The sequence below is a fragment of the Methylobacterium sp. E-025 genome, from assembly GCF_022829705.1.
Classification (GTDB): Bacteria; Pseudomonadota; Alphaproteobacteria; order Rhizobiales; family Beijerinckiaceae; genus Methylobacterium.
In genome coordinates this window covers 1-197,278 of the sequence record NZ_JAKSYR010000115.1, presented here as the reverse complement: position 1 = coordinate 197,278, position 197,278 = coordinate 1, and the positions used below count along the sequence as shown (strand labels likewise).

The 197,278-nt window shown below is 70.5% G+C and carries 176 protein-coding genes, 1 tRNA gene, 4 pseudogenes and 1 riboswitch; of the genes and pseudogenes, 98 read left to right on the top strand and 83 right to left on the bottom strand.

Going from position 1 to position 197,278, the window contains the following annotated elements; translation table 11 throughout:
* The 3 genes and pseudogenes from MKK64_RS16935 to MKK64_RS16925 form a co-directional block, all read left to right on the top strand.
* A pseudogene (locus tag MKK64_RS16935) lies at positions 1-216 on the top strand (porin); the annotation flags it as partial.
* Positions 217-623: 407 nt separating this feature from the next.
* Positions 624-2,006 carry a 2-hydroxycarboxylate transporter family protein gene (locus MKK64_RS16930; RefSeq protein WP_409567965.1) on the top strand — a complete coding sequence of 461 codons (1,383 nt, stop codon included), beginning with the start codon at positions 624-626 and terminating at the stop codon, positions 2,004-2,006.
* Between the two features lie 139 nt (positions 2,007-2,145).
* Positions 2,146-3,096, top strand: a complete 951-nt coding sequence (locus tag MKK64_RS16925; protein WP_243936048.1) for a hypothetical protein — start codon at positions 2,146-2,148, stop codon at positions 3,094-3,096.
* A 103-nt stretch (positions 3,097-3,199) separates the two neighbouring features.
* Here MKK64_RS16925 and MKK64_RS16920 read toward each other — a convergent pair whose 3' ends face one another.
* Genes MKK64_RS16920 through MKK64_RS16905 form a run of 4 tightly spaced genes read right to left on the bottom strand, consistent with a single transcriptional unit; the run spans position 3,200 to position 8,067 of the window.
* Positions 3,200-4,330, bottom strand: a complete 1,131-nt coding sequence (locus MKK64_RS16920) for a glycosyltransferase family 4 protein (RefSeq protein WP_243936046.1) — start codon at positions 4,328-4,330, stop codon at positions 3,200-3,202.
* A 1-nt stretch (position 4,331) separates the two neighbouring features.
* A complete protein-coding gene (locus MKK64_RS16915; RefSeq protein ID WP_243936044.1) occupies positions 4,332-5,714 on the bottom strand; it encodes a nitrous oxide reductase family maturation protein NosD in 1,383 nt (460 codons plus the stop codon).
* Positions 5,711-6,679, bottom strand: a complete 969-nt coding sequence (locus tag MKK64_RS16910; protein ID WP_243936043.1) for a glycosyltransferase family 2 protein — start codon at positions 6,677-6,679, stop codon at positions 5,711-5,713. Before MKK64_RS16910 ends, MKK64_RS16915 begins: the two co-directional genes overlap by 4 nt.
* Positions 6,676-8,067: a lipopolysaccharide biosynthesis protein gene (locus MKK64_RS16905; protein WP_243936042.1), complete on the bottom strand. Its 1,392-nt coding sequence runs from the start codon at positions 8,065-8,067 to the stop codon at positions 6,676-6,678. The genes MKK64_RS16910 and MKK64_RS16905 overlap by 4 nt, the downstream gene beginning before the upstream one ends.
* A 175-nt stretch (positions 8,068-8,242) precedes the next feature.
* On the opposite strand from MKK64_RS16905, the gene MKK64_RS16900 reads away from it, so the two are divergent.
* Positions 8,243-8,848: a serine acetyltransferase gene (locus tag MKK64_RS16900; RefSeq protein ID WP_243936041.1), complete on the top strand. Its 606-nt coding sequence runs from the start codon at positions 8,243-8,245 to the stop codon at positions 8,846-8,848.
* The gene (locus tag MKK64_RS16895) at positions 8,845-9,498 is read left to right on the top strand and encodes a serine acetyltransferase (RefSeq protein ID WP_243936040.1); all 654 of its coding nucleotides are present in this window, start codon (positions 8,845-8,847) and stop codon (positions 9,496-9,498) included. The genes MKK64_RS16900 and MKK64_RS16895 overlap by 4 nt, the downstream gene beginning before the upstream one ends.
* Before the next feature lie 62 nt (positions 9,499-9,560).
* Here the strand turns inward: MKK64_RS16895 and MKK64_RS16890 are convergent, their stop codons facing one another.
* Entirely contained in the window at positions 9,561-10,760 is a 1,200-nt protein-coding gene (locus tag MKK64_RS16890; protein ID WP_243936038.1) for a DUF1972 domain-containing protein, read from the bottom strand.
* A 24-nt stretch (positions 10,761-10,784) separates the two neighbouring features.
* On the opposite strand from MKK64_RS16890, the gene MKK64_RS16885 reads away from it, so the two are divergent.
* A complete protein-coding gene (locus MKK64_RS16885) occupies positions 10,785-11,567 on the top strand; it encodes a class I SAM-dependent methyltransferase (RefSeq protein ID WP_243936036.1) in 783 nt (260 codons plus the stop codon).
* 4 nt (positions 11,568-11,571) lie between these two features.
* Here MKK64_RS16885 and MKK64_RS16880 read toward each other — a convergent pair whose 3' ends face one another.
* The 8 genes from MKK64_RS16880 to MKK64_RS16845 all read right to left on the bottom strand — a co-directional run bounded on the left by MKK64_RS16880 (position 11,572) and on the right by MKK64_RS16845 (position 19,436).
* Positions 11,572-12,513, bottom strand: a complete 942-nt coding sequence (locus tag MKK64_RS16880) for a glycosyltransferase family 2 protein (RefSeq protein WP_243936034.1) — start codon at positions 12,511-12,513, stop codon at positions 11,572-11,574.
* Positions 12,510-14,162, bottom strand: coding sequence for an O-antigen ligase family protein (locus MKK64_RS16875; RefSeq protein WP_243936032.1), 1,653 nt, complete (start codon positions 14,160-14,162; stop codon positions 12,510-12,512). The genes MKK64_RS16880 and MKK64_RS16875 overlap by 4 nt, the downstream gene beginning before the upstream one ends.
* Complete coding sequence (locus tag MKK64_RS16870; RefSeq protein WP_147726945.1) at positions 14,159-14,809, bottom strand: CpsD/CapB family tyrosine-protein kinase; 651 nt, start codon at positions 14,807-14,809, stop codon at positions 14,159-14,161. Before MKK64_RS16870 ends, MKK64_RS16875 begins: the two co-directional genes overlap by 4 nt.
* Positions 14,806-16,386 (bottom strand): lipopolysaccharide biosynthesis protein, encoded by a 1,581-nt coding sequence (locus MKK64_RS16865; protein WP_243936031.1) that lies wholly within the window; start codon positions 16,384-16,386, stop codon positions 14,806-14,808. Before MKK64_RS16865 ends, MKK64_RS16870 begins: the two co-directional genes overlap by 4 nt.
* Positions 16,383-17,432: a polysaccharide biosynthesis/export family protein gene (locus MKK64_RS16860; protein WP_243936030.1), complete on the bottom strand. Its 1,050-nt coding sequence runs from the start codon at positions 17,430-17,432 to the stop codon at positions 16,383-16,385. The genes MKK64_RS16865 and MKK64_RS16860 overlap by 4 nt, the downstream gene beginning before the upstream one ends.
* A gap of 462 nt (positions 17,433-17,894) precedes the next feature.
* The gene (locus tag MKK64_RS16855; protein ID WP_147729013.1) at positions 17,895-18,782 is read right to left on the bottom strand and encodes a cation diffusion facilitator family transporter; all 888 of its coding nucleotides are present in this window, start codon (positions 18,780-18,782) and stop codon (positions 17,895-17,897) included.
* 144 nt (positions 18,783-18,926) lie between these two features.
* Positions 18,927-19,139: a hypothetical protein gene (locus tag MKK64_RS16850; protein WP_243936029.1), complete on the bottom strand. Its 213-nt coding sequence runs from the start codon at positions 19,137-19,139 to the stop codon at positions 18,927-18,929.
* A gap of 54 nt (positions 19,140-19,193) precedes the next feature.
* On the bottom strand, positions 19,194-19,436 hold the full coding sequence (locus MKK64_RS16845; RefSeq protein WP_243936028.1) for a hypothetical protein: 243 nt from the start codon (positions 19,434-19,436) through the stop codon (positions 19,194-19,196).
* 120 nt (positions 19,437-19,556) lie between these two features.
* Between MKK64_RS16845 and queA the strand changes: the two genes are divergently transcribed.
* Together queA and tgt are read left to right on the top strand one after the other, a co-directional pair.
* Positions 19,557-20,642: a tRNA preQ1(34) S-adenosylmethionine ribosyltransferase-isomerase QueA gene (gene queA / locus MKK64_RS16840; protein WP_147859761.1), complete on the top strand. Its 1,086-nt coding sequence runs from the start codon at positions 19,557-19,559 to the stop codon at positions 20,640-20,642.
* A gap of 260 nt (positions 20,643-20,902) precedes the next feature.
* Positions 20,903-22,042, top strand: coding sequence for a tRNA guanosine(34) transglycosylase Tgt (tgt, locus tag MKK64_RS16835; RefSeq protein ID WP_243936027.1), 1,140 nt, complete (start codon positions 20,903-20,905; stop codon positions 22,040-22,042).
* 151 nt (positions 22,043-22,193) lie between these two features.
* Here tgt and MKK64_RS16830 read toward each other — a convergent pair whose 3' ends face one another.
* A complete protein-coding gene (locus tag MKK64_RS16830) occupies positions 22,194-23,258 on the bottom strand; it encodes a hypothetical protein (protein WP_409567964.1) in 1,065 nt (354 codons plus the stop codon).
* 199 nt (positions 23,259-23,457) lie between these two features.
* Here MKK64_RS16830 and MKK64_RS16825 point away from each other — a divergent pair.
* Positions 23,458-23,533 (top strand) — tRNA-Lys (locus tag MKK64_RS16825).
* An 89-nt stretch (positions 23,534-23,622) separates the two neighbouring features.
* Positions 23,623-24,006, top strand: a complete 384-nt coding sequence (locus MKK64_RS16820) for a hypothetical protein (protein WP_243936025.1) — start codon at positions 23,623-23,625, stop codon at positions 24,004-24,006.
* Positions 24,007-24,060: 54 nt separating this feature from the next.
* Here MKK64_RS16820 and MKK64_RS16815 read toward each other — a convergent pair whose 3' ends face one another.
* Positions 24,061-24,501 carry a hypothetical protein gene (locus tag MKK64_RS16815; protein ID WP_243936023.1) on the bottom strand — a complete coding sequence of 147 codons (441 nt, stop codon included), beginning with the start codon at positions 24,499-24,501 and terminating at the stop codon, positions 24,061-24,063.
* A gap of 461 nt (positions 24,502-24,962) precedes the next feature.
* Positions 24,963-25,889, bottom strand: a complete 927-nt coding sequence (locus tag MKK64_RS16810; protein WP_243936022.1) for a TIGR04255 family protein — start codon at positions 25,887-25,889, stop codon at positions 24,963-24,965.
* Between the two features lie 486 nt (positions 25,890-26,375).
* Between MKK64_RS16810 and MKK64_RS16805 the strand changes: the two genes are divergently transcribed.
* On the top strand, positions 26,376-27,071 hold the full coding sequence (locus tag MKK64_RS16805; RefSeq protein ID WP_243936021.1) for a thermonuclease family protein: 696 nt from the start codon (positions 26,376-26,378) through the stop codon (positions 27,069-27,071).
* Positions 27,068-27,809, top strand: a pseudogene (locus MKK64_RS16800) (helix-hairpin-helix domain-containing protein); the annotation flags it as partial. The gene MKK64_RS16805 and the pseudogene MKK64_RS16800, both read left to right, overlap by 4 nt.
* Before the next feature lie 161 nt (positions 27,810-27,970).
* Here the strand turns inward: MKK64_RS16800 and MKK64_RS16795 are convergent.
* A complete protein-coding gene (locus MKK64_RS16795) occupies positions 27,971-28,789 on the bottom strand; it encodes a Stf0 family sulfotransferase (RefSeq protein ID WP_243936020.1) in 819 nt (272 codons plus the stop codon).
* Positions 28,764-29,459 carry a Stf0 family sulfotransferase gene (locus MKK64_RS16790; protein WP_243936019.1) on the bottom strand — a complete coding sequence of 232 codons (696 nt, stop codon included), beginning with the start codon at positions 29,457-29,459 and terminating at the stop codon, positions 28,764-28,766. Before MKK64_RS16790 ends, MKK64_RS16795 begins: the two co-directional genes overlap by 26 nt.
* 388 nt (positions 29,460-29,847) lie before the next feature.
* On the opposite strand from MKK64_RS16790, the gene MKK64_RS16785 reads away from it, so the two are divergent.
* From MKK64_RS16785 to MKK64_RS16765, 5 genes are all read left to right on the top strand, one after another.
* The gene (locus tag MKK64_RS16785; RefSeq protein ID WP_243936018.1) at positions 29,848-33,762 is read left to right on the top strand and encodes an autotransporter domain-containing protein; all 3,915 of its coding nucleotides are present in this window, start codon (positions 29,848-29,850) and stop codon (positions 33,760-33,762) included.
* Between the two features lie 265 nt (positions 33,763-34,027).
* Positions 34,028-34,417 (top strand): sugar 3,4-ketoisomerase, encoded by a 390-nt coding sequence (locus MKK64_RS16780; RefSeq protein ID WP_243936017.1) that lies wholly within the window; start codon positions 34,028-34,030, stop codon positions 34,415-34,417.
* Positions 34,414-35,520 (top strand): DegT/DnrJ/EryC1/StrS family aminotransferase, encoded by a 1,107-nt coding sequence (locus tag MKK64_RS16775; protein ID WP_243936016.1) that lies wholly within the window; start codon positions 34,414-34,416, stop codon positions 35,518-35,520. The genes MKK64_RS16780 and MKK64_RS16775 overlap by 4 nt, the downstream gene beginning before the upstream one ends.
* The gene (locus tag MKK64_RS16770; RefSeq protein ID WP_243936015.1) at positions 35,517-36,173 is read left to right on the top strand and encodes a DapH/DapD/GlmU-related protein; all 657 of its coding nucleotides are present in this window, start codon (positions 35,517-35,519) and stop codon (positions 36,171-36,173) included. Before MKK64_RS16775 ends, MKK64_RS16770 begins: the two co-directional genes overlap by 4 nt.
* Entirely contained in the window at positions 36,170-38,467 is a 2,298-nt protein-coding gene (locus MKK64_RS16765) for a glycosyltransferase family 2 protein (protein ID WP_243936014.1), read from the top strand. The genes MKK64_RS16770 and MKK64_RS16765 overlap by 4 nt, the downstream gene beginning before the upstream one ends.
* 675 nt (positions 38,468-39,142) lie before the next feature.
* Here MKK64_RS16765 and MKK64_RS16760 read toward each other — a convergent pair.
* Complete coding sequence (locus tag MKK64_RS16760) at positions 39,143-39,610, bottom strand: hypothetical protein (protein WP_243936013.1); 468 nt, start codon at positions 39,608-39,610, stop codon at positions 39,143-39,145.
* A 76-nt stretch (positions 39,611-39,686) separates the two neighbouring features.
* On the opposite strand from MKK64_RS16760, the gene MKK64_RS28275 reads away from it, so the two are divergent.
* The 10 genes and pseudogenes from MKK64_RS28275 to MKK64_RS16705 all read left to right on the top strand — a co-directional run bounded on the left by MKK64_RS28275 (position 39,687) and on the right by MKK64_RS16705 (position 55,395).
* Entirely contained in the window at positions 39,687-40,538 is an 852-nt protein-coding gene (locus tag MKK64_RS28275) for an asparagine synthase-related protein (protein WP_409567963.1), read from the top strand.
* A gap of 1,019 nt (positions 40,539-41,557) precedes the next feature.
* A complete protein-coding gene (locus MKK64_RS16745; RefSeq protein WP_243936011.1) occupies positions 41,558-43,117 on the top strand; it encodes a glycosyltransferase in 1,560 nt (519 codons plus the stop codon).
* Positions 43,114-44,478 carry a UDP-glucose dehydrogenase family protein gene (locus tag MKK64_RS16740; RefSeq protein ID WP_243936010.1) on the top strand — a complete coding sequence of 455 codons (1,365 nt, stop codon included), beginning with the start codon at positions 43,114-43,116 and terminating at the stop codon, positions 44,476-44,478. The genes MKK64_RS16745 and MKK64_RS16740 overlap by 4 nt, the downstream gene beginning before the upstream one ends.
* Positions 44,471-45,794, top strand: a pseudogene (locus MKK64_RS16735) (nucleotide sugar dehydrogenase). The gene MKK64_RS16740 and the pseudogene MKK64_RS16735 overlap by 8 nt, the downstream one beginning before the upstream one ends.
* A 68-nt stretch (positions 45,795-45,862) precedes the next feature.
* Entirely contained in the window at positions 45,863-48,325 is a 2,463-nt protein-coding gene (locus MKK64_RS16730) for a tetratricopeptide repeat protein (RefSeq protein WP_243936008.1), read from the top strand.
* Positions 48,322-48,621, top strand: coding sequence for a hypothetical protein (locus tag MKK64_RS16725; protein WP_243936006.1), 300 nt, complete (start codon positions 48,322-48,324; stop codon positions 48,619-48,621). Before MKK64_RS16730 ends, MKK64_RS16725 begins: the two co-directional genes overlap by 4 nt.
* A gap of 652 nt (positions 48,622-49,273) precedes the next feature.
* Positions 49,274-51,157, top strand: coding sequence for a hypothetical protein (locus MKK64_RS16720; protein WP_243936005.1), 1,884 nt, complete (start codon positions 49,274-49,276; stop codon positions 51,155-51,157).
* Positions 51,158-51,492: 335 nt separating this feature from the next.
* Positions 51,493-53,244: a type I secretion system permease/ATPase gene (locus MKK64_RS16715; protein WP_243936003.1), complete on the top strand. Its 1,752-nt coding sequence runs from the start codon at positions 51,493-51,495 to the stop codon at positions 53,242-53,244.
* Positions 53,244-54,602 (top strand): annotated as a pseudogene (locus MKK64_RS16710) (HlyD family type I secretion periplasmic adaptor subunit). The gene MKK64_RS16715 and the pseudogene MKK64_RS16710 overlap by 1 nt, the downstream one beginning before the upstream one ends.
* A gap of 523 nt (positions 54,603-55,125) precedes the next feature.
* Positions 55,126-55,395, top strand: a complete 270-nt coding sequence (locus tag MKK64_RS16705; RefSeq protein WP_243936001.1) for a DUF6894 family protein — start codon at positions 55,126-55,128, stop codon at positions 55,393-55,395.
* Between the two features lie 613 nt (positions 55,396-56,008).
* Here the strand turns inward: MKK64_RS16705 and MKK64_RS16700 are convergent.
* The 6 genes from MKK64_RS16700 to gcvT all read right to left on the bottom strand — a co-directional run bounded on the left by MKK64_RS16700 (position 56,009) and on the right by gcvT (position 63,788).
* On the bottom strand, positions 56,009-56,488 hold the full coding sequence (locus MKK64_RS16700; protein WP_243936000.1) for a cache domain-containing protein: 480 nt from the start codon (positions 56,486-56,488) through the stop codon (positions 56,009-56,011).
* A 60-nt stretch (positions 56,489-56,548) separates the two neighbouring features.
* Positions 56,549-56,920 carry a hypothetical protein gene (locus MKK64_RS16695; protein ID WP_243935998.1) on the bottom strand — a complete coding sequence of 124 codons (372 nt, stop codon included), beginning with the start codon at positions 56,918-56,920 and terminating at the stop codon, positions 56,549-56,551.
* Between the two features lie 1,335 nt (positions 56,921-58,255).
* Positions 58,256-59,101 (bottom strand): transglutaminase-like domain-containing protein, encoded by an 846-nt coding sequence (locus MKK64_RS16690; protein ID WP_243935996.1) that lies wholly within the window; start codon positions 59,099-59,101, stop codon positions 58,256-58,258.
* Between the two features lie 203 nt (positions 59,102-59,304).
* The gene (gcvP, locus tag MKK64_RS16685) at positions 59,305-62,160 is read right to left on the bottom strand and encodes an aminomethyl-transferring glycine dehydrogenase (protein ID WP_243935994.1); all 2,856 of its coding nucleotides are present in this window, start codon (positions 62,158-62,160) and stop codon (positions 59,305-59,307) included.
* 72 nt (positions 62,161-62,232) lie between these two features.
* A complete protein-coding gene (gene gcvH, locus MKK64_RS16680; RefSeq protein WP_147725808.1) occupies positions 62,233-62,595 on the bottom strand; it encodes a glycine cleavage system protein GcvH in 363 nt (120 codons plus the stop codon).
* Positions 62,596-62,618: 23 nt separating this feature from the next.
* On the bottom strand, positions 62,619-63,788 hold the full coding sequence (gene gcvT, locus MKK64_RS16675) for a glycine cleavage system aminomethyltransferase GcvT (RefSeq protein ID WP_243935992.1): 1,170 nt from the start codon (positions 63,786-63,788) through the stop codon (positions 62,619-62,621).
* A 158-nt stretch (positions 63,789-63,946) separates the two neighbouring features.
* A riboswitch (glycine riboswitch) is annotated at positions 63,947-64,048 on the bottom strand.
* 198 nt (positions 64,049-64,246) lie between these two features.
* Here gcvT and MKK64_RS16670 point away from each other — a divergent pair.
* The 8 genes from MKK64_RS16670 to MKK64_RS16635 all read left to right on the top strand — a co-directional run bounded on the left by MKK64_RS16670 (position 64,247) and on the right by MKK64_RS16635 (position 71,858).
* Positions 64,247-65,005, top strand: a complete 759-nt coding sequence (locus MKK64_RS16670) for an ABC transporter ATP-binding protein (protein WP_243935990.1) — start codon at positions 64,247-64,249, stop codon at positions 65,003-65,005.
* Entirely contained in the window at positions 64,998-65,738 is a 741-nt protein-coding gene (locus MKK64_RS16665; RefSeq protein WP_147842722.1) for an ABC transporter ATP-binding protein, read from the top strand. Before MKK64_RS16670 ends, MKK64_RS16665 begins: the two co-directional genes overlap by 8 nt.
* Positions 65,739-65,865: 127 nt before the next feature.
* Entirely contained in the window at positions 65,866-67,068 is a 1,203-nt protein-coding gene (locus tag MKK64_RS16660) for an ABC transporter substrate-binding protein (RefSeq protein WP_147842723.1), read from the top strand.
* 66 nt (positions 67,069-67,134) lie between these two features.
* Positions 67,135-68,022 (top strand): branched-chain amino acid ABC transporter permease, encoded by an 888-nt coding sequence (locus MKK64_RS16655; RefSeq protein ID WP_147728196.1) that lies wholly within the window; start codon positions 67,135-67,137, stop codon positions 68,020-68,022.
* A 141-nt stretch (positions 68,023-68,163) separates the two neighbouring features.
* Entirely contained in the window at positions 68,164-69,156 is a 993-nt protein-coding gene (locus MKK64_RS16650; RefSeq protein WP_147728195.1) for a branched-chain amino acid ABC transporter permease, read from the top strand.
* Positions 69,157-69,190: 34 nt separating this feature from the next.
* A complete protein-coding gene (locus tag MKK64_RS16645; protein ID WP_243935989.1) occupies positions 69,191-70,795 on the top strand; it encodes an AMP-binding protein in 1,605 nt (534 codons plus the stop codon).
* 108 nt (positions 70,796-70,903) lie between these two features.
* Positions 70,904-71,269, top strand: coding sequence for a hypothetical protein (locus MKK64_RS16640; RefSeq protein ID WP_243933212.1), 366 nt, complete (start codon positions 70,904-70,906; stop codon positions 71,267-71,269).
* A 160-nt stretch (positions 71,270-71,429) separates the two neighbouring features.
* Positions 71,430-71,858: a DUF3291 domain-containing protein gene (locus MKK64_RS16635; protein WP_243935988.1), complete on the top strand. Its 429-nt coding sequence runs from the start codon at positions 71,430-71,432 to the stop codon at positions 71,856-71,858.
* Positions 71,859-71,868: 10 nt separating this feature from the next.
* Here MKK64_RS16635 and MKK64_RS16630 read toward each other — a convergent pair whose 3' ends face one another.
* The 6 genes from MKK64_RS16630 to MKK64_RS16605 form a co-directional block, all read right to left on the bottom strand.
* A complete protein-coding gene (locus tag MKK64_RS16630; protein WP_243935987.1) occupies positions 71,869-73,590 on the bottom strand; it encodes an AMP-binding protein in 1,722 nt (573 codons plus the stop codon).
* Positions 73,591-73,852: 262 nt separating this feature from the next.
* Positions 73,853-74,641: an enoyl-CoA hydratase gene (locus tag MKK64_RS16625; protein WP_147728087.1), complete on the bottom strand. Its 789-nt coding sequence runs from the start codon at positions 74,639-74,641 to the stop codon at positions 73,853-73,855.
* A gap of 2 nt (positions 74,642-74,643) precedes the next feature.
* On the bottom strand, positions 74,644-75,546 hold the full coding sequence (gene mmsB / locus MKK64_RS16620; RefSeq protein ID WP_243935986.1) for a 3-hydroxyisobutyrate dehydrogenase: 903 nt from the start codon (positions 75,544-75,546) through the stop codon (positions 74,644-74,646).
* Between the two features lie 181 nt (positions 75,547-75,727).
* Positions 75,728-76,807, bottom strand: a complete 1,080-nt coding sequence (locus MKK64_RS16615) for an enoyl-CoA hydratase/isomerase family protein (RefSeq protein ID WP_243935985.1) — start codon at positions 76,805-76,807, stop codon at positions 75,728-75,730.
* On the bottom strand, positions 76,807-77,949 hold the full coding sequence (locus MKK64_RS16610) for an acyl-CoA dehydrogenase family protein (RefSeq protein ID WP_243935984.1): 1,143 nt from the start codon (positions 77,947-77,949) through the stop codon (positions 76,807-76,809). Before MKK64_RS16610 ends, MKK64_RS16615 begins: the two co-directional genes overlap by 1 nt.
* 57 nt (positions 77,950-78,006) lie before the next feature.
* Positions 78,007-79,503: a CoA-acylating methylmalonate-semialdehyde dehydrogenase gene (locus MKK64_RS16605; RefSeq protein ID WP_243935982.1), complete on the bottom strand. Its 1,497-nt coding sequence runs from the start codon at positions 79,501-79,503 to the stop codon at positions 78,007-78,009.
* Between the two features lie 155 nt (positions 79,504-79,658).
* Here MKK64_RS16605 and MKK64_RS16600 point away from each other — a divergent pair, with 155 nt between their 5' ends.
* Both MKK64_RS16600 and MKK64_RS16595 read left to right on the top strand, forming a co-directional pair.
* The gene (locus MKK64_RS16600; RefSeq protein WP_243935981.1) at positions 79,659-80,567 is read left to right on the top strand and encodes a LysR family transcriptional regulator; all 909 of its coding nucleotides are present in this window, start codon (positions 79,659-79,661) and stop codon (positions 80,565-80,567) included.
* Between the two features lie 169 nt (positions 80,568-80,736).
* On the top strand, positions 80,737-81,900 hold the full coding sequence (locus MKK64_RS16595) for an iron-containing alcohol dehydrogenase (protein WP_243935979.1): 1,164 nt from the start codon (positions 80,737-80,739) through the stop codon (positions 81,898-81,900).
* 40 nt (positions 81,901-81,940) lie between these two features.
* On the opposite strand, the gene MKK64_RS16590 is transcribed toward MKK64_RS16595, so the two are convergent.
* The 3 genes from MKK64_RS16590 to dinB form a co-directional block, all read right to left on the bottom strand.
* Positions 81,941-82,240 (bottom strand): hypothetical protein, encoded by a 300-nt coding sequence (locus tag MKK64_RS16590; RefSeq protein ID WP_147727705.1) that lies wholly within the window; start codon positions 82,238-82,240, stop codon positions 81,941-81,943.
* Positions 82,241-82,336: 96 nt separating this feature from the next.
* Complete coding sequence (locus MKK64_RS16585) at positions 82,337-83,215, bottom strand: SDR family oxidoreductase (protein ID WP_147727704.1); 879 nt, start codon at positions 83,213-83,215, stop codon at positions 82,337-82,339.
* A gap of 114 nt (positions 83,216-83,329) precedes the next feature.
* Positions 83,330-84,370: a DNA polymerase IV gene (dinB, locus tag MKK64_RS16580; protein ID WP_147859264.1), complete on the bottom strand. Its 1,041-nt coding sequence runs from the start codon at positions 84,368-84,370 to the stop codon at positions 83,330-83,332.
* Between the two features lie 221 nt (positions 84,371-84,591).
* Between dinB and MKK64_RS16575 the strand changes: the two genes are divergently transcribed.
* The 7 genes from MKK64_RS16575 (at position 84,592) to MKK64_RS16545 (ending at position 92,013) form a co-directional block, all read left to right on the top strand.
* The gene (locus MKK64_RS16575) at positions 84,592-84,903 is read left to right on the top strand and encodes an FtsB family cell division protein (RefSeq protein ID WP_147728758.1); all 312 of its coding nucleotides are present in this window, start codon (positions 84,592-84,594) and stop codon (positions 84,901-84,903) included.
* A 197-nt stretch (positions 84,904-85,100) separates the two neighbouring features.
* Entirely contained in the window at positions 85,101-86,165 is a 1,065-nt protein-coding gene (gene pdhA / locus MKK64_RS16570) for a pyruvate dehydrogenase (acetyl-transferring) E1 component subunit alpha (protein ID WP_147728757.1), read from the top strand.
* A 68-nt stretch (positions 86,166-86,233) separates the two neighbouring features.
* A complete protein-coding gene (locus MKK64_RS16565; protein WP_243935977.1) occupies positions 86,234-87,685 on the top strand; it encodes a pyruvate dehydrogenase complex E1 component subunit beta in 1,452 nt (483 codons plus the stop codon).
* 62 nt (positions 87,686-87,747) lie between these two features.
* Complete coding sequence (locus MKK64_RS16560; protein ID WP_243935976.1) at positions 87,748-88,023, top strand: DUF5076 domain-containing protein; 276 nt, start codon at positions 87,748-87,750, stop codon at positions 88,021-88,023.
* 13 nt (positions 88,024-88,036) lie between these two features.
* Positions 88,037-88,648: a Uma2 family endonuclease gene (locus MKK64_RS16555; protein ID WP_147728754.1), complete on the top strand. Its 612-nt coding sequence runs from the start codon at positions 88,037-88,039 to the stop codon at positions 88,646-88,648.
* 3 nt (positions 88,649-88,651) lie between these two features.
* Positions 88,652-90,082 carry a pyruvate dehydrogenase complex dihydrolipoamide acetyltransferase gene (locus tag MKK64_RS16550; protein ID WP_243935975.1) on the top strand — a complete coding sequence of 477 codons (1,431 nt, stop codon included), beginning with the start codon at positions 88,652-88,654 and terminating at the stop codon, positions 90,080-90,082.
* 200 nt (positions 90,083-90,282) lie between these two features.
* Positions 90,283-92,013 (top strand): L-lactate permease, encoded by a 1,731-nt coding sequence (locus MKK64_RS16545; protein WP_243935974.1) that lies wholly within the window; start codon positions 90,283-90,285, stop codon positions 92,011-92,013.
* Between the two features lie 98 nt (positions 92,014-92,111).
* On the opposite strand, the gene MKK64_RS16540 is transcribed toward MKK64_RS16545, so the two are convergent.
* The gene (locus MKK64_RS16540) at positions 92,112-94,145 is read right to left on the bottom strand and encodes a methyl-accepting chemotaxis protein (RefSeq protein WP_409567962.1); all 2,034 of its coding nucleotides are present in this window, start codon (positions 94,143-94,145) and stop codon (positions 92,112-92,114) included.
* Positions 94,146-94,550: 405 nt separating this feature from the next.
* On the opposite strand from MKK64_RS16540, the gene MKK64_RS16535 reads away from it, so the two are divergent.
* The 4 genes from MKK64_RS16535 to MKK64_RS16520 all read left to right on the top strand — a co-directional run bounded on the left by MKK64_RS16535 (position 94,551) and on the right by MKK64_RS16520 (position 100,499).
* Positions 94,551-94,802: a hypothetical protein gene (locus tag MKK64_RS16535; protein WP_147728850.1), complete on the top strand. Its 252-nt coding sequence runs from the start codon at positions 94,551-94,553 to the stop codon at positions 94,800-94,802.
* 300 nt (positions 94,803-95,102) lie between these two features.
* Positions 95,103-98,207, top strand: a complete 3,105-nt coding sequence (uvrA, locus tag MKK64_RS16530) for an excinuclease ABC subunit UvrA (RefSeq protein WP_243936051.1) — start codon at positions 95,103-95,105, stop codon at positions 98,205-98,207.
* A gap of 552 nt (positions 98,208-98,759) precedes the next feature.
* A complete protein-coding gene (locus tag MKK64_RS16525; protein WP_147729404.1) occupies positions 98,760-99,719 on the top strand; it encodes a transporter in 960 nt (319 codons plus the stop codon).
* A 219-nt stretch (positions 99,720-99,938) separates the two neighbouring features.
* Entirely contained in the window at positions 99,939-100,499 is a 561-nt protein-coding gene (locus MKK64_RS16520; RefSeq protein ID WP_147729405.1) for a fasciclin domain-containing protein, read from the top strand.
* 127 nt (positions 100,500-100,626) lie between these two features.
* Here MKK64_RS16520 and MKK64_RS16515 read toward each other — a convergent pair whose 3' ends face one another.
* The gene (locus MKK64_RS16515; protein ID WP_409567961.1) at positions 100,627-101,376 is read right to left on the bottom strand and encodes an anti-sigma factor domain-containing protein; all 750 of its coding nucleotides are present in this window, start codon (positions 101,374-101,376) and stop codon (positions 100,627-100,629) included.
* The gene (locus MKK64_RS16510) at positions 101,373-101,924 is read right to left on the bottom strand and encodes a sigma-70 family RNA polymerase sigma factor (RefSeq protein WP_147729996.1); all 552 of its coding nucleotides are present in this window, start codon (positions 101,922-101,924) and stop codon (positions 101,373-101,375) included. Before MKK64_RS16510 ends, MKK64_RS16515 begins: the two co-directional genes overlap by 4 nt.
* Before the next feature lie 394 nt (positions 101,925-102,318).
* On the opposite strand from MKK64_RS16510, the gene MKK64_RS16505 reads away from it, so the two are divergent.
* The 5 genes from MKK64_RS16505 (at position 102,319) to MKK64_RS16485 (ending at position 107,350) form a co-directional block, all read left to right on the top strand.
* Complete coding sequence (locus MKK64_RS16505) at positions 102,319-103,293, top strand: S1C family serine protease (RefSeq protein ID WP_147727653.1); 975 nt, start codon at positions 102,319-102,321, stop codon at positions 103,291-103,293.
* A gap of 160 nt (positions 103,294-103,453) precedes the next feature.
* Entirely contained in the window at positions 103,454-103,756 is a 303-nt protein-coding gene (locus MKK64_RS16500; RefSeq protein ID WP_243935972.1) for a GCG_CRPN prefix-to-repeats domain-containing protein, read from the top strand.
* A gap of 422 nt (positions 103,757-104,178) precedes the next feature.
* On the top strand, positions 104,179-104,349 hold the full coding sequence (locus tag MKK64_RS16495; protein WP_243935971.1) for a DUF1127 domain-containing protein: 171 nt from the start codon (positions 104,179-104,181) through the stop codon (positions 104,347-104,349).
* Positions 104,350-104,473: 124 nt separating this feature from the next.
* Positions 104,474-105,922, top strand: a complete 1,449-nt coding sequence (trmFO, locus tag MKK64_RS16490) for a methylenetetrahydrofolate--tRNA-(uracil(54)-C(5))-methyltransferase (FADH(2)-oxidizing) TrmFO (protein ID WP_243935970.1) — start codon at positions 104,474-104,476, stop codon at positions 105,920-105,922.
* Positions 105,923-106,045: 123 nt separating this feature from the next.
* Complete coding sequence (locus MKK64_RS16485) at positions 106,046-107,350, top strand: MFS transporter (protein ID WP_243935968.1); 1,305 nt, start codon at positions 106,046-106,048, stop codon at positions 107,348-107,350.
* A gap of 27 nt (positions 107,351-107,377) precedes the next feature.
* On the opposite strand, the gene MKK64_RS16480 is transcribed toward MKK64_RS16485, so the two are convergent.
* From MKK64_RS16480 to MKK64_RS16460, 5 genes are all read right to left on the bottom strand, one after another.
* A complete protein-coding gene (locus MKK64_RS16480) occupies positions 107,378-108,796 on the bottom strand; it encodes a sulfatase-like hydrolase/transferase (protein WP_243935967.1) in 1,419 nt (472 codons plus the stop codon).
* Between the two features lie 156 nt (positions 108,797-108,952).
* Positions 108,953-109,480, bottom strand: a complete 528-nt coding sequence (locus MKK64_RS16475; protein ID WP_147727647.1) for a GNAT family N-acetyltransferase — start codon at positions 109,478-109,480, stop codon at positions 108,953-108,955.
* An 84-nt stretch (positions 109,481-109,564) separates the two neighbouring features.
* Entirely contained in the window at positions 109,565-112,390 is a 2,826-nt protein-coding gene (locus MKK64_RS16470) for a PAS domain-containing protein (RefSeq protein WP_243935966.1), read from the bottom strand.
* A 63-nt stretch (positions 112,391-112,453) separates the two neighbouring features.
* Positions 112,454-113,251, bottom strand: a complete 798-nt coding sequence (locus MKK64_RS16465) for a Crp/Fnr family transcriptional regulator (protein WP_243935965.1) — start codon at positions 113,249-113,251, stop codon at positions 112,454-112,456.
* 176 nt (positions 113,252-113,427) lie between these two features.
* Complete coding sequence (locus MKK64_RS16460) at positions 113,428-114,288, bottom strand: glycoside hydrolase family 25 protein (RefSeq protein ID WP_243933174.1); 861 nt, start codon at positions 114,286-114,288, stop codon at positions 113,428-113,430.
* A 203-nt stretch (positions 114,289-114,491) separates the two neighbouring features.
* Between MKK64_RS16460 and MKK64_RS16455 the strand changes: the two genes are divergently transcribed.
* Positions 114,492-114,935: a DUF488 family protein gene (locus MKK64_RS16455; protein WP_147727184.1), complete on the top strand. Its 444-nt coding sequence runs from the start codon at positions 114,492-114,494 to the stop codon at positions 114,933-114,935.
* 95 nt (positions 114,936-115,030) lie between these two features.
* Here the strand turns inward: MKK64_RS16455 and mntR are convergent, their stop codons facing one another.
* Positions 115,031-115,483 carry a manganese-binding transcriptional regulator MntR gene (mntR, locus tag MKK64_RS16450; protein WP_147727183.1) on the bottom strand — a complete coding sequence of 151 codons (453 nt, stop codon included), beginning with the start codon at positions 115,481-115,483 and terminating at the stop codon, positions 115,031-115,033.
* A 245-nt stretch (positions 115,484-115,728) separates the two neighbouring features.
* Here mntR and MKK64_RS16445 point away from each other — a divergent pair, with 245 nt between their 5' ends.
* Together MKK64_RS16445 and MKK64_RS16440 are read left to right on the top strand one after the other, a co-directional pair.
* Positions 115,729-117,072 carry an Nramp family divalent metal transporter gene (locus MKK64_RS16445; protein WP_243933173.1) on the top strand — a complete coding sequence of 448 codons (1,344 nt, stop codon included), beginning with the start codon at positions 115,729-115,731 and terminating at the stop codon, positions 117,070-117,072.
* A gap of 151 nt (positions 117,073-117,223) precedes the next feature.
* Entirely contained in the window at positions 117,224-118,447 is a 1,224-nt protein-coding gene (locus MKK64_RS16440; RefSeq protein ID WP_243935964.1) for an ABC transporter substrate-binding protein, read from the top strand.
* A 277-nt stretch (positions 118,448-118,724) separates the two neighbouring features.
* Here MKK64_RS16440 and MKK64_RS16435 read toward each other — a convergent pair whose 3' ends face one another.
* From MKK64_RS16435 to MKK64_RS16420, 4 genes are read right to left on the bottom strand one after another with little or no spacing between them, the layout of a single operon-like run.
* Entirely contained in the window at positions 118,725-119,678 is a 954-nt protein-coding gene (locus MKK64_RS16435) for a D-2-hydroxyacid dehydrogenase family protein (RefSeq protein ID WP_243935963.1), read from the bottom strand.
* Between the two features lie 15 nt (positions 119,679-119,693).
* Entirely contained in the window at positions 119,694-121,238 is a 1,545-nt protein-coding gene (locus MKK64_RS16430; protein WP_243935962.1) for a PhnE/PtxC family ABC transporter permease, read from the bottom strand.
* The gene (locus tag MKK64_RS16425; protein ID WP_243933172.1) at positions 121,235-121,903 is read right to left on the bottom strand and encodes an ATP-binding cassette domain-containing protein; all 669 of its coding nucleotides are present in this window, start codon (positions 121,901-121,903) and stop codon (positions 121,235-121,237) included. Before MKK64_RS16425 ends, MKK64_RS16430 begins: the two co-directional genes overlap by 4 nt.
* Positions 121,904-121,910: 7 nt before the next feature.
* Positions 121,911-122,780 carry a putative selenate ABC transporter substrate-binding protein gene (locus tag MKK64_RS16420; protein ID WP_243935960.1) on the bottom strand — a complete coding sequence of 290 codons (870 nt, stop codon included), beginning with the start codon at positions 122,778-122,780 and terminating at the stop codon, positions 121,911-121,913.
* A 232-nt stretch (positions 122,781-123,012) separates the two neighbouring features.
* Here MKK64_RS16420 and MKK64_RS16415 point away from each other — a divergent pair, with 232 nt between their 5' ends.
* Positions 123,013-123,219: a hypothetical protein gene (locus MKK64_RS16415; RefSeq protein ID WP_243935958.1), complete on the top strand. Its 207-nt coding sequence runs from the start codon at positions 123,013-123,015 to the stop codon at positions 123,217-123,219.
* Positions 123,220-123,273: 54 nt separating this feature from the next.
* Here the strand turns inward: MKK64_RS16415 and pgl are convergent, their stop codons facing one another.
* The 6 genes from pgl to MKK64_RS16385 form a co-directional block, all read right to left on the bottom strand.
* Positions 123,274-124,005, bottom strand: coding sequence for a 6-phosphogluconolactonase (pgl, locus tag MKK64_RS16410; protein WP_243935957.1), 732 nt, complete (start codon positions 124,003-124,005; stop codon positions 123,274-123,276).
* The gene (gene gnd, locus MKK64_RS16405) at positions 124,002-124,982 is read right to left on the bottom strand and encodes a phosphogluconate dehydrogenase (NAD(+)-dependent, decarboxylating) (protein ID WP_243933167.1); all 981 of its coding nucleotides are present in this window, start codon (positions 124,980-124,982) and stop codon (positions 124,002-124,004) included. The genes pgl and gnd overlap by 4 nt, the downstream gene beginning before the upstream one ends.
* A 98-nt stretch (positions 124,983-125,080) precedes the next feature.
* Positions 125,081-127,930, bottom strand: a complete 2,850-nt coding sequence (locus MKK64_RS16400; RefSeq protein ID WP_243935956.1) for a bifunctional transaldolase/phosoglucose isomerase — start codon at positions 127,928-127,930, stop codon at positions 125,081-125,083.
* A 171-nt stretch (positions 127,931-128,101) separates the two neighbouring features.
* Entirely contained in the window at positions 128,102-130,189 is a 2,088-nt protein-coding gene (tkt, locus tag MKK64_RS16395) for a transketolase (RefSeq protein ID WP_243935954.1), read from the bottom strand.
* Positions 130,190-130,211: 22 nt separating this feature from the next.
* Positions 130,212-132,104: a glycoside hydrolase family 15 protein gene (locus MKK64_RS16390; RefSeq protein ID WP_147841742.1), complete on the bottom strand. Its 1,893-nt coding sequence runs from the start codon at positions 132,102-132,104 to the stop codon at positions 130,212-130,214.
* 174 nt (positions 132,105-132,278) lie between these two features.
* Positions 132,279-132,842, bottom strand: a complete 564-nt coding sequence (locus tag MKK64_RS16385; protein WP_243935952.1) for a hypothetical protein — start codon at positions 132,840-132,842, stop codon at positions 132,279-132,281.
* A gap of 254 nt (positions 132,843-133,096) precedes the next feature.
* Here MKK64_RS16385 and MKK64_RS16380 point away from each other — a divergent pair, with 254 nt between their 5' ends.
* From MKK64_RS16380 to MKK64_RS16345, 8 genes are all read left to right on the top strand, one after another.
* Positions 133,097-133,684 carry an ANTAR domain-containing response regulator gene (locus tag MKK64_RS16380; protein ID WP_147729847.1) on the top strand — a complete coding sequence of 196 codons (588 nt, stop codon included), beginning with the start codon at positions 133,097-133,099 and terminating at the stop codon, positions 133,682-133,684.
* 21 nt (positions 133,685-133,705) lie between these two features.
* A complete protein-coding gene (locus MKK64_RS16375) occupies positions 133,706-134,722 on the top strand; it encodes a CmpA/NrtA family ABC transporter substrate-binding protein (RefSeq protein WP_243935949.1) in 1,017 nt (338 codons plus the stop codon).
* Between the two features lie 700 nt (positions 134,723-135,422).
* On the top strand, positions 135,423-136,700 hold the full coding sequence (locus tag MKK64_RS16370) for an NAD(P)/FAD-dependent oxidoreductase (protein ID WP_243935947.1): 1,278 nt from the start codon (positions 135,423-135,425) through the stop codon (positions 136,698-136,700).
* Between the two features lie 12 nt (positions 136,701-136,712).
* Complete coding sequence (locus MKK64_RS16365; protein WP_243935945.1) at positions 136,713-138,497, top strand: NirA family protein; 1,785 nt, start codon at positions 136,713-136,715, stop codon at positions 138,495-138,497.
* Positions 138,494-140,095, top strand: a complete 1,602-nt coding sequence (locus tag MKK64_RS16360; protein ID WP_243935943.1) for a sulfite reductase subunit alpha — start codon at positions 138,494-138,496, stop codon at positions 140,093-140,095. The genes MKK64_RS16365 and MKK64_RS16360 overlap by 4 nt, the downstream gene beginning before the upstream one ends.
* A gap of 113 nt (positions 140,096-140,208) precedes the next feature.
* On the top strand, positions 140,209-142,911 hold the full coding sequence (locus tag MKK64_RS16355; protein WP_243935941.1) for a nitrate reductase: 2,703 nt from the start codon (positions 140,209-140,211) through the stop codon (positions 142,909-142,911).
* A 44-nt stretch (positions 142,912-142,955) separates the two neighbouring features.
* Positions 142,956-144,404, top strand: coding sequence for a siroheme synthase CysG (cysG, locus tag MKK64_RS16350; protein ID WP_243933151.1), 1,449 nt, complete (start codon positions 142,956-142,958; stop codon positions 144,402-144,404).
* Positions 144,405-144,619: 215 nt separating this feature from the next.
* On the top strand, positions 144,620-145,201 hold the full coding sequence (locus MKK64_RS16345; protein WP_147728976.1) for an SCO family protein: 582 nt from the start codon (positions 144,620-144,622) through the stop codon (positions 145,199-145,201).
* Between the two features lie 16 nt (positions 145,202-145,217).
* Here MKK64_RS16345 and MKK64_RS16340 read toward each other — a convergent pair whose 3' ends face one another.
* From MKK64_RS16340 to MKK64_RS16315, 6 genes are read right to left on the bottom strand one after another with little or no spacing between them, the layout of a single operon-like run.
* Positions 145,218-145,943, bottom strand: a complete 726-nt coding sequence (locus MKK64_RS16340) for a glycosyltransferase family 2 protein (RefSeq protein WP_243935939.1) — start codon at positions 145,941-145,943, stop codon at positions 145,218-145,220.
* 5 nt (positions 145,944-145,948) lie between these two features.
* Complete coding sequence (locus MKK64_RS16335; RefSeq protein WP_243935938.1) at positions 145,949-146,170, bottom strand: tail protein X; 222 nt, start codon at positions 146,168-146,170, stop codon at positions 145,949-145,951.
* Complete coding sequence (locus MKK64_RS16330; RefSeq protein ID WP_243935937.1) at positions 146,167-146,586, bottom strand: phage tail protein; 420 nt, start codon at positions 146,584-146,586, stop codon at positions 146,167-146,169. Before MKK64_RS16330 ends, MKK64_RS16335 begins: the two co-directional genes overlap by 4 nt.
* Before the next feature lie 39 nt (positions 146,587-146,625).
* Entirely contained in the window at positions 146,626-148,665 is a 2,040-nt protein-coding gene (locus tag MKK64_RS16325; protein ID WP_243935936.1) for a phage tail tape measure protein, read from the bottom strand.
* Entirely contained in the window at positions 148,662-149,636 is a 975-nt protein-coding gene (locus MKK64_RS16320; RefSeq protein WP_243935935.1) for a ParB/RepB/Spo0J family partition protein, read from the bottom strand. Before MKK64_RS16320 ends, MKK64_RS16325 begins: the two co-directional genes overlap by 4 nt.
* Positions 149,636-149,899 carry a transcriptional regulator gene (locus MKK64_RS16315; RefSeq protein WP_243935934.1) on the bottom strand — a complete coding sequence of 88 codons (264 nt, stop codon included), beginning with the start codon at positions 149,897-149,899 and terminating at the stop codon, positions 149,636-149,638. The genes MKK64_RS16320 and MKK64_RS16315 overlap by 1 nt, the downstream gene beginning before the upstream one ends.
* 145 nt (positions 149,900-150,044) lie before the next feature.
* Here MKK64_RS16315 and MKK64_RS16310 point away from each other — a divergent pair, with 145 nt between their 5' ends.
* From MKK64_RS16310 to MKK64_RS16295, 4 genes are all read left to right on the top strand, one after another.
* On the top strand, positions 150,045-150,749 hold the full coding sequence (locus MKK64_RS16310; protein ID WP_243935933.1) for a helix-turn-helix transcriptional regulator: 705 nt from the start codon (positions 150,045-150,047) through the stop codon (positions 150,747-150,749).
* 75 nt (positions 150,750-150,824) lie between these two features.
* Entirely contained in the window at positions 150,825-151,241 is a 417-nt protein-coding gene (locus MKK64_RS16305) for a hypothetical protein (RefSeq protein ID WP_243935931.1), read from the top strand.
* 48 nt (positions 151,242-151,289) lie between these two features.
* Positions 151,290-151,601 (top strand): hypothetical protein, encoded by a 312-nt coding sequence (locus MKK64_RS16300; protein ID WP_243935929.1) that lies wholly within the window; start codon positions 151,290-151,292, stop codon positions 151,599-151,601.
* Positions 151,602-151,694: 93 nt separating this feature from the next.
* On the top strand, positions 151,695-151,946 hold the full coding sequence (locus MKK64_RS16295; protein WP_243935928.1) for a hypothetical protein: 252 nt from the start codon (positions 151,695-151,697) through the stop codon (positions 151,944-151,946).
* Positions 151,947-152,303: 357 nt separating this feature from the next.
* Here MKK64_RS16295 and MKK64_RS16290 read toward each other — a convergent pair whose 3' ends face one another.
* Complete coding sequence (locus MKK64_RS16290) at positions 152,304-153,398, bottom strand: hypothetical protein (RefSeq protein WP_243935926.1); 1,095 nt, start codon at positions 153,396-153,398, stop codon at positions 152,304-152,306.
* Between the two features lie 169 nt (positions 153,399-153,567).
* Here MKK64_RS16290 and MKK64_RS16285 point away from each other — a divergent pair, with 169 nt between their 5' ends.
* From MKK64_RS16285 to MKK64_RS16265, 5 genes are all read left to right on the top strand, one after another.
* Positions 153,568-154,413 (top strand): transporter substrate-binding domain-containing protein, encoded by an 846-nt coding sequence (locus tag MKK64_RS16285; RefSeq protein WP_147726597.1) that lies wholly within the window; start codon positions 153,568-153,570, stop codon positions 154,411-154,413.
* Positions 154,414-154,537: 124 nt separating this feature from the next.
* Positions 154,538-154,867, top strand: a complete 330-nt coding sequence (locus tag MKK64_RS16280; protein WP_243935923.1) for a nucleotidyltransferase domain-containing protein — start codon at positions 154,538-154,540, stop codon at positions 154,865-154,867.
* A complete protein-coding gene (locus tag MKK64_RS16275) occupies positions 154,864-155,376 on the top strand; it encodes a hypothetical protein (RefSeq protein ID WP_243935921.1) in 513 nt (170 codons plus the stop codon). Before MKK64_RS16280 ends, MKK64_RS16275 begins: the two co-directional genes overlap by 4 nt.
* 81 nt (positions 155,377-155,457) lie before the next feature.
* Positions 155,458-157,176, top strand: a complete 1,719-nt coding sequence (locus MKK64_RS16270) for a lysine--tRNA ligase (protein WP_243935919.1) — start codon at positions 155,458-155,460, stop codon at positions 157,174-157,176.
* Positions 157,177-157,248: 72 nt separating this feature from the next.
* On the top strand, positions 157,249-157,860 hold the full coding sequence (locus tag MKK64_RS16265) for a pyridoxamine 5'-phosphate oxidase family protein (RefSeq protein ID WP_147726591.1): 612 nt from the start codon (positions 157,249-157,251) through the stop codon (positions 157,858-157,860).
* A gap of 15 nt (positions 157,861-157,875) precedes the next feature.
* On the opposite strand, the gene MKK64_RS16260 is transcribed toward MKK64_RS16265, so the two are convergent.
* The gene (locus tag MKK64_RS16260; protein WP_243935917.1) at positions 157,876-159,063 is read right to left on the bottom strand and encodes a putative zinc-binding metallopeptidase; all 1,188 of its coding nucleotides are present in this window, start codon (positions 159,061-159,063) and stop codon (positions 157,876-157,878) included.
* A 279-nt stretch (positions 159,064-159,342) separates the two neighbouring features.
* Here MKK64_RS16260 and MKK64_RS16255 point away from each other — a divergent pair, with 279 nt between their 5' ends.
* From MKK64_RS16255 to MKK64_RS16245, 3 genes are read left to right on the top strand one after another with little or no spacing between them, the layout of a single operon-like run.
* The gene (locus MKK64_RS16255; RefSeq protein WP_243935915.1) at positions 159,343-162,636 is read left to right on the top strand and encodes a DUF2126 domain-containing protein; all 3,294 of its coding nucleotides are present in this window, start codon (positions 159,343-159,345) and stop codon (positions 162,634-162,636) included.
* Positions 162,633-165,191: a circularly permuted type 2 ATP-grasp protein gene (locus tag MKK64_RS16250; RefSeq protein ID WP_147843104.1), complete on the top strand. Its 2,559-nt coding sequence runs from the start codon at positions 162,633-162,635 to the stop codon at positions 165,189-165,191. The genes MKK64_RS16255 and MKK64_RS16250 overlap by 4 nt, the downstream gene beginning before the upstream one ends.
* On the top strand, positions 165,188-166,096 hold the full coding sequence (locus MKK64_RS16245) for a transglutaminase family protein (RefSeq protein WP_243935913.1): 909 nt from the start codon (positions 165,188-165,190) through the stop codon (positions 166,094-166,096). The genes MKK64_RS16250 and MKK64_RS16245 overlap by 4 nt, the downstream gene beginning before the upstream one ends.
* A gap of 12 nt (positions 166,097-166,108) precedes the next feature.
* Here MKK64_RS16245 and MKK64_RS16240 read toward each other — a convergent pair whose 3' ends face one another.
* The 5 genes from MKK64_RS16240 to MKK64_RS16220 form a co-directional block, all read right to left on the bottom strand.
* Complete coding sequence (locus tag MKK64_RS16240; RefSeq protein ID WP_243935911.1) at positions 166,109-166,603, bottom strand: DUF6894 family protein; 495 nt, start codon at positions 166,601-166,603, stop codon at positions 166,109-166,111.
* A gap of 52 nt (positions 166,604-166,655) precedes the next feature.
* A complete protein-coding gene (locus tag MKK64_RS16235) occupies positions 166,656-166,868 on the bottom strand; it encodes a hypothetical protein (RefSeq protein ID WP_147728746.1) in 213 nt (70 codons plus the stop codon).
* A gap of 194 nt (positions 166,869-167,062) precedes the next feature.
* Positions 167,063-167,257, bottom strand: a complete 195-nt coding sequence (locus MKK64_RS16230; protein ID WP_147728747.1) for a hypothetical protein — start codon at positions 167,255-167,257, stop codon at positions 167,063-167,065.
* A gap of 61 nt (positions 167,258-167,318) precedes the next feature.
* Entirely contained in the window at positions 167,319-167,951 is a 633-nt protein-coding gene (locus MKK64_RS16225; RefSeq protein WP_147841676.1) for an acyl-homoserine-lactone synthase, read from the bottom strand.
* Positions 167,952-168,148: 197 nt separating this feature from the next.
* Positions 168,149-168,880: a LuxR family transcriptional regulator gene (locus MKK64_RS16220; RefSeq protein ID WP_243935909.1), complete on the bottom strand. Its 732-nt coding sequence runs from the start codon at positions 168,878-168,880 to the stop codon at positions 168,149-168,151.
* Positions 168,881-169,055: 175 nt separating this feature from the next.
* On the opposite strand from MKK64_RS16220, the gene MKK64_RS16215 reads away from it, so the two are divergent.
* From MKK64_RS16215 to MKK64_RS16195, 5 genes are all read left to right on the top strand, one after another.
* Positions 169,056-169,307 (top strand): hypothetical protein, encoded by a 252-nt coding sequence (locus MKK64_RS16215; protein WP_147728750.1) that lies wholly within the window; start codon positions 169,056-169,058, stop codon positions 169,305-169,307.
* A 79-nt stretch (positions 169,308-169,386) separates the two neighbouring features.
* Positions 169,387-170,205, top strand: a complete 819-nt coding sequence (locus MKK64_RS16210) for a trypsin-like serine protease (RefSeq protein WP_243935907.1) — start codon at positions 169,387-169,389, stop codon at positions 170,203-170,205.
* A 127-nt stretch (positions 170,206-170,332) separates the two neighbouring features.
* A complete protein-coding gene (locus tag MKK64_RS16205) occupies positions 170,333-170,584 on the top strand; it encodes a hypothetical protein (protein ID WP_147728751.1) in 252 nt (83 codons plus the stop codon).
* A gap of 105 nt (positions 170,585-170,689) precedes the next feature.
* Entirely contained in the window at positions 170,690-171,067 is a 378-nt protein-coding gene (locus tag MKK64_RS16200; RefSeq protein ID WP_243933123.1) for a phage holin family protein, read from the top strand.
* A gap of 110 nt (positions 171,068-171,177) precedes the next feature.
* Entirely contained in the window at positions 171,178-171,906 is a 729-nt protein-coding gene (locus tag MKK64_RS16195; RefSeq protein ID WP_243935906.1) for a spermidine synthase, read from the top strand.
* A gap of 29 nt (positions 171,907-171,935) precedes the next feature.
* Here MKK64_RS16195 and MKK64_RS16190 read toward each other — a convergent pair whose 3' ends face one another.
* The 6 genes from MKK64_RS16190 to MKK64_RS16165 form a co-directional block, all read right to left on the bottom strand.
* Complete coding sequence (locus MKK64_RS16190) at positions 171,936-173,000, bottom strand: sensor histidine kinase (protein WP_147728928.1); 1,065 nt, start codon at positions 172,998-173,000, stop codon at positions 171,936-171,938.
* Positions 172,997-173,431: a response regulator gene (locus MKK64_RS16185; protein WP_147728927.1), complete on the bottom strand. Its 435-nt coding sequence runs from the start codon at positions 173,429-173,431 to the stop codon at positions 172,997-172,999. Before MKK64_RS16185 ends, MKK64_RS16190 begins: the two co-directional genes overlap by 4 nt.
* A 14-nt stretch (positions 173,432-173,445) precedes the next feature.
* Positions 173,446-175,329, bottom strand: a complete 1,884-nt coding sequence (locus MKK64_RS16180) for an MHYT domain-containing protein (protein ID WP_243935904.1) — start codon at positions 175,327-175,329, stop codon at positions 173,446-173,448.
* 220 nt (positions 175,330-175,549) lie between these two features.
* On the bottom strand, positions 175,550-175,702 hold the full coding sequence (locus MKK64_RS16175) for a hypothetical protein (RefSeq protein WP_187274723.1): 153 nt from the start codon (positions 175,700-175,702) through the stop codon (positions 175,550-175,552).
* The gene (locus MKK64_RS16170; RefSeq protein WP_243933118.1) at positions 175,696-175,938 is read right to left on the bottom strand and encodes a hypothetical protein; all 243 of its coding nucleotides are present in this window, start codon (positions 175,936-175,938) and stop codon (positions 175,696-175,698) included. The genes MKK64_RS16175 and MKK64_RS16170 overlap by 7 nt, the downstream gene beginning before the upstream one ends.
* A gap of 171 nt (positions 175,939-176,109) precedes the next feature.
* Positions 176,110-176,355 (bottom strand): 3',5'-cyclic-nucleotide phosphodiesterase, encoded by a 246-nt coding sequence (locus tag MKK64_RS16165; protein ID WP_313898917.1) that lies wholly within the window; start codon positions 176,353-176,355, stop codon positions 176,110-176,112.
* Positions 176,356-176,539: 184 nt separating this feature from the next.
* On the opposite strand from MKK64_RS16165, the gene MKK64_RS16160 reads away from it, so the two are divergent.
* Both MKK64_RS16160 and MKK64_RS16155 read left to right on the top strand, forming a co-directional pair.
* Positions 176,540-177,610: a UV damage endonuclease UvsE gene (locus MKK64_RS16160; RefSeq protein ID WP_243935903.1), complete on the top strand. Its 1,071-nt coding sequence runs from the start codon at positions 176,540-176,542 to the stop codon at positions 177,608-177,610.
* A 171-nt stretch (positions 177,611-177,781) separates the two neighbouring features.
* Positions 177,782-178,093: a hypothetical protein gene (locus MKK64_RS16155; protein ID WP_147727288.1), complete on the top strand. Its 312-nt coding sequence runs from the start codon at positions 177,782-177,784 to the stop codon at positions 178,091-178,093.
* Between the two features lie 455 nt (positions 178,094-178,548).
* Here the strand turns inward: MKK64_RS16155 and MKK64_RS16150 are convergent, their stop codons facing one another.
* Positions 178,549-179,253 carry a hypothetical protein gene (locus MKK64_RS16150; RefSeq protein WP_187274722.1) on the bottom strand — a complete coding sequence of 235 codons (705 nt, stop codon included), beginning with the start codon at positions 179,251-179,253 and terminating at the stop codon, positions 178,549-178,551.
* 355 nt (positions 179,254-179,608) lie between these two features.
* Here MKK64_RS16150 and MKK64_RS16145 point away from each other — a divergent pair, with 355 nt between their 5' ends.
* Positions 179,609-179,887, top strand: coding sequence for a hypothetical protein (locus MKK64_RS16145; RefSeq protein WP_147727297.1), 279 nt, complete (start codon positions 179,609-179,611; stop codon positions 179,885-179,887).
* Positions 179,888-179,971: 84 nt separating this feature from the next.
* On the opposite strand, the gene MKK64_RS16140 is transcribed toward MKK64_RS16145, so the two are convergent.
* On the bottom strand, positions 179,972-180,202 hold the full coding sequence (locus MKK64_RS16140) for a hypothetical protein (protein WP_243935902.1): 231 nt from the start codon (positions 180,200-180,202) through the stop codon (positions 179,972-179,974).
* 217 nt (positions 180,203-180,419) lie between these two features.
* Here MKK64_RS16140 and MKK64_RS16135 point away from each other — a divergent pair, with 217 nt between their 5' ends.
* The gene (locus tag MKK64_RS16135; protein ID WP_147727290.1) at positions 180,420-180,659 is read left to right on the top strand and encodes a hypothetical protein; all 240 of its coding nucleotides are present in this window, start codon (positions 180,420-180,422) and stop codon (positions 180,657-180,659) included.
* Between the two features lie 1,549 nt (positions 180,660-182,208).
* Here the strand turns inward: MKK64_RS16135 and MKK64_RS16130 are convergent.
* On the bottom strand, positions 182,209-183,201 hold the full coding sequence (locus MKK64_RS16130) for an AraC family transcriptional regulator (RefSeq protein ID WP_147727291.1): 993 nt from the start codon (positions 183,199-183,201) through the stop codon (positions 182,209-182,211).
* 320 nt (positions 183,202-183,521) lie between these two features.
* Here MKK64_RS16130 and MKK64_RS16125 point away from each other — a divergent pair, with 320 nt between their 5' ends.
* The 4 genes from MKK64_RS16125 (at position 183,522) to MKK64_RS16110 (ending at position 186,966) form a co-directional block, all read left to right on the top strand.
* Positions 183,522-183,719: a hypothetical protein gene (locus tag MKK64_RS16125; protein WP_243935901.1), complete on the top strand. Its 198-nt coding sequence runs from the start codon at positions 183,522-183,524 to the stop codon at positions 183,717-183,719.
* Positions 183,720-183,747: 28 nt separating this feature from the next.
* Positions 183,748-184,095, top strand: a complete 348-nt coding sequence (locus tag MKK64_RS16120; RefSeq protein ID WP_243935900.1) for a hypothetical protein — start codon at positions 183,748-183,750, stop codon at positions 184,093-184,095.
* A gap of 209 nt (positions 184,096-184,304) precedes the next feature.
* Positions 184,305-186,269: an alpha/beta hydrolase domain-containing protein gene (locus MKK64_RS16115; protein WP_243935899.1), complete on the top strand. Its 1,965-nt coding sequence runs from the start codon at positions 184,305-184,307 to the stop codon at positions 186,267-186,269.
* A gap of 445 nt (positions 186,270-186,714) precedes the next feature.
* On the top strand, positions 186,715-186,966 hold the full coding sequence (locus MKK64_RS16110) for a hypothetical protein (protein WP_147727295.1): 252 nt from the start codon (positions 186,715-186,717) through the stop codon (positions 186,964-186,966).
* Positions 186,967-186,993: 27 nt separating this feature from the next.
* Here the strand turns inward: MKK64_RS16110 and MKK64_RS16105 are convergent, their stop codons facing one another.
* The gene (locus MKK64_RS16105) at positions 186,994-187,641 is read right to left on the bottom strand and encodes an SOS response-associated peptidase (RefSeq protein WP_243935898.1); all 648 of its coding nucleotides are present in this window, start codon (positions 187,639-187,641) and stop codon (positions 186,994-186,996) included.
* 136 nt (positions 187,642-187,777) lie between these two features.
* Here MKK64_RS16105 and MKK64_RS16100 point away from each other — a divergent pair, with 136 nt between their 5' ends.
* Positions 187,778-188,809 carry a fumarylacetoacetate hydrolase family protein gene (locus MKK64_RS16100; protein ID WP_147726462.1) on the top strand — a complete coding sequence of 344 codons (1,032 nt, stop codon included), beginning with the start codon at positions 187,778-187,780 and terminating at the stop codon, positions 188,807-188,809.
* A gap of 34 nt (positions 188,810-188,843) precedes the next feature.
* Here the strand turns inward: MKK64_RS16100 and MKK64_RS28110 are convergent, their stop codons facing one another.
* Positions 188,844-188,975 (bottom strand): hypothetical protein, encoded by a 132-nt coding sequence (locus MKK64_RS28110; RefSeq protein WP_279593219.1) that lies wholly within the window; start codon positions 188,973-188,975, stop codon positions 188,844-188,846.
* A 46-nt stretch (positions 188,976-189,021) separates the two neighbouring features.
* Here MKK64_RS28110 and MKK64_RS16095 point away from each other — a divergent pair, with 46 nt between their 5' ends.
* Positions 189,022-189,264 carry a hypothetical protein gene (locus MKK64_RS16095; protein WP_147726460.1) on the top strand — a complete coding sequence of 81 codons (243 nt, stop codon included), beginning with the start codon at positions 189,022-189,024 and terminating at the stop codon, positions 189,262-189,264.
* Positions 189,265-189,422: 158 nt separating this feature from the next.
* Here the strand turns inward: MKK64_RS16095 and MKK64_RS16090 are convergent, their stop codons facing one another.
* A complete protein-coding gene (locus tag MKK64_RS16090; protein WP_147841691.1) occupies positions 189,423-189,680 on the bottom strand; it encodes a hypothetical protein in 258 nt (85 codons plus the stop codon).
* A gap of 258 nt (positions 189,681-189,938) precedes the next feature.
* Here MKK64_RS16090 and MKK64_RS16085 point away from each other — a divergent pair, with 258 nt between their 5' ends.
* Both MKK64_RS16085 and MKK64_RS16080 read left to right on the top strand, forming a co-directional pair.
* Entirely contained in the window at positions 189,939-190,124 is a 186-nt protein-coding gene (locus tag MKK64_RS16085; RefSeq protein ID WP_147841692.1) for a hypothetical protein, read from the top strand.
* Between the two features lie 450 nt (positions 190,125-190,574).
* Positions 190,575-190,790, top strand: a complete 216-nt coding sequence (locus tag MKK64_RS16080; protein WP_243935897.1) for a hypothetical protein — start codon at positions 190,575-190,577, stop codon at positions 190,788-190,790.
* Positions 190,791-190,859: 69 nt separating this feature from the next.
* On the opposite strand, the gene MKK64_RS16075 is transcribed toward MKK64_RS16080, so the two are convergent.
* Complete coding sequence (locus MKK64_RS16075; protein ID WP_147726454.1) at positions 190,860-191,069, bottom strand: cold-shock protein; 210 nt, start codon at positions 191,067-191,069, stop codon at positions 190,860-190,862.
* A gap of 147 nt (positions 191,070-191,216) precedes the next feature.
* Positions 191,217-191,444 carry a hypothetical protein gene (locus MKK64_RS16070; protein ID WP_147726453.1) on the bottom strand — a complete coding sequence of 76 codons (228 nt, stop codon included), beginning with the start codon at positions 191,442-191,444 and terminating at the stop codon, positions 191,217-191,219.
* A 1,188-nt stretch (positions 191,445-192,632) separates the two neighbouring features.
* Here MKK64_RS16070 and MKK64_RS16065 point away from each other — a divergent pair.
* On the top strand, positions 192,633-192,860 hold the full coding sequence (locus MKK64_RS16065) for a hypothetical protein (RefSeq protein WP_147726451.1): 228 nt from the start codon (positions 192,633-192,635) through the stop codon (positions 192,858-192,860).
* Positions 192,861-192,878: 18 nt separating this feature from the next.
* Here MKK64_RS16065 and MKK64_RS16060 read toward each other — a convergent pair whose 3' ends face one another.
* Together MKK64_RS16060 and MKK64_RS16055 are read right to left on the bottom strand one after the other, a co-directional pair.
* Complete coding sequence (locus tag MKK64_RS16060; RefSeq protein ID WP_243935895.1) at positions 192,879-193,193, bottom strand: hypothetical protein; 315 nt, start codon at positions 193,191-193,193, stop codon at positions 192,879-192,881.
* 33 nt (positions 193,194-193,226) lie between these two features.
* On the bottom strand, positions 193,227-193,442 hold the full coding sequence (locus tag MKK64_RS16055) for a hypothetical protein (protein WP_147726447.1): 216 nt from the start codon (positions 193,440-193,442) through the stop codon (positions 193,227-193,229).
* Positions 193,443-193,603: 161 nt separating this feature from the next.
* Here MKK64_RS16055 and MKK64_RS16050 point away from each other — a divergent pair, with 161 nt between their 5' ends.
* Complete coding sequence (locus MKK64_RS16050) at positions 193,604-193,846, top strand: hypothetical protein (RefSeq protein WP_147841696.1); 243 nt, start codon at positions 193,604-193,606, stop codon at positions 193,844-193,846.
* Between the two features lie 1,421 nt (positions 193,847-195,267).
* On the opposite strand, the gene dps is transcribed toward MKK64_RS16050, so the two are convergent.
* Entirely contained in the window at positions 195,268-195,819 is a 552-nt protein-coding gene (dps, locus tag MKK64_RS16045) for a DNA starvation/stationary phase protection protein Dps (RefSeq protein WP_147726444.1), read from the bottom strand.
* A gap of 344 nt (positions 195,820-196,163) precedes the next feature.
* Between dps and MKK64_RS16040 the strand changes: the two genes are divergently transcribed.
* Together MKK64_RS16040 and MKK64_RS16035 are read left to right on the top strand one after the other, a co-directional pair.
* Positions 196,164-196,457, top strand: coding sequence for a hypothetical protein (locus tag MKK64_RS16040; protein WP_147726442.1), 294 nt, complete (start codon positions 196,164-196,166; stop codon positions 196,455-196,457).
* Positions 196,458-196,638: 181 nt separating this feature from the next.
* The coding region (locus MKK64_RS16035; protein WP_243935893.1) for an alpha/beta hydrolase at positions 196,639-197,278 on the top strand (640 nt) is incomplete at its 3' end.

Sequence of the window (197,278 nt, the reverse complement as noted above, 5' to 3'; positions counted from 1 at the left end):
GGCGCGAGCCTGATCTGGTCGCCGGTGAAGGACCTCGATATCGGTGTGGAAGGCCTCTACACCCAGATCGGCGTCAAGAACGGCCGCGTGATCGACACCGACAAGGATCCGACCGCCTACTCGCGCATCGCCGCGATCAACAACGGCGGCTTCGTCCGCACCACGACCAGCGACGACGTCTTCCAGGCCAAGGTCCGCGTCCAGCGCGACTTCTGAGGCGACGCGCCGGATCGGGCTTCTTGCTCCGCGCGGGTTTCGACGAGTCCCGCGCGGACGGGCATCTGCAGACCCGAGATCCATCCTTCGAGGCCCGGCGGCGACGCCGGGCCTTTTTTCTTGGCCGGCCACTCGCGCGTCATGGCTGGAGACGGCCGGCGCGGTCTCTCGGCCGGCCCGTCCGCGGACCATTGACGTTCCTGGAGGCTTCGGGATGAGATGACGGTGCCGGCGCAGCCCGAATCCGTCGAAGTCCCGGCGGATCCAGGCTCCTGCGGGCGGGCGCCCGGGCCTCGACGAGCTCCGGGCCAGGTCGGTCGCGACGACGTGACCGACCGGGACACGACCACCCCGTCGGCAAGAACGGGCCGGCCCACGGAGAGGCCGGATCTTCGGAAGGACGCCCCGTGACGAGCCCCCTCTCTCCGCCCCTCGTGGATCGGCCCGTTCCGGGCTCGGACCCGACGCGCCGGTTCTGGCCCTTCGGCTGGTGGCGCCTGGTGGACACCCGGATCGGCATCATCCCGCTGCCGATCTACGCGATCGTCGCGGTGCTCCTGGCGATCCTGACCTCCGAGGGCGAGATCCGACCCGACGGGCCGACGATGATCGCCGTGCTGGTGCTCGGCGGCTTCACCTGCGCCGAGATCGGCAAGCGCCTTCCGATCCTGCGCAACATCGGCGCGGGGGCGATCTTCGCGACCTTCGTGCCCTCGGCCCTAGTCTATTACAAGTTGATCCCGCCGCAGGTCGAGAAGGCGATCGTCGACTTCACCAAGTTCACCAACTTCCTCTACATCTACATCGCTGCGATCATCGTCGGCTCCATCCTGGGGATGGACCGGGACGTGCTGATCAAGGGCTTCCTCAAGATCTTCGTGCCGCTGGCGGTGGGCTCGCTGGTGGCCGGCGCGGTCGGCACGCTCGTCGGGACGATGCTGGGCCTCGGCGCCCGCCACACCTTCTTCTACATCGTGGTGCCGATCATGGCCGGCGGCGTCGGCGAGGGCGCGATCCCGCTCTCGATCGGCTACGCCCAGATCCTCGGCCAGCCGCAGGGCGACGTGTTCGCCCAGGTGCTGCCCCCGGTGATGCTCGGCAGCCTCACGGCGATCGTCCTCGCCGGCACCCTGAACTTCGTCGGCAAGCGCTATCCCCACCTGACCGGAGAGGGAAAGCTCCAGCCCGACCACGATGCGACGCCCCCCGGCGACGCTGCCGCGAAGGCCGAGGCGAATTCCGGGCAGGTCGACGTCTCGACCATCGCCGCCGCCGGGCTCACCGCGATCACGCTGTACCTCCTCGGCGTGATGGCCCACCACCTCACCGGGCTGCCCGCCCCCGTGGCGATGCTGTTCCTCGCGGTGCTGGCCAAGCTCTCGAGCGCGGTCTCGCCCCACCTCCAGGCCGGCGGCTTCGTGGTCTACAAGTTCGTGCAGACCGGCATGACCTATCCGCTGCTCTTCGCCATCGGCGTCGCGCTGACGCCCTGGGACAAGCTGATGGCGGCGTTCACGATCACCAACCTGATCACCATCGTCGCCACCGTCACCACGCTGATGGGCACCGGATTCGTCGTCGGGCGCCTGCTCGGGATGTACCCGATCGAGACCGCGATCGTGAACGCCTGCCATTCGGGGCAGGGCGGCACCGGCGACGTGGCGATCCTCACGGCCGCCAACCGCATGGCGCTGATGCCGTTCGCCCAGATCGCCACCCGGATCGGCGGCGCGCTCACCGTGACCGGCACCCTGGTCGCGCTGAGATGGCTGACCGGGATGCCGGCCTGACCCGGCCCGGCACCGCGGGACACCGCACGCCCGGGGCATTTCCCGCAGTCGTTACAACCCTGGGTTAAGTCAGCCTTCACCCTCTGCCGACACTCTGCTTCGGGACCGCCAAGGGCGGCCCGAATCGGAACGCTCCACGATGCTCGCGACAGCCCGAGATCCCTTCCCGCCCAGCCGCTCCGGCGCGATCCGCCCGCGCGGCGGCGAGGCCGTCCGGTCGTCCGGCCTCGTCGGCCGCGACGCGCTGGTCTGGCGGATCCGGGTCCTGGTCGCCGAGGCGCGGGGGCCGATCTGCCTGTCGGGGCCGGCCGGCAGCGGCAGCACGGCGATCGCGGCCACCGTGGCCGACAAGCTGGCGCGCCAGACGCGGGTGCTCGGCCTGCGCTGCCTGCCCGAGACCACCTTCGCGCGCCTGACGGAGATCCTCGCCGAAGGCCTTGATGGCGGAGATGTTTCCGGAACCGTATCCATCGTCCTGACCGATGTCGGCGCGGTCTCGGAGCCGGGCTTCCTGCGCGCCCTCGCGCGTCTCGCGGCCGAGCTGCCGCAATTCGGCTGGCTGATCGCGGGCGCGCCGCAGGCCATGCCCGGGGCACGATCGGTCGCGGTCCCGCTGCTTGCCGAATCGGAGACCGCCGCCGCGGTGGACGCGGCGGTCGAGCGGCACGCGGCCGTGATCTCGAAGATCGGCCGAAGCACGGCGGCGACGCTCTGCCGTGGCCTGCCGGGCCTCGCCGACCGCCTCGTGGCCGAGGCCTGGACGGCCGTCGGCACCGCGGGCGACGACGGCATCGGCCTGCCGCACCTGCGCACGGCCGCCCGCGCCCTCGTCGGGCCGGAGGTCGCGGCGGACGCGCCGGCCCTGCTGCGTGCCGCCGCCCGTACGCCGATCGATCCGGACGGCACGTTCCCGCGCGCGGCCCTGGCGATCGCCCTGGAGCGCGCCGGCGCGGCGACGGACCGCGGGGTCGCACCGGAGCGCGACCCCGCCCTGGTCGCGGCCGGCCGCGCGCGCCTGCGCTTTTCCGACGATGCGGCCGCCGCACGCCTGCTGCTGTCGGAGTTCGGCTGGACGTTCCACCGCGGGTGACCGGGGTTCCGGCCGACGGCGCCGGAGCCCGCACGGAGCCGATCCCTTCCGAAACCGCGGATCCGGGTTTCGCGCCTGCGACGCCCGGATCCGATCGAGGCGTTCAGTGCGACTTGACCAGGGCGCGCAACGCCTCCGCTGCCGCATCGCGGGCCGGGAAGGCACGCCGCACCGCGTCGACGAAGGCGGCGGCCGGGCCGTCCCAGTCGTGGCGGGCGACGTGCGCGCGGGCGCGGGCCGGGTCGAAGGGCAGCCGGCCCTCGACCGCCGCCTGCATCAGCGCGGCGAGACGCTCGACCCGGTCGGGCGCGTCGAGGTCGAAGTAGCTCGCCGCGTCGCCGCCCGATTCGGGGATGGCGGTGACGTTGGAGGCGATCACCGGCGTGCCGAGCGCGAGGCTCTCCAGCACCGGGATGCCCCAGCCCTCGCCGGCGCTCGGGAACACCAGGGCGGAGGCGTTGGCGTAGAGGTCGCCGAGGCCGCGGTCGTCGATCCCGGCCACGTGCACGACGTCGGCCATCGACGAGAGCCGCGCCAGCGTCTCCGGGCGCTCGCCGTCGGGCTTGCCGACCACCACGAGGCGCGCAGCCCCCGTGGGAAGCCGCGCGAAGGCGTCGAGCGTCAGCGCGAGGTTCTTCCGCGGCTCCAGGCGCCCGACCATCATCAGGTAGGGGCGGCCGTCGCGGATCGGCGAGCGGGTGATCGCGCCGGTGCGGGGCGGGCTCGTGCCGCACCGGACCTCGGCGATCCGGGCCGGGTCGATCCGGTAGGTCCGTGCGATCGAATCGCGGCTGTAGCGCGAGATCGTCACGACGAGGCGGGCGCGCTTGGCGCCGAGCCGCGTCAGCAGGCGGGTGCGCCAGCGCATCCCGAAGGAGAAGAACGACGGATGGGTCTCGAACAGGATGTCGTGCACCACGACGACCTGCCGCCCGCCCGGCACCAGGGGCGGGGCGATGTAGGTGGTCACCAGCGCGTCGATCCGGTCGCGGTGGACGAGCCAGGGCCAGACCGCCAGGAGCCGCACGGCCCGCGGCACCCGCGGCAGCCGGACGTGCTCGACGTTGGGGCCGGAGATCATCGTCGCGGCGCGCCCCGGGTCGTCGGAGTAGATCACGTAGGTCGCGTCCGGGTGGCGCGCCACGGCGCGGCCGACCACGTTGACGAGCCAAGTGCGGCTGCCCTGCATCTTGCCGACGAGGACGTGGGCGTCGATTCCGATCCGGAGTGTCATGTCAGGGGCTCCGATAGGCGCCGAAGGACGGGGCCTCGTTGGGGGCGTAGGGGCGGCCGGGCAGGTCCCGCGTCGCGCCGAGCGGGATGCCGGGGCGCGCGAGCGCGCGGGTCAGCGCGAAGCCGTTCGCGAAGGGTTTTGCGATGTCGGCGAAGGCCGGCGCCTCGGTGAGGTCCGGCGCGCGCGCTCCCAGCGGCAGCGACGTGCCGTCGTCGGTGCGGGTGGCGCCGTAGGCGTAGAGCCGGCCGCCGGCGGCGTGCCGCAGCAGGTTCGGGCCGATGGCGTTGCCGCGGCCCGTGCTCGTGGCCTCGACGGCGATGGCGGCGACGTTCGCCCGCGTCGCCACCACGATGTTGTTCAGGACGCGGTTGTCGACGGTGCGGCCGACCTGCTTGGTGTAGTCGCTGGCCAGCACGATCTCGCCCTTGTAGGCGTGCCGGCCGCCGGAATCGGCCATGTTGCCGACGACGGTGTTGTTGGACACGAGGTTCCGGCCGGCGTCGAACAGGTTGATGCCGGCGCCGTCGTTGCCGGTCGCGACGTTGAAGGCGACGAGGTTGTCGTCGCACCACTGGTCGACCTGGATGCCGTTGCCGTCCTGGCCCGTGGTCTCGCGCTGCCCGGTGACGACGTTGTAGCGGATGGTGTTGCGGTCGCCCGCGTCCTGGGCGGCATCCTTGGCGTAGACGTGGATGCCCGAGGTGCCCGACATGGCGATGCCGTTGTCGTGGACGCGGTTGCCCTCGACGACGTAGCCGGAGCCGTTGATCTCCATCCCGTGGATGCCGCTGCCGGAGACCGTGTTGCCCGCGATGATCGTCGGGTCGTCGGCGGGCGCGTTGATCACGTCGACCGCGATGCCATGGGTCTTGTTGCCGGTGAGCCGGTTGCCGAGGATGCGATGCCCGGCCCCGGAGCCGTCGCCGATCCAGATGCCGAGGCCCGAGGCGTCGACGGCCGAATCCCGCACCGTGACGTGGTGGCTCCCCCGGCGCAGGATGAACCCGGAATTCACGGCCCCCCGCACGGTCAGCCCGGACACCGCGACGTGGGCGGCGTTCTCGAACACCACCGAGTTCGACAGCACCGGCTCGGTGCCGGGCACCGCGGCGAGCGTCACCGGCGCCTCGGCGGTGCCACGGGCCGCGACGACCACGACGCCGTCGAAGCGGCCGCCCTTGACCAGCACCGCGCTGCCCGCCGCGAGGCTCGCGAACGGCACCGCGGACAGCGCCGCGACCGTGCGGTATCCGGGCATGGTCGAGCCCGCCGGATCGACGAGGATGCGCTGCAGGCTCGGCGGCTCCGCCGGCTGGCAGGCGGTGGCCGCCACCAGCATCGGCAGGAGCGCGACCAGAACCGCCGCCCGGATGCGGTTCGTCACGCGGCCTCCGCGAAGGCGCGGGCGATGGCGAGGCGCTTGCGGCGCTGGAACAGCCGGCGCCACACCGTGCGGCCTGCGGCCGGGCTGAGGCGGGTGAGCGAGCGCGCGGCGGCCCGCCAGCCGGGCAGGGCGACCTCCGGCATCACGAGGTCGGCCAGCGCGTGGCGGCGGGCGCGGCCGAAGGGCTCTGGGCCGACGAGCCCGAGGCGGGCGAGGTCGGGGGCGAGGTCGGGGCGCTTGCGGTACCACAGCACCAGGGCCGCACCCTCGCGCTCGGCGATGCGCAGGTAGGCCGCCTCGTCGAGGAAGTGGTGGTGGTAGGCCAGCGCCTTCGGCTCGTAGAACAGGCGCATCCCGCGCCGCGCCAGCCGCTCGCCGAGCTCGATGTCCTCGTGCCAGGTCAACTGCTGGTCGAAGCCGCCGGCCTCGCGCAGGAAGCCGGCGTCGACGCTGACGTTGCAGGTCAGGAACGCGTCCCAGCCGAGCTCGACCCTGCCGGCGAGCGCATCGTAGGAGGCGTCGTGATGGAGCGCCGCGAACGGCGAGAACGGCAGGGCCGGATCGATCGTCATCCGCCCGAGGATCGCCGTCTCGCGCCCGCCGCGCCGGGCATGGGCCGCCAGGTGCGCCGCGACGAGGTTCGGGCCGGGGATGGTGTCGTCGTTGACGATGAGCAGGCGCGTGCCGCGGGCGGCCTCGATCGCCCGGTTGCGGGCGGCGTTCGCCCCCGCATTCTCCTGGCGCAGGTGCACCACCGGCCGCCGCGCGGTCGCGACCGCCCGGCTGATCACCGCGCCGGTGCCGTCGACCGAGCCGTCGTCGCAGACCACGATCTCGAAGGCGGCCTCGGTCTCCTGGCGATCGAAGGCGGCCAGCGTCAGCCGCAGGGTCTCGGCGCGGCCGTAGGTCGGGATGATCACCGACAGGATCGGGGTCTCGGAGGGCGGGGGCGTATCCGGCGTCATGACGAGGCTTCCGGGCTTGAGAGGCTGGGGAGAGAATTGCGCGGGCGCAGCCACAGGGCGCCGGCGAGGGCGAGGATCGCGCCGGCCGGCAGGGCGACGGGAGCGAGCGCGGCCGGGCTCGCGAAGACGCAGGCCGCCATGGCGAGGGGCGGAGCGAGGATCGCCGGCAGGTCGCGGGGCACGAGCGGCGCCCCGACGGACCGGTGGAACACGGATACAACCACTGCGAGCATCGCGACTTCGGCGGCCAGGGCCGCGAGCGCGGCACCCGTGGCGCCTGCCCGCGGCACGAGCACGAGGCAGAGGATCGCGTTCACCGCGCAGCCGGTGGCGCTGAACCAGACCGCGAAGCCGGTGCGGCCGAGGGCGATCAGGGCGGAGAACAGGATCGTCGCCGCGATCATCGCGGCGGCCATCAGCGCAGCGATGCGCAGGACCGGCACGCTGGCGGCGTAGTCCGGCCCGAACAGCAGGCGGACCAGCGGGTCGGCGAGCACCCAGGCCGCGACCACGCCGGGACCGGCGGCGGCGAGCACGAGACGCAGCGCGAGACGGGCCTGCGCCAGCAGGGTGCCCGTGCCGACGGCGCGCCCGAACACCGGCACCAGGGGCGCGGCGAGCGTGATCGCGACGGCGACGCCGAGCTCGAAGAAGCGGTAGCCGGCGGTGAACAGCCCGACCTCGGCCGCGCCGGCGAAGGCGGCGAGCGCGAGCAGGCCGATGCGGGCATTGAGCGTGCCCAGCGCGTTGGAGATGCCGACGCCGGCGGCCTGCCGGATCGTGGCGAGGCCGATCCGCGGCGAGGCGGCCCGCAGCGGCACGAGGCGCCCGGCGAGGACGAGGCCGAGGACGCCGTAGGCCGCCCCGGCCGCCACCGCGACGAGGGGCAGCACCGCCTCCGGCGCGTCGAGGGCGAGCGCCAGCGCGGTCCCGACGACCAGGACGGCGGCGTTGGCGAGCGAGGGATAGGCCGACCAGCCGGGCCGGCCGCAGACCTGGAACAGCGCGTCGAGGAAGCGGACGGCGACCAGCGGCATGGCGAGCGCCGCCAGCGCCAGCGCGGGCCGCGTCGGTGGCGGGAGCAGCGGCAAGGCGCCGAGCACCGCGAGGCCCGTCCCCGCGCCGAGGATCAGGCGCGCGGAGAGCACGCCCGCGAGCGCGTCGGCCCGCGCCTCCGGCGCGCAGGCGCCGATGCGGGCGGCGAAGGTCAGCGTCGTGCCGAAATCGGCGGCGATCAGGGCGATCGCCAGGGCGGCGAGCGCGATGCCGTAATGGCCGAGCACCTCAGGCCCCGCCCCCTTCGCGACCATCACGAAGGCCGCGAAACCCGCGAGCAGGTAGATGCCGCGGCCGGCCGCCTGACCGACCAGGTTGATGCCGTAGCGCATCCCCCTTCGGTCCCGGCCCGTATCGGTTCGATTCACCACCATACGCATCTTTCGGTGATTTTCGCCGGAAAAATGCTACCTATGATTGTAGGATAGCACGACCCAGACGACGCATACCTCGAAAATCGCCTTATGGTTGCGCTTATAAGTATTATACAACCGTAAAGAGAGTGACATGCCTAAGCCAGCCGACATGCTCGCGGCCCGGGATCTCGCGGGGACCGAGACCGCCGCAGGCACAGCGATCTCCTGGGCGGAGACCCGCGCGGCGCTGCGCGCCGACCGGGCGCACTGGGCGCGCCGCATCCCCGGCCCGGTGCGCCTGCGCCGCGGCTACCAGGCGATCTGGCTCTACCGGATGTCGCGCTACGCCCACGAGAACGGCTGGCGGATGGCGGCCTGGCTGCTCTGGATCGTCAACGGCTGGCTGACGGGCTCGGACATCCCGCCCTCGACCCGGATCGCCGGCGGGATGTTCCTGCCCCATCCCTACGGCACGATCATCGCGGGCGCCGTCGGCCGCGACGCCGCCTTCGGCTTCCAGGCCTCGATCGGCGGCCTCTACAAGACCCCGGACCGCGACGTCGGCGGCGGCCCGGGGCTGCCGCGCCTCGGCGACGACGTGGTCCTCGAGCCGGCCTCGATCGTGCTGGGCGCGGTGCTGATCGGCGACCGGTCCCGGGTCGGGCCGCGCTGCCTCGTGCTCAAGGATCTCGACGCCGACACCGACCTGGCACCGACCGACTGGCGCGCGCTGCCGGGACGGAGCGCCGTGTCGTGAGCGACGACCGGACGCCCTCCGAACCGGTCCTCGACCACGCCCGCCCGGCGGTCCTGCGCCGGTTGCTCGCCGCCGACCTCGAGCGGATCGTGCGCCAGATCAGCGGCGGCAGGCCGATGTCGCGCTCCCGCGCGGCGATGATGGTGCTGCTGCCGGCGATGCAGTGCGCCGTGTTCCACCGCGTCGCCCACCTGCTGCACCTGCGCGGGTGGCGGCGGACGGCCGCCGCCGTCGCCGGGCTGTCGGTGCGCCTCATCGGCGCGTCCTTCCATCCCGGATCGCGGATCGGCCCCGGGCTGTTCGTGCCGCACCCGGCACGGATCGCCTTCTGCGGCACGGCGGGACGCGACCTTGTGATCCTGCCGGCGGTGGTGGTCGCGCCGGACCGGCCGGTGCTGGCCGCCGCGCCGTTCCCGCCGGACGCGCCGCACCTCGGCGACGGGGTCGTGGTCGGCGCGCACGCCCTGGTCATGGGCGCGGTGACGATCGGCGATGCGGCGATGGTCGGCGTCGGCGTCGCCACCCTGCGGGACATCCCGGCCGGGACCGTCTCGATGCAGCGCCTGCGCCAGACCAGCGTCTCCACGCTCGGCCGGGATCCCGGGATCGTGCAGGATTCCGCGATCGCCCAGGACAGGAGCGCCGCATGAGCCGCGCCCACGTTCGCGATCACGCGGCCCGGCACCGTCCGGCGGCGGGCCGGCGGGGCGCGTCAGCCCGCGACCTCGACGCGGGCCGCGCTCCGGCGGCGCGTGCGGGCGGCGGGGAGCTGCGCCCGCAGCACGCGCTCGTAGGCGTCGAAGATGCCGTCCCAGGCGAACGCCTCGGCGTGGCGTGCCCGCGAGCCGGACGACATCGCCGCGAGGTGCCCGGCCGGCGCGCGGGCGAGCCGCACGATGCCATGGCGCAGCTCGGTCTCGTCGCCGAAATAGGCGGCGTCGGGACCCGCCACCCACCGGTTGAAGACGTTGTCGTGGGCCAGCACCGGCGAGCCGGCGCCGAGCGCCTCGACCAGCGACGGGTTGGTGCCGCCGACCGTGTGCCCGTGGATGTGGAAGCGGGCGTGCCGGCGCAGCGCCGCGACGCGGTCCGCCTCGTAGATCGCGCCGGCGAGGATCACGTCCGGCCCGGCGGCCGCGCGCACAGCGCGGTGGTAGGCATCGGTCTCCGAGAGCTTGCCGAGCACCACCAGGGGCAGGCCTGGGCTGACCTCGCTCCAGGCGCGGACCACCTGCAGCACGAGGTTCTCGGGCACGATGCGGGCGATGGCCAGGCCGTAGCGCTGCGGCTCGATCCCGAGCGCATCGAGCGCGGCGACCGGCGCATCGGCGACCGGGTCCGCCCCGTAGGCGATGGTGGTGATGCGGCGCTTCGGGCTGACGCGGGCGAGGTGCCGGGCGATCTCGGGGTGGTCGGCGACGAGATGCGTCGAGAACAGGCTGCCGCAATGCTCGTTCAGCCAGAACCAGACCTTGGCGGGTTTCGACCAGCGGTCGCGGCGCCACTCGATCCCGTCCATGTTCATCACGCTGCGCTTCCCGGTCAGCCGGTAGAGCAGGGAGAACGCGGCGGTGTTGTAGCCGAGCACCAGGGGCAGGGCCGGACGGAACGCCGCCCGCACGGTGCATTTCCAGTCGAACAGGATCGTGGCGAGCGGGCCGTCGCCCGCGGCCTGGACCGGGATCAGGTCGATGCCGCGCCAGGTCGAGGGCGCGGTCGGCCGGTCGACCTGGCAATAGACCTCGACCCGCCAGCCGCGCGCGACCAGTTCCAGCGCGAGGCGCTCGGCCAGCGTCTCGAAGCCGCCATGCGCCGCGGGGACGCCCCGCGTGCCGAGGATCGCCACCGCCGGCCGCGCCGCGTCGGCGCGCCGGTCGCCATCGGACGCCCGCGCGCGGCGCGTCCCCACCATCCCATCGCTTGAGGAGGACGAACCATGGGCCACGACACCCTTCTGCGCCAGGACGCGATGCCCCGCCGCGAGCCGGTCACCGTCGAGGAGCGGCTGTTCCGCGAGATGGGGGCCGGGGGCTACTCCCGGCAGGACCACCGGATGGAGTACATCGTCCGCGTCAACGCGCTGCTGCGCCCCGACATGCGGGTCATGGAGTTCGGCGCCGGACGCGGCAAGTGGAGTCATGACCCGGTTCCACTGCGCCGCCATCTCGGGGACTTCCGCGGGCGCTGCGCCCACGTCACCGCCTGCGACGTCGACGAGGCGGTTCTCGGAAACGAGACGGCGGACGCCGTCGAGCTCGTCGGCCACGACGGGCTGCTGCCCTTCCCGGATGCCAGCTTCGACCTGATCTCCGCCTTCTCGGTGCTGGAGCACATCGAGACGCCCGAGCGGACGGCGGAGGAGCTCGGCCGCATCCTCGCGCCCGGCGGCTGGCTCTGCGCCTGGACGCCCAACCGCTGGGGCTATGTCGGGATCGGCGCCCGCCTGATCCCCAAGCGCCTGCACGCCCGCGTGCTGCGCATGGTCGAGCCACGCCGCGTCGAGATCGACTCCTTCGTGCCGCTCTACACGATGAACACGGAAGCGGCGCGGAAGCGGCTTTTCCCAACTGACCGGTTCGAGCACTTCACCTACGCGTTCGATGGGCAACCGTTCTATCATGGTGAGAACATCGTCCTGGGTAAGTTCTGGGAACTGCTGTTCCGGCTCACGCCGGGTCCGCTCAAGGGCTACCACATGGTCTTCATCAGGAAGCGCTGAGCGATCAGCGCGATCTGGTCTCGACTGTATTGGCAAGGTGAGCCGCGAAACGCTTCATGTCGCGGCTCTTGCTCAGGAGGTCCGGCCGCCGCCGCAGGCGGCCGAGCAGCCCGTAGGCGGCGGCGCGCGCCGTGAACCCGAGCCAGAGCGGCACCGCGAAGAAGGCCGGCGACGACAGCCGCCGGCCGCCGTTGCGCAGGGCGTAGACGCCGGCGAGCCCGTCGAGCCAGCGGGCGGAGCGGGTGCTGCCCGAGCCGCCCTGGAGGTGGACCACGCTGCGGCCCGGCAGGTAGTCGACCCGCCATCCGGCGTCGCGCAGCCGGCAGCCCCAGTCGACGTCCTCGCCGTAGAGGAACAGCGGGCTCGACAGGCCGCCGATCGCCTCGACCGCCTCGCGCCGCAGCATCAGGAAGGCGCCGCAGAGCCAGTCGACGGAGACCGGCCCCGGCGCCCGCGCCTGACCGCCCGCGAGGTAGACCCCGCGCAGGCCGAACCGCCCCGACAGCCCGGCCGCATGCACGGCGACGGTGAGCGGCCGCGGCTCGAACCCGGCATCGCCGACCTGATGGCGTCCGTCCTCGAAGACGAGGCGCAGGCCGACGGCGCCGACCTGGCGGTGGGCGTCGAGATGCGCCAGCGCCGCCGAGACCGCGTCCGGATCGCGCAGGTACGCGTCCGGGTTGAGCAGCAGGATCGCCGCGCCCCGCGACGCCGCATAGGCCAGCGCGTTGGCGCCGGCGAAGCCGTGATTCTCGGTCTCCGCGATCACCCGGATCCCGGGCCAGTCGGCCGCGATCCGCTCGGCGGTTCCGTCGCCCGAGGCGTTGTCGACGACGATCACCTCGTAGGCGCGGTCGATCCGGCTCGCCGCCAGCAGGGCGAGGCAGGTGTCGATGTCGGCGCCCGACTTGTAGGTGACGATGAGGACGCTGAGGGCGGGGGTCATCGCAGGCTCGCGCTTCGTCGTTCGGGACGCTCGGATCGGATACTGCGCGACATCACGCGGCTCCCTCTCCCAGGGGGAGACGGCTGGGGTGAGGGGCGTGCGTCGTCCGGAAAAGTCACGCCCCTCACCCTGCCCCTCTCCCCAAGGGAGAGGGGACCCGCGCTCAGGTCGGCAGGGCGGGTGGCGCGCTGCGCCGCCGCCACCGCGGCGATCATCCCGAGCGCGGTGTAGAGCAGCTCGGCGATGCCGAGGTTGAGGCGGAAGCCCGGGTCGACGAGGCCGTGGAGGAGGTGGGCGAGCAGCCCGATCGCCGAGGCGCCGGCGATCGCGGCGAGCGGATCGCCGACCGGCGCGCGCCGGATCGCGGAAAAGCCCCGCCACAGGCCCATCCCGAAGACCAGGGCGAAGGCGGCGTACCCGACGACGCCGACCTCGGTGAGGACGAGGATGTGCAGGTTGTGGACGACGTGGTTGGAGCGGTCGAACAAACCGGCGAGCCGCGACAGGCCGGTCTGGTCGAGGGTGGCGAACATGTTGCCGAAGTTGTTCAAGCCGACCCCGAGGATCGGGAACTGCGCGAACAGCGCCAGCGCCGCCGCGTTGAGCGGGCCGCGCTGCGCCGCCGAGCCGCCGTCGTCGGCAAACAGGCGCTCCCAGATCATCGGCCCGACGACGATCGCGGCGATCACGCCCACGAGGAGGAGGAGGCCGGCGACGATCAGGCTCGCCCGCGTGAGCAGCCGGTCGCGGTAGACCAGCAGCACGACGAGCGTCGCCGAGAGCGGGTAGGTCAGCCACGAGGCCCGCGACAGGGTCAGCACCACGCCGCCCAGCGCCGAGAGCGCGCCGGCCGCGCCGACGAGGCGCAGCCAGGTCGGGCCGCGGGACAGCGCCAGCGCCAGCGCGAGCGGCCAGACCACCTCGTAATAGTAGCCGAGGATGTTGGGGTGGACCTTGAAGCCGGCGGCGCGGCGCTGGGCCTGGAAGTTGATGTTCTCCTCGACGATCTGCTCCTCGCCGAGCACGCCGAGGCCGAGCTCCGAGCCGGTGACGTACTGCACCGCCGCCGCCGCCGTCTGGACCAGGCAGAGGACGCAGATCGCCAGCGCCAGGGTGCGGACGTCGCGGGGGCTCAAGTTGGCGATCGAGACCGAGACGACGAGCAGCGTGAGGAAGCGCCACTCGTCGAACCACAGGTAGGCGGGGTCGCCCGCGTTCGCGAGCGAGAGCACGCCTGCCGCCATGAAGGCGGCCTGCGTCAGCACCAGGGGCGGATCGAGCGACAGGCGCTGCGGGCGCGCCTCGCCGATGCCGACGAGCTTGAAGGCGATGAGCGTCAGCGCCACGAGGAAGGCGACGCTGACGGTGAGCCCGGCGCCGCCGCCGATGCTCGGCAGGTACTGGCCGACCGCCTCGAAGTGCTGGAACATGCTGACGTCGAGCTTGACCGTCAATCCGACCGCGAAGGCGACGAGCAGGAACGGCGTCAGCCGGACGCGCTGGCCGAGGATCAGGGCGCCGAGCGCGCCCAGCGGCGCGACGAGCCCGACGACAGCGAACTTCAGCGGAACGCTCGCCAGCGACACGGCCATCGCGGCGGCGCCGGCGCCGATCGCCAGCGGGGGGAGGGTGCGGAGCGCGGCCCTCATCCGAGCCGCCGGTAGAGCCAGTCGGGGATCGGCCGCCGGGTCCGGTTGAGGACGACGCCGAGCGCGGTCCCGCCGGCCGCGTCGAGGTCGCGCATCGCCTGCTCGGCCACGACCCGCCGGGTCCGCTCGGCCCCGACGACGACGACGAAGCCGTCGACGAGGGGGCTCAGGGCCGCGGTGTCGCCGATCTGCCCGATCGGCGCGCAATCGAGGATCGCGAGGTGGTAGCGCTGGTCGACCAGGCCGAGGAAGGCCTCGACCCGGGCGTCGTCGAGTCCGGCCTCGCGGATCGAGGCCGGGGTGCCGGCGGGGACGACGTGGAAGCCGTCGGCGACCGCGTGGACGCCGTCGAGCGGCGCGACGGCGCCGAGCACGATGTCGGCGAAGCCCGGCTTGCCCGAGAGGCCGTAGGCGGCGGCCAGCGCGGGCTTGGCCCAGTTCGCCTCGATCAGCACCACGTCGAGGTCGCGGCGGGCATAGAGCCCGGCGAGCTGGCGACTGAGCGAGGTGACGCCGTCGCCGGCCTGCACCGCGGTGACGCCGATGCGGCGGAGCGGCGGCCCCTCGCGGCGGTTGAGCTGGACCAGGGCCGGCTCCAGGTCGAGGCGGTCCGGCACGGCGGGATCGTGGAACGCGGCGGCGATCATGCGTGGGCTCCGCGGAGGCCGGGGGCACGGGTCCGCCGCGGCTCGGCGCGGCCCTCGTTCCGCAAGGGGAGGGCGGCGAGAACCGGCACCCGGAGGGAGCGCGCCACGTCCGACGCGCTGCGGTAGGTCTGGGCGAGGATCTCGGCGAGCGCGACGTAGGCGAGGGCCGCGACGAGGCCGAGGCCGGCGGCGAGCCCGAGGATCAGCAGGCGGTTCGGCCCGCTCGGCAGCCGCGGCGGCACTGCGCGGGCGACGAGCGAGGAGGAGGTGACCGACTGCGAATCGAGGCCGGTGCCGGTCTTCAGCTCGTCGATGCGGCGCTGGGTCTGGGTGATCTCGTCGGTGAGCAGGCTCTTCTGCTGGCCGAGCCGGCCGAAGGCGAGCGAGGCGTCGCTCTGGCCGATCGCCGCCTGCCGCCGCGACGCCTCGATGTTGGAGATCGCCGCGATCTTCTCGGCGAGCACCGCCAGCCGGGTGGTGTCGGCGCTGATCAGGGCCCGGTACTTCTGGCGGGCGAGCTCGGTGAGGTCGCGGTCGAGGCTCGCGAATTCCGGCGCGGCGGGGCGGAACCGCGTCGCGAGCTCCGAGCGCCGGGTGCGCAGCTCGGCGAAGCGCTGATCGAAGGCGGCGACCGTCGGGTCGGCGTCCGGCGGCGTCGGCTGCCAGCGGTCGGGCCCCGATTCCTTGGTGCGCTTCAGCCGGGTCTCGACGCCCTCGCGCTCGATCTGCGCCGCCGACTTCTGGCGGGCGAGGTCGGCGAGCGTGCCGAGGTCGTTCTGCTGCTCGATCGCGAAGCTCGCGGTGTTGGCGCCCTTGAGGTACTTGCCGAGCTGCTGGTCGATCGCGGCGAGCTCGGCGCGGGCGCGTTCCAGCTTGCCCGCGTAGAACGAGGCCGGCGTCTCGTCGGCGTAGACCTCGACGTGGCGGCGCTTGTAGGCGTCGAGCAGGCGGTTGAGGGCGGCGGCGGCGAAGTTCGGGTCGGTCCAGGTGAAGCCGGTGACGATCACGTCCGTCTCCTTGACGAACACGACCTTGAACGAGGCGAGGTAGGCCTCGTACAGCTTCTCGTCCGGGCTGAGATGGCGCAGCAGGCCGATCGCCTCGAAGGGAATCCGGGCGGTGTCGACGACCCAGGTCTTGACCCCCTTGGCGACGCGGACGAGCTGGCGGCCCTGGTAGACGAGCCAGGCGCCCCAATCCTCGGGCGGCGGGCCGAGGTCGCCCACCGGCGTGATCGCCTTCAGCGCCTCGAACTCGCCGCGCACGATGCTCGGGTCGCGCAGGATCTCGATCTCGTTGTTCACGTTCTGCGCGCGCTCGGAGAACATGTAGTTCTGGTTGGTGCCGCCGCCGATCGGCGCGGCCGCCTTCTCGCGGCCGAGGCGGATGATGAGCTTGGCGTCGGCCGTGTACTCGGTCGGGGTCAGCAGCAGGTAGATCCCGGCGCCGACCAGCGCCGCCGCCAGGATCAGCAGCGCCGGGCGGGCATGGCGGAACAGGGCTCCGAGCCCGTCGCGCAGGTCGAAGCCGGGCCGGTCGAACCCGCGCGGCTCGAGGGCGGTCTCGGTCGCGCTCATAGGGCGGCCCTCGCCGTGGTGCTGGTGGAGGTCGTGGCGGCGGGGCCGGTGATGTAGTTCACCCCGAAGCCGGTGCCGTTGAAGAGCAGGATCTGGCGGACCACGAGGTCGACCGCGCGCGCGGTCTTGGCCAGCACCGAGGGCGGCACGTAGACCGTGGCGTTCGGCGGCACGACGATCGAGTCGGCCAGGCCCGGCACGCCGATGTCGACGACCTGCACCGCCCCTTGCGCGCCTCCTTGCGCACCGCTGTCGAAGCGGATGATCCGCACCGCGTCGCCCGCGGCGGTCGGCAGGATGCCGCCGGCGGTGCCGAGCACCTGGGCCAGCGTCCGGGCGCCCGACAGCGTGACCGGGCCGGGCACCCGGACCTCGCCGAACACCATGGTGTTGGCCGGTACCAGCGACGCCAGCCGCACGCTCGGGCTGACCGAGGCGAGGTGATGCCGGTAGGCGGCGGCGAGCGCGGCCGAGACCTCGTTGACGGTGCGGCCGGCCGCCTGGACCGGCGGCACCATCGGCAGGTTGATCTTGCCGTCCGGCTCGATCGCCATCAGCTTGACGCGGCCGATGTCGGACCGCTGGGTCAGGTCGCGGAAGTCGTCGATCGGCGTGCGGAACTTGCGCAGCAGGACCGTGACGACCGGGTTGATCAGGACGTCGTCGTAGGTCTCGCGGATCAGGGTGGCGGCGCGCTCGGGCGACAGCCCGGCGACCATGATGCCGTTCTTGCCCGGAAGCGAGATCCGCCCGTCCGGCCGGACTACAACCGTACGGTTGTAGTCCGGGTGGGTCCGGAAATCGACGTCGAACTCGTCGTTCGGGTTCAGCCGGTAGGTCGGCTGCACCACGCTGGAATCGATCAGCAGCGAGATCTCGAGGTTGTCGCCGACGTTGAGACGGTAGTTCATCAGCCCGAGGCGCATGGTGCGCCCGACCTCCTCCTGCGCCGCGGCGACGACCGCCGGCGGCGCCTCCGGGATCGATCCCGTCTGAGCGACGTCACGGATCGCAGGGTGGGAGGCCTCCCGCGCCCGGGTCGCCATGCAACCCGACAGGGCGGCCGCACAGGCGAGGGCGACCGCGAGGCGGCCCGCCGTCCGGCCGCGCCGGCCAGCATCTCGATCGACAGGAGAAGCACACACCATCATAGGCCTTCAGCCGCACCATGCTCGGCCGCGCCCCGTTCGATAACAACTCCTGAACGTATCGCGGCACTCGGTACAATCTGAGAACCTGGTTAACGAACTTTGAAACCCCTGGGTCCGATCCGACCGTAAGTTGCATTCATTCGCGGGCGTGGCAGAGTGCGCAGACGCCCCGGGCCCCGGGTCCCGGTGGGTTCCGAACCCGGAAGCCCGGCCCACGAGATCCTGCCAGGGGAGCTGCTGTCAGGGGACTCGGTGCCGGGGGACACGGTGTCAGGGGACTTGGTGCCGGGGGACACGGTGCCAGGGGACTTGGTGCCGGGGACACGGTGCCAGGGGACTTGGTGCCAGGAGACTCGGTCAGAGCACCGGCACGCCGCGGAACTTCGCGTGCTCGGACGGCTCCACGTGAATCACCACCACGGCGCCGGGGATCGTGGTCTCGAGCGCGTCCTCGAGCCGGTCGCAGATCTCGTGCGCCTCGCGCACGCTCATCTCGCCGGGCACCACGAGGTGGAAGTCGATGAAGGTCGCTTGGCCCGCGTAGCGCGTCCGCACGTCGTGCGCCTCCAGCGCGCCCTCGCCGTGCAGCGAGATCAGCGCGCGGATCTGCCCGACCATCTCGCCCGGCGCCGCCCGGTCCATCAGCCCGTCGACGGATTCGCGGACCATCTTCCAGCCGGACCACAGGATGTTCAGGGCCACCAGGCCGGCGACGACCGGATCGAGCACGGGGATGCCGGTCGCCAGCACCAGGCCGACGCCGACGAGCACGCCGCCCGAGGTGAACACGTCGGCGAGCACGTGGCGGCCGTCGGCGACCAGCGCCGGCGAGCGCCAGGCCTTGCCCCAGCGCAGCAGCGCCCACGCCCACACCGCGTTGATCACCGTGGCGCCGGCGTTGATGGCCAGCCCCAGGGCGGGGGCGTCGACGGGCTTCGGGGCCAGGATGCCGTAATACGCCTCGCGCAGGATCAGCAGCGACGCGACGATGATCAGCGCCCCCTCGATCACCGCCGAGAAGAACTCCGCCTTGTGGTGGCCGTAGGGGTGGTCGTCGTCGGCCGGCAGGCCGGCGACGCGCAGGGCCACGAACGCGCTGAGCGCCGCGACCACGTTGATGATGCTCTCGAGCGCATCCGAGTACAGCGCGAGGCTGCCGGTGAGCCAGTAGGCGAGGAACTTCAGCCCCGTGACCACCAGGCCGACGACGGCACTGGCGAGGGCGGCTTTCTGGGTGCGGCTCATGACGGGTCCGGGCGATCGACCCGGCGGCCTTAATCGACCGCGCCGGCGCAAGGCCACGGCACAGGTTCAAGGCCACGGAAAAGGTTCAAGGCGGCAGCACACCTTGCACCGCGGGGAACGGAACTTAGCCGCGGCTATCGCGGATCACGCGGCCGGAGCGGTCCCGTCGGCGCGTGCGGCTTCGCGCGCCTCGCTGCGCGCCCCCTGGGCCCGCGCGGCGGCGGCCTTGCGCAGGAGGCGGCGCCTCTGCCAGCCGAAGCGGGCCGCGGCGGCGAGCGCCTCGAGGTGGCCGGCCTCGCGCGCCCAGTAGCCGACGAGCTGCCCGTCAAGAGTGATCCGCTCCGCCTGCGCCGCCATGCATCCCTCCCCTCAGGCGATGGTGCTCGCCGTCGAACGTCCTCAGCAAAACGCCTAATGCGGCGCGGCGGGTTCCGTCGTCTCCTCGACGATCAGCGCCTCCGCCTCACCCTCGAACCCGCCCGCGCCATCGGGGACCGGGGTGGCGGGCGTGCCGAACGGCGTGCTCGGATAGGCCTGCTCGAACTTTGCGCGCGCGTCGGCGGGGTCCTCGCCCTTGAGCACGATCTGCGGCTTGCCCGGCAGCGGCCAGCGCGGGTCGGCGGGATCGCGGGGACGCACGGCGTACCAGGGCATGGAGGCTCCAAGTCGAGACGGGAGGATCGCGCCTGCCGTGAACGGAAGCCGGTCCGGCGCGGTTCCACGCACGCCGCGCCGCATTGATTCCCGGCGCGCGCCGGTGCAGGTGCGGGCCCCATGCGCGTGGACCTGTTCGATTTCGACCTGCCCGAGGCCAGCATCGCGCTGCGCCCGGCCGAACCGCGCGGCGCCGGGCGCCTGCTCGTCGTGCGCCCCGGCGACGGCCTGACCGATGCCCGCGTCGCCGACCTTCCCGGCCTGCTGCGCCGGGGCGACGCCCTGGTCTTCAACGACACCCGGGTGATCCCGGCGCGCCTTCGCGGCATCCGCACCCGGCCCGGCGCGCCCGGCCAGCGCACGGAGGTGATGCTGCATCTGCGCGAGGCGCCGGACCGCTGGCGCGCCTTCGCCCGGCCGGCCAAGCGCCTGGCGCCGGGCGACCGCGTCGTCTTCGGCCGGCACGGGGCCGGCGAGCCCTGCGAGCTCGGCGGCCTCGACGCCACCGTCGCGGCCAAGGGCGAGGGCGGCGAGATCACCTTGCGCTTCGACCTCGCCGGGCCGGCCCTCGACGAGGCCGTCGCCGCCATCGGCGAGCTGCCGCTGCCGCCCTACATCGCGGGCAAGCGCCCCACCGACGCGCGGGACGCCACCGACTACCAGACGGTCTACGCCCGCAACCCCGGCGCCGTCGCCGCTCCCACCGCCGGGCTGCACGTCTCCGACGGCCTTCTGGCGCGGCTGGACGCCGCCGGGATCGGCCGCCACACGGTCACCCTGCATGTCGGCGCCGGCACGTTCCTGCCGGTCAAGGCCGAGGACACCGCCGACCACCGCATGCACGCCGAGATCGGCTTCCTGGCGGCCGAGACCGCCGAGCGCCTGAACGCGGTGCGGGCGGCGGGCGGGCGGATCGTGGCGGTGGGCACCACCGCGCTGCGCCTGCTGGAGAGCGCGGCCGACGCGGACGGGCGCCTCCACCCCTTCGCCGGCCCGACCGAGATCTTCATCACCCCCGGCACGCGCATCCGCGCGGTCGACGCGCTGATGACCAACTTCCACCTGCCGCGCTCGACCCTGTTCATGCTGGTCTCGGCCTTCTCCGGCCTCGACACCATGCGCGCCGCCTACGCGCACGCGATCGCCGAGGGCTACCGGTTCTACTCCTACGGCGATTCGAGCCTGCTGTTTCCGGCCCAGGTCTGATAGGGCTGACCGACACCGCACATCTCCCTCCCCCCGTCGCGGGGGAGGGTGGCCCCTGCGTGAACAGGGGTCTGGAGAGGGGAGCGCCGTATCCGGAAGCGTCGCTCCCCTCTCCCGACCCGCTTCGCGGGCCACCCTCCTCCGCAACCAAACCAGGCTTGCCCGATTTGGGCACCGGGTACACAGATCTCGGGCAAGCCCGAGATCTGTGGGGCGAGGGGGCGCTGCCCGAGGCAACCTGGAAGCCGTCTCACCTCAGCATGTCCGACACAGACTTCACCTTCGCCGTCCACGCCACCGACGGGCAAGCCCGCACCGGGGCGATCACCATGCCGCGGGGAACGATCCGCACGCCGGCCTTCATGCCGGTCGGCACCGCCGGCACGGTCAAGGCCATGTATGCGAGCCAGGTGCGTGCGCTCGGCGCCGACGTGGTGCTCGGCAACACCTACCACCTGATGCTGCGCCCGGGCGCCGAGCGGATGGCGCGGCTCGGCGGCTTGCACCGCTTCATGCGCTGGGACGGGCCGATCCTCACCGATTCCGGCGGCTTCCAGGTGATGTCGCTGTCGGCGCTGCGGAAGCTCGACGAGCAGGGCGTGACCTTCCGCTCGCATGTCGACGGCACCGCCCACTACATGTCGCCGGAGCGCTCGATCGAGATCCAGGGCCTGCTCGGCTCCGACATCCAGATGCAGCTCGACGAGTGCGTGCGCCTGCCGGCCGAGCGCGAGGCGATCGAGAAGGCGATGCGCCTCTCCCTGCGCTGGGCCGAGCGCTGCCGCACCGCCTTCGGCGAGCAGCCGGGCAAGGCTCTGTTCGGGATCGTGCAGGGCGGCGACGTGCCGGAGCTCCGGGTCGAGAGCGCCCGCGCGCTCGCCGGCCTCGACCTCAAGGGCTACGCCATCGGCGGCCTCGCGGTCGGCGAGCCGCAGGCGGTGATGCTCGCCATGATCGAGACGGTGGAGCCGCACCTGCCGCGGGCCAAGCCGCGCTACCTGATGGGCGTCGGCACCCCGGACGACCTGATGCGCTCGGTCTCGCGCGGCATCGACATGTTCGATTGCGTGATGCCGACGCGGGCCGGCCGCCACGGCCTCGCCTACACCCGCCACGGCCGGATCAACCTGCGCAACGCCCGCCACGCCGAGGACACGCGGCCGCTGGACGAGACCTCCTCCTGCGAGGCGGCGAGCGCGTATTCCCGCGCCTACCTCCACCACCTCGTCCGCTCGGACGAGATCCTGGGGATGATGCTGCTGACCTGGAACAACCTGTCCTACTACCAGGACCTCATGGCCGGGATGCGGGCGGCCATCGCCGAGGGCCGCCTCGCCGCGTTCTGCGACGCAACCCGCGAGGGCTGGGCCCGGGCCGAGCGCGACGCCGCCGCGGGCTGAGGCCGGGCGATGCCGGGCCGCGATGAGCCCGCCCCATCGAGGCCTGCCCCGCGCGACGGCCGGGCGCCGGCTCTCCGCCGGACCTCATGGGTCGTTTGCTCATGGGGCCCTGCCCAAGCGGTCCTCGCCCATCAGACGCGGCATGGGCGCATCACGGATGCGCCAGCACCCGGTAGCTGCCGTCGGCCGCGTCCGCCCCCGTCTCCGCGGCGGCCTGCAGGCCCTCGACGATGCGGGCCGCCACCGGCAGGCGGTAGTGCAGGGCATCCCAGTAGTTCTCGTCGCGCGTCGTGATCGGCGAGGGCAGCCGGAAATCCACCACCAGCGCCCCCCGCGCCCGGCCGATCGCGGCGACGCGCGCCTTGCAGGCGGCCTCGCGCGCGCCCGCCGGCGTGCCGGCCGCCCCCTGCGCCGCCACGTGGACCGGCATGAAGGCGACGAGCTTGCGCGCCGCGCCCGGCACGGAGGCCAGCAGCGCATCAAACGCATCGAGCATGGGCATGGCGTCGCCGGCCTGGGCCGGGGGAGGCGTGCCCGGGCCGGCCGTCTCCGGATCGAGCGGGCTGCCGCCGCCGTGGATGTGGCGCGCGGCGCGGACCGGGTCGTAGCTGGCCTCCGGCGGCGTGAACACGGAAAACCCGTCGCCGCGGATGCGGGCCGGGGCGAGGCCGAGGCGGTTGAGCGCGACCTGGGCCGCGATCCCGAGGCTCTGCCCGTTCACCTGCCGCAGCCAGCCCCAGGGCGCGCCCTCCGCATAGAGCCAGTCCGGGAACGGATGCGCGGTGCGGCGGGGCGCGTCGGCGGCGCACCATGTCGAATCGAGCGCGAACAGCACCGCGTGCACGGTGTTCCGGCGCAGGAACAGCCGCGCCAGCGTGCGCTGCTCGTCCGGCGTCGCGGCATTGACGGCCAAGTTGGCGAAGCGCGCCCCGAACGCCCGGTCGAGGTCGTTCGGATCGATGAGGCGCGCCGTCGAGGTGCCGAACACCGCCGCATCGTACCCGCCCGCGCGGGCGATCCGCGGATACATGAAGCGCTGGTTGCGATCCATGATCGCCCCCGGCCGGCCCGGGCGCGCGCGAAGGCCGTAGGGGTCCATCGCGGCGACGAAACCGATCGCGGCGAGGCCGGCCCCGAGGCCGGCGAGGGCGAAGGTCCCGGCGAAGCGCCGCCAGCGGCGGGAGGACGACGCCGGGGAGGAGAGGGGAGGGATCACGGCTGGCCTTCCGGCCCAAGGAGGGGGCGTTCGACCGCCGATGCCAGCAGACCATGGCGCCCACGCGGCACGACGGCGCCCGCGCGCCCCGGATGCGACGCCGCGCGGGCCACGCCCATGTTGACCCGTCCGGCGGCCTCCCCTATTCCACCCACGCCTCCCCGGGCCCGGCCCGCGCGGCCGACCGCACGGCGGACGCGAGCGCGTAGCTCAGCTGGTAGAGCAACGGACTTTTAATCTGTAGGTCTTGGGTTCGAACCCCAACGCGCTCACCAATTATTTCAGTGGCTTAGTCGCCGGGCCGACCTTTTCTCTCGCTACCCGGGTAACGTCACGGGTAACGATGAGACTACCGGGGTGATCGATGGAAAAACCCCAGCCACCTGCGGCAGCGCACCTAAACAGCCTAATCGAGCAGGTGGCATATGCGCCGGCCCCGTCGCGCGAGCTCTTCGCCAAGGTGTGGTTCGCCACCACCGGCAAGCAGCATCCCGACATCAAAGGCCGGTTCGCCGTCCTGATGGGCGCCAAGGCCTGGACCGAGGCGGCGCTGCTCATAGTGGCATGCACACTGCCGGAATGGCGCGTGGTGACGAAGGCCAGCCGCGGGGCTGGCGAGGCACTGATGCTGCCGCCCGATCACGTAGGCGGCGTTCCAGAACGCTCAAGCGATACCGTGAGCCATCCCGGAGGGCCCGCGCTGGCGATCCTTAAGGCGATGCTCGTGGCGAAGAGGCGAGGCAGATAATCGCAAATTTATGCGTCAGAAATTTAGTTCGTCGCAATATTCACTTTGAAACTTCTATCTTATTGCAATGCCAGGCAGCGGAACTAACCATTTTTCCACAACACTATGAATTTTGGTTCGCTTAGGCTTTTTCACGCCCCAGATTTGGCCGTGATATTTATTGTTGTGGACAGGGTCTGACCCTACCGGAAGCCCCAGCCCTCTAACCCTTGAAACTGGAATCAGAACTGCACCGAAGCCGTTGGGAACGTTCACCAACAGTGAGGCGCCCGCTTCATCAATAATCTGCGAGAGATCCGCAGACATTCCATAAGTCGGATCACCATTTGTGGCACTGAACGCAGAGCTGCCAATGCGCTGCCCGCCAGTATTCTCATCTGGAACCAGATGATACTCTGGATTTATGTTTCTAATTAGGAACGTTTCTGGTCGAAGCTCGGGGTCATCGTGCGGAACTACCTCGCCACACTCATCACGCTCAGGATTTAGCGGCAACCAAATCTCTCCGAGTTAATTCACGATGTGAGCAATTGCCGACATAAGAAGAGCCAAATTATTATTTATCTCAAACTCTTCTTCTATCCCTGATTTTATATGCTTAGTATACACGCACATTGTATTAGGGGCCGAGACCTCCACCTCAATATCCCAACCATTGCGATGCCACTCAAGTTGAATGGCTCCATTCGACAACGGCATGATTGAAGGCATCGGCACGCCCGGCCGCATGAGAGCACCCAACACTGAAGCGGTGTACTCGACAATACTGCGTTGGGCAGGCTTACCTGCATGCCCATCCCAGCCCACCTTTAAAGCATAAAGCATGAGCAATCGACGTTCAGCCTGAACTCGCCACTCACAGTGAGGCGGAGTGAAAACGGCAGCCAGTTGGGGCCCAATTCGACGGGGCTGTTGGGTAGTGGTAATTTCCGACGAGCCGCCACCCTCGAGATACATCAAGCCTCACGCCCCCACGCCTTATGCATATTTTCGGTCGTGATACCGGCGAAGGCTGTCACGATCCGGGCTCGCGCGTTATCGAAGAAATCAAGCACCGCGTCAAAGTGAGGAGAAGCCGGAGGGCCACGACCGATCAGGCTGAGCATTTGGACTCTCTCGCCCTCAGACGACAAGCCAGGGTTTGACTGCACCCAAAGCCGACCTATCGGATCACCGCCAGGGCCTGGGATAAGATAGCTCATTTGCACGCCAGCGTCTTCCATTGGCCCGAGCGAGTCGATTTGAACGTTTTCCCACCAGCGGAAAATGTCCGCCATAGACGCTACGTCGAGAGTGCCTCTCTTAATCGTGTTTATGTATGTAATTTCGCACTGATTCGGCACCAGGGGCCCAAGCCCGTTCTCTGCCGAAAAATCTTGCAGAGCGGCCATTTCTGTAACGAAGCGTTCTCGAAGAGCCTCGTAGCGCGGGTAGTGAGTTTCGTCGCCGGTTTTCCGCCAGTTATGGATGAATCGATCGGGCTGAAATTGTATCAATTCGATGCCTTTGAGGTCGGCGAACCATAGCCTCGGTATTTCTGGCCGATCTTCAAACTGGATTTGAAAGCTCGGCGTTCTCGACTGAGGAACCCCAAAAGTCTCAAATGAAGGCGCCAATGGGGGCTGATAGGAGACTATTGGAAATCGACTTCTGAATTTTTCCCATAACAAACCGATATGGACATGCGTGAAAGCGGATAGATGATTGAATTGTACGGACATTGCCACCTCGGTTAGAGGCGGAGCCTTGAAATCTGGAAGATCGGCTGGTCGATTCATCTGGCCACCATGGTGCACAGGAATGAGTGCTCCTTTCGGAGGATTGTCCGGGAAACTTCCATCTATTCCGTCAACGACATCGGCTTGTACCCGTTTCTCACACATAGGCGTTCCGCACAGGAATGCCTGGTGCCGGGTGATCGTCCTGGATCATGGGTCGAGGTCCGACCTATCTGCTCCCCGCTCGGTGCGACTATCGCGCCAGCCCGATTGAACGTCCCTCACAGAATGCCGGCATGGCCTCACCGCGCCTCGGGTCGATCACTTCGCCGGCCGGATCAGGCCAGCGGTGCACGATCAATGATGAGATTCCGTTGCCGCGTCCGAGGAGGCGGCCTCAGCCCCTTAAGCAACGGCCTCCAGCAACTGCCCCGGGAAGCGGGCCCCGGGCTCCGCCAATTCGGCCGGCGGACCGCGTTTCTATCTTATCAAGGATGACGTCGAGGGAGCCGTCAGGCCGCTGCTGCACCTCTGCCGTGACCGGCTCGCCATTGTTGATGACGTTGACCGTGGGAGGTGCGGCGTTGGCGTTCGCTGATGTCCGAGTGGACGCCGCTCGACAGGTCGCCAGCAACGCGTAGGGTCATTCGCATGCGTTACGCCCTGCTCGCCGCCATCGTCATGTTGCAGGGTGGTGGCGCATTCGCTGCCGAACCGATCATCGGCCGCGCAAGCGTCACCGATGGCGACACGGTGGTGATCCACGGCACCCGTATCCGTCTCTTCGGGATCGACGCGCCGGAGAGCGCTCAGGTGTGCGAGGACGCCGCCGGCAAGGAGTACCGCTGCGGACAGGTCGCTGCCCTTGCGCTGTCCGACCGGATCGGCGAGGTGCCAATCTCTTGCGAGCCCCGGGACACCGATCGCTACGGTCGCACCGTTGCCATCTGCAGGAAGGGCCCTGAGGACCTGAACGCCTGGATGGTGGCGCAGGGCCATGCCGTCGCATTCCGACGCTACTCGAACGAGTATGTGGGACAGGAAGCACAGGCACGGGCGGCCAAACGCGGGATCTGGGCTGGCACGTTCGAAGATCCAGCGGGGTGGCGCCGAACCCGTCGAGGCGGATCAGCAGCGAGAATTGCCGATGAGCCGACGCCGGCCGGCTCAAACGCTTCAATGACCTGCACGATCAAGGGTAACATCTCGGCTAAGGGCGACCGGATCTACCACCTGCCAGGGACGAGCGCCTACACGCGTACCGTGATCGACGAGAAGGCCGGCGAGCGCATGTTCTGCACCGAGGACGAGGCAAAAGCAGCCGGATGGCGGGCACCGCGCGGATGAGATGGATCCAGAGGGGGTGGCGATCAGACGCCAACCATGAACCAGAGTCCGCCCCCCCCCAATTTGATCGGGGTGCGCCCATCGAGACGCTCGCCGGCACGATCGAGCGCGTCACCTTCCACAACGCCGAGACCGGCTTCTGCCGTGCTCAAGGTCCAGGCGCGGGGCAAGCGCGACCTTGTGCCGGTGATCGGACATGCGCCTGCCATTGCCGCCGGTGAATGGATCACCGCGACTGGGATCTAGTTCACCGACCGGCAGCACGGGCTCCAGTTCAAAGCCGACACGCTCAAGGCCACGCCACCGACCGGGGTGGAGGGCATCGAGCGCTACCTCGCGTCTGGCTACATGCGCGGCATCGGACCGGCCATGGCCAAGCGCATCGTAGCGCTGTTCGGAGAAGCCACCTTCGAGGTCATCGAAGCCGATCCCGAGCGCCTGAAAGAGGTCTCAGGCATCGGTCCAACGCGGGCGGCTCGCATCGTCTCAGGCTGGGCCGAGCAGAAGGCGGTGCGCGAGATCATGATCTTCCTGCACGCGCACGGGGTCGGCACGGCGCGGGCGGTGCGGATCTTCAAGACCTATGGCTACGAGTCGATCGCCGTGATGAGCGAGGATCCCTACCGCCTCGCCCGTGACATCCGCAGCATCGGCTTCCGGACCGCGGACGCGATCGCAATGCGTCTCGGGCTGACTAAGGAGGCGCCGCAGCGGCTGCGGGCTGGCGTGTCGTTCGCGAGACCACCGCAGAAGGCGCTCCTACCGGGTGGTGCGCTGAGGTGCTGGAGGATCTTCCGGCGACAACGCGCCCTCGGCCCTTCGATTGCGTCGAGCATCGATTCCCGACCCTGGAGGCGGCGACGGCGTGGCTCGGCGGTGCGCGGATCGTCAGTGCTCCATCAAGTCATCTCAGCTAGGAGGGTTGCCGAATCGATATAGTTTCGGTCACCATACTCAGAATGGAAGTGTTCCCGCCACGCGTCTGTGATTGCATCGCGCTGCACACCAAGGCGTACGACTCCGGCCTCGATCCGAGGGCGGTCGGCGAGGCCGAGGACGGCGGCGATGGCATCCGCTGCTGATTGTGGATCGCCTGCGACTGACTCGTAGACCAGCTCGATCGGCCGGATGCCGGTGCGGGCGAAGAACATGTCCCAGCGCGCGTTGCGTTGGCAAACCTGCCCGACATAGTGCTGGATCGCCGCGCCGTCGTAATGCGGTGCGCCGGCCGCGGTCTCGGTGGAGCGAAACTGCCGGGTCTGGATCGAACGGACCCAAGACATCGCTTGGCCGAGCACGTCCAAGCGGCGCAGGCGCACGAAGTGGAGATTCGGCAAAGCCTCGGTGAGCTTCAGATGCGGAGCAACCGTGTCGAACAGTCCCGGAAACAACTTCAAGCCGTAAATGCCGTTCCCGGTCGCACCCATCGTCAGGATGCGTTGGATCTGTGCGTGTGGATCGTCGGGATAGGCTGGATCGTCGTGGATGCGGCGCGCCGCGCCGTTGAAGTACTCACGCGGGCGGCCGAGGGCGCCGGTGCTGCTCAAAATCTCGCAGAGATAGTTGCTGCCCGAGCGCGGAGCGCCGCACAGCGCATAGCCGCGCAACGGCCCAGGCGCCGGATCGTCCGCCGGGCGGAGCGCGGCAGAAGAACGGAAGCGGTCGAAGAGGCGTCTCATTTGTGCGGCTCTCTCAAGGATCAAGGAACGGGTCGACATGGCTCGGGTCCCCACGCTCGGCGATGAATCGTGCGCGCCAGTCCGCACTGAGCGCGTCGCGCTGGATCCGGAAAACGGAGGGTTGCCGGCCGAGAGCGGGCGCACGCGCGAGCCCCACCGTGTGGGCCACGGCGCCGATGGCGGCGCCGGGATCGACTAGAAGATCCTCGTAGGCGATCTCGACAGCGGGGAGCCCGGTGCGGGCGAAGAACATGTCCCAGCGGGCGCTGCGTTGGCAGATCTGACGGATCCGGAGGGCGATCGCGTCGGCGTCGTAGGCGGGTTCGCCCGTGGCCGCGTCGGAGGCGCGGAAGCGCCCGGTCTGCGAAGCACGGACCCAGGACAACGCCTGCCCGAGAACGTCGCGGCGGCGGAACCGCACGAAGGCGAGGTTCGGCAGTGCCTCCATCCACCGGAGGTGCGGCGCCACCACGTCGTGGAGGCCGGGGAAGACCTTGAGAGCGTAGACGCCGTTGGCGGTGGCACCCATGGTCAGGATGCGAGCGACCTGGGCCACGGGGTCGTCAGGGTAGGTCGGGTCGTCGTAGCGGCGGCGGGCATCGCCGTTGAAGTACTCGCGCGGATGCCCGAGTGCGCCAGTGCTGCTCAGCACATCACAGAAATGGTTGCTGCCTGAGCGCGGCAGTGTGCAGACGGCATAGCCGCGCATTTCCGGCACCGGTGCGCGTGACGCCTGCCAGAAACGGCCGATGAGTCGGCCGATTCCAGTTGGAGGCGTCGGGACGGCGGGTTCGCCGGTGCCAGCCTGAGGCGCATGCTTCATTCTCCCGCTCAAGATTGCCATTCACTCCCGCCAAATCTACCTAAAGACCATTTTAATAATAGGATAATCGGAAATTAGCTTTCGAAGAGTAACATATATGCATCATTGATCGCGAGCGCATTCTATTCCCAGGCGCATCTTGCGATTGCGATTGACCTCTTGGAGACTTCTCGTATGTAACCGAAAGGTCGGCTGCTGCCGCGCTATATAGACATTCTGTCAAGCAATAGACAAATATAAAAAGGGGGAGACGATGACGTCCAAGGATACATCCTTGCGCCGGAGCCTACTGCTGACCGTTCCGGTCTGGGCCGTCCTCGTCGCCGATGCGTACGCGGCTTGTCAGCCGGCCGTCCCCGCCAACGGCCAGACGGTGACCTGCACCGGCAGCCAACCGAACGGCTTCGTCGCGCCGGCAGGCGTCACGGGGCTGATCGTGAACATCACCGCCGGGACGGCGGTCGGGTCGCAGCAGACCAGTACGGGCAACAACCCGAGCTTCACCAACATCCGCGTCAACGGCACCAGCACGGTCAACAACGCCGGGGCGATCGGCAACACGGCGCCGCTCAACCGCGACAACTTCGGTGTCAACCTCGCCGGCGACCTATCTACGCTGAATAATACCGGCACGATCACGCTGACGGCGCCGGCCGGCAACGCCACGACCCGCATCTACGGCGCCTATTCGAGCGCGCCGAACGGGTCGCAATACGCCAGTACGACGGTGAACAACGCCGGCACCATCGCGGTGACCCAGAACGGCAACGGCATCGCCCGGGGCATCTATTCCGGCGAGAACACCACGCTGTTCACGATCAACAACACCGGCCTGATCCAAGCGACCCGCGGGGCGACCGCGACAGCGACCACCGCCGTGGTCGCGGGCGTCGATTCCGACGACGACACCGACCGCCTCGTGGTCAACAATGCCGCTTCCGGCCGCATCACCGCCACCGGCACCAACACCCGCGCGATCACCGGCCGCGCCGCCCAATACGAGATCAACAACAGCGGCACGATTACCAACACCACGACCAGCGAGGCGGCGATCGCCACCTTCGCGCTCAACGCCGGCAATGCCGGCGACGCCACCACGGTGCGCGCCTACAACACGGTGATCACCAACACCGCCACGGGCGTGATCAACGGCGACGTGCGCAACTTCGACCAGGACCTTCAGATGGCGACCACCGTGGTCAACTTGCGCCGCACCGGCACGGTGAACAACGCCGGCACGATCAACGGCAACCTCGCCTTCGGTAACGGCAATCAGACGGTCAACAACACCGGCCGGATCAGCGGCAACATCAGCTTCCTCGACGTGGCGACCGCGGGTGCGGTGGCCGGGACCGTCAACACGGTCAACCTCGGCACGGGGTCGAGCATCGGCGGCAACATCGCCGCGCGGGGGCTCGGCACCAACAATCTCAACCTCTCCGGCACCGGCACCCTGACCAGCACGGTGACCGGCTTCACCAACCTCACGCAGACCGCCGGCGCTTGGACGATCGGCAACAACGCGACTCAGACGCTGTCCGGCAACCTCACAGTGGCGGGCGGGACCCTAACGCTCGGCGCGGGCACCACGCAAAACGTCGCCGGTCTGATCCAGGTGACGGGCTCCGGCGCGCAGCTCACCGTCAACAACACGTTGACCAACAAGACCGTGAACCTGTCGGGCTCCAACACCACGGTGGTCAACAACGGCACACTCGTCGGCACCGGCGCGGCGGGCCGCGCCAACACCGCCGCCAACCGCGTCTACGCCGTGCTCTCAAACTCGACGGGGGCCGACTTCGCCAACGTCTCGGTGGTCAACAACGGCACCATCGCGGTGACCGAGAACGGCGTCGGCATCTCGCGTGGCGTGTATGCCGGCGAGAACATCGCCTCCATGTCGATCACCAACGCCGGCACCGTCTCGGCGACCCGCAACGGCACCGGCACCGCGGCGGTCGCGGCCATCGATTCCGACGACGACGTGGCGGCGCTCACGATCAGCAACCGGGCTGGCGCCACGATCAGCGGCACCGGGACGGGGGTTCGCGCCATCCAGGGCCGGGCGCAAAGCTACACCATCACCAATGCCGGCACGATCACCGGGCCAGCCGGCGGGCAGGCCATCGTCGTCTACGGCGCCGGCAACGCCTTCCTCACCAACGCCGCCACCGGCACGATCAATGGCGACGTGCGTTTCACCGACGCGGACCCGCAGAACGCGACCACCGCCAATCGCCGCAACAGCACCACCGTCAACGCCGGCACGATCAACGGCAGCATACTCTACGGGATGGGCAACCAGACGCTGACCAACACCGGGCGCATCGGCGGGGCGATCACTTTCAACGACGTGGCCGCAAGCCGCAACGCGGTGACCTTAGGCACCGGCTCGACGGTCGGCGGCGCGATCACCGCCAACGGGCTGGGTGTCAACGCCCTGACGCTGACGGGCACGGGGACGCTGGCCAGCAACGTCGCTGGCTTCACGACCCTGCGCGAGGCTGACGGCGCCTGGACGCTGGCCAACGGCACCACGCAGAGCTTCTCCGGCGGCGCGACGATTGCCGGCGGATCGCTCGCCGTGAACTCGGTGCTGGCCGCCAGCACGCTCGTCGGCTCCGCCGGCACGCTCAGTGGTACCGGCCGGATCGCCGGCACCCTGACCAATGCCGGAATCGTCGCGCCGGGCAGCGCGGCCGCCCCCTACGGCACGCTTTCGGTGACCAACTACGTGCAGCAGGCCGGCGGAACGCTTCAGAGCGCGATCACCGCCGACGGCCAGGCCGCCCGTCTCGTCGCCTCGGGCACCGCCACGCTCTCCGGCACCGCCAGCCTCATCGCGGCGCCCGGCAGCTACCTGCCCAACACCCGATACACCGTGCTCACCGCCGCGGGCGGCGTCAGTGGCACCTTCGCGGCCGTGACCGACAGTGGCAGCCTGCCCTTCCTGATCCGCCCGACGGCGTCGACGGACGGCAACAACGCCTACATCACCCTGGCGCAGCAGAGCTTCGGCCTCGTGGCGCAGACGAGCAACCAAGCGAACGCCGCCCGCGGCCTCGACGCGGCGCTCGCCAACAACCCAGCCGCGCTCCTCGTGATCGACAACCAGAGCAACGCCGGCATCGCCTCGACCCTCGACCGAGTCGCCGGCCAGGCCTACGCGTCGCTCGCCGACCCGCAGCTCCGTTCGGGCCGCGCCTTCGGCAGCCAGCTGCTGTCGCGGGCCTACGCCGCCAGTTCGGAGGCCGGGCCGCAGAGCTTCACCCTGCCGCCCACCGTCTATTCCGCCGACCTGCCCAGCCGCGGCCCGGTTCCGGAGCCGCGGGTTATCGAGACCAACCGCGGCTACGGCCTCTGGGCCACCGGCTACGGCCAGTTCGGCAGCGTCGACTCCACCGCCAACGCCGCCGGCCGCAGCGAGACGGTCGCCGGCCTCGCCACCGGCATCGACTTCCACCCGCAGGTCGGCACCGTGCTCGGCATCGCCGCCGGCTATGGCTCGGTCGACGTCTCGCTCAACCGCACCGGCGAGCGCGCCCACACCGACAACGCGCAGGTCGGCGTCTACGGCGGGTTCTCGAACGGTCCGGTCTACGGCAACCTCGCCCTGGGTTACGCCCGCACCGAGGGCCGCGTGAACCGGTCGATCGGCGTGCCGCAGCTCCAGCCGGGCGGCGCTCAGGGCAACGTGAGCGGCGACCAGTTCATCTCGGCCGGCGAGCTCGGCTACCGCGTCGCCTTCGCCCCGACGGCGGTGTTCTCGCCCTTCATCGGTTTCCAGGTGAACACCTTCGATCAGGACCGCGTACAGGAGACCGGGAACGGCCCGTTCAACCTCAACATCGCGGCCCGCGACTTCCTCTCGGCCCGCACCCTCGTCGGCGGCCGGCTGGAGACCGCCACCGCGGTGTTCGGCGGACGGCCGATCTCCCTGTGGATCAAGGCGGCCTACGTCCACGACTTCGCCGACGTGAGCCGGACGATCAGCAGCGCCTTCGCGCTCGCGCCGACCGTGCCGTTCCTGGTCAACGGCCGGCGCCTCGACCGCGACCGGGCGCTGGTCGGGCTGGGGCTCAGCACCGAGCTGGCCCCGGGGCTCGCCGGCTTCGTCGCCTACGACGCCGAACTCGCCTCGACGGACACCATCCAGGCCGTGCGCGGCGGCCTCCGGTACAACTTCTGACGCCGTACCGGACCGGAACGATGCGGGAGCGGGCTGCCGACACGGCGCCTCTCCCGCATCGTCGCTTCACGCGGTTGCCGATTTATCCCGAGTAGAAGCAGGATAAATAAGAAGACTATGCGGTAGGGGTTGAGGCAATTTGCGGTTGTCGTTTGTGGTTGCCGGTCACTAAAACGCGATCTATGCTTTGCGGAAAGCCTGGGACATAGAAAAACGGCGCTGTTGCATGGAAGCGATGAGGGGTGCGGCACTTCTGGGACCCAACGTGAACGTCGATCCCCGGGGTCGGCTGGTGGCCTTCGAGGCGTTCGACAACCTTCCCTTCGTGCCCCAGCGCGTGTTCGTGATGGAAGTGGACGATGCCACCGTGACCCGCGGCGGCCATGCCAATTCCTGCGACGAGGTGATCGTGGCGCTCCGTGGGGCTGCGACGATCGCGCTGGACAATGGCGAGGAGACCGCCACGGTGCGCCTCAACGGCGATCATGCTCCGCTTTGGATCAGCGCGGGCATCCTGATCCGCCTGGAGAATTTCGAGGCAGGCACGCTGCTGCTGGTCTGTGCCTCCGAGCGCTACGGCGACACGCGCCATTACGCGCAGCCGCAGAAGGCGTTGATCACCGGCGAGGCGGCAATCGGCGGACGGGACCGGTGAACGACCTGTCGATCGCGCAGGCGCTCCCCAACCTGCGCATCGCACGGTTCCGGCAGGAGATCGACGCGGCCGTCGCCTCGGTGCTCGGCGGTGCGCACTACATCCTCGGCGCGCCGGTGGAACGGTTCGAGGCGGCCTTCGCCGCGCACGAGGGGCGCGAGCACGCGGTCGGCGTCGGTTCCGGCACGGATGCGCTGGCACTCGCGCTGCGTGCGCTGGGCGTCGGCCCGGGCGACGAGGTCGTCACCGCGGCGCTGACCTTCGCCGGCACCGCGCAGGCGATCCTGCATTGCGGCGCCCGTCCGCTCTTCGCCGACGTGGATCCCCACACCTGGTGCATCACCGCCGAGACCGTCGAGGCCGTCCTGACGCCGTCGACGCGCGCGATCTTGCCGGTCCATCTCTTCGGCTTCCCGGCCGACATGGCTGCCCTGTGCGCGTTCGCCGCGCATCGTGGCCTCGCAGTGGTCTCGGACTGCGCACAGGCCCACGGTGCCCGGATCGGCCCGCGCCCGCTCGGCAGCTTCGGGGACGCGGCGGCGTATTCCTTCTATCCGACGAAGAATCTCGGCTGCGTCGGCGACGGCGGTGCGGTGCTCGTCGACGATCCGGTACTCGCTGGACGCCTGAGGGCGCTGCGGGAATATGGGTTCTCGCACGGCACGCGCATCAGCCGCGAAGCGGGGTTCAACAGCCGGCTCGACACGCTCCAGGCGGCGATCCTCTCCGCGCTCCTGCCCCACCTGGACGCGGGTAATCGCGAGCGCCGTGCCATCGCCGGGCGCTACCGCGCGGCGCTCGCCGGCCTCAACGGGCTCAGGCTGCAGGACGAGCATCCGGGCGGCGTCAGCCACCAGTTCGCGGTGGCTGTCCCCAACCGCGGCGAACTGGCGATGCGGCTAGCCGATGAGGGAATCCGCACTGCGATTCACTACCATCCGGGCCTGCACCGCCATCCGGCGTTCGCCGATCCGAAAGCCGTGCCGCTGCCAGTCTCCGACCGGCTGAGCGCAAGCCTGCTCAGCCTGCCGATCCAGCCCGAGGTGGCCGGCGCGGAAGTCGAACGCATCGCGTCGGCCGTGCGCGAGGCATACGTGCGATGACGCGGCTCGTCGTCTACGGCGTCGGCTCGCCGATCCTCGGAGACGTCGAGGAGAGCGCATACCGCGCGGGCATCACGATCGTGCTCGGCGTCCGCAACGTCGCCGAGCCGAGCCGGCTGTCGTCGGAGATTCCCACATGCGCCCCCGAGGAGGTCTCCGAAGAACTCCGCGATCTGCCGTTCCTCGTTCCGCTGTTCACGCCGGGCCATCGACAGTGGGTCGTAGGTGAGGCGCTGTCCCGCGGGTTCGTCCGCCACGCGACGCTGATCGACCCGACCGTGATCCAGCCGCGTGATCTCGAGCTCGGCGAGGGGTCCTACGTTAACGCGGGCAGCGTCTTCGGGGCCGGCGGACGGTTCGGTGTCTTCGCCTTCGTCAACCGCGGCGCCACGATCGGCCACCATGTCGATGTGGGCCGGTACGTGTCGATCGGCCCCGGCGCGACGTTGGCCGGCGGCGTCCGCCTCGGAGACGGCGTAGTCGTCGGGGCCGGTGCGGTGGTGTTGCCCGGCATCGCGGTTGGGGCGAACGCGGTGATCGGAGCCGGCGCGGTCGTTACCCGAAACGTCGGGCCGGAATGTCTTGTCCTCGGCAACCCGGCTCGCGTGGTTCGGCAGGACATCGGCGGCCACAAGGGAGTGCGCGTTCGATGAGCGCCGGAGCGAAATTGCAGCACGCAGCCGTCGCCGACCGTCTGATCGTCCACCTCTACACGGTGTGCTGGGACGAGGCCGATATGCTCGGTTTCTTCTTCCGGCACTACGATCCCTTCGTCGAGCGCTACGTGATCTACGACGACGGCTCAACGGACGGGTCGCGCGAGATTCTGCGCGCCCACCCCAAGGTCGAATTGCGTGACTTCCCCCGCACGGATCCCGATTCCTTCGTGCTCTCTCATCGGGCAATGCAGAACGAGACCTGGAAGGAGAGTCGTCACAGGGCCGACTGGATCGTTGTTACAGCCATCGACGAGCACCTACACGTGCCCGGCCGCGCCATGGCTGACTACCTCGCTGAGGAGGCCGACCGTGGCGTCACTCTGATTCCGGCCCTGGGCTTCGACCTAAACCACATCGAGATGCCCGATGATGCGGGCTTACTCGTGGAGCGCGTCACGCGCGGGCGCCCGCGCACCGCCTTCAACAAGCTCAGCATCTTCAAGCCCGAAGCACTTCGCGAGACTGGCTTCGGGCCGGGGCGGCATGCGGCAACGCCCGAGGGCGACCTCGTCCTACCCCCGCACGACACCCTCCAGCTCTGGCATTACAAGCATCTCGGCTTCGAGCGGAACGCAACACGAGAGGCGATACAGGCCGAACGGCTTGGGCAAACAGACCGCGCGGAGGGTTTCGGCCAGCACTACCTATGGGGACGCGACCGCTTACGCATTTTCTGGGACGAGATGGAGCGCGAGAGCATCGACCTCGCCGCCGCTGATGCGGGATCCCTCGCCATCCGGCCTCTCTGGTGGGAGGAGCAGGGGATGCGGCGGGCCAATTCGGCGCCTTTGCCGCGCCTCGTGCCAGCGGCGCCGGGGGTCGTACCGACTGTGTCGGTGCTGATAAAATCATACCAGCACGCCCCCTATGTCCGACAGACGATCGAGAGTGTGCTCGCCCAATCCTTCCAGGATTTCGAGATCGTCGTCACCGACGACGGCTCAACCGATGGCACCGCCGAAATCCTGCGCGGCTTCACCGATCCGCGCATCCGCCTCGAATGCCGGCGCGAGAACCAGGGCATATCGGCGGCAATGAATGCCACCGTCGCGCGGGCGCGGGGGCGCTACCTTGCGATCCTCAACTCCGACGATTGGGCACTGCCGGGTCGCCTCCGGCGGCAAGTCGGCTTCCTTGATGCGCATCCGGACGTCGCCGCAGTTTTCGGGATGCCCAGAGCCGTGGATGAGGCAGGCTTACCGACGCAGGCCTACAACGATTTCACCCTGCCGCTCCACTTCACCGACTTCTCTCGGCGAACATGGCTGCGGTTCCTCTTCTTCCAAGGCAACATTCTCTGCGCGCCTACCGCGATGATCCGCCGGGAGGCCTATGAGGCCGCCGGCCCCTACGACCCGCGGCTGACGAACTTACAAGATTTCGACATGTGGATCCGGATGCTGATGTCCGGGCAGAACATCCACGTCTTGCCCGACAGCCTGACGGCGTTCCGCATCCGCGACGGCATGGCCAACGCAAGTGCCCCAAATCCCGAGGCGCGCCTGCGCTCGACCTTCGAGCATTCCATGGTCCTGCGCCGATTCAAAGAGATGGACGAGGTGTTATTCTCCGAGGTGTTCAACCGGGAGGAGGTTGCTCAACCTGATGAGCCGCTGCCCCTGCGCCTTGCCCAGCTCGCGAGCGAGATCGATCGAGCCGAGTTCCGAAGTTTTGCCCTGCACACCCTTTACGAAGAGGCGCGCACGCCGAAGCAGCTCGCCGACCTCCGTGATTGGGGTAGCCGGATTGACGGCCTCGGGCTGCGTGGGGTCGAGGAACGCGAGAGCCGGCTCCATGCCATGGCCGCCGAGCGGGAAGCGCTCGCTACCGACCGTGACCGCATTGCCGCTGCACTGAGGCACGAGGAGGGAGTGCTCGTACAGGAGCGCGCGGCGGCTGAGGCCGAGCGGATCGTATCCGGCGAGCGGCTTGCCCATGCTGAGGAGGAGCGCGCCCACCTCTCGACCGAGCGAGACCGCATCCTTACTGCACTGAAGCACGAAGAAACAAACCTCGCGCAGGAGCGGGCGGCGGCTGAGGCCGAGCGCGCCATATCTAGCGAGCGGCTAGCCCGTGCGGAGGCGGCGCGGGCCCACCTCTCGGCCGAGCGAGACGATCTCAGCTCGCAGCTTCACGCTGCCCTTCAAATCCAGCAGCGTATGGAGCGGACCCTGTGGTTCCGCTCGGCGCGTGCCGTTCGCAGGGTCCGCCGGATGTTCCGCGCCTAACACACGCTCTTGTACTTCCGGGCCGGCGGTGATCCTGATTGGCGATGGTGCTGGTACGAGCCCGACAGGTATCGCGGCACGCCAAGTTGCGACATCCTGGATCCGAGCCGCGCGACAGGTCCGGGCGCGATGTCCGCCGTCGGCCAAGACCTCCCAGACCACGCTGCAGAGGATGACCCCGTCGAGGATGAGATCGTAGCTGCTAGGCGCTGAGCTGTAGAGGTTGCCCACCCTAACCTTGTGCGCTGTTCACGTGCGCGACGGCAAGCCCGTACGCCCGTCGCCTCCCTCAACGCCGATGGCTGCTCGACACGTCCGGCCATATTGGTTTGGCTGCCGGGTGCCGACCGCCTGCTGATGGCCGCACGTCTAAGTCAGGCGGAGATACACATCGTAGAGATCGGCGTGCTCGCCTAACCGCTGCCGGAGACCAGTCAGGTCGTAGGTGCCGCGCCGCTTGCATGGCGAGCACTCCACGACGAGCCGGCGCCCGCGGAGGTCGCATAGTCCTGTCATAGCGGCGCACGACGATGTAGCCACCGCGTGTCGTCTGAGGCGGTTTGTCCGGGCGGACAGCGGGCGGGTGGTTCTTCGGCTTCGACATGGTCTCGGTTCCCTTGTGAGAGGAATGGCCGTTTGACCGCGAGGGTGATGGCCAGGTGGTGGACAGCAGGGTCAGAGCAGCGAGGCGAAACCGGTCAGGACGCAGCCGCCTCCGATGATGACGAGCGCGGCCAGCAGTTCGCCGGCGCCGGCCGCTACAAGGCGGCCAGTAGGCACGAACCGCCCGAAAGAAGATGCACGCGGGATCACGACTGCGGGCAGGCTGGTGCCGAGGAACAGCGTCAGGTCGGCGACGCGGGCCTGCGCGATGCCGTAGCTGGGCTGATGGGCTGCCGAGAACTCGGCTTCCTCGCCAAGCCACCAGCGCAGGTGCCCGAGCAGCGCCAGCGCCCCGAAGCGGGAAGCGCAGGGCGTCGTCACCAAGGTGTCGGTGGCGGCGTCGTAGTCGTCGTTGGCGACCATGGACGCCTCGCCCTCGGGGGCGACCTGATAGGCATCGTAGGCGGCGCGGTGACGCTCGATCGCGCCATGGATCGGGTCGGCGGTGGCGTCGAGCATCAGGGTACGGGCGTGCGGCATCGGTCGGGCTCCAGAGGGCTCGTGGCGGTGGTCGGTGAAGACGAAGAGGGAGAGCCGGCGCCGGCGAGAGATGGCGGTGCGCGCTCAGTGCGCGGCGGCAAGGCGGGCGGTTCTCCTCGACCGGCCGCACTACGCCGCCTTCGGCACCGCGCTTGCCCGCTTCCGCGACACCCGCATTCAGGCGAGCCCGCGCCAAGGCTTCCACGTCACCATGCCGTTCGTGCGTGACCTCTACGGCGATTGCGTCTGCATCTCCTCGGACCTCCAGCGCCTCGCCCTGTCGGGGCCCGCCCTGATCGGGTCCCTGCTGCTCTCGCCTGTCGACGGGCTTGGAGCCTCCCTGGAGCGAGCTGAGGTGGGAACCGCCCTGGACCTCTGCGCCCGCATCGACCTCACGCACGGCGCCTCCCGGATGCTGGCCCCCCTCGACATCACCAGGCACGGGTCCGGCCCGGCTCTGCGGGCACCCTTCCTTGACGCGGATCTCGCCGAATGGTGCGCCGGCCTGCCCCAGGCCGCGCGCCTGACAGATCCCGACGGGACGGCGCGGCCGGGCGGCGTCGTGCGCGCCGCCCTCGACCAGGCCGCCAGCCCCCGCCCGGAGGTGGGCCACGCCCTCGACCTCTGGCTGCGCACGAGCCTCCGGGACTTGCTCGAGGACACCGTGGCGAGCGCCGCCTTCCGCAACCGCGACCTCTTCCGCATGAGCTGGGTCGACCGGCTGGTGCGCGATCATCGCGAGGGTGTTCGCAGCTACGGCACGCTGGCCATTGCGCGCCGAGCGGCCTGGATCGCCTGCGGCGCGTCGCCCGCCGCGAGTTCGACGCGGGCGATCGCGAGGAAGCCCTCGGCGCCTTCGTGGGCGAAGAGCTGTCGGGCCTGGTGGACGAGTTCGGCAATGCGCTCGTCGCGCTCCAAGGCGCCGTAGGCGCGCAGGGCGCCCTCCCAGTGCGAGACCTCGCCCCGGTCGCGCTCCAGGGCGGCTTCGTAGGCCGCCGCCGCGCCGGCCCAGTCGTTGAAGCGCTTCAGGATGCGCCCGAGCAGAGCTCGGTACGCAGCGGCGTTCGGCTCGGCTTCGATCAGGCTGCGCGCCACCCCGACGCTGTGCTCCTTGCTGGATCCCGCCCCCTGCATCAGCCGCAGGCGTGCCTTGGCCGCCTGGGGCGCCTGCGCCTCTGGTCCTGTGAGGCTGTCGAGGAGCGCCAGCGCCCGGGCGCCGTCGCCGATCTGCTCGTAGGCCCGGGCGAGGCGCAGGCGCAGCGGTCCCTGATCGGCGCTCCCCGCTAGCACCGCGACGCGCTGGAGCGTCGCCAGGGCCGCACCCGGATCGCGCGGCGCCTCGATCCGTGTGGCCCGCACGATCAGCGCGGTCGCGCTCTCGCCGAAGCGCCGGGCATGGGTCGCGTAGAGGTCCGGCTCTTCGATCGGGGTCGCGGTGGCGAGCCGCGCCTGGAGAAGGCGGTCGATGGCGTCGGCATCGCGCGGGCTCACGGCGAGGTGCCGCTCCAGATAAGCGACGGCCTCCGCGTGCCGGCCGCGCGCCGCCATTTCCTTGGCAAGCCGCCGGAACACCCGGTAGCGGCGCAGGCGCTCGGGGCTCGAGGTGGCGGCCACCTCCAGCCAAAGCAGGTGGGCGCGGTGGCCGTCGCCCGCACCCTCCAAGGCGATGGCGCGCAGGGCCACCGCATCGATCGCCTTGGCTGCAGAATGCTGGCCCTGGGCGGCCGGCGCGGGCATGCGGGGAGCGAGATCCACCCCGGAACCGATGATCGCCTTGGGTTTCGTGCGTCCCACGGGCTTCGGATTGGCGGCCCGGCGGGGGGCGGATCGGCGGCTCTCCAGGGCGCTCATGCGGCGGCGCCCCTCGTGGCTAGCTCGGCTGTCGCGAGTTCGGTCGTGGCGAGCTCGGTCTTGAGGCCGGTCGTCCCGATCTCGGGCACGCGGTCGATGAATCCGAGGAACCAGGTCTCTAGGCAGAGCAGCGCCCAGAGCAACCCGATCCTGCGGCGCCGCGTCCGGCCCGTGCTCGCCGAGGCGCTGATGGAGGTCGGGGCCTATGCGGAGGCCTGGACGCATCTGGCCGCCGCGCTCCAGGATTCAAACGTCGAGCCCGAGCTTCAGCGCGCCGCCGCCCGCTGCCGAGCCGCCTTCGCGGTGGCCGCCCCGGGGCGGGAGCACGTTCCGGTCTTCCCCGGCGCACTGTTCCTGCGGGTCTTCGAGGCTCCGCCCGCCCGCACCATCCTGCCCCCGACAGATACAGTGATCCTGTGCACGTCCTCGCTCGGGGCGGGCGGCGCCGAGCGCCAAGTCGCGCTCACGGCGGCCGGCGTCTCGCGGGCTCGCGCGGGCCGCGGCCGCACCGTACTCGCGGGCCTCGACCTCACGCCCGCGCGGGGTCGCGCGATGATGCGCAACCTCGCGGAGACCGAGCACCTCGTCATCGAGGATCTCGCGCACGTCAACGACACCCACGTGCTGCGCGCGCTGACGGCCGAGGACCCATGCCTGCGCGAGGCCCTGCGCCTGATGGCGGCCTTCCCACCCAACCTCGCCCGCGACATCCTCAAGTTCTACGACTGCTTCAGGCGCCACCGCCCGTCCTGCGTCCATCTCTGGCAGGACGGGGTGATCTCCACGGGCTCGGTGGCGGCGTTCCTGGCGGGCGTGCCTACCATCGTCTGCTCCATGCGCAACGTGGTGGCGGGCGAGAACGACCGCCGCCGCTACCGGGCCTATCTCGCCACCATGTACCGGGCGCTGGCCGAACGCCCCGAGGTGCGGTTCACGGCGAATTCCGCCGCCGGCGCGCAGGATTACGAGGCATGGCTCGGCTTCGAGCGCGGGCGCATCCGGGTCCTGCGCAATGGCGTCGACGTAAAGAGCCTGCGGGCGCGTGCGCCGGAAGCGGAGCGCCTCGGCGTGCGCGAGCGCCTGAACCTGTCGCCCGACGCCCTGCTCGTCGGCGGCGTCTTCCGCCTCGCCCCCGCCAAGCGGCCGCATCTTTGGCTCGACGTGGTCGCGCGCGTGGCGGAAGCCGATCCCCGCACCCACGGCGTCATCGTCGGCGACGGCGCCATGCGGGCCGAGATCGCGGAGGCCATTGCCGCGCGCGGCCTCTCCAGCCGCATAACGCTCGCCGGCCGCCAGAGCCCGGTGGAACCCTGGATGGCCGCCATGGACGTGCTTCTCCTGGCCTCGGAGGTCGAGGGCCTGCCCAACGTGCTCCTGGAGGCCGAATCCCTCGGCGTGCCTGTTATCACCACCCGGGCCGGCGGCTCGGGCGAGGCGCTGCTCGACGGCGTCACCGGCCGCCTCGTCGAGGACGACGCGCCGGCCAACCTCGCCGCCGCCCTTACCGCCGTGATCCGCTCGCGCGGCCTCCGTCACCGCGCCCGCGTGGGCGCGCCTGTCTTCATCGAGCAGCGCTTCGGAATCGAGCGGATGATCCGCGAGACCCTCGCTGTCTTCGGCGAAACCGATCCACTCAAGATGGGAATGGCATCATGAAAATCGCGGTCATCGGGTCCGGTTATGTGGGCCTCGTCTCAGGCACCTGCTTTGCGGATTTCGGTCACGACGTGGTCTGCGTCGACAAGGATCCGGCCAAGATCGCGGCGCTGAACGCTGGGCGCATGCCGATCTATGAGCCGGGTCTCGACGCCCTGGTGGCCGAGAACGTGCGCCAGGAGCGGCTCAGCTTCACCACCGACTTCGCCCCGGCGGTCCGCGGGGCCGAGGCAGTGTTCATCGCGGTGGGCACGCCCTCGCGGCGCGGCGACGGCTTTGCCGACCTCTCCTACGTCTTCGCCGCCGCCCGCGAGATCGCCGCCGCGCTCACCGGCTTCACCGTCGTGGTGACGAAGTCCACCGTGCCGGTGGGCACCGGCGATGAGGTGGAGCGCATCATCCGCGAGACCAACCCGCAGGCGCAGGTGGCGGTGGTCTCCAACCCCGAGTTCCTGCGCGAGGGAGCAGCCATCGAGGACTTCAAGCGCCCCGACCGCATCGTCATCGGCGCAGAGGACGCGCGCGGGGCCGCCGTGATGGGCGAGGTCTACCGCCCGCTCTACCTTAACGCCGCGCCCATCCTCTACACCGACCGGCGCACCGCCGAGCTGACCAAGTACGCCGCCAACGCGTTCCTGGCCACCAAGATCACCTTCATCAACGAGATCGCGGATCTGTGCGAGCAGGTGGGCGCCAACGTGCAGGAAGTCGCCCGCGGGATCGGGCTCGACAACCGCATCGGCGCCAAGTTCCTGCACGCGGGCCCGGGCTACGGCGGCTCGTGCTTTCCTAAAGACACGCTGGCCCTCGTCAAGACGGCTCAGGATGCGGGCACCCCGGTGCGGCTGGTCGAGACGGTGGTCTCGGTCAACGACCAGAGGAAGCGCGCCATGGCCCGCAAGGTGATCCTGGCCTGCGGAGGCTCGGTGCGGGGCAAGACGATCGCAATCCTCGGGCTGACGTTCAAGCCCAACACCGATGACATGCGCGACGCGCCGGCCCTGTCCATCATCACCGGCCTGCAGGACGGCGGTGCGCAGATCCGGGCCTACGACCCCGAGGGCATGGAAGCCGCCCGCCCGATGCTCACCAACGTGACCTACGCGGGCGACGCCTACGATTGCGCCCAAGGTGCCGATGCGGTGGTGATCGTGACCGAGTGGAACGCCTTCCGCGCCCTCGACTTCCCCCGCCTCGCCACCGTCATGGCCGCCCCCGTCATGATCGACCTGCGAAACGTCTACAAGGTCGACGAAGCCACCCGCCATGGCTTCCGCTACGCCGGAATCGGCGGGCGCCGCGAGCTTCCGGTCTCGGCCAGCTACACCGACTCGCTCGCGCCGGAGGCGGTCCGTGCTTGATCTCCTTCCCAGAACGCGGCGCCGTGTCCGAGCCGGGCACGGCAGGCGTATCGCGGTTATTGGCCTCGGCTATGTCGGCCTGCCGGTGGCCGCCGCATTCGCGGCCTCCGGTGCGCCCACCATCGGCTTCGACGTCGATCCCCTGCGCATCGCGGAGCTGCGCCGGGGTCTCGATCGCTGCAACGTCATTGACCGCCGCGACCTCGAGGATGCACCGATCCGCTACACGGCGGAGGCCGCCCCCCCTGCGGGGCGCCGACTTCTTCATCGTGGCGGTGCCGACCCCCATCGACGCCGCCTGCCGGCCGGACCTCTCGGCCTTGATCGCGGCCTCCCGCTGCGTCGGAGCGGCCATCGCGCCCGGCGCCATCGTGGTCTACGAATCCACGGTCTATCCGGGCGCCACCGAGGAGGTCTGCGTCCCCGTGCTCGAGGCCGCGTCCGGCCTCGTCTGCGGACGGGACTTCACGATCGGCTACAGCCCGGAGCGGATCAATCCGGGCGACATCGTCCACCGGTTTGAGACCGTGACCAAGGTGGTGGCGGGCCAGGACCCGGCCACTTTGGACATGATCGCCGAAGTCTACGGCTCGGTGGTCTGCGCGGGCATCCATCGCGCGCCCTCGATCCGAGTCGCGGAGGCCGCTAAGGTCATCGAGAACACCCAGCGCGACCTCAACATCGCGCTGATGAACGAGCTCGCGATCATCTGTCACCGCATCGGCATCGACACCGCCGACGTGCTTGACGCCGCCCGGACCAAGTGGAACTTCCTGCCCTTCGCCCCCGGGCTGGTCGGAGGCCACTGCATCGGCGTCGACCCCTACTACCTCACCCACCTGGCGCAGATGTCCGATTACCAGCCCGAGGTCATCCTGGCGGGCCGGCGCATCAACGACGGCATGGCCAAGGTAGTCGCCCACGAATGCATCCGGCGGCTCACCGCCCGCGGCGTCACACATGGCCGGGTCGGGGTGCTCGGCCTGACATTCAAGGAAAACGTCCCCGATATCCGCAACTCCAAGGTGGCGGACGTCATCCGGACCCTGGAGATGCACGGCTGCGAGGTGCAGGTGCACGATCCGCAGGCCGATGCCGGGGCGACCCGCCACGAGTACGGCATCACCCTGCGGCCGCTTGCGAGCCTGCAGGATTGCGACGCGGTGATCCTCGCCGTCTCACACCACCAGTTCGTGGCGGCGGGCTGGGACCTCGTGCGGCGCTGCCTGAAAGGGCACGGCGGCGATGTCCTCGACGTGCGGGCCTGCCTCGACCGGAACCGGATCCCGGAGGGCGTCTCCCTGTGGCGGATGTGACGGGCCGGACCCCATTCGGGGGCCGCAATGCGAGACGGGGCCAGCGGAAGGCTGGGGAGGAGAGTGCCATGTTCAAGCGGCTGAGCGTCACGGCTCTGGGCAGTTGCCGCATCGTCAACCCGATGCGGAACGCCGCGCAGGCCGGCCTGATCGACCTCGCCAACGCGGATGTCTACGGCTACCTCCACACGGTGCGCGAGGTGCTGCAATTCCTCGATTTTCGCGATGGGCTGGCGCTGCCCCCCGAGATCGTGCCTTACCTCGCCGGCCCGCGCGGGCTGCCCACCCGCGCCAAGCCCGAAGAGACGTGCGTCTACCTCGTGGAGATCTCCTCGCTCAAGAGCGTGATGCTTGGCGAGTGGGTGCTGCAGCTCAATTACTTCACCGAGCGCTTCCGGGGCCATCCCAACCTCCTGAAGGTGCTCTACGCCGAACTCGGCGAGGACCAGCGCGACCGCCGCATTCTCGACCTCGCGGCGCACGCGGACTTCGCCGCCTTGGCGCCCTTCGAGCGTCACGTGCTCGCCGAATCGCATGTCGCCACCACCACGCGGGAGACGCTGGAGCGCGACGTCCTCAAGATCGTTGCCCGGCTGCCGCGCCCCGTCGTGTTCGTGACCCATTGTAACCTGGTCGACACACAGGGCCGGGAGATCGAGAGCCGGGCGCGGATCAGCACCTGGATGGCCGAACTCGCCCGCAGCCACGGCATGCGGGTGTTCGACCCGACCCCGCACGTCCTTGCCTTCGGGGTCGAGGCCGCGATGGCCGAGGGCGGCGCCAGCCGGGCCCATTACGCCCCCGCCTTCGAGGCAATCCTCCAGGAAGAACTCCTCCACGAGGTCCGGCTCGCCGCTGCCTCCCTGCCGCGTACCACGCACGGGTTCGTGCCCGAATCTCCGATGCCGGTCCTGCGCCGCGCCATGCCGGCGCCGGCCGAGCCCGGCGATGCTCCGATGCACCTGCGCGCGGCGGCCGCGATGCGAGCGGGCGACCTCGACGCCGCCGCGGCGGTGGCGCGAGCAGCCATCGCCGCCGACCCGCCCTGCGCGCCCGGCATCTCGGTGATCGCTCAGGTAGCCCTACGCCGGGGCGAACCCGAGACGGCCCTCGACTTCGCCCTGCGGGGGCGCGCCGCCAACCCGCGCAATTCCTCCTCGGTGGTCACGGCGGCCAAAGCGCTGACCAAGCTGAAGCGCTTCGAGGAGGCGGCCGTGATGTGGCGCGAGATGGCCGGCTGCCGCCGCGAGGCGACCTGGCCGCTGATCGAGGCCGCCCGATGCCACCTACGCGCCAAGCAGGCCGATGCGGGCCTTGCTCTCGCCGACGAGGTGCTGGAGCGCGAGCCCGCTGACACCGTGGCACTGGCGGTCAAGGCCGAGGCCCTGCGCCTGCTCGGTCGTTACGCCGAACTCGCCGCCGTGGCCGAGGCGCTCGCCGAGGCGAACCCGGAGGCCGCCCTCGCCATCATGCAGTGGATGATCGCGGCCGGCCGGGTCGAGGGCCTGACCCGCGTGGCGCGCCGGGTCTGCGCCGCGCCGCAGGGCGTGCCGGAGGCGCATCGCGATGACATCTGCCGCCAGTTGAAGGCGGCGGGCGAGCACGCGCTGGCCCAGGAATTCTGGGCCACCGGCGCCGAGGCCCTGCGTGCCTACTTGGTCTTCCATCCCGGCGACCGCACGGTCGCCCGCACCCTCGCGAAGCTCACCACCCACTGGCTCAAGCCCGCCCGTTCGGCGGTGCAGGCGGGGGATCTCCGGGCGGCGGCCCAGGCCTACGACCTCGTCCTGCACATCGACCCCGAGGGGGTGAAGATCCTGCGCGAGGCGGCCTCCGCGGCAGAGAAGCGCGCGGACTGGACGCGGGCGGCCGATCTCTGGGACCAGGTCGAGCGTGCCGGCGACAGCGATGCCGCAACCCTTGTGCGCGCCGCCCGCGCCGCCGACCTCGCCGGGCGCCCGGAGCCGGCCCTCGGTTTCTATCGCCGCGCCGCCCGGGCCGATCCCGCCAACGCCAAGGCCCTGGCCTCGGCCGAATCCCTGTCGCGCCGCCTCGCCAAGCAGGCCCGCGCGCAAGAAGCAGCCGGGGACATCGACGGGGCCGTCCGCGCGGCCGCCATTGTACTGGCCGACAATCCCCAGGACCCGATCTGCACCCGGCTGCTGCGGCGGGGCGGCGCGCAGGTTGCCTCCGCCCTGCGCCAAGCGGTGGCCGAGGGCGACGACGTCCGACAGGAAGCTCTCGCGACGCAACTCCTGCGCATCGATCCCGAGCGCTTCGAGGCCCTACGCGTCCTCTCGAAGGCGCGGCTCACCAGCGGCCGGTTCGACGAGGCCGCCCATCTCCTGCGCCGCCTCACCGTGGTGCAGTCGGACGTCGCCGCCCACTGGATCAAGCTCGGCCGCTGCCTGCGGCTGATGAAGAGCTACGACGAGGCCCGCGACGCTGCCCGGCAGGCCCTCGCCCGCGATCCGACCAGCCAGGCCGCGCATAAGATTCTGGCCGATCTCGGCGAGAGGCGAGCCCGTTGATCAGTCCTCCTCCCATCGCCCCGGAAGAGGCGGCCGCACCCGTCCGGGGATCCGCCGCTGGCGGCTTCCAGGGACCGGGCGAGCCGGTGCCGCACCTGGTTCTGAAGCGCGGCCATCGCGGGCGCTACCGCTTCAGTTTCCGCACTGCGCTGGGCGGCCTCGCCGGGGAGGTCTTCATCTCGCCCGAAGAGGGTGCCCGCGCGGATCACAAATCGGAGGCTGGCCGCCTCATCGCGCAGCTCGCCCTGTCCCTGCTGGATACGCTCGAGCACCAGACATCGTCGCCGCAGCGATGAAATTGTGTCGCTTCAAAGTAACATAAAAATCGGTCCCGTGAATAATTATCCGGCATGATGCCATTTTGAGCACGCGGATGCCGCCATCTGCGCAAGCATTCGGCGCGCCTGATGGGATTTTGGGGTTCACAACTCAGCCGTATTGCTGCATGACATGGCCGTCAGCGCGAGAGCGGCGGAGAACCTGCGAGTTTTTCTCTCGGCGTGACTGCCTGCGGGTTCTGCAAGCGCTGATTCGGTACGGCGTCTCGCCTGTGTTCAGGCATGCCCCACTTTCGCGGCCTCGCGTCCTTTGGCGAGGGTCCGATCAGAACGAGGACATCTTCATGACCGTTAGGATGGCGGCCCCGTTGCCCGGGCCAGGGCGCGGCTGATTCCGCGGGCCGGGAACGGCAGAAGAACGACGCCGGAATCCACGTGGCGAAGCCATCGGCTGACGCTCGCCGAAAATCGGACTTCCTCAGCAGACATGTCCGCGGAACAGCGCGTGACAACCAAAGGCCGGATTTTTTGCATCGAGCAATGAAAGATCCTGCGTTGCGGATAATCACTATGACAATAATAACGACTGGAATTATAAGTATATCTCAGACATAGCCTTCAATCAAACAACAGAATCACCGCATGGAAATGCGGAAAGGGGACTATATTCATGGCTGAAAACTTGGCTCACGGCTTCGCCTCGATGAACGGCGGCACGACTGGCGGCAGCGGTGGACCGAGCGTAACGGTCTCGACCGGCGCGGCGCTTCAGGCGGCGATCGACAAAGCCACGGGACCGCTGACGATCTATGTCGACGGTAAGATCACGCCGGGCAACAGCGGCGTCGACGCGATCAGCATCGCGAGCAAGAGCAACCTCTCGGTGATCGGCGTCGGCAGCAACGCTGATTTTGACGGCATCGGCATCCGCGTCAGCGGCGGTTCGTCGAATCTGATCATCCAGAACCTGAAGATACATAACGTCGCGACCGGCCCGAAGGATGCGATTGGGATCGAGGGCGCCTCAAAGAACATCTGGATCGACCACAACGAGCTATACAGCAGTTTGACTGCCAACAAGGACTACTACGACGGCCTCCTCGATATCAAGCGTGGGGCTGAATACATTACGATCTCAAATAATTACCTGCATGATCATCACAAGACGTCGCTTGTGGGTTACTCGGACGCTGATACCGGTGGACGGTACATCACTTTTGACCACAATTTCTTCGAGAATATTGGCTCGCGTACCCCCAGTGTCCGGGACGGAGATGTACATATCTACGACAACTACTACAAGAACATCGAAACATCAGGCATCAATCTACGGATGGACGCTGTCGGCCTGATCGAGAATAACGTCTTCGAGAACGTCCACAACCCGATCGTCAGCCTGGACAGCGCCAAGATCGGCTACTGGGACCTCAGCGGAAACCTCCTGACCGACGTAACCTGGAGCAAGCCCGGCAGCCACGAGGCCACCGCCGAGAACGGCCTCTCCACCGCGTCCTACGACGTACCCTACGCCTACACCCTCGACGCCGCGGCGAGCGTCCCCGACCTCGACCGGGCGCAGGCGGGCGTCGGGCATCTCGGCGCCGCGACGCCGCTTCCGGTGTTGCCCGCCCCCGTAACATCCGCGCCGACGGCACCCGACCCGGTGGTGACGCCGCCGGCCACGCCGCCCGCACCGTCCGCGCCCGTTGAGACCACGCCCGCGCATCTCGGCACGCGCTCCGCTGATGTTCTCGACGGCACGGCCAGCGACGACCACATCGACGCCCTGCAGGGGCACGACCTGGTCCACGGCCATGCCGGCAATGACATCCTGATCGGCGGGGACGGCCGCGACACCCTGTTCGGGGATGCCGGCAACGACACTTTGTCGGGCGGCACCGGCGACGATCGGCTCAACGGCGGCGCGGGCAACGACCACCTCGTTGGCGGCAACGGCAGCGACACCCTCGACGGCGGCGACGGCGACGACGCCCTTGAGGGCGGGGCGAGCCACGACGTTCTCATCGGCGGCGCGGGCAACGACCGCCTCGACGGCGGCAGCAATGCCGACGACATGACCGGCGGGACCGGCGACGACACCTATGTCGTCGACATCGCGCGCGACCGCGTGGTGGAACTGACGGGGGAGGGCAACGACACGGTCGAAAGCGCCACGAGCTACAAGCTCGGCGACAATGTCGAGAACCTGATCCTCACCGGATCGAGCGACAATTTCGCGACCGGCAACGCCCTCGACAACATCCTGATGGGCAATGCGGGCAACAATCGCATCGATGGCGGGGCGGGCAACGACGAACTCACGGGCGGTGCGGGCCGGGACGTCTTCGGCTTCACCAAAGACGCGGGCGGCCAGGACGTCATCCACGACTTCGTCCTCGGGACCGACACCCTGGACTTCCACGGCTACCACGCGGCGGAGGCGACCCTGACGGAAAGTAGTGCGGGCACGACGCTCCAACTGCCGGGCGAGACCATCTTGCTCGAGGGTGTCCATCTCCATGCGGTGACCGCCGACTGGGCGCATTTCGCCTGAGGCCGGCCCAACGACCTTTTCGGAAGCCCCGTGAAGGGGGAGGCCGCCACGGGGCAGCCCGGCATCGTCATCGATGCCGGGCGGGCGAGACGACGCGCGGCCGGGGCGCGCGCCCCCCCCTCCCGGTCGCGCATCAAACACCCTCCAATAACATCGGACTTAGCCAATTGGTCAAAGAAGTGGTCGATCGATCAAAGATATGACCGATTGATAACGAAGATGGCCAAACGGCCGATTGTTTCGATGACAGAAGTCCCTCACTCTAGACTTGCTGCCCTGAGCCGCCGGACTCGACGCTGTCGAGCGCGGGGCCATAGAGCAGAAAGGGCAACGCCATGAGAGCCCGGGATCCGGCCGAGTTGATCTCGGCGCTTGCGCAGTGCCGCACGGCGTTCATCGGGGTGGCGGCGATGAGCGGCCTGGTGAACGTGCTCTATCTGACGGGCTCGTTCTTCATGCTCGAGGTCTACGACCGGGTCATCCCCAGCCACTCCGTTCCCACCCTGGTTGGCCTCTTCGTGCTGGCGCTGGTACTCTACGGCTTTCAAGGGGTGCTCGAGACCTTGCGCGCGCGGGTGCTCGCCCGCGTCGGCGAGGCGCTGGACGAATCCTTGAGCGGGCGCGTCTTCGACATCATGGTGCGCGCCCCCCTCAAGGGCGCGGCCTCCGGCGACGGCCTCCTGCCCCTGCGCGATCTCGACGCTTTGCGTAGCTTCCTCGGCAGCTCGGGTCCCTCTGCGTTCTTCGATCTGCCCTGGATGCCGGTCTACCTTTTGATCTGCTTCCTGTTCCATCCGCTCATCGGGGTCGCGGCGCTCGCCGGCGCGGCCGTGCTTGCGACGCTCGGCCTGCTCACGGATCGGGCCACGCGTCAGCCCGCCCAGACGGCCACCGGCCACGGCCTACACCGCAACGGTCTCGCCGAGGCCGGGCGCCGCAACGCCGAGGTGCTGGCGGCACTTGGCATGCAGAGGCGCTTTTCCATCCGCTGGGCGGGGGCCAACGGCGATTACATGCAGGCTCAGCAGCGCGCCTCCGACATCGCAGGGGGCTTCGGCGCAACCTCGAAGGCCTTCCGCATGGCCCTGCAATCGGGCGTGCTGGCACTCGGCGCCTACCTAGTCATCAACGGACAGGCAAGTGCCGGCATCATCATCGCGAGTTCCATTCTGGTGGCGCGCGCGCTGGCCCCGGCCGAGCTCGCCATCGCCAACTGGAAGGGCTTCGTCCAGGCTCAGCAGAGCTGGGGCCGCCTATCCGAGCTTTTCGCCCGCATGCCGGCAGGCGCCCAAAAACACCTGCTCCCTGCGCCACGCCTCTCCCTCCAGGTCGAGGGCCTGAGCGTCGCGCCCCCCGGCACGCCCCGCCTCGCGGTGCAGGATGTCGGCTTCAGCCTCCGGGCGGGGCAGGGCCTCGGCATCATCGGCCCCTCGGCGTCGGGCAAGTCGAGCCTGGTGCGGGCGCTGGTCGGCGTCTGGCCGGCCATCCGCGGCAAGGTCCGCCTCGACGGGGCGGCCCTCGACCAGTGGTCGGCCGACGATCTCGGGCCGCATCTTGGCTTCTTGCCCCAAGAGGTCGAGCTCTTCGCCGGCACCGTGGCGGAGAACATCGCGCGTTTCGATCCGGAAGCGCGCGCGGAGGCCGTGATCGCGGCCGCGCAGGCGGCCGGCGTGCACGAGCTCGTCTTGCGCCTGCCGGAGGGCTACGACACCCGCATCGGCGAGGGCGGGGCGGGCCTGTCCGCCGGCCAGCGCCAGCGCGTGGGCCTCGCTCGCGCCCTCTACGGCGAACCCTTCCTCGTCATCCTCGATGAGCCCAACGCCAACCTAGACGCCGAGGGCGAGAACGCCCTGACCCAGGCGATCCTCGGCGTGCGCCGGCGGGGCAGCATCTGCGTGGTCATCGCGCACCGGCCCAGCGCGCTGGCGGCCGTCGACCTCATCCTGATGATGAGCGAGGGCCGGGCCCAGGCCTTCGGACCGAAGGACGAGGTCCTGAAGCGCGTGCTGCGCCCGGCCTCGGTTCCTGTCGAGCCCCGCCCCATCGGAAGCCGCGCCGCGCCCGGCCCCCTGCAGGAGAGCGCCTGATGGCCGCCGCCTTCACTCCTCGCACCCTCGATTCTCACCAAGTCACGCCCGCCCGCACCGGCCCGCGCGCGCAGGGCTCGATCCGCTGCCATCTCGCGCTCAGCGCGGCCTTCTGCGCCTTCCTGGTCGTGGGGGTGGGCGGCTGGGCCACCTTCACCCAGATCTCCGGCGCGGTTATCGCGCCGGGCCAGCTCGTGGTGGAATCAGACGTCAAGAAGGTGCAGCACCCCACCGGCGGGGTGGTCGGCCAGCTCCTCGTGCGCGAAGGCGCCCGCGTGCAGGCGGGCGACGTGCTCATCCGCCTCGACGAGACCCAGGTGCGGGCCAACCTCGATATCGTCCTGAAGGCCATGGACGAGTTGGCCGCGCGCCGCGCCCGCAACGAGGCCGAACGCGACGGGGCAGCGGTCGTCGCCTTCCCGCCCGACCTCCTAGCGCAGAAGGAAAGCGACCCGGCCGTGGCCCACCTCATCGAGGGCGAGACCCGGCTGTTCGCCTAGCGCGTGATGGGACGCGTGGGCCAGAAGGCGCAGCTGCGAGAGCGCGTCCTGCAGGTGCGCGAGGAGATCAAGGGGCTTACCGAGCAGGTCGCTGCCAAGGTGCGCGAGGTCGGCTTCATCACGGGCGAGCTCGATGGCGTGCGTGGACTCTACGCGAAGAACCTAGTGCCGCTGGCCCGCGTCAACGCCCTGGAGCGCGACGCCGCCCGTCTCGACGGCGAGCGCGGCCAGCTCATCGCCGCCATCGCCTCGGCGCGCGGCAAAATCGCCGAGACCGAATTGCAAATCCTGCAAATCGACGGCGACATGCGAACCGAGACGGGCAAGGATCTCGCCGAGATCCGGGGCCGGTGGTCGGAGTACCGCGAGAAGCGCGTGGCGGCAGAGGACCAGTTGAAGCGTGTCGAGATGCGCAGCCCGCAGGCCGGCATCATCCACCAGATGACCGTGCACACGGTGGGCGGGCTGGTCACCCCCGCCGAGCCCGCCATGCTGATCGTGCCGGAGGCCGACCAACTCGCAGTCGAGGTCAAGATCGCCCCCCAGGACATCGACAACGTGCGGCTCGACCAGCCGGCGACCTTACGCTTTCCCGCCTTCAACCAACGGGTCACCCCAGAGATCGACGGGGTTGTCAGTCTCGTCTCGGCGGACGTGACATCCGACCCCAAGACCGGCCTGAGCTACTATGTGGCCCGCATCCGCGTGCCTGAGGACCAAAAGCAGCGCCTCGGCGCCGCCCGCCTTGTGCCCGGCATGCCCGTGGAGAGCTTCATGCAACTCGGAGACCGCTCGGTGATGAGCTACCTCGTCAAGCCCCTCTCCGACCAAATCGCAAAAGCCTGGAAGGAACGGTGAAACGGCTTCACACCATCGGAGTCGGGCTGGCGCCATACCCGGGATCATGCCGGACCTTGCGCTCACGCGAGCCGATGATCGTCTTAGCAAACATTGATTGATGTAGAGCAAACGCGCGTCATCGCTCCATAGTTATCACCGCCATCTATTCTCGCTATCTTACAGTAATTTAACAAAATCTTGACTGTGGCATGGTATTTCTGACATGCGAACAAGCGTTAAATTGGTCTTGCAGCGGCCGGGCACTCCTCGAAGCTTGCCATTTATCAATCACGCCGCTAAATCGACGACGCCACATCGCGAAAATAATTGAGGCGATTGAACTATATGTATCAATATATAAATAAGAAAATTACATGATTTATATAATAGGCTAATTGTCAAAATCAATAATAATTGGAATCCTCGTATCATAATAGTGCCTAGCTATAGTGATAAGACATTCAAAGATATTATTCAATAGAATTCACTGCTGCCTAGGGAGTCGCAGATGCTCGGAAGACCGCGTGGCACGCCGGATGACGTGAGCGATGAGCGCCTTTCCGACTCCAAACTTCAACGAAGCGCCTCTCTCATGCATTTTTACTTTGATCTCACCGATGGCCCGAACACGATATCCGATGCACAGGGCGTCGATGCGGCAGACCTCGCGGAAGCCATCGAGCAGGCCGGCATTGCGATCGAGGAACTACGCAGTGGCGGAGAGCTGGTGGATGTGGACAGCTTATGGGAACTCGTAATCAAAAATTTTGAGGGAAATGAGCTGTATCGCATGCCTATTATCGATCATTAAATTGAAAGGCATCAACCCAGAGCGCCTCACATATAGACCATACGCGCTCGTCAAAACAATTTTGCGGCATCGGCAGCACGGCTTTTTGCAAGCGTTTGATCCGTAGGTCTTGGGTTCGAACCCCAACGCGCTCACCACCATTTTAGCCTAGTTAATGATTTGGCGTATTCTTTATGGCCTGGGATCAAGCTCTCGATGTTGCGGGGGCCTGCAACACGCCTCGCCGAAGGACAAGGGATTGCGACGCTTGACGATCCGTCGTCCGCCATTCCGTACGACACGGACGCATCACGACCGGCCTGCTGGTCAAACCGACCCGAGCCGCACGACGAAGCCGGAGAACCAAGGCGGAAGTCAAAACGGCGAGCGCGGTCGCGTCCGTGTCGCCCGTCAGCGATCGGCCGACGGCTCGACCAAAAGCGATCGATCGCAGCGGCATCCCGCGCCGCGGGGGGAGGCGAACGGAACGGACACCGTGCACCGCAGCCCGCCTTGCGATCCGAAGCGTGACGGTCTGGGCGGGGCTGAAGACCTGCGTCCAGGCCGAGAAGCTCTCCCATCGCGCCTTGCGAAGGCGCCCGAGCCGTCCGCCACGGGCGTCGCTGCAACGCGGTCAATCGACATAGACGCCGGCGCCCACGAGCGCAGCCACGCCTCCGACGCGCGTTCCGCAGACATAGCTCCACTTGACGGACGGTATCGATGAACCGGGCTTGGGAAACATGTAGTCGACCCAGCCGGCGCCGAACCTATTGACGACATCGATGAAGTCTTTGTGAAATCGGTTCCCGTCGGCATCGCGCTCGTTGAACAGATCCCGTCCCTCGCGATCCGGATGAGCGGCGTTGAACAGGACGGTGCCCTGCATGTCGACGACGAACAGGTATACGTCCCAATGACGCCAGAACGTATTCTTCTTTCGAAAATCTCCGAATGCTTCCGCACCGTGCGTTTCCAGAATCCGGGCCGCCTCATCAACGAGCGCCTCGATGTCCACCGCCTGGCTCGACGATGGAGGATTGATCATCTCGGCGACAAGGATCCTCGCGCTTAAGGCCAGCACCGCCGGCCAGATCAGCAGGGGCTTGAACATGCCGGCGCCTCGATGACGAGCACAACGGTCCTGCGACAGGCCGGGACCGGAGACCAGGACCTATTTGTCGGAACCCGTCATCGTCGACGAATTCCCATGCGTTTCGACTTCGGACGGGATGAAAGCGGCCGAGGTCGGCGTCTCGAAGGTGCGATCATTGCCTTTGTTGCGCCTCAGCACGATTGCCCACCAGCGCCGCTTGATGACAACGGGAATCTCAACAGCGTTGATAGGCGATCTCGAGCTTATAAGACAATCATGCCGATCGATGATCTGACCGAGCCGCTTCAGCGCCGCGAAATTCTGGGCGGCCATCAATTTATGTCCCAAGCAAGCGCCGCCCTCGTTCAAGCAAAGAAAAGTTTCCTCTGCGCGCGCAATAATATTCCTTGCTTCATCGCAATATAATCCGACTTTTGCCAGATCCGACATCTGCCACTCCATGTATACTACACGTGTGATGCTAGGAATCGCTTGGCCTCGTTACATCATGCGTTTGCTGGATGCAATGGATGAATGCCGCAACACAGGTCAACCGGCGGGAGGCAGGGCGGAAACCGTTTGGTTTTCATGGCCTGACTGGCTCCGCAAGGCCAAAGAGCCTCGTAGGCAGCCGATTCTGCTTGGCCTTCGGGGAAGGATGGCTTACGTAAATTCCGATAAACAGTTAAGTTACGCCCTGCAAGGCCGTCGTCTTGCAATCGTCTTTCGAGTATATATTTGATAGCACGTCCTTATCTTCGACATCAACAACATAGAATGGCGGAAATTTGCAGTCTTGCAAGTCTAAGAGACGACTTCACAACGCAGCCGGGATGAGGGAAAAAACCAGGCTATTTACTGAAGCAAAAGTCATGCGCCTCATGAAATACCTTGATTTATTGCGATATACAAGTCTGTTATCGATTACTGAAGAAGTTACTTAGAAAACTTATATTTATTGGTTCTCGGCGACGGGCCGTGGAAGCGCCGGGCGCCGCTGATCATCGGGGGGCCGGACCTGAAGGGCGCGGCCGGGTGCGACGACCGGACGTTCGTCGGGGGCGTCCTCTGGATCCAGCGCCGCGGCTGGCCTCGACGCGATCCGCCGGAGGCTCCGAGCGGAACGGCGTGCTTCGTCGGTTCGGCTGCCGGAACCGGAGAGGGGGGTGGCGGCGGATCTCCGGGGCGCTGTCGGACGATCCCGGCTTCGAAGACCCGATCGTGGATGCCACCATCGCGCGCGCCCGCCGGCCTTCGGTCGGCGCCGGGGGCCGGCGATCGAGCCGCGTCCGACCCGGCGCTCGGACGTTCGCGCGGCCGGCGGAGCAGTCGGATCCATTTCGCCTTGCACGGCCCAGGCTGCCCGGTTGTGCTTCACCCTCGGCGCGGGCCGGAGGGGCGGTGCGCCTCAGGCCGAGAGCCTGATCACCGACCTTCGGGTCGACATCGTCACGGCCGATGCGGCCTGGGACAGGGATCGCCTGCGCGAAGCCCGTCGCCGGCATCGTCCCAGGACTCGAACCACTGCCCACGCGGCCTGAAGCGCCCGACGATGCAGCTTCACGGGCTCGAGCCGGCCCAGGCATCCAAACCCGTCTTCGCCGCGGCGAGACGGAACACGCCCGTCAGCGCCACCCGAGCAGCACGAGGTAGCCGGAATAGGTGAGGGCGGTGGCCATCAGGGCGAGCGCGGTCGGATCCATGGCGGGCGGGTACCGGGGGGAGTCCCGCGCGGCCATCCCGCGATCCGTCGCTGCGGCGGGATGCCCTGGCGCGGGCGGACGCTCAGGCGGCCTGCATCAGCACGAAGTCGTCGGGCACCGCGTCGGTGTGGACGTCGAACTGCGCCAGCAGCGCCGTGCCGAAGCTGGTGGAGATCGCGACGTCGGTGGCGTCGCGGCCGCGCGCGATGACGATGCGGCCGATCCGGCGCGCGTCGTGGCGGGCGTCGAAGGTGTACCAGCGGCCGCCGTTCGGGCCGTTCAGGTAGACCTCGAACCAGGCGGAGAAGTCCATCGGGTTGATGTCGACCGGCACGCCGATGTCGCCGAGATAGCCGGTGCAGTAGCGCGCCGGGATGTTCATGCAGCGGCACAGGGCGACGGCGAGGTGCGCGTAGTCGCGGCAGACGCCGACCTGCTGGTTGTAGCCGTCGAAGGCCGAGCGGGTGGCGTCGGCGAGCTGGTAGTCGAAGCGGATGCGCTGGTGCACCCAGGTGACGATCGCCTGCACCCGGGCCCAGCCCTCTTGCGTGTTGCCGAACAGCGACCACGCGATGCCGGAGAGCTTGTCGGTCTCGCAATAGCGCGAGCCCAGCAGGAACACGAGCACGTCGTCGGACAGGTCCGGCACCGCGAATTGCTGCGCCGTCGGCTCGTAGGCGTCGAGCTCGCCGCTGTCGACGATCAGGAAGTCGGCCGACACCGTGATGCGCCCGCCCGGCGACAGCAGCCGCACGCAGGTGTTGCCGAACCCGTCGGTGTAGGTCCGCATCGGCACCGGCGGATCGACCCGCATCGCGTCGGAGGTGAGCAGGTCGATCGCCCGCGAGGGGTGGACGTTGAGCTGGTAGGTGAGCGCCGTCGGGCCGAACGTGTCGTAGCCGATCGTGTAGCCGGTCCGGATCTTCATGGGGCGCTCCGCCGCGAGGAGGAAAGACTTTCCAAATACCGGTAGAGGTGAATGTTCCTCATGCGGAAGTGCCGGAACGAGCATTCGGCGCTCAAAGAGTCGGCAAATGGCGCGGAACCGTCATTCGAGGCTCCCGAAACGTCGGGTGCGTGCCGGCCGGCGGCCGGAACGCGTCGTCGCCGAGGGGTGTAGTGGGCGTCGGTTCACTCCGCCGCGGCCTCGTAGCTGTCGGGGGCCGGGCAGGAGCACATCAGGTTGCGGTCGCCGTAGGCGTTGTCGACGCGGTTGACCGGCGGCCAGTACTTGTCGATGCCGCGCGCGCCCGACGGGAAGCAGGCCGCCTCCCGCGAATAGGGCCGCTCCCAGGCGCCGATCAGGTCCTGGACCGTGTGCGGCGCGTGCTTGAGGGGGTTGTCCGCCCGGTCCGCGCGGCCCTCCTCGATGGCGCGGATCTCGTCGCGGATCGCCAGCATCGCGTCGCAGAAGCGATCGATCTCGGCCTGGGTCTCGGATTCGGTCGGCTCGATCATCAGCGTGCCGGCCACCGGCCAGCTCATGGTCGGCGGGTGGAAGCCGCAATCGATCAGGCGCTTGGCGATGTCCTCGACCGTGATGCCGGCGCTCTTCTGGAAGGGGCGCACGTCGACGATGCACTCGTGCGCGACCCGGCCGTTGGCGCCGGCGTAGAGGATCGGGTAGGCGCGGCCGAGCCGGGCGGCGATGTAGTTGGCGTTGAGGATCGCGACGCGGGTCGCCTGGGCGAGGCCGCGCCCGCCCATCATCAGGCAGTAGCTCCAGGAGATCGGCAGGATCGAGGCCGAGCCGTAGGGGGCCGCCGAGACCGCCCCCTCCTCGCCCGAGCGCGGATCGGAGGGCAGGAACGGGATCAGGTGCGCCTTGACGCCGATCGGCCCCATGCCGGGCCCGCCGCCGCCGTGCGGGATGCAGAAGGTCTTGTGCAGGTTGAGGTGGCTGACGTCGGCGCCGATGTCGCCGGGCCGGGCCAGCCCGACCAGCGCGTTGAGGTTGGCGCCGTCGAGGTAGACCTGGCCGCCATGGGCGTGGACGACGTCGCAGAGCTCGCGCACCCGCACCTCGAACACCCCGTGGGTCGAGGGGTAGGTGATCATGCAGGCCGCGAGGTTGTCGGAATGCCGCTCCGCCTTGGCGCGGAAATCCGCGACGTCGATGTTGCCGTTCGCGTCGGCGCCGACGACCACCACGCTCATCCCGCACATCTGCGCCGAGGCCGGGTTGGTGCCGTGGGCCGAGGACGGGATCAGGCAGATCGTCCGGTGCGCCGCGCCGCGGGAGAGGTGGTAGCGCCGGATCGCGAGCAGCCCGGCATACTCGCCCTGCGCGCCGGAATTCGGCTGCATCGAGATCGCGTCGTAGCCGGTGATCGCGCACAGCTTCCCGGACAGGTCGCCGATGAGCTCGTGATACCCGGCGGCCTGATCGGCCGGCACGAACGGATGGATCTCCGAGAATTCCGGCCAGGAGATCGGCAGCATCTCGGCGGTGGCGTTGAGCTTCATCGTGCAGGAGCCGAGCGGGATCATCGCCCGGTCGAGCGCCAGGTCGCGGTCGGCGAGGCGGCGCATGTAGCGCGTCATCTCGCTCTCGGCCCGGTTCATGTGGAAGATCGGGTGCGTGAGGTAGGCGGAGGTGCGGACCAGGCCGTCCGGCAGCCGGGACGCGGGCCAGGCCTCGTCGTAGATCGGATCCGTCGCCCCGAAGGCGCGCCAGACCGCCTGCAGGATGTCGGGGCGGGTGCGCTCGTCCACCGTGATGCCGATCCGGTCGTCGCCGACCTTGCGCAGGTTCACCCCGTTGGCGACCGCCTGGGCCAGGATCACGCCCTGGAACGCCCCGACCCGGACGGTGATCGTGTCGAAGAAGTGCTCGGGCTCGACCGTGAAGCCCAACGCCGCGAGCCCCTGGGCGAGGCGCACCGCGTCGCGGTGGACGCGCTGGGCGATGGCCTTCAGCCCGGCGGGGCCGTGGAACACCGCGTACATCGAGGCGATGACCGCGAGCAGCACCTGCGCGGTGCAGATGTTCGAGGTCGCCTTCTCCCGGCGGATGTGCTGCTCGCGGGTCTGCAGCGCGAGGCGGTAGGCAGGGCGTCCGTGGGCGTCGACCGAGACGCCGACGAGGCGCCCGGGCAGCGCGCGCTTGTGCGCGTCGCGGGTCGCCATGTAGGCGGCGTGCGGGCCGCCGAACCCCATCGGCACGCCGTAGCGCTGCATCGAGCCGATCGCGATGTCGGCGCCCATCTCGCCGGGCGACCTCAGCAGCGTCAGGGCCAGCGGATCGGCCGCGACCGCGGCGATGGCGCCGGCCGCGTGCAGGGCCGCGATCGGCCCCGAGACGTCGTGGATCGCGCCGCAGACGCCGGGATACTGGAAGATCGCCCCGAAGACCGCTTCCGGGTCGAGGTCGGCGAGGGGATCGCCGACGACGATGCGCCAGCCCATCGGCGCGGCGCGCGTCCGCAGCACCGCGATGGTCTGGGGCAGGCAGTCGCGGTCGACGAAGAAGGCCTCGGCCTTCGAGCTGGCGACGCGGCGGGCCATGCCCATCGCCTCGGCGGCGGCTGTGGCCTCGTCCAGCAGCGAGGCGTTGGCGACGTCGAGGCCGGTGAGGTCGCAGACCAGCGTCTGGAAGTTGATCAGCGCCTCGAGCCGTCCCTGGCTGATCTCCGGCTGGTAGGGCGAGTAGGCGGTGTACCAGGCCGGGTTCTCGAAGATGTTGCGCTGGATCGCCGGCGGCATCGTCGTGCCGTGGTAGCCCTGGCCGATCAGCGAGACGAGGACCCGGTTGCGGTCGGCGATCTCGCGCATCCGCTCGATCGCCCGGCGCTCGGTCAGCGCGGGGCCGAAGGCGAGGTCGTCCGCGAGCGGCCGCGCCTGCCGGATGTCGGGGGGCAGGGTGTCGTCGATCAGCGCCTCCAGGCTCGGGGCCGCGACCACCGAGAGCATCGCGTCGATCTCGGCATGGGTCGGGCCGATGTGGCGGCGGTTGGCGAAGTCGTAGGGGTCGTAATGCGCGGTCATGGCGGCATCCCGGCTTGGAAGGGCGATAAGGCCGCCGGCGCGTCGGCGCCGGCGGCTGAGCATCGGAGGCGGCTACTTCGGCAGGGCGGCGTAGGCGGCCTCGTCCATTAGCCCGTCCATCTCGGACGGGTCGTCGAGGCGCAGGCGGTAGAGCCAGCCGGCCCCTTGCGGATCGGTGCCGACGGCGGCCGGGTCGCCCGCCGCCGCGTCGTTGACCGCGACGACCTCGCCCGAGAGCGGGGCGTAGACGTCCGAGGCCGCCTTGACCGATTCGACGACGGCCGCCGCCTCGCCCTTCGACAGCTTGGCGCCGACCTTCGGCAGCTCGATGAAGACGAGGTCGCCGAGTTGCTCGGCGGCATGCGCCGTGATGCCGACGGTGACGACCTCGCCCTCCGCCCTCAGCCACTCGTGCGCGTCGGTGAATCGCAGCATGGTCTTGCTCCTGACGGGATGTTTCAGATGCGGCCGCGCTTGAACCCGGCCGGGACGAAGGGGAGGGGGACGACCCGAACCGGCAGGCGCTGGCCGCGGACCTCGGCGAAGACGCGGGTGCCGTCGGTCCCGAGCGCGACGGGCAGCATCGCCATCGCCGCCGGCGCGCCGAGGCTCGGGCCGAAGCCGCCGGAGGTGACGGTGCCGACGGGCTCGGTGCCGGCCTCCTCGGCAAACAGCGGTGCCCCCGCCCGCACCGGGCTGCGCCCCTCCGGGCGCAGGCCGACGCGGCGGCGGGACGGGCCGGCGGCGATCTCGGCGAGGATCCGGGCGTCGCCCGGGAAGCCGCCGGCGCGCGCGCCGCCGATGCGGCGCACGGACGGGATCGCCCAGGCCAGGCCGGCTTCGACCGGCGAGGTGTCGGGGCCGATATCGGCGCCGTGCAGGCACAGGCCGGCTTCGAGCCGAAGCGAATCGCGGGCGCCGAGCCCGATCGGCATCACCGCCGCGTCCGCGAGCAGGGCCTCGGCGACGGCCTCGGCGGCGACGTCCGGCAGCGAGATCTCGAAGCCGTCCTCGCCGGTGTAGCCGGAGCGGGTCACGAGGCAGGCATGCCCGAGGATCGGAACCTCCGCCGCATCCATGAAGCGCATCGCCGCGACCTGCGGGGCGATGCGCGCCAGGGCGGCTTCCGCCTTCGGGCCCTGGAGCGCGATCAGCGCGCGGTCGAGCGCCGTCGCCGTAACCGCGGCGGGAAGGTAGGCCCGGAGATGGGCGAGGTCGGCCGCCTTGTTGGCGGCGTTGACCACCAGCACCAGCCGGTCGCCGAGATTGGCCACCATCAGGTCGTCGCGGATGCCGCCGGCGGCGTCGGTCAGCAGGCCGTAGCGCTGCCGGCCGGGCTTCAGCCCGACGATGTCGGCCGGGATCAGGGCCTCGAGGGCGCGGGCGGCCTCGGCCGGGTCGTCCGCCGCGAGCGCGATCTGGCCCATGTGGGACACGTCGAACAGGCCGGCGTTCGCGCGGGTGTGAAGGTGCTCCTTCAGCAGCCCGGCGGGATAGTGCAACGGCATGTCGTAGCCGGAGAACGACACCATCCGCGCGCCGCGGCGCAGATGCAGGGCGTGCAGCGGGGTGCGCAGCAGGCCGGAAGCGCGGGGGGTGTCGACGGTCGCGAGGGGGTCCGCATGCATCTGGTGTTTCCACGACGACGAGCCGCCGAAGAACGCGGATGCGTTCCTCGGATGCCCCCATCTGTCGCGGTTACCTGAGAGCTTCCCCCGGACGCCGCGTCGGCGGTCTCCGAGGTTTCTCCTTCGGTGGGCGCCAGGTGGCGCCTCTCTCCAGATCGTCCAACGATACGGTGATTGTGCCTGAGAGTTTCCGGGGGTGGTTGCTCCGTCGGCGCCATGATCGGTCGTCGGACCGATCTGGGCTCTCCCGTATCGCTTTATGCGGACGCGGCCAGACTGGCATGCTGCGATGCGGCCAGCAAGCGCCGGCCGGACAACCTGCCCCTGACTGTCACGCTTTCCGCTGCCGGAAGGGGTGTCATCGGCCGAGGAATGTTCGCGCCGCCTTCGAAAACGCGATGGACGCCGCCGGCGCTTCCGGCGATACATCCTGCTAAAGATGCAGGGGAGGGTTGCGTTTGGCACAGGGCATCATCCTGTCCACGACCGGGTTGACCAAGGAGTTCAAGGGGTTCCGCGCCGTCAACGGCGTGACGCTCGAGGTTGTGCGCGGCACCATCCACGCGCTGATCGGCCCGAACGGCGCCGGCAAGACCACCTGCTTCAACCTTCTCACCAAGTTCCTCAGCCCCACGGCCGGCGCGATCCATTACAAGGGCCGCGACATCAGCCGCCTGCAGCCGGCCGACGTCGCCCGGCTCGGGCTGGTGCGCTCGTTCCAGATCTCGGCGGTGTTCCCCCACCTCACGGTGATGGAGAACGTCCGCATCGCGCTGCAGCGGCGCAAGCACGGCGACTCCTTCGACTTCTGGCGCGCCGAGACGGTGCTGCGCCGCCTCGATGCCGAGGCCCTGGACCTCGTCGACCAGGTCGGCCTGTCGGAATTCGCCGGCCACCAGGCGGTGGAGCTGTCCTACGGCCGCAAGCGCGCGCTCGAGATCGCCACCACCCTGGCGCTCGATCCCGAGATGCTGCTGCTCGACGAGCCGATGGCCGGGATGGGCCACGAGGACGTCGAGCGCACCGCGGCCCTGATCCGCCGGGTCGGCAAGGACCGCACCATCCTGATGGTCGAGCACAACCTGTCGGTGGTCGCCTCGCTCTCCGACCGGATCACCGTGCTGGCCCGCGGCCAGGTGCTGGCGGAGGGCGACTACGCCACCGTGTCGAAGGATCCGCGCGTGATCGAGGCGTATATCGGGGCCGGGCATGGCTGAGGCGGCGCTGAAGACCGTTCCGCGCGCGGGCTCGGACGCCCTGCTGGCGGTGCGCGGCCTGGAGGGCTGGTACGGCGAGAGCCACGTCCTGCACGGGATCGACCTCGACGTGCGGGCCGGCGAGGTGGTGACGCTGCTGGGCCGCAACGGCGCGGGCAAGACCACGACGCTGCGCGCCATCATCGGCATCCTGGCGCGCCGCGCCGGCTCGATCACCTACGAGGGCGTCGAGACGATCGGGATGGCCTCGCGCAACATCGCGCGGCTCGGCCTCGGCTACGTGCCGGAGGAGCGCGGAATCTTCGCGAGCCTCACGGTGGCCGAGAACCTGATGCTGCCGCCGATCGTGAAGCCGGGCGGCATGTCGGTGGCCGAGATCCACACCCTGTTCCCGAACCTCAAGGAGCGGGCCGGCAGCCAGGGCACCAAGCTCTCGGGCGGCGAGCAGCAGATGCTGGCCATCGGCCGCATCCTGCGCACCGGCGCCAAGCTGATCCTGCTGGACGAGCCGACCGAGGGGCTCGCCCCCGTCATCGTCCAGCAGATCGGCCGGACGATCCGGGAGCTGAAGGGCCGCGGCTACACCATCGTTCTCGTCGAGCAGAACTTCCGCTTCGCCCAGACGCTCGCCGACCGCCACGTGGTGATCGAGCAGGGGCGGGTGGTCGACGAGATCGCCAACGACGCGCTTGACGCCAATATCGACAAGCTCCACGCCTATCTCGGGGTCTGAAGACCTCGGGCATCGACGGACTTCTAGAGTCCTCATACGAAGAGAAACGCGACGCACGAGGCCGACGACGGACGGGCACTTGGCCCCGACGCGTAAAACGGCCGGCGCACCGAGGAGAACGGACCGGATGCTGAGACGAATGCTGCTTGCCGCCGCGCTGGGGACCCTGACGGCGGCGGCCGCGCAGGGTCAGACGCCGGTCAAGATCGGCGTGCTCACCGACCGCTCCGGCGTCTACGCCGACATCGCGGGCGAGGGCTCGCTCGTGGCCGCCCGGATGGCGGTCGAGGACTTCAAGGCCGCCGACAAGGGCCTCAAGGTCGAGGTCATCTCGGCCGACCACCAGAACAAGCCCGACGTCGGCTCGGCGATCGCGCGGCAATGGTACGACCGCGACGGCGTCGACATGATCATCGACGGCGTGACCTCCTCCGTGGCCCTGGCGATCAACCAGGTCACCAAGGAGAAGAACAGGACCTTCATCGACACCGGCGCCGGCACCGCCGACCTCACCGGCGTGCAATGCACCCCCAACACCGTGCACTGGGTCTACGACACGGTGGCGCTCGCCAACGGCACCGGCGGCGCCATGGTCAAGCGCGGCGGCGACACCTGGTTCTTCCTCACCGCCGACTACGTCTTCGGCCAGACGCTCCAGCGCGACACCACCGCGGTCGTCACCAAGAACGGCGGCAAGGTCGTCGGCTCGGTCAAGACCCCGTTCCCGACCGCCGACTTCTCCTCGTTCCTGCTGCAGGCACAGGGGTCGGGCGCCAAGGTGATCGGGCTCGCCAACGCCGGCGGCGACACCATCAACGCGATCAAGCAGGCCGGCGAGTTCGGCATCACCGAGGGCGGGCAGGCGCTGGCCGGCCTCCTCGTCTTCTCCTCCGACGTGCATTCGCTCGGCACCAAGGTGGCCCAGGGGCTCGTCCTGACCGAGCCGTTCTACTGGGACCTCACCGACGCCACCCGCGCCTTCTCGGACCGCTTCGCCAAGCAGATGGGCGGCAAGAAGCCCACCGCCAACCATGCCGGCGTCTACGCAGGCACGCTCCACTACCTCAAGGCGGTCGAGGCGCTGAAGGCGGCCTCCGACGGCGCCAAGGTCGTCGCCAGGATGAAGGACATGCCGACCGACGACCCGCTGTTCGGCAAGGGCACGATCCGCGTCGACGGGCGCAAGATCCACGACATGTACCTGTTCGAGGTCAAGAAGCCCGCCGAGTCCAAGGGCGAGTGGGACCTCTACAAGCTGCTGGCCACCATCCCCGGCAACGAGGTGTTCCGCCCGCTGAACGAGGGCGGCTGCCCCCTCGTGAAGGGCTGAGCGGTTGGCGTTCTCCCGCGGCGCACGGCGCGCCGCGGCGTCGGGGCAGACGATGGCTGGGTTGCGATGACCACGATCTTCGGCGTGCCGATGCAGGCGCTGTTCGGCCAGCTCCTGCTCGGGCTGATCAACGGCTCGTTCTACGCGATCCTCAGCCTGGGGCTGGCGATCATCTTCGGGCTTCTGAACATCATCAACTTCGCCCACGGGGCGCTGTACATGATGGGCGCCTTCGTCGCCTGGATGCTGCTCAACTACCTCGGGGTCAACTACTGGTGGGCGCTGGCCCTGGCACCGCTCCTCGTCGGCGCCTTCGGCATCGTGCTCGAGCGGGTGCTGATCGCGCGGCTGTACAAGCTCGACCACCTCTACGGCCTGCTGCTGACCTTCGGCATGGCGCTGATCATCCAGGGGCTGTTCCGCAACTACTACGGCGTCTCGGGCCTGCCCTACGCGATCCCGCCGGAACTCTCCGGCGGGCAGCGCCTGCCGTTCATGTTCCTGCCGAACTACCGCGCCTGGGTCGTGGTCGCGTCGCTGGCCGTGTGCCTGGCCACCTGGCTCGTCATCGAGAAGACCAAGCTCGGCTCGTACCTGCGCGCGGCGACCGAGAACCCGACCCTGGTCCAGGCCTTCGGCGTCAACGTGCCCCTGTTCCTGACCCTGACCTACGGCTTCGGCGTCGCGCTCGCGGGCTTCGCCGGGGTGCTCGCCGCGCCGATCTACTCGGTCAACCCGAACATGGGCGCCGACATCATCATCGTGGTCTTCGCCGTGGTGGTGATCGGCGGCATGGGCTCGATCCTCGGCTCGGTGATCACCGGGTTCGGCCTCGGGCTGATCGAGGGGCTGACCAAGGTGTTCTATCCCGAGGCCTCGGCCACCGTGATCTTCGTGATCATGGTGCTGGTGCTGCTGGTAAAGCCCGCCGGCCTGTTCGGGCGGGCGGCCTGATGCGCCAGCCCACGCCGACGAGCGCCGAGGCCGGCCCGCCCACGCGCGGTCGGCGGCAAGCGCGACCGCGCGTCGCCGCAGGTGCGGCGGACGCCATCGGCCGTTCACGGTCGATGGCCATCCAGACAGACGGATTCTGACATGGCCGACACCGCCGCCCTCGCTCCTGCGGACGCCGCCATCGCCCCGGTCATTTCCGAAGGCAGGGACGACCGCGCCCTGCACCGCAGGATCATGCTCGGCATCGCCGTGTTCCTCGCGGTGGCGCCGTTCGTGCTCTACCCCGTGTTCCTGATGAAGGTGCTGTGCTTCGGGCTGTTCGCGCTCGCGTTCAACCTGCTGCTCGGCTACGGCGGCCTGCTCTCCTTCGGGCACGCCGCGTATTTCGGGATGGCGAGCTATCTCTGCGCCTACGCGGCCAAGGTCTGGGGCCTGAGCCCGGAACTCGCGATCCTCTGCGGCACGCTGACGGCGGCGCTGCTCGGGCTGGTCTTCGGGGCGCTCGCGATCCGGCGCCAGGGCATCTACTTCTCGATGATCACGCTGGCGCTCGCGCAGATGGCGTTCTTCTTCTCGCTCCAGGCCAAGTTCACCGGCGGCGAGGACGGGATCCAGGCGGTGCCGCGCGGCGCCCTGTTCGGCACGATCAGCCTCGCCGACGACCGCGCGCTCTACGGCCTCGTGGCTCTGGTGTTCATGGGCGGCCTGCTGCTGATCTACCGCATCATCCACTCGCCGTTCGGGCAGGTGCTGAAGGCGATCCGCGACAACGAGCCCCGCGCGATCTCGCTCGGCTACCGGGTGAACCAGTACAAGCTCGCGGTGTTCGTGCTCTCGGCGACGCTCGCGGGGCTCGCCGGCTCCACCAAGGCGATCGTGTTCCAGCTCGCCTCCCTCACCGACGTGCACTGGGCGATGTCGGGCGAGGTGGTGCTGATGACGCTGGTCGGCGGCATGGGCACGGTGTTCGGGCCGATCATCGGCGCGCTGGTGATCGTCACGATGGAGACCTACCTCGCGCAGTTCGGCGCCTGGGTGACGATCATCCAGGGCGTGGTCTTCGTGCTCTGCGTGCTGCTGTTCCGCGAGGGCATCGTCGGCCTGATCGCGCGGATCACCCGGCGTCCGCTGTGACCCGGGCCGGCGGAGGCGCGGGGAGGGTGGGCGCATGAGCCCGTTCGAGACCGGGCTCGACCGCTCGGCCGCGAACTGCGCGGCGCTGACGCCCGTGAGCTTCCTGACGCGCGCCGCCGACGCCTTCGCCGACCGCTTGGCGGTGATCGACGGCGACCGGCGCCTGACCTACCGCGCGCTCGACGCCCGCTGCCGCCGCCTCGCCGCGGCGCTGGGGGGGCGCGGGATCGGCCGGCTCGACACGGTGGCGATCCTGGCCGGCAACGTGCCCGCGATGATCGAGGCGCACTTCGCCGTGCCTATGCTCGGCGCGGTGCTGAACCCGCTCAACACCCGCCTCGACGCCGCCACGCTCGCCGCCACGCTGACCCATGGCGGGGCGCGGGCGCTGATCGTCGACGCGCCGTTCCGGGCGCTCGCCGCCGAGGCGCTGGAGGCCGTCCCGAACCCGATCCTGGTGATCGCCGTGGACGACCCCGGGGGCGGCGGCCTCGCCTACGAGGACCTCGTCGCGGAGGGCGACCCGGACTTCGTCGGGCCGGGGCCGGACGACGAGTGGCAGTCGCTCTGCCTGCTCTACACCTCAGGCACCACCGGCGACCCGAAGGGCGCGGTCTACAGCCACCGCGGCGCCTACCTCCAGGCCCTCGGCAACGCGCTCACCTTCGGGCTCTCGCCGGGCAGCGTCTATCTCTGGACGCTGCCGATGTTCCATTGCAGCGGCTGGTCCTACCCCTGGGCGGTGGTGGCGGCCGGCGGCACCCAGGTCTGCCTGCACCGGGTCGAGCCGGCCGCGATCTACCGGGCGATCGCCGAGCACGGCGTCACGCATCTGTGCGGCGCGCCGATCGTGCTGTCGATGATCGTCAACGCCCCCGCGGAGGTGCGCAGGCCGTTCCCGCAGCGGGTGCGCTGCGCGACGGGCGGGGCCGCGCCGCCCTCGACCGTGATCGCCGCGATGGAGGCGGCAGGCTTCGCGGTGACCCACCTCTACGGCGCCACCGAAAGCTACGGCCCGGCGACGATCTGCGTGCCCGGCCCCGACTGGGACCGGTTGGAGCCCGGCGAGCGCCACCGCCGCATGGCCCGCCAGGGCGTGGCGCTGCCGACGGTCGAGGCGGTGCGCGTCGTCGATCCCGGAACGCTGGCGGCGGTGCCGCGGGACGGCGCCACGGTCGGCGAGATCGCCCTGCGCGGCAACACCGTGATGAAGGGCTACCTCAAGAACCCCGAGGCGACGGCGGCGACGCTCCGTGCCGGCTGGTACCTCTCGGGCGACCTCGCGGTGCAGCACCCCGACGGGCAGATCGAGATCAAGGACCGCGCCAAGGACATCATCATCTCCGGCGGCGAGAACATCTCCAGCCTGGAGATCGAGGAGGTCCTGACCCGCCACCCCGCGGTGATGCTCGCCGCCGTGGTCGCGCAGCCCGACGCCAAATGGGGCGAGAGCCCCTGCGCCTTCCTGGAGCTCAAGGCCGGCGCGACCGCGCCGAGCGAGGCCGAGATCGTCGCCTTCTGCCGGGCCGGCCTCGCCCGCTTCAAGGTGCCGAAGCGGATCGTGTTCGGCCCCCTGCCGAAGACCGCCACGGGCAAGATCCAGAAGTTCGTGCTGCGCGAGCAGGCCCGCGCGCCGTAGACGCGCGCCCCGGCAAGGCGTCGCTCCGGACACGATCGGATACACGCCGTTACGCTTCGTTAACCATCCGCTCGCCATCCTGTGGCCTTCAAGCCGGGAGCGACCGTGGTGACCCAGACCCTGACCCTCAGCTTCGACGACCCCACCGCCGAGTGCCCGCTGCCGCCCGACGCGCTCGGCCGGATCTCCCGCGCCGACCCGGAGACCGTGTCGGCGATGGTCTGCGAGATCCCCGAGGCGACCCGCGCGCGGCTGGCGGTCTACCTCTACGGCCGCAGCCACACCCACGAGCTCGGCATCCGGATCGCGGCCACCTGCGACGGCGCGGTGCTGCGCCGCGCCGCCGGCCTCGTCGGCAACACCCTCTACGACCTGTCGCGCCGCCCCTACGCCGCCCCGAGCTACGGCAGCCACCGTTCGCAGGGCAGCCGGATCAGCCTCGGCGGTCCACGCCTCGACAGCCGCCGCGGCTAGAGCGGTTGCCCTCATCGATCGATCGCGGAAACGAGTCTGACCTGCTGAGGGGCCGCATGTTCGTCACGCAGGCCGGCATCCGCCGCCCTTGAGGATGCTCCGCGGCGGTACGGACGGCACAGGACGTGGTACGGCCGGCCCCTCTGCGAGGGATGCCGCCATGTCGTGGATCAGCCTCACCCGGTTGCGGCTTCGCGGCTGGCGGTTCGTGCCCGGATTCGCGTGGTACGCGATCCGGTCGAGCCGGCAGGCCTCCAGGGCCGCCGGCTACCGCGACGGCGCGCTGCTCAACGACGCCAAGCTGACCTTCTGGACCGTCACCGCCTGGACCGACGAGGCGGCGATGCGCGCCTACGTGCTGGCCGGCGACCACCGCGCGGCGATGGGAAAGCTCGCCCGCTGGTGCGACGTGGCCTCCGTCGCCCACTGGATCGCGCCGGACCTGCTGGACTGGCCCGAGGCCGACCGGCGGATGCGCGAGACCGGCCGGCCCTCCAAGGTCCGCCATCCGTCGCCCGCGCACGCGGCGCTCGCCTACGATCCGCCGCGCACGACCCGCGGCGGACGGCTTCCCCGGGCGGCCGGCTGAGCCGGCCCGCTCAGCCCGGTTTCCGCTCGTCGGCCTTCAGCTCCGGGAAGTCCGACTGGGCGAAGGCCAAGCCCCGGAACGGGTCGTCGGTGGTGCCGTCGTGCTCCAGGCGCCGGAGCTGGACCCGGCGGATCTTGCCGGAGATGGTCTTGGGCAGCTCCGCGACGAACTCGATCGCCCGCAGCCGCTTGAACGTCGCGAGCCGCGCGTTGGTGAAGCGGAAGATGTCGAGGGCGGTCTCCCGCGTCGCCTCCGCGCCGCCGACGAGCGACACGAAGGCCTTCGGGATCGTGTAGCGGATCGCGTCGGGCGCCGGCACCACCGCCGCCTCGGCCACCGCCGCATGCTGGATCAGCACGCTCTCCAGCTCGAACGGGCTGATGCGGTAGCCGGAGGACTTGAACACGTCGTCGGCGCGCCCGACGAAGGTCAGGGTTCCGTCCGGCTCGACGAAGGCGACGTCGCCGGTGCGGTAGAGCGGCCCGTCCGCGCCGGAAAGGTGGCCGGCGCCGTCGTCGTAGCCCTGCATCAGGGCGGCCGGGCGGTGCTCGCCGAGGGCGAGGCAGACCTCGCCCTCGCTCGCCGGCTGATCGTCGATGTCGAGGATGCGGACCGTGTAGCCCGGCAGCGGCCACCCCATGGCGCCGGGCTTCACCGTCTGGCCCGGGGTGTTGGCGACCTGGGCCGTGGTCTCGGTCTGGCCGTAGCCGTCGCGGATGGTCAGGTTCCAGGCGTCGCGCACCCGCTCGATCACCTCCGGGTTCAGCGGCTCGCCGGCGGCGCAGACCTCGCGCAGCGCCAGGTCGTGCCCGGTCAGGTCCTCCTGGATCATCAGCCGCCACACCGTCGGCGGCGCGCACAGGGTGGTGACGCGGCAGCGGGCGAGCACCGCGAGCAGGGCAGGGGCCGAGAACGGCGCCTGGTTGACCACGAACACCGTGGCGCCGGCGTTCCAGGGGGCGAAGACCGAGGACCAGGCGTGCTTGGCCCAGCCGGGAGAGGAGACGTTGCAATGGACGTCGCCGGGCTGCAGCCCGAGCCAGTACATCGTCGACAGGCTGCCGACCGGATACGAGCGGTGGCTGTGCCGCACGAGCTTGGGCTTCGCCGTGGTGCCGGAGGTGAAGTACAGCAGGAACGGGTCGTCGGCGCCGGTCGCCGCGTCGGGCGCGAACGCGTCGGAGGCCGAGAATGCGGCCGCGTAGGGTTGCCAGCCGGGCGCGGCCGGCCCGGTCGTCAGGCGCACCACCGGCCCCAGGTCGACGCCCTCGAACTTCGGCACCTGATCGGCCCCGGCCACGATCAGCCGCGGCCGCCCGCGCTCCAGCCGGTCGGCCAGCTCGCCGTCGGTGAGCAGCGTGGTCGCCGGGATCACGATCGCCCCGAGCTTCATCGCCGCCAGCATCGTCTCCCACAGGGCCGGCACGTTGCCGAGCAGCAGCAGCAGGGTGTCGCCGCGTCGCAGGCCCAGCGACCGCAGGTGGTTGGCGACCTGGTTCGAGCGCCGGCTCATCTGCGAGAACGAAACCTTCGTCTCCGCCCCCGAGGCCGCGTCGACGATCCACAGGGCAGGGCGGTCGCGGGTCTCCGGGCGGGTCGCGAGATCCGCGTCGAACCAGTCGAGCGCCCAGTTGAACGCCGCCGCGTCCGGCCATCGGAAGCCCGCATAGGCCGCCGCGTAGTCGGTGCGGCGGGCCAGAAGAAAGTCGCGGGACTCGCGAAAGCTCGGCATCGGCGTTCTCCCTGGTTTTCGGTGGCTTTTCCGTTGTCTTGTGTTCGATCAGTCTTTTGCTGAACTGAAGCTTCGGCGGAGCATCTTTCCCCTCTGCGGGGGCTATCACGTCCGCCCGGCTCGCGCGTTTCGGTTCGAAAACCCCCACCGTCCTCCCGGGGCGCCGGAGGCGAGCCCGGGATGACGGGGCGGGGCCGGATGAGTTTCGCTCGAGGCCGGGACGATGCGTGAAGACGATCGGCCTCCGTAGCGAGAAGTGGCGCTACCCGTGCGTGAACTTCGGCGCGCGCTTCTCGACGAAGGCGGCCATGCCCTCCTTCTGGTCCTGGGTGGCGAACATCGCGTGGAACACCCGCCGCTCGAAGCGCACGCCTTCCGTGAGCGTGGTCTCGTAGGCGCGGTTGACCGCCTCCTTGGTCATCATCGCGATCGGCTTGGACATGCCGGCGATGGTTTCGGCGACCCGCATCGCCTCCGCGACGAGCCCGTCGGCGGGCACGACCCGCGAGACCAGCCCGGCCCGCTCGGCCTCGGCCGCATCCATCATCCGGCCGGTCAGGCACATCTCCATCGCCTTGGCCTTGCCGACGAACCGGGTCAGCCGCTGGCTGCCGCCGATTCCGGGCATCACCCCGAGCTTGATCTCCGGCTGGCCGAACTGCGCGGTGTCGGCGGCCAGGATCAGGTCGCACATCATCGCGAGCTCGCAGCCGCCGCCGAGCGCGAAGCCGGCCACGGCCGCGACGATCGGGGTCCGCAGGGCCGTGAAGCGCTCCCAGTCGGCGAAGCGGTCGCCGGCATACATCTCGGCATAGGTCGCCGCCTGCATCTCCTTGATGTCGGCGCCGGCGGCGAAGGCCTTGGCCGACCCGGTGATCACGATGCAGCCGATCCCCGGATCGGCATCGGCGGCGGTCGCCGCCGCGATCAACGCGCGGGTGAGCTGCGCGTTGATCGCGTTCAAGGCCTTGGGCCGGTTCAGGGTGATGAGCCGGACGCGCCCGCGCGTCTCGATGAGGATCGTCTCGTCCCCGGTCAGATTCTCCGGCATGGTCAAACCTCCTCGCGCGGTCCGCGCAGCATCTGGACGATCGCCGAGAAATCCTGCCCGCCGTGGCCTTGCGCGTCGAACCGGGCATAGAGGCGCTCGGCCTCGGCGCCGAGGGGCGTCGCGGCGCCGGCGGTGCCGGCGGCTTCTTGCGCGAGGCGCAGGTCCTTCAGCATCAGGGCGGCAGCAAAGCCCGGCCGGTAGCCGGTGTTGGCGGGCGAGGTCGGCACCGGCCCCGGCACCGGGCAATAGGTGGTGAGCGACCAGCACTGCCCGGACGAGACCGAGGCCACGTCGAACAGGGCCCGCTGCGAGAGCCCGAGCTTCTCGCCGAGCGCGAAGGCCTCGCACACGCCGATCATCGAGATGCCGAGGATCATGTTGTTGCAGATCTTGGCGGCCTGGCCGGCGCCGGCCGCACCGCAATGGAACACGCTCCGGCCCATCCGCTTCAGGATCGGCTCGGCGGCGGCGAAGGCCTGTTCCGAGCCGCCGGCCATGAAGGTCAGCGTCCCGGCCTTGGCGCCCCCGGTGCCGCCGGAGACCGGCGCGTCGATCGCGGGGCAGGAGCGCGCCTCGGCCAGGGCGTGGGCCTCTCGGGCGCTCGCGACGTCGACCGTCGAGGAATCGATCAGCAGGGTGCCGGCGGGGACCGCTCCGGCGACCTGCGACCAGACCTCGACCACGTGTCGGCCGGCCGGCAGCATCGTCACCACCGCGGACGCGCCCTCGACCGCCTCCAGCACCGAGCCGGCGACGGCGACGCCCTCGGCCCGCGCCGCCTCCAGCGAGGCCGGGGCGAGGTCGAACCCGCGGACCGCGTGCCCGGCGCGGACGAGGTTGGCCGCCATCGGGCCGCCCATGTTGCCGAGCCCGATGAAGGCGATGGTCTGGGGCCGCGTCGTCATGGGTTCCTCCCGTATGTCTCTCACGGCGGCGCTCTGCGTGGAGCACGACCGATCCTTGTTCCTTGCTCCCATCCACCCCCTCATCCTGAGGTGCCGGAGCGAAGCGGAGGCCTCGAAGGAGAGATCCAGGTCCCGCTGCGATCCCTTGAGCCCTCCTTCGAGGCCCGCTGGCACGGGCGCCTCAGGATGAGGGGGCGGGGTGGGACAAGACGTCGTCCGGCACCGAAAAGACCGGGGCCGCCCGCGGCGCGAGCCAGCCGGCGATCCGTTCGGGATCGACCGCGTCGAGGGTCGGCGGCGACCAGCGCGGCGCCTTGTCCTTGTCGATCACCGCCGCGCGGATGCCCTCGCGAAAATCCCCCTCCGCCAGCAGAGCGAGGGACGCGTGGAACTCGCGCTCCAGGCAGGCCTCCAGCGTCGTCGCCGCGCGGCCGAGACGCAGCAGGCGCAGCGTCAGCACGAGGCTCGACGGCGACTTCTCCAGCAGCGTCGCGCGCGTCCGCCCGGCGAATTCGGAGCCTTCGCCGGCGAGCGCGGCGAGGATGTCCTCGACGCGATCGTGCGCGAAGCAGCGGTCGATGACGGCTTGCGCCGCAGCGAGCGGGGCCGGCCCCGGCGTGACGGCGCGCGCGTCGATCGCCGCCCGGACGGTGGCGTGGCCGGCCTCCGGGGCGAGGGCGGCGAGCGCCTCGATCAGGGCGGGCAGCGTCGCTGCGGGCACGCAGGCGTCGGCGACCCCCGCGAAGATCGCGTCGGCCGCGCCCATGGGCTCGCCGGTCAGCCCGAGATAGGTCCCGGTCTCGCCGGGCGCGCGCGGCAGCAGCCAGGTGCCGCCGACGTCGGGCAGGTAGCCGATGCCGGTCTCCGGCATGGCGATGCGGGAGCGCCCGGTGACGACGCGGTGGCCGGCATGGCCCGACAGCCCGACGCCGCCGCCCATGGTGATCCCGTCCAGGATCGCCACGAACGGTTTTTCGCAATGCGCGATCCGCGCATCGAGGCGATACTCGTCGCGCCAGAAGTCCTCGGCGGAGCTTGAACCCGCGCTCTCGTAGAGCGAGCGCAGGTCGCCGCCGGCGCACAGGCCGCGCTCGCCCTCGCCGGTGAGCAGGATCGCGGCGACGCCTTCGTCGGCGGCGAAAAGATTGAGGGCGGCATCGATCGCGCCGACCATGCCGTGGGTCAGCGCGTTCAAGGCCTTCGGCCGGTTCAGGCGGATGCGCCCGAGCGTGCCGACGCGCTCGACGAGGATGTCGGGCATCAGCGCTCCCCGAGCAGCGCGCGGGCGATGATCACCCGCATGATCTCGTTGGTGCCCTCCAGGATCTGGTGGACGCGCAGATCCCGGACGATCTTCTCGATGCCGTACTCGGCGAGATACCCGTAGCCGCCGTGGAGCTGCAGCGCCTCGTTGGCGACGTGGAACGCGGCGTCCGTCACGTGGCGCTTGGCCATGGCGCAGAGCTTGGTCGCCTCCGACGCCCTGGCGTCGAGGGCGGCGGCCGCGTGGCGCAGGAACGCGCGGGCGACCTCGAGCTCGGTCGCCATGTCGGCCAGCCGGAACTGCAGCGCCTGGAAGTCCGAGAGCTTCTGGCCGAAGGCGCGGCGGTCGCCCATGTAGGCGAGCGTCCGGTCGAGGGCCGATTGCGCGCCGCCCAGCGCGCAGGCGGCGATGTTGAGGCGGCCGCCGTCGAGCCCGGCCATGGCGTAGCGGAAGCCGTCGCCCTCGGCGCCCAGCCGGTTCTCGACGGGCACCCGGCACTGGTCGAAGCGCACCGCGCGGGTCGGCTGGGCGTTCCAGCCCATCTTGCGCTCGTCGGCGCCGAAGGAGAGGCCGGGCGTGCCCTTCTCGACGACGATCGCCGAGACGCCCTTCGCGCCCTCGCCTCCGGTCCGGGCCATGACGAGGTAGAGGTCGCTGGCGCCGGCGCCCGAGATGAACTGCTTCTCGCCGGTCAGCACGTAGGCTTCGCCGTCGCGAACCGCGCGGGTTCGGAGCGCCGCGGCATCCGAGCCCGAGCCTGCCTCGGTCAGGCAATAGCTGGCGATCCTGTCCATCCGCGTCAGCGACGGCAGCCAGCGCCGGCGCTGCGCCTCGCTGCCGAAGGCGTCGATGATCCAGGACGACAGGTTGTGGATCGAGAGGAAGGCCGCCACCGTCGGGCAGCCTTCGCCCAGAGCCTGGAAGATCAGGCTGGCGTCGACGCGGCTCAGGGCCGATCCGCCGACATCCTCGCGGATGGTGATCGCGGCCATGCCGAGAGCTGCCGCCGCGCGAAGAGTCTCGACGGGGAAGTGCTTGCGCGCGTCCCAGTCGAGGGCGTGCGGCGCGATGTGCTCGCGCGCGAAGTTCTGGGCCATCTCCCGGATGGCCACCTGATCCTCGTCGAGCCCGAAGCGCATGGCATCAAGTCCTTGGCTGGACGGTTCTCCCTCCCCCGCAGAGGGGGGAGGGTCGGTTCACCGCATCGTCGGGATCGAGAACTCCGCGCCGCTCTTGATGCCCGAGGGCCAGCGCTGCGTCACGGTCTTGGTCTTGGTGTAGAAGCGGATCGCGTCGGGCCCGTGCTGGTTCAGGTCGCCGAAGCCCGAGCGCTTCCAGCCGCCGAAGGTGTGGTAGGCGATCGGCACCGGGATCGGCACGTTGACGCCGACCATGCCGACGTTGACCCGGGCGGTGAAGTCGCGCGCCGCGTCGCCGTCCTGGGTGAAGATCGCGACGCCGTTGCCGTACTGGTGGGTGGAGGGCAGCGCCAGCGCCTCCTCGTAGTCCTTGGCCCGCACGACCGAGAGGACCGGGCCGAAGATCTCCTCCTTGTAGATCATCATGTCGGCGGTGACGCGGTCGAACAGGCAGCCGCCCATGTAGAAGCCGTTCTCGTAGCCCTGCAGGGTGAAGCCGCGGCCGTCGACGGCGAGCTCGGCGCCCTCCTGGAGGCCGGTCTCGATGTAGCCCTTCACCCGCGCCACCGCCTCGGCGGTGACCATCGGGCCGTAATCGGCCGAGCCGTCGTGCGAGGGGCCGATCTTGAGGCTCTCCACCCGCGGCACCAGGCGCTCCATCAGCCGGTCGGCGGTGCCCTCGCCGACGGGGACGGCGACCGAGATCGCCATGCAGCGCTCGCCGGCCGAGCCGTAGCCGGCGCCGATCAGCGCGTCGACGGCCTGGCCCATGTCGGCGTCGGGCATGATGATCATGTGGTTCTTGGCGCCGCCGAAGCACTGGGCGCGCTTCCCCGTCTGCGCGGAGCGGACGTAGATGTACTCGGCGATCTGCGAGGAGCCGACGAAGCCCACCGCCTTGATGTCCGCGTCGTCGAGGATCGCGTCGACCGCCTCCTTGTCTCCGTTGACGACGTTGAGGATGCCCGGCGGCAGGCCGGCCTCCAGGAAGATCTCGGCGATGCGCATCGGCACGCCGGGGTCGCGCTCGGACGGCTTGAGGATGAAGGCGTTGCCGCAGGCGATGGCCGGGGCGCATTTCCAGAGCGGGATCATCGCGGGGAAGTTGAACGGCGTGATGCCGGCGACCACGCCCAGCGGCTGGCGCAGGGAGTAGACGTCGATGCCGGGGCCGGCGCCTTCCGTGAACTCGCCCTTCAGCAGGTGCGGGATGCCGCAGGCGAACTCCACCACCTCGACGCCGCGCTGGATGTCGCCCTTGGCGTCGGGCACGGTCTTGCCGTGCTCGGAGGCCAGCAGCTCGGCGAGCGAATCCGTCTCGCCGCGGATCAGCTCGAGGAAGCGCATCATCACGCGGGCGCGCTTCTGCGGGTTGGTGGCGGCCCAGGCGGCTTGCGCGTCGCGGGCGTTCTCGACCGCCGCGCGAAGCTCGGCGCGGCTCGCCAGGGCGACGCGGGCCTGGACCTCGCCGGTCGAGGGAAGGAACACGTCGGCGAAGCGGCCGCTGGTGCCCGCGACGGTCTTGCCGCCGATGAAATGCCCGATCGTGCGCATGTGCGCCTCTCCTGTGCTCGTTTCCTCAGGTCCGGCCGGCGCGACGGCCGACCGATTTTGAGCGGACCATAGCAGCGCCGATCGGGCGATAAAGCTGGACCTGCTCGCAGCCGTTGTGCATCGATGCACAGCGCCATCCCCGTCGGACCCAGCCCGTGAGCCTCAAGAAGACCCGCAACTGGGACGACCTGCGCTTCTTCCTCGCCGTCGCCCGCACCGGCACACTGACGGCCGCGGCGGCGCAGACCGGCACCGAGCACACCACCGTGGCCCGGCGCATCCTGGCCCTGGAGGAGGGGCTCGACCGCCGGCTCTTCCACAAGAGCAACCTCGGCTACGCGCTGACCGAGGCCGGCGAGGCGCTGCTCGGGACGGCGGAGGCGATGGAGAGCGCCTTCGTCTCGGGCTCGGCGGCCGGCGGCACCGGGCGGAGCGTCGCGGGCACGGTGCGGATCGGCGCGCCGGACGGGTTCGGCAGCGTGTTCCTCGCGCCGCGGATGCACCGCCTGACCGAGGCCCATCCCGGGCTCGAGATCGAGATCATGGCGACCGCGCGGATCTTCAGCCTGTCGAAGCGCGAGGCGGACATCGTCGTCAGCCTGTCGGCACCGCAGCAGGCGCGGGTGGTGACACGCCGGCTCACCGACTACCGGCTCTTCGTCTACGGGTCGAAGGCCTACCTCGCCGCGGCCGAGCCGATCCGGACGGCGGCCGACCTCGGGCGGCACCCGTTCGTCAGCTACATCGAGGACATGCTGTTTGCGCGGGAGCTCAACTACCTCAACGTGATCGGGCCGGGCGCCAGCGCGCGGCTGCGCTCGACGAACCTGCTCGCCCAGGTGCACGCCACGCTCGCCGGTGCCGGCCTGTGCATCGTGCCGGCCTTCATCGCGGCCGCCCATCCCGGCCTCGTGCCGGTGCTGCCGGACGCGCTGTCGCTGACGCGGGCCTTCCACATGCACATCCACGAGGACCACCGGAAGGCCGCCCACATCCGCGAGGTGGCGGCCTTCATCGTCGGCGCGGTCGAGGCGGCGCAGGCGCTGTTTTCGCGGGCGGGATAGTGCGTCGCACCGGCAAGCTCAGGCAGGATACTGCGCGCCGGATGTCGCGCGACGGGCGCCGACCGGGCTTGTCCTCGCGCCCGCGCAGCCGCTAGCCTGCCTTTCGTATTCTGCGTTCATTCGCGCGCGTCCCCTCGGCGCGTCCCTTTGGAAAGACGGATCCAACGCCATGATCAGCGCCATCGCCCTGCCGCGGCTGATGCGGATCGGAGCCGGTGCGTGCGGGCTGCTGCCGGAGGTGCTGGGGCAGCTCGGGCTGTCCCGGCCGTTCGTCGTCACCGATCCCTACCTCGCCGACAGCGGCCGGGCGGGGCGGCTCGTCGAGCGCCTGGCGGCGGCCGGCATCCGGGCCGGGCTGTTCTCGCAGACCGTGCCGGACCCGACCGTGGCCTCGGTGGAGGCGGCTTTGGCCGCGCTCAAGGCCGGCGACCACGATTGCGTCGTCGGCTTCGGCGGCGGCAGCCCGATGGACACGGCCAAGGCCGTCGCGGTGCTCGCCCGCCACGGCGGCCACATGCGCGACTACAAGGCGCCCCACAGCCAGGACGCGCCCGGCCTGCCGATCCTGGCGATCCCCACCACCGCCGGCACCGGCTCGGAGGCGACGCGCTTCACCATCGTCACCGACGAGGCCACCGACGAGAAGATGCTGTGCGCCGGCCTCGCCTACCTGCCGGTGGCGGCGCTGGTCGATTACGAGCTGACCCTGAGCAAGCCCGCGCGCCTCACCGCCGATACCGGGATTGACGCGCTGACCCACGCGATCGAGGCCTACGTCTCGCGGAAATCCAACCCGTTCTCGGACGGGTTCGCGCTCGCCGCGATGCGGGCGATCGCGCCGAACCTGCGCCGGGTCTGGACCGATCCGGGCGACCGGGCTGCGCGGGAGGCGATGATGTTCGGCGCGACGCAAGCAGGCATCGCCTTCTCGAACAGCTCGGTGGCCCTCGTCCACGGGATGAGCCGGCCGATCGGCGCGCATTTCCACGTGCCGCACGGGCTCTCGAACGCGATGCTGCTGCCGGCCGTCACCGCCTTCTCGGCGCCGGGCGCGCCCGGGCGCTACGCCGCCTGCGCCCGGGCGATGGGCGTGGCGCGGGAGGGCGACGACGAGCGCAACGCGGTCTCCCGCCTGATCGCCGAGCTGCAGAACCTCAACGACGACCTGCAGGTGCCGACGCCCGGCGACTACGGCATCGACGAGGCCCGGTGGAACGGCCTGATCCCGACCATGGCGGCGCAGGCCCTGGCCTCGGGCTCGCCCGGCAACAACCCGGTGGTGCCGGACGCGGAGGCGATCGCGACGCTGTACCGCCAGGTCTGGGCCGCCTGAGCGGGACGGGCGGGGCAGCGGGATGCGGGCGGCTGCCGGCTCAGGCGGCCTGGCCGCCGTAGGTCGCGAACGAGGACTCGACCTTGTCCGCGAGCGCCGGCTCGACCTCGGCCGAGACCTTGAGGCGCCCGGCGAGCTTCGGCTCGCCGTCGGTGTGGGTCTTCTCGACGCGGCCGTCCTCGATGTCGGCGCCCGCGGTCTCGGTGCCGGCGCTGTTCTCGTCCGAGACCGGCGCGATGGTCACGGCCTTGCGGTCGATCTTGTGCTCCTGGACGAGGTGCTCGACCGCCATCTCGGCGTCGCGGCGGGTCTCGAACGTGGCGGCGATGATCTTCGACATGGATCTGGCTCCGATGGCGGGGCGGTCCGGCCCCGCGGGGGTTCCGCCGTCAATCGCAGGCGCGGCGCTCCGTTCCGGATCGCCGCGCCTCGTGCGTCAGTACATCGGCGTGCCGCCGGTGACGGGCACCAGGGCGCCGGACATGTAGCTGCCCTCGCGGGACGCCAGCAGCACGTAGGCCGGGGCGAGCTCGGCCGGCTGCCCGGCGCGGCCGAGGGGCGTGTCGGCCCCGAGCTGCTCGATCTGCTCGGGGCTCTTCACGATCGGCTGGATCGGGGTCCACACGGGGCCGGGCGCGACGCAGTTCACCCGGATGCCCTTCGGCGCCAGCAGGTTCGACAGCCCGATCGTCAGGCTCGCGATCGCGCCCTTGGTGGCGGCGTAGATCAGCATCGTCTTGTCGGCGACCTTGGCCTGCTGGCTCGTCGAGTTCACGATCGCCGAGCCCGGCTTCATGTGCGGCACCGCCGCCTGGGCGAGGTAGTACATCGCGAAGACGTTGGCGCGGAACGAGCCCTCGAGGTCCTCCGCCGTCACGTCGTCGAGCCCTTCGTTGATCGTCTGCGCGGCCGCGTTGTTGACCAGGACGTCGAGGCGCCCGAACGCGGCCACCGTGCGGGCGACGAGGTCGCGGCAATGGGCCTCCTCGCGCAGGTCTCCCGGCAGCAGCAGGACGCGGCGCCCGGCCCGCTCGACCCAGCGCGCCGTCTCCTCGGCATCGGACTGCTCGACCGGCAGGTAGGAGATCGCCACGTCGGCGCCCTCGCGGGCGTAGGCGATCGCCACCGCGCGGCCGATCCCGGAATCGCCGCCGGTGATCAGCGCGACCTGATCCGTCAGCAGCCCCTTGCCGACGTAGCTGTGCTCGCCGTGATCGGGGGCGGGGGTCATCCGCGACGACAATCCCGGCCGCTCCTGCTGCTGGTCGCCGGGGAAGGGGGGCCGGGCTCCGGCCTCGCGGGGATCGTCGGTCATGGTTGGCTGCTCCCGGTGTCGCTTCCCATCGAGATAGGGCGCAGCGCCGCGGACGCAGGCGCGACCCGATGACCGCGGCGCCGGCGATCCCGATCGAACGATCGCGGCGACGCCTCAGATCGCCAGGCCGAGCTGCAGCGGTTCCGCGGCGTCGCCGTGGTCGAGGGCCGAGAGCGAGACGCCGAGCAGCCGCACGCTGCGCCGGAGCGGGCGGAGGTCGCGCAGCAGGCCCAGGCTGATCGCCTCCAGGCTGGCGCGGTCGCCGACGGGGGCCGCCAGGGAGCGCGCCCGCGTGACCTGCGCGAAGTCGGAGAACTTCACCTTCAGCGTCACGGTCCGGCCGCGCAGCCCCTTGGCGGCGCAGGCCGCCGCGACCTTATCGAGGATCGGCGCGAGGCGCTCGGCGAGGATTTCGAGGTCGGCGCTGTCGTCGGAGAAGGTGTTCTCGGCACCGATCGACTTGCGGATGCGGTGCGCCCGCACCGGGCGCTCGTCGATGCCGCGGGCCACCCCGTGATAGTAGGGGGCGGCGCTGCCGAGGATGGCGGCCAGATCCTCCAGCGAGCGGGCCTTGAGGTCGCGGCCGGTGTGGATGCCGAGGCGGCGCATTTTCGCCTCCGTCACCGGGCCGATGCCGTGGAAGCGGCCGATGGCGAGGTCCTCGACGAAGGCCGGGCCCATCTCGGGGGTGATCACGAACAGCGCGTCGGGCTTGCGGTAGTCCGAGGCGACCTTGGCGAGGAACTTGTTGTACGAGACGCCGGCCGAGGCGACGAGTCCGGTGCGCGCGCGGATCGTGGTGCGGATCGCCCGGGCGACGGCGGTGGCGGTCGGCAGGCCCTGCAGGTTCTCGGTGACGTCGAGGTAGGCCTCGTCGAGGGAGAGCGGCTCGATCACCGGCGTGTGCTCGGAGAACACCGTCCGGATCTCCTCCGAGATGCCGCGGTAGACCTCGAAGCGCGGGCGCACGAACACCAGGTCCGGGCAGAGCCGGCGCGCCGTCACCGAGGGCATCGCCGAGCGCACCCCGAAGGCCCGCGCCTCGTAGCTCGCGGCGGCGACCACGCCGCGCTCGCGCGAGCCGCCAACCGCAACCGGCCGGCCGCGCAGGGCCGGGTCGTCGCGCTGCTCGACGGAGGCGTAGAACGCGTCCATGTCGATGTGGATGACTTTCCGTACCGGGGCGGTCACTGCGCTGTCCCGTTCCGCGAGACCGCCGCACCGCAGGGCGGCCGCCTCAATGTTCGATCTTTGTTCCGACTGTCCATCACCGCGGGGCGCGGTTCAACCCACCCGGGCGCCGCCGTCCACCGCCGAGCGCACGATCGGCGGCCGCGGCAAAGGCTTTGTTAACCGACCCGGACGATGGTCGCGCCATGGTCGTCCGTCGCCGCGTCAGAATGGTCGTTTTGCCTCTCAGCCTCTGGACCCTGTCCGGGCTGGTGGTCGGCTACTTCGTGTACCAGGCCGAGAACGGCAACCGGGGCCTGGAGGCCAAGCGCGCCCTCAAGATCCAGGCCTTCGGGCTCACCCGGGAGCTCGCGGCGGCCAAGGCCGAGCGGGCGACCTGGGAGCACCGCGTCGCGCTGCTGCGCAGCGAGCAGATCGACCGCGACCTGCTGGAGGAGCGCGCCCGGGTCGTCCTCGGCCGGGTGCACGCCAACGACGTGGTCGTCATCGACCCGTGAGCGGGCACCGCCTCCAGTCCCACGCGCGCGTCCCGGCTTGAGCGCAGCCCGCATCCGCCGTCCCGAGGGGATCATGCGGATCGGGCATGCGGATCGGGTATGACAACCACAAACACCTGTCAGAGCGTCGGCCCTCGCATTCCCGGAGCGCGTGTCCTAAACCGGGAGGGAACAGACGCCAGCACGGGAGCACGCCGATGGATGCCGCGAAAGATGCGGGGCAGCCCAACCCTGCCGCGGAGACGCCGGAGGCCGTGGCGGCCGAGCACCAGCCCGCACCGAACGCGCCGCAATTCACCCGCGAGGAAGACCTCCACGCCTACCATCAGATGCTGCTGATCCGCCGCTTCGAGGAGAAGGCGGGGCAACTCTACGGAATGGGCCTGATCGGCGGGTTCTGCCACCTCTACATCGGCCAGGAGGCGGTCGTCATCGGCATGCAGATGGCCTCGGTCGACGGCGACCAGGTCATCACCGGCTACCGCGACCACGGCCACATGCTCGCCTGCGGCATGGACCCGAAGGGGGTGATGGCCGAGCTCACCGGCCGCCGCGGCGGCTACAGCCGCGGCAAGGGCGGCTCGATGCACATGTTCAGCCGCGAGAAGCAGTTCTTCGGCGGGCACGGCATCGTCGGCGCGCAGGTCTCGCTCGGCACCGGCCTCGGCTTCGCCGACGCCTACCGCAAGAACGGCAAGGTCAGCCTGACCTACATGGGCGACGGCGCGGCCAACCAGGGCCAGGTCTACGAGAGCTTCAACATGGCGCAGCTGTGGAAGCTGCCCGTGGTCTACGTGATCGAGAACAACCGCTACGCCATGGGCACCTCGGTCGCCCGCGCCTCGGCGCAGACGGACTTCTCCCGCCGCGGCATCTCGTTCGGCATCCCCGGCGAGCAGGTCGACGGCATGGACGTGCGCACGGTCCGCGAGGCGGCGGGCCGGGCGATCGCGCATGCCCGCACCGGGGAGGGGCCCTACATCCTCGAGATGCAGACCTACCGCTATCGCGGCCACTCGATGTCCGACCCGGCGAAGTACCGCACGAAGGACGAAGTCTCGAAGATGCGCGACGAGCACGACCCGATCGAGATGGTGCGCAAGCGCCTGATCGAGCTGCACGGCGTCGCCGAGGCCGAGCTCAAGGCCACCGACGCCAAGGTCCGCGAGACCGTCAACGACGCCGCCGAGTTCGCGACGCACGATCCCGAGCCGGATCCGTCCGAGCTGTGGACCGACATCCTCCTGGAAGCGCGCGCCTGAGGGCGCCGCCGCCCCGCGACGATCCCCTGCCAGGCCGCCCCGCCCGCCTCACCGATCAGAGACCCTCCATGGCGACCGACATCCTGATGCCCGCCCTGTCTCCGACCATGGAGGAGGGCAAGCTCTCCAAATGGCTCAAGAAGGAGGGCGACGCGATCAAGTCCGGCGACGTGCTCGCCGAGATCGAGACCGACAAGGCGACCATGGAGGTCGAGGCGATCGACGAGGGCACGCTCGCCAAGATCCTGGTCGCCGAGGGCACCGAGGGCGTCGCCGTCAACACCCCGATCGCGATCATCGCGGGCGAGGGCGAGGACGTCGCGGCCGCCGCCGCCGGAGGGGCCTCGTCGAAGCCGAACGGTGCGGACACGGGCGGGCAGCCCGCCCCGACGCCGACGATGCAGGCCGAGGGCATGGCCTCCGGCCCGTCGGCCACCGCCAAGACCGGCGACGACAAGCCCGCGGCGCCGGCCGCGCCCGCCACCATCACCAACAAGGCCACCGAGCCGGTGATGGAGGAGTTCCCGGCCGGCACCGAGATGGTGACGATGACCGTCCGCGAGGCGCTGCGCGACGCCATGGCCGAGGAGATGCGCCGGGACGAGGACGTCTTCGTGATGGGCGAGGAGGTCGCCGAGTACCAGGGCGCCTACAAGGTCACGCAGAACCTGCTGCAGGAATTCGGCGCCCGCCGCGTGGTCGACACCCCGATCACCGAGCACGGCTTCGCCGGCATCGGCGTCGGCGCGGCCCTGTCGGGCCTGAAGCCGATCGTCGAGTTCATGACCTTCAACTTCGCCATGCAGGCGATCGACCACATCATCAACTCGGCGGCCAAGACCCTGTACATGTCCGGCGGCCAGCTCGGCTGCCCGATCGTGTTCCGCGGCCCCAACGGCGCCGCCGCCCGCGTCGGCGCCCAGCACAGCCACGACTACGCCGCCTGGTACTCCAACGTGCCGGGCCTGAAGGTGATCGCCCCCTACACGGCGTCGGACGCCAAGGGCCTGCTCAAGGCCGCGATCCGCGACCCGAACCCGGTGATCTTCCTCGAGAACGAGATCCTGTACGGCCAGACCTTCCCGGTGCCGAAGCTCGACGACTTCGTGCTGCCGATCGGCAAGGCGCGGATCCACCGCACCGGCAAGGACGTGACCATCGTCTCCTTCGCCATCGGCATGACCTACGCCCTGAAGGCGGCGCAGATCCTGGCCGACCAGGGCATCGAGGCCGAGGTGATCGACCTGCGCACGATCCGGCCGATGGACACCGAGACCGTGCTCGCGTCGGTCAAGAAGACCGGCCGCTGCGTCACGGTGGAGGAGGGCTTCCCGCAATCGGGCATCGGCGCCGAGATCTCGGCCCGCCTGATGGTCGACGCGTTCGACTACCTCGACGCGCCGGTGCTGCGCGTCACCGGCAAGGACGTGCCGATGCCCTACGCCGCCAACCTCGAGAAGCTGGCGCTGCCCAACGTCGCCGAGGTCGTCGAGGCGGCCAAGGCCGTCTGCTACCGGTGAATGCGATCCGCCTTCGTGCCTGACCGGCGGGAACGGGGCCGATCGATGGGTCATGACGTCGTATGAGTGAATCCTTCCAAGCCCTCGAGATTCCCCCCGACGCCCTGGAGCAGGGCGGCATCGAGGTGCTGCGCGCCGCCGTGGTCGACGGGGCGGTGAGCGTGGCGTTGCGCCGGTCCTTCGACGACCCCGCCACGTGGGGCCGCCTGATGGTCGACCTCGCCCGGCAGGCCGCCCGCGCCTACGTCCTGGAGACCGACCTGTCGGAGGAGGAGGCGTTCGAGCGCATTCGCGCGGGGTGGGAGGCCGAGGGCCTCGATCCCGGCGGCCTGAACTGACGGGATTCTGGCCATGGCCGAACCCGCGCTCCGGCACGCCACCTACGCCGACCTCGAAGCGGTCCCCGATCACCTCGTCGCCGAGATCATCGACGGGGCGCTGGAGACGCATCCGCGACCGCGGCCGCGGCATGCGATGGCGGCGTTGGATCTCGGCTCCGTTCTGGGCCCCCCTTTCCGGCACGGACGCGGCGGACCGGGCGGCTGGATCTTCATGATCGAACCCGAGCTCCATCTCGGAGCGCAGGTCGTGGTGCCCGATCTCGCCGGCTGGCGCCGCGAGCGGCTGCCGGCCGAGCCGGAGACCGCCTTCGTCGAGACGCCGCCGGACTGGGTCTGCGAGATCCTGTCGCCGTCCACGGTGCGTCTCGACCGCGGCCCGAAGCGGCGCATCTACGCGGAGGCCGGCGTCGGGCACCTCTGGCTGCTCGATCCCGCCGACGGCGTGCTGGAGGCCTTCGCGCTGACCGCGTCCCGATGGCTGCTGCTCGGGACGGTGACGCGCCGCGAGACCGTGGCCCTGCCGCCCTTCGACGCCGTCCCGTTTCCGCTGGACGACCTGTTTCCCTTCGCCGATCCCCGCGCCGAACCCGACGCCCCCTCCCTGCCCTCGGACGAGACCTGAACCATGCCCGTCAACGTCCTGATGCCCGCCCTCTCGCCGACCATGGAGAAGGGCAACCTCGCCAAGTGGCTCAAGAAGGAGGGCGACGCGATCAAGTCCGGCGACGTGCTCGCCGAGATCGAGACCGACAAGGCGACCATGGAGGTCGAGGCGATCGACGAGGGCGTGCTCGCCCGGATCGTCGTGCCCGAGGGCACCGCCGACGTGCCGGTCAACGACCTGATCGCGGTGATCGCCGTGGACGGCGAGGATCCGGCCGGGGTCCAGGCGGGCGGCGCGGCGCCGGCGCCGGCCCAGGCGCCGAAGGCCGACGCGTCGTCGGCGAACGAGAACACCACGCCCGGCGGCGGCCACATGTCCTACGAGCGGGTCAACGAGGCCCCCGACGGGGCGCGGCCCGCTTCCGAGCCCGTTAGCGCCAAGTCCGAGGGCGCCGCCCATCCGCCGAGCGGGGCGGGCGAGCGCGTCTTCGCCTCGCCGCTGGCCCGCCGCATCGCGAAGCAGGAGGGCATCGACCTCTCGGCCGTGCAGGGGTCGGGCCCGCGCGGCCGGGTGATCGAGCGCGACGTCCGCGCCGCCAAGGAGGCCGGCACCGGCAAGGCCGCGCCCGCCCCCAAGGCGGCCCCGAAGGCGCCCGAGGCGGCACCGCCGGCGCAAGCCGCCGCGCCCGCCCCCGCGGCCAGGGCCGCCGGCCTCACCACCGATCAGGTCCGCGGCTTCTACGCCAAGGACAGCTACGAGGAGGTGCCGCTCGACGGCATGCGCAAGACCATCGCCAAGCGCCTCACCGAGGCGATGCAGGTTGCGCCGCACTTCTACCTGACCGTGGATTGCGAGATCGACGCGCTGATGGCGCTTCGCGAGCAGCTCAACCGGAGCGCCGGCAAGGACAAGGACGGCAAGCCGCTGTTCAAGCTCTCGGTCAACGACTTCGTCATCAAGGCGATGGGCCTCGCCCTGACCCGGGTACCGATGGCCAACGCCGTCTGGGCCGAGGACCGGGTGCTGCGCTTCAGGAACGCCGAGGTCGGCGTCGCCGTGGCGATCGACGGCGGCCTGTTCACCCCGGTCATCCGCCGGGCCGACGAGAAGACGCTGTCCACCATCTCCAACGAGATGAAGGACTTCGCGGCCCGTGCGCGCGCCAAGAAGCTGAAGCCGGAGGAGTACCAGGGCGGCGTCACCTCGGTGTCGAACCTCGGCATGTTCGGGATCAAGCACTTCACCGCGGTGATCAACCCGCCGCAATCCTCGATCCTGGCGGTCGGCGCCGGCGAGAAGCGGGTCGTGGTCAAGGACGGCGCGCCCGCCGTCGCCCAGGTGATGACCGCGACCCTCTCCTGCGACCACCGCGTGCTCGACGGCGCGCTCGGCGCCGAGCTGATCGCGGCCTTCAAGGGCCTGATCGAGAGCCCGATGGGGATGCTGGTCTGACGACGGGCCGGTCGCGCGGCGCGGCGAGACCGCGTCGTGCCGAGCCGAGCCGCCGGCCGCTTTCGCGATAAGTGCCGGAGCGGTCGGCGCGCAGCACCTTCTGAATACATTATCTCTCGGCGTTGAGCCGGATTCGCCGCTCTGCTAGCACCGCCTCCAACGGCCCGCGGATCAACCCGGGCCATCGGAGGAATGCGCCCGTGGAACCCGTCCAAACCTGGAACCAAGTCTACGATCCGTTCGGCAACCCGTGGCTGTCGACGCTGGCCGCCTCCGTGCCGGTGATCGCGCTGCTCGCCATGATCGCCAGCGGCCGGGTCAAGGCCCACATCGCGGCCGTGCTCGCCCTGGTGCTGGCCTTCGCCCTCGCCGTCGGCGCCTTCGGCATGCCGCTCGGCCTCGCGACCCGCGCCTCGCTGCTCGGGATGGTGACCGGGTTCTTCCCGATCGGCTGGATCATCCTCAACGTCATCTTCCTCTACCGGCTGACGGTGGAGAAGGGGTGGTTCGCCATCCTCCAGCAATCGGTGGCCGGCATCACCACCGACCGGCGGCTGCAGCTGCTGCTCGTCGCCTTCGCCTTCGGCGCGTTCTTCGAGGGCGCGGGCGGGTTCGGCACGCCGGTGGCGGTCACCGGCGCGATCCTGATCGGGCTCGGCTTCTCGCCGCTGGCGGCCTCCGGCCTGTCGCTCATCGCCAACACCGCGCCGGTGGCCTTCGGCGCGCTCGGCGCGCCGATCCAGGGCCTCGCCTCGGTGACGGGCTACGACCCCTACGTGCTCGGCGCGATGATCGGCCGGCAGCTGCCGGTGTTCTCGCTGATCGTGCCGTTCTGGCTGATCTGGGTGTTCGCGGGCTTCCGCGGCATGGTCCAGGTCTGGCCGGCGATCCTGATCTGCGGCGGCGCCTTCGCCGCGGCCCAGTTCGGCATCTCGAACTACGTCAACCCGTGGATCGTCGACATCGGCGCCTCGATCGCGGCGATGGGCGCCCTGGTGCTGTTCCTGAAGGTCTGGAAGCCGGCCACGATCTGGACCTCGCCGGCGCTGCGCGGCAACGACCCGTCGATCGGCTACGGCGCGCCGCGGCCGGTGGCGCTCGGCGCGGGGGTTCCCTCCGATCTGCCCCGCGCCCCGGTCGCCACCGGCCGCACCGCCACCTCCTCCGAGATCGCGCTGGCCTGGCTGCCGTGGATCATCCTGTCGGTGATCGTGGCGATCTGGGGCACCGGCTGGTTCAAGGCCATCGTCAACCCGATCTTCACCTGGAAATACGAGGTGCCGGGCCTGCACAACGTGATCATGAAGGTGCCGCCGGTGGTGGCCAAGGCCCATCCCGAGGGCGCCGTCTTCCTGTTCACCTACATGTCCTACACCGGCACCGGCGTGCTGATCGCGGCGCTGATCTCGGGCGCGCTGATGCGGTTCTCGCCCGTCCGCCTCGTCACCGCCTACGTCGAGACGATCTGGGTGCTGCGCTACTCGCTGGTCACCATCGCGGCGATGCTCGCGCTCGGCGTACTCACCCGCTACGCCGGCGTCGACGCGACGCTGGGCCTGGCGTTCGCCGGAACCGGCATCCTCTACCCGTTCTTCGGCACGCTGCTCGGCTGGCTCGGCGTCGCGCTGACCGGCTCCGACACGGCCTCCAACGTGCTCTTCGGCGGCCTGCAGAAGATCACCTCGGAGCAGCTCGGCCTGTCGGGCGTGCTGATGGCCTCGGCCAACTCGTCGGGCGGCGTGATGGGCAAGATGATCGACGCCCAGTCGATCGTCGTCGCCTCCACCGCCACCGGCTATTTCGGCCAGGAGGGCAAGATCCTGCGCTTCGTGTTCTGGCACTCGATCGCGCTCGCCTGCCTGGTGGGCGGGCTGGTGATGCTCCAGGCCTACGTGCATCCCTTCACCGCGATGGTGATCCACGTTCCGTAGCCTCGCGCCCGAGATCGCCGGCGACACCAAAAAAGCCCGCCCCCCTGCGGAGGGGGCGGGCTTTTCCTTTGGTGCAGTCTGGCGACGGGGGGGCGGCCTCAGGCCGCCCGCACGCCGGCCAGGAAGTGGTCGACCGCGCCGCGCAGGTCGCCGGCCTGGCTTGACAGCGCGCTCGCCGCGGCGAGCACCTGGGCCGAGCCGGAGCTCGCCGTCCCGGCCGCCTCGCTGACGCCCCCGATATGCTCCGACACCGCGCGGGTGCCCTGCGAGGTCTGGGCCGTGGTGCGGGCGATCTCGCCGGTCGCGGCCCCCTGCTCCTCGACCGCGGCGGCGATGTCGCCGCCGATCTGGGCCAAGCGCCGGATCACGTCGGTGATCCCGCTGATCGCCTGGACCGAGGCGTCGGTGGAGGCGCTGATCTCGACGACCTTGGCCGTGATCTCCTCGGTCGCCCGGGCGGTCTGGCCGGCCAGCGACTTCACCTCCCGCGCCACCACCGCGAAGCCGCGTCCCGCCTCGCCCGCACGGGCCGCCTCGATGGTGGCGTTGAGGGCGAGCAGGTTGGTCTGGTCGGCGATCTGCGAGATCAGCCCGACGATCTGGGCGATGCTGCCGGCCGCCGTGGCGAGCCGCCGGACCTCGCCGGCCATGCCCTCGGCGTCGCGCTCGGCCGCCGCCGCGAGGTCGGCCGAGGCCGTGACCTGGGTGCCGATCTCGGCGACCGAGGCCGAAAGCTCCTCGGTCGCCGCCGCCACCGTGTCGGCCGAGAGCGCCGCCTCGTGCGACGCGCGGGCGACCTGAAGGCTCAGCGACGAGGCGTCCCCGGCCGCCCGCGTCATGCCGTGGGCCGCCGCCTCGAGCTGGATCGCCGCCGCCGAGACCGCCTCGACGATGCCGCCGACCCGATCCTCGAACCCGTCGGCGAGCTCGAGCGCCGCCGCGCGCCGGGCCAGCTCGGCGTCGGCCGACATCCGCTCCTGCGCCGCGCGGCTGCGGCGGCGCTCGGCGACGTTGTCGCGGAACTCGATCGCCGCGGCGGCGATGGCGCGGACCTCGATCGGGCCACCCTGGGGAATCGCCACGTCGTCGTCGCCGCGGCCGATGGCGGTGAGCGCCCGCGACATCCGGATCAGCGGCCGGGCCACCGCGGTGCCGAGGCCGAAGGCGAGGGCGCCCGACAGCAGGAAGATCGCGAGCGCCGCCCCCGACCAGATCGCGAGCGCCCGTTCGGCCGTCGCGCGAACGCCGCCGGCCTCCGCGGCGAGGTCGGCGGTGAGGTGGTCCTCGACCGCCTTGAGGCCGTCGATGCGCTGGGTCGCGAGTCGGAACCAGAGCGGGGCGTCGCGGAAGGCCAGGGCTTCGCCGGGCATGGTCTCGAGGGCGACCTTGCGCAGGCGCGCCACCTCCCGCGCCGGGGCGGTGGCCTCCGCGGCATCGAGCAGGGCTCCTTGCGCCGGCTCCGCCCGGGACCGGAACAGGCCCTCGTAGGTGGCCTGGTCGGCCTGGAGGGTGGCGAGGCGGCGGATCCCGGCGAGGTCGAGGCTGCCGGCGGCGAAGGCGGCGGAGGCGGCGGCACGCTCCTGGCCGGCATATTCCTTCATCGTCAGGAAGGCGGCGTAGGAGGCGGCGTGGTTGGCGATCCCGACGGGGCCGATCACGCCCGACAGGGCGCGGACCAGCCCGAGGCCTTCGCCGATCAGACCGGTATAGGCGGCGGCCGCCTGGGGCGCCGTCGGCTTCAGCGCGTCGACGGCGTTGCGCTGCGCGTCCAGGCCGTCGAGCGCCTGCGCGAAGGCGGTGGCCTTGCGGGTGAAGGCGGGGCCGTAGGCCGCCGCGCCGGCCGTGACGGCGGCGGCGAGGCCCTGGCGCGCGGCGTCGGTGCGGGCGCGCTGCGCGACCAGCTCCGCCTTGAACTGCGACCCCTTCGAGGCGAGGAACAGGCTGGAGGCGCCGCGCTCGCGCTGGCCCTCGTGCGCGAAGGCGCTGATCCGCGAGGCGAGGCCGACAAGGTCCTCGACCTGGACCATCTCGGCGCGCTGCGCCATCCGGTCGGAGATCGCGACACCGGCCACCGCAGCGAAGGCGAGGCAGGGCGCCAGCGCCACCGCCACGATGCGTCCCCGCAAGGACATCGGAACACCGGTCTTCATTCGCCCACGCATCCCAAGTCTTCGCACCGCGTCGATACGGACGACTGCGCTACAACCGGTAAAGACGCCGTTGCCATCACAGGTCGATGCGCTGTTCGATCGTCGCGGGCGCGATCTTCAACGGCGGGAGCCCGTCGGCAGCGTATTCGCGGACCCGGACACCAGGACATCGGCGGGCGATGCGGACGCGTCGTCGGGGCGACCCCCGGGCACGACTTCCGGACCTGCGCGAAGATCCGCGATCCCGCCGACGGATCGGGACGCGGCGGCATGCATTCCGGACGCCCGATCAAGACGCCGCGCCCGGCGCCGCCCTATCACGAGGCGCCGAGAGCGCGCGCGGCGGGTCGGCCGCGACGACGCCGGGCGTACCCTTGGGAGGCCATCATGATCCGTACCATCCTCGCCGCGAGCCTGCTGATCGCCGGCCTCGCCGCCGCCCGGGCCCAGACCGGCGACATGTCCTGCGCCGACTATCTGAAGGCCGACGCGCAGGCGCAGGCCTCGATGAGCGCCGCCGACAAGGCGATGATCGCCGCCGACCCGCAGGCGGCCGCGATGGACGCGAAGATGCGCGCCTACTGCAAGGCCAACCCGAAGGCCTCCTCGTCCGAGGCGGCGATGAAGGCGATGCAGTAATCCCGCCGGAGCCGCGCGCCCGGCACGGGCGCGCGGTGATCCTGGTCGTCGGCCGCCCCCCGAACGGGGCCGGCGCAGCCAAAAGATGCGGGCGGCCGCAGGGCCGGACGCGTCGCGGAACGAGGGCCGAGTTGCCCACGTACGCGTTTCGTTCTAGCAGACACGCGAGCATGCCGGGCCTGCGTCCCGCCCGCCGCACCTTGCCGAAGGCTTCGGACGGACGACATGACCCGGCGCGGCGGTCGCTTTCGCGATCGCCGGATCCCGCCCGTGTCGACGCCTCGAAAGACCGCCCCCGCCATGGCCAAAGCCGTCGCCGCCAAGACGCCTGCTGGCAACAAGACGCCTGCTGCCGATAAGACGCCTGCTGCCAAGACGCCCGCCGCGAAAGCGCCGCCCGCCAGGAAGCCCGCGAAGGCGAGCCCGGCCGCGCGGGCGGTCGAGGCCGAGGCCGGTGTCGACGCGAAGCTCGAGCGCCTGTTCGACCGCGAGACGCCGGCGGAGCGCGACCGGCGGGTGATCTCGGTGCGCGGCGCCCGCGAGCACAACCTGAAGAACGTCGACCTGACGATCCCGCGCGACAAGCTCGTGGTGTTCACCGGGCTCTCGGGCTCCGGCAAGTCGTCGCTCGCCTTCGACACGATCTACGCCGAGGGCCAGCGCCGCTACGTCGAGTCGCTCTCGGCCTATGCGCGCCAGTTCCTGGAGATGATGTCCAAGCCCGACGTCGACCAGATCGACGGGCTCTCGCCGGCGATCTCGATCGAGCAGAAGACCACCTCGAAGAACCCGCGCTCCACGGTGGGGACCGTCACCGAGATCTACGACTACATGCGCCTGCTCTGGGCCCGCGTCGGCATCCCGTACTCGCCGGCCACCGGCCTGCCGATCGAGAGCCAGACCGTGCAGCAGATGGTCGACCGCGTCCTGGCGCTGCCCGAGAAGAGCCGGCTCTACCTGCTCGCGCCCGTGGTCCGCGGCCGCAAGGGCGAGTACCGCAAGGAGATCGCCGAGTTCCAGAAGAAAGGCTTCCAGCGCCTGCGGATCGACGGCGAGTACTACCCGATCGACGACGTGCCGAAGCTCGACAAGAAGCTCAAGCACGACATCGACGTGGTGGTGGACCGGATCGTGGTGCGGGCCGACATCGCGAGCCGGCTCGCCGATTCCTTCGAGACGGCGCTCGAGCTCGCCGACGGCATCGCCGACATCGAGTTCGCCGACGTGCCGGAGGGCGAGACCCGGGAGAAGATCACCCTCTCGTCGCGCTTCGCCTGCCCGGTCTCGGGGTTCACCATCGCGGAGATCGAGCCCAGGCTGTTCTCGTTCAACAACCCGTTCGGCGCCTGCCCGACCTGCGGCGGCATCGGCCACGAGATGCGGATCGACGCCGAGCTGGTGATCTCCGACGAGGCCCTGAGCCTCAAGCGCGGCGCCATCGGCCCGTGGGCGAAGTCGACCTCGCCCTATTACGGGCAGACGCTCGACGCGCTCGCCCGGCATTACGGCTTCAAGACCGACCTGGCCTGGTCGCGGCTTCCCGAGGCGGCGCGCGCGATCATCCTCTACGGCTCCGGCAAGCAGTCGATCCGCTTCGACTACGACGACGGCATGCGCAAGTACGCCGTCAACAAGCCGTTCGAGGGCGTGATCCCCAACCTCGAGCGCCGCTACAAGGAGACCGAGAGCGACGCCGCGCGCGACGAGATCTCGCGCTTCATGAGCGAGACCCCGTGCGCCGCCTGCGGCGGCAAGCGGCTGAAGATCGAGGCGCTCGCCGTCAAGGTCGCGATGGAGGATATCGGCGCGGTCACCGCGCTCTCGGTCAGCGAGGCGCACCGCTGGTTCTCGGCGCTGCCGAAGAAGCTGACGCAGAAGCAGAACGAGATCGCGGTGCGGATCCTGAAGGAGATCCGCGACCGGCTGTCGTTCCTGGTCGACGTCGGCCTCGAATACCTGACGCTGGCCCGCGGCTCGGGGACCTTGTCCGGCGGCGAGAGCCAGCGCATCCGCCTCGCCTCGCAGATCGGCTCGGGGCTCACCGGCGTGCTCTACGTGCTGGACGAGCCGTCGATCGGCCTGCACCAGCGCGACAACGAGCGCCTGCTCGGCACGCTGAAGCGCCTGCGCGACCTCGGAAACTCGGTGATCGTGGTCGAGCACGACGAGGACGCGATCCTCCAGGCCGACTACGTGGTCGACGTCGGGCCGGGCGCCGGCATCCACGGCGGCCGGATCATCGCGCAGGGCACGCCCGCGGAGGTGCTGGCCCATCCCGACTCGCTGACCGCCAAGTACCTGACCGGCGAGAAGTCGGTGCGGACCCCGACCGCGCGGCGGAAGGGGCGCAAGGGCAAGCTCGGGGTGTTCGGCGCCCGCGGCAACAACCTCAAGAACGTCGACATCGAGATCCCGCTCGGCACCTTCACCTGCGTCACCGGCGTCTCGGGCGGCGGCAAGTCCACGCTGATCATCGACACGCTCTACAAGGCGGTGGCCAAGCGCCTGAACGGCGCGCTGGAGCATCCGGCGCCCTTCGACCGGCTCGAAGGGCTGGAGCACCTCGACAAGGTCATCGACATCGACCAGTCGCCGATCGGGCGGACCCCGCGCTCGAACCCGGCGACCTATACCGGCGCCTTCACCCCGATCCGCGACTGGTTCGCCGGCCTGCCCGAGGCCAAGGCCCGCGGCTACCAGCCGGGACGGTTCTCGTTCAACGTCCGGGGCGGCCGCTGCGAGGCGTGCTCGGGCGACGGCGTCATCAAGATCGAGATGCACTTCCTGCCCGACGTCTACGTCACCTGCGACGTGTGCAAGGGCAAGCGCTACGACCGCGAGACGCTGGAGGTGAAGTACCGCGCCAAGTCCATCGCCGACGTGCTCGACATGACCGTCGAGGAGGCCGCCGACCTGTTCAAGGCGGTGCCGACGATCCGCGAGAAGATGGAGACGCTCAAGCGCGTCGGGCTCGACTACGTCAGCGTCGGGCAGCAGGCGACGACGCTGTCGGGCGGCGAGGCGCAGCGGGTCAAGCTCTCGAAGGAGCTGTCGAAGCGCTCGACCGGCCGCACCCTCTACATCCTCGACGAGCCGACCACCGGCCTGCACTTCCACGACGTCGCCAAGCTGATGGAGGTGCTCCACGAGCTCGTCGACCAGGGCAACACGGTGGTGGTGATCGAGCACAACCTCGAGGTCATCAAGACCGCCGACTGGGTGATCGACATGGGCCCGGAGGGCGGCGACGGCGGCGGCGTGGTCGTCGCCCAGGGGACGCCCGAGCAGATCGCCGCGTCGACGGCGAGCCATACCGGGCGCTTCCTGCGCGACGTGCTCGCCCGCCGCCCCGCGGCGAAGCCGGCCGCTTCGCGGGCGGCGGTGGCGCGGCCGGCCGCGGAGTAGGCGCGCCGCGCCCTTCCGCCTCCCGGCGATGGGGACATCCGTTCGGCAAGATCTGCCGAGCGGTCGCGCCGCGTCGGCGTCCGATTCGGCCTGTCTCGCGGCCGATCCGCCCGTCCGGGCACGGCCCGACCGTCCGATCGGGACTTTCGGAGTCCGCCGGCGCGGGCCGGGACGTCCCCCCGGGATGGCGATCGGTCCCGCCGGGCTTGCCGAATCCTCCCGCTACGCTTCCCCCGACAAGAGCCTGAAACGGATGCGCTATTCTGCCGAATCCGGCCCCTCCGAATGCAATTTCTGCGACCGTCGCTCGGCCGCCGCACCGCAGCAAGGTTGAGGCATTTGGGCAACGGTTCGGCTCTCGCTGTCCAGATACGAGGCATTCCACTGTCTTTCCCAAGCGCTCTGTAGAATAGTTATCAGCGTTGAGACACGGGCCGGCTTCGTAGGGGGCGCTTGGCACATCTCGCACGGGAGCCGCGCAGACGGCAGACCGGCAAGGTAGTGCAGAGGCGGCGGGACGAAGCTCGGAAATCCTTGGGAAGGAACGAGAAAATGATGAAGACCTGGCTTGCCGCAGGTGCGGTCGCCCTCACCGTCGGCATGAACACCAGCGTTCAGGCGACGCCGTCCACGCAGCCCGGCGAGCAGGTCGGCCTCGCCTACGGCCCGCTGCCGGAAGGCGTCTACGCGATCAACACGTTCAGCACCGGCCGCGGCGACGCGCGCAACAGCCCGGACGTCGGCGTCAACGTGCCGATCCTGGTCTGGTCGACCGGCTTCAAGGTCCTCGGCGCGAGCATCATGCCGGTGATCGCGGTCCCGTCGGTGTTCGTGGGCACGAACAACGCGGCCGGCGTCCCGAACCAGGACCAGAGCTACTTCTACAACCCCTTCATCGGCAACATCTTCGCCTGGGATCTCGGCAACAAGATCAGCACCGCCTACCTCGTCGGCGCCTACATCGGCGTCGGCGACCGCGGCTCGCTCTGCAACGGCACGCTGACCGCCGGCTGCACCCCGGTGCTGCCGCAGAACGCCTCCACCTCGATCCGCAACACCGGCGCGATCTCGTACACCGGCGACGGCTACAACCTGACCGCGGCCCTGACGCACATCTTCTACGTCGACGACGCGGCCCGCTTCGGCGGTCAGTTTGCGGCGCTGGGCCCGATCGTGAACGCCGACGGCCTCTACCTCGACCTGACGGCGACCAAGACCTTCGGCAAGTTCGAGATCGGCGCCGTGGCCTACGGCTTCACCGACCTTCCGATCAACCGGAACCGCGGCGCAGCCTTTGCGGCCTATCAGCGTCAGGGCACGTTCGCGGCCGGTGGCCTCGTCGGTTACGACTTCGGCGCGTTCAAGGCTCAGGTGTTCGTGACGCGTACGGTCGCCGATCGCGGCGTCGGCGCCTTCGCCGACGAGACCCGCGGCTGGTTCCGCATCATTGCGCCGCTCTACACGGCGCAGGCCGCCGCCGCCGCGCCGGTGCCCCTGATGCGCAAGTACTGAGGCCGGGAGACGCGGCGGGTCCGGCAGGATCCGCCGCCGACCGAGGTCGAAGCAGAAACCGCCCGGTCCGCGAGGACCGGGCGGTTTTTCTACGTTTCGGACGACGCCGCGCCCGGTGCGCGACCGGAATCGATCCCGCCCGAAACCTTTCCGTGCGAGGCTCCGTAAGGCCGCCCGTAGCCCCGCGCACCGGGGCCCTACGAACGGTCAGGATACCCCATGACGCAGCATCACGCCTCCCGCTTCGCCACCTTCGCCCTCGCGCTCGCCCTCGGCGCCGCGCCGGTCGCGGCCTTCGCCAAGAACCCGATGGTCGGCGGCGCGCCGATGTATGCCAACAAGACGATCGTCGAGAACGCGGTCAACTCCAAGGATCACACCACGCTCGTGGCCGCGGTGAAGGCCGCCGGCCTCGTCGACACCCTGTCGGGCCCGGGCCCGTTCACCGTGTTCGCCCCGACCAACGCCGCCTTCGCCCGCCTCCCGGCCGGCACGGTCGAGACGCTGGTGAAGCCCGAGAACAAGGCCACGCTCACCAAGATCCTGACCTACCACGTCGTCCCGGGCGTCTACACCGCCAAGGAGCTGATGGCCGAGGTCAAGAAGGGCGGCGGCGAGGCCCAGCTCAAGACCGTCGAGGGCGATCCCCTGGTGGTCACGTCCAAGGGCAAGAAGGTCTACGTGACCGATGCCAAGGGCAACACCGCCACCGTCACCATCGCCAACGTGATGCAGTCGAACGGCGTCATCCACGTCATCAACGGCGTGCTGCAGCCCTGATCGCGGCCGCCGCGCTCCGGCCGAGGCGCCGGCGCGCGGCACGACGAGGAACACCCCGGGCCGCGAGGTCCGGGGTGTTCCTCGTTCCGGCATCGGTCATCGAGGTCGGGTCACGCGGATGCCCGCCTCACTCGCGGATCAGCGTGCCGGAATAGACCACCGGCCCGGTCGGGGCGCCGTTCGGCGATCCGCCCGGCGGCTCCACCGTCACGGCGATGAGCCCGCTCGCCGCGGTCTCCGCCGGCAGGGCGATCCGGGTCGCCGAGGCGCCGACGAGGCCGATCGCCTTGGGGGACGCCCCGGAGCCGATGTACCAGAGCTCGAGGCTCTTGCCGGACGGGGTCTCGGCGCCCACCGGGCGCACCTCGGCGGTGCCCGTGGCCGTGTCGATCCGCAGCACGAGGGCGGGCAGCGCGCCGCCGCTCTGCACCACGGCGAGGTAGCGCGTGCCCGGCGCCGGCTCGTCCCGCCGGCCGCCGACCGCGACGAACAGCGCGAGCCCCGCCGCGAGCAGCCCCGTCCCCGCCGCCACGAGGCGCCAGCGCCGCACCTGCCTGACGAGGCGGATCGCGCGGTCGTCGTTGGCGGCCGTCGGCGCGGGGGCAGGGGGCGCGGAAGCCAGGGGCGCGGGGGCCGGGATCGCGTCCGCCCCCGTCAGCGCGCCGGCGATCCTGGGCCAGACATGGTCGGGCGGCATCTCGGCCGGAACGGCGAGGGCCAGCGGCCCGAGCCGCCGCTCCCACGCCGCCACCGCGCGCGCGGTGGCAGGATCGACGACGCGCTCCAGCTCGAACGCCGCGCGCTCGTCGGGCGAGAGCGAGCCGAGCACGTACTCGGCGGCGCGCAGGTCGCCCTCGGTCTCGGGCCCGGCGCTCACGCCTGCTCCTCCAGGCAGCCCTTGAGGGCGCCGAGCGAGCGGTGCAGCCAGGTCTTGATGGTGTTGACGGGCCGGTCGTAGTGCTGGGCCAGCTCCTCGCGCGACCAGCCCTCGCAATAGGCGAGCACGACGCAGGCGCGCTGCGCCTCGTCGAGGCGCGCGAGGCAGGCCGCGAGCGCGCCGCGTCCGACGATCGCCGCCTCGGTGTCGTGCGGGTCGATGAGACGTTCCACCCAGTCCTCGCCGTCCTCGCGCACCGGTCCCTGGACCTCGCCCTTGCGGCGGATCCCGTCGATGGCCCGGTTGCGCGCGATGGCGCAGAGCCAGGTCATCGGCCGCCCGGATTCCGGAGCGTAGGAGCCTGCCGCCTGCCAGACGCGGAGATAGACGTCCTGAAGCACATCCTCGGCCACGCTCCGATCCCGCTGGATACGCAGGATCACCCCGTAAAGTTTCGGTGATGTCAGGTCGTAGAGCGAGCGCAGGGCGCCCTTGTCGCCACCGGCGATCGCGCGCAGGATCCGCTGCAGGGTCGCGTCGTCGCCCAAGGATCGGTCGCCCAAGGATCGTCCCCCGTCCCATCGGCAGGTCCTCGCGCCGGACAGGCGAACGATCGGGACCGTTGCGGCAAGGGTTAGCGCATTCTGCGGTGATGAGAAGACGCGGCGCCCCGATTGCCGCGGTTCTCCCTAGGGATGCATCGCGGGGGCGATGCGGGGCGACGATGGCTCGGGCCGACCTTTCCCGCGGACGTTGCGGCTCGCCGGCACGGCCTCGCGCCGCGCCGCCCTCTCGGGCCGCGCCGCCGCGTCGCCCTGCCGGGGTGTCGCGACCGGTCGGCGCGTCCTATCTCCCGGATGGGGGCACGCGGCTCGCGCCCCTCGGACCACCGACCCTCCGGCACCTTACCGGAGCGCAGACATTTCGAAGGACCGACGCGGCATGGCCTCGCAGGGTGATTGGAAGATCCCGGCTTCGACGCAGCCGAAGCCCGGCGATTACGGCTACGACCTCGACCGCGCCCTCACGGCGATGGTCCAGCTCTCCGCCCGCGTGCCGGCCGAGGCCTTCACCGCCGAGACGCTCGGCACCGAGCGGGCGGGCAACGGCGTGGTCATCGGCGAGGACGGCCTCGTGCTCACCATCGGATACCTCGTCACCGAGGCGGAGAGCGTGTGGCTCACCACCAACGACGGCCGCTCCGTGCCCGGCCACGTCATGGGGTTCGATGCCGCCACCGGCTTCGGCCTCGTCCAGGCGCTCGGGCCGCTGGGCGTGCCGGCGCTCAAGCTCGGCACCTCCGGCAGCCTGAAGATCGGCGACCGGGCGGTGGTGGCCGGCGCCGGCGGGCGCCAGCGCTGCGTCGCCGCGCAGATCGTCGCCCGGCAGGAATTCGCCGGCTACTGGGAATACGTCCTCGACGAGGCGCTGTTCACCGCGCCCTCGCATCCGAACTGGGGCGGGACCGCGCTGATCGGCCCGGAGGGCGACCTCCTCGGGATCGGCTCGCTCCAGCTCCAGCAGGGCGGCACGTCGGGCCCGCGGGCGATCAACATGGTGGTGCCGATCGACCTGCTGCCGCCGATCCTCGACGACCTGACCTCGCGCGGGCGCGCCAACCGTCCGGCCCGCCCCTGGCTCGGCCTCTACGCCACCGAGAGCGAGGACGGCGTCGTGGTGATGGGGCTCGCCGACAACGGCCCGGCCGAGGCGGCGGACCTGCGCGCGGGCGACGTGATCGAGGCGGTAGCGGGCGAGCCGGTGGCGGATCTCGCCGACTTCTTCCGCAGCGTCTGGGCGCTGGGCGAAGCGGGCGTGCGGGTGCCGCTGACGATCCGCCGCGACGGCCGCGCCCTGAAGCCGACCCTGGTCTCGGGCGACCGCGAGCGCTTCCTCATGAGCCCGCCCCTGCACTGACCGTCCCTGTACCGCCCCTCTGCACTGACCGCCCCGCCCGGGCCGAAGCCTGGCTGTACGCAGCACAACACGGCCGTCAGTGGAAATTCATCCGGCACGCCGTAGATTTCTCGCTGCCCGGCCATTCCCTCCCTGGCCGGACATCGAAGGAGATCGCGTCATGACGCACGTGAAGACTTTTGGTGGGGCCGGCCTCGCGACGGCAGCCGGCTTGGCGGGAGCCCTGCTCCTCGCACCCTCCGCCCAGGCCATGCCGCTGGCGCCGCTGCCCGGCGGCGCCCTGATCGAGACCGTCGCCGGCGGCTGCGGCCCCGGCTTCCATCCCAATCCGTGGGGCGTGTGCCGGCCGAACTGGGGCCCGCGCCCGTACTGGCGGCGGCCGGTCTACGGCCCCTACGCCTACGGCCCGCCGCGCCCGTTCTACGGCCGCCCGGCCTATTACGGGCCGCGCCCGTTCTACTGAGACCGGGCCCGGCCGTCGGGCCGGGCCCCGCGCATGGACAGCGCCGCATCGCGCCTTTCGGCCGATGCGGCGTTGTCGTATTCACGATGCCGCACGCGGATCGACAGTGTTCGGCGATCGGATCGATGCGCGACCGTGCCGGCGCGCAGACGACGCAAGGTCATCGCTTGCACGTTGCCCAAGCCGATCGGACGCCGTTGGCCTCCTGAACTGCGAACGCGATCCGGGGCGCGCGAAGGCCTCGAAAACAGGCTTTCCAAAACCTTGCCAAATCGTTGTGCGCCGCATGCCGGGCTCGCATGGCTGGCTAACGAATGTCGGCCTGCCGCTGCGGCGCAGCAAGCTTATATGTGCATTGCACCAACAAGAGGCAGGCGGTGCCCAAGCGGTCGTCACCGCCTGCCTGAACAAAGGTCAATGTCATGTCCGCCGCCCGTAGCGTCCTCAACCGTTTCCGCGCCTATCTCCGTTACCGTGAGACCATCACCGAGCTGTCGCGCCTGTCCGACCGCGACCTCGCCGACCTCGGCATCAACCGCTTCGAGATCCAGGGCATCAACCGCTTCGAGATCCAGGGCATCGCCCGCGGCTGAACCGCCATCACCCGCGGCTGAACCGCCATCGCCCGCGGCCGAACCGCCATCGCCCGCGGCTGAAGCTCCCGGACGTGCGCCGGCCCGTTGCCTCGGGCCGGCTCGTTCCGGTATCTGCAGGGGCATGTCCCAAGCAAGCGCGCCCATCCACATCGTCGGCGGCGGCCTCGCAGGCTCGGAAGCCGCCTGGCAGATCGCCGAAGCCGGCCACCACGCGGTGCTGCACGAGATGCGGCCGGTGCGCGGCACCGAGGCCCATCACGGCGAGGGCCTCGCCGAGCTCGTCTGCTCCAACTCCTTCCGCTCCGACGACCCGAACGGCAACGCCGTCGGCCTCCTGCACCAGGAGATGCGGATGCTCGGATCGCTGATCCTGCGGGCGGCCGACCGGCATCAGGTCCCGGCCGGCGGCGCGCTCGCGGTCGACCGCGAGGGGTTCTCCGCCGCCGTCACCGCCGCGCTCGAAGCGCACCCCAACGTCACCATCGTGCGGGAGGAGGTCGCCGGGCTGCCGCCGGAGAGCTGGGGGCCGTGCATCGTCGCCACCGGCCCGCTCACCGCCCCCGCCCTCGCCGAGGCGATCCGCACCATCACCGGCGCCGACGCGCTCGCCTTCTTCGACGCCATCGCCCCGATCGTCCACCGCGACTCGATCGACATGAGCAAGGCGTGGTTCCAGTCGCGCTACGACAAGGTCGGGCCCGGCGGCACGGGGGCCGACTACATCAACTGCCCGATGGACCGAACGCAGTACGACGCCTTCATCGCGGCGCTCGTCGGCGGCGAGAAGATCGGCTTCAAGGAGTGGGAGGCCTCGACGCCGTACTTCGACGGCTGCCTGCCGATCGAGGTGATGGCCGAGCGCGGCCCCGAGACCCTGCGCCACGGCCCGATGAAGCCCGTCGGCCTCACCAACCCGCACGATCCCCAGGTGAAGGCCTGCGCGATCGTGCAGCTGCGCCAGGACAACGCGCTCGGCACGCTCTACAACATGGTCGGCTTCCAGACGAAGCTGACCTATTCCGAGCAGGTCCGCGTCTTCCGCACCATCCCCGGCCTCGAGAAGGCGGAGTTCGCCCGCCTCGGCGGCCTCCACCGCAACACCTACCTCGACAGCCCGCGCCTGCTCGACGCGACCCTGCGCCTGAAGGTGCGCCCGTCGCTGCGCTTCGCCGGCCAGATCACCGGCTGCGAAGGCTATGTCGAGAGCGCGGCGATCGGCCTGATGGCCGGGCGCTTCGCGGTGGCGGAGAGCCGGGGCGGGGCGCTCGAGCCCCTGCCGCAGACGACCGCGCTCGGCGCGCTGATCGCCCACATCACCGGCGGCCACATCCTCGACGACGCGCCCGAGGAGACGGCCAAGGAGCCGGGCAAGCCGCGCTCGTTCCAGCCGATGAACGTCAATTTCGGCCTGTTCCCGCCGCTCGCCGCGATGCCGCGCAACGAGACCGGCAAGCGCCTGCGCGGGCCGGAGAAGGCGATGCTCAAGCGCCAAGCCCTGACCGACCGGGCGCGCGCCCACCTGTCGGCCTGGATCGCCGGCACGACGCCCCAGGCCGCGGCGGCCGAGTAGCGCCCCCACGTTCAAGCGCGCGAAAAAGTCCCCCGATCGGCGACATCGCGACTTGAGCCCGCGCCCGTCCCGGCGAACAGTGGCGCGGACGGCGCAGGCCGGATCGCGGGACGAGGCGCAGCCGTGGCGGGACCTTACGAAAAATCCTCCGGGTCGACGGTCGGGGCGGTGCTCCGCGTCACCAGCGGCAACTTCCTGGAGATGTTCGACTTCTTCCTGTTCGGCTTCTACGCGACCCACATCGCGAAGGCGTTCTTCCCGGCTGGCGACGAGTTCGCCTCCCTGATGCTAACCTTCATGACGTTCGGTGCCGGCTTCCTGATGCGGCCGCTCGGCGCCGTGCTGCTCGGCGCCTACGTCGACCGGGTCGGGCGCCGCAAGGGGCTGATCACCACCCTGGCGATCATGGCCGCCGGCACGGTGCTGATCGCCTTCGTGCCGGCCTACGCCACCATCGGCCTGCTCGCCCCGGCCCTCGTCCTGATCGGCCGGCTGCTCCAGGGCTTCTCGGCGGGCGTCGAGCTCGGCGGCGTCTCGGTCTACCTGTCGGAGATGGCGACGCCCAGCCGCAAGGGCTTCTACGTGTCCTGGCAATCGGGGAGCCAGCAGGTGGCGATCATGGCCGCCGCCGCGATCGGCTACGGGCTGAGCCACGCGCTGGTGCCGGAGGAGATGTCGGAATGGGGCTGGCGGGTGCCGTTCCTCATCGGCTGCGCGCTGGTGCCGTTCCTGTTCTACATCCGCAACTCGCTGGAGGAGACCAAGGCCTTCGCCGAGCGCAAGCATCGGCCGGAGGCGGCCGAGATCTTCCGGACGCTCGCGACGAACTGGCGGATCGTGCTGCTCGGCATGCTGATGGTCGCGATGACCACGATCGCGTTCTACACGATCACCGTCTACACGCCGACCTTCGGCAAGAGCGTCCTCAAGCTCACCGACACCGACAGCCTGCTCGTGACCTTCTGCGTCGCAATCTCGAACCTGTTCTGGCTCCCGGTGATGGGGGCGCTGTCCGACCGGATCGGCCGCAAGCCGCTCCTGATCGCGTTCTCGGCGCTGACCCTGCTCACCGCCTACCCGGCGCTGACCTGGCTCGTGGGTCACATCAGCTTCGGGGCGATGCTCGCCGTGCTGCTGTGGTTCTCGTTCCTCTACGGCAGCTACAACGGCGCGATGGTGGTGGCGCTGACCGAGGTCGTTCCGGTCGAGGTCCGCACCGCCGGCTTCTCGCTCGCCTACTCGCTGGCGACCGCCCTGTTCGGCGGCATGACGCCGCTCGTCGCCACGTGGCTGATCGCGGCGACCGGCGACAAGGCCGCGCCCGGCCTGTGGATGTCGCTCGGCGGCGCCCTGGGACTGGTCGCGACGCTGGTGATCTATCGCGGGCGCGGGGCGATGCCGGCCGGGATGCCCGCCGCGGCCCGGTGAGCCGCGCGGCGATCCGCCGGTCGGAAGCTATTGCGGGGATGCCGTCCGGTACAGGACGGGCGTCGCCGGATGGCGCGGCGCGAGCCGGATCCAGGGAACCCGGTCCGGCTCGAAGCGGACGCGGGCCGCCCGGCGCCAGAGCGGCGGGGCATGATCGCCGACCAGGAGGATCTCCGTACCCGGATTGCGGATCGCGAGACGCGAGACCGCCGCGAACAGGTCCTCCCAGATCTCGGCCATCGCGCAGACCTCCGGATCGCCGAAGGGCCCACCGGTCTTGCAGTCGTGGCGCGGCGTCGCCTCCCCGGGCCTGACCGGGACATGGGAATTGAGCGTGACCCAGTACACGAACAGCGGCTGCGTCGCCTTCGACAGCCGGTCGTCGATGGTTTCGGCGATGTCGACGTCGCAGGGGCCGACGAACGCGCCGCCGCAGTGCCGCGTGTAGGCCGAGGTCGCGGTGTCCTGGAACACGCTTCGGACGAAGCCCGCCTTCGGGTACCAGGACGACCGATCGTAGAAGGCGCTCGTGAACCCGTGGACCGAGACGGTGCGGTAGCCTCGCGCGGCGAGCTGGGCCGGAAGGCAGGTCGGTCCGTGCCCGTCGAGGAGAACGGTGTAGGCCGAGCGCGAATGGCAGAGCTCGCGCATCTCCCCGTACGAGGTCGCCCCGAAGAAGCTCGTCGTGCCGGTCGTGATGCTGAAGGCCTCCCTCAAGGCCGCGTCGTCGAAGGCGGAGAACAGCACCTCCCTCTGGCGCGGGTCGCGCAGGACGCCCAGGCTCTCGACGAGCACGAGAAGGACGTTCGGCTTCCGCGGCGACGGCTCCGTCAGGGCGGCGAAGCCAGACGCCTGGACCGCGGATTGGAAGGGCTGACCGATGGCGGCGGCCGGGCCGAGAGAAAGGCTGGCCGAGCTGTTGATCGCGATGTCGGCGAACAGGAATCCCGACACCGCCAGGGCGAGGACGATCCTGTTGCCTCGGACCATGGGTGCCCTGTAGCGCACGAGGAACCACAGGCCGGCCGCGACGAATGCCGTCAGGGCCGCCGTGAGCCCCGCATAGAGCGGCGAGCTCAGCAACCGGACATGCGTCAGGGCATCGAGGTTGTGATGGATGGATCCGAGGTCGAGGAAAAAGATCTCGGTGACGATCATCAGCAGGTCGAAGGCCACGACCGTGAGGTAGAGCGGCACCACGGCAAGGGGCGGCAGCCGGATGCCGACCAGGATCACGACGACGTAGGCCGCGATCGGCGCGGATCGTGCCGGAATGCCGATCCAGAGGCTTGCCAGGATGGCCAGCGCGTTCGGCAGGAGCAGGGCGCCGACGACGAGAAGCAGGGTCGGCCCGGCCTGCGCGATGCGGCGGCGGACCGCCCAGCCGCCGACGCGTTCGCGCACGGTTTCGCGCGCGTCGACGAAGCCGTTTTCCGCGCTGTCCATGCCCGCGCCCCACCTCAAGTCCGTGGAGCATGTTCCTATTGATCGGTTAGCACGGTCCTAATCGGCACGTGAACCCGGTAAATTTGCCCAGACGATCGAAATCGTTCCCGCCTTGCCGAGGTCTGGCGGGCGGGCGTCGGGACGCGCGAGCCCTCCTCAGATCGCCCGCCGCGCCATCAGCCGCCGGCCCGGGCGGTGCCCCTCCTCGCCGGTGTCGCGGAACCCGAGCTTGGTCAGGAGCCCCCAGGAGGCGACGTTGCCGGGACGGCACTCGGCGACGATCGTGCGGGCCGGAAAGCGCAGCGACAGCGATCCCAGGATGCCCGACACCGCTTCCGTGGCGAGGCCGCGCCCCCGGGCGGCGCCGCCGACCCAGTAGCCGATCTCGACCGCCTCGGTTCCGCGCAGGTGCGTCCCGACCACCCCGACCAGGGTTCGGCCCTCGCGCGTCCGGGCGCCGAAGAACCGGTCCTCGCGGCGGCGTCCCGAGGCGATGAGCCTGCGGGCATCCTCGAGCGTGAAGGGCGCGGGCAGGAAATCGACGGCGCCGGTGATCGCCGGGTCGTCGGTGAGGCTCCGCAGCGCCTCCGCATCGCCCGGAATCAGCACGTCGATCGACAGTCGCGCGGTCTCCAGACCGGGCAGGTCGCACAAGCTGTCGCTTCGGGCGCGGCGGAAGAACATCTCGGAGGATGTGGGATCGGACGACGGATACCGTAAGAGACGCTTTGGCGGGGCGGTCTCATCCCGCGCCGACCCGGGCGCGGCCTACTCCACGGCCTGGAAGCCCGACAGCGGCGCCTCGACGCGGCAGACGACCCCGTCGGGCTCGTAGGCGAGGCCGACCGCGCCCCCGACCGCGCCCGCGAGCCCGCGCTCGATCAGCCGCGACCCGAAGCCCTTCCGCGTCGGCGGCGCGACCTTGGGACCGCCGCGCTCGGTCCACAGCATCCGCACCATGGCGTCGGCATCGAGCGACCACGTCACGGCCACGCGGCCGCCGGGCACCGAGAGCGCGCCGTACTTGGCCGCGTTGGTGGCGAGCTCGTGCATCATCAGCGCCAGCGACAGCGCCGCCTTCGGGCCGACCTCGATCTCCGGCCCGTCGAGGGCGAGGCGCCCGGCCTGGCCGTCGTCGTGGATCGCCAGCGCCCCGGCGATCACCGCGGCGATGCCGGCGCTCTCACGCGCGCCCGTCAGGAGGATGTCGTGCGCCTTGCCCAGGGCGATCAGCCGGGCGGCGAGCGCCTCCTTGGCGCTCTCGAAATCGGGGGCGTTGCGCAGGGTCTGCGACGCGATGGCCTGGACCATCGCGAGGGTGTTCTTGAGGCGGTGGCTGAGCTCGCGGTTGCGGAGCGCCTGCTGGTCCTCGGCCTGGATGCGCCCGAGCGTGCCCCAGAGCCGCTCGGCGACCTCGCGCACGAAGGCGATCTCGCCGGCGGCCCAGGCGCGCGGCGCGCGGTCATGGACGAACAGCACCCCGGCGAGCCGGCCGAGCCGCGTCAGCGGGACGTTGATCGCGGCCCGCGCGCCCATGCCGGCATAGGCCGCGGCATCGCCGGCCAGCGCCGGGTCGGCGATGTCGGGGATCGCCTGCGGCAGGCCCGAGGCCAGGCGCGCCAGGGTCTCGGGGAAGGCGGCGAGCGGGCAGGGCGGCGGGGGGCCGGCCGGATCGGCGTCCGCCGCGGTCCAGGCGGCCTCGACCTGGAACACGCCGCCCGCGACATCGACGGCGCCGTAGCCCGCCCGCGTCGCCGGAAGCGTCGCGCCGAGGATCGCGGCGGCGGCACCGATCGCCTCGGTCCGGCCCGAGGCGTCGCGCAGCGCGTCGCCCAGCGCGATGAGCGCACGGTGGCGCGCCTCGGTGGTGCGCTCCAGCGTGATGTCCTCGATCATCGCGGTGGTCTGGAGCCGGTCGCCCAGCGCCTGCGACACGAGGTTGACCCGGGCCCAGATGATGCGGCCGTCGGCACGGCGGTAGCGCTTCTCCAGGGTCTCGCGCAGGACCTCGCCGGCGGCGAGGCGCCGGTGCAGGGTGTCGCGCTCGGCCGCATCCTCCTGCGGGGTCCACAGCGCCACCGACCGGCCGACGATGGCGGCGGCCGGCGCACCCCAGATGGCGCAGAGCTTGGCGTTGACGCTCAGCACCTCCAGGCTGTGCGGATCGAGCTGGACGATGCCGACGTTGGCGCCCTCGAAGATCGCGCGGACATCGGCCTCGGCGCGGTTGCGCTCGCTCAGGTCGAGCATCGCGCCGACCATGCGCACCGGCGTGCCGTCCGCGTCGCGGATCACGTAGCCGCGGTCGAGCACGTCGGCGTGGCGTCCGTCGGCGCGCAGGAAGCGGTATTCGAGGCTCCAGGCGTCGCTCCCGCCCCGGATCGCGGTACCGAGCGCCGCCTCGACCCGGTCGCGGTCGGCCGGGTGGACCTGCGCCAGCCACCATGCCCCGGTGGCGGCCTCGCCGTCCGGAGCCCAGCCGTAGGCGGTCTGGAGCGCCTCGTTCCACGTGACCGTGTCGGCGACGAGGTCCCAGTCGCGGATCGCGTCGCTGGTCGCCCGCGCGATCAGGCGGTAGCGCTCGCGGACGGCCTCCGAGGCGAGGTCTGCGACCTTGCGCGCGGTGACGTCCCGGACGCTCCCGACGATCCGGTTGGCCCGGCCGCCGGCGAGCACCGGACGGCCGCAGATCGCGACCCAGCAGGGCGCATCGTCGGGCCGCGCCAGCCGGTAGTCGCCGCCGAACCGCCCGTCGCCCTCCGGGTCGAGGGCGGTGCGCAGGTCGGCGGCGGCGCGCATCCGGTCGTCCGGGTGGATCGCCCGCAGGAAGGTCCGCGCCAGGTTCGCCGGCTGCGCTGCGTCGAGCCCGAGCAGCCGGCGGGCATGGGCATCGCAATCGAGGCGGTCGGCGAGCGGGTCGTAGTCCCAGATCCCGATCTCGGTCGCCTCGATCGCCAGCCGCATCAGCAGCGCGCTCTCGCCGAGGCGGACGGTGGTGGTGGCGCGCGCCGCGAGGGCTTGGCGCTGCCGGGCGAGGCGCGCCTCCCGACGGTCGAGGGCGGCGCGGCTCTCCAGCAGGCCGACCGTGCGGCGCCCGAGCGCCCGGAAGGCCGCCTCCTGGCCGGGCGCGAGGCCGGCGCGCGGCAGGATGTCGAGGACGCAGAGCGTCCCGAGCGGGACGCCGTCGCGCGAGACGAGGCGGAGCGCCGCGAGGAAGCCGAACGGGAGCGCGCCTCCACCGGGCCCCGCGCCCCGGTCGGCGAGGACGCGGAGGTCGGGCAGGACGCAGAGGTCGTCTCGGAAGACGTCGCCGTGGGGGAGGACTTGTCCCTGGCGGACGCCTCCGCCCCGATCGAGCCCCCCTCGCGAGAGCAGCCGTGCCAGCGCCCGCCCGTCCGGCGCGGCGATCCCGAGGCGTGCCGCCACCGCCAAGCCGTCGCCGTCGACGAGGCCGAGGAAGGAGGCCGGCGCAACGAGGAGCGCACGCGCGAGCAGCACGGTGTCGTCGAAGCCGGTCTTGGCCGGATGCGCTCCGGAATCCGCGCGGGGCGCGGCCCGCACCGGTCGGTCGGGAAGGGCGGACGGGGCGCTCACCGCGGCGTCCGCGGCGATCCGCACGCCGCGGCGGCCTCGGGCCGTGGGATGGGGAAGCGGGGTTCAGCGCGCCGCATCCCGCCTCCTTCCGCCCTCGTCGCGGTCGGTCGCCGCCGCGCGCTCCGACGCGCCGCCGACGGCGTGGATCCTGCCGAGCACGGTGTCGTAGTGGCGGCGGACGACGCCGTGGCACTCGCAGGCGGCGTCCACCATCGCGGTGCGGTCGAGGATCGTGATGCGGCCGCGCCCGACGCGCAGCAGGCCCTGCGCCTGCAGCGTGCTGAGGATGCGGGTGAGATAGGTGCGCTGGACCCCGAGCATCGCGGCGAGCTGCTCGTGGGTCACGGGCAGCACGTCGCCGTCGATCCGGTCCTGGAGGGTCAGCAGCCAGCGCAGGCAGCGCGCCTCGATCGGGTGCAGGGCGTTGCAGGCCACCGATTGCAGCACCTGCGCCAGCAGGCAGTCGGCGTAGCGGGTGAACAGGGCGCGCAGGCTCGCCGAGCGGCGCTTGGCCTCCTGCAGGCGCGCCGCATCCAGGCGCAGGGCCGGTCCGCCGACCTGCACGACCGCGCTGGTGGAGGCGGGAACCCGGCCGTCGCTGACCGCGCCGCCGACGGCGCCCTCGCAGCCGATCGTGGCGGTCTCGGCGCTGCGGCCGTCCTGCATCGCGATCAGCAGGGTCACGACCGTCTGCCGGCAGGGAAACGTGATCGCGCCGACCTCGGCGCCGGTGGCGAAGAGCACGTCGCCCTTCTCGTAGGCGGCCGGCTCGAGATGCGGCGCCAGCAGGGCGCGGTCGGCGCCGCGCAGGCTCTCGAGCAGGCGGTTGCCGTCGAACGGGGAGGAAGACGCGACCGACATGCGATTCGACGGTGGAGGGCGGATCGCCACAACCTACAGGAGCGACCCGGCCGCAGTCCGTCCATTAGTGGACAGAAGACGCGCGAATTCGATGATTTTTCGACATTTGCGCGCGGCTGCGCCGGCGCGATCGCGCGTCGGCGGGAAGCGCTTTCAGAGGGGTGCCGGCCGGCTTTCTACTTGCCGGTGCAGAGGCCCTGCTCGGAGAGGCGGCGGTGCTCGCGTGGGTCGCAATCGGTCGAGAGGAACGAGGCCCACTCGGCCGGCGTCCCGTAGAAGGCGTTGCGGTCGACGTCGCCGCGCACCCCCGGCACGCGGCCGGTCGAGGTGAACTGCCACAGCATCCACTTGCGGTTGGCGAAGCGCTGCTCGGGCTCGGCCGCGGTCGAGCGCAGCCAATGCGGGTAATCCGGCAGCTCGCCCTCGAGCACGTCCTTGTGGAAGGTGATGTCGGTGTAGATGATCGGCCGCTTGCCGGTGTACCGCTCCATCTCCTCGAGCATGTAGGTCGTCATCGCCAGGGCCTGCGCCTTCGGCAGCTTCTTCGGGCAGGTCTGCGAATGGCCGTTCCACTCCACGTCCAGCACCGGGGGCAGGGCGGTCGGGTCGTTGGGGACGTTCTTCTTGAACCAGTCCATCTGCTCCTTGGCCGAGCGGCACCAGAACACGAAGTGGTAGGCGCCGCGCGGCACGCCCGCCTGGCCGGCGGCGTCCCAGTTTGCGCGGAAGCGGTCGTCGACGTGGTCGCCGCCCTCCGTCGCCTTGATGAAGGCGAACTGGGTGCCGGCGGCGCGCACCGAGGCCCAGTCGACCGGTCCCTGCCACTTCGAGATGTCGATGCCCTGGATCGGATGGCTCTTGGCCCGCGCGACGCCCGGATGGGGCTTCGCGTCGCCGTTCGTCGGGTAGAAGTCGTTGTTGGAGGCGCAAGCCGCGAGGCTCGCCAGAAGCGTCGCCGCCAGGATGCGCTTGGCGACCGCGCGCAGGCCGGCCGAGGTCGAGGCGAGATCCACGGGACGAGCATTCCTCAGCGACATCGATGCCCGGCCCGCCATCTGGTGAAGCGCCACAACAGAGCTATTCGATGGCCCCGGGGCGGTTAACAGACTTTTGCCGTCAATGCGGCGGAATTCCGGAACCCGTGTCGGACGAGACACATGACCGCGTGGAGCGCGTCTGCGCCGGCCCGCGCGCCGCGGGTTAAGTCACGCTGCCGCCTCGCTTCTTCGGAGGGCTCGGGTTGGGTAAGGTTCTGTTCACCATAGGTTACGAAGGGCTCGATCCGGAGCGCCTGACCGCCGCCCTCCGCGAGGCCGGATGCGGCCTGCTCGCGGACGTGCGGGCGGTCGCCAACTCGCGCAAGCGCGGGTTCTCGAAGGGGGCGCTCAAGGCCGGGATCGAGGAGGCGGGCCTCGCCTACGCCCACCTGCGCAGCCTCGGCACGCCGAAGGCCGGGCGCGAGGCGGCCCGCGGCCACGACGCGGCGCTGATGCGCAGGATCTACTGCGAGGCCGTGCTTGACACCGCCGACGGCGGCCTCGCCCTCGATGCGCTCGCTGGGATGGCCGAGGCCGCGCCGACCTGCCTGCTCTGCTTCGAGCGCGCCCCCGAGCGCTGCCACCGGCGCGTGCTCGCCGAGCGCCTGGAAGCCCGCGGCTTCACCACCGTCGACCTGTTCGGGTGAGATCCGCCTTCGGAGGCGACGAGGCTCGGCCGCAGGCGCGAACGTGGGCCGCCGCTGCGGCGGATGCCTCCGACCCGGGTCGAAGGCGCCGAGCGTCACGCGTCGGGCCGGCCTTCGCAGAAGCGCCGGAACGCCTCCAGGGTCTCGCCGCTGACATGGTGCTCGATGCCCTCGGCGTCGCGCCGCGCCGTCTCGGGGCTGACCCCGAGGGCGCACAGGAAGCGCTCGACGATGCGGTGGCGCTCGCGCGCCTGGCTCGCGAGCGCCCGTCCGGCCTCGGTGAGGAACACGCCGCGATAGGGGCGCTGCTGCACGAGGCCGTCCTCGGCCAGCCGCTTCAGCATCTTGGCGACGGTCGGCTGCGCCACGCCGAGGCGGGCGGCGATGTCGACCTGGCGCGCCTCGCCGCCGTCGCCGATCAGGTCGGCGATCAGCTCGACGTAGTCCTCGACGAGCTCGGAGCGCCGGGCCTCGCGGGCCTGCCGGAAGCTCTCGACATGGACCTCCGGGTCGATGAGCGCGGGCTCGGATCGTGGCGGATCCTGCATGGTGCCGGCTCTCTCCCCCCTTGGGCAGGTCGCGCGGAAACGCTTTGCGGTTTCGCGCCCGAAGCCTGCGATCACACCCATAGGCCGGGCGGCTGCGGCGCAGGCAGCCTGTTTAGCAAAAGCGGCGCGGAAGGGGAGCCCCGGGCGCGCGCAAGATTCGATCTTGACCTTGAGCCCGAGCACATCTTTATAGCTCATGCTATAAAGCGCGCGGCACGGGGCCGGGCAGGATCGCGGCGACGTTCATGGACCAACCCATCGCGGACACGCCGGCCGGCGGCCGGACCGCACCGCAGCGCGACAGCCTGAGCCTGCGCACGGAGCGGCGCATCCGCGACGTGCTCGACGGGCGGGCCGTCGGGCGCGGCCGCTTCCTGCTGTTCACCGGGCCGGCCGTGATGGCGTCGATCGCCTACATGGACCCCGGCAACTTCGCGACGAACATCCAGGCCGGCGCCAAGTACGGCTACGGCCTGCTCTGGGTGGTGCTCGCCGCCAACCTCGTGGCGATGCTGTTCCAGGCGCTCTCGGCCAAGCTCGGCATCGTCACCGGCCGCAACCTCGCCGAGCTCTGCCGCGACGAGTTCCCGAGGCCGGTGCGGCTCGCGATGTGGGCGGTGAGCGAGCTCGCCGCGATGGCCACCGACCTCGCGGAATTCCTCGGCGGCGCGATCGGCCTGGCCCTGCTCACCGGGATGCCGCTGTTCGCCGGCATGGTGGTCACGGCCGTCGTCACCTACGCGATCCTGCTGCTCGAGCGCGGCGGATTCCGCTGGATGGAGATCGTCATCGGCGCGATGGTGGCGACCATCGGCCTCTGCTACGCGATCGAGCTGTTCATCGCGCCGATCGCCTGGGCCGACGCGGCCAGGGGGCTGACGACGCCGCGGATCCCGGACGCCGAGGCGCTGACCATCGCGGTCGGCATCATCGGCGCCACGGTGATGCCGCACGCGCTGTTCCTGCATTCGGGGCTGACGCAGGGACGCGGCGGGGTCCGCAACGACGCCGACCGGCGCCTGCTCCTGCGCTACTCGAACCGCGAGGTGGTGGTGGCGCTGGCGCTCGCCGGCCTGGTCAACATCGCCATGGTGATCATGGCGGCGGCCGCCTTCCACCTCGGCCACAGCGAGGTCGCCGAGATCGACCAGGCCTACAGGACGCTGACGCCGCTGCTCGGCCCGGCGGCCGCGGGCGCGTTCCTGGTCTCGCTGATCGCGTCCGGCGTCTCGTCCTCGGTGGTCGGCACGATGGCCGGGCAGATGGTGATGCAGGGCTTCCTGGGCTGGCGCGTACCGCTGATCGTGCGGCGGCTGGCGACGATGGTGCCGGCCTTCGTGGTGATCGGGATCGGCGTCGACCCGACCCGCGCGCTGGTGCTCTCGCAGGTGGTGCTGTCGCTGGCGCTGCCGGTACCGATGATCGCGCTGGTGCTGTTCACCCGCCGCCCGGACCTGATGGGCGCCTTCGCCAACCGGCGGGCGACGCGGGTCGCGGCGGTGGCGGGCGCGGCCCTCGTGCTGTGCCTCAACGCGGTCCTGCTGGCGCAGGCGTTCGGCGTGCCGGTCCCGGGGCTGGCGGCCGGCTGAGGCCTCCGGCCCGCGCGCACCCCGGTTACACACGGCCCGATCCGGCACGACGGACGGCTGACAGGCGGCCGCCTTTCGCGCTCAATGGCGTCCGGACGCGAAGGCCGAGCGGCGATGAACGCTGCCGGCGGCGTCCCTCGGGAGAGACGCCATGATCCGCCACCTCGTCACCGCGGCCGCCTGCCTCGTCGGCGCGCACGCGGCGCTCGCACAGGAGAAGACCGCCCCGACGGACCTCGCGCCCGTCAAGATCGGCGTGCTCAACGACCGCTCGGGGGTCTATTCCGACTCCACCGGCGAGGGCGCGGTGATCGCCGCGCGCCTGGCGCTCGAGGATTTCAAGCCGGCCGAGCACGGGCTGTCCGTCGAGATCGTCTCCGCCGACCACCAGAACAAGCCCGACATCGGCGCCGCGCTGACCCGGCAATGGTACGATCGCGACGGGGTCGACGCGGTGTTCGACGTGCCGACCTCCTCGGTGGCGCTGGCCGTCAACGCGATCACCCGCGAGAAGAACAAGGTCTTCGTGAATTCCGGCGGCGGCACGCCGGACCTCACCGGCGCGCAATGCACCCCCAACACCGTGCACTGGACCTACGACACGGTGGCGCTCGCGACCAGCAACGGCAAGGCGATGCTGAAGCACGGCGGCGACACCTGGTTCTTCCTCGCCGCCGACTACGCCTTCGGCCTCGCGCTGGAGCGCGACACCCGCGCGGTGGTGCTCAAGAACGGCGGCACGGTGCTCGGCACCGTCAAGACGCCGTTCCCGACCGCCGACTTCTCGTCGTTCCTGATCCAGGCGCAGGGGTCGGGGGCCAAGGTGATCGGGCTCGCCAATGCCGGGGGCGATGCCGCCAACGCGATCAAGCAGGCGCACGAGTTCGGCATCCGCGAGAGCGGGCAGGCGCTGGCCGCGCTGCTGATCTCCTCGACCGACATCCACGCCCTCGGGACCACGATCGCCCAGGGGCTGACGCTCACCGAGGCGTTCTACTGGGACCTGAACGACCAGACCCGCGCCTTCTCCGAGCGCTTCGCGAAGCGCGACGGCGGCCGCAAGCCCACCGCCTACCAGGCCGGCGTCTACGGCGGCTTCCTGCACTACTTGAAGGCGGTGGCCGCGCTCCATTCGGCCAAGGACGGCGCCGCCGTCGTCGCCAAGATGAAGGAGATGCCGACCGACGACCCGCTCTTCGGCAAGGGCACGATCCGCGTCGACGGGCGCAAGATCCACGACATGTACCTGTTCGAGGTCAAGAAGCCCGCCGAGTCGAAGGGCGAGTGGGACCTCTACAACGTCCTGGCGGTCAACCCCGGCAACGAGGTGTTCCGCCCGCTGGCCGAGGGGGGCTGCCCGCTGGTGAAGGGGTGAGCCCGGGGCAGCGCTCCGTGGCGCCTTCTCCCAGGGGGAGAAGGGTGGGATGAGGGGCGTGACCTCTCCGTAGGGGTCCCATGCCTCGACCCGCAAGCGCTCGGGGTGGGAAGCTTTGCCCCGTCCGCTCATCGGTGCGGAAGGGGCGAATCCGACAGACTGGAACGCGAGAACCGGCGTGAGAGGTGCAGCCTCTCCGGACGACGCACGCCCCTCATCGTGTCCTTCTCCCCCTGGGAGAAGGGACCCGCGGGCGATCCGGCGACGATCGCGTCCGTCACCCGATCACCCGCACCGGCGCGCCGTCGAGAAACCCTTGGATGTCGGCCACCGCCTCGGTGAAGTAGGTGCGGTAGTTGGCCTCGCTGACGTAGCCGAGATGGGGCAGGGCCAGCAGGTTCGGCAGGCTGCGCCAGGGCGAGTCCGCCGGCAGCGGCTCGGTCTCGAACACGTCGAGGCCGGCTCCGCCGATCCGCCCGTCCCGGAGCGCGGCCTGCAGCGCCGGCCCGTCGACGAGGCCCGCCCGCGCGGTGTTGATCAACAGGGCGTGGGGTTGCATCAGCGCCAGCGCCGCGGCGTCGACGAGCCCGCGGGTGCGCTCGCCCAGCACCAGGTGGATCGAGACCACGTCGCTCCTGGCCAGCAGGTCCGCCTTGGACGGCGCAAGCGCGACGCCGGCCTCCGCCGCCCGCTCCGCCGTGAGGTTCGGGCTCCAGGCCGAGACCGCCATGCCGAACGCCTGGCCGATGCGGGCGACGCGGGTTCCGATCTTGCCGAGCCCCAGGATGCCGAGGCGGCGGCCGGCGAGATCCGCGCCCACGCTCGTCTGCCAGCCGCCGGCCCGGAGCGCGTTCGCCTCCGGCACGACGCTGCGGGCGAGGCCCAGGATCAGCGCCCAGGTCAGCTCCACCGGCGGCTCGGAACCGCTCGCCGTGCCGCAGACGGTGATGCCGCGTGCCTTGGCCGCCGCGAGGTCGATGCTCGCGTTGCGCATGCCGGACGTGACCAGGAGCTTCAGCTTCGGCAGGCGCGCGAGCAGGGCGGCCGGGAACGGCGTGCGCTCGCGCATCATCACCACGATCTCGCACTCGGCGATGGCCGCCACCAGCGCGTCCTGCGTCGCGAAGCCCGCGCGGAAGGTCCGCAGCGCGACCCGGTCCCGGACGGGAGACCAGTCCGCCAGCGTGGTGGCGACGCCCTGGTAGTCGTCGAGGATCGCGCAGTTGAGCATGGTTGGCATCCGATCTCAGGCCTGGGCGGGCGCCGGCGGGGGGCCCGTCACGGGGTCGGCGAGCCGCGTCGGCAGGGTGTTGATGCGCAACGCCGTCCGCAGCGCCCGCGACGCGGCGTCGACCGCGACCGTCATCGCGGCGGTGGCGGCGATCAGCACCACGGCGACGTCGAGGCGCAATTCCGAGATCGCGGCGTCGACGTAGTAGCCGAGCGTCGCGACGCCGAGGATGCCGAAGATCGCGCTCTCGCGCAGGATCAGCTCCCAGCGGTAGAGCAGGTAGGCGAGGAACTGCCCGTAGAGCCGCGGCACGGTCTCGTAGGCGTAGAGGTTCAGGCCGCGCGGCGCGTCCGCCCGGTAGGGCAGCGCGTCGGCGTGGCGGCCCATCAGATAGCCGATGATGCCGGCGTTGTGGATCGACAGCGCGAGGATCGCCGGCAGCATCGAGGGGCCGAGCATCTGCAGCAGCACGTAGGCGAGCATGTATTCCGGCGTCGAGCGCAGCACCACGAGGAGCACGCGCCCCGCGGGCGACCCGAACCGGCCGGAGAACCGGCGCGACACCAGCGGGAACAGCACGAGCGCGCCGAGGGCGGTGGCGACGAGGGCGATCTGCGCCAGCACCAGCGTCTGCACCGCGCCGGGGAGGATCTGCCCGGTCAGGATCGGCACGAACCAGGCCCAGAGGCGGGGCAGGGTTTCGGGATCGAGGAGGCTGGCGCCGCGCAGGGGCGCGGGGACGACGTCGTGGGTGAGGAAGCGGAGGAGGCTGGCGCCGACGTTCGTGGTGCCGATCGTGGCCGGCAGCGCCAGCGCGCTCGCCGCGATCAGCACCGGCACGGACCCCACCCGCACCCAGAGCCGGCGCGAGCCGATCAGCGCGTAGAACACCAGGAGCAGCGCGCCGGCCTCGGCGTAGCGCCCCTGCCGGAAGGCGGATTCGAGATAGAACCCCATGGTCGGCAGGCCGATGAAGCCGAGCACCAGGGTCGAGCGCATGGCGCATTCGAAGCGGTAGAGCGTGTAGTGCCGGAAGGACCCGGCGACCTCCGGCAGGCGGGCGTAGAGGAAGGCGGAGACGCTGCCCGTGCCCTCGGGCAGCACCCGCAGGGCCGAGAGGTCGGCCTCCTCGATGATCTCCGAATAGACCTTCGCGCAGATGCCCGCGTAGGGCAGGGCGATGGCGAGGATGCCGGTGGTGGCCGAGAGCCCGAACACCTGCATCAGCAGCAGCGCCCAGAACAGCTCGTGCACGGCGCGGAGCCCGGCGCAGAGGAGGCGGATGCTGCGGAACCGCGCGAAGGGAATCGCCAGCAGGAACCCGGTGCCGGCCCCACACGTCACGCCGAGCACCGCGAAGGCGACGGTGTAGACGACGCTCCAGCCCTCCACCGAGAGCAGGTCCGGCCGGATCAGCCCGGCCAGCAGGCGCTGGAGATCGGCCCAGGGGTTCAAGCTGGTGACGTGCAGGTCGGCGAGAAACAGCGCGGCGAGCGCCGCGGCCGCGAACCAGCGGCTGACGGCGGCGTAGCCCGGGGCGGAGCGCTGCCGCCCGATCACGCCGCCGCCTGGTAGAAGGGGCTCAGCGCGGCGGCGTCGAGGGTGCGGGCCGGCGCGTCCAGGACGATGCGGCCGGCATCCAGCACCACGATCCGGTCGGTGTGGGCGAGCGCCAGCGCGACGTCGTGGAGGGCCACCACCAGGGTCTCGTGGCTGCGGGCCATCTCGGCGAGCACCGCGGCGCCCTGCATCCGGTCCAGCGCCGAGACCGGCTCGTCGCCGACCAGGATCGGCCGGCCGTTGTAGAGCGCGCGGGCGACCGAGACCCGCTGCTGCTGCCCGCCCGACAGCGCGCCGGCCTTGTCGCGGATCTTCTCCGCCAGCCCGACGCGGGCCAGCACCGCGCGGATCTCGGCGAGGTCGGCGGCGGCGGGGAAGGCCAGGGTGCGCAGGTTGTGCAGGGTCGAGCGGCGGTCGAGCCGGCCCATGTAGACGTTGTGGAACACCGACAGCGTCCGCACGAGCGCGGCCGCCTGCGGCACCAGGGCGACCCGCTCCGGGGCCTGCGCCTGGATCAGACCGATCAGCGTCGACTTGCCGGCGCCGGAACGCCCCATCAGCGCGACCCGCTCGCCCGCGCGGACCGTCAGGTCGATGCCGGAGAGCACCGCGCGCCCGTCGTAGGCGGCGCTCGCGTTCGTCAGCCGGATCGCAGGTTCGGCCATCGTCGGGTCAGTCGAGCAGGCCGGTCGACCGGCCCACCGCGATCAGCGGCGCATAGGCCGCGTTATCGACGGGGATGAACTTCGAGCGGCCGAACGGCGCGAGGATCGCCGGATCGGTGATGCCGACGAGCGCCGCCTTCAGCCGCGCGGTGAAGCCTTCGCCGTAGATCGCGTCGACGTCGCCGCGGACCGTCCACTGGTAGTCGGGGAAGGTCGGGCTCTCCCAGATCACCGAGACCGCCTTGGGGTCGACCTTGCCGGCCTTGGTGTCGAGATCCCAGACCGAGTAGTCGACCGCGCCGACGGCGAAGGCCCCCGACTGGACGAGCTGGATCGTCCGGCTGTGATCGCCCGAGAAGCCCACCGTCGGGAAGACCTGCTCGGGGGTCTTGCCGGGAAAGGCCTGCCGGATGAAGTATTCCGGCATCAGCCGCCCCGAGGTCGAGGCGCGCGAGCCGAAGGTGAAGCTCTTGCCGGCGATGGCCTTCGGGAAGTCGGCCGCCTTCGCAAGGCCGGTCTTCGCGTTGGCGATGAGGTAGGTCTTGAAGGCGGCATCCTCGGCCCCTTGCGCGATCGCCTGCGAGCCCGGCACGGCCTTGCGGGCCTGCACGCCGGTGAAGCCGCCGAACCAGGCGAGCTGCACCTGCCCGTTGGTGAAGGCGGTGACGGCCGCCGGATAGTTCTTCACCGGGATGTAGGTCACCGGCACGCCGAGCTTGCCTTCGAGGTAGGCCGCGACCTTGCCGAAGCGCTCGACCAGCCGGCTCTCGTCCTGGTCGGGGATGCCGGTGAACACGAAGGCGGGCTTGGCGCCCTGCGCCGTGGCCGGCCCCGCGACGGCGACGCCGGCGAGCGCCGCCAGGACCAGAATCCGCACCCCGTCGATCATAGCGTCCCTCTCGGCCGTCCCGAAGACGCCTGACCTAGCAGAGCACCGCCCCCCGACGCCATGGCCGCAGATGCATCGCCGCCGCGGGACTTCGTGGGCGAGGCGCCCGCCTCGGATCTCCCCCGGTGCCGTCGGTCACGATGCCTTGAGCGGATGGATACCCGCCTGCCCGAAGCCCGTTCGGGCACGACGATCGCATCCTCGAGAAAGCCATCCCGACATGAAGACCCTCCTCCTCGGCGCGACGCTGGCCCTCGGCCTCCTGGCAGGATCGAGCCTGCCGGGCCACGCCGCCGCCGGCGACGGCCTCGACCACAACGCGGCGGCGACCGGCAACAGCACCTTCGCCGGCCAGCATCGGACCGCGCGCATGGGCAGCATGACGGCACGCAGGCCGATGATGCGCCGTCACCGCCGGCATCGCTGAGCCGATCCCCGCGGGCCGCCGGTCAGGGGCCGGCGGCCCGCGGGGGCGGTCCCGTCACGCGGCCGCGGCCGCATCGAGCAGCCAGGCGATCCGGCCCTGGCTCGTCACCCGCCCGGCCGGGAGATCCTCGCCCGCGGCGAGCCGCCGGAGAGCCGCGCGCTTGCTCTCGCCGCTCACCAGGAACAGGACCAGGGCGGAGGACGCGAGCGCCGGATAGGTCAGCGTCACGCGGGGCACGAAGGGCGCGAGCCCGGCCTCGGGCACGGGGGCGACGAGCCTGGCCGTCTCGGACAGGGCCGGCTTGCCCGGGAACAGCGAGGCGGTGTGTCCGTCCTCGCCGAGCCCGAGCAGGACGCAGTCGAACAGCGGGCGGCCCGGATCGAGCCGGTCGGCGCCGTAGAATTCCAGGAGCGTGCGCGCGTAGGTCTCGGCCGCGGCCTCGGGCCCCGCGTCGGTCGGGATGAAGTGCAGGTGCGCCGCCGGCACCGCCGTGCCGTGGCCGAAGGCCTCGCGGACCATGCGGACGTTGCTGTCGGCGTGGTCCCACGGCACCGCCCGGTCGTCGCCGAAGAACCAGTGGACCCGGTCCCACGGCACGCGGCCGACATGGTCCGGGCCGGCCAGCAGCGCATAGAGCCGCTTCGGCGTCGAGCCGCCGGACAAGGCGATCGCGATCCGCTCGGATCGGGAGGCCTCGCAGGCGGCGATCAGGCGCTCCGCCGCCTCGTGGGCCACGGCGTCGGCATCGGGCAGGACCACGGCATCGGGCGGCAGCGCGGCCGTCATGACTTCTTGGGCTCCTGGTGCCCGCCGAAGCCCTTGCGCATCGCCGACAGCATCTTGTCGGCGTAGGAGGCGTCCTCGCGCGAGCGGAAGCGGCGGTAGAGGGCGTTCGAGAGCACGGTGGCCGGGACGGATTCCTCGATCGCCGCATTGATCGTCCAGCGCCCCTCGCCGGAATCCTCGACGTAGCCGGAATAGTCGTCGAGCTTCTCGTCGGTCGCCAGCGCGTTCGCCGTCAGGTCGAGGAGCCAGGACGAGACCACGCTGCCGCGGCGCCAGACCTCGGCGATGTCGCCGAGGTTGAGGTCGAACCGGCGCTCGGGCGGCAGGTTCTCGCTGTCGGCGTGCTTGAGGATGTCGAAGCCCTCGGCATAGGCCTGCATCAGCCCGTACTCGATGCCGTTGTGGATCATCTTGACGAAGTGGCCCGCCCCGCTCGGGCCGGCATGGATGTAGCCCTGCTCGGCGCGGGGGTCGCGCCCCTCGCGGCCCGGCGTCCGCGGGATGTCGCCGATGCCGGGCGCCAGCGTCGCGAAGATCGGATCGAGCCTGCCGACGGCGGCGGTGTCGCCGCCGATCATCATGCAGTAGCCGCGCTCCAGCCCCCAGACGCCGCCCGAGGTGCCGACGTCGACGTAGTGGATGCCCTTGCCCTTGAGCTCGCCGGCGCGGCGCACGTCGTCGCCGTAGAACGAGTTGCCGCCGTCGATGATCACGTCGTCGGCCTGCATCAGGCCGGACAGGGTCTTGACGGTTCCCTCCGTGATGGCGCCGGCCGGCAGCATCACCCAGGCGGCCCGCGGAACGTCGAGCTTGCCGACGAAGTCCTCCAGGCTGTCGGCGCCGACCGCGCCGGCCTCGACCAAAGCCTTCACCGCCTCCGGGTTCTGGTCGAAGACCACCGCGGTATGCCCGTCGCGGAGGAGGCGCCGGACGATGTTGCCACCCATCCGGCCGAGGCCGATCATGCCGAGCTGCATTGGTTTGGCACTCCGTTTTGAGACTCTATCGGGGTCGGGCCCCTCATGCCCGGCGGCGCCCGCGTGGCGGAGCCGGGCGCGATCGTGCGTCGGGTCGCTCAGACCGCGGCGGCGGTCAGGGCCGCGGCGATCCGCTTGAGGCCCGCCGGGACGTCGCCGCCCTTGATGTGGATCCGCAAGGCGCGGCGCCCGCGCTCGGACAGCACCGACAGGTCGCCGCGCGCCTGCGCCGCGACCACCGTGCCGAAGCCGAGCTTGCGCCCCGGAATCGCGAGATCCTCGGTCGGATCAGCGGTGATTTGCACGAACACGCCGCTGTCGGGGCCGCCCTTGTAGGCCTGCCCCGTCGAGTGCAGGAAGCGCGGCCCGAACTCGAGGCAGGTCGCCACGTGCTTCGCGTCGCGGATCGCGAGGCGGGCCTGCTGCAGCGTGGCGTGGTTCGCCGCGTTGCGGGGCACGTAGGCGAGCAGCGCCAGGTAGTCGCCGGCGTTGAGCCGGGCGACCTGCGCCTTGAGCCCGGCCTCGAGGCCGTCCGTCGCCGCCGGCAGCGCACCGGCATTGGCCGGGTCGGCGTAGAGGGCGATGGTCTCGTCCTCGAACACCGGCGTCTCGGGCGGCAGCGCGCCGCTCGCCTCGGCGGCCTCGAACAGCTTCTTCGTCTCGATCTTGCTCGCCTCGACGTCGGGCTGGTCGAACGGGTTGATGCCGAGCAGGGCACCGGCCACCGCGGTCGCCATCTCGAAGCGGAAGAACTCCTGCGGCAGCTGCTCCACCGTGTCGAGGGTGATGCGCACCACCGGATGACCGTCGCGCTCCAGGCCGCGCAGGGTCTCGTCCTGGCGCTCGTCGGCATGGCCGTCGAGGCGCAGGTAGACGAAGACGCGGTCGTGGCCGTAGGCGGCCGGCACGTCGACGGGCTCGCCGTCGATCGGGATCAGGCCCTTGCCCTGCTTGCCCGTCGATTCCGCGATGAGCTGCTCGGCCCAGCCGCCGAAGCTCGCGATCGCCGGCGAGGCGACGATCGTCACCTTGTCGCGGCCGGCCAGCCCCGCGGTCCCCATCGCGGCGCCGAGGAGCACCCCGGGATTCTCGGTCGGCGGCACGGCCGGGCCGCAGGAGCGCACCATGATCCGCGCCCGCTCCAGGAAATCCTTCACGTCGATGCCGATGCAGGCCGCCGGCACCAGCCCGAAGGCCGAGAGCACCGAGTAGCGCCCGCCGATCTGCGGCACGCCGTGGAAGATCTGCCGGAAGCCGTCGGCCTCGGCCGCCTTCTCCATGGCCGAGCCGGGATCGGTGACCGCGAGGAAATGCGCGCCGGCCCGGTCGCCGACGACCGCCTTCATCCGCGCCAGGAAGTAGTCGCGGAAGACGTTCGGCTCCAGCGTCGAGCCGGATTTGGAGGCGACGATGAACAGCGTGCGCGGCAGGTCGAGGGTGGCCTCGAGCGCACGGACCTCGTCGGGATGGGTCGAGTCGAGGATCGAGAGCTTGGGGAAGCCGTCGCGGTTGCCGTAGGTCAGGCCGAGCACTTCCGGGCCGAGGCTCGACCCGCCCATGCCGAGCACCACGACGTCGCTGAACGCCCGGCTCCGCACCCAGGCCGAGAGCGCGGCGTAGGCGTCGGCGCGCTCCAGCTCGTCCTCGACGATGCGGAGCCAGCCGAGCCACTTGTCCTCGTCGGCGCCCGACCAGACCGTGGTGTCGTGCGCCCAGAGCCGGCGGATCGCGCCGCTCGCGCGCCAGGCCTCGACCGCCTTGCCGGTCTCGGTCGCGAGCGCGTCGCCGAGCTTGAGGCTCTGGCCGTCGAGCCGGTGGCCGAGCAGCGCCACGCGCTTGCCGGCGACCGCGCCGAGCAGCTTGTCGGCGGCGTCGATGAACAGCTGCACGCCCTCCTCGACCAGCTGCCGGGCCACCGCGTCGATGTCGATGCCGGCCTCGGAAAGGCGCGCCATCACGGCCTCCGCCCCGGCCACGTCCTCCTCGATCGCGTTGCGGACCTCGCCGTGGTCGCGGAACGCGTCCATGGTCGCCGGCGGCATGGTGTTGACGGTGTTCGGGCCGATCAGCTCCTCGACGTAGAGCACGTCGCGGTAGGCCTTGTTCTTGGTGCCGGTCGAGGCCCAGAGCAGCCGCTGCGCCTTGGCGCCCTTCTCGGCGAGCGCCGTCCACGCGGCCTCCCCGAACACCGCCTTGTAGCGCTGGTAGGCGAGCTTGGCGTTGGCGATCGCGACCTTGCCCTTGAGGTGCTCCAGGGCGGCCTTCTGGTCGGGGTCGTTGGCCGCCGCGATCTTCTCGTCCAGCAGCTTGTCGACGAGCACGTCGATGCGGCTGATGAAGAAGCTCGCGACGCTGGCGATCCGCGAGACGTCGCCGCCGTTGCGGGCACGCTCCGCGAGCCCTTCGACGAAGGCGCGGGCGACCTTCTCGTACTCGCCCTGCGAGAACAGCAGGGTGACGTTGATCGAGATGCCCTCCGCCGTGAGCTGGCGGATCACCGGGATGCCCTCCGGCGTCGCCGGCACCTTCACCATCAGGTTGTCGCGGCCGACCGCCTTGTGGAGCCTGCGGGCCTCCTCCAGCGTCTCCTCGGTCTGCAGGGCGAGGTAGGGCGACACCTCGAGGCTGACGTAGCCGTCGGCGCCGTCGGACGCCTCGTAGACCGGGCGCAGCACGTCGGCCGCCGCCTGGATGTCGGCGATGGCCAGGCCCTCGTAGAGGTCGATGACGCGGCTGTCGCCCTGCTCCATCACGCCCTTGAGGCTGGCATCGTACTCGTCGGAATGGCCGATGGCCTTCTCGAAGATCGACGGGTTGGAGGTGACGCCGCGCAGGCCGTCGTTCTCGACCAGCGCCTTGAGCTCGCCCTTGGCGATGAAGCCGCGGGCGACGAAGTCGAGCCAGACCGCCTGATCCTGTTCGGTGTGCAGGGCCTTGAGCGCGTTCATGTCGATGCCTCGCAGATCGTCGGTCTTCACGTCGTCGATGCCGGCCGGGCCTGGTCGGCCGGCCTCGGCGGGTCTGTCTTGGTCGGTATGTCTTGGTCGATGTGTTCTGGGGATCAAACACACGACCCAGGTCTTGGCTCCGGCACGGAACGCAGACCCGGGTCGCGGCCGCTAGGGCTTGCGCGCGCCCCGGTGCTTGGCGATCTGGTCGCGGGCGGCCAGCAGCACCTTCTCCGGGGTGAAGCCGAACTTGGCCTGCAGGTCTTTGATCGGCGCCGAGGAGCCGAAGGTGTGCATGCCGATGATCGTGCCGGCCGAGCCCGCGTAGCGGTCCCAGCCGATCGCCGAGCCCTGCTCCACGGCGACGCGGGCCAGCACGGCCGGCGGCAGCACGCTCTCGCGATAGGCCTCGTCCTGGCGCTCGAACAGGTCCCAGGACGGCATCGAGACGACGCACGCCGTCACCCCCTCCGCGACCAGGCTCTCGTAGGCCTGCATGCAGAGCTGCACCTCGGAGCCCGAGCCGATCAGGATCACCTCCGGCGTGGCGTCGCCGCCCGCGAGCACGTAGCCGCCCTTGGCGACGCCCGACGCGCTGGCGAACTTGGTGCGGTCGATCGTCGGCAGCGGCTGGCGCGAGAGGGCCAGCACCGCCGGCTGATCCTTCAGCGAGAAGATCACGCGGTAGGCTTCGGCCACCTCGTTGGCGTCGGCCGGGCGCAGCGTCACGAGCCCGGGGATGCAGCGCAGGCTCAGGAGCTGCTCCACCGGCTGGTGGGTCGGCCCGTCCTCGCCCACGCCGATCGAGTCGTGGGTGAAGATGTGGAAGACCGGCAGCTCCATCAGCGAGGCGAGCCGCACCGCCGGGCGCATGTAGTCGACGAAGACCAGGAAGGTCGCGCCGTAGGCCCGGAGGCCGGAGAGCCCGAGCCCGTTCACGATCGAGCCCATGGCGTGCTCGCGCACGCCGAAGTGGATGTTGCGGCCGCCCGGCTCGAACGGGGTGAGCGAGCCCGCCCCCTCGAAGGTGAGGTTCGACTTGTTCGACGGCGCGAGGTCGGCCGAGCCGCCGAGCATGAACGGCACGTGCTGGGCGATGGCGTTCAGCACCTTGCCGGAGGATTCGCGGGTCGCGAGCCCCTTGGCATCGGGCTCGAAGACCGGGATGTCCCGGTCCCAGCCCTCGGGCAGGCGGCCCTCGAAGAAGGCGTCGAGCGATTCCGCGTGCTCGGCGTCGGCGTCCTTGGCCGCCGTCAGGAAGCCCTGCCACTGGTCGTAGAGCTCGGCCCCGCGCTTGCCGATGTTGTCGGCGAAGTTCTGCTGCACCCCGTCCGGCACCAGGAACTGCGCGTCCTCCGGCCAGCCGTAGGCGCGCTTGGCGCCCTTGACCTCGTCCTCGCCGAGCGCGTCCGAGTGGGCCTTCGCGGTGTTCTGCTTTTTGGGCGCTCCGAAGCCGATGATCGAGTTGACGACGATGATGGTCGGCCGGTCGCTCGACTGCAGGAAGGTCTCGATCGCGGCCGAGATCGCGTGCACGTCGTTGGCGTCGGCGACCCGCAGCACCTGCCAGCCGTAGGCGAGGAACCGGGTGGCGACCTCCTCGCCGAAGGCCAGCTCGGTGTGGCCCTCGATGGTGATGGTGTTGTTGTCGTAGATCCAGCACAGGTTCGACAGGCGCAGGTGCCCGGCGATCGAGGCGGCCTCGGAGGCGACGCCCTCCATCAGGTCCCCGTCCGAGCAGATCGCGTAGACGTTGTAGTCGAACAGCGGCAGGTCGGGCTTGTTCAGGTGCTCGCCGAGGTAGCGGCCGCCCATCGCCATGCCGACGGAGTTCGCCACGCCCTGGCCGAGCGGCCCGGTGGTGGTCTCGACGCCGGTGGTGAAGTGGTATTCCGGGTGGCCGGGGGTGCGGCTGTCGAGCTGGCGGAAGGACTTGATGTCGTCGAGCGTCACGGCCGGCGCGTTGCCGCCGTCGGTCTCGGCCACGTTGGCGAGGTGCAGCAGCGAATAGAGCAGCATCGAGGCGTGTCCGCAGGACAGCACGAAGCGGTCGCGGTTCGGCCAGTGCGGATGCGCCGGATCGTAGCGCAGGTAGCGGTTCCACAGGGTGTAGGCGACCGGCGCCAGCGCCATCGGCGCGCCGGCATGTCCCGAATTCGCCTTCTGCACCGCATCGATCGCCAGCGTGCGGATCGTGTCGATCGAGAGCTTGTCGATCTCGGAAAGCGCCGTCTTGGGCGCGGTGTCTGCTCCGCTCATGGTGTCGTCTTTCCCGTTGTCGTCACTGCGGCGCGAGACTGCTCGCGACCGCGCGCGGATCGTGCTCACGCGAAACTTGCGCGCCCGGCCCGCGGCCGGCGGGCGCATCCGAATCGTCGGCGCCGCCCCGCTCCTTCGCAGGCCCTTCGGCCCGGCTGTAATTGAGGATGGTGTTCACGAGCGCAACATGCGTGAACGCCTGAGGGAAGTTGCCCACCAGCCGCTGGGCCTTCCCGTCGTACTCCTCGGACACGAGCCCGAGGTCGTTGCAGATGCCGATCAGGCGCTCGATCAGCGCGCGGGCTTCCGCGCGGCGGCCGAGGCCGATCAGGTTGTCGGCGTACCAGAACGTGCAGGGCAGGAACGCGCCCTCGTTGCCGGGCAGCCCGTCCGTGGTCTGCCCTTGCGTGTCGTAGCGCAGGATGAAGCCGTCGCGCATCAGGTCCCGGCCGATCGCCTCGACGGTGCCGACCACGCGCGGGTCGTCCTGGGGCAGGAAGCCCATATGGGCGATCAGCAGCAGGCTCGCATCGAGCTGCTTCGAGCCGTAATACTGCACGAAGCTGTTGAGCTCCGGGTCGAACCCCTTCTCGCACACCTCCGCGTGGATCCGGTCGCGGATCGCCTTCCAGCGCGCGACCGGTGCGTCGGGGGCGCCGGGCTGGCCGGCGTGGCTGCGGATCGCGCGGTCGAAGGCGACCCAGGCCATGACCTTCGAATGGACGAAGTGCTTGCGGCCGCCGCGCACCTCCCAGATGCCCTCGTCCGGCTCGCTCCAGACCTTCTCCAGATGTGCGATGATCGCCAGGCCCACGCGCCAGCCGTCCTTGTCGGTCGGCATGCCGCGCATCCGCGCCTGGTAGAGCGCGTCGAACAGCTCGCCGTAGACGTCGAGCTGGAACTGCGACACCGCGGCGTTGCCGACCCGGACAGGCTTCGAGCCCTCGTAGCCGGGCAGCCAATCGAGCTCGATCTCGGGCAGCAGCCGCTCGCCGGCGATGCCGTAGAGGATGTGCGCCTGCTCCGGATTCCCGGCCACCGCGCGCTGCAGCCAGTCGCGCCACGCCCGCGCCTCCTCGAGGAAGCCGCCATCCATCAGCGCCATCAGGGTGAAGGTCGAGTCGCGCAGCCAGCAGAACCGGTAGTCCCAGTTGCGGACGCCGCCGAGCGACTCCGGCAGAGAGGTCGTGGGCGCGGCCACGATGCCGCCGGTCGGCATGTAGATCAGCGCCTTCAGCGTCAGGAGCGAGCGCTTCAGCATCGCGTCCCAGGGCGTGCCCTTCGCGCAGCGGTCGGACCAGTCCCGCCAGAACTGGTCGGTGGCGGCCAGCACCTTGCGCGGCTCGATCGGGGGCGGGTCGTCCTCGTGGCTGGCGCCGTAGCTCAGGGTGAAGGCGACCGACTCGCCGGCATGGACCGTGAACTCCGAGACCGTGGTCTGCCCATGGCCCCTGAGATGCGCCTTGGTGCGCAGGACCGCCTTGTGCGGGCCCGAGATCGCCCGGAGGTCGCCGAGCTCGTTGTGCGACACCCACGGCACGGCCGAGCCGTAATCGAAGCGCATCGCGAGATCCATGCGCATCGCGACGCGTCCGTGCAGCCCCTCGACGAGGCGGATCAGGTGCGATCCGTCGCCGGCGGGCATGTAGTCGATGACCCGGACCTCGCCCTCGCGGGTCTTGTGGTGGGTCTCCAGAACGAGGCTGCCTTCGCGGTAGGCCCAGGTGGTCTCGACATGCCCGGCCTGCGGCGCGAGGCGCCAGAATCCGTGCTCCTCGGTGCCGAGGAGGGAGGCGAACAGGGCGGAGGCATCGAAGCGCGGCCAGCACAGCCAGTCGACGCTGCCCTGCCGGCTGATCAGCGCGGCGGTGCGGCCGTCGCCGATGAGCGCGTAATCCTCGATGCGTGCGGCCATGAAGCGGATCCGTCGCGGCCGGCGACAGCAGCCGTCCGATGCACTGCACCTAGGTCGACGACGCGATGCGGTCCAGGGCGCGCCCGGGAAATCCGATGGTGGGGGCGGTGCGGGTCGGATCGCGGCCCCGGTCGGGCGGCCGCACTGCAGCATCGCGCGGGATTCCGGGCCGCCTCAGTTGAGGCGGTCGACCAGGAGCGCGACCGAGCTGCCGAGCGACGAGGCCCCGCTGCGCAGGTAGGCGGCGGCATCCCCGACGACGCGCGCGGCCGGGGCGAAGGGGAGGGCGAGGTCCGGCAGCAGGCCGTCGCGGGCCTGCGCCTCGACGGGCGCGGGCCGGACGATCTCGGAGAACGGGTCGGGCCGGCGCGGCGGCCCCTCCGCGCAGCGCGGGGCGGTGCAGGCGCGCCGGAGCGGCGCGGCGGTCGCCACCCGGGCGACCGGATGCGGGGCGGCCGCGGTGCGGATCTCCGGCAGGACGAAGCTCGGCGGCACCTGCGCGAAGGCGATGGCGGCCGGCAACCGGGGCAGGGCGGCCTCGACCGGAGCCGCCGCATGGAAGGCGTGGGGCGCGACCGAGGCCGCCGGAACCGGAGCGGGCGGCGTCGGAGCCGGCTCGCGGCAGATCAGCGAGCCCGCGCCGAGGACGAGCGCCGTCACCAGGGTCGGGAGGAAGGGGAGGGAGAGGCGGCCGGAACCGCCACCGTCGAGGGCCGCGAAGGGGTCTGGCTTCGACATCCGATCCTTCGAACCTCCGCACCGTCGCGACGGCCACAGAGATGCCCTGCATTTGCGGCGGAAGCTGGACCGTTTCCTTTCCGCTCGGTTGCGCGGCGCGATCAGGGCCGCGGGGCGAGCGCCTCGGCGCGGCGCTTCCGCCGGAACGGGGCACGCCGCTTGCCTTGCGACACGGCCGGCGGCATGCGTCGCGGCCACGCTCCGACTTGCTGCCCCGTCTTGCTGCCCCGTTTGCCGCCCAACGCCGGGCCCCGATGACCGAAACCAGCCTCACCGTCGCCGTGATCGATCCGAGCCGGGCGCGTGCCGCGATCCTGGAGGAGGGCCTGCGCGCCGCCGGGATCGGCCGCGTCGTGGTGATGGCCGACACCGCCGACCTGATGGAGCGCGTCGCCGCGCTCGCCCCCGACGTGGTGGTGATCCACCTGGAGAGCCCGAGCCGCGACATCCTGGAGCAGATGTCGGGGGTCGCGCGCCACGTCGAGCGGCCGGTGGCGATGTTCGTCGACCGCTCGGACGCCACGATGATGCAGGCGGCGGTCGATGCCGGGATCTCGGCCTACGTCGTCGACGGCCTGCGGCCCGAGCGGATCAAGCCGATCCTCGACATCGCGATCCTGCGCTTCAACGCGTTCTCGCGGCTGCAACGGGAGCTGTCGGAGGCGCGGGGCGAGCTCGCCGACCGCAAGCTGATCGAGCGCGCCAAGGGCATCCTCATGAGCATGAAGGGCCTGTCCGAGGACGAGGCCTACAAGCAGCTGCGCAAGAAGGCGATGAACGAGAAGCGGAAGATCGCCGACATCGCGCGGGCGATCGTCACCGCGGCCGACCTGCTCGGATGAGGGCGCGATGAGACTTCGCAGATGAGACTTCACCTGGGCTACGTGCCCCTCTGCGACGCGGCCCCCGTGATCGCCGCCCACGAGATGGGCTTCGCCCGCGCCGAAGGGCTCGATCTCGACCTCACCGCCGAGCCGTCCTGGGCGACGCTGCGCGACCGGCTGGCGCTCGGCTACCTCGACGCCGCGCACATCCTGGCGCCGCTGGCGCTGGCGAGCGCGCTCGGGCTGTCGGGGCCGCCCTCCGACCTGATCGTGCCGCTGTCGCTCAGCCTGAACGGCAACGCGATCACCCTGTCCGGCAGCCTCTGGGCGGCGATGGCGCCCGAGAGCGAGCGCCTCGCCGATGTCGCCCGCGCCTTCGCCCGGGTCGCGCGCGCGGGGAGGCAGGCCGGCAAGCCGCTGACGCTCGGCACCGTCCACCCGTTCTCCTCGCACACCTATCAGCTCCGGCTGTTCGCCGAGGCCGGCGGCCTCGACCCGGCCGCCGTCCGGCTGGTGGCGGTGCCGCCCCAGCACAGCGTCGAGGCGCTGTCGCGCGGGATCGTCGACGGCTTCTGCGCCGGCGCGCCCTGGAACGCGGCCGCGGTCGCGGCCGGCCTCGGGCGCATCGCCGCGCTCGGCTGCGAGGTGGCGCCGGACGCGCCCGAGAAGGTCCTCGCGGTCGCGCCGCGGCTCGACGGCGCGATCCCCGCCCTGGTGCGGGCCGTCGCCAGGGCAGGGCGCTGGTGCGCGGACCCGGCGAACCGCTCCGAGCTCGCCCACCGACTCGCGCGGCGGGCCTATCTCAACCTCGATCCCGCCCTGATCGCCCGCACCCTCGAGGGCACGATCGTCCTCGACGGGACGGGTCTGCAGCGCGAGGCCCCCGACTACCTGCGCCTCGACGCGGCGGCGCAGGAGCCGCGCGCCGCGCATGCCGGCTGGGTGCTGGCGCAGATGAAGGCGGCAGGGCAGGGGCCGCTCGACGACCTCCTGCCCGCCGCGGAGGCGGTCTACCGCCCGGATCTCTACGCGGCGGCCGGACTATCCCCCGCCTGAGACCTGCGGGACGCCCGCATCCGACGGAATCGCCTGCGAGGAAACGGAACGCGGAGGCCGCGACGTCGTTATCGTCATGCCATGCCAGGTTGCCGCAAGCTCGACACCGCCTCGTCCATTCCCGCCTCGCGCGGACGCGTGGACCTCTCGGCCTATGTCCGGCACCGGGGCCGCGCGCCCCGGGCGATGAACGACAACCGGCGGGCGCGGGCAGCGCACCCCTGGCGGTGGGTCCTCCTCATCGGCGCCGTCCCCGTCGTCGGCCTGATGGCAGCCCTCTCGACCCTCATCTAGCCGACCCCCGGGCACAAGCCTCCTGGACGCTCGCGCCCCCCCCGCCGAGCGTCCTTCCCGCGGTCGACGGGCCCGCGACGCTGCGCGGTCGAGTCGAGGGTGCATCGCGGGCCCCTGCCCGATCGGGCTTCATTCGCCTCATCTTTGTGCAGCGCACATCCTCCGCGCGAAACCGGGCACCGACCGCTCGGCCGTGCCCGGCAGAGCGCGCGAGCCTCGTCCCGCCGAACTGGCACGGAACCTGCTGAGGTGATCCGACCCGTCAACGACGACGGGCAGCACCGTCAGCGAGGCCGCTGAACCGATGTCTCCTCGCGGGCGGCGACGCTTGCCGGGAGGTCGATCGGCGGCGGCTTTTTTCGTGGCGGACGTGCCCGGCGCAATCGAGGACGAGACCCTTCCACCGATGCTCACAGCCCAGACGGATCAGGTTCCAGCCGCGGAGATCCCGCGCGAGAGGCTCGTCGTGGTCGGCAACGGCATGGCCTCGCTGCGGTTTCTCGAGCGGCTGACCGAAGGGTCGCCCGGCCGCTACGACGTCACCGTGGTCGGCGCCGAGCCGGTGGCCGCCTACAACCGGGTGCTGCTGTCCTCGCTCCTCGGCGGCGAGGTCGACGAGGCGGCTTGCGCCTTCCGCGGGATCGACTGGTACGAGAGCCACGGCATCCGCCTGATCACCGGCGCCCCCGCCACGCAGGTCGACCGCGAGAACGCGCTGGTCGTGGTCGGCGAGACCCACGTCCTGCCGTTCGACAAGCTGGTGCTCGCGGTCGGCTCCGTGCCGATCCGCCTGCCCAAGCCCGGGATGGACCTACCCGGCATCATCACGTTCCGCGACCTGGCGGACGTGTCGGCGATCCGGAAGGCGGCGGTCCAGCACGCCAAGGCCATCGTCATCGGCGGCGGCCTGCTCGGGCTCGAGGCGGCGGTCGGGCTGGCGCGGCTCGGCGTCGACACCACCCTGCTCCACGTCATGGACCGGCTGATGGAGCGGCAGCTCGATCATTCCGCGGCCGCCCTGGTCCGCCGGGCGATGGAGGCGCGCGGCGTCAAGGTCCTGCTCAACGCCGACACCGACCGCGTCGAGGGCGACGGCCGCGTCGAGCGCCTGATCCTGGCCGACGGCACGGTGCTGCCGGCCGATCTCGTCGTCATGTCGGTGGGCGTGCGCCCGAACCTCGCCCTGGCGCAGGGCGCGGGGATCGAGACCGGGCGCGGCATCAAGGTCGACGACCGGATGACCACCTCGGACCCGCGGATCTTCGCGCTCGGCGAATGCGCCGAGCATCGCGGCATGGTCTACGGCCTCGTCGAGCCGGCCTACGAGCATGCCGAGACCCTGAGCCGCCACCTCTCCGGGCTCGAGGCCCAGTATTCCGGCACGGCGCTCTCGACGAGCCTCAAGGTCTCGGGGCTGCCGGTGTTCTCCGCGGGCGTGGTCGACACGCCCGACACCGCGGAGGCGATCGTGATGAGCGATCCGGGCGCCGGCCTCTACCGCAAGCTCCTGGTCGAGCGCGACCGCCTGATCGGCGCAGTCTTCGTCGGCGACATCGGCGAGCAGGGCCTGTGCAAGACCCTGATCCGCACCGGCGCGCCGGTGGGGGATCAGATCGACGACCTGATGTTCGGGCGCCCCGCGGCGCCCCCGGCCGAACCCCTCGCCAAGAATCTGGCAGCGTGAAGGAGGCAGACCATGGCTGAAGACTTCAACGCCGAACAGCAACGCTACCTCGAAGGCTTCGCCTCGGGCGTCGCCGCCGCCCGTCTCACCGGCGGCCTCGCCCTCGGCCAGGGCGGTCCGCCGCCCGAGCCGACCGGGCCGGACGCGATCCACATCAAGGCGCAGGACCGCACGGTGAAGGCCGGCGGCAAGCTCTGCGAGCAGGAGAAGTGGAAGCGCGCGGAGAACCCGTTCGAGGGCCACAACCGGCTGAAGGTGGAGGCCGCCACCGGCAAGGCTCCGAAGCCGGAGGACAACTTCCGCTGGCGCTACCACGGCCTGTTCTGGGTCGCCCCGAACCAGACCTCGTTCATGGCGCGCCTGCGCATCCCCAACGGCATCCTGCACCATTGGCAGTTTTCCGGCGTCGCCGACCTCGCCGACGCGCATGGCGGCGGCTACGTCCACGTCACCACGCGGGCGAACCTCCAGGTGCGCCACATCGCGCCCGAGCATGCCCAGCCCTTCCTCGACGGGCTCGTCGACATCGGGCTGACGGCGCGCGGCGCGGGCGCCGACAACATCCGCAACGTCACCGGCTCGCCCACCGCCGGGATCGACGCCCAGGAGCTCCTCGACACGCGTCCGCTCGCCAAGTCCTGGAACAACTGGATCATCAACGACCAGTCGCTCTACGGCCTGCCGCGCAAGTTCAACGTCGCCTTCGACGGCGGCGGCATCGTCGCGGTGCTGGAGGAGACCAACGACATCGGCTTCCAGGCGATCGAGGTGCTGGAGGGCGCGGGCGTCGCGCCGGGCGTGTGGATGCGCCTGGTGCTCGGCGGCATCTCCGGCCATCGGGACCTCGCCCGCGACACCGGCATCGTGCTGAGGCCGGAGGATTGCAACGCGGTCTCGGATGCGATCATCCGGGTGTTCATCGAGAACGGCGACCGGACCAACCGCAACAAGGCGCGGATGAAGTACGTCCTCGACGCCTGGGGCTTCGACAAGTACCTCGCCGCCGTCGAGGAGAAGCTCGGGCGCAAGCTCGACCGGGTCGACCCCGCCCACGTCGCGCCGCGCCGCACCACCGACCGGTTCGCCCATGTCGGCGTGCATGCGCAGGTCCAGCCCGGGCTGAACTGGGTCGGCGTGATCCTGCCGGTCGGCAAGATCATGAGCGACCAGGTCCGCGCGCTCGCGCGGATCGCGCAGGAATGCGGCGACGGGCAGATCCGCATGACGGTCTGGCAGAACTTCCTGTTCTCCGGCGTGCCCGACGCCAAGGTCGCCGAGGTGGAGGCGCGGGTGCAGGCGCTCGGGCTCACCACGAAGGCCGCCGGCATCCGTGCGGGGCTCGTCGCCTGCACCGGCTCGAACGGCTGCAAGTTCGCCGCCGCCGACACCAAGGGCGACGCGATGATCATCGCCGACCACGTCGAGGCCGCGCTGCCGGAGCTCGACGTGCCGGTGAACGTGCACGTCACCGGCTGCCACCACAGCTGCGCCCAGCACTACATCGGCGACATCGGCCTGATCGGTGCCAAGGTGGTGGTCTCGGAGGAGGGCGACACCGTTCCGGGCTACGACGTCGTGGTCGGCGGCGGCTTCGCCGAGAACCCGAAGATCGGCACCGAGATCTGGACCGCGATCAAGGCGGAGGACGCGCCGTCCCGCGTCGAGGCGCTGCTGCGCACCTACCTCGCCCGCCGCACCGGGCCGGACGAGAGCTTCCAGACCTTCACGGCGCGCACCGGGCCGGAAGCCCTGCGCGACCTTGCCGAAGACCAGCCAGCCCTCAAGGCAGCCGCATGAGCGAGCACGTCTCTCCCCCCCTCGTCCTCGTCCCCGAGAACGCCCCGTTCTCCGCCGACCAGCGCTCGTGGCTGTCGGGCTACTTCGCCGCCCTCCTCGGCCCGGCGGTCGAGGGCGCCACCGCCCTGGCCCCCGGCGACATGGCCGGCGGCCCCAAGCTCGCCGACAACGACGACGCGCCCTGGCACGACCCGTCGCTGCCGATCACCGAGCGCATGGAGATGGCCAAAGCCCGGCCCGAGCCGCAGAAGCTCATGGCGGCGATGGCGCAGCAGGATTGCGGCCAGTGCGGCTACAATTGCGCCGACTACGCCAACGCCATCTTCCTCAAGAGCGAGGCGCGTCTGAACCTCTGCCAGCCCGGCGGCAAGGAGACGCTCCGGATGCTGAAGAAGCTCGACGAGGAGTTCGGCACGGGCGACGCCGCCGCGCCGGCCGCGGCCGCAGGCGAGGCGGCGGCGGACAAGGCCGCCGACCTCGGCCCCCTCGGCTTCTGCCGCGAGAACCCGGTGGAGGCGATCTTCCTCGGCCGCCGCCGGCTCAACGAGCCGGGCGGCGAGAAGGAGACGTGGCACGTCGAGTTCGACCTTAGGGACACGCCGATCAGCTACGAGGCCGGCGATTCGCTCGGCCTGTTCCCGGCCAACGCGCCGGCGCTCGCCGACGCGGTGATCGCCGAGCTCGGCGCCCGCCCCGAGCGGGTGATCGGCGGCAAGACCCTGCGCGACCGGCTGATCGCCGACTACTCGCTCGGCGCCGCCCCCGACGGGCTCTACCAGCTGCTCTCGCTGCTGACCTCCGGCGAGGCCCGGCGGAAGGCCAAGGCGCTCTCGGCCGGCGAGGACCCGGACGGCGACGCCGCCTATCTCGACGTGCTCGGCGCCCTGCACAAGTTTCCCGGTGCGCGCCCGGACGCCGAGGTCTTCCTCGAATCCCTCGACGAGCTGCAGCCGCGGCTCTACTCGATCTCGTCCTCGCCGAAGATGGATGCGGGCAAGGTCTCGCTGACGGTGGACGCGGTGCGCTACAACCACCGCTCGCGCCTCCGGCTCGGCGTCGCCTCGACGCATCTCGGCGAGCGCATGCCCGAGCAGACCCGGGCGAAGATCTACCTGCAGAAGGCGCACGGCTTCGGGCTGCCGAAGGACCTCGCCACCGACGTGATCATGTGCGGCCCCGGCACCGGCATCGCGCCGTTCCGGGCCTTTCTGCGCGAGCGCGCCGCGACGCAGGCGCCTGGGCGCAACTGGCTGTTCTACGGCCACCAGCGCCAGGCGAGCGACTTCTTCTACAAGGACGAGCTCACCCGGATGCGCGACGACAAGGTGCTGACGCGCCTGTCGCTGGCCTGGTCGCGCGACGGCACCGAGAAGACCTACGTCCAGGACCGCATGCGCGAGAACGGCGCCGACCTGTGGAAGTGGCTGGAGGGGGGCGCCCACTTCTACGTCTGCGGCGACGCCAAGCGCATGGCCAAGGACGTGGAGCGCGCGATCATCGACGTCGCCGCCCAGCACGGCGGCAAATCCCCCGACGAGGCGGTGGCCTATCTCGGCGCGCTGAAGAAGGCCGGGCGCTACCAAGCCGACGTGTACTGAGCCGACAGGGCCGCCCTCCCGCTCGCGCGGGAAGGGCAGCTCTGGCAGAGCCCGGCCCGACTCTTGCTGCCTCCGCCGGCGCCGGCCGACGTCGTGAATACGAGGACCCTGCCATGACCGTGCACGTGCCGGAGCCCCAGGTCTCGAACCAGCAGGGCGCGAACCAGGCTGCGGCGGTTCGGACCACCTGCCCCTATTGCGGCGTCGGGTGCGGGGTGATCGCGACGCCGGACGGCAAGGGTGGCGCCGGGATCGCCGGGGACACCGCGCACCCGGCCAATTTCGGCCGCCTGTGCTCGAAGGGCTCGGCGCTCGGCGAGACGCTGGGCCTGGAGAACCGCCTGCTGCACCCGCACGTCGACGGCGCGCGGGTGTCGTGGGAATCGGCGCTTGGCACCGTCGCCGGCGCCTTCCGCCGCACGGCCGAGACCCACGGGCCGGACGCGATCGCGTTCTACCTGTCCGGGCAGCTGCTCACCGAGGATTACTACGTCGCCAACAAGCTCGCGAAGGGCTTCCTCGGCACGCCGCACGTCGACACCAACTCGCGCCTGTGCATGTCGAGCGCGGTCGCCGCCCACCGCCGGGCCTTCGGCTCCGACACCGTGCCGGGCTGCTACGAGGACCTCGACGAGGCCGACGTCATCGTGCTCGTCGGCTCGAACACCGCCTGGTGCCACCCGATCCTGTTCCGCCGGATGGTGGACGCGCGCACGACGCGCGGCACCAAGCTCGTGGTGGTCGACCCGCGCCGGACCGAGACCGCGGAGGAGGCCGACCTGTTCCTCGGCCTCAGGCCCGGGACCGACAGCGCGCTGTTCTCGGGCCTGCTGGTGCATCTCGACCGCATCGGCGCGTGCGACGCCCGCTTCGTGACCGACCACACCTCCGGCTACGAGGGCGCGCTCGAGCGGGCGCAGTCGATCGCGCCGACGCTGGCCGCCACCGCGGCGGCGACCGGCCTGTCGGAGGCGGACGTCTCCGCCTTCTTCGACCTGTTCGCCGCCACGCAGCGCGTCGTCACCGCCTTCTCGCAGGGCGCGAACCAGTCGGCGCAGGGGACCGACAAGGGCAACGCGATCATCAACTGCCACCTCGCCACCGGGCGCATCGGGCAGCCGGGCGCGGGGCCGTTCTCGCTGACCGGCCAGCCCAACGCCATGGGCGGGCGCGAGGTCGGGGGGCTGGCCAACATGCTGGCCGCCCACATGCACTTCGCGCCGGAGGAGGTCGACAAGGTCCGCCGCTTCTGGAACGCGCCGAACCTCATCACCGGCGAGGGGATGAAGGCGGTGGCGCTGTTCGACGCGGTCGCGCGCGGCAAGATCAAGGCGCTCTGGGTGATGGGGACCAACCCGCTGGTCTCGATGCCGCAGGCCGACACGATCAGGGAGGCCCTGAAGGGCCTCGACCTGCTCGTCGTCTCCGAGGTGATGGCCGATTCCGACACCGCCCGCGCCACGGCCCGGAAGACCGTGCTGCTGCCGGCCCTGGCCTGGGGCGAGAAGGACGGCACGGTCACCAATTCCGAGCGCCGGATCACGCGCCAGCGCCGCTTCCTCAAGGCGCCGGGCGAGGCGCGGCCGGACTGGGCGGTGCTCGCCGACGTCGGGCGCCGCCTCGGCCACGGCGCCGCCTTCGGCTTCACCTCGGCGGCGGCGGTGTTCCGCCAGCACGCCGCGCTGTCGGCGTTCGAGAACAACGGCACCCGCGACTTCGACATCGGCGCGCTCGCCGACATCGGGGACGCCGCCTACGAGACGAACCTGCCGGTGCAGTGGCCGCTGACGAAGCGCGGCGGCACGAAGGCGCGGCTCTTTTCCGACGGCCGCTTCTTCACCTTCGACAAGCGCGCCCGCTTCGTCGCGGTGCAGGCGCCGGCCCTGGCGCAGGCGACGAGCGCGGCGATGCCCTTCGTGCTCAACACCGGCCGGGTGCGCGACCACTGGCACACGATGACGCGGACGGGGAAGAGCCAGCGGCTCTCGGCTCATCGCCCGGTGCCCTTCGTCCAGGTGCATCCGCGCGACGCCGCCGCCGCGGGCCTGACCGAGGGCGGCCTCGCCCGGGTCTCGACCGCGCACGGCGCCGCCGAGCTGGAGGTGATCGTCACCGAGGCGGTGGCGCCCGGCAACCTGTTCATGCCGATGCACTGGAACGATTCGAACGCCTCGATGGCCCGCGTCGGGGCGCTGGTCCGCGGCGTGCCCGACCCGCTTTCGGGCCAGCCCGAGCTGAAGGCGACGCCGGCGGCGATCCAGGCTGCCGCCTACCGCTCGCGGGGCTTCCTGCTCAGCCGCGACCCGGTCGCGGCGCCCGCCGGATGGTGGTGGGCGCGCGCCACGATCGCCGGCGGCGCGGGCCTGCAATTCGCCACGCAGGACGGGTCGCGCGAGGCCATGCTGCTGATGCGCGGCTTGTTCCAGGGGCTGGAGCTCGCCGAGTACGCCGACCACGCCCGCGGCCGCTACCGCTGCGCGGTCTACGACGGCGAGCGCCTCCTCGCCTGCCTCGCGTTCGGTCCCGACGCGGGCCGGCCCGACTGGGAGGCGGCCAAGGCCCTGTTCGCGGAGGCGGTGCCCGGCGCGGCCGAGCGCCGCGCCCTGCTCTCGGGCCGCGCCGCCACCGCCGGGGCGGGGCCGGTGGTCTGCGCCTGCCACGGGGTCGGGCTCGACGTCATCACGGCGACCATCGCGGGCGGAGCGGGCTCCGTCGAGGCGGTGGGCGCGGCCTGCAAGGCCGGCACGAATTGCGGCTCGTGCATCCCTGAGATCCGCAAGCTGCTGCCGGAGGCGCTTGCGCGCGACGCCGCGTAGCATCAGGTTCGTCCGTGACCCTGCCGAGATCCAAGCCGACCCTCATGAGCACGCCCCGCCAGCCGCGCGAGACCCGCGCCGGCCTCGAGCCCCTCGCCGTCCTACCCGTCTTCGTGCCGCTGCAGGGGAAGCGCGCGGTGCTGGCCGGCTCGAACGGCGGCGCGCCCTGGAAGGTGAAGCTGCTCGCCGCCGCCGGCGCCCACGTCGACGTCTACGCCGCCGAGCCGAGCGAGGAGATGCGCAACGTTCCGGGCGAGATCGTCGCCGGCAGCGTGACCCTGCACGAGCGGGCCTGGACGCCGGACGACCTGTGGGGCTCGGCCTTCTGCATCGGCGCGATGGAGGACGAGGCCGAGTGCGTCGCCTTCGTCGCGGCCGCGCGCGGCACCGGCGCCATCGTCAACGCCGTCGACCGGCCGCATCTCTGCGACGTGAAGTTCGGCGCCATCGTCAACCGCTCGCCGCTGGTGGTGGGCATCTCGACGGAAGGCGCGGTGCCGGTCTTCGGGCAGACCGTGCGGGCGCGCATCGAGGCGATGCTGCCGCGCGGGTTTTCGCGTTGGGTCGCGGCGGCGCGGGACTGGCGCGAGGGCGTCACCGCCCGCTTCCACGGGTTCAGCGAGCGCCGCGGGTTCTGGGAGCGCTTCTCGGACCTGGCCTTCGCCGAGCCCGACCGGGCCCCGACGCAGGCCGACCTCGACAGGCTGCTCGCGCAGACCGAGGCCGCGCCGAAGGGCGGGGCGGTGACGCTGGTCGGCGCAGGGCCGGGCGATGCCGAGCTGCTGACGCTGAAGGCGCTGCGGGCCCTGCGCAACGCCGACGTCATCCTCTACGACGACCTCGTCGCCCCCGAGATCCTGGACTACGCCCGCCGCGAGGCGCGCACGATGCTGGTCGGCAAGACCGGCCACGGCCCTTCCTGCCGCCAGGACGACATCAACGCGCTGATGGTCTCGCTCGCCAAGTCCGGCAAGCAGGTGGTGCGCCTCAAGTCCGGCGACCCGCTGATCTTCGGCCGCGCCGGCGAGGAGATCGAGGCCTGCCGGCAGGCCGGCATCCCCGTCGCCGTGGTGCCCGGGATCAGCGCGGCGCAGGGCGCGGCCGCCTCCCTCGGCGTCTCGCTCACCCACCGCGACGCGGCGCGCCGCCTGCAATACGTCACCGGCCACGACCGCCGCGGCGCGCTGCCGGACGACCTGAACTGGGGCGCGCTCGCCGACCCTTCGGTCACCACCGTGGTCTACATGCCCAAGCGCACCCTGCGGGTGCTGCTGGAACGCGCGGTGGCCGAAGGCTTGGCACCGGCGACGCCCGCTCTGGTGGTGTTCAACGCGACGCGGCCCAACCAGGCGGCGCTGCGGGGCACGGCGGCCGATCTCGCGGAGCGGGTCGAGGCTTCGCTCCTCGAAGGACCGGCGATCCTGATGGTGGGCGACGCGCTCAAGGAACAGAGTGTCGCGGACTGCGTCGAGCAGGCGCAGATCGCGATCTAGACCCGGCCGCTTCCCGTCTGCGACCAGCCCGATCGTGACGCCGGACGCATCGTGAGGGCGTCGCGCGGGCACCTGCCGAACCGGGTTCCAGGCCAGGGAGGCGCACGACGGAACGCGGGCCTGAGGCAAAGCGCCGGGGGCCTCCGAGGTGCCCCGACCTTGCCTCCCGCGGCCGCCCATGCTGTTCCAGCGGCCGTCGCGAGAAGGTCACCTCCATGCGCCGCGCCCTCCTGCCCATCATCGCCTTCGTGCTCGGTTTCGTCGGGCTCACGGCGGCGGCCGTGTTCACGCTGATGCCGGAGCGGACGGAGGTGGCGGCCTCGAGCGTCGGCGGGCCGTTCGCGCTGATCGACCAGGACGGCAAGGCGGTCACCGAAGCCGACTTCGCGGGCGCCACGCACCTCGTGTTCTTCGGCTTCACCCACTGCCCCGACATCTGCCCGACCACGCTGCAGCAGATCTCGGACGTGCTGGCGGCGTTGGGGCCGAAGGCCAAGGCGATGAAGGTCGCCTTCATCACCGTCGATCCCGAGCGGGACACGCCGGCGAGCCTCAAAGCCTACCTGTCGAGCTTCGATCCGCGGATCGCCGGGCTCACCGGCAGCCCGGCGCAGGTGGCGGCGGCCGTGAAGGCCTACCGCGCCTACAGCCGCAAGGTGCCGGGCAAGGACGGCGACTACACGATGGAGCACACCGCGCTGGTCTACGTGATGGACGGCAGGAACCGCTTCCTCGGCGCGCTCAACCTGATGCGCCCGGCCGACGAGACCGCGGCGGAGCTCGCGCGGCGGATCTGAGCATCCGGCGCGGGCCTCACGCCGCCGGACGCCGCGGACGCAGCAGGCCGCTGCGCGAGGTGCGCGACAGCCCGTGCTCGGTCTTGTTCCAGCGCGAGGGCGCGCGGACGAACTCGATCACCGCGAGCCACGCGGCGACGCTGACCAGGGCGAAGTAGAGCAGCATCCCGGGCACGAACCACAGCAGGTCCCACCAGCCCCGGCGGATGCAGCCGAGCGCCGCCGGCAGGACCAGAGCCGCGGATCCCGCCAGGAACAGGGTGATCGCGACGGCGAGCGGCAGGTTCGGCCAGGGCTCGGGCGCGGCCGGGATCTCCTGGAGCATGAAGTCGGCGCCCGCCCAGACGAGGAAGATCGGATAGACCAGGGCCGAGGCGACGGCGCCGGGCAGCAGCGTCACGGCGCAGAGCGCGTCGAGGCGCCCGAGCTGCCGGCAGGTCTCGGCGGGGCGGCGGCCGTAGGTGACGGTGGTCTGCAGGAACCCCTTCATCCAGCGGACGCGCTGGTGCAGCCAGGCCGGCAGGTTGTTCGGCGCCTCCTCGATCGTCGCGCTCGGCAGGTCGCCGACCTCGTAGCCGGCGCAGGCCAGCCGCATCCCGAGATCGGCATCCTCCGTGACGTTGCGCGCGTCCCAGCCGTGCAGCTTGTCGGTGACGGACACTTCCAGCCACAGCCCGTTGAGGGCCGGCATGATGTTGAAGCCGCCGGAATTGCGGACCTCCAGAAGCGGGCGGCGCCACATGCCGGCTACTCCCAGGGATTGATCGAGGGGAGCACGGTCGGCTCCCGGTCGATCGCCGGAACGATCAGCACCCGGCCGGCCGGCAGGAACAGGCCGCCGGCGGCGAGGCCCGGATTGGCCTTCAACAGCGCTTCGAGATTGCCGCCGCCCTCCGTACCGAGCATGGCCTTGGCGACCACGTCGAGGCGATCCTCTTCCTGTACGGTGCGGGTTTGGGCGATCGTCATCCGAACAGCCCTCCGGCGGTCCGGCCGACGATCAGCAGCTCGACTTCGAACTCGTGCCGGCGGCCGATGCCGTCAGGGGCGATCTTCTCCTCTTCGTGTCCCAGACGGTGGACGGCGACCTCGCCCATCATCTCGCCGACCAGCCCGGAGGCGAGGCGGATGTACGGGACCACGTCCTGATCCTCGTGATGGGCCTTCAGTGCGGCATAGTTCTCCATGCCGCCCATCACCTGCGGCCGGGCGGCCAAGTGCAGCGTGATGATCCGCGGCCCCTGGCCGGTCGGCTGGTAGAACGGCTCGTCGTCGAAGACGGCCTGCTCGGGCCAGTGCGTCTCGGAGCGGTAGCCTACCTTCTGCAGGTTGAGCCCGATGACTTCGAGGATGGCGCTGCCAATGGCGCATAGGGGGATGCTCATGCGACCTCGGCCCCCGTGTCGTGGAGCGCGCTGTCCCGGCTATCGCGGGCGCGTCGGTCGGCCACACGCTGGACCTCCCGATGCAGGCCGGCCACGTCGCGGACGGACGCTCTTGTCCTTCGTGGTGGCGGCCCGCTTTTCCAGCACCGCGGCGGCGTCCCGCGCCTTGGTTGCAGCCTCCCGAGCATCGGCCGCGTCCTTCGTGGCGCGCTCGACGATCTGCCGTGCCGGATCCTCCGTCGGGGCCTCGCCGTACAGGAGGTCGACGCCCTTTTTCACGAGGGGGCCGCCCAGCTCCATCGTCTTCGTGACGAAGCGACCCATCGGGTCGCCTTTCTCCCCGTCGGGCTTCTCAGCGTCGCGGAGCTTCTGGCGGCGCTCCAGGTTGTCCGCCATCGCGATCGCCTTCTCGATCGCGTTGTTGATCCCCGGCAGCGCCCAACGGCCCATGCGGTCGCCGATGTCGCCAGTGAGCGCCTTCAAACGCTCCAGGTGGTTGGCCGTCGTCGCGAGCTGGACGTCGAGGTTGCCGCCGAGTGAGTTGTTGTAGTTCCTCGGGCTCTTCAGGAGGTCGAGCTGCTTGCGGAACTCGGGTACGGATTGACTGAAGCGAGCCAGCTCGTCCCACCATTCCTGGCCCATCATCTTGGTCGCGACCTTGGCCGGCTCGGCGTGCTTGGCCAGGCGGTCGAGGATGTCGAGCATGGTCCCGCCGGCATCGCGCTTCATGCCGTCGGCGACCTTCTTGACGGTCAGGCCGAGCATCTCGAAGCCCTCGGCGATGCCCTTTGAGCCCTTGCCGCCGCTCCCGGCGGTCGCGAGCTTCGAAGTGAAGGCACCGAAGAACCGCGCCGCGATCTCGGACTGCATGCCGCCGGAGCGGAGTGCGGTGAGCGCGGCCAGGCTGGTGTCGGTGTCCACGCCAGCAGCCTTCGCGGGCGCGGCCGCCCGCTGCATCATCTCGACGATGTCGGCTTCCTTGGCTGCGGAGTTGTCGCCCAGCGCGTTGATCTTGTCCGCGAGGGTGTCCATTTCGGCGATCGTGTACTGGCCGGCGGACTTGATCTCGGCGAGCTTCTGGGCCGCGTCGCGGGGCGTCATGTCCCAGCCGATCGAGGCCTTGGCCGCGAGCCGGACGTAGCGCTCCAGGTCGGCGAACTTGATGCCGGCGGCGCCGGCCTCGGCCGTCAGCTCGGCGAGCCCCTGGCGCGGAAGCCCGAGTTCGATCGCCGTCTTGGCGACCGTGCGCTGCAGCTGCTGCATCGCCGCCGGGTTCTTGTAGGCGTCGGGATTGGTTATCGCGGTGAGCGCAACGCGCTCCGTCGTCTTCCAGCGCCGGAGTGCGTCCTGGACGGTCCGGATCGGGGGCAACGGTACGGTCCGGACGACGCCGCCCGACCTGATGACGGTGAGGCTTTCGCCGAACTTCGCGCTCAGCATCTCGCGGACGTGGTCCGCTGAGAGGTGCGGCTGCCGAGCGATCAGGGCGAGGGCATAGACCCGCACCTGCCCGTTTTCAGCGGTGTCGAGCACGCCGAGCCCGCGCCGGGCGGCGCCGCGATCGACCGCGAGAGCCGCGGTGCGGCCGTCGCGAGCAGCCGCGCGCCAGCGCTGAAGGGTGCGCAGAGTGAGCTTCGGCACCGCCGTGTGGACCCAGGCCGGCAGCGAGAGCCGGCCGGCGGTGTAGTCCGCCACCGCGAGCAGGTCGGCGTTCTGCCGAGGCAGCCGGGCGCTGGCGAAGATGCGTTCGGCCGCAGCAAGGATCGCGAGGCGCGCGTCCCGCCCCTCGGCGGCATCGTCCCGCAGATAGGCGGCGGCGGGCTCGGCCTCGGCCGCCTCGGCGACATCCTCTGGCACCGCGTCCGGGGTGAGACGCGCGACATAGGCTCTACGGGCATCCGGCGGCAGGATGTCGAGGTGAAATTCGAGACCGCCGCCGACGCCGCGCCGGGGACGGGTGAGGCCGGGCCGCATGGCCCAGCCCGAGACCTCGGCGAAAACGTTCACGTTGCGCTTCGTGGCCGGCAGGCCTGGCAACGCGAGATCGGCGATCTCCTGGGCGGTGAGCCAGAGCTTCATGCGCCGCCCTTCCGGGTGGCTTCGATCGCGTCTTCAATGTCGACTTGGCGCGGGTCGCCGATGATCTCGGAGATAGTCGGCATGCGGTCGCGGGGCTTGCGCTCCCGGGCCACGAGGCCGGCATGCTCCAAGAAGCGCTTGCGCCCCTTGGCGTCGAGGCGCTCCCAGTTGGCGACGATGCGCCGGAACAGCTCTTCCTGCGGGTCACCCTCGCCAGCGGGGGCATCGCCGGCCGCCAGCCGCGCTTTCGCGACGTTGGCGGCCTTGCCGTCCCTCAGCAGACGGGCAAGGCGGACCTGACGCTCTGCCGGCTCCGTAGCGATACGCTGGAGGTCGGAGGCATTGCGCGCGGTGTCGGTGCCGCGAAGAAGAGTGATGGCCTCGGGAGAAAGGGCCTCGACAAGAGCTAGAGCAGCCTGGACGGTACGCTCGGACAGGCCACAGCGCTCGGCGGCCTCGGCCGTGAAGCGCTTCGGATCAAGTCGCAAACCTTGCGACTTGATTTTCGCATTGTCCTTCTTGGACTTACGATCTCCGCCATGAGCGGCGTCGGGATGAATTTCAGCCCAGACGCGCTTGTGCTCCGAGAGGAAAACCGCCCGGTCCAAGGCGTTCAGCTCATGCCGAAATAGGTTCTCTTCAATCTCGACCAGGCGCCCTTGGAGGCGAGTGATCGGACGGATCTCGGCGAGGATCGTGCGGCGTCCGAGTAGGCGATAGGCCGCGTGCCGATGGCCGCCGGCGACGAGGCCATACTCTTGGTCGAAGGCGTCTTCGGTCCCACGGGGCCGCACCACGATCGGAGGCGGCTCGCCGCCCGCTTCGAAGTCCGCGGCGAGGGCGGCCGCCCATGCGGGATCAATGTCGCGTAGGCGATCACCATCGTAGATGTCGTCGAGCGGGATCTCGACGATCCGCGCGGCGGCGTTTGAAGAGTGGGCGAGCCGATAGCGCTCCACCAGGGTCTGCATCAGGCGGCCTTACGGGTGCTGGGGCGCTTCGAGAGGGGCAGCAGCTCGTCGTTCGGGCCGAACCAATGCGGCCAGATCTGGTGACGGCTGACGTTCAGATGTGAAGCGATGATGCTGTTGGCGCGGGGCCACCGCTTCGTGAGCGCGGTGCGCAGGCTGCGGTCGGCAAACCCGTTCAGGCGCGACAAAGCGGCCAAGCTGGTCCCGGATTTCCGGATTTCAGCGATGACGTCCTGTGCATGCCAAATCTGGCGACCAACCATGGGCTTCTCCACCGCCAAACCCCGCGTTAACGTCGTTGCGAGTCCTGACTTGTAAGGACATCACCATATCTGAGAGGGTCTGGTCAACCCAGATCTGAGGGAACGTTTAAAAGTGGTTACGGCAGACCCTTCGGATCTGAAGGCCATGGCCCTCCGGCTGGAAGCGGCCATCGAGGCCGCCGGCGGCAAGGCGCACGTTTCGCGTGAAGCTCAGGTGCCCCTGAGCAGTCTCGACCGGTACGTTCGAGCGAAAAGCGAGGCGCCCTCGATGACGCTTGCGCGTATCGCAAAAGCTTGCGGGGTCACCGTCGACTATCTAGTATTCGGCAATAGGATAGATGCCATCCTTGCACCGGCATTGATCGATGTTAAACCATCAACCGAAACGCAGATCGTGCTCTCTGAGGGTAAAGATACCGACGAAGACTCAGGCTTCGTCGCGATCCCACATCTAGAGATTAGGGCTTCCGCTGGTCCTGGACTGGCCTCAAGCCAGCTCGAAACAGATGCGCCACGTCAGATCGCTTTCCGGCAATCGTGGCTTCGTTCTCTCGGCATCAGCCCGTCAAATGCGGAGTTCATCGAAGCGCGTGGCGACAGCATGTTCCCGACGATCCAGGACGGCGATCTAATGCTACTTGATCGCGGCTATGGAGAAGTAGTCAACGGCAAGATCTACGTGCTCGTCGTGAATGGGCTTGTCGTTGTGAAACGAGTTTCACTGCTGGCCTTCGGCGGACTAATGCTGATCTCTGACAATGATCGTTACCCTGCGGAGACAGTGGCTCGCGACGAGGTCAACAATCTCAACTTTCAGGCGCGGGTAGCGTGGTTCGGGCGGCCGATTTAATAAATAATCGGACATCTATTATATTAACCTAACGTCTATACCGGGGTGCAGAGCTTAAATTGGATGGAGTTTAAATTGGCCACCGCCGTTCAACTGAAAGTGAGAGATTTTACCAAAGCAATATTAGATTTTCTCCGCAACTACGCTATTATATTATCTATCGGTGTGCTAGCTACAGTATCAGATGAGCCCTGGATTTATATAGTGTTTTTGGCAACATCTGGCGTCCTATCGGCAAACGCAGTAACTTATTTCCCCATTTTGCCAGTCCGGCAATTTTTCATTGAGCATCCTAGATTAAATTTTAAAAAAGCAGCTATCATAACAATGGTAATATTCAGCGTACCAGTTTTGATACTTTCATTTCTATTTACAAAATCTCTATCGTCAATAATCGAAAGAGAAGTACAGCAAAAACTGGTGAAATCTAAGCCGGCCCTGTTGATGCCGTGTCGTTTTACCCTCGACCTATCGAGCTATCGCTGCCTTTGAAGGCTGAGGGGTCCATCCCTCGGATTTTGACAACCACGAGACAGCAGCATGATGGCGTTTGGATTTCTCTTCGGCCTGGTGAACCTCGCAATCTCGGCGCTATGCCTGCTTTGGTGGGGGGCCGACACGTCGGGCTCCGGAGCGCCAGCGATCGTCGGCGTCCTCTCCTTCAACCTCGCCCTCGCATGGTTGACCCTCGCGGGCCTTGGTCAAGACGCGACCGGTAATCGGACATGGTCGTCTCGACCGGCCCTCCTCGCCATTGGTTTGGCAGTGTTCCTCGGCGGCGGGCTCTTCGTCCAAGCGGCCGTTGGCGGTCGCCGTGCGGAGTTAAGTCACTTCACCGACAGCTTAAAATAATGTCGTCCCCATCCGTCCACAGGGGCTAAAACATCGGTCTTGTTCCTGTTTTGTTCTTGCCTCACGATGACGTTCTCTCAGGAGGAGAACGCCATGTCAGGAACCCGACAGAGCTTCACGGTCCAGACGTTCCGGAAGAAAGGGCAGGGGGTCGAGCCGGAAGAGACGCGGTCGGCGCGCGACGAGCTGCATGCGATAGCGCTTGCCGACCGGCTCGCGCCGGGGTGCATCGGCGTTGTTGCCTTGCGCCAGGACGGCGATCTCGAGTTCGGCGATGTGGACGAACCGGTGGTGCTGGTGGTCCACGGACGCGTGCCGCCGATCTTCCAGGAGCTGCCCTTCTAGGGTGGCGACGCTGGGCGAACTACAAAGCGCCGGCTACCACGGCGTCCGTGCCTTCTGCAGCGAATGCCGGCGGATCTCGGTCCGCTGGTGGAGCTACTTTCCTCTCCCACCGACCACCGAGTTCGCAGCTCTGGCGAAGCGCCTACGTTGCCGGACATGCCAAGCGCGACCGGCACCCGGGGACGTCACGCCTTATTACCACGACACAGCGCATACCGCCGCGCGGACGGACCCTCGACCTAGACCCAAGCCGCGAAAAGACGACGGGATCGTTGGCTGATGAAGCTGTTGGGCTGGCATCGGGAGCAGGATGGAGCATCCCACTTAGCATCCCACTTAGGCCTCGTGACGAAAGCCTTAGAGCGTTAGTTTCGCTGCGCTTTTCGACTTTTCCGTCCATCCTGAGCGGGTTGTGCCAATCATCCCACTTGAACGGTGCTTCCGGGGCGGTCCGTAGGGGACCTTTAAGAGAGGGGGCGAACAGCCTTCAAATCTGTGCCATTTGATCCTGCGCGGCCCGCCGGCCGATTTGGGCCTTCGCCAGCCTCCTAAAGAGTTGTTTAAGCGCTGGAATTTCCGCTCGGTCCCACCAAATCCCGGAAAATTCCGCCTCCCGACACTGTGCCATTCGGTTCTGCACACCACAGCCGGATAGTCGAGCCGGGCCAGCGCCGAGACGAGCCGCGGCACCACGCGGGCCTCGCGATAGAGCGCCACGAGGACGGTGTAGGTCGGCAGGTCGCGGTCGCTCAGGGGCGAGGCGATCGGCGGCGGGACGGTCGGGACGCCGACGAACACGGCGCCGACGCGGAAGATCGCCATCACCAGGAACAGCGTCTGCGCCGCCACGACCAGGATCATCGCGAGGAACGGGGGCAGGGCCTCGAACACCACGATGCCGGCGCACGCCACGAGCGCGACCAGCGCCAGGGCCGGCCCCAGGGGACGGCTGCCGAAGGCCCAGTCCGGCGCCTTCGCCTCGAGGTCGTCGACCGCGTAGCCGGCGATGGCCTCGGGGATCGCCGCGAACAGGGCCGCGCGCAGGCGGGTCGGGCTCGTCACCGCCGGCATCCGCCCGCGCGGGCTGCGCCCGGCGAGCAGCTCGGCGATCTGCCGCCCGCGCGGCGCCAGCACCGCCGGGGCGGGGGCCCCGAGGACCAGCGGCGCCATGCCGAGCGAGAGGCTGTCGGGAAAGCGCGCGCCCATGCCGAGCGGGATCGGCCCGTCGAGGTAGGCCGCGTCGAGCGCGCGGGCGAGCGCCCGGTAATACGGCTCCTCGTCCATCAGCCCGGCCCGCAGCAGCGCGGTCGCCGCATCGGTGCCGCTCGCCTCGGCCAGCGCCGCGGCCCGGCGGAGCAAGGCCGCGTCGACGCCTTCGGCCGCCAGGAACGCGATCTCCGGCGGCAGGCCCGGTGCGCCGAGGGGCGGGCCCAGGAAACGGAGGAACGACACGGGGCCGGCTGCCGTCGGCTCCGGGACGTGCTAAGGCGGGGGCGTGAGCCGGACCCCCTCCCCATCGCGCCGTCGGCGCCCCGCGATCATAGGTGCGCCCGGCCCCGGCGCAAGCACGATGTCCTCGATCAAGACTATTCTCTTAGCCATCGGCCTCTGCGTCGCGACGATGCCGCAGGCGGGCGCCCAGGATCGTGCCGGTCAGGTGCGTGCCGGCCAGCCCGCCGCCGGCAGCCCCGCGCCCGCCGCCGTGACGGTGCCCAACTTCTGGAACCCGCGCAGCCGCGGCGAGCGGGTCGAGGCGCCGCAGACCGGCCGGGCCGTGCGCTTCCTGACCGACGACGAGTTCCCGCCGCTGCACTTCGCAGGCCCCGACGGAAACCCGACGGGCTTCGTGGTGGAGTTGGCCCGCGCCGTCTGCGAGAAGCTGTCGATCACCTGCACCGTGCAGGCCCGGCGCTTCGACACCCTCCTCGACGGCCTGACGGACAAGCAGGGCGACGTCGTCGCCGCCGCGATCCCGCTGACGCCGACGCTGCGGGCGACGTTCTCCGCGACGCGCCCGTATTTCCGGTGGCCGGCGCGCTTCGCCGCCCGCGTCGACCGCGGCCTGCCGGCTCCCTCGGCGAGCGCGCTGGCGGGCAAGTCGGTGGCGGTGGTCGGCGGCAGCGCCCACGCCGCCTACCTCCAGGCGTTCTTTCCCAAGGCCGAGGCGAAGCCGTTTTCCGACCTCGCCGCGGCGGAAGGCGCGGTAAAGCGGGGCGAGGCCGACTACGTCTTCGCCGACGGGCTCGGCCTCGCCCTCTGGGTCGGCGGCCTGGAGGCGGGCAATTGCTGCGCGCTCGTCGGCGGCGACTACCTCGAGAACCGCTACTTCGGCGAGGGCATCGGCCTGATCACCCGGCCCGAGGACGCGGCCCTGTCGCGCGCGCTGGACGACGCGCTGCAGCGGGTGTGGGACGACGGGAAGTACACCGAGCTGTACCTGCGGTTCTTCCCCGTCAGCCCGTTCTGATCCGCATTGCGTCCGGGACCGACGCGTCTCCTTTTCCGCAGGCGTTCCTGCGGGTATCCTCGGCGCGGTCCTGCAAAGGGGCGGTCCTGAAAAGGGGCGATCCCGCAAACGGCGTGCGGCGGCCATGACGGCTCCGAGCCCGTTCGAGCGCATCCTCGCCGCCCGCGTCGCGGACCGTCACCGGACGGCGCGAGGCCTCGCGGCACGGATCGTGTCCGACGTCGAGGCACAGGGTCGCGCGATCAGCCTCATCGGCTCGCTGGCGACCGGGCGTTTCCGGCTGCATTCCGACATAGACCTCCTGGTGCGCGGGCCGATCGATCCGGCCGAACGCGCCGCCGTCGAGCGGGCGGTGGCTGCGGTGATGCGCGGCACCGGCATCCCCTACGACCTGATCGATGCCTGCGATCTCACGCCGTCGCAGCGGGAGGCATTCGAGAAGGCGGTCCCGTGATCGCGTCGCGACTGCCCGCCTTCGCCAAGCCTAGTCCGAAGCTCGACCGCGCGGGCCGCGAGCTGGCGAACCTCGACGCGTTCCTCGCCGGATACGACGCCCTCCCGCCGGAGCAGCGGACGACGTGGGGGCGGCTCACGGCGATCGCGGCCGCCCTTCACAACGCCGACAACGGCATCGAGGACGTGCTGCTCGGCATCGCCAAGGACGTCGACGGGGCCGCACCGACCGGCGACACCTCGCACCAGGACCTGCTCGATCAGATGCGGGCGCAGATACCGGGCCTGCGTCCGGCCGTGCTCGACGACGAGCTCTACGTTTCGCTGATGGAGCTGAAGGGCTTTCGGCACCGCGTGCGGCACAATCACGGGTTCGACCACGACGCCGGCCGGACGGAGCAGAACCGGGCGCTGATGCAAGCGACCTTCCCGAAACTCGTCGAGGCCGTCAGGACGTTGGAGAACCGGCCGACGGGATCGGGGGCCGACGACCCGGCCGAGCGGCCGTAAAAGTCGATTTCGCATCGCGGCAAACCTCATTAGGGTGCCGCACCCGCGAAGATCCCGTGTCACAGTCCAGCGTCCCAGCCCATGTCCGCGCCCCTCCACCTCGACCCCGACCTGATCGAGGCCGCCGCCACCGCCGCCGCCTGGCCGTTCGAGGAGGCGCGCAAGCTCGTGGCCCGGCTGGAGCGCCGGCCGAAGCCGGAGGTGCTGTTCGAGACCGGCTACGGGCCGTCGGGGCTGCCGCATATCGGCACCTTCGGCGAGGTGGCGCGGACCTCGATGGTGCGCCACGCCTTCCGGGTGCTGACGAAGGACGCCGTGCCGACGCGGCTGATCGCGTTCTCCGACGACATGGACGGCCTGCGCAAGGTGCCCGACAACGTGCCCGAGCGCGCGATGCTGGCCCAGCACCTCAACCAGCCGCTGACCCGGGTGCCCGATCCGTTCGGCACGCATGACAGCTTCGGCGCGCACAACAACGCGGAGCTGCGCCGCTTCCTCGACGCCTTCGGCTTCGACTACGAGTTCCGCTCGGCCACCGACTGCTACCGCTCCGGCGTGTTCGACGCGGCCCTGATGCGGGTCGCGGAGCGCTACGACGCGGTGATGGCGATCATGCTGCCGTCGCTGCGCGCCGAGCGCTCGGCCTCGTATTCCCCGTTCCTGCCGCTGCACCCGGTGACCGGGGAGGTGATGCAGGTGGTGGTCGACGCGGTGCACGCGGACCGGGGAACGCTCGCCTGGCGCGACCCGAAGACCGGCGAGGCCTACGAGACCCCGATCACCGGCGGCCACGCCAAGCTGCAGTGGAAGCCCGACTGGGCGATGCGCTGGGTGGCGCTGGGCATCGACTACGAGATGGCCGGCAAGGACCTGATCGACTCGGTGAAGCTCTCCGGGCAGATCGCCCGCGCGCTCGGGGGCGAGCCGCCGGAAGGCTTCAACTACGAGCTGTTCCTCGACGAGAAGGGCCAGAAGATCTCCAAGTCGAAGGGCAACGGGCTGACCATCGACGACTGGCTCGCCTACGGCACGCCGGAGAGCCTGAGCCTGTTCATGTACAACAAGCCGCGCGAGGCCAAGCGGCTGTTCTTCGACGTGATCCCGCGGCACGTCGACGAGGTGCTGAGCTTCTCCGAGCGCTACGCCGCGCAGGACGCCAAGCTGCGCCTGGGCAACCCCGTCTGGCACATCCATGCCGGCAACCCGCCCGCGCCGGAGCGGATCGGGGAGGGCGCGCAAGGGGGGTCCAAGGGCAGCGTGAGCTTCGCGATGCTGCTCAACCTCGTGGCGGTGGCCAACGCCGAGGAGCCGGGCGTGCTCTGGGGCTTCATCCGGCGCTACGCCGCCGACGTCGGCCCCGAGACCCATCCCGGCCTCGACCGGCTCGTCGGCCACGCGCTGGCCTACTTCCGCGACTTCGTGCGCCCGGCCAAGAGCTACCGGGCGCCGAGCCCGGAGGAGCGCGCGGCCTTCGACGACCTCTCCGCGTCGCTCTCCGAGCACGACGGCTCGACCGACCCGGAGGGCTTGCAGGCGGTGGTCTACGAGGTCGGGCGGCGGCACTTCCCGGACCTGTCGGGCAAGGGCAAGAGCCCGGACGGACGGCCCGGCGTGTCGCAGGCGTGGTTCACGACGATCTACAACGTGCTGTTCGGCGAGGCCCGCGGCCCGCGCTTCGGCTCGTTCGTGGCGCTCTACGGCGTGGCGGAGACCCGCGCGCTGATCGCCAAGGCGCTGTCGGGCGAGCTGCTGGCCGAGCACGCGGCGTTCACGGCGAGCCGCGCAGCGAAATCCGCCTGACGGGCGTTCGCGGGATCGTCACGCACCGCGCGTGACGCACCACCATCGGATCGGGCGCTCGGGGGCAGGGGCATGATCGTACGGGACCTCGCCGGGCTCGAGGCCATCTACGGCGACCACCTCGCCCCGGCCTCCGTGGTGAAGGAGAGCGAGCGGATCACCGCGCACTACGCCGCGCTGATCGCGGCCTCGCCCTTCGCGATCCTCGCCACCGCCGGCCCGGAGGGGCTCGATTGCAGCCCGCGGGGCGACGGTCCGGGCTTCGTCCGGGTCGTCGACCCGCACACCCTGGTGCTGCCCGACCGCCGCGGCAACAACCGGATCGACAGCCTGCGCAACGTGGTGCGCGATCCGCGCGTCGCCCTGCTGTTCCTGATCCCCGGCTCGGGGACGACCTTCCGCGTGAACGGGCGGGCCGTCGTCTCGGCCGATCCGGCCCTTCTGGAAAGCTTCGCCGTCGACGGGCAGGCGCCGCGCACCGCCCTCGTGGTCACCGTCGAGCAGGCCTACTTCCAGTGCGCCCGCGCCGTCGTCCGCGCGCAGCTGTGGGATCCCGCCCGCCACGTCGAGGCGGGGACGCTGCCGAGCCCGGGGACGATCCTGGCCGCCCTGAGCGCGGGCGAGGTCGGCGGCCGCCCCTACGACGAGGCCTGGCCGGCACGCGCGGCCGCCACCCTCTGGTAGGGCGGCCGGGCGCGCTCACGCGTTCGGCACCGCCACCTTCTGGCGCAACCCCGCGATCACCGCGCGCAGGATGTCGGCGCCCGCCTCCGCGCCGGCCTTGGCGCTCATGTCGCCGCGCACCGCGTAGATGCGCTCGTGCACGAAGGCGAGCTTGGCGATCACCGCGGGCGTCAGGCGGAACGGGTAGAGGTCGGGCTGCCCCATGCTGCGGGACAGCGAGTTCACCGCGTAGGTGAGCGGCAGCCACGCCGCGATCAGCTTGTCGAGGTCGGGCGTGCGATAGGGATCGAAGTCGATCACCACCGGCTCGCTGCCGCCCCGGCGCAGCTGCGGCCGCAATTGGAGCGCGAAGGTCGAGGCGGTCTCCACCGTGTCGACGATGTGCAGGTAATGCGCCCAGGTCTCGGCGAAATCCTCCCACGGGTGGCTCGTGGCGTAGGCCGAGACGAAGGATTCCTCCCAATCGCCCGGCGCGCCGTGGGCGTAGTGGTTCTGCAGGGCGCCGACGTAGTTCAGGCTCTCGTCGCCGAACAGATCGCGGAACGTCCACAGGTGCGGGCTGTTCTGGACCAGCAGGTACCAGAAGTAATGCCCGATCTCGTGGCGGAAATGCCCGAGCAGGGTGCGGTAGTGCTCGCCGAAGCGGATCCGGCGCCGCTCGCGCTCGACGTCGTCGGCCTCGGCGATGTTCATGCTGATCAGGCCGTTGAGGTGACCCGTGAGCACCGGCGGCCCGATCAGGAAGCTCTCGGACGGGTCGACAAGGAAGTCGAAGGCGAGCCCGTCGGTGTATTGCGCACGGGTGGCCAGCGGCAGGTCGAGGCGCAGCAGCGAGTAGAACAGCCGGTGCTTGGCCGCCTCGACCTGGCGCCAGCGGGTCAGGTTCCAGGCGAGCGTCAGGTCGGGGACGACGCGGTTGTGGCGGCAGGTGACGCAGAACGTCTCGGGCGCGTCGTCCCGCACGAGCCAGTTGCAGGCCGCGTGCCGGGCGTTGGCGCAGAAGCGGTAGCGCTGGCCGGGCCGCGCGTAGGCGTGGAAGGTCTGCGCCTCGGCCGAGCCCGGATGGGCTGAGCGGACCGACGGCTCGAGCGCGGAGATCTCATGCACCTCGCAGACGTAGCCGAGGCGCCGCTGGCAGCTGTCGCAGGCCGTGCTCTCGAAGGTGAGCGGCTGGTCGCAGGCTTGGCACTGGAAGATCTTCATGGCGGGTCCCGGCGCCCGAGGCGGGCAAGCACCCTGTCGTCGAAGGCGTCGTCGGCAGTCGTCGGCGGCCGCCGCCGGGCGGACCGTCCTCGCCGCATCAAACGGGCTTGCACGGCAAAGTTCCCGGGAGGCGCGGCACGGGGAGGACGCGGCGCGCCGCCCGGAGCCGGACGCCGCATGGAAATTGCTTGCGCCCTCCCCTTTGCCGCATAAGGCGCAGACGAGGGCACCGCCGGATTCGATCCGGACGCCACCTGCTTCGCCCAGACGAGAGTGCCCGTGTCGATCAAAGCCGCCCTGCACCACGTCACGCACTACACCTACGACCGGCCGATCGCGCTCGGGCCGCAGGTGATTCGCCTGCGGCCGGCGCCGCATGCGCGCACGAAGATCCCCTCCTACACCCTCAAGGTGACCCCGGAGAACCACTTCGTGAACTGGCAGCAGGACCCGAACGGGAACTGGCTCGCCCGGCTGGTCTTCCCGGAGAAGACCAGCGAGCTGAAGATCGAGGTCGACCTCACCGCCGACATGTCGGTGATCAACCCGTTCGACTTCTTCGTCGAGGACTACGCGCAGGCCCGCCCGTTCGCCTACGCCCCCGACCTCGTCGCCGAGCTGGCGCCCTACCGCGTCCTCGACGACGCCCAGGGGCCTGAGATCGACGGCTTCCTGGCGCGCCTGCCGTCCGAGCCGAACACCGTGCTGTTCCTGGTGGCGCTGAACGCGCAGATCAGCCGCGAGGTCGCCTACGGCGTCCGGATGGAGCCGGGCGTCCAGACGCCGGCCGAGACCCTGACCCTGAAGAGCGGCTCCTGCCGCGATTCGGCCTGGCTCCTCGTCCAGGTGCTGCGCCGCATCGGCTTCGCCGCCCGCTTCGTCTCGGGCTACCTGATCCAGCTCGTGCCCGACACCACCGCGGTCGACGGCCCCGAGGGCACCAAGACCGACTTCACCGACCTGCACGCCTGGGCCGAGGTCTACCTGCCCGGCGCCGGCTGGATCGGGCTCGACGCCACCTCCGGCCTGCTCTGCGGGGAGGGGCACATCCCGCTGGCCGCCACCCCGCACTACCATTCGGCCGCGCCGATCTCGGGGCTCGCCGAGCCGGCCAAGGTCGAGTTCGGCTTCGAGATGACCGTGGCGCGCGTGGAGGAGAGCCCGCGCATCACCAAACCGTTCTCGGACGCGGTCTGGGCGGCCATGGACGCCCTCGGCGACCGGGTCGACGCCGACCTCGTCGCCCAGGACGTGCGCCTGACCATGGGCGGCGAGCCGACCTTCGTCTCGATCGACGACTTCGAGGCGCCGGAATGGAACATCGCCGCCGTCGGCCCGTCGAAGCGGGGGCTGGCCGACAAGCTGATCCGCCGCCTGCGCGACCGCTTCGCGCCGGGCGGCATGCTGCATTACGGCCAGGGCAAGTGGTATCCGGGCGAGAGCCTGCCGCGCTGGGCCTTCGCCCTGTACTGGCGCCGCGACGGCCGCCCGATCTGGCGCGACGCCGACCTGATCGCGCGGGAGGACGGCCCGAAGACGGTCGACGCCGACGCCGCGCGTCGCCTGATCGATGCGGTCGCCGGGCATTTCGGGCTGCAGGACTACGTGATGCCGGCCTACGAGGACCCGGCGCAGTGGGAGGAGAAGCGCGCGGAGCTGCCCGTCAACGTGACGACGCAGGAGGCCAAGAGCGGCTCGGTGGAATTCGATTCGCGCATCCACCGCGTCTACGAGCGGGGCCTCGGCAACCCGGCCGGCTTCGTGCTGCCGCTCGCGAGCCTGCCCACCGGCAAGGACGGCGATTCCGACCGGGTCTGGATCTCCGAGGCCTGGGATTTCCGCCGCGGCCACGCGTTCCTGGTGCCCGGCGACTCGCCGCTGGGCTTCCGCCTGCCGCTCGGCTCGCTCCCGTACGTGCCGCCGGAGCATTACCCCTACTACCAGCCGCAGGACCCGCTGGAGCCGCGCGAGCCCCTGCCCGAGGGGCATGCCCGCGAAGGAACCGGCGAAGGGACCGGCAAGCGAACGGTCAACGGCGGCGGCATCACCGGCGTCGCGGTGCGCACCGCGCTCGCCGTCGAGCCGCGCGACGGGACGCTGCGGGTGTTCATGCCGCCGACCCAGCGCGCCGACGAGTACCTCGAGCTGATCGGCGTCCTGGAGGAAGCCGCGTCGGGGCTCGGGCTCGCGATCCACGTCGAGGGCTACGAGCCGCCCTTCGACCCGCGCCTCAACGTGATCAAGGTCACCCCCGACCCGGGCGTGATCGAGATCAACGTCCACCCGGCGACCTCCTGGCGCGACGCGGTGGCGATCACCACCGACCTCTACGCCGACGCCCGCCAGACCCGGCTGGGCGCCGAGAAGTTCATGGTGGACGGGCGCCACACCGGGACGGGCGGCGGCAACCACGTGGTGATGGGCGGCGCCACGCCCGACGACTCGCCGTTCCTGCGCCGGCCCGACCTCCTGAAGAGCCTGGTGCTGTACTGGCAGCGCCACCCGGCGCTCTCGTACCTGTTCTCCGGCCTCTACATCGGCCCGACGAGCCAGGCCCCGCGCATGGACGAGGCCCGCCACGACGGCCTCTACGAGCTGGAGATCGCCCTGGCGCAGGTGCCGGGCCCGGACGAGCCCAACATCCCGCGCTGGCTCGTCGACCGGGTGTTCCGCAACATCCTCGTGGACGTCACCGGCAACACCCACCGGTCCGAAATCTGCATCGACAAGCTGTACTCGCCCGACGGGCCGACCGGGCGGCTCGGGCTGCTCGAGTTCCGCGCCTTCGAGATGCCGCCGGACCCGCGCATGAGCCTCGCGCAGCAATTGCTGCTGCGGGCGCTGGTGGCGTGGCTGTGGCGCGAGCCGCAGGTCGGCGGCTGTGTCCGCTGGGGCACGGGCCTGCACGATCGCTTCATGCTCCCGCATTTCCTCTGGGCCGACTTCCTCGACGTGCTGGAGGATCTGCGGGCCGCGGGCTACGACTTCGACCCCACGGCCTTCGAGGCGCAGGCCGCGTTCCGCTTCCCGGTCTTCGGCCGGGTCGAGCACGGCGGCGTGAAGCTCGAGCTGCGTCAGGCGCTGGAACCGTGGCACGTGATGGGCGAGGAGGGGACCAGTGCCGGCACCGTCCGCTTCGTCGACAGCTCGGTCGAGCGGCTGCAGGTCAAGGTTGAGGGCTTCGTGCCCGGCCGCCACGTCATCGCCTGCAACGGCCGGCGCCTGCCGATGACCGGCACCGGCACCGGCGGCGAAGCGGTCGCGGGCCTGCGGTTCAAGGCCTGGCAGCCGGCCTCGTCGCTGCACCCGACGATCCCCGCGCACTCGCCGCTGACCTTCGACATCCTCGACAGCTGGAGCGGGCGCGCGCTCGGCGGCTGCCGCTATCACGTCGCCCACCCCGGCGGCCGCAACTACGAGACGCATCCCGTCAACACCTACGAGGCGGAGGGGCGGCGCCTCGCCCGCTTCCAGGCCCACGGCCATACGCCGGGCAAGATCGCGATGCCGGTGCCCGAGACCAACCCCGAATTCCCGCTCACGCTCGACCTGCGCACGCCGAAGCCGACATGAGCCCGACGCTGGCGGCGGCACAGGTCACGGCAGGACGGCACGCACCGGCCGACGCGGACGCCGCGGACGAGCCGGACCGGCTCGCGCGCTGGGCCGACGGCTATCGGCCCGAACCCGGCCGGCCGGACGAATATCTCGACGCGGACGGCCGCGCGCGCGGCGCGTGGCCCCGGCTGCTCGAGCGGCTCGCGCGGCTGAGCGAGCCCGAGATCATGGCGCGCTTCGTCTCGGCGGAGCGCCACATCCGCGACACCGGCATCTCGTTCCGCATCTACGGCGACCAGCGCGAGCATGCCTGGCCGTTGGGCTCGCTGCCGCTGGTGATCGAGGCGGCCGAGTGGCGCGCCTTGAGCGCCGGGCTGATCCAGCGGGCCGAGCTGATGGAGGCGGTCCTCGCCGACGTCTACGGGCCGGGCCACCTCGTCGCCGACGGCCTCCTGCCGGCCGCCGTGGTCGCCGGCAGTCCCGAGTTCCTGCGCCCGCTGCACGGGGTCGCGCCTCCCGGCGGGCGCTGGCTCAAGCTCTACGCCGCCGATATCGGCCGCGGGCCGGACGGGGCCTGGCGTGTGCTGGCCGACCGGACGCAGGCGCCCTCCGGCCTCGGCTACGCCCTGGAGAACCGGATGGTGCTCGGCCGCACCTTCCCGGACGTGCTCGAGAGCCTGCAGGTCGAGCGCTTCCCGGCCTTCTTCCAGGCGTTCCGCGAAGGCCTGGCGGCCGGGTCCGCGCGCTCGGACCCGCGCATCTGCCTGCTGACCTCGGGGCCCTACAGCAGCACCTACGTCGAGCAGGCGGCGCTCGCGCGCTATCTCGGGCTGATGCTGGTCGAGGGCGACGACCTCGTCATGCAGGACGGGTGCCTGCACGTGCGCACCGTCTCCGGCCTGAAGCGGGCCGACGCGGTCTGGCGCCGGATCGACGGCGACTTCCTCGATCCGCTGGAGCTCAACCCGGCCTCGCGGCTCGGCATCCCCGGCGTGATCGAGGCCTTGCGCAACGGCAGCCTGGTGATGGCCAACATGCCGGGCTCCGGCGTGGTCGAGTCGGCGGCCCTCAGCCCGTATCTCGAAGGGATCGCGCAGCGCATCCTCGGCGAGGGCCTCAGGCTGAAGAGCCCGCCGGCGTGGTGGTGCGGCGATCCGGCCGGTCTCGCCCACGTTCGGGACAATCTCGACGCGATGACGCTGCGCCCGGCCGCCACCCCGCAGCGCGGGGCGGGGCGCGACGCGATCCTCGGGCCGCAGGCGCTGGCCGCCGAGCGCGAGCGGGTGATCGCGGCCTTCCACGACCGGCCGTTCGACTTCGTCGGCCAAGACCTCGGGCCGCTCTCGACCATGCCGGCCTGGGAGCGGACCGACCGGGGCCTGCACCTCGTCCCCCGCCCCTTCGCGCTGCGCGTGTTCGCCGCCCGCACCCCCGACGGCTGGCGGGTGATGCCCGGCGGCTTCTGCCGGGTCTCGGAGCGCGAGAACGTCGACCCGATCGAGATGCGCCTCGGCATCCGCTCGGCCGACGTCTGGATCCTCTCGGAGAACCCGGTCGACACGCGCCATCTCGGGCAGCAGGCCACGCCGCGGGTCCGGCGCATCTCCGGGCACCTGCCCTCGCGGGCGGCCGACGGCCTGTTCTGGTTCGGCCGCTACGTCGAGCGGGCCGAGGCGGTGATCCGCCTCGTGCTGGCGCACCTGCGCAGCGTCGGCGACGCCGTCGTCACCGACATCTCCGGCGACACCGCGGCGCCGACCGCGCTCCGCATCCGCGCGCTCTTGGAGGAATGGGGGGCGGCCAGCTCCGCCGACATGCCGACGGCGGCACTGGCGCAGGAGGCCCTGGTCGGGCGCGAGGTCCACGGCTCCGCCCGCGCCCACGTGATCTCGGCCCGCACCAACGCGGCGACCCTGCGCGCCCGGCTCTCGGGCGAGGCGTGGCGGGTGCTCGCCGACCTGATCGACCTGCTCTCGCTGGACACCGCCCGGGCGTTCACCGAGTCGCAGCTGCTCGGCCGGGCCGAGCGGGCGCTGAGCCACATCGCGGCGCTCTCGGGCCTGACGCACGAGAACATGAACCGCGCCGCCGGCTGGCACTTCGTCGATCTCGGGCGGCGGATCGAGCGGGCGATCAACACCTGCGCCTTCACGCTGGCCTTCGGCCACGACGAGGCCGGGGCCGACTGCCTCGGCGTCCTGCTCTCCCTCGCCGATTCGCAGGTTACCTACGGCGCGCGCTACATGCAGGGCGTGGCCCTCGACCCCGTGCGCGACATGGTGCTCCTCGACCCCTACAACCCGCGCTCGGTCGCGTTCCAGGCGGAGGCGATCGGCCGGCACCTGGCCGAGCTGCCGGCGCTCTCGGCCGACGGCATCCCCGAGCCGCATTGCCGGCTGGCCGCGCGGATCGTGGCGACCCTGCGCAGCGGCGAGGCCGCCGACTTCGACGGCGTCGGCCTGGCGCGGATCGAGGACGACCTGGAGCGGCTCGCCGACACCATCGCCGGCCGCTACTTCCCGAACGGGCCGCACGCCCTGCGGCCCGAGAAGCTGGCGGGCCTGGCGTGATCTACACGCTGCGCCACGTCACCACCTACACCTACGCGAAACCGGTCAGCTTCGCGCGCTGCTCCCTGCGCCTGAAGCCCGCCGACGGCGAGGGCCAGAGCGTGCTCGAGAGCGCGGTGACGATCGACCCGAGCCCGGCGACCGCGGTGATCCGGCGCGACTATTTCGGCATCGAGACCGTCGGCATCACCCTGGACGCGCCGCACACCCGGTTCCAGGTCGAGGCGCTGTCGAAGGTGCGGGTCGAGCGCGGGCCGCTGCCGGCGCCCGAATCCGGCCGCAGCTGGGAGGCGGCGCGGATGGCGGCGATCGCGTCCCGCGATCTCGGGGCCGACGCGCCGGTCCACTTCCTGTTCCCGAGCGCCCGGGTGCCGCTGCTGCCGGCGGTGACCGACTACGCCCGGGCGAGCTTCTCGCCCGGGCGCAGCGCCTACGGCGCCGCCTTCGACCTGATGGCGCGCATCCGCGCCGACTTCCGCTTCGACGCGAAGGCCACCGACGTGCACACGCCGCTGGCCGAGGCCTTCGCCCTGCGCGCCGGCGTCTGCCAGGATTTCGCCCACGTGATGATCGCCGGGCTTCGCGGCATCGGGCTGCCCGCGGCCTATGTCAGCGGGTATCTCCGCACGATCCCGCCGGCCGGGCGGCCGCGGCTTCGCGGCGCGGATGCGAGCCACGCCTGGGTCGCGGTCTGGTGCGGCGACGGCTGGCTCGGCCTCGACCCGACCAACGGCATCGGGGTTCGCGACGACCACATCGTCGTCGCCCGCGGGCGCGACTACGGCGACGTCTCGCCCGTCGACGGCATCGTCAGCGGCTCGGGCAAGCAGAAGCTCAAGGTCGAGGTCGACGTCATCCCGCAGGACGAGCAGGACGAGATCGGGGCGCTGGCCCTCGTCGGCTGAGCGCGGTCGCGATCAGCGGCCCGGATCGAGCTGCAGGGTGAAGCGCTGCCGCGGGTCGCGCCGGAACGACAGCAGGTCGGCCATCGTCGCGAGATGCGCGCGCAGCCGCAGGGCCGCGGCGCCGATCCGCGGATGCGTCGACAGGGCCCGCATCCGAGCGGCGATGCCCGCGACTGCCGCGGCCGCCTTGCCGGAGACGGCGTCGGGCATCCGGCCCGCCGCGCGGCGCAGGTCGGCGCGCGGGCGCGCGGGCCCCGCCCGCTCGGGCGCCGCCACGGGCACGTAGAGCGCCTCGAAGAACGACAGGTCGAGGATGGACGCGCCGTCCGCGTCGGTGACCGCCATCACCGCGTTCAGCAGGCGCGGCTCGCCGCCGTGCTGGACGACGAGGCGGCGGATGATGGTGCGCGCCACCGCGCGCGCCTCGCCGGCGTCCCGGACGAGCTGGCCGGTGCGCTCCGGCAGGTAGGCGTCGTCGAGGCGGATGTTGAAGAACGCGTGGATCATGATCGAACGCCCCGTTCCTGATTGGGTGGGCCGGCGGGCCCGTGCGACGGCGTCAAGCGGCCTGGGCGCCGGGGTCGACGGCGTCCACGGGCGCGGCGAGCCGCGGGTGGAAGGCGTCGGCCAGGCGCTCGAGGCGATGGGCCATGTCCCGCACCTCGTTGAGGGCGATGGACTTCTGGCCCTCCTTCACCGCGCGCGTGATGTCGCTGATCTGCGTCGTCGCGATGCGCTTCAGCTCGGTCGCGAGCTGGTCCTTGGTCATCATCGGCTTTCGGATCCCGAATGCTGGTCGCGGGACACCGTGGCGCGGCGTCCCTTACCGATCGGTTTCCCATCCCGGCGGGTCGTTGGATAAGCGGTGGACAAGTCGGCCGGCGACGGCGCGCACGACCGGCCGCGCCGCGCCGCCGACCCGTTCGGGTCGGCGGCGCGGCCGGCGTCGATTCCGTCGCCGGCCGGTCAGGCCGTGCGGTGCTGCGGGTCGAGGCGCTCGGCGAGGCCGAAGCCGACCCGGACGAGGAGAGCCTCGAGGGTCGCCTTCATCTCCGGCGTGCCGGCCTCCTCGATCAGGCCGTGCGCCTCGATGCAGATCTCGGCGAGGCGCTCCATCGGGTTGTCGGGTTCGGTGGAAGCGGGAAGGGTCTGTCGTGTCATCGGTTCGTTCGCGGGTTGGCGTCGATCGGGGTCCGGCGGCATCGCGCCGGAACGGATGGGGTCAGCTCGCCAGGCGCTGCGGCAGGGCGGGGCGCGCGGTCAGCACGGAGGCGGCGTCGTTGCGGGTCTCGCGCAGGCGCCGGAGCGTGCGCACGTCGAAGGCCGCGACCACGGCGAGGGTGTCCTCGCCGGCGATCCGGCAGGGCAGGCCGAGGGGGGTCACCCGGAAATGCAGCTGCACGAGGCGCAGCAGCCAGAGCGGGTTCATCTCGATGACGATCGACTCGATCCCGCTCTCGAGACCCCACTCGACGATGCCGGCCAGGAGCGCGCTTCCGACCGGGCTCAGGATGCGGCCGCGGTCGCGCACGTCGCGCTGCACGGCGTAGCGGGTCCACTCCCAGACCCGCGCGCTCCGGGGCGCGGGGACCTCGCAGAGCTCCGGCAGGACTTCGGTGAGCAGGTAGGGGCGGGTGGTCGGCAGCATGCGCTGGTAGCCGACGACGCGGTCGCCCTGCATCGCGAGCATGTGGACGGCGTGGCCGTCGTCGAACTGGTCGATCTCGCGTCCGTCGGGCTTGGCGAGGTCGTGCCAGCCCTTCTCCTCGACGAAGACTTGATGACGCAGGCGATAGGCCTGCTCCATGGCATCGCGGTAACGATCGATGTTCTCGGGCGTGACGATATGGATCAAAGCGGCCTCCATTGGATGGCCGGCAGTATCGTCTCTAAGTATTCGTCCGAAAGTACGCGTTCGCGTACCATTCTCGACTGCGAACCTGCGGAACTTGACTGGATCCGGTCAATCCGCGCGAGCATCCCCGCGCGCGCGCACGCCGGACGAAGCATGCTTTCGACGAAGCGGTCTTCGAGGTCGGAGGCGCGCGGCGCCTACTTGAGGAACCCGCGCCGGAATCCTTCCGCGACGGCGTGCGTCCGGCTCGCGGTCCCGAGCTTGGTCCGGATCGAGCGCAGGTGCTTCTCGGCGCCGTGCTCGGAGATCGACATCAGCTCGCCGATCTCCCACTCGGTCTTGCCGTCGGCGGCCCATTGCAGGGCCTCGCGCTCGCGCGGCGTCAGCCGGACCTCCGGCCGCGGCGGCCCTTCGCTCAGCACGATCGAGCGGCCGAAGGCGTAGCTCGCCACGAGCTGCAGCATGCCGCGCAGCTCCGGCGAGGGATCGAACCGCTCGGCCCCGAAGCTGAACCCCGCGATGCGCCCGTCGAGGGTGATCAGCGGCACGGTGAAGCCCTGGCGCAGGCGGAAGTCGCCGGCCTCCTCCATCACCCGCCGGGCGGCCGCGTCGGCGCGGTATTCCGGCTCGATGTCGGACCACCGGAACGCGGTCAGGTCCGTGGTCAGGCGCTGGATGGTCGGGTCGCGGAACAGGTGGCCGGCCTTGAAGTAGCGGTCGGTCCAGCCGGCCGGCGTGCTGTCGAGCAGGACGTGGGCCGCCTGGTCGCGCCGGCTGGTGCCGGGCATCGGGATGATGCCGGCGAACGTGCTCTCCACGCCGAGCTTGGACACGGCGGACAGCAGCGTGCGATTCAGATCGCCGACGGAGCCGGCCCGGTCGAACGCCTGGAACAGGCCGTAGGTGACGTCGATCGCCTTCGTGATCATGTGTTGCGCAGCCGTTTCGCAGGAGCCGTCCGACGGAGCCGGCCGTCGTCTTCCGTACGCGAACTGGGTCGCCATCCCACCATGCGGCTGGACAGACACCATCCTGCCCTGTTTATAGGGGATTGAAAGTTTATTCTAGGTTGTATAACGAGACGCACGACGTGAGGAGTCCGACGTGGACGACGGCCGGAACAACGGATCGGACCGATCCGAACGGGCGCGGATCCTGCTGGGGAAGATCGCGGAGCTCCTTCGTGTCGACACGGCGTTCTTCCTCTCGCCGCGTTCCGGCGCGCCGGGCTCCGACGCGGACCCCGCCGAGTTGCTGCGCCTGTTCCAATCGATCGGCGATCCGGACCTTCGACGCTCGGTGATCGCCATGCTCAAGGACCTCGAGGCGAAGGACGATACGCGCCGCGACTCCTGAGAGCCGCAGGGCGGCGCGGCGGACCCCGCGTCCTCGCGCCCGATTGCCCTCCGGCGCGCCCGGATGATCTCTGGACGGCGTGTTCCACACCCCCGAGGCCCGCGTGTCCCGAATTTCGATCCCGTCCCGAGCGGGCATTCGCCCCATTCTGCGTCACCTTGCCTCACGTCTCGTCGTTCCGCTTCTCGCGCTCGCTTCGGGGAGCGCGCCGGCCGCGGCGCTCGAGGGCGGTGCCGCGGGCCGGTCGGGCGATGCGCTCGCGCAGGCCACCGTCGGGCTCGGGACCGTGACCGCGCCCGAGGACGGCCTGCACCTCTCGCGCTGCACCGGCGTCCTGATCGCATCCGACCTGATCCTCACGGCGGCCCATTGCGTCAACGGCGATCCGCTCGGCTCGCTCGTGGTGTTCTTCCGCGGCAGCGAGCCGGTGAAGCCGGTCCGCACCGCCCGGGTGATCGCGCGCTACAGCCCGGATCCCGGTCAGATGACCTCGAACGTCGTCGACGCCGACCTGAACAGCCTCTCGCTCGACCTCGCCGTGCTGCGGCTCGCCGAGCCGGTGCGCGACCGCGTGCCGGTGCCGCTCGCCACCGACCCGAGCCGGGTGCCGAGGAGCCTGCGGGTCGCCGGGACCGGCGTGTCGGGCCGGGTGGTCGGCCGGCTGCGCACCGCGATCCTGACGCCCGTCGCCGCGTCGAGCACCGGGCTGACGATCGCCAGCGTGAACGGCGGCCGCGTCTGCTTCGGCGATTCCGGCGGCCCCGTGGTGGGGCAGGACCGGCGCGGCGTGTTCGTCTGGGGCGTGGCGAGCGCGGTGCTGTCGCGGCAGGCCCCGTGCGGGAGCCTCGTCGTGATCGCGCCGGCGGCGCAGGTCTTCACCAGCAGCGGGATGCGCTGACGCCGCGCCCCGGGGTTTTTCGCATCGTCCGATGCAACGCCGGGCCCGTGCCGATGTTGAACCGGCACAGCGTGCCTGCGTCGCCGTCGTGCCGAGTTCCGCCCATTCTCGATCGTGCGGGCTTCCCATGCTCTACGAACGCCTGCTCGACCTCGCCCCGGGGGCGCGGCTCGAACGCCGCCTCGCCGAGCGCGTCGCGGCCCGCCTGGTGATCGGGCTCCTCCTGAGCCTTCCCCTCTGCGCGGTCGCCGCGTTCCTCCTGGCCGCCGGTGCGATCCACGCCGTCCTGATGGGCGTCTGGGATGCGGGACGGATCGCGGGGCTGCTGATCCGGGACGCGTGCGAGCGCGCGCTCGCGCCGCCGATCACGCCGCGCTGACCGGCGGCCGCCGCCATCCGGGAACGCCCGGTCGCATCCGGGGTTGGTAGCCGCGCCGAACTGGTGCACCGCTCCCGGCCCCCTTCTGGACGACGGCACCGCTCGATGCAGGATCGCACCCCCGAGAGCACCTTCGCGCTGACCCTCGGGATCCTGCGCGAGAGCGGGCGCCTGGTCGGGCGGACCCTCGACCTTGCGCGGACCGAGATCGACGGCAACCTCCGGGCGCTGATCGGCCTGTTCGCGCTCCTGGGAACGATCCTCGTGCTGCTCGTCGCGGCGTTCTTCGTCTTCCTCGACGCGATGGTGAAGGCGCTCGCGGCGCTGATCGGCTCCGAGGTCGTGGCGGCGCTGATCGTCGCGAGCCCGTTCCTGGTCGCCGCCGGCCTGCTGGCGTCGTTCGGCCTGCGCCGCATCGCGCGCGCCACCCGGATCGAGCGCCCGAAGGCCCGCGGACGGGCCGCGCTCGCGGCCGGCGCCTGACGCGGCGCGCGCGCGGCGCGAGGCCCTGGATCACGCCCCTCGCGGCGCCCTCGAACCGCTGGTACAGGGGCGTTCCTGCAGCCACGCCGCCGGACGGCGGGAGGACATCCGTGACGTCTTGGGTTCATGTCGACACCGGTCTCGTGCCCGGCGAGAAGACCACCCTGCGCCTGATGCGGCAGGGCGACGCCTTCGCGATCACGGTCGGCAACCAGGACCTGATGCGCGACCGGCACTGCGAATCCGAGCGGGCGCTGGCGACCCTCGTCGCGGCGCGGCTTCGGGACCGGCCGAAGGCGCGCGTGCTGATCGGCGGCCTCGGCATGGGCTTCACCCTGCGCGCGGCGCTCGGCGCCTTCGGGCCGGAGGCGGAGATCGTCGTCGCAGAGCTCGTGCCCGCGGTGGTGGCGTGGGCGCGCGGGCCCCTGGCGCACCTGTTCGACGGCAGCCTCGACGATCCCCGGCTGGCCCTGCACGAGGCGGACGTGAACCGCCTGATCCAGTCCGGCCCGGCGGCGTTCGACGCGATCCTGCTCGACGTCGACAACGGCCCCGAGGGCATGGTCCGGGGCGAGAACAACCGCCTGTACGACGGCTGGGGCCTGAAGCGCGCCCATTACGCCCTGCGCCCGGGCGGCATCCTCGGCGTCTGGTCCGGCCGGCCGGACCGCAAGTTCAAGGCGCGGCTCGCCCGCTCGGGCTTCTCCGTCGAGGAGGTCCGGGTGCGCTCGCGTGCCAGCGGGGAGGGGCCGCGGAACGTCCTGTGGCTCGCCACCCGGACGGGGCCGGCGGCGGCGCCCCCCGTCCGCGCCGATGCCGTCCCGACCCCGGCCGCCTAGAGGATCCGATCCGCGTGAAAACGGGGCCGTCAGGCCCGGAACGACAGCACGGCCCGGGTGCCGATGCGGTCGGGCACGTAGCACAGGCCCGAGCGCAGGTTCGTCGCCATCGCCCGGATGATGCGCGAGCCGAGGCCCGTGCCGCGCGGCCGTCCCTCGCCCGTCCAGCCGATCCCGTCATCCTCGACGGCGAGCTCGAGGGTGTCCTCGGCCCGGCGCCGGAGCTCGACCCGGATCTCGCCGGCGGCATTCACCGGGTAGGCGTACTTGTAGGCGTTGGTCACCAGCTCGGTCACGACCACCCCGACGGAGACCGCCTTGTCGGTGGCCAGCCGCACCGGGTCGGCGCTCAGCCGGATGGCGTGATCGCGCCCCGAGGCCCGCATCGCCGCCTGCAGCTCCTCGACGAGGCTGGCGAGATAGGCGTCGAGCTCGACCGCCTCGACGTCGTCGGAGGTGTAGAGGCGGCGGTGGATGCCGGCGATGGCCGAGATCCGCGCCTGCATCTCCTCGAGCGCCGCCTTCGCGGCCGGGTCCGAGACGGCGCTGGTCTGCATGTGCGTCAGCGCCGCCACCAGGGCGAGGGAGTTGGCGACCCGGTGGTTGACCTCGCGCAGCAGCATCACGGCGTGGTCGCGCGCCGCGCGGACCTCCGCCTCGGCGCGCTCCTTGTCGCGGCGCAGGGCCTCCTGGCGCAGGGCGGTGTCGACGGCGCCGCCGAGCAGCTCGCGGAACTGGCCCTGCACGTCCTTCCAGACGTAGTCGACCGCGCCGGCCTTCAGCGCGGCGACGGCGACCCGGCTGTCCTCTGAGCCGGTGACGTAGACCACCGGCGGCGCGTCGGGCAGGGCGCGGATCGCCGGAAGCACGTCGAGCCCGGTCTGCCCGGGCATGTGGTGGTCGAGGGCGACGACGTCGATCCCGCCCCGCGCCAGCCGCTCCAGCCCGGCATCGCCGCTGGCGGCGAGCTCGACCACGTAGCCGCGCGCGCCGAGCGCGCGCTGGACCAGGCGCGCGAGCCCGGGGTCGTCGTCGATGTAGAGGATGCGGGCCGTGCCGGCCGGGTCGGCCGCGGCGGGGGGAGGGCCGGTCATGGATTCTCGGGCACCTGGATCACCGAGAAGAACAGGCCGAGCTGGCGGATGGCGTTCGCGAAGCCTTCGTAGTTCACCGGCTTGGTGATGTAGACGTTGGCGCCGAGATCGTAGCAGCGCTGCACCTCGCGGCTGTCGTCGGTGGTGGTCAGGACCACGACCGGCGAGCGCTTGGTGTGCGGGTTGGCCTTCACCTTCTCCAGGATGTCGATCCCGGTCATGTCCGGCAGGTTGAGGTCGAGCAGGATCAGCAGGTGGCGCCGGGCGCTGGCCTCGCCCGAGCCGTCCGGCCCGAGCAGGAAGGCCAGGGCCGAGGTGCCGTCGCGGAAGGGGATGATCTCGTTGTTCACGCCGGCGCGGCGGATGTTCCGCTCGATCAGCCGGGCATGGCCGTCGTCGTCCTCGATCATCACGATGCTGACGGCGTTCATGGCGGCCTCCAGGGTCATTCCGCGGCCAGCGTCGTCGGGGCGCCGTGTGCCTCACGACCTGTAGCGGCCTCGCGCGGCAGCGTCACCTCGAAGGTGGTGCCCGCGCCCAGCGCCGAGGCGAGGTCGATGCGTCCGCCGAGCGACCGCACCAGCGCCTTGACGTGCGCGAGCCCGATCCCCTCGCCCGGCCGGTCCTGGACCCCGGACCGGCGGAACAGCTCGAACACGCGGGCGTGGTCGCGCGGGGCGATGCCGCGGCCGTTGTCGGCGACGGCGATGCGCACGCGGTTGCCGCCCACCGACCGTGCGGTGATCGTGATCCGCCCGGGCCGGGCCGGGTCGAGGTACTTCACGGCGTTGTCGATCAGGTTGCCGAGGACCTGCTCGACCGCCAGCCGGTCCGCGACGATGGTCGGCAGGTCGGGGGCGACCTCCACCGTCGCGCCGGCGGTCTCGATCTGGTGGCGCTGCGCGTCGACGAGCGACCGCAGGAGGCGCGTCAGGTCGAGGGGTTCGGGCGCGAAGCTGCGCCGCCCCTCGCGCGAGAGCTTCAGGATGGCGGCGATCAGCCCCTCCATCCGGGTCACGGCGGCCCGGATGAAGCCCAGCGCCTCGCCGAGATCGGCGTCGATCCGCTCGGCCTCCGGGTGGTCCCCCAGCGCCCGGCGGATCTCGGGGCGGGCCTCCTCCAGCTCGGAGGTGAAGCCCATGACGTTGACCAGCGGCGAGCGCAGGTCGTGGCTGACGATGTAGGCGTAGCGCTGGAGCTCCTCGTTGGATTCCCGCAGCTCGCCTTCGGCCTCGCGCTGCTCGGTGATGTCGGTGTGCACGCCGACCCACTCGGTGATCGCGCCGCGGTCGTCGAGGACCGGCACGGCGCGGATCGCGAAGTGACGCCAGTTGCCGTCGCGGGCGCGGACCCGGTGCTCGTGCACGAAGGGCCGGCGCGCGGCCACCGTCGCGTTCCAGGCCGCGATGCTCGGCTGCACGTCGTCGGGGTGCACGGCGCTCGCCCAGCCGAAGCCGGCATAGGCCTCGGGCGCCTGGCCCGTCAGCGCCGCCCAGCCGGGCTGCTCGCCGACCATCCGGCCGGCGGCGTCGTTGGTCCAGAGCACGCCGCGCACCGCCTGGACGGCGGCGCGGAACCGCGCTTCGCTGGCCTGCAGATCGCGCTGGACCCGCTGCTGGTCGACGGACGAGGCCAGCATGGCGAGGAACAGGATCAGGAAGGTCGCGCCGCCGACCGAGAGGGCGAGGTTCTGCTGGCCCGCGCCGACGCCGCCGGCATGGGCGGCGTGGGCGCCGGCGGCCTCCGCCGTGAACGTCGCCGCCGCCATCCCGGTGTAGTGCATCCCGGCGACCGCGAGGCCCATCACGAATGCGGCGGACAGCTTCTGCCAGACGCCGTGCCGGCGCAAGGTCAGCCACAAGGCGGCCGTCGCGGCGGTGACGGCGATCGCCACCGAGAGCGCGACCACGGGCCAGCTGTAGGCGAGATTGCCGGGCACCCGCATCGCCGCCATGCCGGTATAGTGCATGCCCGCGACGCCGACCCCCATCAGCGGACCGCCGACGAGGACCTCGCGCGGGCCCGCACCCGGACGGCTGATCAGGACGAAGGCCGCGCCGGTGGCGCCGACCGCGATCAGCAGGGAGGCGAGGGTGAGCGTGAGGTCGTAGGCGGCCGGCATGCCCATCTCGAAGGCGAGCATGCCGACGAAGTGCATCGACCAGATGCCGCCGCCCATCGCCAGGGCGGCCCCGGCGACCCAGGCCCAGCGCGGACCGCGGGCGGCGCCGCGCATTCGCCCGGCGAGGTCGAGGGCGGTGTAGGAGGCGAACACCGCGATCGCCAGGGACAGGGCGACGAGGGCGGGATTGTAGCCGGTATGGACCATGGCGCGACCGGTGACGGGGACATTCGCGCGAGGCGGGTCGCGGCCGTCGCCGCACGGCTCGGGTCGGCCAGCGCGCTCGCGGCTCGCGCGACCTTAGTGGGCTTTGGCCCGAAGGGAATCCCGGTTTGGCGAAAGAGCACCTCGCGTGCGGACGGCTTTCGCTGCGGGGGTGCCGGGGACCGCCCGCCGCGACGGCCGCCGGCGGGCTTCCGCGCGTCGGTCAGGCCAGGAGCAACTGGATCAGCAGGTCCGAGACGAGGACGAGAAGGACGCTCGCAGCGATGTAGGCCGGCATCCGGCTCGTGCGCCCGCGCAACCCGAGCGGCGACGCCGCGAGCTCGTCCGCATCGTCGAGGCGGCCGAGCCTCAGCACGACGCCGACGGCCGGGTGTCGGGCGGGGGGACGCGGTCGGCGGCGCGCGGGTCCGCCTGGGAGATCTCGCGGAGCAGGTCGTCGCGCTGCGCGTCGATCAGGTCGGGCAGGATGTCGTCGTCGCTGTCGTCGATCGCCGCGATCAGGCGGAAGCCCGATCCGACGCGCTCGAACGCGACCCGGACCTCGCGCTGCGCATACGGGTCGTGCGGGTCGAGGCAGAGATGCTCGGGCATGGTTTCGGGACACGATGCCGTCGGCGCGGCGAGGGCGCCCGCTTAGGCGGCCACCGTGACGGCCGGATGACGCAGGACCCGCACCCCGGCCGCCGGACGCCCGCGACGGGGCGCCCTCACGGGTCCCGGGGCAGCCCGGCTCGGCGTGCCCGAACTCGACCGGACCTGCCCTTACTTGCCGCCGGAGCCCGCGTAGGCGTCGATCGCCCGGCGGCAGTTCTCCGTCAGCGCGCCGCGGTTCTTCTTGAAGCACGCATCCATCGCCGGATCGTCCGGATCGATGTCGCCGCAGAGCTTCAGCGCGTCCCCGGTGCAGTACTTCTTCAGGTCCGCGTTGCCGCGCGTGGACGTGGGCGCGGCGAGAGCCGGGACGGCCGCGAGGGTGAGGACGAAGGCGAGCGGGGCGACGCGCATCATGGCTTCCAGCTGAGAGGATGTGGCGGGTCGCGGACCTGTTCGGGTCGACGAACCGTGCAGGGAACGCCGGACCGCGCGAAACGGCTCCGTCTTCCCCGGCCGGGCGCCTGCGGCATCGACCCTCCCTGCGGCGGCCGCGCGTCGACGGCGTGGGACGAAACCGGGCGCACGGCGTTCTCGACCCATGATCGATGATGCGCCCCGCCTCGGATTCTGCTGCAAGTTCGTGCTCACGCCGCCGCCGGAGGGCTTCAAGACCCTGAAGGCCGCCCGGGAGGCGGCGCTTCAGATGAACCTCACCAACGCGACCATGGCCTCGCTGACGGCGCTGGCTCCGGCGGCGCGGCGCGCGAAGCTCGAGAATCTGGTCCGCCACAACCTCGGGGCGCTGGAGCGCCAGATCGCCTGGGTCGCCGGGCGGCCGCCGATCGCGCGCCTGCTGCGCATGGCGAGCAACGTCCTGCCGGGCTACACCCATCCCGTGGCGCGCGACATCTACGCCGAGCCCGAGATGCGCCGCCTCGTGGAGGCGGGCCTCGCCCGCTGCGGCGCGGCGGCGCGTGCGGCCGGCATACGCCTCAGCTTCCATCCCGGCCCGTTCTGCGTGATCGCCTCGCGCAACCCGGCGGCGTCCGAGAACGGCATCGCCGAGTTCGAGTATCACGCCGAGCTGATGGCGCTGCTGGGCTACGGCGGCGGCTGGCACCCGCACGGGGCCCACATCAACATCCATGTCGGCGCCCGCGACCCCGGCACCGACGGCTTCCGCGCCGCCCTGCCGCGCCTGTCGCAGACGGCGCGCGACCTCATCACCGTCGAGAACGACGAGAACGCCTTCGGGCTCGACGCGGTGCTGGCGCTCGCCGACAGCGTGCCGGTGGTGCTCGACCTGCATCATCACTGGGTCGAGAGCCGCGGCGAGTACATCGCGCCGGAGGATCCGCGGGTCGAGCGCGTGCGCGCGTCCTGGCGCGGGGTGCGGCCGCTCGCCCATGTCAGCGTCTCGCGCGAGACGGTGCTGCCGGAGCACGACCGCGACGCGCTGCCCGACTTCGCCGCGCTGACCGAGGCCGGGCATTCCTGGCGCGACCTCGCCGCCCACTCGGACATGATGTGGAACAGGGCCCTGAACGCCCTGGTCGGGCGCCACATGGAATGGGCGGATTTCGAGATCGAGGCGAAGTCCAAGAACCTGGCCTCCGACGCCCTCGCGGCGGAATTCCGCGACGGGGGAGCCGGCGCATTCCTTTCCTAGCCGCACAGGCGTACCGGTTGCAGGGCGGCATCGGGCGGCCGATCGAAGGTCGTCCGTTCGAGACCGTGGCCGCGTTCGAGGCGATGCGCTGTTCGAAGCGATGGACTATTCGCAGCGAAGCCCTGCGTTTGAAGCGATGCCTGCGCCGCCGGCAGGCCGACGGGATACCCCATGAAGGATCTGAGCCCGGAGGACGCGCAGGCCGTCGACAGGTTGGCGTTCCACCTGCTGCGCGAGGCCTATTGCGACCTCGCCGGCGTGATGATGACCGCGAACGCCGCGGCCGCGCGGACGGTGCTGAGCACCATCGAGCAGCGCCTCACCGACACCCTCGGCCGCTTCCATTCCGAGACCGCCGAGGGCGCCGCCTCGACGGCGATCGTGATCGCGGTCGGCGACAAGATCGGCGACGTGATGGACGAGGCGCAGAACCGGAACGCCGCCCCGTCGGCCCGGAAGCGGACCGCCGACCTGAGACGCTGACGCGGCGTGCCGGGACCGGGCCCGGCGCCGCGTCCGTTCCCGCCTCGCCGCGAGGGCCTTGCCGCCAAGGCCTTGCCGCGGGGAAGGACGGTGCGTCCGCGAGGCGCGACGGCCCGGTCCCCCGCGGAATCCGCTGACGCTCCGGCCGTCGCCCGTGCTCCGACCGGGGGCCGGGAGAGCACGGCGGGGGCGCAAAAAGGCCCGGCGCGGAAGTCTCCGGCCGGGCCAAGGTGATCTCGGGCCTCCTGCGTGAACGAGTCAGGACCGGCCGTCATCCTCCAGATGGGGGATCGAGTTTCCGGCACCTGGCGCCCGGACGCTCGCGGAGGTTCCGCACCCCGGCGTGCCGGCGGCTTCGCGCATGACGACCCTCGCAGCGGCCGACCCGAGCGATCGTCATCAACGGAGAGGGCGCGGGTCCCGGCCATCGACCCGATCCCAGCCGGGGGCCTGCGTCACCGCGGATGATCGTCCGCCGCCTTCGGCTCCGCCCGCTCCAGGGCGACGCGCGCGGCATGGAACCACCACAGCGGCATGTCGCGGTTCATCCCGGCCAGATCCGAGACCCAGCCCTCCTTCGGCATCGTGTCGGCCCGATCCGCGAACAGCCGCAGGGCGGTCTCGACCCGTTCACGCTGGGCGCGCTCGAGAATGGCCATGCGCTCGGCTGCGTTCCGCTCCGCGGTGAGCTTCACCAGGCGCTGGGTGGCCAGATCGTCGGCGTCGAAGGCGAATTGCTGCCAGAAGGTCTCCGCTTCCCGCGCGACGTCGCGCTCGCGCTGCATCAGGGGCAGGGCCGCCTCCGCAGCGGCCTGGGCGGCCGCGGAGGCCCGGGCGCGCTCGAGCATCCGGTTGTTGGCTTCCAGCAGTTCGCGCTCGCGCTCCGGACCCATGCGCTGGCGGCGCAGGACGTTCACCTCCTCCTCGACCATCCGGCGTTCCTCGCCCTGGCGCGCCAACAGGGCGAGCAACCCGGCGATGGGGCCGCCCAAGAGGGCATCGGCGCGCCCGAGATAGCGCGCGCGCAGCCCAGGATGCTCGCGGTCCAGGCGATCGCCGATCCAGGGCGGCGCACCGGCGATCTCCGCACTGTCGTGCTCGTAGAGGGTGCAGGCCATCGCGTCGCGCAGGCTGGCCGGCGTCGGATCGGTCATGGTCATGCGGATCTTTCGGCATGGAATGGGGACGCGCGGGAAACGCGGTCGTCGCGCACGCGGATCGCGGCCTGCATGACGGCGATCCCGACATGGTGGCCGATCTCGACGGGGAGCAGGCCGCCCGTCGTGCCGATCGGCCGGCATCGGGCGATCGGGAAGGCGGATCGGCGCCGATGTGCGAGACGAGGCCGGGCGAGCGTCGCGCGGGGCCGACCGGATGGTTGGTGCTCCGGCAGCCGCACCGTGCTCTGGCAGCCACACTCGGCATCGACGTTCGCCGACACGGACAAGCTGCCACACTCTGTCCCAAGCGATCACCCAGGTCTCTGCGCATCCAGCGAGGCAAGGCGAGGTCGCGATGAGCACGAACGAACAGGCAAACGCAGGCGCCGTCGTGCCCTTTCCCGCCCGGATCTCTGCCGCGGTCGCGGACGCGGACACCGCCTCGATCATCGCCGTGCTGCAGGACCAGCTCGTCCTGGCTCGCGAAGGCAAGCTGCGATCGGTCGCCGTCGTGTCCGTGTCCGCAGATGGCGAGGCGGTCGGCACGCAGTGGTCGTGCAAGGGGGCCGACATCACCGGCCTGATCGGGAAGTTGACCGTCCTGACGCACGACCTGATGGCAGCGAGGACATAGCTGCGCCCGTCCGCCGAGCCGCGATCCGTGAAAACCCGAACCGACCTGTGAGAACCGCGTCCTTCGGCGCTTTTCCGGCCAAGCTCAGGCCTCGGCAGCCTCTCCCGACGCGCCGGTCTCCGGCGGCTTCGGAGCCGGCGCTTCGGCGATGTCCCGATACCAGCGCCAACGGGCTATGCTGACGCGGCGCCGCTGGCCGGTCGCGTCGACGAAGTCGCCCGCGACGGCCGCATCGGGATCGGCTTTCACAAGACGGCAATACGTGCGTGCCATCTGAATGGCGTCGACCTGATCGAGCAGCGGTTTCCGGGTCACGACAGCATCCCCATCGCAAAAGACACGTCCCTGCCATACTGGGCTAAGTTTTCGTCAACGAACCGCCTCTATCTGCAACGATACGGAGGCCGTCGGGCGACGAGGCGAATCCAAAGCCGCGCCGGCCCTGTCCAGCGATCCTCTTCCTCTTCATCACGATGCCTCGGATCACGGCCATGCGGCCGCCGGCCGAGTTCGACAGTCAGGATTGGCGTCCGTGAACTTCACCGTCACCGCTCGCATATCGGCACAACGGTTTTCGCATCACTACAACTCGATGCTGGACGCTCTGGAGCAAGGCCTATCGCTGCAGGCCTCGGGCCTGGCCGACGTCCGGATCGTCGACGGCAATGGTCACGCCCGCACCCCTGCCGCGATCTATCAACTCCTGTTCGGAGCCAAGGACACCGTCGCCCCGACCGGCGGGGAAACCGCCGTCCTCGCCCTGGCGGCCTGACACTCCCTCGGCCTGAACGGCGTCGCGGTGGCGGTCCTCGCCGTGGGAGGTCTCGCACCCGTGTTCGCCCGGAGGCCGCCGGGCCCGGTCGATCCGTCCGTCGCCGTCGGCACAGGGGAGACGTCCCGCGTTTGCCTGGCGGTCGGCACCGGCCCATATTCGGCGGCACGCAGCCTCCTGAAGGGGTTCCGGTGATGGACCCGCACAATTACCTCCTAATCGCGTGGGCCGTCGGCGCGTTGGCGCTCGGTCTTGGAACCGCTTGGCTCGCGCGCCGGGCGCCCTGAGCGTCACCCGGAGAGCAACAGGCTCGGGTCTGGCGCCCGAACCGAGCACGAACGCCGGATCGTCGGCGCGACGATGCGGCACCGGCCGGCGCGTCACGCGTCATAGGACCACCGATGCCCCGCCGGCTCGAAGTCGCCCTCGTCTGTCGGCCGCCGCGATGCCGGAACGGCGGGCATAGCCGCCGCGATCACCCCGGGCGTCGACCCAGCGCAGGATCGTCGCCAGCAGGAGGCGGTCGGCGACGCAGGGGTCATTCGGAGCGCCGCCCCCGTCCATGTCGTCGGGCGGCCTCCATGCTCGGGCGGCGAACTTGCCGATCCCGTCCGAAGGCTCGGCGGCTCGAGGCCGTTGCGACCTCACCCGCTCTGCCGCCTCGCCGCGGCCGACCCGCGATCGCCGTCGAAAGGTCACGTGCGGGACGGCAACCCCGTGCGCCCGTCGCCGCCCTCGACGCCGATCATGGCGCGACACGTCCGGCCGGACCGGGCCGGCTCCCGGGGGCCGACCGCCTGCCGGCGGCCGCACGTCCGGGTGAGACGCAGATACACGTCGTAGAGGTCGGCGTGGTCGCCGAACCGCTGCCGGAGGCGCGCCAGGTCGTAGGTGCCGCGCCGGTTGCACGGCGGGCACGCGACGACGAGCCGGCCACCCCGGAGATCGCACAGGCGCTCCCTCAGCCGGTTTTCGCGATCGGCAACGCACCCACCGGCATCGCCGCCATCGGCGGCCCGGGGCGGCCAGGATCGCGCTGGCCGATCGGAGCGCGCGGGCTGGCTTTCGAGGACATGGAGCCGTTCCCGCCGATGTGCGCGATGGCGCGGCCGCCGGTCCGGTCGCGCGGACCTGTCCCCGCACCTCCGGGCTCGATGCGGAGCGCCGGGCGAAGCGATGAACGAGACCAAGGTTTTGGAAAGGTGATGGCTCCCCGAGCCGGTCTCAAACAACTCTTTATCATCGAGACTGTTTGCCCCGCACCTGGGGGAGGGGGGTCATTGAGGCGGAAGGGTTATTTTCGGCGGCCCCCGCACCGACATCGCCTTGGTAGCGTCCGCTCCCGCCTGCCATGACGATCACCCCATGCGCGACCCGACCGTCAGCCTGTTCCGGTTCGCGAGCGGGCACACGGTGGACCCGGCCGCCGCGGTGAAGGACCATGAGCCATCGCGGAAGGCGGTCGCCGAGCCCGGCGCATCCGGGAATTTTGGCGCGGCATGGTGCGAACCGCGATCCTGCTGGCGCGGCCGACGGCCCTGCGAGCGACTTAGCCGAGCGCTCGCATCCATGTTGCTGCAGCCGGTGAACTCGGCAATTCTAGCTCTCCAGATGTTTTGCGTGACGCGCGGTAGTCCCGAGGGCTCTGGCCGTAAGCCTCCCGGAAGGTTCGGCTGAAGTGGCTGAAATTACCGAACCCGTAGGCTTCACTGATCACGCCGATATTTCGGCCCTCATGCGGATCATCCAAAGCCGCCCTCACGGCAGCGAGACGTTGCTGCATCAGATAGCGGGCTACCCCGCCTTCAGGTTCGAACAGGTGGTACAATCGGGTCCGAGACAAACCGACAGCCGATGCGATCTGCTCGACCGTCAGCGCCTTGGCAAGGTTGCTGCGGATGTACCGTTTCGAGGCGGACAATCGGGCCATGCTTGCCGGGGCACTTGCCATCGCCTGCCGATCCCGGTCGGGCCGGGCTATGGCTGCAAGCAAGTGGAGCGTGGCCTGCGCAATGTCGAGCGCCTGGTCCGTCCCTATCGTGTGCCGATGCGCGACCAAGCCGCGGAGATGTTCGGCAAGCAGGCAGGCCGTTGGACCAGCGAGGATCGCCCCATGCAGCGTTTCTTCGTTAGGAAGCAGGCGAGCGACGCTGTCGCGCGCGAGGCTCACGATTAGTGAGTTTGTTTCGCGAACTCGGCTGCGTCGATAAGGCTGCGACAGGTCGTTGAGCGTGAAAGCGCCGGGCGGAACTTTTTGGGTGCCGTGATCCGACTCGATCGCGTAGGTGTGCTGGCTCAGCAGCAGGGTGAACCGCTCCTGGCCATCCTGCCTGATCTTAGATCGCGTGCGGCCTGTCCTTTGAGGCGAGGCGTTCATGACGTGCAGCAGGACCGGACCGATCTGTGTGGTGTCGATGCGAGCAGAGAAGCCGTGCGGGTCCGCATCCAGATCGTGAGCGCTGAACAAGGTCCGCCACGCGTCGAAGCGATCGCGCTCAGGCAAGTCATCGGTCGAGAACGAAGAATGCCGAACAACGCTCATGACGCTGCTTCTTTTCCTCGAGGAGATCGCCTCTCGCGAGGGAGGCGGGCCGCAGGTCTACTCGCCCTGAGATCCAATGAAGCGCTGTTCAGGGAGTAGGGCGAGCATCGGCGTACTCGATTTGCGGGTCGCTTTCCATCTTCTGGTTGAGCGTCTGAATACTGCGTCGAGACCTCGCACGCCCTGCAGCGTGTGACGATCGTCATCGCCCGACGTGCCCTCAGATTGCAGCACCCGCCGCCACGGCTTTGTCCCGCTCTACTCGATCGGGTCGGGCTTCCTCGGGATGCTCGCGGCCGAGAGGGGTACGCGAGGCTGGCGTGAGTAGCCTCATCGGCTCCCGCACGCAGCCCGACAGCGACTGCGACCTCATCGCCCGCGATGCGGATCGCTACCGCGTCGGCCGGATCCGGCGCGAGCACGGCAACCTGCAGCGGGGGGCGTTCTTCCCGAAGGGGGTCCAAGGCTGCGCCTGGCACAGCTGGCGGCGGGTCGAGAGCAAGGGACGAGGCGACTGAGCGCCTGCATGTCGCGTGGCGCGCGTGAATGACGATCGACGAGGCGGGTACGGCAGGGCCGAACGCCGCGTTGTGCCGCCCGGCCCGCGCCTCCACCCCGCCGGCCGTACCCATCGTGCGGCATGATCCGGATTATCGAGCGAGCCCTTGCGGAGCCCCCAGCCGATCGATCGGAGCGCCTGAAGACAATTCAGCAGCCATCCTTGCAGCCATCCTGGCAGCGTTCCCGGACGCGATGATCGAGATCGTCCCGGGCCCGCTCGACGACGACCTCGCGGTGGAGGTTCGGCGTCCGCTCTCGCATCTCAACGCGTCGCAGGCCGTCCGGAAGCGCCGGGGCGACTTCAGTCCCGTCGGCAGCGCGGCCGAGCCGTAGCCGTCAGATGCACGGAACGCCCGCTCATCGTGGCTTGCGGGGTGCGATGGCGCGTTGCGGACCGTCGTCGCCCCAAGCCCGAGGACGATACCGCGCCTGACAGGTCGGCGGGGGCGACATCTGTCGCGGAGCCATCCCTCTCGACGCTCACGCCTCCATGTGATTGCTGATGGTACCGGCCTTCGTAGAGCCGGACCTCGGGAGTGACCATGCGAACCAGTGGCGTCATCATCGCCGTGCTCGGCTGCGCCCTGGGCGTCGCGCCTGCGCAATCCCGCATCGTGGGCATCGATATCACGACGGTCGAGCCTTTCGCCGACGGGGTCGCGTTCGGTGCGGCCGGCGCCTACGAGCGCGTCATCGGCACGGCGCGCGGCGAGCTGGACCCGGCGGACCCGGCCAATGCCGGCATCGTCGACATCGCGCTCGCACCCCGCAACGCGCGCGGCATGGTCGCGTACCAGACCGACCTGTTCATGCTGCGCCCGAAGGATCCGGCCCGCGGCAGCGGCACGCTGCTGTTCGAGGTGCTGAACCGCGGCCGCAAGTTCCTGTTCAACTGGGTGCTCGACGCGCCGGCCCAGGCGGCCCAGGCCGTCAACGATCCGCGCACCGCCACCGACGCCGGCACCGGCCTCGTCCTGCGCCGCGGCGACACGGTCGTCTGGTCGGGCTGGGAGGCGGACGCGCTGCGCCAGCAGGGCGGCATGGCCATCGACGTTCCGGTCGCCGGCCGCAACGGCACGCCGATCGTCGAGACGGTGCGCGACGAGCTCATCAGCGCGACGCGCGGGCCGCCCGAGGCCCCGTTCTACCTCACCTTCAAGACCGCCGGCCCGGACAAGGCCGACGCGCAGCTCACCGTTCGCCGGCGCGAGGGCGATCCGCCTCGCCCGGTCCCGGCCGAAGCCTGGCACTACGCCACGCCGCGACAGCTGGAGTTGCTGCCCAAGGGTACCAAGCCCCTGCCGGGATCGCTCTACGAGTTCACCTACCCGGCCACCGAACCGAAGGTGCTCGGCATCGGCTTCGCCGCGACGCGGGACGTGGTGGCTTATCTGCGCGGTGGTGCCGCCGACGGCGCGAACCCGGCCGGCGGCACCATCCGCCATGCCGTCGCCCTCGGCATCTCGCAGAGCGGGCGCTACCTGCGCGACTTCGTCTACCAGGGCTTCAACCGCGACGAAGCCGGCCGCCGCGTCTTCGACGGCATGCTCTCACACATCGCGGGCGTCGGCGGCATCTTCCTCAACGCCCGGTTCGGGCAGCCCTCCCGCACCAACACGCAGCACGAGGACCACCTCTATCCCGAGAACGCCTTTCCGTTCTCGACCGCACGGCAGCACGATCCGGTCACCGGCCGAACCGGCGCGCTGCTGCGCGGCGACGGCTTCGATCCGCTCCTGATCGAGGTGAACACCGGGACCGAGTACTGGCAGAAGGGCGCCTCGATGCTCACGACGGATCCGCTCGGCCGGACCGACGTGGCGCTGCCCGGGACGTCGCGCGCCTTCCTGGTCTCCAGCGGCTTTCACTACGGGCGCGCCGGTCTGACCTCGACCAAGGGGGCGTGCGCGAACCTGCGCAGCACCCTGAACCCGGCGCCGGCCCTGCGGGCGCTGCTGGTCGCGCTCGAGGAATGGGTGACCGCGGGCAAGGCCCCGCCGGACAGCCGTGTCCCGCGGTTGTCGGACGGCACGCTGGTGGACGCCGCCGAGATCGGCTTTCCGTTCCTGGTCGGCATCCCGGTCCCGACGACGCCGAACGCGATCGCGCGGTTCGGCACCTACGTCGATCCCCGCCCCGAGACCGGGCCGCAGTACCGCCCGCTGGTGCCGCGGGTCGACGCGGACGGCAACGACGTGGCGGGCATCCGCCTACCCGCCGTCGCAGCCCCCCGCGCGACCTTCACCGGCTGGAACCTGTATGCCGACCCGTTCCCGGCCGGCGCCCTGTGCGATCGTGAGGGCAGCGAGATCCCCTTCGCACGCACACGGGCCGAACGGACGGCCGCCGGCGACCCCCGCCCGTCCCTGGAGGAGCGCTACGCCGAGCCGGACGCCTACGTCGCGGCTGTCGCGAAGTCGGTCGATGCTCTCGTCTCGGATCGCCTGCTGCTGCGCGAGGACGGAGACCGGCTGATCGCGGCGGCACGCCAAGGAGCGACCCCCTAGCCGAAACTGGCAGGTCGAAGTGAAAGCTGGGCCACCGCTCGCGCGGTCTCGCTCCATGGAGAGTTCATGCGCGCACGTCTCACCGGCGCCGCTCTGTTCGTCCTCGCGGCGGCCGGCGCCACGGCTCAACCCTACGACGATCGGCGCCCTCCGCCTCCATCGGATGAGGATTACGACGGGCCGCCGCCACACCGTTACCGACCGCCCCCGCCGGACTTCGATGACGACAGGCCGCTGCCTCCGCCGCGTCGGCGGGGGCCGCCTCCGCCGGATGACGACGACGATGACGGCCCGCCCCCGCCGCCTCGGTCACGCGCCTACTGAAGCCCGCGAACACGCTCCCTCTCGCGTAGGGCCCGTTCGCTTTTTGTGCTGGCTGTGGCGTGGCTGTAGCAGCCACAGCGGAGCCCTTCGGTTACCGTGAGGCATCCTTCAGGTGCCTCACATGCTCACGTTGACCTCGATCATCACCCGCAGCGTCCTCGCTGTCGCGACCGTGGGCGGCCTTGCGATCCTGGCCGACGGCGCGGTGCGATCTCAGCTCGAGCGGGCTGTGCGGAGCAATCTGAACGTCGTCGGGCGTGCTCCGGCGCCGATGCGGGTTGCCCGGGTGGATGAGCGCTACGTCGCGAAGGGGCTCGATCGGGGTCGGCTTGGCGCCACCATGCGAATGGTTGGCACCGACGACGCGCAGTAAGCGCATCACGCACCGTCGATCCGGGGCCTAAGTCCCATCGCTCCGCTTGCCGCGGGCGACCTCGCGCATGGCCTCGTCCGGCAGCGGCCGCTGAAGCCGCAATGCCTCCTCCACCGGCGCCTCCAGCCACGTGCGCCACTCCTCCGGCGTGGTCAGCAGCGCCGGCATCGCCTTCGGATGCACCGGTCCGACGACGCCGTTCGCCTCCGTCGTGAGGAAGGCGTAGAGCCGGTGTTCCTCCTCGACGGGCTCGTCGCGCTTCGGGCCGCGCACGCCCGTCCACGGTCGCCAGATCCCGGCGAAGGCGAACAGCGGCCGGTCCTCGTCGAGCGCGAACCACACCGGCGTCTTGCGCGGCTTGGTGTCCGCGTACTCGCTGAACGAGGATACCGGCACGAGGCAGCGCTGCTCCGGCTTCAGCCACGGGCGCCAGTAGGGCGACCTCACGTTCCGCACGTTCGTGACCGGGTGCTGCGGCCCCTTGCTCGACGGCGAGGGGAAGCCCCAGCGCATCATCGCCAACACGCGCTCGCCCTCGGCCAAACGCATCACCGGCGCCATCTGATCGGGGAAGATCGCCGGCAGCGGCGGCAGGTTGCCGGTCTCGTCACGCTCGACCCCGAAGGCCTTGCGGATCGCGTCCTGGCCCCTGTCGAGGCTGTAGAGGTTGCACATCCCGACATCGTGCGCCGCCAAAGCGCGAAAGAGCAAGGCGCGCTGCGCGAGCCCGATTGCATCCCGCATCATATGAATTCAAAATTCGCTCGCGCGACTTGCCCCGATGAAGGGCGAGCGCTGCGGAGGACCATCGATGAGCACTCGGCGCGACTTCCTGCATCTCACGGCCGCCGCGACGGCGGTCGGGGCCCTGGTCGGGTCAGCCTCGGCGCAGGCGCCAGCCTCGGGTCCGGGGCATCCGATACCCCCGCCGAGCGGAGAGGCTCTGCGTCTCGTCACCTTCGCACCCGACGCGGGCAGCACGCCGCGGCTCGGTGTGGTCCGTTCGGACGGGCGCGTCGTCGACCTGACGCAGGTTGGAGTGCCGGGCGTGGATCCGGCGCAGATGGTCTCGCTCATCACGGCAGGACCGGCCGCGCTCGATGCCGTGCGCCGGGCCGCGGCCGCCGGGGATGGCCCGCAGGTCGAGACGGTGCGGCTGCTGGCGCCGATCCCGGCACCGACGCGCAACATCTACGCGGTCGGCTGGAACTACCTGGAGCACTTCGCCGAGGGTCAGGCCGTCCGGGGGACGAACGCCGAGTACCCCGCCCATCCCGTGTTCTTCACCAAGGGCGTCAACACGATCAACGGCCCCTACGACCCGATCCCCTACGATGCTTCGGTGTCGACGGCGATTGACTGGGAGGTCGAGCTCGCCGTCATCATCGGCACGGGCGGACGCAACATCACAGAAGCCGACGCGATGGCCCACGTGTTCGGCTACAGCGTCATCAACGACACCACGGCGCGCGACATGCAGATCAAGCTGCACGGCGGGCAGTGGTTCAAGGGGAAGAGCCTGGACGGGTACGGACCGATCGGCCCGTGGATCGTGCCTGCATCCGACCTCGATCCCTCGAATCTCCGTCTCCTGACCCGCGTCAACGGCGTGGTGAAACAGGACGCCTCGACCGCTCAGATGTACTTCAAGGTCGCCCGCATCATCGCCGAGCTGTCGCACGGCCTCACCCTCGTGCCCGGCGACATCATCGCCACCGGCACGCCCCCCGGCATCGGCAACGCGCGCAAGCCGCCCGAATTCCTCAAGCCGGGCGATGTGATGGAGACGGAGATCGTCGGCCTCGGCACCCTGCGAAACGTGATCCAGGCCGTCCCGGCGTAAGAGGTTCGCCCTCGATCGAGAGGCGGGCGCTCAATCAGCCGGCCACCGCGATCGGCAGCGCGCCGACCTGCGTCGTGGGGCGCGGCGTCCGCATCTCGAACTTCGTGCCCCAAATCCGCACGGCCTCAAGGTCGGCACGGGTCAGCAGAACGCTGCCAACCGTCATGGGGTCCGGCACGCAACGATTTTGCAGCGCAACACGTTGGCTTGGTATGCCAAGCGTCACCCCCTTCGAAATCACGATCTTAGCGGCCGGCGCCCAGCGTACCCTGTTCGCCTCGACCGAGCGGGAGGCGGCTCTGATGGCCGAGTCGGTGCTGCGTCGTCTGGACGGTAAGCCTGCCCTTATCGGTTTCTGGATCGACGCCCCGGATCGGGGCGCCCTGAAGCGCCTGGGAGCCTACCTCGGAAATGTGCTCGTCGAGATGACGGGTACGGGTGAGGTGCTGGTATAGGCGGCGTGTTCAAGAACGCCGCCGACGAGACCGGCGAGCTGGAAGGCGCAACGCTCCTTGGGCAGTTCGGCGAGGTGCCGGAGGATTTCGCCGAGAGCCTGCGGGGCGGATAACGGTACGGGAAACCCGCCCGATGGACCGGGCGGGTTGTCGCGAGCCTAGGGATTTCCGGCGTCGCCGCCGCCCTGCGCTTGGTCCTTGTCATCCCCCAGCCGATTGGCCGAGTGATCCTGGTACTGCTCGGTCTGCACGGTCTTGCTGTCCAGGCCGCGCTCATCCCCATGCTGGGCCTTGTCGCGATTGCTGAGCACCGCGTTGTCCTCGATCACGCCTTCCGGCAACTCGGTCATCGCTCCCGAGCCCGATCCCTTGCCCTGGCTTCCAGGGTGCATGCCGTGCTTGCCTGCATTCGCCATCGTCGCTCTCCTGTCGTTCCAGGGGGCGGATCGATACGCCCCCGCCGGATGAGCAGGGCAAACCGATCGCTGCAGGGCTCGTTCCTGTGGCACGTGAACGCGTACGGTTCGGCCCCGCCCCGGTCTGCTCACGGGACGGGGGGAATCCCGGATCTCACCGCGTCTCGACGACGCCGTCGCTGGGGCTATCCTGCCGGGATGCGACGAGCGTCTGGCACGGTAACGGCTTGGCAACCGCACGCGCATGAAAATCGCGGCATGCCGACCTTGTCCGCCCCGCGCCTACTCACCTTCCTCGCTTCCGCGGTGCTGATCGGCCTGGCGGTCGCCAGCCTCTACACGAAGGTCCCGATGGTCGGGCGCACGGTGCTCGCGCACCGGCAGTGGTTCTTCATCGGCGCCTACGCTCTGCTCGCGCTCGGGGTGACGACCAAGAGCCTTTGAACCACCCGCCGGGTCGACACGACCGCAGGTCCCGCTAAGTCGACGCTGCGAGGGTCTCCATGAGGCTTGCCGCGCGGGGTGAGCCACGGCCTCGCGGAGGTGGGCCTGCATTCTCAGCGCGTAGCTCAGAAGCTGCCCGACGTGATCCTCGATCGGATCGCAGACCTTCACGCACCGCATCGGGGCCGGAACGATTTGACCCCGAAGCACCACCCGACCACACCGGCCGTAGGTGCCCTCGTTCCAGGCCGAACATGCGGACCGTGCACGGCTTGCTGCCGGGTTCCCGCGATCGAGGTACTTGCCAAGCCTGCGGGCGTCCTCTGTCGGCATAGCACTGGCACGGCGTGCGGGATCTATCAGGATCGCCCTGAGGTGTGCGTGCGGTGGTACTGTCTCTGGCGCAAGATCGGCGCATTGCCGAACGCGCTGAGGCCAGACCGATCAGGGGTGATCTTCGCGATCGAGGGCAGTGCGCCTTGCGCGAATGGTCTCGAAGGGGCCTGCGTCGTGGGTCGCGCCGTGAAAGGAGCGGGCGCTATCGCGAGTGCGGAAGCGACCGAGGCGTTCGCTATGTTCGTCCGCGAAGGGTCGTTGCCGGTGTGGAAGGTGTCCAACCGTAAGGCGACCCTGATGCGCCCCGATCAGCGCACCCAAGCACTGTAGATTCGGGGCGCCGACTCTGCCGGAGGCGGGCTTTTCAGGTGCTTTGCCCATCCCCCGGACGGGACAGTTTTAGGCTGCCTTCAGATTGCCGGCAGACAGCTTGCCGCTGCGCTTGTCGGTCTCTTCCTCATAAGAGACCTTCTGGCCCTCGACCAGGTTTTGCATCCCGGCGCGCTCGACGGCCGAGATGTGAACGAACACATCCTTGCCGCCGTCGTTCGGCTCGATGAAGCCGTAGCCCTTGGTCTCGTTGAACCACTTTACGGTGCCGATGCTCATAGAAGTTCCTAGACGTCTCGGGCGCACCAAAGCGGGGCGCTCGCAGGCCAAACGGATGGCCCTCACGCGACGTTCCAAAGAGCGAAGCCCGCCGCGGCAGTGCCGGGCGGGCTGAGCCTCGTCAAGGCCATACGGGCCCGAACTGGTTTACATGCCGTGGCGCATCATGCCCCGACGATGCATGCGGTGGCGCATCATCGGCCGGCGCATCATACGACGATGCATCATCCGGCGCTCCATGCGGACATTCGTCACCAGCTCGGCGGGTGCGGCCACAGCGGCGGACGGGCCCATGGGTGCAGCGGAGGCGGACGTGGAGAGCGACGCTGCGCCGAGCGCGGCGAACAGGGCGGCGGCAATGATGGATGAGCGCAAGATGGTTCTCCTCGCATGCCGCCAGAAGCGACAGCCTTCTCCCGTCGGTCGACCGGAGAATGGGAGAACCAAGCTCAAGCTCGTTTCGATCCGTTCGATCGTGGACCCGTAAGCGCGTGGAATGCGCAGCCGGGCACTTCAGATATTCCTCCGGTCCAAAAGGCCGATCGGCGACGCTTCACCGACACCATGGCGCTGCTCCACACCAGCGCATAGGCGTGGGCGGTATCGAGCCCGTTGTGATGGGATCTCCGTCTCCCACCCGCCTCGCCACCTGATCCGGGGGCCGGTTGATCTGCATCAGCATGACGGCCGCAAAGCAGCAGAGGGCCAGCGACGTGATCCAGAGAAGGGCTCGTGCGGTCCGCTTGGTACGCTTCGACATGCCCGCGAAGGTGTCGGCCGGCGGTTAGCAGGCGCTTAATGGAACGCTGGAGGCGAAGCAGGCCGGTCCTCCGATCCGATCACGGCGGATGGGTGCGTCGTTCATCTCACCGGCCACCCGGTCCTGAGCCGGGCTTGCTGGGAAGGTGCCCGTGATCCGTTGCCAGCCGGTCGATCAGCAGAGGCGGCCGGGCCGGCATAGGTCTGCGTACCCGGTGTTGGTATAGTGCCGGCGAACAGGGAAGGCGCTGCCCGGCGCAGGCGGCCCTCTTGAGCCCCTCGGCGATCCGCCGGCTCGATCACGCCTTGAACGCTGTACGCGCCGAGGCCCTATATGTCGGGCATGATCACCTTCACGCCGAACCCGCATACGATACGGATCAACCCGTCCAAGTCGGAGCCAGGACGCTTCGACTGGACGATCATGAAGGATGATTTGGTCGTACGCCAATCGATCCGATCTTTCGGATCACAGGGGGCATCTGAGGCAAGTGCCGATACGGCATTTCGAGAGATAACAGCCCTTTGGCAGACTGCGCGGTAAGTCCAGGACGAGCCGAAAGTACCGATCGGGACGCTCGGTTCACGACGGTACCTGCCGCCTGGACGCCCGCACGGTGGCGGCGACCGCTTTTGTTTGTCGCGACGTGCTCGCGGCACCGCGCAACGACGACCTCATGCGCGCCGCCCCACCATCGGCGTGCCGGCGGCCCCGATGCCCGCCAGGATCTTCCTCAATCTCAGCTGGAATCCTCAGGATCCTTTGGAGTTATTTTCTCTGTACCCGATTGCCTCCGCGAGGCGTTGTCCCTTCAGAACCAGCAAAATGAGGCGATCATGCGAGAAATCGCGCTGCCGTCCATGCCGGTGTACGTTGGTCTATGTCTTATGATCCTGGGAATGGAAGCGGAGCACTTGGCCTGTCGCCGATGGCGCATGGCACAGCATTCCAAGGAACTCGATATCCGGGTGGTGCTGGGCTTCAGCCTACCCCTGGCAGGGTTCCTCCTGATGTGGCTCGGACGTGCCTGATCTGAACTCGGTGCCGGATCACGGGATCGAACATGCAAGGAGCGTTTTATGCCTCAGCAACCGAGCCTCGCGGATCAGCGATCTCACAGGGCTGACGATGCTGGGCGTTCCCCTGCAGCCGAAAGGGATGCCGAAGCCGACGATACGTTGGCGCAAGCCCGTATCGAAAAACATCGTGAAGCCGCCAACCACGTTCGCATGACGGTCACCGGCAACGCTGCGAACGCCGAGAAGGGCGACAGCGGAAAGGACGATCAGTGAGGCATGCGCTTGAAGGCCCGACATCAAGCGTTCACCGGTCGTCGGAGCCAAAGCCTGCAAGTTGATGGCCACGGCTGCCAGGATCGAGGGCGGGAACATCCAGCGTCACGCCGTTCCGACATCGTGGCCTATGGAAGACCAAAGCGCTTCCAGGAGCCTCGACCGCTGGTCGGAAAAGCCGGAATTCATTTCGGTGATCCGGAGGATCGCCTCGTCGACCGCATCCAGTCCTCCGATGGCGTGAATGCTTTCACCGATTGTGCGAAGCTGCGCCGCGATCGTCGCCGAGGCCGACTCATTCAAGAACGGTGTGTGGCCCACTTCGGTATCGTCGAAGCGGTTCCACTCGATCTGTCGCAGAAGGGCATCGACAGCGCAGTCCTGATTGGTCGCGATGTGGTCCTGCTCCTGAATTGCCTGAGGCCTTCGACCGAAATTGTAGGGCTTTGGAGCGACCCTCCCCGCTCTTAAGGATCAGATGAATGGACGTCGTTCTCACACCGACAGGGCCGGCCGGCAAGGCATGGGATCTCAAAGATCGGCTGGGACGGAGCCTCGGCAAGATCACAAGGCCGAAGGATACCGACGATTTCCAGATCCAGCCGGATGAGGCGGGCCTTCTCGTGACTGTGAAACGCGCGCACGCCTCCCTCGACGCCGCGATGTCGGCCATCGCAAGCGTCGCCAATGGCGCGTGCACGCTGGACAGCCAGGATTGGGGTTAGGGCTCAAAGCGCGAGATACGCATGTTCGAGCTATGAGACGCGAAACATTTGAATGCAGTTCGGCACGGTCGTTCGTTCCGTCCCTTCGGCCAGCCTCGTTCCTGCTGGCGAGCTGATCCGGGCGGTGACTTTCGTCCGGCTCCGCGCCTTCTCCTCACGGAACCGGCTGCCGGAACCACCTCCGATTTCGGAGATGAACTTCAGACCCGCACGCTCGAAGGCTCCTGGCATCGGTCGGCTCCGCGTTTCGCCCCGTGGACGATCTGCTGAGGCAGCGAAGGAAGCGGAAGGTCGTGCTCGTCCAGCAGGAAGGCTGCGCTGAGTAGCGCCCGGATATGTTGCTCGGGACTGGCCGACTCATGATCTGCGCGTCCAGCACCTGATCGGCGAGGAGGCCGGCAAGGCGGGAGACCTCGGACAGGCGTTCCCAGGGCTGCCGTCGTCGTCTCGACCGAAAGCGCCGAGCGCTTCGCCGCCACCGTCGCCCGGCTGGTCAACCGCGACGGCACCTTCGACCGCTCCGCCATCAAGCGCGCCGCGATCCGTTCGGCTCAGGCCCGCATGGAAGTGACTGGCGACGCCTGGGGCATGTGCATGTCCTATGCGCTCGCGGGCGCCCGGGCCGCCGCCAAGGTCCTCCCGCGCCGACCGCGCGCATCGAGGTCGGACCGATGGCCTCCGACCGGATCCGCTCCCCCGCCGTCCGCTTGCTGCACGCCCGGCAGGATCACGCGGCCTGCCTCCGCCTTGGGGCCTCCTACCGGCACCGGATCCGCGGCCGGCGAGACCGATCAGCGCGGGGCCCATGGCCTGGGCGCTCGGCCTTGCCCGCCGCTGACGCCTCGTCGCTGCCGAACGGAGCGAGACGCGCTGATGGCCGACCTCGCCCGCCGCACCGTTTCTCGGTGCCTTCCTGGCTCTCGTAGCCGCACGGATGCCTGCCATCGCCTCTGACGGCGTGCAGCCGGTCGCGGCGGCCGAGCGCGCGGTGATCCCGTTCGCGCCTCTCCCTTGGGGCGGCCGGGGCAACAATCTGGCTGCCGCTGGCGCGGCTTGAGGTCATGGCGGGACGGTAAGGCAGGCGCGTTGGCGCTTCGCTCAGCGGCACAGCGGCAGCCCAACACGAAGCAGGCAGGGGCCGCCGACAATCGGGCAGCCCCCCATGCTCTCGAACGTGGCCTGCCGCGCGAGTCGCTGCGGAGCGACACTGGCGAATGTGGCTCCCGCCGAGAGGCAGATCAGGCTGAGAGCGAACATCGTGCTCTCACCGCTTCCTCGGCGCACCGGACACGGGCAGGACCATCGACCCGGCACGAAGCCGCCCGGCATCGATGTGTCGAGACCGCCAAGATCGCATCGCTCATCTGAGGGATGCGATCTTGGCTCTCGTGCCGGCGTCAGCCGAATCGCCGTATCGCGCCTCAGCGCTTGCCGTCGTGATCACCATCGCGCATCGCGCCAGTTGGCTCCTGGACATGAGCTTCGAGGAACCAGAGCTGCTTATCGACGCCGCGCGAGACCTCAGTGAAGAGGTCCGCCGTGCCGGCATCGCCCGCCTCGTCGGTGTCGTCGATGTTTTGGCGGACGGCGTTCGCATAGACCGCATAGCGATCGATCAGCGCCGCAAGATGGTCTGCGATCCGATAGGCGTCGAGCGGATACGGTGCGAGCTGCGAGCCAGCGGCCACCGCGGTCGCCGTGCCCCGCGCCGTGCCGCCGAGCTGCGTGATGCGCTCGGCAACCTTGTCGTTGTAATCGTCGAGTTCGGTACGGAACCCATCCAGCATCAGGTGGATGCCGATGAACTGCGGACCCTTCAGGTTCCAGTGGGCCTGCTTGACCGCCAGCGCCAAGTCGATGCCGTCCGCGAGCCGGGCGTTGAGCGCGTCGGTCGAGACCTGCTTCGCGTTGGACTTGGTGCCGTTCTGGGTCTCGTGGAGGCGCTGCCCCTGGGAGGCGTTCGTGTCGGCCATGGTAGGTCCCTTCAAGTTTCAGCAACAGCCGGAAGGCGCTCTGCAGCAGCCTAGGCGACAGCGTCTGGGATGCGCGCGATGAGCGCTCGCTCCCTTCAAGACCGCCATCGGGCGCCGGTTCCTCTGCAACGATCGAACGACGGTGCTGGGCACCGTGGGTGGCTAGAATTACCGCGCTGCTCGGCGAGCAGGAGCCGGATGAAGAGGCCGAGCCTCGGGCGATCCTCGTGGGGCGACTTCAAGCCGAATGCGGGCTAAAGGCTGCATGCAGGCGCCGATGCGATTGCACGGCGCCTCAGCTAGCGGGCACAGGCTCGCCATCCCCCACCCTTACGGAGACCGGATTGAAAGAGCCCGAGCAAGGCAGTCCTGAAGCCATCTACGTCTCAGCCATGGTCGGAGAGATGATGCGTCGCGTCCTCGATGACGCCCTTCTCGACCTCGCCAAAGCGAAAGGGCCGAGCTACCTTGACACATTCCTTGAACGTGAACTCGCACGTTACAGCGACCTGTTCCGCGAGCGGGTGGACGACAGGCCCGAGACCACGGATGCGTTGCGAGCTTGGTTCCTCGTGGATGGACAGACAGCCCTACGGGAAGTTGTCGCTCGCGCTATGACCGCTGCGAACCGCGAGTAGTCAGTCTGAGATAGCGCCGCAGCCGATGCCGGATAGGGCGCACTCGGGAAGCGGGTTCCCATGAGGCTGGACCTGCTACAGCAGCTCCCGGGGCCTCACTCCGAAACGTCCCCCGGATGATTTCGCTTCACCGCTGCATGGGTCTTGCTTGCAAGGCTCCACCTCGCCGCGCTGGATCACCATGCTCGACCGCCGCTCCTTGATCCTCGCTGCCGGCGCGAGCGCGATCGCGACCAGCGTTTGCGCTCAGCCACGGTCCGAGCGCTTGCGGCTTTGGCCCAGCGCCCCACCGGGTGGGGGCGGCCCGATGGGGACCCAACAGGCCGAGATCGATGGGGCCGCCTTCAACATATCCGAGCCCCTGCTGGACATCTTCATTCCGCCCAAGCCGAACGGTGCCGCGGCACTCGTCGTCGGCGGCGGCGGTTATCGACGCATCGGCCTGGTCAAGGAGGCCTATCCGGCCGCAGGCTGGCTGACCGACATCGGGGTGACGGCCTTCGTCCTCACCTACCGCCTACCCAACGAGGGCTGGGCCGACGGCACCTTGGTTCCCCTGCAGGACGCGCAACGGGCCATGCGGACGATGCGCTCTCGGGCGGAGGCGATGGGGCTCGACCGGCAGCGGATGGGGGTCGTCGGCTTCTCGGCGGGCGGACATCTCGCCGGCACGCTCGCCATGCGTGCCGGCCTACGCACCTACGCGCCGGTGGACGAGATCGATCGGCAGTTGGCCCGTCCCGACTTCGCGGCCCTGATCTATCCGGTCGTCACGCTGGAGCCGCCTTACGACAACACGGGCACCCGGCGGAACCTCGTCG

Bases quoted from the DNA above. Each gene is read 5' to 3' on its own strand.
- MKK64_RS16330 (WP_243935937.1), bottom strand. From the start codon at position 146,586: ATGAGCATCCCCCTATGCGCCATTGGCAGCGCCATCCTCGAAGTCATC.
- MKK64_RS16160 (WP_243935903.1), top strand. From the start codon at position 176,540: ATGATCGATGATGCGCCCCGCCTCGGATTCTGCTGCAAGTTCGTGCTC.
- MKK64_RS16260 (WP_243935917.1), bottom strand. From the start codon at position 159,063: ATGAAGATCTTCCAGTGCCAAGCCTGCGACCAGCCGCTCACCTTCGAG.
- gcvP (WP_243935994.1), bottom strand. From the start codon at position 62,160: ATGACCGCGCATTACGACCCCTACGACTTCGCCAACCGCCGCCACATC.
- MKK64_RS16190 (WP_147728928.1), bottom strand. From the start codon at position 173,000: ATGACCGGCCCTCCCCCCGCCGCGGCCGACCCGGCCGGCACGGCCCGC.
- MKK64_RS16425 (WP_243933172.1), bottom strand. From the start codon at position 121,903: ATGGCCGAACCTGCGATCCGGCTGACGAACGCGAGCGCCGCCTACGAC.
- MKK64_RS16440 (WP_243935964.1), top strand. From the start codon at position 117,224: ATGATCCGCCACCTCGTCACCGCGGCCGCCTGCCTCGTCGGCGCGCAC.
- MKK64_RS16085 (WP_147841692.1), top strand. From the start codon at position 189,939: ATGCCGACCTTGTCCGCCCCGCGCCTACTCACCTTCCTCGCTTCCGCG.
- MKK64_RS16385 (WP_243935952.1), bottom strand. From the start codon at position 132,842: ATGTCGAAGCCAGACCCCTTCGCGGCCCTCGACGGTGGCGGTTCCGGC.
- MKK64_RS16145 (WP_147727297.1), top strand. From the start codon at position 179,609: ATGAGCACGAACGAACAGGCAAACGCAGGCGCCGTCGTGCCCTTTCCC.
- trmFO (WP_243935970.1), top strand. From the start codon at position 104,474: ATGTCCCAAGCAAGCGCGCCCATCCACATCGTCGGCGGCGGCCTCGCA.
- MKK64_RS16115 (WP_243935899.1), top strand. From the start codon at position 184,305: ATGCGAACCAGTGGCGTCATCATCGCCGTGCTCGGCTGCGCCCTGGGC.
- MKK64_RS16540 (WP_409567962.1), bottom strand. From the start codon at position 94,145: ATGTCCTTGCGGGGACGCATCGTGGCGGTGGCGCTGGCGCCCTGCCTC.
- MKK64_RS16285 (WP_147726597.1), top strand. From the start codon at position 153,568: ATGCCGCAGGCGGGCGCCCAGGATCGTGCCGGTCAGGTGCGTGCCGGC.
- MKK64_RS16560 (WP_243935976.1), top strand. From the start codon at position 87,748: ATGAGTGAATCCTTCCAAGCCCTCGAGATTCCCCCCGACGCCCTGGAG.
- MKK64_RS16495 (WP_243935971.1), top strand. From the start codon at position 104,179: ATGTCCGCCGCCCGTAGCGTCCTCAACCGTTTCCGCGCCTATCTCCGT.
- MKK64_RS16345 (WP_147728976.1), top strand. From the start codon at position 144,620: ATGCGCCGCGCCCTCCTGCCCATCATCGCCTTCGTGCTCGGTTTCGTC.
- MKK64_RS16925 (WP_243936048.1), top strand. From the start codon at position 2,146: ATGCTCGCGACAGCCCGAGATCCCTTCCCGCCCAGCCGCTCCGGCGCG.
- MKK64_RS16325 (WP_243935936.1), bottom strand. From the start codon at position 148,665: ATGAAGCTCTGGCTCACCGCCCAGGAGATCGCCGATCTCGCGTTGCCA.
- gnd (WP_243933167.1), bottom strand. From the start codon at position 124,982: ATGCAGCTCGGCATGATCGGCCTCGGCCGGATGGGTGGCAACATCGTC.
- MKK64_RS16860 (WP_243936030.1), bottom strand. From the start codon at position 17,432: ATGGCGACCCGGGCGCGGGAGGCCTCCCACCCTGCGATCCGTGACGTC.
- MKK64_RS16885 (WP_243936036.1), top strand. From the start codon at position 10,785: ATGGGCCACGACACCCTTCTGCGCCAGGACGCGATGCCCCGCCGCGAG.
- MKK64_RS16870 (WP_147726945.1), bottom strand. From the start codon at position 14,809: ATGATCGCCGCCGCGTTCCACGATCCCGCCGTGCCGGACCGCCTCGAC.
- MKK64_RS16865 (WP_243936031.1), bottom strand. From the start codon at position 16,386: ATGAGCGCGACCGAGACCGCCCTCGAGCCGCGCGGGTTCGACCGGCCC.
- MKK64_RS16820 (WP_243936025.1), top strand. From the start codon at position 23,623: ATGGAAAAACCCCAGCCACCTGCGGCAGCGCACCTAAACAGCCTAATC.
- MKK64_RS16855 (WP_147729013.1), bottom strand. From the start codon at position 18,782: ATGAGCCGCACCCAGAAAGCCGCCCTCGCCAGTGCCGTCGTCGGCCTG.
- MKK64_RS16650 (WP_147728195.1), top strand. From the start codon at position 68,164: ATGGCCGACACCGCCGCCCTCGCTCCTGCGGACGCCGCCATCGCCCCG.
- MKK64_RS16390 (WP_147841742.1), bottom strand. From the start codon at position 132,104: ATGGCCGCACGCATCGAGGATTACGCGCTCATCGGCGACGGCCGCACC.
- MKK64_RS16635 (WP_243935988.1), top strand. From the start codon at position 71,430: ATGTCGTGGATCAGCCTCACCCGGTTGCGGCTTCGCGGCTGGCGGTTC.
- MKK64_RS16555 (WP_147728754.1), top strand. From the start codon at position 88,037: ATGGCCGAACCCGCGCTCCGGCACGCCACCTACGCCGACCTCGAAGCG.
- MKK64_RS16920 (WP_243936046.1), bottom strand. From the start codon at position 4,330: ATGACACTCCGGATCGGAATCGACGCCCACGTCCTCGTCGGCAAGATG.
- MKK64_RS16370 (WP_243935947.1), top strand. From the start codon at position 135,423: ATGCTCACAGCCCAGACGGATCAGGTTCCAGCCGCGGAGATCCCGCGC.
- MKK64_RS16165 (WP_313898917.1), bottom strand. From the start codon at position 176,355: ATGATGCGCGTCGCCCCGCTCGCCTTCGTCCTCACCCTCGCGGCCGTC.
- mmsB (WP_243935986.1), bottom strand. From the start codon at position 75,546: ATGACGACGCGGCCCCAGACCATCGCCTTCATCGGGCTCGGCAACATG.
- MKK64_RS16170 (WP_243933118.1), bottom strand. From the start codon at position 175,938: ATGCCCGAGCATCTCTGCCTCGACCCGCACGACCCGTATGCGCAGCGC.
- gcvH (WP_147725808.1), bottom strand. From the start codon at position 62,595: ATGCTGCGATTCACCGACGCGCACGAGTGGCTGAGGGCGGAGGGCGAG.
- MKK64_RS16110 (WP_147727295.1), top strand. From the start codon at position 186,715: ATGCTCACGTTGACCTCGATCATCACCCGCAGCGTCCTCGCTGTCGCG.
- MKK64_RS16340 (WP_243935939.1), bottom strand. From the start codon at position 145,943: ATGTGGCGCCGCCCGCTTCTGGAGGTCCGCAATTCCGGCGGCTTCAAC.
- MKK64_RS16235 (WP_147728746.1), bottom strand. From the start codon at position 166,868: ATGATGACCAAGGACCAGCTCGCGACCGAGCTGAAGCGCATCGCGACG.
- MKK64_RS16095 (WP_147726460.1), top strand. From the start codon at position 189,022: ATGCCAAGCGTCACCCCCTTCGAAATCACGATCTTAGCGGCCGGCGCC.
- MKK64_RS16100 (WP_147726462.1), top strand. From the start codon at position 187,778: ATGAGCACTCGGCGCGACTTCCTGCATCTCACGGCCGCCGCGACGGCG.
- MKK64_RS16400 (WP_243935956.1), bottom strand. From the start codon at position 127,930: ATGAACGCGCTCAAGGCCCTGCACACCGAACAGGATCAGGCGGTCTGG.
- MKK64_RS16475 (WP_147727647.1), bottom strand. From the start codon at position 109,480: ATGTTCTTCCGCCGCGCCCGAAGCGACAGCTTGTGCGACCTGCCCGGT.
- MKK64_RS16550 (WP_243935975.1), top strand. From the start codon at position 88,652: ATGCCCGTCAACGTCCTGATGCCCGCCCTCTCGCCGACCATGGAGAAG.
- MKK64_RS16075 (WP_147726454.1), bottom strand. From the start codon at position 191,069: ATGAGCATCGGCACCGTAAAGTGGTTCAACGAGACCAAGGGCTACGGC.
- pdhA (WP_147728757.1), top strand. From the start codon at position 85,101: ATGGATGCCGCGAAAGATGCGGGGCAGCCCAACCCTGCCGCGGAGACG.
- MKK64_RS16240 (WP_243935911.1), bottom strand. From the start codon at position 166,603: ATGATCCACGCGTTCTTCAACATCCGCCTCGACGACGCCTACCTGCCG.
- MKK64_RS16205 (WP_147728751.1), top strand. From the start codon at position 170,333: ATGCTCTACGAACGCCTGCTCGACCTCGCCCCGGGGGCGCGGCTCGAA.
- MKK64_RS16480 (WP_243935967.1), bottom strand. From the start codon at position 108,796: ATGGACAGCGCGGAAAACGGCTTCGTCGACGCGCGCGAAACCGTGCGC.
- MKK64_RS16360 (WP_243935943.1), top strand. From the start codon at position 138,494: ATGAGCGAGCACGTCTCTCCCCCCCTCGTCCTCGTCCCCGAGAACGCC.
- MKK64_RS16320 (WP_243935935.1), bottom strand. From the start codon at position 149,636: ATGCAGACCCTGGTGGAGCGCTATCGGCTCGCCCACTCTTCAAACGCC.
- MKK64_RS16900 (WP_243936041.1), top strand. From the start codon at position 8,243: ATGCCTAAGCCAGCCGACATGCTCGCGGCCCGGGATCTCGCGGGGACC.
- gcvT (WP_243935992.1), bottom strand. From the start codon at position 63,788: ATGCATGCGGACCCCCTCGCGACCGTCGACACCCCCCGCGCTTCCGGC.
- MKK64_RS16850 (WP_243936029.1), bottom strand. From the start codon at position 19,139: ATGGCGGCGCAGGCGGAGCGGATCACTCTTGACGGGCAGCTCGTCGGC.
- MKK64_RS16520 (WP_147729405.1), top strand. From the start codon at position 99,939: ATGACGCAGCATCACGCCTCCCGCTTCGCCACCTTCGCCCTCGCGCTC.
- MKK64_RS16575 (WP_147728758.1), top strand. From the start codon at position 84,592: ATGGTCGTCCGTCGCCGCGTCAGAATGGTCGTTTTGCCTCTCAGCCTC.
- MKK64_RS16700 (WP_243936000.1), bottom strand. From the start codon at position 56,488: ATGTTCAAGCCCCTGCTGATCTGGCCGGCGGTGCTGGCCTTAAGCGCG.
- MKK64_RS16105 (WP_243935898.1), bottom strand. From the start codon at position 187,641: ATGTGCAACCTCTACAGCCTCGACAGGGGCCAGGACGCGATCCGCAAG.
- MKK64_RS16655 (WP_147728196.1), top strand. From the start codon at position 67,135: ATGACCACGATCTTCGGCGTGCCGATGCAGGCGCTGTTCGGCCAGCTC.
- uvrA (WP_243936051.1), top strand. From the start codon at position 95,103: ATGGCCAAAGCCGTCGCCGCCAAGACGCCTGCTGGCAACAAGACGCCT.
- MKK64_RS16525 (WP_147729404.1), top strand. From the start codon at position 98,760: ATGATGAAGACCTGGCTTGCCGCAGGTGCGGTCGCCCTCACCGTCGGC.
- MKK64_RS16715 (WP_243936003.1), top strand. From the start codon at position 51,493: ATGAGAGCCCGGGATCCGGCCGAGTTGATCTCGGCGCTTGCGCAGTGC.
- MKK64_RS16375 (WP_243935949.1), top strand. From the start codon at position 133,706: ATGAGACTTCACCTGGGCTACGTGCCCCTCTGCGACGCGGCCCCCGTG.
- MKK64_RS16365 (WP_243935945.1), top strand. From the start codon at position 136,713: ATGGCTGAAGACTTCAACGCCGAACAGCAACGCTACCTCGAAGGCTTC.
- MKK64_RS16845 (WP_243936028.1), bottom strand. From the start codon at position 19,436: ATGCCCTGGTACGCCGTGCGTCCCCGCGATCCCGCCGACCCGCGCTGG.
- MKK64_RS16905 (WP_243936042.1), bottom strand. From the start codon at position 8,067: ATGCGCTACGGCATCAACCTGGTCGGTCAGGCGGCCGGCCGCGGCATC.
- MKK64_RS16535 (WP_147728850.1), top strand. From the start codon at position 94,551: ATGATCCGTACCATCCTCGCCGCGAGCCTGCTGATCGCCGGCCTCGCC.
- MKK64_RS16760 (WP_243936013.1), bottom strand. From the start codon at position 39,610: ATGCCGCACGCCCGTACCCTGATGCTCGACGCCACCGCCGACCCGATC.
- cysG (WP_243933151.1), top strand. From the start codon at position 142,956: ATGAGCACGCCCCGCCAGCCGCGCGAGACCCGCGCCGGCCTCGAGCCC.
- MKK64_RS16770 (WP_243936015.1), top strand. From the start codon at position 35,517: ATGACGCGGCTCGTCGTCTACGGCGTCGGCTCGCCGATCCTCGGAGAC.
- MKK64_RS16185 (WP_147728927.1), bottom strand. From the start codon at position 173,431: ATGAACGCCGTCAGCATCGTGATGATCGAGGACGACGACGGCCATGCC.
- MKK64_RS16610 (WP_243935984.1), bottom strand. From the start codon at position 77,949: ATGCGCTTCGGGCTCGACGAGGATCAGGTGGCCATCCGGGAGATGGCC.
- MKK64_RS16150 (WP_187274722.1), bottom strand. From the start codon at position 179,253: ATGACCATGACCGATCCGACGCCGGCCAGCCTGCGCGACGCGATGGCC.
- MKK64_RS16810 (WP_243936022.1), bottom strand. From the start codon at position 25,889: ATGTGTGAGAAACGGGTACAAGCCGATGTCGTTGACGGAATAGATGGA.
- queA (WP_147859761.1), top strand. From the start codon at position 19,557: ATGCGCGTGGACCTGTTCGATTTCGACCTGCCCGAGGCCAGCATCGCG.
- dps (WP_147726444.1), bottom strand. From the start codon at position 195,819: ATGGCCGACACGAACGCCTCCCAGGGGCAGCGCCTCCACGAGACCCAG.
- MKK64_RS16435 (WP_243935963.1), bottom strand. From the start codon at position 119,678: ATGCTCAACTGCGCGATCCTCGACGACTACCAGGGCGTCGCCACCACG.
- MKK64_RS16380 (WP_147729847.1), top strand. From the start codon at position 133,097: ATGACCGAAACCAGCCTCACCGTCGCCGTGATCGATCCGAGCCGGGCG.
- MKK64_RS16505 (WP_147727653.1), top strand. From the start codon at position 102,319: ATGGCCTCGCAGGGTGATTGGAAGATCCCGGCTTCGACGCAGCCGAAG.
- MKK64_RS16730 (WP_243936008.1), top strand. From the start codon at position 45,863: ATGTTCAAGCGGCTGAGCGTCACGGCTCTGGGCAGTTGCCGCATCGTC.
- MKK64_RS16790 (WP_243936019.1), bottom strand. From the start codon at position 29,459: ATGCGCGGCTATGCCGTCTGCACACTGCCGCGCTCAGGCAGCAACCAT.
- MKK64_RS16120 (WP_243935900.1), top strand. From the start codon at position 183,748: ATGACGATCGACGAGGCGGGTACGGCAGGGCCGAACGCCGCGTTGTGC.
- MKK64_RS16335 (WP_243935938.1), bottom strand. From the start codon at position 146,170: ATGACGATCGCCCAAACCCGCACCGTACAGGAAGAGGATCGCCTCGAC.
- tkt (WP_243935954.1), bottom strand. From the start codon at position 130,189: ATGAGCGGAGCAGACACCGCGCCCAAGACGGCGCTTTCCGAGATCGAC.
- MKK64_RS16280 (WP_243935923.1), top strand. From the start codon at position 154,538: ATGACGGCTCCGAGCCCGTTCGAGCGCATCCTCGCCGCCCGCGTCGCG.
- MKK64_RS16740 (WP_243936010.1), top strand. From the start codon at position 43,114: ATGAAAATCGCGGTCATCGGGTCCGGTTATGTGGGCCTCGTCTCAGGC.
- dinB (WP_147859264.1), bottom strand. From the start codon at position 84,370: ATGGACGCGTTCTACGCCTCCGTCGAGCAGCGCGACGACCCGGCCCTG.
- MKK64_RS16130 (WP_147727291.1), bottom strand. From the start codon at position 183,201: ATGAGCGTTGTTCGGCATTCTTCGTTCTCGACCGATGACTTGCCTGAG.
- MKK64_RS16660 (WP_147842723.1), top strand. From the start codon at position 65,866: ATGCTGAGACGAATGCTGCTTGCCGCCGCGCTGGGGACCCTGACGGCG.
- MKK64_RS16310 (WP_243935933.1), top strand. From the start codon at position 150,045: ATGGCCCTCCGGCTGGAAGCGGCCATCGAGGCCGCCGGCGGCAAGGCG.
- MKK64_RS16445 (WP_243933173.1), top strand. From the start codon at position 115,729: ATGGACCAACCCATCGCGGACACGCCGGCCGGCGGCCGGACCGCACCG.
- MKK64_RS16415 (WP_243935958.1), top strand. From the start codon at position 123,013: ATGAAGACCCTCCTCCTCGGCGCGACGCTGGCCCTCGGCCTCCTGGCA.
- MKK64_RS16805 (WP_243936021.1), top strand. From the start codon at position 26,376: ATGCGTTACGCCCTGCTCGCCGCCATCGTCATGTTGCAGGGTGGTGGC.
- MKK64_RS16200 (WP_243933123.1), top strand. From the start codon at position 170,690: ATGCAGGATCGCACCCCCGAGAGCACCTTCGCGCTGACCCTCGGGATC.
- MKK64_RS16630 (WP_243935987.1), bottom strand. From the start codon at position 73,590: ATGCCGAGCTTTCGCGAGTCCCGCGACTTTCTTCTGGCCCGCCGCACC.
- MKK64_RS16500 (WP_243935972.1), top strand. From the start codon at position 103,454: ATGACGCACGTGAAGACTTTTGGTGGGGCCGGCCTCGCGACGGCAGCC.
- MKK64_RS16585 (WP_147727704.1), bottom strand. From the start codon at position 83,215: ATGACCGACGATCCCCGCGAGGCCGGAGCCCGGCCCCCCTTCCCCGGC.
- MKK64_RS16910 (WP_243936043.1), bottom strand. From the start codon at position 6,679: ATGACGCCGGATACGCCCCCGCCCTCCGAGACCCCGATCCTGTCGGTG.
- MKK64_RS16890 (WP_243936038.1), bottom strand. From the start codon at position 10,760: ATGGTGGGGACGCGCCGCGCGCGGGCGTCCGATGGCGACCGGCGCGCC.
- MKK64_RS16270 (WP_243935919.1), top strand. From the start codon at position 155,458: ATGTCCGCGCCCCTCCACCTCGACCCCGACCTGATCGAGGCCGCCGCC.
- MKK64_RS16615 (WP_243935985.1), bottom strand. From the start codon at position 76,807: ATGCCCGACATCCTCGTCGAGCGCGTCGGCACGCTCGGGCGCATCCGC.
- MKK64_RS16090 (WP_147841691.1), bottom strand. From the start codon at position 189,680: ATGGCGAATGCAGGCAAGCACGGCATGCACCCTGGAAGCCAGGGCAAG.
- tgt (WP_243936027.1), top strand. From the start codon at position 20,903: ATGTCCGACACAGACTTCACCTTCGCCGTCCACGCCACCGACGGGCAA.
- MKK64_RS16465 (WP_243935965.1), bottom strand. From the start codon at position 113,251: ATGTCGGTCGCGTCTTCCTCCCCGTTCGACGGCAACCGCCTGCTCGAG.
- MKK64_RS16665 (WP_147842722.1), top strand. From the start codon at position 64,998: ATGGCTGAGGCGGCGCTGAAGACCGTTCCGCGCGCGGGCTCGGACGCC.
- pgl (WP_243935957.1), bottom strand. From the start codon at position 124,005: ATGACGGCCGCGCTGCCGCCCGATGCCGTGGTCCTGCCCGATGCCGAC.
- MKK64_RS16745 (WP_243936011.1), top strand. From the start codon at position 41,558: ATGAATCCGAGGAACCAGGTCTCTAGGCAGAGCAGCGCCCAGAGCAAC.
- MKK64_RS16155 (WP_147727288.1), top strand. From the start codon at position 177,782: ATGAAGGATCTGAGCCCGGAGGACGCGCAGGCCGTCGACAGGTTGGCG.
- MKK64_RS16765 (WP_243936014.1), top strand. From the start codon at position 36,170: ATGAGCGCCGGAGCGAAATTGCAGCACGCAGCCGTCGCCGACCGTCTG.
- MKK64_RS16645 (WP_243935989.1), top strand. From the start codon at position 69,191: ATGAGCCCGTTCGAGACCGGGCTCGACCGCTCGGCCGCGAACTGCGCG.
- MKK64_RS16695 (WP_243935998.1), bottom strand. From the start codon at position 56,920: ATGTCGGATCTGGCAAAAGTCGGATTATATTGCGATGAAGCAAGGAAT.
- MKK64_RS16300 (WP_243935929.1), top strand. From the start codon at position 151,290: ATGATGGCGTTTGGATTTCTCTTCGGCCTGGTGAACCTCGCAATCTCG.
- MKK64_RS16050 (WP_147841696.1), top strand. From the start codon at position 193,604: ATGGACGTCGTTCTCACACCGACAGGGCCGGCCGGCAAGGCATGGGAT.
- MKK64_RS16690 (WP_243935996.1), bottom strand. From the start codon at position 59,101: ATGAAGATCCGGACCGGCTACACGATCGGCTACGACACGTTCGGCCCG.
- MKK64_RS16180 (WP_243935904.1), bottom strand. From the start codon at position 175,329: ATGGTCCATACCGGCTACAATCCCGCCCTCGTCGCCCTGTCCCTGGCG.
- MKK64_RS16355 (WP_243935941.1), top strand. From the start codon at position 140,209: ATGACCGTGCACGTGCCGGAGCCCCAGGTCTCGAACCAGCAGGGCGCG.
- MKK64_RS16595 (WP_243935979.1), top strand. From the start codon at position 80,737: ATGATCAGCGCCATCGCCCTGCCGCGGCTGATGCGGATCGGAGCCGGT.
- MKK64_RS16605 (WP_243935982.1), bottom strand. From the start codon at position 79,503: ATGCGCACGATCGGGCATTTCATCGGCGGCAAGACCGTCGCGGGCACC.
- MKK64_RS16265 (WP_147726591.1), top strand. From the start codon at position 157,249: ATGATCGTACGGGACCTCGCCGGGCTCGAGGCCATCTACGGCGACCAC.
- MKK64_RS16625 (WP_147728087.1), bottom strand. From the start codon at position 74,641: ATGCCGGAGAATCTGACCGGGGACGAGACGATCCTCATCGAGACGCGC.
- MKK64_RS16590 (WP_147727705.1), bottom strand. From the start codon at position 82,240: ATGTCGAAGATCATCGCCGCCACGTTCGAGACCCGCCGCGACGCCGAG.
- MKK64_RS16295 (WP_243935928.1), top strand. From the start codon at position 151,695: ATGTCAGGAACCCGACAGAGCTTCACGGTCCAGACGTTCCGGAAGAAA.
- MKK64_RS16875 (WP_243936032.1), bottom strand. From the start codon at position 14,162: ATGAGGGCCGCGCTCCGCACCCTCCCCCCGCTGGCGATCGGCGCCGGC.
- MKK64_RS16795 (WP_243936020.1), bottom strand. From the start codon at position 28,789: ATGTCGACCCGTTCCTTGATCCTTGAGAGAGCCGCACAAATGAGACGC.
- MKK64_RS28110 (WP_279593219.1), bottom strand. From the start codon at position 188,975: ATGACGGTTGGCAGCGTTCTGCTGACCCGTGCCGACCTTGAGGCCGTG.
- MKK64_RS16460 (WP_243933174.1), bottom strand. From the start codon at position 114,288: ATGTCGCTGAGGAATGCTCGTCCCGTGGATCTCGCCTCGACCTCGGCC.
- MKK64_RS16315 (WP_243935934.1), bottom strand. From the start codon at position 149,899: ATGGTTGGTCGCCAGATTTGGCATGCACAGGACGTCATCGCTGAAATC.
- MKK64_RS16220 (WP_243935909.1), bottom strand. From the start codon at position 168,880: ATGATCACGAAGGCGATCGACGTCACCTACGGCCTGTTCCAGGCGTTC.
- MKK64_RS16250 (WP_147843104.1), top strand. From the start codon at position 162,633: ATGAGCCCGACGCTGGCGGCGGCACAGGTCACGGCAGGACGGCACGCA.
- MKK64_RS16880 (WP_243936034.1), bottom strand. From the start codon at position 12,513: ATGACCCCCGCCCTCAGCGTCCTCATCGTCACCTACAAGTCGGGCGCC.
- MKK64_RS16565 (WP_243935977.1), top strand. From the start codon at position 86,234: ATGGCGACCGACATCCTGATGCCCGCCCTGTCTCCGACCATGGAGGAG.
- MKK64_RS16720 (WP_243936005.1), top strand. From the start codon at position 49,274: ATGGCTGAAAACTTGGCTCACGGCTTCGCCTCGATGAACGGCGGCACG.
- MKK64_RS16230 (WP_147728747.1), bottom strand. From the start codon at position 167,257: ATGACACGACAGACCCTTCCCGCTTCCACCGAACCCGACAACCCGATG.
- mntR (WP_147727183.1), bottom strand. From the start codon at position 115,483: ATGCAGGATCCGCCACGATCCGAGCCCGCGCTCATCGACCCGGAGGTC.